This window comes from Streptomyces sp. NPDC058008 (genome assembly GCF_042886395.1).
In the GTDB taxonomy this organism is placed as follows: domain Bacteria; phylum Actinomycetota; class Actinomycetes; order Streptomycetales; family Streptomycetaceae; genus Streptomyces.
The window spans coordinates 1-172,714 of record NZ_JBHVQX010000004.1; the positions used below are offsets into that span (position 1 = coordinate 1).

Annotated in this window: 128 protein-coding genes, 1 tRNA gene, 2 rRNA genes, 4 pseudogenes and 1 riboswitch; of the genes and pseudogenes, 90 read left to right on the plus strand and 45 right to left on the minus strand. The window is 71.0% G+C overall.

What is annotated here, in order from left to right:
• The 3 genes from ACFVS9_RS05010 to ACFVS9_RS05020 all read left to right on the plus strand — a co-directional run.
• Positions 1–73 (plus strand): 23S ribosomal RNA (locus tag ACFVS9_RS05010); the annotation flags it as partial.
• A gap of 79 nt (positions 74–152) precedes the next feature.
• Positions 153–269: ribosomal RNA gene (rrf, locus tag ACFVS9_RS05015) — 5S ribosomal RNA — on the plus strand.
• A gap of 269 nt (positions 270–538) precedes the next feature.
• Positions 539–611: transfer RNA gene (locus ACFVS9_RS05020), tRNA-Thr, on the plus strand.
• Between the two features lie 117 nt (positions 612–728).
• Here ACFVS9_RS05020 and ACFVS9_RS05025 read toward each other — a convergent pair.
• Positions 729–3,344 carry a SpoIIE family protein phosphatase gene (locus tag ACFVS9_RS05025; protein WP_383117233.1) on the minus strand — a complete coding sequence of 872 codons (2,616 nt, stop codon included), beginning with the start codon at positions 3,342–3,344 and terminating at the stop codon, positions 729–731.
• Positions 3,345–3,757: 413 nt separating this feature from the next.
• Here ACFVS9_RS05025 and ACFVS9_RS05030 point away from each other — a divergent pair, with 413 nt between their 5' ends.
• From ACFVS9_RS05030 to ACFVS9_RS05090, 13 genes are all read left to right on the plus strand, one after another.
• On the plus strand, positions 3,758–9,190 hold the full coding sequence (locus tag ACFVS9_RS05030) for a HAMP domain-containing protein (RefSeq protein ID WP_383117232.1): 5,433 nt from the start codon (positions 3,758–3,760) through the stop codon (positions 9,188–9,190).
• Between the two features lie 244 nt (positions 9,191–9,434).
• Positions 9,435–10,115 (plus strand): two-component system response regulator, encoded by a 681-nt coding sequence (locus ACFVS9_RS05035; protein ID WP_383117231.1) that lies wholly within the window; start codon positions 9,435–9,437, stop codon positions 10,113–10,115.
• A gap of 109 nt (positions 10,116–10,224) precedes the next feature.
• Positions 10,225–12,972 carry a DNA translocase FtsK gene (locus tag ACFVS9_RS05040; protein ID WP_389930102.1) on the plus strand — a complete coding sequence of 916 codons (2,748 nt, stop codon included), beginning with the start codon at positions 10,225–10,227 and terminating at the stop codon, positions 12,970–12,972.
• A 213-nt stretch (positions 12,973–13,185) separates the two neighbouring features.
• On the plus strand, positions 13,186–13,986 hold the full coding sequence (locus tag ACFVS9_RS05045; RefSeq protein ID WP_383117229.1) for a helix-turn-helix domain-containing protein: 801 nt from the start codon (positions 13,186–13,188) through the stop codon (positions 13,984–13,986).
• Between the two features lie 168 nt (positions 13,987–14,154).
• On the plus strand, positions 14,155–15,633 hold the full coding sequence (rimO, locus tag ACFVS9_RS05050; RefSeq protein WP_389930105.1) for a 30S ribosomal protein S12 methylthiotransferase RimO: 1,479 nt from the start codon (positions 14,155–14,157) through the stop codon (positions 15,631–15,633).
• Entirely contained in the window at positions 15,630–16,454 is an 825-nt protein-coding gene (gene pgsA / locus ACFVS9_RS05055; protein ID WP_383117227.1) for a CDP-diacylglycerol--glycerol-3-phosphate 3-phosphatidyltransferase, read from the plus strand. The genes rimO and pgsA overlap by 4 nt, the downstream gene beginning before the upstream one ends.
• Positions 16,451–16,963 (plus strand): CinA family protein, encoded by a 513-nt coding sequence (locus tag ACFVS9_RS05060; protein ID WP_383117226.1) that lies wholly within the window; start codon positions 16,451–16,453, stop codon positions 16,961–16,963. Before pgsA ends, ACFVS9_RS05060 begins: the two co-directional genes overlap by 4 nt.
• A 109-nt stretch (positions 16,964–17,072) precedes the next feature.
• The gene (locus ACFVS9_RS05065) at positions 17,073–17,456 is read left to right on the plus strand and encodes a helix-turn-helix domain-containing protein (RefSeq protein ID WP_014153702.1); all 384 of its coding nucleotides are present in this window, start codon (positions 17,073–17,075) and stop codon (positions 17,454–17,456) included.
• Between the two features lie 222 nt (positions 17,457–17,678).
• Positions 17,679–18,149 carry a Dps family protein gene (locus tag ACFVS9_RS05070; protein ID WP_383117224.1) on the plus strand — a complete coding sequence of 157 codons (471 nt, stop codon included), beginning with the start codon at positions 17,679–17,681 and terminating at the stop codon, positions 18,147–18,149.
• Between the two features lie 102 nt (positions 18,150–18,251).
• Positions 18,252–18,422 carry a CsbD family protein gene (locus tag ACFVS9_RS05075; protein ID WP_383117235.1) on the plus strand — a complete coding sequence of 57 codons (171 nt, stop codon included), beginning with the start codon at positions 18,252–18,254 and terminating at the stop codon, positions 18,420–18,422.
• 388 nt (positions 18,423–18,810) lie between these two features.
• Positions 18,811–19,032, plus strand: coding sequence for a hypothetical protein (locus tag ACFVS9_RS05080; protein ID WP_389930110.1), 222 nt, complete (start codon positions 18,811–18,813; stop codon positions 19,030–19,032).
• A 135-nt stretch (positions 19,033–19,167) separates the two neighbouring features.
• A complete protein-coding gene (locus ACFVS9_RS05085; RefSeq protein WP_389930113.1) occupies positions 19,168–19,641 on the plus strand; it encodes a hypothetical protein in 474 nt (157 codons plus the stop codon).
• A 55-nt stretch (positions 19,642–19,696) separates the two neighbouring features.
• A complete protein-coding gene (locus tag ACFVS9_RS05090) occupies positions 19,697–19,891 on the plus strand; it encodes a hypothetical protein (protein WP_389930116.1) in 195 nt (64 codons plus the stop codon).
• Positions 19,892–20,140: 249 nt separating this feature from the next.
• Here ACFVS9_RS05090 and ACFVS9_RS05095 read toward each other — a convergent pair whose 3' ends face one another.
• Both ACFVS9_RS05095 and ACFVS9_RS05100 read right to left on the minus strand, forming a co-directional pair.
• A complete protein-coding gene (locus ACFVS9_RS05095; RefSeq protein ID WP_389930119.1) occupies positions 20,141–20,947 on the minus strand; it encodes an Fpg/Nei family DNA glycosylase in 807 nt (268 codons plus the stop codon).
• A 677-nt stretch (positions 20,948–21,624) separates the two neighbouring features.
• On the minus strand, positions 21,625–26,328 hold the full coding sequence (locus ACFVS9_RS05100; protein WP_389930122.1) for a DEAD/DEAH box helicase: 4,704 nt from the start codon (positions 26,326–26,328) through the stop codon (positions 21,625–21,627).
• 102 nt (positions 26,329–26,430) lie between these two features.
• Between ACFVS9_RS05100 and ACFVS9_RS05105 the strand changes: the two genes are divergently transcribed.
• Genes ACFVS9_RS05105 through ACFVS9_RS05115 form a run of 3 tightly spaced genes read left to right on the plus strand, consistent with a single transcriptional unit; the run spans position 26,431 to position 28,386 of the window.
• Positions 26,431–27,294, plus strand: coding sequence for an AraC family transcriptional regulator (locus tag ACFVS9_RS05105; RefSeq protein WP_389930125.1), 864 nt, complete (start codon positions 26,431–26,433; stop codon positions 27,292–27,294).
• 10 nt (positions 27,295–27,304) lie between these two features.
• Positions 27,305–28,084: an AzlC family ABC transporter permease gene (locus ACFVS9_RS05110; protein ID WP_389930128.1), complete on the plus strand. Its 780-nt coding sequence runs from the start codon at positions 27,305–27,307 to the stop codon at positions 28,082–28,084.
• Positions 28,081–28,386, plus strand: coding sequence for an AzlD domain-containing protein (locus ACFVS9_RS05115; protein ID WP_383117216.1), 306 nt, complete (start codon positions 28,081–28,083; stop codon positions 28,384–28,386). The genes ACFVS9_RS05110 and ACFVS9_RS05115 overlap by 4 nt, the downstream gene beginning before the upstream one ends.
• Positions 28,387–28,396: 10 nt before the next feature.
• Here the strand turns inward: ACFVS9_RS05115 and ACFVS9_RS05120 are convergent, their stop codons facing one another.
• A complete protein-coding gene (locus tag ACFVS9_RS05120; protein ID WP_383117215.1) occupies positions 28,397–29,311 on the minus strand; it encodes a hypothetical protein in 915 nt (304 codons plus the stop codon).
• A gap of 79 nt (positions 29,312–29,390) precedes the next feature.
• Between ACFVS9_RS05120 and ACFVS9_RS05125 the strand changes: the two genes are divergently transcribed.
• The 4 genes from ACFVS9_RS05125 (at position 29,391) to recX (ending at position 33,418) form a co-directional block, all read left to right on the plus strand.
• Positions 29,391–29,585 (plus strand): DUF3046 domain-containing protein, encoded by a 195-nt coding sequence (locus ACFVS9_RS05125; protein WP_383117214.1) that lies wholly within the window; start codon positions 29,391–29,393, stop codon positions 29,583–29,585.
• A gap of 459 nt (positions 29,586–30,044) precedes the next feature.
• Complete coding sequence (locus ACFVS9_RS05130; RefSeq protein ID WP_383117234.1) at positions 30,045–31,178, plus strand: AI-2E family transporter; 1,134 nt, start codon at positions 30,045–30,047, stop codon at positions 31,176–31,178.
• A 416-nt stretch (positions 31,179–31,594) separates the two neighbouring features.
• The gene (recA, locus tag ACFVS9_RS05135; protein WP_383117213.1) at positions 31,595–32,722 is read left to right on the plus strand and encodes a recombinase RecA; all 1,128 of its coding nucleotides are present in this window, start codon (positions 31,595–31,597) and stop codon (positions 32,720–32,722) included.
• A gap of 3 nt (positions 32,723–32,725) precedes the next feature.
• Positions 32,726–33,418, plus strand: coding sequence for a recombination regulator RecX (gene recX, locus ACFVS9_RS05140; RefSeq protein WP_389930133.1), 693 nt, complete (start codon positions 32,726–32,728; stop codon positions 33,416–33,418).
• 678 nt (positions 33,419–34,096) lie between these two features.
• On the opposite strand, the gene ACFVS9_RS05145 is transcribed toward recX, so the two are convergent.
• The 9 genes from ACFVS9_RS05145 to ACFVS9_RS05185 all read right to left on the minus strand — a co-directional run bounded on the left by ACFVS9_RS05145 (position 34,097) and on the right by ACFVS9_RS05185 (position 42,249).
• Positions 34,097–34,732: a hypothetical protein gene (locus tag ACFVS9_RS05145; RefSeq protein WP_389930136.1), complete on the minus strand. Its 636-nt coding sequence runs from the start codon at positions 34,730–34,732 to the stop codon at positions 34,097–34,099.
• A 751-nt stretch (positions 34,733–35,483) separates the two neighbouring features.
• Positions 35,484–35,918, minus strand: coding sequence for a rhodanese-like domain-containing protein (locus tag ACFVS9_RS05150; RefSeq protein ID WP_389930444.1), 435 nt, complete (start codon positions 35,916–35,918; stop codon positions 35,484–35,486).
• On the minus strand, positions 35,909–36,595 hold the full coding sequence (locus ACFVS9_RS05155) for a cysteine dioxygenase (RefSeq protein ID WP_389930139.1): 687 nt from the start codon (positions 36,593–36,595) through the stop codon (positions 35,909–35,911). The genes ACFVS9_RS05150 and ACFVS9_RS05155 overlap by 10 nt, the downstream gene beginning before the upstream one ends.
• 74 nt (positions 36,596–36,669) lie before the next feature.
• Complete coding sequence (locus ACFVS9_RS05160) at positions 36,670–36,756, minus strand: putative leader peptide (protein WP_311605579.1); 87 nt, start codon at positions 36,754–36,756, stop codon at positions 36,670–36,672.
• 32 nt (positions 36,757–36,788) lie between these two features.
• Positions 36,789–38,423: an FAD-dependent monooxygenase gene (locus ACFVS9_RS05165; protein ID WP_383117179.1), complete on the minus strand. Its 1,635-nt coding sequence runs from the start codon at positions 38,421–38,423 to the stop codon at positions 36,789–36,791.
• Positions 38,424–38,783: 360 nt separating this feature from the next.
• Positions 38,784–39,722, minus strand: coding sequence for an amino acid ABC transporter permease (locus tag ACFVS9_RS05170; protein ID WP_383117178.1), 939 nt, complete (start codon positions 39,720–39,722; stop codon positions 38,784–38,786).
• Positions 39,719–40,366: an amino acid ABC transporter permease gene (locus ACFVS9_RS05175; RefSeq protein ID WP_383117177.1), complete on the minus strand. Its 648-nt coding sequence runs from the start codon at positions 40,364–40,366 to the stop codon at positions 39,719–39,721. The genes ACFVS9_RS05170 and ACFVS9_RS05175 overlap by 4 nt, the downstream gene beginning before the upstream one ends.
• A gap of 141 nt (positions 40,367–40,507) precedes the next feature.
• Positions 40,508–41,431, minus strand: coding sequence for a glutamate ABC transporter substrate-binding protein (locus tag ACFVS9_RS05180; RefSeq protein ID WP_383117176.1), 924 nt, complete (start codon positions 41,429–41,431; stop codon positions 40,508–40,510).
• 32 nt (positions 41,432–41,463) lie between these two features.
• Positions 41,464–42,249 carry an amino acid ABC transporter ATP-binding protein gene (locus ACFVS9_RS05185; RefSeq protein WP_383117175.1) on the minus strand — a complete coding sequence of 262 codons (786 nt, stop codon included), beginning with the start codon at positions 42,247–42,249 and terminating at the stop codon, positions 41,464–41,466.
• A 359-nt stretch (positions 42,250–42,608) separates the two neighbouring features.
• Between ACFVS9_RS05185 and ACFVS9_RS05190 the strand changes: the two genes are divergently transcribed.
• Positions 42,609–43,301, plus strand: a complete 693-nt coding sequence (locus ACFVS9_RS05190; protein ID WP_383117174.1) for a response regulator transcription factor — start codon at positions 42,609–42,611, stop codon at positions 43,299–43,301.
• Between the two features lie 14 nt (positions 43,302–43,315).
• Complete coding sequence (locus ACFVS9_RS05195; protein ID WP_389930145.1) at positions 43,316–44,710, plus strand: ATP-binding protein; 1,395 nt, start codon at positions 43,316–43,318, stop codon at positions 44,708–44,710.
• 16 nt (positions 44,711–44,726) lie between these two features.
• On the opposite strand, the gene ACFVS9_RS05200 is transcribed toward ACFVS9_RS05195, so the two are convergent.
• A complete protein-coding gene (locus ACFVS9_RS05200) occupies positions 44,727–45,725 on the minus strand; it encodes a TAXI family TRAP transporter solute-binding subunit (RefSeq protein ID WP_383117172.1) in 999 nt (332 codons plus the stop codon).
• Between the two features lie 99 nt (positions 45,726–45,824).
• On the opposite strand from ACFVS9_RS05200, the gene miaB reads away from it, so the two are divergent.
• Positions 45,825–47,345, plus strand: coding sequence for a tRNA (N6-isopentenyl adenosine(37)-C2)-methylthiotransferase MiaB (gene miaB, locus ACFVS9_RS05205; RefSeq protein ID WP_383117171.1), 1,521 nt, complete (start codon positions 45,825–45,827; stop codon positions 47,343–47,345).
• Positions 47,346–47,359: 14 nt separating this feature from the next.
• Entirely contained in the window at positions 47,360–48,079 is a 720-nt protein-coding gene (locus ACFVS9_RS05210) for a class III extradiol dioxygenase subunit B-like domain-containing protein (RefSeq protein WP_383117170.1), read from the plus strand.
• Between the two features lie 83 nt (positions 48,080–48,162).
• Here ACFVS9_RS05210 and ACFVS9_RS05215 read toward each other — a convergent pair whose 3' ends face one another.
• A complete protein-coding gene (locus ACFVS9_RS05215; protein WP_383117169.1) occupies positions 48,163–48,405 on the minus strand; it encodes an antitoxin in 243 nt (80 codons plus the stop codon).
• A 199-nt stretch (positions 48,406–48,604) separates the two neighbouring features.
• Between ACFVS9_RS05215 and miaA the strand changes: the two genes are divergently transcribed.
• From miaA to hflX, 6 genes are all read left to right on the plus strand, one after another.
• Positions 48,605–49,543, plus strand: coding sequence for a tRNA (adenosine(37)-N6)-dimethylallyltransferase MiaA (gene miaA / locus ACFVS9_RS05220; protein ID WP_389930150.1), 939 nt, complete (start codon positions 48,605–48,607; stop codon positions 49,541–49,543).
• Between the two features lie 107 nt (positions 49,544–49,650).
• Positions 49,651–50,088: a hypothetical protein gene (locus ACFVS9_RS05225; protein ID WP_383117167.1), complete on the plus strand. Its 438-nt coding sequence runs from the start codon at positions 49,651–49,653 to the stop codon at positions 50,086–50,088.
• 69 nt (positions 50,089–50,157) lie between these two features.
• Positions 50,158–51,030: a diaminopimelate epimerase gene (gene dapF, locus ACFVS9_RS05230; RefSeq protein ID WP_383117166.1), complete on the plus strand. Its 873-nt coding sequence runs from the start codon at positions 50,158–50,160 to the stop codon at positions 51,028–51,030.
• A 141-nt stretch (positions 51,031–51,171) separates the two neighbouring features.
• Positions 51,172–53,316 carry a RelA/SpoT family protein gene (locus tag ACFVS9_RS05235; RefSeq protein WP_389930154.1) on the plus strand — a complete coding sequence of 715 codons (2,145 nt, stop codon included), beginning with the start codon at positions 51,172–51,174 and terminating at the stop codon, positions 53,314–53,316.
• A 108-nt stretch (positions 53,317–53,424) separates the two neighbouring features.
• Positions 53,425–54,915, plus strand: a complete 1,491-nt coding sequence (locus tag ACFVS9_RS05240; protein WP_389930157.1) for a M1 family metallopeptidase — start codon at positions 53,425–53,427, stop codon at positions 54,913–54,915.
• Positions 54,916–55,047: 132 nt separating this feature from the next.
• Complete coding sequence (gene hflX, locus ACFVS9_RS05245; RefSeq protein WP_389930160.1) at positions 55,048–56,568, plus strand: GTPase HflX; 1,521 nt, start codon at positions 55,048–55,050, stop codon at positions 56,566–56,568.
• A gap of 349 nt (positions 56,569–56,917) precedes the next feature.
• Here hflX and ACFVS9_RS05250 read toward each other — a convergent pair whose 3' ends face one another.
• On the minus strand, positions 56,918–58,129 hold the full coding sequence (locus tag ACFVS9_RS05250; protein WP_389930163.1) for a trypsin-like serine peptidase: 1,212 nt from the start codon (positions 58,127–58,129) through the stop codon (positions 56,918–56,920).
• A 325-nt stretch (positions 58,130–58,454) separates the two neighbouring features.
• Here ACFVS9_RS05250 and ACFVS9_RS05255 point away from each other — a divergent pair, with 325 nt between their 5' ends.
• The 5 genes from ACFVS9_RS05255 to ACFVS9_RS05275 are packed head-to-tail and all read left to right on the plus strand — an operon-like array spanning position 58,455 to position 66,518.
• Positions 58,455–59,837 carry a diaminobutyrate--2-oxoglutarate transaminase family protein gene (locus ACFVS9_RS05255; RefSeq protein ID WP_389930166.1) on the plus strand — a complete coding sequence of 461 codons (1,383 nt, stop codon included), beginning with the start codon at positions 58,455–58,457 and terminating at the stop codon, positions 59,835–59,837.
• Positions 59,838–59,864: 27 nt separating this feature from the next.
• On the plus strand, positions 59,865–61,787 hold the full coding sequence (locus tag ACFVS9_RS05260) for an IucA/IucC family protein (RefSeq protein ID WP_389930168.1): 1,923 nt from the start codon (positions 59,865–59,867) through the stop codon (positions 61,785–61,787).
• A 31-nt stretch (positions 61,788–61,818) separates the two neighbouring features.
• Positions 61,819–62,538 carry a GNAT family N-acetyltransferase gene (locus tag ACFVS9_RS05265; RefSeq protein ID WP_383117159.1) on the plus strand — a complete coding sequence of 240 codons (720 nt, stop codon included), beginning with the start codon at positions 61,819–61,821 and terminating at the stop codon, positions 62,536–62,538.
• 60 nt (positions 62,539–62,598) lie between these two features.
• Complete coding sequence (locus ACFVS9_RS05270) at positions 62,599–64,500, plus strand: IucA/IucC family protein (RefSeq protein WP_389930172.1); 1,902 nt, start codon at positions 62,599–62,601, stop codon at positions 64,498–64,500.
• 50 nt (positions 64,501–64,550) lie between these two features.
• Positions 64,551–66,518 carry an ATP-dependent DNA helicase gene (locus ACFVS9_RS05275; RefSeq protein ID WP_389930175.1) on the plus strand — a complete coding sequence of 656 codons (1,968 nt, stop codon included), beginning with the start codon at positions 64,551–64,553 and terminating at the stop codon, positions 66,516–66,518.
• A gap of 158 nt (positions 66,519–66,676) precedes the next feature.
• Here ACFVS9_RS05275 and lexA read toward each other — a convergent pair whose 3' ends face one another.
• Positions 66,677–67,474 (minus strand): transcriptional repressor LexA, encoded by a 798-nt coding sequence (gene lexA, locus ACFVS9_RS05280; RefSeq protein WP_073748110.1) that lies wholly within the window; start codon positions 67,472–67,474, stop codon positions 66,677–66,679.
• Between the two features lie 536 nt (positions 67,475–68,010).
• On the opposite strand from lexA, the gene nrdR reads away from it, so the two are divergent.
• Positions 68,011–68,526 carry a transcriptional regulator NrdR gene (gene nrdR, locus ACFVS9_RS05285; protein WP_389930178.1) on the plus strand — a complete coding sequence of 172 codons (516 nt, stop codon included), beginning with the start codon at positions 68,011–68,013 and terminating at the stop codon, positions 68,524–68,526.
• A gap of 157 nt (positions 68,527–68,683) precedes the next feature.
• Positions 68,684–71,593, plus strand: a complete 2,910-nt coding sequence (locus ACFVS9_RS05290) for a vitamin B12-dependent ribonucleotide reductase (RefSeq protein WP_383117155.1) — start codon at positions 68,684–68,686, stop codon at positions 71,591–71,593.
• Positions 71,594–71,805: 212 nt separating this feature from the next.
• Here ACFVS9_RS05290 and ACFVS9_RS05295 read toward each other — a convergent pair whose 3' ends face one another.
• Positions 71,806–72,336: a TerD family protein gene (locus ACFVS9_RS05295; protein WP_389930181.1), complete on the minus strand. Its 531-nt coding sequence runs from the start codon at positions 72,334–72,336 to the stop codon at positions 71,806–71,808.
• 204 nt (positions 72,337–72,540) lie between these two features.
• Between ACFVS9_RS05295 and ACFVS9_RS05300 the strand changes: the two genes are divergently transcribed.
• From ACFVS9_RS05300 to ACFVS9_RS05325, 6 genes are all read left to right on the plus strand, one after another.
• Positions 72,541–73,146, plus strand: coding sequence for a YdbC family protein (locus ACFVS9_RS05300; RefSeq protein WP_383118396.1), 606 nt, complete (start codon positions 72,541–72,543; stop codon positions 73,144–73,146).
• Positions 73,147–73,239: 93 nt separating this feature from the next.
• On the plus strand, positions 73,240–73,899 hold the full coding sequence (locus ACFVS9_RS05305) for a histidine phosphatase family protein (protein WP_383118397.1): 660 nt from the start codon (positions 73,240–73,242) through the stop codon (positions 73,897–73,899).
• A 12-nt stretch (positions 73,900–73,911) separates the two neighbouring features.
• Positions 73,912–74,823: an ADP-ribosylglycohydrolase family protein gene (locus ACFVS9_RS05310; protein ID WP_383118398.1), complete on the plus strand. Its 912-nt coding sequence runs from the start codon at positions 73,912–73,914 to the stop codon at positions 74,821–74,823.
• 727 nt (positions 74,824–75,550) lie between these two features.
• Positions 75,551–77,419, plus strand: coding sequence for a DUF4153 domain-containing protein (locus tag ACFVS9_RS05315; protein WP_389930185.1), 1,869 nt, complete (start codon positions 75,551–75,553; stop codon positions 77,417–77,419).
• Positions 77,420–78,294: 875 nt separating this feature from the next.
• Positions 78,295–79,005, plus strand: a complete 711-nt coding sequence (locus tag ACFVS9_RS05320; RefSeq protein ID WP_383118401.1) for a ribonuclease HII — start codon at positions 78,295–78,297, stop codon at positions 79,003–79,005.
• 58 nt (positions 79,006–79,063) lie between these two features.
• Entirely contained in the window at positions 79,064–79,693 is a 630-nt protein-coding gene (locus tag ACFVS9_RS05325; RefSeq protein ID WP_389930188.1) for a hypothetical protein, read from the plus strand.
• A gap of 55 nt (positions 79,694–79,748) precedes the next feature.
• On the opposite strand, the gene ACFVS9_RS05330 is transcribed toward ACFVS9_RS05325, so the two are convergent.
• Positions 79,749–80,381, minus strand: a complete 633-nt coding sequence (locus ACFVS9_RS05330) for a hypothetical protein (RefSeq protein ID WP_389930191.1) — start codon at positions 80,379–80,381, stop codon at positions 79,749–79,751.
• A gap of 216 nt (positions 80,382–80,597) precedes the next feature.
• Positions 80,598–82,382, minus strand: a pseudogene (locus ACFVS9_RS05335) (helicase-related protein); the annotation flags it as partial.
• Positions 82,383–82,894: 512 nt separating this feature from the next.
• On the opposite strand from ACFVS9_RS05335, the gene ACFVS9_RS05340 reads away from it, so the two are divergent.
• Complete coding sequence (locus ACFVS9_RS05340; protein ID WP_382983573.1) at positions 82,895–83,539, plus strand: hypothetical protein; 645 nt, start codon at positions 82,895–82,897, stop codon at positions 83,537–83,539.
• Between the two features lie 446 nt (positions 83,540–83,985).
• On the opposite strand, the gene ACFVS9_RS05345 is transcribed toward ACFVS9_RS05340, so the two are convergent.
• The gene (locus tag ACFVS9_RS05345; protein WP_382983575.1) at positions 83,986–84,468 is read right to left on the minus strand and encodes an SMI1/KNR4 family protein; all 483 of its coding nucleotides are present in this window, start codon (positions 84,466–84,468) and stop codon (positions 83,986–83,988) included.
• Positions 84,469–84,484: 16 nt separating this feature from the next.
• A complete protein-coding gene (locus ACFVS9_RS05350; RefSeq protein WP_382983577.1) occupies positions 84,485–90,928 on the minus strand; it encodes an RHS repeat-associated core domain-containing protein in 6,444 nt (2,147 codons plus the stop codon).
• Between the two features lie 806 nt (positions 90,929–91,734).
• On the opposite strand from ACFVS9_RS05350, the gene ACFVS9_RS05355 reads away from it, so the two are divergent.
• The 3 genes from ACFVS9_RS05355 to ACFVS9_RS05365 all read left to right on the plus strand — a co-directional run bounded on the left by ACFVS9_RS05355 (position 91,735) and on the right by ACFVS9_RS05365 (position 98,340).
• A complete protein-coding gene (locus ACFVS9_RS05355; protein WP_389930195.1) occupies positions 91,735–94,638 on the plus strand; it encodes an FG-GAP repeat domain-containing protein in 2,904 nt (967 codons plus the stop codon).
• A gap of 298 nt (positions 94,639–94,936) precedes the next feature.
• Complete coding sequence (locus tag ACFVS9_RS05360) at positions 94,937–97,096, plus strand: RecQ family ATP-dependent DNA helicase (RefSeq protein ID WP_382983581.1); 2,160 nt, start codon at positions 94,937–94,939, stop codon at positions 97,094–97,096.
• Between the two features lie 626 nt (positions 97,097–97,722).
• Positions 97,723–98,340: a hypothetical protein gene (locus ACFVS9_RS05365; RefSeq protein WP_382983583.1), complete on the plus strand. Its 618-nt coding sequence runs from the start codon at positions 97,723–97,725 to the stop codon at positions 98,338–98,340.
• Positions 98,341–98,359: 19 nt separating this feature from the next.
• On the opposite strand, the gene ACFVS9_RS05370 is transcribed toward ACFVS9_RS05365, so the two are convergent.
• A complete protein-coding gene (locus tag ACFVS9_RS05370) occupies positions 98,360–99,523 on the minus strand; it encodes a hypothetical protein (protein WP_382983585.1) in 1,164 nt (387 codons plus the stop codon).
• A gap of 3 nt (positions 99,524–99,526) precedes the next feature.
• Positions 99,527–100,639: a helix-turn-helix domain-containing protein gene (locus tag ACFVS9_RS05375; RefSeq protein WP_382983587.1), complete on the minus strand. Its 1,113-nt coding sequence runs from the start codon at positions 100,637–100,639 to the stop codon at positions 99,527–99,529.
• Between the two features lie 364 nt (positions 100,640–101,003).
• Here ACFVS9_RS05375 and ACFVS9_RS05380 point away from each other — a divergent pair, with 364 nt between their 5' ends.
• The 4 genes from ACFVS9_RS05380 (at position 101,004) to ACFVS9_RS05395 (ending at position 107,220) form a co-directional block, all read left to right on the plus strand.
• Positions 101,004–103,025, plus strand: a complete 2,022-nt coding sequence (locus ACFVS9_RS05380; protein ID WP_382983588.1) for a recombinase family protein — start codon at positions 101,004–101,006, stop codon at positions 103,023–103,025.
• 416 nt (positions 103,026–103,441) lie between these two features.
• Positions 103,442–104,239: a hypothetical protein gene (locus tag ACFVS9_RS05385; protein WP_382983590.1), complete on the plus strand. Its 798-nt coding sequence runs from the start codon at positions 103,442–103,444 to the stop codon at positions 104,237–104,239.
• A 72-nt stretch (positions 104,240–104,311) separates the two neighbouring features.
• Positions 104,312–104,728, plus strand: coding sequence for a hypothetical protein (locus ACFVS9_RS05390; RefSeq protein WP_382983593.1), 417 nt, complete (start codon positions 104,312–104,314; stop codon positions 104,726–104,728).
• The gene (locus ACFVS9_RS05395; RefSeq protein WP_382983595.1) at positions 104,725–107,220 is read left to right on the plus strand and encodes a hypothetical protein; all 2,496 of its coding nucleotides are present in this window, start codon (positions 104,725–104,727) and stop codon (positions 107,218–107,220) included. Before ACFVS9_RS05390 ends, ACFVS9_RS05395 begins: the two co-directional genes overlap by 4 nt.
• 334 nt (positions 107,221–107,554) lie before the next feature.
• Here ACFVS9_RS05395 and ACFVS9_RS05400 read toward each other — a convergent pair.
• Positions 107,555–107,998, minus strand: a pseudogene (locus tag ACFVS9_RS05400) (DEAD/DEAH box helicase); the annotation flags it as partial.
• A gap of 110 nt (positions 107,999–108,108) precedes the next feature.
• On the opposite strand from ACFVS9_RS05400, the gene ACFVS9_RS05405 reads away from it, so the two are divergent.
• The 6 genes from ACFVS9_RS05405 (at position 108,109) to ACFVS9_RS05430 (ending at position 116,256) form a co-directional block, all read left to right on the plus strand.
• Positions 108,109–109,458 (plus strand): DUF4192 domain-containing protein, encoded by a 1,350-nt coding sequence (locus ACFVS9_RS05405; protein ID WP_389930202.1) that lies wholly within the window; start codon positions 108,109–108,111, stop codon positions 109,456–109,458.
• Positions 109,459–109,704: 246 nt separating this feature from the next.
• A complete protein-coding gene (locus tag ACFVS9_RS05410) occupies positions 109,705–110,469 on the plus strand; it encodes an NUDIX domain-containing protein (RefSeq protein ID WP_383118406.1) in 765 nt (254 codons plus the stop codon).
• Between the two features lie 145 nt (positions 110,470–110,614).
• Positions 110,615–112,375 carry an ATP-binding cassette domain-containing protein gene (locus tag ACFVS9_RS05415; protein ID WP_389930206.1) on the plus strand — a complete coding sequence of 587 codons (1,761 nt, stop codon included), beginning with the start codon at positions 110,615–110,617 and terminating at the stop codon, positions 112,373–112,375.
• A 181-nt stretch (positions 112,376–112,556) separates the two neighbouring features.
• Positions 112,557–113,423, plus strand: a complete 867-nt coding sequence (locus tag ACFVS9_RS05420) for a FadR/GntR family transcriptional regulator (protein ID WP_383118409.1) — start codon at positions 112,557–112,559, stop codon at positions 113,421–113,423.
• A 324-nt stretch (positions 113,424–113,747) separates the two neighbouring features.
• Positions 113,748–115,295 (plus strand): RNA polymerase sigma factor, encoded by a 1,548-nt coding sequence (locus ACFVS9_RS05425; RefSeq protein WP_383118408.1) that lies wholly within the window; start codon positions 113,748–113,750, stop codon positions 115,293–115,295.
• A gap of 130 nt (positions 115,296–115,425) precedes the next feature.
• On the plus strand, positions 115,426–116,256 hold the full coding sequence (locus ACFVS9_RS05430; RefSeq protein WP_389930209.1) for a S1 family peptidase: 831 nt from the start codon (positions 115,426–115,428) through the stop codon (positions 116,254–116,256).
• 116 nt (positions 116,257–116,372) lie between these two features.
• Here the strand turns inward: ACFVS9_RS05430 and ACFVS9_RS05435 are convergent, their stop codons facing one another.
• The gene (locus tag ACFVS9_RS05435; RefSeq protein ID WP_383115281.1) at positions 116,373–116,606 is read right to left on the minus strand and encodes a hypothetical protein; all 234 of its coding nucleotides are present in this window, start codon (positions 116,604–116,606) and stop codon (positions 116,373–116,375) included.
• A gap of 434 nt (positions 116,607–117,040) precedes the next feature.
• Between ACFVS9_RS05435 and ACFVS9_RS05440 the strand changes: the two genes are divergently transcribed.
• The 6 genes from ACFVS9_RS05440 to ACFVS9_RS05465 all read left to right on the plus strand — a co-directional run bounded on the left by ACFVS9_RS05440 (position 117,041) and on the right by ACFVS9_RS05465 (position 123,821).
• Positions 117,041–119,167 carry a type IIA DNA topoisomerase subunit B gene (locus ACFVS9_RS05440; protein WP_383115282.1) on the plus strand — a complete coding sequence of 709 codons (2,127 nt, stop codon included), beginning with the start codon at positions 117,041–117,043 and terminating at the stop codon, positions 119,165–119,167.
• Positions 119,168–119,291: 124 nt separating this feature from the next.
• Positions 119,292–119,828, plus strand: coding sequence for a DUF1453 domain-containing protein (locus ACFVS9_RS05445; protein WP_389930212.1), 537 nt, complete (start codon positions 119,292–119,294; stop codon positions 119,826–119,828).
• On the plus strand, positions 119,825–120,988 hold the full coding sequence (locus tag ACFVS9_RS05450; RefSeq protein WP_383115284.1) for a sensor histidine kinase: 1,164 nt from the start codon (positions 119,825–119,827) through the stop codon (positions 120,986–120,988). The genes ACFVS9_RS05445 and ACFVS9_RS05450 overlap by 4 nt, the downstream gene beginning before the upstream one ends.
• Complete coding sequence (locus tag ACFVS9_RS05455; RefSeq protein ID WP_383115285.1) at positions 120,985–121,662, plus strand: response regulator; 678 nt, start codon at positions 120,985–120,987, stop codon at positions 121,660–121,662. Before ACFVS9_RS05450 ends, ACFVS9_RS05455 begins: the two co-directional genes overlap by 4 nt.
• 129 nt (positions 121,663–121,791) lie before the next feature.
• Positions 121,792–122,232, plus strand: a complete 441-nt coding sequence (locus ACFVS9_RS05460) for a DUF485 domain-containing protein (RefSeq protein ID WP_389930447.1) — start codon at positions 121,792–121,794, stop codon at positions 122,230–122,232.
• On the plus strand, positions 122,229–123,821 hold the full coding sequence (locus ACFVS9_RS05465; protein ID WP_389930217.1) for a cation acetate symporter: 1,593 nt from the start codon (positions 122,229–122,231) through the stop codon (positions 123,819–123,821). The genes ACFVS9_RS05460 and ACFVS9_RS05465 overlap by 4 nt, the downstream gene beginning before the upstream one ends.
• Before the next feature lie 66 nt (positions 123,822–123,887).
• Here the strand turns inward: ACFVS9_RS05465 and ACFVS9_RS05470 are convergent, their stop codons facing one another.
• The 3 genes from ACFVS9_RS05470 to ACFVS9_RS05480 form a co-directional block, all read right to left on the minus strand.
• Entirely contained in the window at positions 123,888–124,565 is a 678-nt protein-coding gene (locus tag ACFVS9_RS05470) for a response regulator (RefSeq protein ID WP_389930220.1), read from the minus strand.
• On the minus strand, positions 124,562–126,304 hold the full coding sequence (locus ACFVS9_RS05475) for an ATP-binding protein (protein ID WP_383115288.1): 1,743 nt from the start codon (positions 126,302–126,304) through the stop codon (positions 124,562–124,564). Before ACFVS9_RS05475 ends, ACFVS9_RS05470 begins: the two co-directional genes overlap by 4 nt.
• 300 nt (positions 126,305–126,604) lie before the next feature.
• Positions 126,605–127,000: a hypothetical protein gene (locus ACFVS9_RS05480; RefSeq protein ID WP_389930223.1), complete on the minus strand. Its 396-nt coding sequence runs from the start codon at positions 126,998–127,000 to the stop codon at positions 126,605–126,607.
• A 270-nt stretch (positions 127,001–127,270) separates the two neighbouring features.
• On the opposite strand from ACFVS9_RS05480, the gene ACFVS9_RS05485 reads away from it, so the two are divergent.
• Positions 127,271–128,278: a LacI family DNA-binding transcriptional regulator gene (locus tag ACFVS9_RS05485; RefSeq protein ID WP_383115290.1), complete on the plus strand. Its 1,008-nt coding sequence runs from the start codon at positions 127,271–127,273 to the stop codon at positions 128,276–128,278.
• Between the two features lie 39 nt (positions 128,279–128,317).
• On the opposite strand, the pseudogene ACFVS9_RS05490 reads toward ACFVS9_RS05485, so the two are convergent.
• A pseudogene (locus ACFVS9_RS05490) lies at positions 128,318–129,344 on the minus strand (citrate/2-methylcitrate synthase); the annotation flags it as partial.
• Between ACFVS9_RS05490 and ACFVS9_RS05495 the strand changes: the two are divergent.
• Both ACFVS9_RS05495 and ACFVS9_RS05500 read left to right on the plus strand, forming a co-directional pair.
• Positions 129,332–129,799 (plus strand): annotated as a pseudogene (locus tag ACFVS9_RS05495) (citrate/2-methylcitrate synthase); the annotation flags it as partial. The pseudogenes ACFVS9_RS05490 and ACFVS9_RS05495 sit on opposite strands and share 13 nt — an antisense overlap.
• 12 nt (positions 129,800–129,811) lie before the next feature.
• Complete coding sequence (locus tag ACFVS9_RS05500; RefSeq protein WP_383115291.1) at positions 129,812–130,876, plus strand: CobW family GTP-binding protein; 1,065 nt, start codon at positions 129,812–129,814, stop codon at positions 130,874–130,876.
• An 84-nt stretch (positions 130,877–130,960) separates the two neighbouring features.
• On the opposite strand, the gene ACFVS9_RS05505 is transcribed toward ACFVS9_RS05500, so the two are convergent.
• The gene (locus tag ACFVS9_RS05505) at positions 130,961–133,411 is read right to left on the minus strand and encodes a DNA topoisomerase (ATP-hydrolyzing) subunit A (RefSeq protein WP_383115292.1); all 2,451 of its coding nucleotides are present in this window, start codon (positions 133,409–133,411) and stop codon (positions 130,961–130,963) included.
• A 246-nt stretch (positions 133,412–133,657) separates the two neighbouring features.
• Here ACFVS9_RS05505 and ACFVS9_RS05510 point away from each other — a divergent pair, with 246 nt between their 5' ends.
• From ACFVS9_RS05510 to ACFVS9_RS05525, 4 genes are all read left to right on the plus strand, one after another.
• Positions 133,658–135,010, plus strand: coding sequence for a M16 family metallopeptidase (locus ACFVS9_RS05510; RefSeq protein WP_389930227.1), 1,353 nt, complete (start codon positions 133,658–133,660; stop codon positions 135,008–135,010).
• 26 nt (positions 135,011–135,036) lie between these two features.
• On the plus strand, positions 135,037–136,419 hold the full coding sequence (locus tag ACFVS9_RS05515; RefSeq protein WP_383115329.1) for a M16 family metallopeptidase: 1,383 nt from the start codon (positions 135,037–135,039) through the stop codon (positions 136,417–136,419).
• A 191-nt stretch (positions 136,420–136,610) separates the two neighbouring features.
• Positions 136,611–136,778: riboswitch (cyclic di-AMP (ydaO/yuaA leader) on the plus strand.
• Positions 136,779–136,790: 12 nt separating this feature from the next.
• The gene (locus ACFVS9_RS05520; protein WP_383115294.1) at positions 136,791–137,579 is read left to right on the plus strand and encodes a M23 family metallopeptidase; all 789 of its coding nucleotides are present in this window, start codon (positions 136,791–136,793) and stop codon (positions 137,577–137,579) included.
• Positions 137,580–137,802: 223 nt separating this feature from the next.
• The gene (locus ACFVS9_RS05525) at positions 137,803–138,498 is read left to right on the plus strand and encodes a GntR family transcriptional regulator (protein WP_389930229.1); all 696 of its coding nucleotides are present in this window, start codon (positions 137,803–137,805) and stop codon (positions 138,496–138,498) included.
• Positions 138,499–138,669: 171 nt separating this feature from the next.
• Here the strand turns inward: ACFVS9_RS05525 and ACFVS9_RS05530 are convergent, their stop codons facing one another.
• Entirely contained in the window at positions 138,670–138,951 is a 282-nt protein-coding gene (locus ACFVS9_RS05530) for an HPr family phosphocarrier protein (RefSeq protein WP_383115296.1), read from the minus strand.
• A gap of 146 nt (positions 138,952–139,097) precedes the next feature.
• Here ACFVS9_RS05530 and ACFVS9_RS05535 point away from each other — a divergent pair, with 146 nt between their 5' ends.
• The 4 genes from ACFVS9_RS05535 to ACFVS9_RS05550 all read left to right on the plus strand — a co-directional run bounded on the left by ACFVS9_RS05535 (position 139,098) and on the right by ACFVS9_RS05550 (position 144,590).
• Positions 139,098–142,043, plus strand: coding sequence for a GNAT family N-acetyltransferase (locus tag ACFVS9_RS05535; RefSeq protein ID WP_389930231.1), 2,946 nt, complete (start codon positions 139,098–139,100; stop codon positions 142,041–142,043).
• A 61-nt stretch (positions 142,044–142,104) separates the two neighbouring features.
• A complete protein-coding gene (locus ACFVS9_RS05540) occupies positions 142,105–142,701 on the plus strand; it encodes a DUF5998 family protein (RefSeq protein ID WP_383115298.1) in 597 nt (198 codons plus the stop codon).
• Positions 142,701–143,888 carry an alkaline phosphatase family protein gene (locus tag ACFVS9_RS05545; protein ID WP_389930234.1) on the plus strand — a complete coding sequence of 396 codons (1,188 nt, stop codon included), beginning with the start codon at positions 142,701–142,703 and terminating at the stop codon, positions 143,886–143,888. The genes ACFVS9_RS05540 and ACFVS9_RS05545 overlap by 1 nt, the downstream gene beginning before the upstream one ends.
• A 51-nt stretch (positions 143,889–143,939) precedes the next feature.
• Entirely contained in the window at positions 143,940–144,590 is a 651-nt protein-coding gene (locus tag ACFVS9_RS05550; RefSeq protein WP_383115300.1) for a thymidine kinase, read from the plus strand.
• 317 nt (positions 144,591–144,907) lie between these two features.
• Here the strand turns inward: ACFVS9_RS05550 and ACFVS9_RS05555 are convergent, their stop codons facing one another.
• From ACFVS9_RS05555 to ACFVS9_RS05565, 3 genes are all read right to left on the minus strand, one after another.
• Positions 144,908–145,393, minus strand: a complete 486-nt coding sequence (locus ACFVS9_RS05555; protein WP_389930237.1) for a hypothetical protein — start codon at positions 145,391–145,393, stop codon at positions 144,908–144,910.
• Positions 145,394–145,668: 275 nt separating this feature from the next.
• Positions 145,669–146,172 (minus strand): NUDIX hydrolase, encoded by a 504-nt coding sequence (locus ACFVS9_RS05560; protein ID WP_389930240.1) that lies wholly within the window; start codon positions 146,170–146,172, stop codon positions 145,669–145,671.
• A gap of 608 nt (positions 146,173–146,780) precedes the next feature.
• Positions 146,781–147,437, minus strand: coding sequence for a TetR/AcrR family transcriptional regulator (locus tag ACFVS9_RS05565; protein WP_389930243.1), 657 nt, complete (start codon positions 147,435–147,437; stop codon positions 146,781–146,783).
• A 116-nt stretch (positions 147,438–147,553) separates the two neighbouring features.
• On the opposite strand from ACFVS9_RS05565, the gene ACFVS9_RS05570 reads away from it, so the two are divergent.
• Entirely contained in the window at positions 147,554–148,564 is a 1,011-nt protein-coding gene (locus ACFVS9_RS05570; RefSeq protein WP_383115330.1) for a hypothetical protein, read from the plus strand.
• A 169-nt stretch (positions 148,565–148,733) separates the two neighbouring features.
• Here ACFVS9_RS05570 and ACFVS9_RS05575 read toward each other — a convergent pair whose 3' ends face one another.
• Positions 148,734–149,555 carry a hypothetical protein gene (locus tag ACFVS9_RS05575; protein ID WP_389930246.1) on the minus strand — a complete coding sequence of 274 codons (822 nt, stop codon included), beginning with the start codon at positions 149,553–149,555 and terminating at the stop codon, positions 148,734–148,736.
• A 441-nt stretch (positions 149,556–149,996) separates the two neighbouring features.
• Here ACFVS9_RS05575 and ACFVS9_RS05580 point away from each other — a divergent pair, with 441 nt between their 5' ends.
• Positions 149,997–151,841 carry a caspase domain-containing protein gene (locus ACFVS9_RS05580; protein ID WP_389930249.1) on the plus strand — a complete coding sequence of 615 codons (1,845 nt, stop codon included), beginning with the start codon at positions 149,997–149,999 and terminating at the stop codon, positions 151,839–151,841.
• Positions 151,842–151,853: 12 nt separating this feature from the next.
• Here ACFVS9_RS05580 and ACFVS9_RS05585 read toward each other — a convergent pair whose 3' ends face one another.
• The 4 genes from ACFVS9_RS05585 to ACFVS9_RS05600 form a co-directional block, all read right to left on the minus strand.
• On the minus strand, positions 151,854–154,730 hold the full coding sequence (locus tag ACFVS9_RS05585; protein WP_389930252.1) for a CHAT domain-containing protein: 2,877 nt from the start codon (positions 154,728–154,730) through the stop codon (positions 151,854–151,856).
• On the minus strand, positions 154,731–155,405 hold the full coding sequence (locus tag ACFVS9_RS05590) for an RES family NAD+ phosphorylase (RefSeq protein WP_383115307.1): 675 nt from the start codon (positions 155,403–155,405) through the stop codon (positions 154,731–154,733).
• Positions 155,406–155,408: 3 nt separating this feature from the next.
• On the minus strand, positions 155,409–156,083 hold the full coding sequence (locus ACFVS9_RS05595; protein ID WP_389930255.1) for a hypothetical protein: 675 nt from the start codon (positions 156,081–156,083) through the stop codon (positions 155,409–155,411).
• 397 nt (positions 156,084–156,480) lie between these two features.
• Positions 156,481–157,257, minus strand: a complete 777-nt coding sequence (locus tag ACFVS9_RS05600) for a VOC family protein (protein WP_383115309.1) — start codon at positions 157,255–157,257, stop codon at positions 156,481–156,483.
• Positions 157,258–157,492: 235 nt separating this feature from the next.
• Between ACFVS9_RS05600 and ACFVS9_RS05605 the strand changes: the two genes are divergently transcribed.
• Positions 157,493–158,320, plus strand: a complete 828-nt coding sequence (locus tag ACFVS9_RS05605; protein WP_389930258.1) for a sulfurtransferase — start codon at positions 157,493–157,495, stop codon at positions 158,318–158,320.
• Between the two features lie 241 nt (positions 158,321–158,561).
• Here the strand turns inward: ACFVS9_RS05605 and sepH are convergent, their stop codons facing one another.
• The gene (gene sepH, locus ACFVS9_RS05610; protein WP_383115311.1) at positions 158,562–159,620 is read right to left on the minus strand and encodes a septation protein SepH; all 1,059 of its coding nucleotides are present in this window, start codon (positions 159,618–159,620) and stop codon (positions 158,562–158,564) included.
• 496 nt (positions 159,621–160,116) lie between these two features.
• Here sepH and ACFVS9_RS05615 point away from each other — a divergent pair, with 496 nt between their 5' ends.
• Positions 160,117–161,166, plus strand: coding sequence for a hypothetical protein (locus ACFVS9_RS05615; protein WP_389930262.1), 1,050 nt, complete (start codon positions 160,117–160,119; stop codon positions 161,164–161,166).
• Between the two features lie 25 nt (positions 161,167–161,191).
• On the opposite strand, the gene ACFVS9_RS05620 is transcribed toward ACFVS9_RS05615, so the two are convergent.
• A complete protein-coding gene (locus tag ACFVS9_RS05620) occupies positions 161,192–162,511 on the minus strand; it encodes a D-arabinono-1,4-lactone oxidase (protein WP_389930265.1) in 1,320 nt (439 codons plus the stop codon).
• Positions 162,471–163,715 (minus strand): MFS transporter, encoded by a 1,245-nt coding sequence (locus ACFVS9_RS05625; RefSeq protein ID WP_389930268.1) that lies wholly within the window; start codon positions 163,713–163,715, stop codon positions 162,471–162,473. Before ACFVS9_RS05625 ends, ACFVS9_RS05620 begins: the two co-directional genes overlap by 41 nt.
• Before the next feature lie 125 nt (positions 163,716–163,840).
• On the opposite strand from ACFVS9_RS05625, the gene ACFVS9_RS05630 reads away from it, so the two are divergent.
• Positions 163,841–164,971: a ferrochelatase gene (locus ACFVS9_RS05630; RefSeq protein WP_383115315.1), complete on the plus strand. Its 1,131-nt coding sequence runs from the start codon at positions 163,841–163,843 to the stop codon at positions 164,969–164,971.
• Positions 164,972–165,146: 175 nt separating this feature from the next.
• Positions 165,147–165,947: an inositol monophosphatase family protein gene (locus ACFVS9_RS05635; protein ID WP_389930271.1), complete on the plus strand. Its 801-nt coding sequence runs from the start codon at positions 165,147–165,149 to the stop codon at positions 165,945–165,947.
• 101 nt (positions 165,948–166,048) lie between these two features.
• Here the strand turns inward: ACFVS9_RS05635 and ACFVS9_RS05640 are convergent, their stop codons facing one another.
• Positions 166,049–166,222, minus strand: a complete 174-nt coding sequence (locus tag ACFVS9_RS05640) for a hypothetical protein (protein WP_164992724.1) — start codon at positions 166,220–166,222, stop codon at positions 166,049–166,051.
• A gap of 363 nt (positions 166,223–166,585) precedes the next feature.
• Here ACFVS9_RS05640 and ACFVS9_RS05645 point away from each other — a divergent pair, with 363 nt between their 5' ends.
• The 4 genes from ACFVS9_RS05645 (at position 166,586) to ACFVS9_RS05660 (ending at position 170,161) form a co-directional block, all read left to right on the plus strand.
• Positions 166,586–167,239, plus strand: a complete 654-nt coding sequence (locus ACFVS9_RS05645) for a response regulator transcription factor (RefSeq protein ID WP_073721987.1) — start codon at positions 166,586–166,588, stop codon at positions 167,237–167,239.
• 7 nt (positions 167,240–167,246) lie between these two features.
• Complete coding sequence (locus ACFVS9_RS05650; protein WP_383115317.1) at positions 167,247–168,488, plus strand: sensor histidine kinase; 1,242 nt, start codon at positions 167,247–167,249, stop codon at positions 168,486–168,488.
• Positions 168,489–168,892: 404 nt separating this feature from the next.
• Positions 168,893–169,189, plus strand: coding sequence for a DUF4193 domain-containing protein (locus tag ACFVS9_RS05655; protein ID WP_003965732.1), 297 nt, complete (start codon positions 168,893–168,895; stop codon positions 169,187–169,189).
• Between the two features lie 12 nt (positions 169,190–169,201).
• A complete protein-coding gene (locus ACFVS9_RS05660; protein ID WP_383115318.1) occupies positions 169,202–170,161 on the plus strand; it encodes a hypothetical protein in 960 nt (319 codons plus the stop codon).
• A 6-nt stretch (positions 170,162–170,167) separates the two neighbouring features.
• Here the strand turns inward: ACFVS9_RS05660 and ACFVS9_RS05665 are convergent, their stop codons facing one another.
• Positions 170,168–170,629 carry a DUF3093 domain-containing protein gene (locus ACFVS9_RS05665; RefSeq protein ID WP_383115319.1) on the minus strand — a complete coding sequence of 154 codons (462 nt, stop codon included), beginning with the start codon at positions 170,627–170,629 and terminating at the stop codon, positions 170,168–170,170.
• Between the two features lie 58 nt (positions 170,630–170,687).
• Here ACFVS9_RS05665 and ACFVS9_RS05670 point away from each other — a divergent pair, with 58 nt between their 5' ends.
• The 3 genes from ACFVS9_RS05670 to ACFVS9_RS05680 are packed head-to-tail and all read left to right on the plus strand — an operon-like array spanning position 170,688 to position 172,571.
• Positions 170,688–171,272 (plus strand): PaaI family thioesterase, encoded by a 585-nt coding sequence (locus tag ACFVS9_RS05670; protein ID WP_383115320.1) that lies wholly within the window; start codon positions 170,688–170,690, stop codon positions 171,270–171,272.
• Entirely contained in the window at positions 171,272–171,799 is a 528-nt protein-coding gene (gene dut, locus ACFVS9_RS05675; RefSeq protein ID WP_383115321.1) for a dUTP diphosphatase, read from the plus strand. Before ACFVS9_RS05670 ends, dut begins: the two co-directional genes overlap by 1 nt.
• A 1-nt stretch (position 171,800) precedes the next feature.
• Positions 171,801–172,571, plus strand: coding sequence for a DUF3710 domain-containing protein (locus ACFVS9_RS05680; protein ID WP_383115322.1), 771 nt, complete (start codon positions 171,801–171,803; stop codon positions 172,569–172,571).
• The last annotated feature ends 143 nt before the right edge of the window (positions 172,572–172,714 follow it).

A 172,714-nucleotide genomic window follows, 5' to 3' on the forward strand; every position in this document is an offset into this window, starting at 1 on the left:
GTTGATAGGCCAGATGTGGAAGCCCGGTAACGGGTGGAGCTGACTGGTACTAATAGGCCGAGGGCTTGTCCTCAGTTGCTCGCGTCCACTGTGTTAGTTCTGAAATAACGAACGGCCGTGTTGTGTTCCGGTGTTGGTTAATTTCATAGTGTTTCGGTGGTCATTGCGTTAGGGAAACGCCCGGTTACATTCCGAACCCGGAAGCTAAGCCTTTCAGCGCCGATGGTACTGCAGGGGGGACCCTGTGGGAGAGTAGGACGCCGCCGAACAATTATTCCGGGAAAGCCCCGTGCCCTTGTGGCACGGGGCTTTTCTGCGTTCACGGTGTCATGGTTCCCGGACGCCCGGGTTCCCGGAGGAGCTGTGAGGGGCCGGCGGGTGCCGTGCACCGGGCCTCGGGTGCGCGTGTGGCCTGCCACGATCCGCCGTCGGTACGGGCAGCAGGCCGCGACGGACCGGCGCCGAGGAAGTTCGTCGCAGTGGTTCTGAGCACCCCTCCGTTCGGGGTATGCTTTATCTCGTTGCCGAAGGGCAACAGGCCCCAATAGCTCAGTCGGTAGAGCGTCTCCATGGTAAGGAGAAGGTCTGCGGTTCGATTCCGCATTGGGGCTCAGACAAGCGAAAGGCCCCCGCCACTGGCGGGGGCCTTTCCGGTTTCTGATCCGTGACTGGCGCGCGTGCGGCGGAAACCCGTGGAGAGTCGCCGCCGCACAGGGACACACGGCCGGTCAGAAGTTCTGCGGCTCCGGAACGCGCATGGCCAGGATCGCCATGTCGTCGGACGCGGGCTCCGCGGCGAACCGCTCGACGGCCCGCAGGATGCGGCCCGCCACCGCGCCGGCCGTCAGGCCCGTACACATGGAGAGGACGTCGGCGAGGCCGTCGTCGCCCAGCATGCGCGTGCCCTCGCGGCGTTCGGTGACCCCGTCCGTCACGCACAGGAGCACATCGCCCGGATGCAGGGTGACCTCCTGCTCGTACAGCTCCAGGTCCTCGATCACGCCCAGCAGCGGCTGGGGTTCCGCCGCCGGCTCCACGGACCCGTCCTGGCGCAGGCGCAGCGGAAGCGGATGGCCGGCACAGACCACCTTGAGCAGGGCGCTGCCGTCCTCCTGCGGCCACAGCTCCCCGTAGAGGAGGGTGAGGAAGCGGCTGCGCGCGCCCTCGTCCAGGATGGCGGCGTTGAGGCGTTCCAGTACCGCGGGGCCGCCGAAGCCCTCACGGGCCAGCAGACGCAGGGCGTGCCGGGCGAGGCCCGTGACGGCCGCAGCCTCCGGGCCCGTACCGCACACGTCGCCGATGGCGAAGCCGTACGCACCGTCGCGGATGGGGAAGACGTCGTAGAAGTCGCCACCGACCTCGTTGCCCTCACCCGCCGCACGGTAGATGACCTCGATCTCGACGTTGGGCACGTCGGGGAGGCCGGGCGGCAGCAGGCTGCGCTGGAGCGACTGGCTGATGGCCATGCGCTCCGAGTACAGGCGGGCGTTGTCCAGGGCCAGGGCGGCCCGTCGGGACAGGTCCTCGGCCAGCTCCAGGATCTCCTGGCGGAAGTGTTCGTCGGACGGCTTGCCGAGCGTCAGCATGCCGATCACACGGTTCCTCGCCACCAGCGGCAGGACGACGGTCTCACCGCCCACGGCCGCCGCCGTGGCCAGGGTGGTGCGGGCGGCCGTGCCCATGCTCAGCGGCGCGTCCCTGCCCAGGGTGCGCTTGGACGTCCGCAGGGCGGCCTCGTGACCGGCCTCGGTCGGAGCCGGCCAGAGGCGGGCGCCCGGAGCCGGGACCGGGTCCGGCGGGTCGATGGAGGAGAGCAGGGCCTTCAGACCGTCGATGCGCTCCTCGTCCTCGTGCAGGACGTAGGAGAGATACGGCTCCGAGGACTGGTCCGCGATGGTGTAGACGGCGCACCAGGTGGCCAGGGTGGGCACGGTCATCTGTGCCATCAACGCCAGGGTCTGGTCCCGGTCCAGGGTTCCGGCCAGCAGGTCGGACGCCTCGACGAGGAAGGACAGCGAGCCGCGGCGCAGACGTTCCAGCTCGCCGAGCCTGGCGGACTCGACGGCCAGCGCGATGCGGTCCGCGGCGAACTGCAGGCGCAGCGCCTCCTCGTTGGAGTACCGCCCGGCCGACTCGGCCGCGACCCCCAGCGAACCGGTGAGACGGCCCTCGACCTTCAGCGGGACCGTGACGACCGAGCGCATCCCCGTGTCGCCGAGCAGCGGTACGGCGCCCGGCACGACGGTGAGGTCCTCGTGGACGGCGGGCATGCGCGCGGAGCCGTAGCGGCCCGTGCCGGCCTCGACGGGGACCCGGGCGAACCGTTGGCGGGCCGAGGGAAGGCCGGTGGTCGCGCGGACCTCCAGCTCGGTCTCGTCGTCGGTGGCCAGCAGCAGGAAGGCCGCGTCGGCGTCCAGCATGTCGCGTGCCCGTTCGACGGTGCGCTGGAGCAGTCCGTCGAGGTCGTCGGGGGCGGGGGAGCCGATGAAGATCTCGAACGGGTCCGTACTGCGGTTTTCGGCCGAACTGTCGGAGACGGGGGCGCGCACCGGGGTCTGGAGCACGGCGCGCTCCTCGTCACGGACGAGCAGGCAGACGGTGGAGGGCTCGCCGTCGGCGTCACGGACCCTGAGGTGCGAGGCGTACACCGGGATGACGCGGCCGTCGGCGCCCCGGATGCCGTAGCTCCCCTCCCAGCGGGAGAGCCGCAGGGCGTCGGCGATGCCGGTGGAGGTCCCCGGGGTGTGCGGCCACGCGACGAAGTCGGTGAGCTGCTTGCCCTCGACCTTCTCGGCGGCGTAGCCGAAGAGGAACGAGGCGTCGTCGTTCCACGCGGCGATGGAGCCGGAACCGTCGATCTGGACGACAGCCACCCGCACGCGCTGTTCCGCGACCGGCAGGAGTGCGGTGGGCAGGACCGGGCTCGCCGAGCGGATGCCCACGGGGCGCTCGGGAAGGTCCAGCTGGAACCAGACGTGTTTGTGCGTCGGCGTGTACTCGACGCCCCAGCGGGAAGCGAGAGCGGCGCACAGGAGCAGCCCTCTGCCGCCCTCACGGTCCGGGCTGCCGAAATCCAGACCGGAGCTCTGGAGCGGGACCTCCCGCTCCGGGTAGTGGTCGGAGACCTCGACGCGTACGCCGTCCTCGGAGCGCAGACAGAGCACGTCGGCGGCCGTGCCCGCGTGCACGACCGCGTTGGTCACGAGTTCACTGGTAAGAACCACGGCGTCGTCGACGACATCCGTGTAACCCCACCCCTGAAGGGTGTCCCGGACGAACGCGCGGGCGGTCGCGACCGAGCGTCCGACCGGATCGAAGGTGGCAGCCGCGCGCGCGGTGATCACAGCACTCCCCATATGGTGTCTCGTCGCTTCCCCGAGTCCTGTGCCCGTATATCGCCGCTTCGATTCGCCTGCCAGGCTAGACGCTCGCCCGGTGTCCCGGGTACACGAGGGCGGACTTGGTGTGCGGGGCACCCGCTGGTTGTGCGCCCGGCGCACACCTTCGGGGCCCCCGGTGAGGGAAATGGGACGACCGGGAGACCATCCCCGCCCTCCCGTTCCGGCCTGGTACGTTTCAACGATTTGACGACCGCATAGTCACCCGTCGACGGTGTGCTGTGGCGGTGAGCCAAAGTGGAAGTGGGCAAGTTTCCGAAAACGGCCCGAGCGATACGGTCAACCCCTGCGGGAGGGACACGGTGGAGTCTGGCGTGGCGGCGCGGGGTTCAGGAACGCGCACAAAAGGCGGGCAGTCCGTGAAAAAGCAGCGCAATGGCACCGTCGACGTGGACGCGGCAGCTCTGAACAGACTGCTCGCGGCCCTCGTGGCGATGAGGGACGGCAACTTCCGCAGGCGGCTCACCGTCTCCGGTGACGGCGTCCTCACGGAGATCGCCGCGGTCTTCAACGAGGTGGCCGACCGCAATCTGCATCTGACGGGCGAGCTCGCCCGTGTGCGGCGCGTGGTCGGGCGTGAGGGAAAACTCACCGAGCGCCTGGAGACCGGAGCCTGTGAGGGCTCCTGGGCGGCCGCGATCGACGCCTCCAACGAACTCGTCGACGACCTCGCGCGCCCCGTGTCCGAGGTCGGCCGGGTGCTCTCAGCGGTCGCCGACGGTGACCTCGAGCAGCGGATGGAGCTGCGTACCCACGCGGCCGACGAGACCGTACGTCCGCTGCGCGGGGAGTTCCTGAAGGTCGCCCGCACGGTCAACAACCTGGTCGACCAGCTGTCCGCGTTCACCGAGCAGGTGACGCGCGTAGCGGTCGAGGTGGGCACCGAGGGCAAGCTGGGCGGCCAGGCCCAGGTACGCGGCATGTCCGGGTCGTGGAAGGACCTCACGGACTCCGTGAACACCATGGCCTACCGGCTCACCGCCCAGGTGCGTGACATCGCCCTGGTGACGACGGCCGTGGCCAAGGGGGACCTGTCGCGCAAGGTCACCGTCCACGTGGCCGGAGAGATGCTCCAGCTGAAGAACACCGTCAACACGATGGTGGACCAGCTGTCGTCGTTCTCCTCCGAGGTGACCCGCGTCGCCCGTGAGGTGGGCACCGAGGGCGAACTGGGCGGGCAGGCGACCGTTCCCGGGGTGGCCGGGGTCTGGAAGGACCTGACCGACTCCGTCAACACGATGGCCGGGAACCTCACGTCCCAGGTACGCGGCATCGCCGAGGTGACGACCGCCGTCGCCAACGGCGACCTCACCCAGAAGGTCACGGTGAGCGCCCGCGGCGAGGTCGCCCAGCTCGCCGAGACGATCAACCAGATGACCGAGACACTGCGCACCTTCGCCGACGAGGTGACGCGCGTCGCCAGCGAGGTCGGCGGTGAGGGGCTCCTCGGCGGCCAGGCCCAGGTGCCCGGCGCGGCTGGAACCTGGAAGGACCTCACCGACTCGGTGAACACGGTCTTCCGGAACCTGACCACGCAGGTACGGGACATCGCGCAGGTGACCACCGCCGTGGCCAGCGGTGACATGACGCAGAAGGTCACCGTCGACGTGGCCGGCGAGATGCTGGAGCTCAAGAACACCGTCAACACGATGGTGGACCAGCTCCAGGCCTTCGGTTCGGAGGTCACCCGCGTCGCCCGTGAGGTCGGCGTCGAGGGACGTCTCGGAGGCCAGGCCGAGGTGCCCGGCGCCGCGGGAACCTGGAAGGACCTCACCGACTCGGTGAACACCGCCTTCCGCAACCTCACCGGCCAGGTGCGGGACATCGCGCAGGTGACCACGGCCGTCGCCAATGGTGACCTGTCGCAGAAGGTCACGGTCGACGTGGCCGGCGAGATGCTGGAACTGAAGAACACCGTCAACACGATGGTGGCGCAGCTGTCCAACTTCGCCGACCAGGTGACGCGGATGGCCCGGGACGTGGGCACCGAGGGCCGCCTGGGAGGTCAGGCGCGCGTGGACGGTGTCTCCGGGACGTGGAAGGAGCTCACCGACTCCGTCAACTTCATGGCCGGCAACCTCACCTCCCAGGTGCGTCAGATCGCCCAGGTGACGACGGCGGTGGCGCGGGGTGACCTGTCGCAGAAGATCGACGTCGATGCCCGGGGCGAGATCCTGGAGCTGAAGAACACGATCAACACGATGGTCGACCAGCTCTCCGCCTTCGCCGACCAGGTGACCCGGGTGGCCCGCGAGGTGGGCACGGACGGGCGTCTGGGCGGCCAGGCGCAGGTGCCCGGCGTGGCGGGCGTGTGGCGTGACCTGACCGACTCGGTGAACGGCATGGCGGGGAACCTCACCGCACAGGTCCGCAACATCGCGCAGGTCGCGACGGCGGTGGCGCGGGGTGACCTGTCGCAGAAGATCGACGTGGACGCCCGGGGCGAGATCCTGGAGCTGAAGAACACCCTCAACACCATGGTCGACCAGCTCTCGAACTTCGCGGAGCAGGTGACCCGGGTGGCCCGCGAGGTGGGCACGGAGGGCATCCTCGGCGGGCAGGCGGAGGTGCAGGGCGTCTCCGGCACCTGGAAGGACCTCACCCAGTCCGTCAACGGCATGGCGAACAACCTGACCCTCCAGGTGCGCAACATCGCCGAGGTGACCACGGCGGTCGCCAAGGGCGATCTCTCGAAGAAGATCACCGTCGACGCCAAGGGCGAGATCCTCGAACTGGTGACGACGGTCAACACGATGGTCGACCAGCTGCTCAACTTCGCCGACGAGGTGACGAGGGTCGCCCGTGAGGTGGGTACCGAGGGCATCCTGGGCGGCCAGGCCCGGGTACGGGGTGCGACGGGCATCTGGAAGGACCTCAGTGACAACGTCAACCTGATGGCCAACAACCTGACCAGTCAGGTGCGCAACATCTCCAGGGTCTCGTCCGCGGTCGCCAACGGGGACCTGACGAAGAAGGTGACGGTCGAGGCGCGCGGCGAGGTCGCCGAACTCGCCGACACCGTCAACACGATGGTGACGACCCTGTCCTCGTTCGCCGACGAGGTGACCCGGGTGGCGCGTGAGGTGGGCACCGAGGGCGAGCTCGGCGGCCAGGCGCGCGTGCCGGGTGTCTCGGGTACCTGGAAGGACCTCACCGAGTCGGTGAACTCGATGGCGTCCAACCTGACCGGGCAGGTGCGTCAGATCGCCACGGTCACGACGGCGATCGCCAAGGGTGATCTCACCAAGAAGATCGACATCGACGCCCGGGGTGAGATCCAGGAGCTGAAGAACACCATCAACACGATGGTGGACCAGCTCTCCTCCTTCGCGGAGCAGGTGACGCGGGTCGCCCGTGAGGTGGGCACCGAGGGGCAGCTGGGCGGGCAGGCCCGGGTCCGGGACGTCGACGGCACGTGGCGCGACCTCACCGAGTCGGTGAACGAGATGGCCGGGAACCTGACCCGCCAGGTGCGGGCCATCGCGGCCGTCGCCACCGCGGTGACCCGCGGCGATCTGAACCTCAAGATCGACGTCGACGCGGCCGGTGAGATCCAGGAGCTGCAGGACAACATCAACACGATGATCGCCAACCTGCGCGACACCACACTGGCCAACAAGGAGCAGGACTGGCTGAAGGGCAACCTCGCCCGGATCTCCGGCCTGATGCAGGGCCGCCGCGACCTGGACGACGTCGCCTCGCTCATCATGAGCGAGCTGACGCCCGTGGTGTCCGCCCAGCACGGCGCGTTCTTCCTCGCCATGACCACCGGCGAGGGCGACGAGGTCGGATCCGACGGCGGCCGGGAGAACTCGTACGAGCTCCGCATGCGCGGCAGTTACGGCTACTCGGCGGGCTCCATGCCGACCTCGTTCCGGCCCGGTGAGACGCTCATCGGGACGGCGGCCGAGGAGAAGCGGACGATCCAGGTGGACAACGTGCCGCCCGGGTACCTGAAGATCTCCTCCGGACTCGGCGAGGCACCGCCCGCGCACGTGATCGTGCTCCCGGTGCTCTTCGAGGGCCAGGTGCTCGGCGTCATCGAGCTCGCGTCGTTCCAGCCGTTCACGCACATCCAGCGGGACTTCCTCAACCAGCTCGCCGAGATGATCGCGACGAGCGTCAACACCATCAGCGTCAACACGAAGACCGAGAAGCTCCTCGAACAGTCCCAGGAGCTCACCGAACAGCTCCGCGACCGTTCGCAGGAGCTCGAGAACCGGCAGAAGGCGCTCCAGGCCTCCAATGCCGAACTGGAGGAGAAGGCCGAGCTGCTGGCTCAGCAGAACCGCGACATCGAGGTGAAGAACACCGAGATCGAGGAGGCGCGGCAGGTGCTGGAGGAGCGGGCCGAGCAGCTCGCCGTCTCGATGCGCTACAAGTCCGAGTTCCTGGCGAACATGTCGCACGAGCTGCGTACCCCGCTCAACTCGCTGCTCATCCTCGCCAAGCTCCTCGCCGACAACGCCGAGGGCAACCTCTCGCCCAAGCAGGTGGAGTTCGCCGAGACGATCCACGGGGCGGGTTCCGACCTGCTCCAGCTGATCAACGACATCCTCGACCTGTCGAAGGTCGAGGCGGGCAAGATGGACGTCAGCCCGACCCGGATCGCGCTGGTCCAGCTGGTCGACTACGTGGAGGCGACGTTCCGGCCGCTCACCGCGGAGAAGGGGCTCGACTTCTCCGTACGGGTCTCCCCGGAGCTTCCCGCCACGCTGCACACGGACGAGCAGCGACTGCTCCAGGTCCTGCGCAACCTCCTGTCCAACGCGGTCAAGTTCACCGACAGCGGGGCCGTGGAGCTGGTCATCCGGCCGGCCGGCGCCGATGTGCCGAACGCCATCAGGGAGCACCTGCTGGAGGCCGGCTCACTGCGGGACGCCGACGGGGACCTGATCGCGTTCTCCGTCACCGACACCGGGATCGGCATCGCGTCGAGCAAGATGCTGGTGATCTTCGAGGCGTTCAAGCAGGCGGACGGCACGACGAGCCGCAAGTACGGGGGAACGGGGCTGGGGCTCTCCATCAGCCGGGAGATCGCCCGGCTGCTGGGCGGTGAGATCCACGCGGCGAGCGAGCCGGGACGCGGCTCGACGTTCACGCTGTACCTGCCCCTGCACCCGAGCGAGCTGCCGCCGCAGGGCTATCCGCAGACGGGGCCCGGCCCCATCGAGATCCACGCGGGTTCCGCCGAGGGCGCCCCGCGCCTGGAGGCGTCGCCGGGCTCCGGGGGCGAACAGCCCCTCGGGGACCCCGCCAACTCCGCCGGGGTCTTCCGGCGCCGCCGCAAGGCCCTGGGCGGAGGGGCGCAGCGCCCCGCCCTGGCGAACGGCGGTTCCGGGGAGCAGGGCGCGACGCCCGAGGAGTGGGTGCAGAGCGCCCAGGAACAGCCTGAGCCGCGCCGGACGTTCCGCTTCCACGGCGAGAAGGTGCTGATCGTCGACGACGACATCCGCAACGTCTTCGCCCTCACCAGCGTGCTGGAGCAGCACGGACTGTCGGTGCTGTACGCGGAGAACGGGCGGGAGGGCATCGAAGTCCTGGAGCAGCACGATGATGTGACGATCGTTCTGATGGACATCATGATGCCCGAGATGGACGGCTACGCGACGACGACGGCGATCCGCCGGATGCCTCAGTTCGCGGGGCTGCCGATCGTGGCGCTGACCGCGAAGGCCATGAAGGGCGACCGCGAGAAGGCGATCGACTGCGGGGCCTCCGACTACGTGACGAAGCCGGTGGACTCCGACCACCTGCTGTCGGTGATGGAGAAGTGGATGCGCGGGGAGTGACCCGGGAGGGCGCGGTTCACCGGAATCCGCCGGCCGGCTCCGCCCGGACGGGTGTGAGTGGGCGGATTCCGGGGAACCTTCTGGTCTTCGACCGCGTTTTCGTTACGTGCACAGTGACATCGCGGTGACAGGGTGTGGTGACGGGCGGGGTGCAGCTACCATGACCGGCACAAGGACGGACGGCGTAAGGGAGTCGTCCCCTGGGGCGGCACCCGGTGCGATTCCGGGGCGAGGAGGACGGGCCATGGTGCAGAAGGCCAAGATCCTCCTGGTCGATGACCGGCCGGAGAATCTGCTGGCGCTGGAGGCCATCCTCTCTGCGCTCGATCAGACGCTGGTACGGGCATCGTCAGGGGAGGAAGCGCTCAAGGCGCTGCTCACGGACGATTTCGCGGTCATTCTGCTGGATGTACAGATGCCCGGCATGGACGGGTTCGAGACGGCCGCGCACATCAAGCGGCGGGAGCGGACCCGGGACATCCCGATCATCTTCCTGACCGCGATCAACCACGGCCCGCATCACACCTTCCGGGGTTATGCGGCGGGCGCGGTGGACTACATCTCGAAGCCGTTCGACCCCTGGGTGCTGCGCGCCAAGGTCTCGGTCTTCGTCGAGCTGTACATGAAGAACTGCCAGTTGCGCGAACAGGCGGCGCTGCTGAGGCTCCAGCTGGAGGGCGGTGCCCCGCAGGGCCCGGACGAGAGGGAGCCGGCGGGTCTGCTGGCCGAGCTCTCGGCCCGGCTGGCCGCAGTGGAGGAGCAGGCCGAGGCGCTCTCCAAGCAGTTGGACGACGAGTCGGCCGACGCGGCTGCCGTGGCCACCGCGGCCCATCTCGAGCGCAAGCTCACCGGGCTGCGCCGTGCGCTCGACGCACTGGAGCCGGGCACGGGCGGTTCCGCGGCCACGCTGCCCTCGCAGAGCTGACCCCGGCAGCTGAGGGTGCGTCAGTTCGGCGCCCGCGCAGGGGCGACACGGAAGGGTGAAGCCGTGGGCACACGTGTCCACCGGCGTCGACACCGGTAACCTCAGTCACATGGCCTCACGTACGTCCGGCAAGGGTTCCCTGGGCACGGCGGGCACCGCGAAGGGTGCCGGCCGTACGCAGGGACCGGCGAAGAAAGCGGCGCCCGCCAAGAAGGCGGCGGCCAGGAAGCCGCCCGCGAAGAAGGCCGCGGCGAAGAAACCCGCGCCGTCGCCCACGGGCGGCGTGTACCGGCTCGTCCGCGCCCTGTGGCTGGGCACGGCACACGGCGTCGGGGCGGTGTTCCGCTCCATAGGGCGCGGTGCGAAGGGACTTGACCCGGCACACCGCAAGGACGGGCTCGCCCTCCTGCTCCTCGGCCTCGCGCTGGTCGTGGCGGCCGGTACCTGGTCCCATCTGAAGGGCCCCGTCGGCGATCTCGTCGAGATGCTCGTGACCGGGGCGTTCGGCCGGCTCGATCTGCTCGTGCCGATACTGCTGGGCGCCGTCGCCGTGCGGCTGATCCTCTATCCGGAGAAGCCCGAAGCCAACGGCCGCATCGTCATCGGACTCTCCGCCCTCGTCATCGGCGTGCTCGGCCAGGTCCACATCGCCTGCGGAGCGCCGGGCCGCGAGGACGGCGCAGCAGCCATGCACGACGCGGGAGGGCTGATCGGCTGGGCCGCGTCCCAGCCCCTGATCTTCATGATGGGCGAGGTCCTCGCCGTCCCGCTGCTCCTGCTGCTGACGGTGTTCGGACTCCTGGTCGTCACGGCGACCCCGGTCAACGCCATCCCCCGCAGACTGCGGCAGCTCGGTGTCAGGCTCGGCATCGTCGACCCGGTGTACGTACCGGGTGACCAGGACGGGAGCGACGACGAGCGGTACGAGGAGCAGTGGCGCGAAGCGCTGCCCGAGCGCTCGCGGCGGTCCCCGGCGCGCCGCTCGGAGACGGGCGGCACCTTCGGCCCCGAGCAGGCCGAGGGCGAGGCGCCGGCCAAGCGCCGCAGGCCCCGCAGGCCCTCCGCGCAGCCGGCGATGAACCGTTCCATGGACGCCGTGGACGTCGCGGCCGCCGCCGCTGCCGCACTCGACGGCGCGGTGCTCAACGGGATGCCCCCCTCGCCGGTGGTCGCCGATCTGACCCAGGGCGTCTCCGCGGACCGCGAGCGCACCGGGACCCCGGTACCGGGCGCGCGGTCGGCGGGGAAGGCGGCGGCCGGCCGAGGGGGAGCGGAGAAGGGCACCACCTCACCCTCCGGCGGCGTCCCCGACCTGACGAAGCCCGCGCCCGAGCGGTCCGAGCAGCTGCCCGCCCGTGCCGAGCAGCTCCAGCTCTCCGGCGACATCACCTACTCGCTCCCCTCCCTGGACCTGCTGGAGCGCGGCGGCCCAGGCAAGACGCGCAGCGCCGCCAACGACGCCGTCGTCGCCTCGCTCACCAACGTTTTCACGGAGTTCAAGGTCGACGCGGCCGTCACCGGCTTCACCCGGGGCCCGACGGTCACCCGGTACGAGGTGGAACTCGGCCCGGCCGTCAAGGTCGAGCGGATCACCGCCCTCACCAAGAACATCGCCTACGCGGTCGCCAGCCCCGACGTCCGGATCATCTCCCCGATCCCCGGCAAGTCCGCGGTCGGCATCGAGATCCCCAACTCCGACCGGGAGATGGTCAATCTCGGCGACGTCCTGCGCCTGGCGGACGCGGCGGAGGACGACCACCCCATGCTGGTCGCGCTCGGCAAGAACGTCGAGGGCGGCTACGAGATGGCCAACCTGGCGAACATGCCGCACGTCCTGGTCGCCGGCGCGACCGGGTCCGGCAAGTCCTCCTGCATCAACTGCCTGATCACCTCGGTCATGGTGCGGGCGACGCCGGAGGACGTACGGATGGTGCTCGTCGACCCGAAGAGGGTCGAGCTCACCGCCTACGAGGGCATCCCGCACCTCATCACGCCCATCATCACCAACCCGAAGAAGGCCGCCGAGGCGCTCCAGTGGGTCGTGCGGGAGATGGACCTGCGCTACGACGACCTCGCGGCCTTCGGCTTCCGGCACATCGACGACTTCAACCACGCCGTGCGCACGGGCAAGGCCAAAGCCCCGGAGGGGAGCGAGAGGGAGCTCTCGCCCTACCCGTACCTGCTGGTCATCGTGGACGAGCTGGCCGACCTCATGATGGTGGCACCGCGCGACGTCGAGGACTCCATCGTCCGCATCACCCAGCTGGCGCGCGCCGCCGGCATCCACCTGGTGCTCGCCACCCAGCGCCCCTCGGTCGACGTCGTCACCGGTCTGATCAAGGCCAACGTGCCGTCGCGGCTCGCCTTCGCCACCTCGTCGCTCGCGGACAGCCGGGTCATCCTCGACCAGCCCGGCGCCGAAAAGCTCATCGGAAAGGGTGACGGTCTGTTCCTGCCGATGGGGGCCAACAAGCCGACCCGTATGCAGGGGGCCTTCGTCACCGAGAGCGAGGTCGCGGCCGTCGTCCAGCACTGCAAGGATCAGATGGCGCCGGTCTTCCGCGACGACGTGACGACAGGCACCAAGCAGAAGAAGGAGATCGACGAGGACATCGGCGACGACCTCGACCTGCTCTGCCAGGCGGCCGAACTGGTCGTGTCGACCCAGTTCGGCTCGACGTCGATGCTCCAGCGCAAGCTGCGGGTCGGCTTCGCGAAGGCCGGTCGGCTGATGGACCTGATGGAGTCGCGCAACATCGTGGGTCCCAGCGAGGGTTCCAAGGCGCGTGATGTCATGGTGAAGCCGGACGAACTCGACGACGTGTTGGCGGTCATCCGTGGGGAAACCGCATCGTAGGAGTTTTGCGGGCAACCGTTTCGCCCGGCCGTACGTCAAGTTGAAAGGAGGAGCAGTGTGATGAACCGTCCTGCGCTCCGTCCTGTGTCCTGCCCGAGGGGCTGTCCGGCGAACCCGATGGCGTACAAAGTCGTCGTTCCCGGTTGCCCCACCCTTTCGTACCACCCCTAGACTGAACATCCAGCAGGTGGCTCACGCTCGAAAGGCGCCCCCGTGTCCATCGGCAACTCCCCCGAAGACGACCGGCCTTCGATCGGTCGCGCGCTTCAGCAGGCCCGCATCGCCGCGGGTCTGACGGTCGAGGAAGTCAGCAGCTCCACCCGGGTGCGCATCCCCATCGTGCACGCGATCGAGGAGGACGACTTCTCCCGCTGCGGCGGTGACGTGTACGCCCGCGGCCATATCCGCATGCTCGCCCGCGCCGTCCGGCTCGACCCCGATCCGCTGATCGCGGAGTTCGACGCCGAGCACGGCGGCCGCCCCGCCCCCACCCCCGCGGCACCGCTGTTCGAGGCGGAGCGCATCCGCTCCGAACCCCGTCGGCCCAACTGGACCGCCGCCATGGTCGCCGCGATCGTCGCGGTGGTCGGATTCGTCGGCTTCACGCTCTTCAGCGGCGAGGACGACGGATCGGGATCGGCGCAGGTCGCCGAGGGCTCGACACCCGACAGGACCACGTCCGAGCCGGCCACGACCAAGCCCGCCGATCCCAAGCCCGCCCCCTCCGAAAGCGTCATTGCCGCGGCTCCGCGGGACAAGGTGACCGTCCGGCTCAGTGCCACGGAGGGCAAGAGCTGGATCTCCGCCAAGGACCACAACGGCCGGCTGCTCTTCGACGGCCTGCTGGCGCAGGGCGACTCCAAGACCTTCCAGGACAAGGAGCGGGTCGACCTCGTCCTCGGCGACGCCGGGGCGATCGACCTCTTCGTGAACGGCAAGAAGGTCGACGACCAGTTCGAAGCCGGCCAGGTCGAGCGGCTCTCGTACACCAAGGGTGACCCCGAGGTCGGCTGACCCCTTCCGCTCCACCCGCTCTCCTGACGGTGAGTGCCCGCCGGACCGGCGGGCACTCACCGTCCTCGCCGTTTCCGGACCCCTCCGTTCACCGGCTTTTCCGTCACTCCGCGTAGCGGTGAACCCTGCACGGCAGGGCCAGCGCCGGGACAAAGTAGTCTTGAGCCCATGCCCGAACGCCGTACCGTCGCCCTTGTCACTCTTGGCTGCGCCCGTAACGAGGTGGACTCGGAGGAGCTCGCAGGCCGCTTGGCAGCGGACGGCTGGGACCTCGTCGAGAACGCCACGGACGCGGATGTCGCCGTCGTCAACACCTGCGGGTTCGTCGAGGCCGCCAAGAAGGACTCCGTCGACGCCCTCCTCGAAGCCAACGATCTGAAGGATCACGGCAGAACCCAGGCCGTCGTGGCCGTCGGCTGCATGGCCGAGCGCTACGGCAAGGACCTCGCCGAGGCGCTGCCCGAAGCCGACGGAGTCCTCGGCTTCGACGACTACGCCGACATCTCCGACCGCCTCCAGACCATCCTCAACGGAGGCATCCACGCCTCCCACACCCCTCGGGACCGGCGCAAGCTGCTGCCGATCAGCCCGGCCGAGCGGCAGGACGCGACCGTCGCGCTGCCGGGGCACGCCCAGGAGATCGCGCCGGCCCCCGCGGACCTGCCGGAAGGGATCGCCCCGGTCTCCGGACCCCGGGCACCGCTGCGCCGCAGGCTGGGGACCAGCCCCGTCGCCTCGGTGAAGCTGGCCTCCGGCTGCGACCGCCGCTGCACCTTCTGCGCCATCCCCTCCTTCCGCGGCTCCTTCGTCTCCCGGCGCCCCTCGGACGTCTTGGGCGAGACGCGCTGGCTCGCCGAGCAGGGCGTCAAGGAGGTCATGCTGGTCTCCGAGAACAACACCTCGTACGGCAAGGACCTCGGCGACATCAGGCTCCTGGAGACCCTGCTGCCCGAGCTCGCCGACGTCGACGGGATCGAGCGGATCCGTGTCAGCTACCTCCAGCCGGCCGAGATGCGGCCGGGACTGATCGACGTACTCACCTCGACGCCCAAGGTCGCCCCGTACTTCGACCTCTCCTTCCAGCACTCCGCCCCGGGTGTGCTCCGGGCGATGCGCCGGTTCGGCGACACCGACCGGTTCCTGGAACTCCTGGACACCATCCGGAGCAAGGCGCCGCAGGCGGGTGCCCGGTCGAACTTCATCGTGGGCTTCCCCGGTGAGACCGAGGCCGACCTGGCGGAGCTGGAACGCTTCCTCACCGGCGCGCGCCTGGACGCCATCGGGGTCTTCGGCTACTCCGACGAGGAGGGCACCGAGGCGGTCGGCTACGGGAACAAGCTGGACGCCGACGTCATCGCGGAGCGCCTCGCGCACATCTCGCAGCTTGCCGAGGAACTGACCTCCCAGCGCGCCGAGGAGCGGGTCGGCGAGACCCTCCAGGTCCTCGTCGAGTCCGTCGAATCCGAGGAGGACGGGCCCGTGGCGGTGGGCCGGGCGGCCCACCAGGCGCCGGAAACGGACGGCCAGGTCGTGTTCACCGCACGCGAGGGACTCGTGCCGGGCCGTATGGTCGAAGCGAAGGCAGTGGGCACCGAGGGAGTGGACCTCGTGGCCGAACACCACGAGCTTGCGGAGGCAGCCAGATGACGGGAGCCCCGGCATCCGCGGCAGGCGGCTCCGGCGCGACGCCGGTGCACCGCGGCGGCAAGCTGGGCGCGGCGGCCGTCAACCAGGCCGGTCTGTGGAACATCGCGAACATCCTCACGATGGTGCGGCTGCTGCTCGTCCCGGGCTTCGTCATGCTGCTGCTGCACGACGGGGGCTACGACCCGGTCTGGCGCTCCTTCGCCTGGGCGGCCTTCGCCGTCGCGATGATCACCGACGTGTTCGACGGCCACCTGGCACGCACCTACAACCTGGTCACGGACTTCGGGAAGATCGCCGACCCGATAGCGGACAAGGCGATCATGGGCGCGGCCCTGATCTGTCTGTCCGCGCTCGGGGACCTGCCCTGGTGGATCACCGGTGTGATCCTCTTCCGCGAGCTCGGCATCACCCTCATGCGCTTCTGGGTGATCCGGCACTCGGTGATCCCGGCCAGCCGCGGCGGGAAGGTGAAGACCCTCGCCCAGGGGATCGCGGTGGGCATGTACGTGCTGGCGCTGACGGGCCCCCTGGCCACGCTGCGCTTCTGGGTCATGATGGTCGCCGTCGTGCTGACGGTGGTCACCGGTCTGGACTACGTACGCCAGGCGGTCGTGCTGCGGCGCCGGGGGCTCGCGGCCGAGCGGGCGGCGGCGCTGGAGGCGGTCGCGCTCGCTGCGGACACGGGAGAGGTCGCCGGGGGACGCCCGGCCGCCGACGTGGTGAGCGGTGCCGCCGGGGACGAGCCGGAGCCCGTGACCGAGGCCGAGCCGGTCGGGGAGCGCGTGGCGGGCGGCCGTGGCGCCGCGGAGGCGGAGCGGTGACGTCCGCGGCGGCCCAGGTGCTCCGGCGGCTCCAGGAGCGCGGTGAGACGCTCGGGGTCGCCGAGTCCCTCACCGGTGGTCTGGTGGCCGCCGAGCTCACCTCGGTACCCGGAGCCTCGCGGTCCTTCCGCGGGTCCGTCACGGCGTACGCGACGCCCCTGAAGCGCGATGTGCTGGGCGTCGACGGTGCACTGCTGGCCGAGCGCGGAGCGGTGGACCCCGCGGTCGCCCAGGCCATGGCCGTCGGCGCGCGCCGGGTCCTCGACACGGACTGGGGTGTGTCGACCACCGGGGTCGCGGGGCCCGAACCGCAGGACGGCAAGGCCGTCGGCACCGTTTTCATAGCCGTTTCCGGGCCGCACGGCATACAGAAAGTCGCCGGGCTGAGGTTGAACGGCGGGCGGGCGGACATCCGTAAGGAGAGTGTGCGGAGCCTGCTCGAGCTGCTCTCCGGCGAACTCGGCGAAAATGCGAGGGCACAGGATACGGAACAGATCGGGGGGAATTGATGTTTGCAGCCCTGAGTGAACACGACATCGCTCCCCGCACGGCCGCAGCGCGAGGCGGTACGGTGGGGCGTGAAGGATGCGGCTACGCGGTCCGAGGAGGGAGCCACCGATGATTCTGCTCCGTCGCCTGCTTGGTGACGTGCTGCGTCGGCAGCGCCAGCGCCAAGGCCGTACTCTGCGCGAAGTCTCCTCGTCCGCCCGAGTCTCGCTCGGCTATCTCTCCGAGGTGGAGCGGGGGCAGAAGGAGGCATCCTCCGAACTGCTCTCCGCCATTTGCGACGCGCTGGACGTACGGATGTCCGAGCTCATGCGTGAGGTGAGCGACGAACTGTCGCTGGCTGAGCTGGCCGAGTCGGCAGCAGCCAGTGATGCGGTGCCTGTACCAGTACGCCCGATGCTCAATTCCGTCTCCGTCGCGTCGGTCGCCGGCGTGCCGACGGGACGGGTGACCATCAAGGCGCCCGCGGAAGCGGTGGATGTCGTCGCCGCCTGACCGCACGGTTCGTGGTGAACGAAAGCCCCGGCCCGCCCCTCACGGGGAGGGCCGGGGCTTTCGCGTACCCGGTGTGTGCGAAGCGGGTTGCAGGGCAGGCGCGGAGTGAGGCCGGGTGGAAGCCCCGTGGGGAGCACACCCGAATGACTGTTTTGCATCATTTGTGCCATCGTGGACGGGTGGTAGGCCGAACAGCTAGCAGCTATCCGATCGGAGAATTGCATGTCTGTCGTGAAGAGCGTGTTGAGCGAGGGCGACCGCAAGGTCGTGGGAGACGCGCTGCAGGGCGCCCTGGTGGACCTGGTCGACCTCTCCCTGGTGGCCAAGCAGGTCCACTGGAACGTCGTGGGGCCCCGGTTCCGCTCCATCCATCTGCAGCTCGACGAGGTCGTCGACACGGCGCGGCAGCACTCGGACACGGTCGCGGAAAGGGCCTCCGCGGTGGGAGTCAACCCGGACGGGCGGTCCCGGACCCTTGCGAAGACCACGGCCATCGATTCCGTGCCTGACGGCTGGATCAAGGACGTGGACGCGGTGCGGGTGCTGGTGGATGCCCTCCGTGTGGTCATCGGCCGGATGCGGGAGCGCATCGACGCGACCGCCGATCCGGACCCCGTCAGCCAGGACATCCTGATCACGCTGACGGCCGACCTTGAGAAGCACGCGTGGATGTTCCAGGCCGAAAGCGCCTGACCTGCGGAGACGACCCCGTCCCTGATGCCCGGCGGCGGTGCCGCGACGGCGCCCCGCCCAGTGAGTGAGGAGTTCGAAGTGAGTGACGACAAGGCCAAGGCGATGGACAAGATCAAGGGCAAGGCCAAGGAAGCGGCCGGCAAGCTCAGCGGTGACCGCCGCAAGGAGGCCGAGGGCAAGACCGACCAGGCGAAGGCCAAGGCCGAGGGTGCCCTGGGCGGGGCCGGTGAGCGTGCCAAGGGCGTCAAGGACTCCCTCAAGGACGACGACTGACGCGAGGGACCTGGCCGGGCGTTCCGCCGTGTGCCCCCTGTCCCCCCTGTGCCCCCGCCGACGCGTACGGCGGGGGCGCAGGCGTGTTGTGGTCCGGCCGCTCCCCGCTGCGGGCGCGAGCGCGGGCGTGTGGTCCGTTCGCACGGGGGTGCGGGCCCCCGCCGCGTACGGCGGAGGGCCGGCCCTGGCGGGTGGCCCCAGCAGGTGTGGGATGCACTCGGCGCCCGCCCGGGGGAAACTGCGGGGGAGGGCGGGAGTCCAACCTTCCCGCAGCGGCCCAGGAGGGCGCGCACAGTCGTTCCGCTCACGCCGCGCACGCCGGTAGTGCACCGGTGCGCCCTCCCCTCAGGAGAACGTGCCGTACTAGCGTCGGCCGGAGGAGGCAGCCATGGTGCGGCGATGGGCGCCGGCGCTCGTCCTCGGCGGCGTGTGGTGGTGGGCGGTGCTGCGGCTGCTTCTGGAGCCGCAGCACGCCGGACTGGTCGAGGGTGCGGTGGCGGCCGGAGGGTGGGGGCTGAGCCTGCTGCCGGTCCATGTGGCGGCGACGGTGCGGCCGGAGCGGGTCGCCGAGGAGCCCGATGAGTCCGGGGCGACGGACATATCCCCCTAGAGATTCCTGTTCGGATCATCTCGGGCTCGTCGCCGCCGAGCTACGGCCCTCGCGGCGGACCGTGGTGTTTCGGCATGCTCGCGACACTCTCCCCGACGCAACGTCCGGCGGCCGGTGAGCGTCTCATCGGATGTGATGGATCTTTCTCAGACCACGAACTCCGTCGACACCCAGGAGGAGCACGAGGACGAGCGATTGCGGACCGGCCCGCTGTGGCGCCATGCGCTGTGGGCGGCGCTGATCACTGCCGCCGGAGTGACGCTCGGGTGGCTGGGCGCCCTGTTCCGCATCGGCCCGGAGGAGTACGGTCTGCCGCCCGCAGCACCGGGAGCGCTCTGGCCCTATCTGCTCGCCTGGGCCGTGATCGGCCTGGGGCTGGGCGCCGTCCTGCGGTTCGTGGCGGCCAGGGTGCCCGTCTACTCCCCGTCGGAGGTCCTCCTCGGCAGCGTCATGATCGGCACCCGGCTGTCCCTGGGCTGGCGGCCGGAGCCCCTCGAAGTCGCGGGCCTCGCCGCGGCCGCACTGCTCCTGGTGACCGTCTGGTGCGCCGTCGCACTGCGCGGGGCAGCTGTCGTACGACGGTCCCAGGACGCTTCCGGGGCCGCCTGAGGCCGGTTCGCTCAGGTCCCTTCTGTCGGCCGGGGGTGTCGGCGACGCTGTCCCTGTGACTCACCGCATCAGTGTTCTGATCTCGGCCTTCGGCGTCCTTGCTGGCGCGATGCTGCTCGTTCTCTCCGTTCGTGAGTACCGCTCAGGGGCCTCGTTCCTCTGGCCCGTGGCCGGATCCGTGATCCTTCTCAGTGCTACGTACACGCTCGTACGGGACACGCGGCGGCTCCGCACCGGGCCCGCCGGCTGACCGCGGTGCCGTCCCCGGCCGGCATCGCTGGTCGTCGATCGAGTGCGCCGATGACCGACGCGCCGTGGGCGCGCATCGAGTCGTCCCTCCCGGGTGGGACGCCGGGGCCGGGTCGTCGGCAGGTCCGGTGCGCGGTGGGGTGGATCTTCGCGCAGGCGTGCGCCACCCGGCAGGTGGTGGTTCCCTGGTGCGCCGCCCCTCTCGGCGGGGCGCTCTCCGGGCCTGCGCGAGAGCGTGAGCAGGGGGTCGTCAGCCGGTGGGCCCGGACTGGCAGTGCGGACACCAGTAGGTCGGGCGGTCGTCGCGGTCAGCGACCCGGACGGGCGTGCGGCAGCGCAGACAGGGACGGCCGGCCCGCCCGTAGACGAAGAGCCGCTCCCGTGTGTGCCTGCGGGACATCGCCTCCGTCGCCCGGGTCGTGGTGCGGACGGGGCGGTCGCGGTTGGCCTCCAGCAGTTGCTTGGCCGTACTGACCAGGCGGGTGGTGACCGGCAGGGGCAATTCACCCACCGGGAGCCATGGGGTCGCGCGGGCCATGAAGCAGAGCTCGCACATGTAGACATTGCCGATACCGGCCAGATTGCGCTGGTCCAGCAGCGCGTCGCCGATACGGCGGCCCGGGTCGGCGAGCAGGTTGCGCAGAGTGGTGTCCGGGTCCCAGTCCGGTCCCAGCAGATCGGGGCCCAGATGGCCGACGACCTGTTCCTCGTCCTCGGTGCGGAGCAGTTCGAGGACGGGCAGCCGGTAGCCGACAGCGGTGTGCTCGGCTGTCGCGAGCACGGCGCGGATCTGGTGGGCGGGGCCGCCTTTCCACCGCTCGCCGTGGCCGTAGACGCGCCATGCGCCCTCCATGCGCAGGTGGCTGTGCAGGGTGAGACCTTCTTCGAAGCGGGTGAGCAGGTGCTTCCCCCGCGCCGTCACGTCGAGAACCGTCCGGCCGGTCAGGTCGGCCGTGGCGAACCGGGGGACCCGCAGGTCGGAGACGGTCAGCACCTGGCCGCCCAAGGCGGCGTCGAGACGCCGGGCGGTCTGCAGGACGGTGTCACCTTCGGGCATGCGTCCATGATGCGCGGCTCCGGCTGCGCGGGGACCCGTCCGCGCCCAAAGCTGTCGTGCGGCAGGCAGGCGCCGCCCCGGCTGAGGTCACCAGGAGCAGTGCGGCCGCGGCGAGGCCCGCGACGTCGAGGGGCTGCGGGTGTGGCATGGGCGCGGCGGCCGGGTGTGGTGCGGCATGAGGCGTGCGGGCGCTGATCCAGGGCGCGGACTCCGGTGAACAGTCGCGTGGTTCGCCTTGAGGGTGGGAGCGCTGAGGACCGGTGGGTGATTCCTGGGTCTGTCGCCCGGCTTGGAGGACGAAGGCGGAAGCGGGGGCCGGGCCCGGGCGGGTGGTTTTGGCCGTGGGGGTGTTCCGCCCTGCGGCTCCAGGGTTCGAGGCCGGTGCGGAGTCCGGCGCTGGGGTCGGGTGTGTGATTCCGGGGTTCGGAGACGGTGCTCGGCGAAACAGGGGTCTGGGGCGGAGACGCAGGGCCGAGGGCGGACTCAGGCCCTGGGCCGTGGAGCCCGAGCCGGGCCTCCGGCCCGTGGCTGGGAGGTTCGGTGCTGGGCTCAGGGGCGCGGGGACCGGAGCATGGGCCCTGCTTCGGGGGCGGGGGAGCGGCGGCAGGCTGGGGCGTCGGCGCACCGCTGAGGAGTCCGGGTCGGGCTCGCGTAGGGATGCGGAGCGGGGGCTCGCCTCAGGCGCGCAGCCGCAGCCCCCGGGGCGTCGCCAGGAAGCCCGCGGCCTCCAGCGTCCGGCCCAGCGGGGAGGTGAGGGAGGAGGCGCCGTTGGTGCGCTCCACCGTCACCGTGCCGAGGGTCCCGGCGCGGGCGGCCGCCGCGAGCGCCTCGGCCGCGGCTCGGAGCGCCGGGTCGCCGGGGTCGGTGGGCCAGGCGAGAAGCGACTTGCCGCCGCGCTCCATGTAGAGCGTCAGCTCGCCGTCCACCAGGACGACCAGAGCGCCCGCCTTACGCCCCGGCTTGTGCCCCGCGCCGTCCGGCGACTCCGGCCAGGACAGGGCGGCGCCGTACGCGTTGGCGGGATCGGCCGCCGCCAGGACCAGGGCGCGGGGAGCCGCGCCGGGATCCGCGCGGTCCCGTGCGGTGGAAGCCGCCCTGAGCCGGTCCACGGCACCGTCCATGGCGAACTGAGCCGCCCCCAGTCCCTCGACGACATAGCCACGGCGGGCCTGCCCGCTGTCCTCGAACGCGGCCAGGATGCGGTAGACCGCTGAGAACCCGCCTTCGACGCCCTCGGCCTGCACCGCGCCACGGGTCACCACACCGTGCCGGTCCAGGAGCGTCCGGGCCAGCGCGTGTGCGCGGTGGGTGGGTTCGGGTTCCACCGCCGGCAGCATCGACCAGCGCCCCGACACGGTCGGCGGTCCGGTGCGGGACGCGGGGCGGGCGGCAGCCGTCAGCGACCCGTAGCGCCCACGCGGCACGTTGCGCCTCGCGCGATGTGCGGTCGAGCCGGCCGTGCGCCCCGAGCCCAGGAGCGAACGCAGAGGAGCGAGCGTGTCGTTGGTGAGACGGCCGGACCACACCAGGTCCCAGAGGGCGTCGGCCAGCTGGGGATCGGTGCAGTCCGGGTGGGTGGTGGCCCTGACCTGGTCGGCGATCTGGCGGAAGAAGAGCCCGTACCCGCCGGACAGTGTGGTGAGCACGGACTCGTGCAACGCGGTCTCCTCCAACGGGTGAGGCGGGGGAAGGAGCAGCGGTGCGCTGTCGGCGAGGTACAGGGAGAGCCAGCCGTCCTTGCCGGGGAGGGCGCCCGCGCCCGCCCAGACGACTTCCCCCGTGGTGGTGAGCTCGTCGAGCATGGCCGGGGTGTAGCCCATGACGCGGCTCGGCAGAACGAGCTTCTCCAGGGCGGACGCCGGAACCGGTGCGCCCTGCAACTGCTCGATGGCGCGGGCCAGTCCGTCGATCCCGCGCAGGCTGTTGTCCCCGAGGTGCTGCCACTGGGGGAGGAAGCCCGCCAGCGCGGCCGGCGGGACCGGCTCCAGCTCCTGGCGGAGCGCGGCGAGCGACCGTCGGCGCAACCGCCGCAGGACGGTGGCGTCGCACCACTCCTGCCCGATGCCCGCCGGATGGAACTCGCCCTGCACGACCCGGCCCGACGCCCCCAGCCGCTGGAGGGCGCCGTCCGTGACCGCGGTGCCGAGGCCGAAACGGCTCGCCGCCTGCGTGCTGGTGAACGGGCCGTGCGTACGGGCGTACCGGGCGAGGAGGTCACCCAGCGGGTCCTTGACCGGTTCGGTGAACGCCTCGGGTACCCCTACGGGAAGCGCCGTGCCCAACGCGTCGCGCAGCCGGCCCGCGTCCTCGACCGCCGCCCAGTGAGCGGCACCGCCGACACGGACCCGGATGGCGCGCCGGGACTCCTCCAGCTCCCGTGCCCAGGGCCTCTCCGCTCCGCGCTCGGCCAGTTCGGCGTCGGTGAGGGGGCCGAGGACGCGCAGCAGGTCGGCGACGCCCTCGACGTCCTTGATCTTCCTGTCGTCGGTCAGCCACTGGAGCTCGCGCTCCAGTTCGCCCAGGACGTCGGCGTCCAGCAGCTCGCGCAGCTCCGCCTGGCCGAGCAGCTCGGCCAGGAGATGGGAGTCGAGCGAGAGGGCTGCCGCCCGCCGCTCGGCGAGGGGTGAGTCGCCCTCGTACAGGAACTGCGCGACGTAGCCGAAGAGGAGCGAGCGGGCGAACGGTGACGGCTCGGGCGTGGTCACCTCGACGAGACGGATCCGGCGCGCTTCCAGGTCGCCCATCAGCTCGGTCAGGCCGGGGACGTCGAAGACGTCCTGAAGGCATTCGCGCACGGCTTCGAGGACGATCGGGAACGACCCGAACTCGGAGGCCACCTGGAGCAGCTGGGAGGCGCGCTGACGCTGCTGCCAGAGAGGGGTGCGCTTGCCCGGGCTCCGCCGGGGCAGCAGCAGGGCGCGCGCCGCGCACTCACGGAACCTCGAGGCGAACAGAGCCGATCCGCCCACCTGTTCCGTGACGAGCTGACCGATCTCCCCCTTGTCGAACACCACGTCCGTGGCCGCGACAGGAGGCTGATCGCTGTCGAATGCCGCCGCGGGGAACCCCGGGGCGGGATCGCGGCTCCCGGGATCACCGCCCCCGGCCGCCTGGGCCGGGTCGAAGTCGAGGAGATCGAGCCCCATCAGGTCGGCGTCCGGAAGGCGGAGCACGATGCCGTCGTCCGCGTGCATGACCTGGGCGTCCATGCCGTACCGCTCGCCGAGCCGGGCGGACAGGGCGAGTGCCCACGGGGCGTGCACCTGCGCGCCGAACGGCGAATGGACCACGATCCGCCAGTCGCCCAGCTCGTCCCGGAACCGCTCGACGAGGACCGTCCGGTCGTCGGGGACGTGGCCGCAGGCCCGGCGCTGCTCGTCGAGGTAGGCCAGGATGTTCTCCGCGGCCCAGGCGTCGAGCCCGGCGGCGAGCAGCCGGAGCCTGGCGTCCTCGGGGGACAGCCCTCCGAGCTCGCGGAGGAACGCTCCCAGCGCACGGCCCAGCTCCAGCGGTCGGCCCAGCTGGTCGCCCTTCCAGAACGGCAGCCGTCCGGGCACCCCGGGAGCGGGCGAGACCAGGACCCGGTCCCGGGTGATGTCCTCGATCCGCCAGGACGTGGTGCCCAGGGTGAAGACGTCGCCGACCCGGGACTCGTAGACCATCTCCTCGTCCAGCTCACCGACCCGTCCGCCGCCCTTCTTGGGATCCGCGCCCGCCAGGAAGACGCCGAAGAGCCCACGGTCGGGAATGGTCCCGCCGGAGGTGACGGCGAGCCGCTGGGCGCCGGGACGGCCCGTGACCGTACCGGTGACGCGGTCCCACACCACGCGGGGCCGCAACTCCGCGAACGCGTCGGAGGGATAGCGTCCGGCGAGCATGTCGAGCACGCCGGTGAACGCGGACTCCGGGAGCGAGGCGAAGGGAGCCGCCCGGCGTGCCAGGGCCAGCAGGTCGTCGGCCTGCCAGCTGTCCAGCGCGACCGTCGCCACGATCTGCTGGGCGAGCACGTCCAACGGGTTGGACGGGATCCGCAGCGCCTCGATGGCGCCCTCACGCATCCGCTCGGTGACCACGGCCGCCTGCACCAGATCGCCCCGGTACTTGGGGAAGACGACACCCGTGGACACCGCGCCGACCTGGTGCCCGGCGCGCCCCACGCGTTGCAGCCCCGACGCCACCGACGGCGGCGACTCGACCTGGACCACCAGGTCGACCGCGCCCATGTCGATGCCCAGCTCCAGACTGGAGGTGGCGACCACGGCGGGCAGCCGGCCGGCCTTGAGGTCCTCCTCCACCTGGGAGCGCTGTTCCTTGGACACCGAGCCGTGGTGGGCGCGGGCGAGCACGGGCGGTGCCCCCCTCGCGGCCCCGGACTGGGCCATGATCTCGGCGGGGGAGTGCGCCTCGGGCAGTGACCCGCCGGACCCCGGCTCCCCCTCGGCCGTGACGCCGGCCGCCCGCTCGTGGGCGATCTCGTTCAGCCGGTTGCACAGGCGCTCCGCCAGCCGCCGGGAGTTGGCGAAGACGATGGTGGAACGGTGCGACTGGACGAGGTCGGCGATCCGCTCCTCCACATGGGGCCAGATCGACGGCTTCTCCGCCTGTCCGCCCTCGTCGCCCGTCGCGGGCGAGCCGCCCAGCTCACCGAGATCCTCCACCGGGACCACGACCGAGAGGTCGAACTCCTTGGCCGACGGCGGCTGGACGATCTCCACCTTCCGCTGCGGCGAGAGGAAGCGCGCCACCTCGTCGACCGGGCGGACCGTCGCCGACAGCCCGATCCGCCGGGCGGGGCGCGGCAGCAGCTCGTCCAGACGCTCCAGGGACACGGCGAGATGGGCACCGCGCTTGGTGCCCGCGACGGCGTGCACCTCGTCCACGATCACCGTCTCGACCCCGGCCAGCGCGTCCCGTGCCGACGAGGTCAGCATCAGGAAGAGGGACTCCGGGGTGGTGATCAGGATGTCCGGGGGCTTCGTCGCCATCGAACGCCGCTCGGCCGGCGGGGTGTCGCCGGAACGGATCCCCACCCGCACCTCGGGCTCCGGCAGACCCAGGCGCACCGACTCCTGGCGGATCCCGGTCAGCGGGGAGCGCAGATTCCGCTCCACGTCGACGGCGAGCGCCTTCATCGGTGACACGTACAGCACGCGGCAGCGCTTCTTCGCCTCGGCGGGGGGCGGGACAGCGGCCAGCTGGTCCAGGGAGGCGAGGAAGGCGGCGAGCGTCTTGCCCGATCCGGTCGGTGCGACGACCAGCACGTCCGAACCCTCGCCGATGGCACGCCAGGCACCCTCCTGTGCCGCGGTGGGCGCGGCGAAGGCGCCCGCGAACCAGCCGCGGGTCGCGGGCGAGAACGAATCGAGTGCGGAACCGGCCATGCCACCCATCGTGCACCCCGCCACCGACAACGGCCGGTGGACGGGCCCGCCGCGCACGTCTCCGGCGTACGTCCACCTGCCCGGACCTGCGAGAATGCCGGTATGGCGGAGGCGGACCCGACACGGGAATGGGCGAGGCACTGGCAGTACGCGGAGCTGCCCCACCTCGATCTGCTGCGCGCCAGGTACGTCCGCCACACCTTTCCGCGCCACAGCCACGAGGGCTACGTCTTCGGCACGATCACCAGCGGTGTCGAGGACGTCGGCCTGCCCGGCGGCACCGTGCACGCCGGCCCCGGCACCGTGGTCATGATCAACCCGGAGGTGCCGCACACCGCCCGCGCCGGAGTGCCCGAGGGATGGGTGTACGCCACGCTCTACCCGTCCGCCCAGGTGGTCAACGACATCGCGGCGGACCTGACGAGCCTCCGCGGCACGGTCGGCTTCACCGAGACGGCGGTGCGGGACCCGTTCGCCGCCGGACTGATCTCCCAGGTCCACCGCGCCGCCGAGGAGGGCAACGCCCTGGCCGCCGACAGCCTCCTGCGCGTCCTGGTCGCACGGCTGCTCGACCACCACGGCAGCGTGCCGCCGGCCAACGCGCCGCACTTCGCCGGCGCCCGGGACGCCGCCCGCGCGCGGGCGGCGCTGGAGGAGCGGATGGAGCGGCCGCCCACCCTGGAGGTGCTCGCCGCCGAGCTGGGCACCAGCCCGTTCGCCCTGCTGCGCGCCTTCAAGAAGCGGTACGGGATGCCCCCGCACACCTGGCTCACCGACGCCAGGGTGCGCCGGGCCCGGCGCATGCTCGACGCGGGGACCCCGCCCGCCGCCGCCGCGGTCGCCGTCGGCTTCACCGATCAGCCCCATCTCAACCGTCACTTCACCCGGATCGTGGGCGTGCCCCCGGGCGCCTACCAGCGCGAGCGCGCAAGAACGTACAAGACCGGCGGGGCTCTCCGTCCGTAGCGTTCCGGACGTGGCAGAACAGACAGCACCCCCTCACGGCGGCGGAGCCCCCGACGCGCCGGGCACGGGTACGGAGAAGCGGGACGCCGCCGTCGTCCGGGACGCCCTGGGCGTGGGCGTGGCCGTGGGTCTCTCCGGATTCGCCTTCGGTGTGACCTCGGCGGGCTCCGGACTCACCCTCCTCCAGACCTGCGCGCTGAGCCTCCTCGTCTTCACCGGCGCCTCCCAGTTCGCCCTCGTGGGCGCCCTCGCGGCCGGCGGGAACCCCTACACCGCGGCGGCGGGAGCGTTCTTCCTGGGCATCCGCAACGCCTTCTACGGACTGCGGCTCTCGCAGCTCCTCGCCCTGCCGCGCGCACTGCGCCCCCTCGCCGCCCAATGGGTCATCGACGAGACGACCGCCGTCACCCTGCCCCAGCCCACCAGGCGCGCGGCCCGCATCGGGTTCACCGTCACCGGGCTCACGCTCTACACCCTGTGGAACCTGACCACCCTGGTCGGAGCCCTCGGGGCCGAGGCACTCGGCGACACCGATGCCTGGGGACTGGACGCCGCCGGCCCCGCCGTGTTCCTCGCCCTCCTCGCACCGATGCTGAGGAGCACCACCGAGCGTGTCACTGCGGGGCTCGCCGTCCTGCTGGTGCTGGGCCTCTTCGAGGTCCTTCCGGCAGGCGCACCCGTGCTCGTGTCCGCCCTGGCGGCTCCCGCCGTGCTCGCCCTGAAGGGCCGCCGGAGCGGCGGCACCGACCGGACCGGTACCGGAGGAACGACGCCCGGGGAGGGCCGGTGAACATCTGGATCGCCATCGGGCTCACCGCGGCCGGGTGCTACCTCGCGAAGCTCCTGGGGCTCCTGGTCCCTGCCGGGGCCCTGGAACGTCCCCTCGTGCGGAAGCTCGCGGCGCTCCTGCCCGTGGCGCTGCTCGCGGCTCTCACGGCCCAGCAGACCTTCGGCGACGGCGGGCAGCTGGTGCTGGACGCCAGAGCGGCGGGGCTGGCGGCGGCAGCGCTCGCCCTCGTCCTCCGCGCTCCTTTCCTGGTGGTAGTCGGCGCCGCGGTCGTGGTCACCGCCGCCGGGCGCGCCCTGTTCTGAAGCGGACGGATCAGCGGAGGGCGCGGCCGTACTCGCGAAGGGTCCGCAGCGCCCTGAGCGTCACGATCGGGCGGCCCTCCAGGGCCGTCCCGGGGGCCCACTGGCGCCAGTTGACCGGCCAGCCGCCGTCCTCCCGCTGCTCCGAGGCCAGATGGTCCAGAGAGGTCTCCAGCTCGCCGTCGCTGAACCAGCGGCGGGCGAGCGACCCGGGTGAGCGGGCGTAGTCGTAAGGGAAGTGCTGTTCCCCCGGTGCGTAACCGGGGGGCACCGGGTATTCCGAGCGGCGCCGCGGATCCAGCACCACCAGCCGCTGCTCACGCACCAGCCGGCCCAGCCGGTCGGCGGCCGTCTCGGCGCGGGCACGGTCGGGGACGCCGTCGAGGAAGGCGACGGCAGCCTCGACCTCGTACGGATGGGTCTGTTCGAGGGAGTCGACGGCGGCCCAGCAGAAGTCGGTGGCCCGGAACAGCCAGGCGTGCCACACCTGGTTGCGGTGCAGCAGCCCGACCACCGGTCCGGTCGCCAGCAGTTCGGCGGGAGGGTCGTCGACGACGGGGATGAAGGGGGCGGCCGGGTAGCCGCGCTGGGAGGGAAGGAGTGCGGGCAGCGCCCCCTCCTTGGTCGACACGTCCGTCAGGTAGCGGCAGATCCGCTCCACGCGCAGGCCGCCGCAGCGGCCGATCGAGTCGAGGACACTCAGCGCGTGGGCGGTGTGCAGCGGCTGACTCACAGGACCGCGAAGATCGGGTTCGAGGGCGTGGCCGTAGCCGCCGTCCTCGTTCAGATACGCGGTGAGCGCTGTTTCGACGATGTCCGTGCCTCCGCCCAGGAAGAGATGGGCGAACCGCCGCTGTTCGAGAACGCGTGCGGTGAGCCAGACGAACCGCTCGGCGCGGGCGAGGGGATTTGCTCCGGTTCCAGCCATGGACCGACCGTAGGGGGGAAAATGCCGCAGGCAGAGTCTCCCGGCCCGACTGCACTCTCAGGAGCGGGATACTGAGGGCATGCGGTTGACGATTTTCTGGGAACGGATGGCGGATCACTTCGGCGAGGCGTACGCCGACTCCTTCGCGCGCGATCACGTGATGGCCGAGCTCGGCGGACGTACGGTGCACGAGGCCCTCGCGGCGGGGTGGGAGGCCAAGGACGTCTGGCGCGGGGTCTGCTCGGCGATCGGTGTACCCCTCGACAAGCGCTGAGCGCCGCCGTCCCGCGAGGAGCGGCACGACCGCGTCCCGGACCACCCGCACAGGGAACGGCCGCGTCCACGACCGTCCCCGCACGGCAGGGCTTCGGCCTCCCGCCCCCGAACCTGCGCGTCCGCGGTGCCGGGCCGTTCGCGGTGCGAGGCCGGCGCCATCGGGACGGGACCGGGCGCGACCTCTCTTTCCGGCCATGCGTACACGGGACCGGCCGCCTTCCCCGGCCACCCGCACAGGGCGTGACCGAGTTCCGGGACCATCTGCCTACCGGCGCGACCACGCTTTCCGGCCACCCGCGCCGGGCGCTCCCGGTCCGGGCGGCCGGCTCCCACGGCGGTGAGCGAGACTTGTCCCGTGGCACCGACAGACGAGACCGCCCAGACCCAGCCGCCAGCCTCTCCGCCCGTCCCGCCGGCCGCACCACCGGGCCCGCCGCCCGGCACCGGTGCTGTGCGCATGCCCGGCTGGCTGCCGCGCGCGATGGTCATGGCGCTGACGCTCTACGGGTGCTTCCAGCTGGGCAGCTGGGCGTTCCACCAGCTCATCGGGCTGCTGATCAACATCCTCATCGCCTTCTTCCTCGCGCTGGCCATCGAGCCGGCCGTCAGCCGCATGGCCGGAAGCGGGATACGCCGGGGGCTCGCCACCTTCCTGGTCTTCCTCGCCGTGCTGATCGCCGGGGTCGGATTCGTCTTCCTGCTCAGTTCGATGCTCGCGGGACAGATCGTCGACATGGTCGACGAGTTCCCCAAGTACCTCGACTCGGTGATCAACTGGGTCAACCAGTCCTTCCACACGGAGCTCTCCCGGGTCGAGGTGCAGGACAGCCTGCTGCACTCCGACTGGCTCCAGAGGTACGTGCAGAACAGCGCGACCGGAGTGCTCGATGTCTCCACCACCGTGCTGGGCGGACTGTTCCGGCTGCTGATGATCTTCCTGTTCTCGTTCTACTTCGCCGCCGACGGCCCCCGGCTGCGGCGGGCCCTCTGCTCCGTACTGCCGCCCTCCCGGCAGACCGAGGTCCTGCGCGCGTGGGAGATCGCGGTCGACAAGACCGGCGGCTACATCTACTCCCGCGGGCTGATGGCGCTGGTCTCCGGCGTGGTGCACTACATCCTGCTGGTCTTCCTCGGCGTTCCCTACGCGCCCGCGCTCGCGATCTGGGTCGGCCTCGTCTCGCAGTTCATCCCCACGATCGGTACGTATCTGGCGGGCGCGCTGCCCATGCTGATCGCCTTCACCGTCAACCCCTGGTACGCGGTGTGGGTGCTCGGGTTCGTCGTGGTCTACCAGCAGTTCGAGAACTACGCGCTGCAGCCCAAGCTCACGTCCAAGACCGTGGACATCCACCCCGCCGTCGCCTTCGGTTCGGTGGTCGCGGGCACCGCTCTGCTGGGAGCGGTGGGGGCGCTGATCGCCATTCCTGCCGTCGCGACACTCCAGGCCTTCCTGGGCGCGTACGTGAAGCGTTACGACGTGATGGACGACCCGAGGGTCCAGGGCGGCCGCCGCGGGCGCCGCGGTGAGCCCGTGCTGACGAGGATCGGCCGTGCGGTCCGGGGCGCCGGGCCCGGGGGCGGCGGACGGTGACCGGTGGCCGTGGAGGCCCCTGCTCCCTCCCCGGATGCGGACGGGTGCTCCCTCCGCGTGCGGGACGGACGATCAGGGGCGCCGACCTGCGGCGGCGAGAGACCGTCCATCGGTACGGGCGCGCTGCGGCCAGGGACTTCCCGGCGGGCACGGCCTGTACCTGCAAGACGCCCGCCACCGATCATTGACTTGATCGCTCTTCGTTGTTACCTGCGACTACCCTCGGCGGTGTCGCCTCGGCGCGGTTCGCTTGACACTAAAATCGAACATCCATTCTCATGGGATTCCGGCCGGGTTTTGCCGGGGCCGGCCGTGGAGTTGTCCACAGGCCGGGAGGACGTCGAGGCCCATTGTCAGTGGCAGGGGTTAGCGTCTGTGACGTGAAGCGATCGACTCAAGCAAATCGGGTGGAACCCATGGCAGGAACCGACCGCGAGAAGGCGCTGGACGCCGCACTCGCTCAGATTGAACGGCAATTCGGCAAGGGCGCGGTGATGCGCCTCGGTGAGCGGCCGAACGAGCCGATCGAAGTGATCCCCACCGGCTCCACGGCCCTCGACGTCGCGCTCGGCGTCGGCGGTCTCCCGCGCGGCCGTGTGGTGGAGGTGTACGGACCGGAGTCCTCCGGTAAGACGACGCTGACGCTGCACGCCGTGGCGAACGCGCAGCGGCTCGGCGGCTCGGTGGCGTTCATCGACGCGGAGCACGCGCTGGACCCGGAGTACGCGAAGAAGCTCGGCGTCGACATCGACAGCCTCATCCTCTCGCAGCCTGACAACGGCGAGCAGGCGCTGGAGATCGTGGACATGCTGGTCCGCTCCGGCGCGCTCGACCTGATCGTCATCGACTCCGTCGCGGCCCTCGTGCCCCGCGCGGAGATCGAGGGTGAGATGGGTGACTCGCACGTGGGTCTGCAGGCCCGTCTGATGAGCCAGGCGCTCCGTAAGATCACCAGCGCGCTCAACCAGTCCAAGACCACCGCGATCTTCATCAACCAGCTGCGCGAGAAGATCGGAGTGATGTTCGGCTCGCCGGAGACCACGACCGGTGGCCGGGCGCTGAAGTTCTACGCCTCGGTGCGTCTGGACATCCGCCGTATCGAGACGCTGAAGGACGGCACCGACGCCGTGGGTAACCGCACCCGCGTCAAGGTCGTCAAGAACAAGGTGGCGCCTCCGTTCAAGCAGGCCGAGTTCGACATCCTCTACGGGCAGGGCATCAGCCGTGAGGGCGGTCTGATCGACATGGGCGTGGAGCACGGCTTCGTCCGCAAGGCCGGCGCCTGGTACACGTACGAGGGCGACCAGCTGGGCCAGGGCAAGGAGAACTCCCGCAACTTCCTCAAGGACAACCCCGACCTCGCCAACGAGATCGAGAAGAAGATCCTCGACAAGCTCGGCGTCGGTGTCCGTCCGGAGGATGCCGCCGCGGAGCCCGCCGCCGATGCCACGGGCACTCCGGCCGAGGGCGGGGCGGCGGCCAAGTCGGTGCCGGCTCCCGCGACGAAGTCCAAGCCCGCCAAGACGGCGGCGGCCAAGAGCTGATCCATGACGCGTCGCACGGAGTGGCCGGGCACCGAGGCCGGTGCGGGTCCCGGCCCCGAGTACGCCGCAGAGCCTTCCGGGGGAACCCCGGAGCCCGGCCGGGGGGCCGGGTTCGGCGAGGGGGCGGGCCGTCGTTCCCGCTCCCGCTCCAGAACCAGCGGTTCCCCTTCCTCGTCGAGGGCCGAGAAGGGGGAACCGCGAGACCCGGTCGAGCAGGCGCGCAACATCTGTCTCAGGCTGCTGACCGGGACTCCGCGGACACGTCAGCAGCTGGCTGACGCGCTGCGTAAACGGGAGATCCCCGACGAGGCCGCCGAGGAAGTGCTCTCGCGGTTCGAGGACGTGGGGCTGATCGACGACGCGGCGTTCGCGGACGCCTGGGTCGAGTCCCGGCACCACGGCCGGGGGCTGGCCCGTCGTGCCCTCGTGCGGGAGCTGCGCACCAAGGGGGTGGACCCGGCGGTGATCGACGAGGCGGTCGGGCAGCTCGACCCCGAACAGGAGGAGGAGACCGCCAGAGAGCTCGTCGCGCGAAAGCTCCGCGCCACCCGGGGTCTGGACCGTGACAAACGCCTGCGGCGGCTCGCGGGCATGCTCGCCCGCAAGGGGTACGGGGAGGGGATGGCCCTGCGGGTGGTGCGCCAGGCGATCGAGGCGGAGGGGGAGGACATGGACGGGCTGGACGAGCCCTTCTGACGGCCGGACGGGGGCCGGATCGAGCCGGACGGGGGCGGACCGACCCGGACGGGGCTGGGTTCGGGGTGTGCCGGAGATCGTGTCGGCCGGTAGGAGCGGAACCTGGGGGACGGGCATATGCGAAGGCCCCAGGGCCTGGGGTTTCTGGCGTGTGACGTGCCTCCGACTGGATGGGGGAGAGTCCGGACGACCGGGGGAGACGGGGGCGTAGAGACCTGCGCGACCTGGGTGTGCGGCGGTGGCGGAGGGGGCCACCGCCGCAGACAGGGGTCGTGACGGACAGGAGAGCCGACCTGCCCCGTGGACCTGTCCCGCGGACAGTCGAGGAACGCTTGCTGGTGGGGACGGCATGCGTGCCGCTCGGGTTCCCGGTCCAGCCGGGAACCCGCGCCGAGCGGGTGCGGTGCGCCTGCTGTGAGAAGAGGCGCGTATCTCCTGAGTTGTGTGCCCTCCCGGGGTGTGCGGGTCAGGTCCGGTGTCCCGTCCGCTGCCGGGGTGTGCGGGTCAGGCTTGGTGTTCGTCCGCTGCTGCGCGCCGTGCTCGCGTCGGCCGGCACCGGGCTCGTTCACCTCTGCTGGGGGAGGGGCGGGTGTCCGCCGGGCCCTTCGCGGTCGTCGGTCCGGTCTGGTGTCGCCGTGAGGGATTCCGTGACCGCCGGTTCACTGCCCTGCCGCCGGTTCACTGCCCTGCCAGGGAGGCACGGCGGATCGTGGCGTCGATCAGGGCCAGTGCGTCGTCGGCGGTGCGGCCGGGATGACGGTTCCAGGGGCCGATGAGACCGGTCCAGCCCTGTGCGCGCAGTTCGGTGATGAGCCAGGCGCCGGCGCGGTCCACGGTGTGGAGCGACCCGTAGCCGAGGCGGTGAGCGGTCAGCATCGCTCCGCAGACGCAGCGTGCACCACGGACGTTGCGCAGGCGGTAGGGGGTGTTCTGCCAGCCCCACTCGGTCAGGATCCGCCGCGCGTGGCCCAGGTGCGTGGACGGGCGTACGTCGGGCTGACCGATGCGGCGCCAGGCGTGAAGGCGCTCGGGCAGCACGGCGCCGAGCCGGCCTGGCAGGGGTCGTTCGTGGGGCGGGCGCGGGGGGAGGGCCCGCAGGGAGTCCTCGACGAGCTGGTCCACGGGCACGGACAACAGGCCGCGCCAACCGGCGGGGTGAACGGCCCGTGCCCCACCGTCCGGAACGGCCGCCGGTGCGGGGGGCTCCTGCGCCGTTCGTTCCCAGCCGGTGACGATGCGTTGCCACGCATCCGTGTCATGGAGCCGGGAGGCCTGTGCGTCGAGCTGGTCCGGGGTGAGCTGAGCGGTTTCCATCGACGCGACATCTCCGTACATTCCGGTCCTCAGTGATGAGGTGAATGTCGGTCGCGTGCGGTGATTGCTCCACTGGAGAGGAGCGTTCGGGTGGGGTGGAGGGGCATCTGGCCCTACCCGCAGCCCGGGGCTGGTGCCGGTTCACCGTTTTGCCGCCCAACGGGCGGGCGGCCACCGGGCGGGCGGGAAACGGGTGGCAATCGGTGCGGGAGGCCGGGTGGGAGGCCTGCCCGGGGCTGGAGCATCGGCCGTCGGGCGGAAGTCTGCCCGTGACCAGGAGCGCCGCCCTGGGAGAGCCTGGCCGGCGGTAGGAATCCGGCCCCCGGCAGAAGCGCCGGTCCTCGGGTGGGAAGCCTGCCCGGGCCAGGACGTGGGGCCGGGCAGGAATTCGGCCCCGAAAGGCAACCCGGCCCCCAGACAGAAATCCGGCCTGCCGGGAATCCGGCCCCGCCGGGAATTCCGCCGGGAATCCGGCCCCTGACGGGAGCCTTGGCTCCCGCCAGGACCCCGGCCCTCGGGCAGCAGAACCGGCCCGCCGGGCGGTGCGTGGGCTGGTCACCGGTAGAAGGAGTGGGCTCCCGGGCGGGCGTGGCCCGCCCGGGAGCCGTTGGCTGCGCGAGGGGCAGACGGGCACGGCGCCGTGCAGACTGGCACGGCGCCGTGCGGGGCGGCCGGCGGTGTCGTTCGGCGTGGCCGGGCCGTGGCGTGCGGGGTAGCCGGGCGGTGTCGTGCGGCGTGGCCCTGCCGTCCGTCAGAGGGTGACCGGGAGTCCGGCCGCGCGCCAGGCCTGGAAGCCACCGGTCAGATCCGTGGCCCGGTGCAGCCCGAGCAGGCGCAGGGAGGCAACGGCCAGACTGGAGGCGTAACCCTCGTTGCAGATCACCACGACCCTAAGACTGTGGCTCACCGCCTCCGGGGCGCGGTGGCTGCCCTGCGGATCGAGCCGCCATTCCAGTTCGTTGCGCTCGACGACCAGAGCCCCGGGTATCAGGCCGTCCCTCTCGCGCAGCGCCGCGTAGCGGATGTCGACCAGCAGCGCACCGTCGGCGGCCTCGGCTGCGGCCTCCGCCGGGCCGACCCGCTCGTAACCGGCGCGGACCTGTTCGAGCAGTTCGTCGATGCCCACCGGGTTCCGGCCGTCCTGGTCGCCGCCCCCGCCCGCCGGGGGTCCGCCGCTCACTGCCAGTCCTCCGGACGCTCGGTCTGCTCCAGGCGCAGCACCGCGCCGGTGCGGCTGTAGCGGCGGATCTGCGGCAGCGGCGGGTAGTACGCGTGCACCGACACGGCGTGCTCGTCGCCGGACTCGTTGAGCACTTCGTGGACGTGGTGGCGGCCGAAAGCCCTGCCCTGGCCGGTGGCCAGCGCGCGGGTCCGGTCGAAGCCCTCGCTCAGTTCGAGGGTCTTCCAGCCGTCGGTGGGCAGCCGGGTGGCCAGCGAGTGCTCCCTGAGGGCACCCGCGGCGACGGTGAACGCCCCGGTCGACTCGGCGTGGTCGTGCCAGCCGGTACCGCTGCCGGGCGGCCAGCCGATCAGCCACGCCTCGCTGCCACCGGGCCCTTCGAGACGGAGCCAGGTCCGGCCTTCGGGATCGAGCGGGAGAGAGGCGACGAGTGCGGTATCCCGCGCGGTCCGGCGGACGAAATCGAGCAGTTCAGCGGCGGTCGGCTCTGCGGCGGTCGGCTCCGCGGCGGTCCGGGCCGCACCGGCCGCGGCGGGCCCGGTGCCCCGGGGTGCGGCGCTGTCGGCGGGCGGCACTTCGACGCCGACGCCGTCCGGGGCATCCGTGGAGATGGCTGCCGGGGCCGACGCGTCCGGGACGAGGGTGGAAGCGGGCGTGGGAAAGGAAGGGGTGTTTGCAGACACGAGGACCGTCCTGAGAAGTTCGCGTGGAGGCACCGCCGCGCGCGGAACAGCACAGCGTGCCCGGGAGAGGCGATTCAGCAGGACGGGCGACACACGCAGCCCGCATAGCGGACGAGGTCCATATGGACCCTCCGCCACAGGCGCACATCGGTGTCGGTCATGATCTGGAGTACACCATGTGCGCCTGCGACGGTCAATTGACGTCCGCAGTCCGGTCGGAGCCCGCGGTGGTACGGGCCTCGTCACCGTGCGCCGTGTCCGCGCCGCCTCCACGAGCGGCGTCCGCCGCCGCGAGCAGCTCGGCGGGCCGCACCCCGCCGAAGGCGGCGACGAGATGTCCGTCCGGCCTGACCAGCAGCACCGTGTGGGCCGTCGCCCCCGGGTACTCCTCGGTCACCAGGAGTTCGGCCTTTACGGGGAGTGCGTCGATCGCGTCGACGAGGCGGGGCATGACCCCCGCCGTCAGCCAGTGCCGCCTGTCCCACACCCCGGTGCCCGGTGCGACCAGGATCACCAGGAAACGCCCCAGGCCCAGCCGGTCGCGCAACCGTACGGCCGTTCCGTCGGGCGCGGTGACCCGCACGTCGGTCACCGGCGCACCCGGCGCGGTCCCCACCGGAGTGTGACCGGCGGTGTGTTGGGGAGAAAGAGGGGAGAGCGTGTACGAAGGGGGCGCTCCCAGCGGTCCGCAGCCGAGGTGGCCGTCGGCCAGCAGCGTGTCGTGTCCGCGCGTGGAACCGGGTACGAGCGTGCGGAGACCCGCACCGCCCCGCAGTATCGGCAGGGACTGGTCAGCGGCGCGCAGCCGGGAGGCGACGGCGGCCCGGCGCTCGGCCTGGTAGCTGTCCAGCAGGAGCTCGGAGGCGCTCTGGTGCCAGGCCAGCGCCAGCTTCCAGGCCAGGTTCTCGGCGTCCCGCAGCCCCTCGTCCAGGCCCTGGGTGCCCAGTGCGCCCAGCAGGTGGGCGGCGTCCCCGGCGAGGAAGGCGCGCTTGGACCTCCATCGCCTCGCCAGCCGGTGGTGCAGCGTGTACACACCCGTGTCGAGGAGTTCGTAGGGCGGCGTCTCGCCGCACCAGCCCTCCAGGGTGTCGCGGATCCGGGTGATCAGCGCGTCGGGGGTGACGAGTTCGCCGCGTGGCGGCAGGAGCCAGTCCAGCCGCCACACCCCGTCGGGCAGCGGTCGCGCGGTGACCTCGGCGCCCCCGGTGCGCCAGGGCGGAGCCCGGTGCAGCACGGCCTCGCCCGGCCAGGGAAGTTGGGCGCGCAGTGCCGCGACGGCGTGCCGCTCCACCGCCGTACGGCCCGGGAACCTGATGTCCAGGAGCTTGCGCACGGTGGACCGCGCGCCGTCGCAGCCCACCAGGTAACTCCCGCGCCACCACGTCGATCCGGGCTCCCTGGTGTGCACGGTGATCCCGTGATCGTCCTGCTCCAGGGTGTCGATCCTGCTGAACGGCACCATGGTGACCAGGTCCTGGGCGGCGACCGCGGCCCGCAGCCCGCCGGCGAGGGCGTGCTGGGGCAGATGGACCGGCGAGGGCAGCGGAACGGTGCCCTCCTCCTCGCCCAGCGGTACGGCCCGCACCAGTTGTCTGCGCCGCACCGACCGCCAGCCCGACCACCGCAGTCCCTCCTCGCCGAGTGCCGGGCAGCCCAGCCGTTCCACCAGGTCCGCGGTGTCCTCGCGCAGCACCACGGTGCGTGCGGGACGCGGCTCGTCCTTGCCGGAGCCCTCGTCGAGCAGCACGGAGGGAACACCCTGGGACGCCAGGGCGAGCGACAGCGTCAGCCCGACCGGCCCCGCTCCGACGACGATCACCGGGTCCACGGTGTGAACCCTCCGGCGCTGATCGAGGAGGTCACGGGGGAGGCGGAGGAGGGTGGGGGTGCGGCGGCGGTGGTTCGGGACACGATCACAGAACGAATGCAACCCACTGCCGGTGCCCGCGTCAAGCGACAGTGATACGGGGCTCCCGCGTCGCCGTCCCACGCAACCCATGCAGCTCCCGAGCCTCCGTCCGTCGCAGGACACGGGGGCACCTCCCCCGTGCCGGACCGGAGGGTGCCCTCCGGGAACGCGGACAGCCCGCCGGCGTACCGGCGGGCTGTCCGAGGAGGGTGAAGGACGGAGGAGACGGGGAGGAAGGCCGACGGGCAGCCGTTGCCGGAGGAACGGACGCCCGACGCGTCAGTCCTTCCTGCCGCCCTCCTCGTTCGCGGCGGTGCCCGCACCGGCCGCGGGCTCCTCCTCGGCCGGGGGCCCCGCGAGGCCACCGCCCGGCAGGACGCCCGGCGTCTCGGCGGCGGGGGCGACCGCGATACCGGTCTTGGCCCGCCGGCCGCGCTTCTCGATCCAGGTGGCGAGCGCCGACAGGATCAGACACATCGTCACGTAGATCGTGCCGATGACCGCGATGGTCGAGACGTACGGGTACTGGGCGTTGACCTGCGTGTTGGAGGCGATCAGACGCGCCGTCTGGAGCAGCTCCGGGTACAGGATGATGAAGCCGAGCGAGGTGTCCTTGAGGGTGACCACCAGCTGGCTGATGATCGTCGGCAGCATCGCGCGGACCGCCTGCGGCATCAGCACGCTGAGCATGACCTGGGTCTTGCTCATCCCGAGGGCGTACGCCGCCTCGCTCTGGCCCTTGGGCACGGAGTTGATGCCCGCGCGCAGCACCTCGGCCTGGACACAGCCGTTGTAGACGGACAGTCCGAGCGCCAGGGCCCACATCGAGTAGTCGGTGAGGAAGCCGACCCAGATGGCGTAGATCGTGATCAGCAGCGGGATCGAGCGGAAGAGCTCGATGAAGGTGATCGCGAACCAGCGGATCGGCTTGTGGTCGGAGAGCCGGCCGACGGCGAGCAGGACCCCGAGGATCAGCGAGCCGATCGCCGCCAGACCGAAGGCCTTGAGGGTGGCGAGCACGGCGTCGGCGATGTTCTGCCGGATGCCCGCGTAGTTGAAGATGTCCCACATCTCGGGGGCGAGGTGCCCCTTGTCGGACAGCCGCACCACGCTGACGGCGATCAGGGCCAGGATGGCGAGGCTGCCGACCACGGCGTAGACGCGGTTGCGGACAGCGGCCTTGGGGCCCGGTGCGTCGTAGAGAACGCTGGCACTCATCGGGCGACCTCCATACGGCGCTCGAGCAGCCGGAAGAGACCGCTGATGGCGAACGTGACGACCAGGTAGCCCAGGGCCACCCAGATGAAGATGGGGGTGATCTCGTAACCCCGGTCGCTCATCAGCTTCTGCCAGCCGAAGAGTTCGGCGACGCTGAAGGCGCCGGCGATCGCCGAGTTCTTCGTGAGCGCGATGAAGATGCTGCTCAGCGGCGGGATGACGGACCTGGTGGCCTGCGGCAGGACGACGATGCGCAGGGTCTGGGCGAACGTCATCCCGATGGAGCGCGCGGCCTCGGCCTGCCCCAGGGGAACGGTGTTGATGCCCGAGCGGACCGCCTCGCACACGAAGGAGGAGGTGTAGAAACCGAGGGCCAGCGAGCCGAGCAGGAAGGGGCTCATGCCCGGGAAGAGGATCTCCGGCACCACGAAGAAGAAGATCAGGAACAGGAGGGTGAGCGGCGTGTTGCGCAGCAGGGTCACCCAAGCGGTGCCGAAGTAGCGCAGCGGCGGCACGGGCGAGACCCGGCAGCCGGCTATGGCGACGCCCAGGACCAGAGCGATGACCGAGCTGATCACGGTGATCGACACGGTGCCTATGAAGCCGTCGCGGTATTCCGGGAAGTTGTCGAGCAATACGTTCATGGGGTCTCCGCGTCGGCGGTCAGCGGCATCAGGGCAGGGGAAGGGGCGCCCCGCAGGCCGTCGTGCTCAGGACGGCGGCCTGCGGGACGTCTCACTCACGCGGGGAGGCGTCAGTGTCGGGACGTCAGCGACGCGGCTGCGTCAGTAGCGCTCGATGGCCGGCGGCTCGGTGTACTCCGAACCCGACAGGCCCAGGGTGGCCTCGTAGATCTGCTTGTACGTGCCGTCCTTGACGTGGTCCTCCAGCGACTTGTCGATCGCCTCGCGGAGCACCTTGTCGTCCTTGTTCAGACCGACGCCGTAGGGCTCCTCGGTGAACGGCTTGCCGACGACCTTGAGCTTGCCGGAGTTGGCGGCGGCGTAGCCCTTGAGGATCGAGTCGTCGGTGGTGACGGCGTCGACCTGCTTGGTCAGGAGCTGCTGCACGCAGTCCGAGTACTTGGCGAGCTCGACGACCTGCGCGCCGTACTCGGGCTTCTTGATCTCCTGGAGCGGGGTGGAACCCACGATCGAGCAGACCTTCTTGCCCTTCACCGACTCCTTGCCGGTGATGGAGGAATCGTCCTTGCGCACCAGCAGGTCCGCGCCGGCCTTGTAGTACGGGCCCGCGAAGCCGACCTGCTTCTTGCGCTCGTCGTTGATCGTGTAGGTACCGACGAAGTAGTCGACCTGGCCCTTGGAGATGGCCGTCTCGCGGATGCCCGAGTCGACGGTCTTCCACTCGATCTGCTTGTCCGAGAAGCCGAGGTCGGCCGCGATCATCTTGGCGATCTCGATGTCGAAGCCGGAGCGCTCCTTGGTCGACTGGTCCTCGAAGCCGAGGTACGGCTGGTCGGCCTTGGCGCCGATGACCAGCTTCCCGCGCTTCTTCGCCTCCTTGAAGGTGGGCGAGTCCAGGTCGACACCGGTGGCGACGGTGTACGTCGGCAGCTTGGGGGCCTCCGACGAACCGGGCTTGACGCCCGACGGCTTGTCTCCGGCGGAGCCCTCCTTGCCGCCACAGGCGGTCGCGGTCAGGGCGATCACGGCGATGGCCGCGACAGCGGCCGACTTGCGGAGCTTCATGTGAACAATCCTTGTGTCGTAGGTCGTCGGTGTCAGTGGTGAAGGATCTTCGACAGGAAGTCCTTGGCCCGGTCGCTGCGCGGATTACTGAAGAACTGGTCGGGAGTCGCCTCTTCGACGATCTTCCCGTCCGCCATGAAGACCACACGGTTGGCGGCCGAACGGGCAAAGCCCATCTCGTGGGTGACGACGACCATGGTCATCCCCTCCCGGGCCAGCTGCTGCATGACCTCGAGCACCTCGTTGATCATCTCCGGGTCGAGCGCCGACGTGGGCTCGTCGAAGAGCATGACCTTGGGATCCATGGCCAGCGCACGGGCGATGGCGACGCGCTGCTGCTGGCCGCCGGAGAGCTGCGCCGGATACTTGTCCGCCTGCACGCCGACCCCTACCCGGTCGAGCAGGTTCCGGGCCTTCTCCTCGGCAGCCTTCTTGTCCGTCCCGCGAACCTTGACCTGGCCCAGCATCACGTTCTCGAGCACCGTCTTGTGTGCGAAGAGATTGAACGACTGGAAGACCATGCCGACATCGGCACGCAGCCTGGCGAGCTCCTTGCCCTCCTGCGGCAGCGGCTTGCCGTCGATCGAGATCGCACCCGAGTCGATCGTCTCCAAGCGGTTGATCGTGCGGCACAGCGTGGACTTCCCGGACCCGGAGGGTCCGATGACTACGACGACCTCGCCACGGGCGATGGTCAGATCGATGTCCTGGAGCACATGCAGCGCGCCGAAGTGCTTGTTGACGTTGCTCAGTACGACAAGGTCGTCGCCCGCGGGCGCGGCATCCTCGGCGGCCTTGGTCACTGAAACTCCGCTCATCGGCTTCTTGCTCCGTCCTCCTCGGTTAGGGAAGGACCCTAGTGACGCAGTGCTACCAGCGTCATTACATCTGAGCGGAAATTGAGCATAACGATCCGGCCGCAACCGGACACACCGCGTGAACAGGGCGAGGCGGAGCCCTCGTCGGCGTACCGGGTGGGTAACGGAAACCTGGTGGTAACGGGCAGGGGCTTGACTGGGCCGCCTGTCATCGGCGTGGATGCCTGGGTACGGGGATGACGTGAATCGCGCCTGTACGGGAAGGTGCACCCGACCGAACAGCGGTGGACCGTCACGTACGGTTCCGGGCCGTCACGGAAGACCACGGGAAAAGAAGAGAAGAGGCGGAGAGGGGGGTCATGAGACTGCTGCTCGTCGAGGACGACAACCACGTCGCCGCCGCCCTGTCCGCCGTACTCGCGCGGCACGGTTTCCAGGTCGTGCACGCCCGGAGCGGCGAGGAGGCCCTCCGGGCGCTGCTGCCGGCCGACAAGGAGCCCTTCGGGGTCGTTCTCCTGGATCTCGGGCTGCCCGACCAGGACGGCTACGAGGTGTGCGGGAAGATCCGCAAGCGCTCGGCGATCCCCGTGATCATGGTGACCGCGAGGTCCGACGTCCGCTCCAGGATCCACGGCCTCAACCTCGGCGCCGACGACTACGTGGTGAAGCCGTACGACACCGGTGAACTGCTGGCCCGGATCCACGCCGTCGCCCGGCGCAGGACGGCCGGGGAGGACACCGGCCCGACACCGCTCGCCGCCCTGCGGATCGGTTCGGTCCACATCGAGCTGCCCACCCGCAGGGTCAGCGTCGCCGGCCAGGAGGTCCAGCTCACCCGCAAGGAGTTCGACCTGCTCGCGCTGCTGGCCCAGCGTCCCGGTGTGGTCTTCCGCCGGGAGCAGATCATCAGCGAGGTGTGGCGGACGAGCTGGGAGGGAACGGGCCGCACCCTGGAGGTGCACGTCGCGTCCCTGCGCTCCAAGCTGCGGCTGCCCGCACTGGTCGAGACCGTACGGGGCGTCGGCTACCGGCTCGTCCCGCCGCCTGCCTGAGGACCTGACGCTCCGTGCGCACCCGCCTGCTCCCCCTGCTCATCGTCCTGATGGCCGCCGTGCTGCTCGCCCTGGGCTTCCCGCTCGCCGTGCGCGTGGCCGCCGCCGAACAGCAGCGGGTGGTCATCGACCGGATCGACGACACGGCCCGGTTCGGCGCGCTCGCCCAGTTCGTCGACGAACCCCTCCGGGGCACCGAGGAGCGGCAGCGGATCCTGCAGACCGAACTCGAGGCCTACAACTCGGTGTACGGGATCAGGGCAGGAGTCTTCTACCGCGACGACAGAGCCCTCGCGAAGGCCCCCGACTCCTGGGCCCTGCCCGCGGAGGGGGAGGGCCGGGAGGCCTTCAGGGAAGCCCTCCTCGGCCGCCGCTCCCACGACCCGTCCCAGGTGTGGCCCTGGCAGGACGGCCGGATCGTCGTCGCCTCCCCGGTGGTGCGCGACGGCGACGTGATCGCCGTCGTGGTGACGGAGTCGCCCACCGGGGACATGCGGTCCCGGACCCTGCGCGGCTGGCTGCTCATCGCGCTCGGCGAGGGCGCGGCCATGCTGGTGGCGGTCGGCGCCGCGTTCCGCCTCACCGGCTGGGTGCTCCTGCCCGTACGCGTCCTGGACGCCGCCACGCACGACATAGCGAGCGGACGGATGAGGTCGCGGGTCGCCGCGTCCGGAGGCCCCCCGGAACTCCGGCGGCTGGCCCGCTCGTTCAACGAGATGGCCGACAACGTCGAGGACGTGCTGGAGCAGCAGCGCGCCTTCGTCGCCGACGCCTCGCACCAGTTGCGCAACCCGCTGGCCGCCCTGCTGCTGCGCATCGAGCTCCTCGCCCTCGAACTCCCCGAGGGCAACGAGGAGATCGCCTCGGTCCGCACCGAGGGCAAGCGCCTCGCCCAGGTCCTCGACGACCTGCTGGACCTGGCGCTGGCCGAGCACACGGCGGCCGACCTCCAGCTCACCGACATCGCCGCGCTCACCGGCGAACGGGTCGCCTCATGGCGTCCGCTGGCCGAGGAGAAGGGCGTACGGCTGACCCTGGACGGGGCGCCCGCGGTGACCGGCTGGGCGGATCCGATCGCCCTCTCCAGCGCCCTGGACGCCGTCATCGACAACGCGCTGAAGTTCACCCCCCGGGGCGAGGAGGTCCTGGTCACGGCGGGATCCGACGGCGCGGGGGCCACGGTCGTCGTCGCCGACCGCGGGCCTGGTCTGACCGAGCAGGAACTGGAGCGCGTCGGAGACCGCTTCTGGCGCAGCGGCCGGCACCAGAACATCAAGGGATCCGGCCTCGGGCTCTCCATCTCGCGGGCCCTGCTCGCGGCGGGCGGCGGCTCGATCCGCTACGACCCGCACGAGCCCCACGGCCTGCGGGTGACGGTCACCGTGCCGCGCAACCCCCCGCAGCCGTGAGCCCCGCACCGGTCCCTCAGGGCTTGGCCGAGCGGTAGTAGCGCCTGGCGCCCTCGTGCAGCGGCAGCGGATCGGTGTAGATCGCCGTCCGCAGGTCGACCAGCTGCGCCGAGTGCACCTCGCGGCCGATGCGGTCCCGGCTGTCGATCACGGTCCTGGTGAACGCCTCGGTCATCAGCGGATCCGTGCGGTCCGTCGTGATCAGCAGGTTGGAGACGGCCACCGTCGGCACCGTCTGGCCCTGCTGGGCGTGCTGGTAGGCGTCGGCGGGCATCACGGCGGAGCGGTAGTAGCGCGTGGACCCGCCGACCGCCTGGAGCTCGTCTATCAGCGGCTCCTCCAGCGGTACCAGCCGGATCGAGAACTTCTCCGAGAGGTCCTCCACCGCTCCGGTCGGCAGTCCGCCCGACCAGAAGAACGCGTCCAGCCGGCCGTCCGCCAGCCTCGCCGGCATGGTGTCGATCCCCGCCTGCACGGGAGTGACGTCCGTGGCCGGATCGATGCCGGCGGCCTTCATCAGCCGGTCGGCCACCAGGAGGACGCCGGACCCCTTCTGCCCCACCCCGACCCGCTTGCCCCGCAGGTCGGCGACCTTACGGATCCCGGAGTCGCGGGGCACGATCAGCTGGATGTAGTCGTCGTACAGCCGGACGCAGCCCCGCAGCCGTTCGGCGCCCGGCTTCCCGCTCTGCAGGTACGTCGCGACGGCGTCCGCCGTGGCGATGGTGAAGTCGGCCTTCCCGGTCGCGACCCGTTCGATGTTCTGCTGGGAGCCCTCGCTGGTCCGCAGGCGTATCGAGACCTCGGGCATGTCCTTGGCCAGCGCGCCCTCCAGCCGCTGCCCGTAGCGCTCGTAGACCCCGCTCCGCACACCGGTGGAGAACGTGAGCGATCCGCTGGGCCGGCCGCTCCCGAGCGGGAGCACCCACCACAGCAGCAGCCCGAGCACGACCGCGGCGGAGGCACCCCCCAGGAGGATGCGGCGCCGGCCGAACCGGGACAGTGCGTGCAGCATGGCGCGATCCTGCCAGGCCGTGCCCCGTCCTGGCCAGGCCGGGCGGGGGCCGCGGGCTCCGGCGGCGGGAGGGGTGCCGCCACCGCCTACCCTTGTCCCATGACCAGCGGCAACCGGAGCGAAGCAGTGGACGTCCAGAAGAGCTACGAGGTACGCACCTACGGGTGCCAGATGAACGTCCACGACTCCGAGCGCTTGTCGGGGCTGCTGGAGGGCGCCGGATACGTGCGCGCCCCCGAGGGGTCCGACGGCGACGCCGATGTCGTCGTCTTCAACACCTGCGCGGTGCGTGAGAACGCCGACAACAAGCTCTACGGCAACCTCGGCCGCCTCGCCCCCATGAAGACGAAGCGCCCCGGGATGCAGATCGCCGTCGGCGGCTGTCTGGCCCAGAAGGACCGCGACACCATCGTGCGGCGCGCCCCGTGGGTGGACGTCGTCTTCGGGACGCACAACATCGGCAAGCTGCCGGTGCTCCTGGAGCGCGCCCGCGTCCAGGAGGAGGCGCAGGTCGAGATCGCCGAGTCCCTGGAGGCGTTCCCCTCCACACTGCCCACCCGCCGCGAGTCGGCGTACGCCGCGTGGGTGTCGATCTCCGTGGGCTGCAACAACACCTGCACGTTCTGCATCGTCCCGGCCCTGCGCGGCAAGGAGAAGGACCGCCGCACCGGCGACATCCTGGCCGAGATCGAGGCGCTCGTCGCCGAGGGCGTCAGCGAGATCACGCTGCTCGGCCAGAACGTGAACGCCTACGGATCCGACATCGGGGACCGCGAGGCGTTCTCCAAGCTGCTGAGGGCCTGCGGCACGATCGAGGGGCTGGAGCGCGTCCGGTTCACCTCGCCCCACCCGCGTGACTTCACCGACGACGTGATCGCCGCCATGGCCGAGACGCCGAACGTGATGCCCCAGCTGCACATGCCGATGCAGTCGGGCTCGGACACGGTCCTCAAGGCCATGCGCCGCTCCTACCGCCAGGAGCGCTTCCTCGGGATCATCGAGAAGGTGCGGGCCGCCATGCCGGACGCCGCCATCTCCACCGACATCATCGTCGGCTTCCCCGGGGAGACCGAGGAGGACTTCGAGCAGACCATGCACGCCGTGCGCCGGGCCCGCTTCGCCAACGCCTTCACCTTCCAGTACTCCAAGCGCCCCGGGACGCCCGCCGCCGACATGGAGGGGCAGGTACCCAAGGAGGTCGTCCAGGAGCGCTACATGCGTCTGTCCGTCCTCCAGGAGGAGATCTCCTGGGACGAGAACAAGAAGCAGGTCGGCCGCACCCTTGAGGTCATGGTCGCGGAGGGCGAGGGCCGCAAGGACGGCGCCACGCACCGGCTCTCCGGCCGCGCCCCCGACAACCGGCTGGTCCACTTCACCAAGCCGTCCCAGGACGTGCGCCCCGGGGACGTGGTCACGGTCGAGATCACCTACGCCGCCCCGCACCACCTGCTCGCCGAGGGCGCGCCCCTGGGCGTCCGGCGCACCCGGTCGGGAGACGCCTGGGAGAAGCGCACCGCCACCCCGCCCGCCCGCCCGGCCGGCGTCATGCTGGGGCTGCCCGGCATCGGCGCGCCCGCCCCGCTTCCGGCGGCCGCCACCCCGGGATGCGGCTGCGACTGAGTACGCTGACCGGCATGCTTGCCGCCGCCGCCGTCTGCCCCTGCCCGCCCCTCCTGGTCCCCGAGGTGGCCGCGGGGGCGGGACCCGAGCTCGACGCCGCGAGGAACGCGTGCCTCGACGCCCTGGGCGTGCTGGCCGCCGCGCGGCCGGACCTGCTGATCGTGGCCGGGCCCGACGGGCGGGAGGGGCTGAGGGCGTTCCCACCCGGTTCGGCGGGTTCCTTCGACGGATTCGGCGTCGGCCTGACCGTGCGGCTGGGTGAGGCCCCCGCCGGGACCCCCGCACCGGGCAGCCCGCTCCCGGCCTCCCTCGCCGTGGGTGCCTGGCTGCTGGGCCGGGCCCGGTGGGACGCCGCCCCGGCCGAAGGGCTCGGCGTGGGGGAGGAGCTCGCCGCCGACCGCTGCCTGCGGGCCGGGGCCGGTCTGGCGGCCAGGGCGGACCGCGTCGCACTGCTGGTCATGGGCGACGGCAGCGCCTGCCGCACGGTCAAGGCGCCCGGCTACCTGGACGAGCGGGCGGCCGCCTTCGACGCCGGGGCCACCCGGGCGCTGGGCCGCGCGGACCTCGCCGCGCTGAGCGCCCTGGACGCCTCCCTCGCGCACGAACTGAAGGCTGCGGGCCGGGCTCCCTGGCAGGTGCTCGCCGGCGCGGCCCGGGGCGCCGGCCTCGGCGGTCAGCTGCTGTACGAGGACGCCCCGTACGGCGTGGGGTACACCGTCGCCGCCTGGTCGTGAACCGCTCCGGGCCCTCCACCCGGCACGGCTGAGGGCCGCGGAGCGACTGCGCTCCACGGCCCTCGGCCCCACCGGGACCCGCGTCAGGACGCGGGCGGGGGAGGGGTACCGCCCTCGTTCTTGTTGCCGAGGCGGTCGACCGCGTCCTTGGCCTTCTGCGTGCCGGACACGATCTTGTCGCTGTACTTGCCCTTGGTCTTCTCGTCGACCGTGCGGGCGGCCTTGTCGAGGCCCTGGTCGATCTTGTCCCCGTGCTGCTGCGCGAGGTCGCCGACCTTTTCCTTGGCCGGGGCCAGCTTGGCCTTCAGGTTGTCCAGGAAACCCATGGGGTCACCTTCCGTGCTGGGGGACTGTAGTCACATTTTAGCCGTCCGTGAGCGCGCACGCGCAGCTCGACGTGCCCGCGCGCACCGGGCGGGGAAGGCGTCACCCGGGGGCGGAGCGGCGGGCCGGACGGCGGAAGGACCGGAAGATCACCCCTCGTCCCGGGTCGGGACGTGTCCCGAAGTTTGGGAGACTGTCCGGGTGAGAACACCAGCTCCCACCCCCCGCGTCATCACGGTCGTCGGTCCCACCGCGGCCGGCAAGTCCGATCTGGGTGTCTTCCTCGCCCAGCGGCTCGGTGGCGAGGTGGTCAACGCCGACTCGATGCAGCTCTACCGGGGCATGGACATCGGCACCGCGAAGCTGACCCTCCCCGAGCGTGACGGTGTTCCCCATCACCTGCTGGACATCTGGGACGTCACCGAGGCCGCGAGCGTCGCCGAGTACCAGCGGCTCGCCCGTGCCGAGATCGACCGGCTGCTGTCCAAGGGGCGTACCCCGGTCCTGGTGGGCGGTTCCGGTCTGTACGTGAAGGGCGCGATCGACGCCCTCGAATTCCCCGGAACGGACCCCGGCGTGCGCGCCCGGCTCGAACAGGAGCTGACGGAGCACGGTTCCGGCGTCCTGCACGCCCGGCTCGCGGCGGCGGACCCCGAGGCCGCCCGCGCCATCCTGGCCAGCAACGGGCGCCGCATCGTCCGTGCCCTGGAGGTCATCGAGATCACGGGCAAGCCCTTCACCGCCAATCTCCCGGGTGACGAGGCGGTCTACGACGCCCTCCAGATCGGTGTGGACGTGGAACGCCCCGAACTCGACGAGCGCATCCGCACGCGCGTGGACCGGATGTGGGAGGCCGGCCTCGTGGAGGAGGTGCGCGAGCTGGGGACCAGGGGACTGCGGGAGGGGCGCACCGCCTCGCGCGCCCTCGGCTACCAGCAGGTGCTGGCGGCGCTCGCGGGGGAGTGCAGCGAGGAGGAGGCGCGCGCGGAGACCGTGCGCGCCACCAAACGCTTCGCGCGCCGTCAGGACTCCTGGTTCCGGCGCGACCCGCGCGTCCGGTGGCTGAGCGGTGCCGAGGAACAGCGCGGGGAACTCCCTGACCGGGCGCTGGCGTTGGTCGAACGAGCGGTCACAGCCTGATCACGTGATGGCATCGGGACGCTCTGCCCGTCATTCCGGCGGCCGGGGCCGTGCCATCATCGAGCATCGATCGACCAGTGGAGTCCGAGTTGGGAGGGCGCGTGGCGATGGAGGCCGGCCCTCGCGACACAGACCGAGACGCACCGGATGCGCAGCACGTGGCGGGACGTCTGAGCCCTGACGGGCCCGACGACCTCGATGTCGTCCCCGAGGTCGAGGTCGAGCTCCGCCCGGCCCGGCGGATGCGTGTCTGGCAGCTCGCGCCGATCGTGGTGCTGGCGGCGGTCGGTTCCCTGATGTTCGCCTTCCCGCTCGCCTTCGAGTTCGGCGGCGGCGGTGCCGTGGTGGCGATGCTGGGACTGCTGATCAGCTGCTGTGCGGCGGGCTGGGGCATGATGGCCGCCCGCCGGGTGGGCCACACCTGGCCCGGCCTGCCGGCCAGGGGATCCGACGAGCGCCCCGACTGGCGGGTGATCACGCTGTACGTCGCCGTCTCCGTGGCGCTCGTCGCCCTCGCCGTCTGGCGCGTCGCCCGCCTCCGCTGAGAAGCCCCGCCGCGCACCGTACGGCCCCGGCTCCGCGAGCTTCCGGTGGCGCCTCGTACAGTGGATCGCGTGAGCACTCCGCAGATCGCCTTCCTCAAGGGCCACGGCACCGAGAACGACTTCGTGATCGTTCCCGACCCGGACAACGCCCTCGGCCTGCCGGCTTCCGCCGTCGCCCGGCTCTGCGACCGGCGGGCGGGCATCGGCGGTGACGGCCTGCTGCACGTCGTACGGTCCGCGGCGCACCCCGACGCCGAAGGGATGGCGGACCAGGCCGAGTGGTTCATGGACTACCGCAACGCCGACGGGTCGGTCGCGGAGATGTGCGGCAACGGGGTGCGTGTCTTCGCGCGCTACCTGCTGCGCGCCGGGTTCGCAGCCGTGGGCGACCTGGCCGTCGCGACCCGCGGCGGGGTCAAGCGGGTGCACATCGCCAAGGACGGCGACATCACGGTCTCCATGGGGCGGGCGGCGCTGCCCGACGCCGGTGTCACGGTCACGGTGGACGGGCGCAGCTGGGACGCCCGGAACGTGAACATGGGCAATCCGCACGCCGTCGCGTTCGTCGAGGACCTGGACCACGCCGGGGACCTGCTCTCCGTACCGCCGTTCGGCCCGCGGTCCGTCTACCCCGACGGGGTCAACATCGAGTTCGTCGCGGACCGCGGCCCGCGCCACGTCGCCATGCGCGTCCACGAGCGCGGCTCCGGTGAGACCCGCTCCTGCGGCACGGGTGCCTGCGCCGTGGCCGTCGCCGCCGCACGCCGGGACGGCGTGGACCCGGCACGGACCGGAGTCCCCGTCACGTACACCGTGGACCTCCCCGGAGGCACCCTCGTCATCACCGAACACCCCGACGGCGGGATCGACATGACGGGTCCCGCGGTGATCGTCGCCGAGGGCGTCATCGATCCCTCCTGGGTCGAAACGATGATCGGGTAGAGCTTCGCTCGAATGGGTGATCCGTTTCACGCTGGGCGAGAGCTGTACTGCGCCACGTGGTGGGGTCGATAGCATCAAGCACCGGCCCTGGGGTGCATCCGCACTCCTCCACCGCCGGTCGACGTCGCCGGAGGTGCCCCCATGAGCGCAGAGGCCGCCAACCCAGGTGCTCCCCTTCGCAAGCGCGGTCGCGCACGGATCGATCTGCGCAGGCTGGGCAGGGTCGCCCTGCTCGGGCCGGTCTCCCGTGACCGGCTCCCCGACGCCATCGGGCACGTGGCGGACGCACACCGCGCGCACCATCCGGACGCCGATCTGGCCATCCTGAGCAAGGCCTACGTCCTGGCCGAGTCCTCCCACCGCGGACAGATGCGCAAGAGCGGCGAGCCCTACATCACCCATCCGCTCGCGGTCACCCTGATCCTCGCCGAACTCGGCGCCGAGACCACGACCCTGACGGCCTCCCTGCTCCACGACACGGTCGAGGACACCGAGGTGACGCTCGACCAGGTGCGGCAGGAGTTCGGCGACGAGGTCTGCTACCTGGTCGACGGGGTCACCAAGCTGGAGAAGGTCGACTACGGAGCGGCCGCCGAGCCCGAGACCTTCCGCAAGATGCTCGTCGCCACCGGCAACGACGTCCGCGTCATGTCGATCAAACTCGCCGACCGGCTGCACAACATGCGCACGCTCGGCGTCATGCGGCCCGAGAAGCAGGCCAGGATCGCCAAGGTCACCAGGGACGTGCTCATCCCGCTCGCCGAACGCCTCGGTGTACAGGCCCTCAAGACCGAGCTGGAGGACCTCGTCTTCGCGATCCTGCACCCGCAGGAGTACGCGCGGACCCAGGCCCTGATCTCCGCCCGGGACGGTGCGCAGGACCCGCTCACCGAGATCGCCGACGCCGTCAGGGCGACACTGCGGGAAGCCGGCATCAACGGCGAAGTGCTCATCAGACCACGCCACTTCGTCTCCGTGCACCGGGTGAGGATCAAACGCGGCGAGATGCGGGGCACCGACTTCGGACGGCTGCTGGTGCTGGTCGGGGAGGACGCCGACTGTTACGCCGTCCTGGGTGAACTGCACACCTGTTTCACGCCGGTGATCTCCGAGTTCAAGGACTTCATCGCGGCCCCCAAGTTCAACCTCTACCAGTCACTGCACACGGCGGTCGTCGGTCCCGAGGGCGCGGTCGCCGAAGTGCTCATCCGTACGCACCGGATGCACAAGGTCGCCGAGGCGGGCGTCGTCGCGCTCGGCAACCCGTACACCCAGGACGGCACCACCGCCGCGCACCTGGCGGAACCCGCGGACGGCGAGCGCGCCGACCCGACCAGGCCCGGCTGGCTCTCCCGACTCCTGGACTGGCAGGAGTCGGCGACGGACTCGGACACGTTCTGGGCCACACTCCGCGCCGATCTCGCACAGGACCGGGAGATCACCGTCTTCCGCACCGACGGCGGGACGCTCGGACTGCCCGCCGGAGCCAGCTGCGTGGACGCCGCCTACGCGCAGTACGGCGACGAGGCGCACGGCTGCATCGGAGCCCGCGTCAACGGCCGGCTGGCCACGCTCAGCACCGCGCTGAACGACGGCGACACCGTGCAGCTGCTGCTCGCCCAGGACGCCTCCTCCGGCCCCTCCCCGGAGTGGCTCGACCACGCGCGCACCCCCGCAGCCCGGATCGCGATCACCGCCTGGCTCGACGCCCATCCCGCCGGCCCGGCGGGACCCCACCGGAGCGGGCCCGACGCGCCCAGGCCGCAGGCCCAGCCCGAGGAGGCCCCCGGCAGCCGCGCCAGGACGGCGGGCGGCGACCCTTCCGTGGCCGTGGACACGCCGGGTGCCCAGGTCCGGCTCGCCGGCTGCTGCACCCCCGTCCCGCCCGACGCCATCGCCGGATTCACGGTGCGCGGAGGGGCGGTCACCGTGCACCGCGAGGAGTGCCCGGCGGTGGCCCGTATGCGGGCGATCGGACGGGCGGCCGTCGGGGCACGCTGGAACGCCCCGGACGACCGGCGCGGGACCGCCGACTACCGGGTCACCCTCGTCGCCGAGTCCTTCGGGCGCCCCCGGCTCCTGGCCGACCTCACCGAGGCCATCGCGACCGCGGACGCCGCCATCGTGTCGGCGACCGTCGAGCCGCCCAGCGAACAGCGCGTCCGCCACACCTACACGCTCCAGTTGCCGGACGCGGCGGGGCTGCCCGGCCTCATGCGGGCGATGCGCGACGTCCCCGGCGTGTACGACGTGAGCCGCGCCCAGCAGCCCGCCGCCACGGGCTGACCGCCCCGGATCCCGCCGCTCGCCGCTTGCCGCTGCCCGGCGACCCCGTTCGGGTGGTGCGGCGCGCGCCACCCCCGCGCGGACGGCGCGCGCTGGTAGCCGTAGTCCATGCCGCTCACCTCCCGCCGACTGCGCGCCGCCCTGCTCGCCACCGCGTCGGTCACCCTCGTCGCCGCCACCCTGCCCGCACCCGAACCGCTCGGCATCGGCGACCGCCTCTTCCCCCACCTGGGCAACCCGGGCTACGACGTCCTCTCGTACGACATCTCGCTCACCTACCGGGGCAGCAACACCGAGCCCCTCGACGCCGTCACCACCATCGACGCGCGGACCACCGGGCCCCTGGAACGGATCAACCTCGACTTCGCCCGGGGCACCGTCCGGTCCGTCGAGGTCGACGGAGTGAACTCGGAGTTCGCCTCCGCGGGTGAGGACCTCGTCGTCGAGCCGCCCTCGGGGCTCCCGGCGGGAGCGCCCGTGCGGATCACCGTCCGGCACACCAGCGACCCCATGGGCGACAAGGCCAACGGGGGCTGGGTCCGGACCGCCGACGGTCTCGCGATGGCGAACCAGGCCGATGCGGCCCACCGTGTCTTCCCCGGCAACGACCACCCCGCGGACAAGGCCTACTTCACCTTCCGGGTGACCGCGCCGAAGGAGTACACCGTCGTGGCCGGCGGCCTTCCCGCCGGGAAGCGGGACCACGGCGGCTCGACCACCTGGACCTACCGCACCGCGCACCCGATGGCGACGGAACTGGCCCAGGTGTCCATCGGCCGCTCCGCCGTCCTGCACCGCACCGGCCCGGACGGACTGCCGGTGCGTGACGTGGTGCCCGCGGCCGACCGTGCCGCGCTGGAGCCCTGGCTGAAGAAGACCCCGGCCCAGCTGGCCTGGATGGAGGAACAGGTCGGCCCGTACCCGTTCGAGACGTACGGACTCCTGGTCGCGGACACCGAGACGGGCTTCGAGCTGGAGACCCAGACCCTGTCCCTCTTCGAACGCTCGCTGTTCACCGGCAGCGGGTACCCCGAGTGGTACGTCGACTCGATCATGGTGCACGAGCTCGCCCACCAGTGGTTCGGCAACAGCGTCTCCCCCCGCGAGTGGTCCGATCTGTGGCTCAACGAGGGGCACGCCACCTGGTACGAGGCCCGCTACGCCGAGGAACACGCCCGGAAGCCGATGGAGCGGCGGATGCGCGAGGCCTACGCCCGGTCCGACGCCTGGCGCGCCGCCGGCGGCCCGCCCGCCCACCCCGACGCCCCCACCCGCGACCACAAGATCAGCCTGTTCAGGCCGGTCGTCTACGACGGGAGCGCGCTCGTCCTGTACGCGCTGCGCGCGGAGATCGGCGAGGCCGCGTTCGACCGCCTGGAGCGGATCTGGGTACGGGCCCACCGGAACGGCTCGGCCACCACCCGGCAGTTCACGGACCTGGCGTCGAGGGTCGCCGGACGGGACCTGACGGCGTTCTTCGACGGCTGGCTGTACGGGGAGAAGACCCCGCCGATGCCGGGACACCCGGACTGGCGCAGCGGGACGCCGGGGAACGCCGCAGGCGGACGGAGTCCCGCGCGCACGGCGAAACCGGAGTGACGGGCCGGGCGGGGACATGCCACTATCGACGCGTCGGCACGGCGGCCGGCCCGTGGATCGCCCCGTGGGAATCTTCCGGCGGGATCACACGTTGTGACTGACGTATCGGACTTCTATCGACGTAAGGATCCAATGACCTCCTCTTCCTCCCTTCCCCAGGACGCGCAGGACGCGCAGAGCGCCACGGAAACCGACTCCGAGAGCCTCACCGAGAGCCTTCGGGCCGACGCCCTGATGGAAGAGGACGTCGCCTGGAGCCACGAGATCGACGGAGAGCGGGACGGTGACCAGTTCGACCGTTCCGAGCGTGCGGCGCTGCGGCGCGTAGCGGGCCTCTCCACCGAGCTCGAGGACGTCACCGAGGTCGAGTACCGGCAGCTGCGCCTGGAGCGCGTGGTGCTCGTCGGTGTCTGGACGTCGGGGACCGTCCACGACGCGGAGATCTCCCTCGCGGAGCTCGCCGCTCTCGCCGAGACGGCGGGCGCACAGGTGCTCGACGCCGTGTTCCAGCGGCGGGACAAGCCCGACCCGGCCACCTACATCGGCTCCGGCAAGGCGCTGGAGCTCCGCGACATCGTGCTCGAATCCGGGGCCGACACCGTCGTCTGCGACGGTGAGCTCAGCCCCGGCCAGCTGATCCACCTGGAAGACGTCGTCAAGGTCAAGGTGGTCGACAGGACCGCCCTGATCCTCGACATCTTCGCCCAGCACGCCAAGTCCCGTGAGGGCAAGGCCCAGGTGTCGCTGGCCCAGATGCAGTACATGCTTCCGCGCCTGCGCGGCTGGGGCCAGTCCCTGTCGCGACAGATGGGCGGCGGCGGTTCCAGCGGCGGCGGCGGCATGGCCACCCGTGGTCCCGGTGAGACCAAGATCGAGACGGACCGGCGCCGGATCCGCGAGAAGATGGCGAAGATGCGCCGGGAGATCGCGGAGATGAAGACCGGCCGCGAGATCAAGCGCCAGGAACGCAAGCGCAACAAGGTGCCCTCGGTCGCGATCGCCGGTTACACCAACGCGGGCAAGTCCTCGCTGCTCAACCGGCTCACGGGCGCGGGCGTCCTCGTCGAGAACGCCCTGTTCGCGACCCTCGACCCGACCGTGCGCCGGGCGGAGACGCCGAGCGGCCGGATCTACACCCTGGCCGACACCGTCGGCTTCGTGCGGCACCTTCCCCACCACCTGGTCGAGGCCTTCCGCTCCACCATGGAGGAGGTCGGTGAATCCGACCTCATCCTGCACGTGGTGGACGGCTCCCACCCGGTGCCGGAGGAGCAGCTGGCCGCCGTACGGCAGGTGATCCGGGAGGTCGGCGCCGTCGACGTGCCCGAGGTCGTCGTGATCAACAAGGCGGACGCGGCTGACCCGCTCGTGCTGCAGCGCCTGCTGCGCACCGAGAAGCACGCCATCGCGGTGTCGGCGAGGACCGGCGCCGGTATCGACGAGCTGCTCGCGCTCATCGACGCGGAGCTGCCCCGGCCGTCCGTGGAGATCGAGGCGCTCGTGCCCTACACCCAGGGCGGACTCGTCTCCCGGGTGCACGCCGAGGGCGAGGTGCTCTCCGAGGAGCACACCGCGGAGGGCACGCTGCTCAAGGCGCGGGTCCACGAGGAACTCGGCGCGGACCTCGCCGTCTTCGTGCCGGCGACCCACTGACGCGGTAGACGCACAGGAGGCCGGGCCCCCCTCCGGGGAGGCCCGGCCTTTCGCGTGCGGCCGGCGCACGGGACCGAGCCCACGTCACGGGGGGACGGCTCCTTCCACGAGGAGCCGTGAAGGGTCCGCGCCTGCGCGGCGCCGCGGCCTGGGTGTCCGGTGCCTCCCGCCCCGCGCGTCTAGCGCCTCCCGGGGCGTGGATCGCGCGTCCCCGGTCCCCCGCCCCGCGCGTCCTGTGCCTCCACCGGTCCTCCGGTCCGGCCCGCGTGTCCCAGGAACGCGGCCCGTACGCCCCGGGAACGCCGTGGGCCCCGGTACGGAACGCCGTACCGGGGCCCACGCGCGTGGCCTACTGCCCCGCGTACTTCTTGCTGACGGCCTCGTACACGCTCCTGGCCTCCTCGCCCAGGCGCGGGCCGGCCAGCCAGCCCGCCGTCACCGGGCCGATGGAGGTGTTGGAGACCAGGGCGGGCTTGCCGTCCTGGCCCTTCGCGACCCAGCCGCCGCCGGACGAACCACCGGTCATCGTGCACCCGACGCGGTACATCGTCGGCTGCTGCTCGAAGACGGTCAGCCGGCCCGGCTTGTCGGTGCACCGCAGCGCCTTCTGGCCGTCGTAAGGCGGGGCCGCCGGATAGCCGGTCGCCGTCATGCTCTCGATCTGCGGGACGGCCGGGGCGTCGAAGTCGACCGGCAGGGCCGAACCGACGGTCTCCTCCAGGGACTTGCCCGACGAACCCTTCTCGGGAGCGACCTGCAGCACCGCGAAGTCGTACGGAGCGCCCTGGCCGCCGGTCGCGGCCCCCTGGCTGATCCACTCGTCCGAGGTCTGCGCCCACTGGCCCCACCACACGCCGTACGGAGCGATCTCCTCCTTGGACGCGCTCTCCAGCCGGGCTGCCGACATGCCGCTGTCGTTGTACGACGGGACGAAGGCGATGTTGCGGTACCAGCCGCCCTTCTTGCCCGCGTGCACACAGTGCCCGGCCGTCCAGACCATGTTGGACCTGCCCGGGCGGGCCGGGTCCTGCACCACGGTCGCCGAGCAGACCATCGACCCCTCGGGACCGTCGAACAGGAGCTTGCCCGAGGCCGGCGCGCTGTCGTGGTACGGAGTCCCGAGAGCCGCCGCCTCGACCGGGACCGGGGTCGGGTCCGTCACGCCCTCGTCGCCCGATATGTCGTTGTCGACGGGGTTCTCCGGGGGCTTGTCGGCCTCCCGCATCCGGTCCGGGTCCCAGAGGTCCTCGATGATGGGGTTGACGTAGTCCTTGGCCTCACGCAGCCAGGTGTCCTTGTCCCAGTTCTTCCACTCGCCGCCCCTCCACTTGTCGAGGTCGATCCCGTGCTCCTTGAGCCGGTCCTTGAGATCGTCCGGGATGGTGACCTTCCCGTCGGAGGTCTGGCCGGTGGAAGCGCCCGGCTCGCCCATCGCGTCGTCATCCTCCGGCCCGCAGGCGGTCGCGGTGAGCGTCAGGACAGCCGCGAGGGCGGCTGCGGCGAACACCCGGGGGGCGCGACGCGCGCTCCTCCCGAGGTGTGCGGTGTCGGTCGGGCGCATGGGTCGCATCTGGAGATCCCCCTGGGACTTCGTCACTGACTTCGTTGCCGCACAACGGACTTGGGGTGTCCGGTACGGAACCGGGGGCCGTCCACCGATCGGAGCGGCGGCCCGCCCCGTCCCGCGTGCGGCCCCTACTATGCCGGTGCCCAGGGGGACGGTGCGCGGCAGGGCCACGGTTCCGCCCGCGCAAGGATCTTCCGATTTACCCGTGATCTTCCGCGCCCCCCGTCGTTGGTACGTACGGGGGACCTCCGGACGGCGTTCACCGGTGTGGTCCGCCCCTACGCGCGGGGCAGCTCTACAGCGGGAGGACCGAACAGCCGTGGCCGTGACCGAACCAGCTCCGGTGGAACTCCCCCCTGCGCACGAGGGGATCCTGAGGCGCCAGGCGCTCCGTGAGTCCGCGGCCCGCACCTACGCGCGGTCCCTGCCGATCGTGCCGGTGCGCGCACGGGGCATGACCATCGAGGGCGCCGACGGCCGGCGTTACCTCGACTGTCTGTCAGGAGCGGGCACCCTGGCCCTCGGTCACAACCACCCCGTGGTGCTCGAGGCCATCAGAAAGGTCATCGACTCCGGCGCACCGCTGCACGTGCTCGACCTGGCCACCCCCGTCAAGGACGCCTTCACCACCGAGCTGTTCGCCACCCTGCCCCGGGAGCTGGCCGGGAACGCCCGGATCCAGTTCTGCGGCCCGGCGGGCACGGACGCCGTCGAGGCCGCGTTCAAGCTGGTCCGGGCGGCGAGCGGACGCACGGAACTCCTCGCCTTCACCGGCGCGTACCACGGGATGACCGCCGGCGCCCTGGCCGCGTCCGGGGGCGCCCCGGACGTACGGGTGACGCGGCTGCCCTTCCCGCAGGACTACCGCTGCCCCTTCGGGGTCGGCGGCGAGCGGGGCGCCGACATCGCCGCGCGCTGGACGCGGTCCCTCCTGGACGACCCCAAGGGCGGAGTGCCGGCCCCGGCCGCCATGATCGTCGAACCGGTCCAGGGCGAGGGCGGGGTGAATCCCGCTCCGGACGGCTGGATGCGCCGGATGCGCGAGATCACCCAGGAGCGTTCCATCGCCCTGATCGCGGACGAGGTGCAGACCGGAGTCGGCAGGACCGGCACCTTCTGGGCGATCGAGCACAGCGGTATCGTGCCCGACGTGATGGTGCTCTCGAAAGCCATCGGGGGTTCGCTGCCCCTGGCGGTGGTCGTCTACCGCTCCGAGCTCGACCTCTGGCAGCCCGGCGCCCACGCGGGCACCTTCCGGGGCAACCAGCTCGCCATGGCGGCCGGCGCGGCGACGCTCGCGTACGTACGGGAGAACCGCCTCGCCGAACGCGCCGGCACGCTGGGCGCGCGCATGCTCGCCGGCCTCCGGTCGCTGAGCGCGGAGCATCCGAGTGCCGGAGACGTCCGGGGCCGCGGCCTGATGCTCGGCCTCGAGCTCGTCGACCCCGAGGCCGAACCGCGTACAGGTGACGGCTCCGCTCCGCCGCCCGATCCCGCACTCGCCGCCGCGGTGCAGCAGGAATGCCTGCGCCGGGGCCTCATCGTCGAACTCGGCGGTCGCCACGGCGCCGTGGTCCGGCTGCTCCCTCCCCTCACCCTCAGCGACGAACAGGCGACGGCGGTCGTCGACCGCCTCGCCGACGCGCTGGGAGCGGCCGAGCGTTCTCCGTACCGCCGGACCGCTGCCGGGCCGACCCCCTGATCCGGACCCCTCACAAGGAAGACCGCCGTGAATCCCACCCCTGCGCCCGAGGCCGACGGCCCTCCCACCAGCCACCAGCGAGGACATGACCTGCCGGAAGGCCCCCTCGCGGTCGAGTCGACGACCGTCCCGCGCCAGAAGGCCGGACCGCACGGCCCCCCGCGCGCCGCGGCGGGCACCCACCCGGGCGCCGCCCCGGCGGACCGCCCGGTCCGCACGGAGCAGGACCCGCTGGACCATCCGGATCCGCTCCGGGCCGCGGACTCGGCCGGTACGGAGAACCTGCTGCGCTGCTGGACCAGGGAGAACGACCTGCCCCGCCCGCAGGGAAGCACCCTGCGCATCCCCCTCCCCGCGAGCGGCACGGCCCTCACCGTGCCCGTCGCCCACTGGTCCGCCACCGGATGGCACCGCTTCGGGACGCCCGCCCTGGAGAACGCGCCCGCCGGCGCCCCGGGCGTCGACGCCGTCACCGTGGCCGCGCTGCTGAGCCGCGAGAGCGAACGGAACACCGGGGTCGACCTGGTGGCCAGGGTGGCCGACTCCGTGCGGCACACGGCGGCATTCATCGCGGAACGGCGCCGCACCCCCACCGCCCCGTCCGAGGCCGACCTCTTCCTGACCGCCGAGCAGTCCCTCGTCCTTGGCCACCCGCTGCACCCCACGCCCAAGAGCCGCGAAGGCCTTTCCGAGTCGGAGACACTGCTCTACTCGCCCGAGCTGCGCGGATCCTTCCCGCTGCACTGGATGGCCGTCGACCGCTCGGTGCTGGCCACGGAGTCGTCGTGGACCAGGGCGGGCAGGCCGGTCCCGGCGGAGGCGCTCCTGGCACCCCACGCCGAGGGGCTGCGGCTCCCCGACGGGACCGCGGCCCTCCCGCTGCACCCCTGGCAGGCCGCGGAGGTCCTGCGCAGGCCCGAGGTCGTCGCGATGTGCGAGAAGGGACTCCTGCACGACCTCGGCCCGCACGGCGAACCCTGGCACCCCACGTCCTCCGTGCGCACCGTGCACCGTCCCGGTTCCGACCTCATGCTGAAGCTGTCCCTGGGCGTACGGATCACCAACTCCCGCCGGGAGAACCTCCGTAAGGAACTGCACCGCGGGGCGGAGGTCCACCGGCTGCTGCGCACCGGCCTGGCCGACCGGTGGCGGGAGGCCCACCCGGGCTTCGACATCGTGCGGGACCCCGCGTGGCTGGCCGTCGACCACCCGGACGGCGGGCCGGTCACCGGCCTCGACGTGGTGCTGCGGCACAACCCGTTCGGCCCGGCCGACGACGCGGTGTGCATCGCGGGACTCACCGCCCCCCGCCCGTGGCCCGGCCGTCCGGGCACCCACTCGCGGCTCGCCGACACCGTCTCCTCGCTGGCCGCCCGCACGGGCAGGACGACCGGGGCGGTGTGCGCCGAGTGGTTCCTGCGCTACCTCGACCGGGTCGTCCTCCCCGTCCTCTGGCTCGACGGCCACGCGGGCGTCGCCCTGGAGGCCCACCAGCAGAACACGCTCGTCCTCCTCGACGCGGACGGCTGGCCCGTCGGCGGCAGGTACCGCGACAACCAGGGCTACTACTTCCGGGAGTCCCGCCGGTCCGCGCTCGAAAGCCGGCTGCCGGGCATCGGCACCCTCAGCGACACCTTCGTCCCGGACGCCGTCACCGACGAGCGGCTCGCCTACTACCTCGGCATCAACAACGTGTTCGGGCTGATCGGCGCCTTCGGCGCGCAGCGGCTCGCCGACGAACAGCTGCTGCTCGCCGCGTTCCGCCGCTTCCTCGAAGGCGCCGTCCCGCTGGGCTCCTCCCTGCCCGCCTACCTGCTGGAAACCGAGCACCTGCGCTGCAAGGCCAACCTGCTGACGCGGATGCACGGACTGGACGAACTCGTCGGGCCGGTCGACACCCAGTCCGTGTACGTCTCCATCGCCAACCCGCTCCGCAGCGACACGGCATGACCGTCTGACCCCACGAGAGGAGAGCGTCACGGTGCATCAAGCCGATGCCCGCACCGGGTCCGGTGCCGCCCCGCCCGCCGCCACCGGCACCGAGGACACCCTGGAGCTGCGGCTCACCGAGGAACTCCTCGCCCTGCTCGGTGACGTTCCCGCGGTGGCGGCCCCGGAGACCGACGCCTCCGCTCCGGTCGGCGACCCCGGCGGATGGAGCCCGGTCACCACCCCCGCCGGGGTGTTCCAACTCGTCACGGTGAAGCCCGAACGCGATCTGGCGGTGATCAGCCGCTGGATGAACGACCCCGCGGTCGCCGCCTTCTGGGAGCTCGCCGGACCGGAGGCGGTCACCGCGGACCACCTCGGCCGGCAGCTCACCGGGGACGGCCGCAGCGTCCCCTGCCTGGGCGTCCTCGACGGCACTCCCATGAGCTACTGGGAGATCTACCGCGCCGATCTGGACCCGCTGGCCCGTCACTACCCCTCCCGGCCGCACGACATGGGGGTCCACCTCCTCATCGGGGGCGTGGGCAACCGCGGCCGGGGCATCGGCACCGTCCTGCTCAGGGCGGTCGCCGATCTCGTCCTCGGCAACCGCCCGCTGTGCGGGCGGGTCGTCGCGGAGCCGGACCTGCGCAACACCCCTTCCGTGTCCGCCTTCCTGAGCGCGGGCTTCCGTTTCTGCGCCGAAGTCGACCTTCCCGACAAGCGGGCCGCCCTGATGGTCCGCGACCGAGCCCACCGCGAACACCTGTGAACGACGTGCCGCACCGTACAGCCCGCTCGAACCCCATCGGTCCCACCCGGAGGAGTCCCCGTGCCGACATATCCCGTGACCCATCAGCCGACGGAGTCCCATACGCCGTTCGACACACCGGAACTCGACCGGACCGCCTGGAACAGGGTGTCGGCGAGGCTGCTCGCCAAGATGCTCGGTGAGTTCGCCTACGAGGAAGTCATCGAGCCCGTCCCCCGGAGCGACGCCGGGGCGGGGCGGTCCGGTGAGTACACCGTCCCGCTCGACGACGGGGCCGCGCTGAGCTTCCGCGCCGGCCGGGGCGTCTACGGCAGCTGGCGCGTCGACCCCGCGACGATCCGGGAGATCCCCCGCGACGATGACGGGGACGGGGGCGGTGACGCGGGGGACGGGAGCGACGGCGCCGGTCATGGGAGAGCCCAGGGCACCCCCTTCCACGACCCGCTGGGATTCCTCGCCCGGGGCCGCCACCTCCTCGGACTCGACGGCCCCACGCTCGGCCACCTCATCCGTGAGCTCACCGCCACCCTCACCGCCGACGCCCGACTCGACCGCACCGCACTCCGCGCGGCCCAGCTCGCCGAACTCCCCTACGCCGAGCTCGAAGGCCATCAGACCGGACATCCCTGGCTCGTGGCGAACAAGGGCCGCATCGGGTTCTCCGCCGCCGACGCCGCCCGCTTCACCCCGGAAGCCCGCTCGGCCACCACACTGCCCTGGATCGCCGTCAGCACACGCATAGCCCACTTCCGGGGAGTGGGCCGGGTCGCCACCCCCGAAGACCTCTACGGCCAGGAACTCGACCCGAGTGTGCGGGAGTCCTTCACCGCCCTCCTGCGTGAGCGCGGGCTCGACCCCGCCGGCTACCTCCTCCTCCCCGTGCACCCGTGGCAGTGGGACGAGTGGATCCTCCCGCTCTTCGCCCCCGCCATCGCGGACGGCGACATCGTGCCCCTGCACGCCGACGGCGACCTGCGGCTGCCGCAGCAGTCCATCCGCACCTTCAGCAATGTGGGGCGGCCCGACCGGCACTCGGTCAAGCTGCCCCTGTCGATCCTCAACACCCTCGTCTGGCGGGGCCTGCCGACCGAGCGCACGCTCGCCGCCCCGGCCGTCACCGCCTGGGTCCAGTCCCTCTGCGAGGGCGATCCGTTCCTCAGCGACACCTGCGGCGTCATCCTCCTCGGGGAGGTCGCCTCGGTGGCCGTCGAGCACCCGCTCTACGACCACCTCCCGGAATCTCCGTACCAGTTCAAGGAGATCCTCGGCGCCATCTGGCGCGAGCCCCTCCAGCCACGGCTCGCCCCGGGCGAACGCGCCCGTACGCTGGCCTCGCTGCTGCACACCGACCCGGACGGCCGCTCCTTCACCGCCGAACTCGTCGCCCGCTCGGGGCTGACCCCGGCCGCCTGGCTGACCAGGCTCTTCGCGGCGCTGCTCCCGCCGCTGCTGCACTTCCTGTACCGCTACGGCACGGTCTTCTCCCCGCACGGCGAGAACGCCATCGTCGTCTTCGACGAGCACGACGTACCCGCACGCCTCGCGATCAAGGACTTCGTCGACGACGTGAACGTCAGCGCCCTGCCGCTGCCCGAGCACGACTCGATGACCCCGGAGGTCCGCGGCATCCTGCTCACCGAGAACCCCGCCTTCCTGACCCAGTTCATCCACTCGGGTCTCTTCGTGGGCGTGTTCCGCTATCTGTCGCCGCTCTGCGAGGAGCAACTGGGCGTGCCGGAGGGTGAATTCTGGTCACTCGTCCGTGCCGAGATCCTGCGGCACCACATGCGCTTCCCGGACCTCAAGGAGCGGTTCGAGATCTTCGACATGCTGACGCCGACGATCGAGCGCCTGTGCCTCAACCGGAACCGTCTGCATCTGGACGGCTACCGCGACCGGCCGGAGCGCCCGCACGCCGCCGTCCACGGCGCCGTACCCAACCCGCTCCACGCCTCCACGTGAGTCCGGGAGCGATCGATGTTGTCAGTGGGGCGCCGTAGGCTGGGCGCGCTATGACGAAGCCATCTCTCCCCGAGCTCCTCCACGCCGCCGTGTCCGCTGTCGGCGGTACGGAACGGCCCGGCCAGGTCTCCATGGCCGAGGCCGTTGCCGAGGCCGTCGACGACAACGCCCACCTGCTCGTCCAGGCCGGCACCGGCACGGGCAAGTCCCTCGGCTACCTGGTGCCCGCGCTGGCCCACGGCGAGCGGGTCGTGGTGGCCACGGCGACGCTGGCCCTCCAGCGCCAGCTGGTGGAGCGTGACCTTCCGCGCACGGTGGACGCACTGCATCCGCTGCTGCGCCGCCGGCCCCAGTTCGCGATGCTCAAGGGCCGGTCGAACTACCTCTGTCTGCACCGGCTCCACGAGGGGGCGCCGCAGGACGAGGAGGAGGGGCTCTTCGACCAGTTCGAGGCCGCGGCCCCGTCGAGCAAGCTGGGCCAGGACCTGCTGCGCCTGCGCGACTGGTCGGACGAGACGGAGACCGGGGACCGGGACGACCTGACGCCGGGCGTCTCGGACCGCGCGTGGTCCCAGATCTCCGTCTCCTCGCGCGAGTGCATCGGCGCCACGAAGTGCGCGTACGGTGCGGAGTGCTTCGCGGAGGCGGCCCGTGAGCGGGCCAAGCTCGCCGATGTCGTCGTCACCAACCACGCCCTGCTCGCGATCGACGCGATCGAGGGCGCCCCCGTGCTGCCCCAGCACGAGGTGCTCATCGTCGACGAGGCCCATGAGCTGGTCTCCCGGGTCACCGGCGTGGCCACCGGCGAGCTCACCCCCGGCCAGGTGAACCGGGCCGTGCGCCGTGCGGCGAAGCTCGTCAACGAGAAGGCGGCCGACGCGCTGCTCACCGCCTCGGAGGGCTTCGAGCGCGTCCTGGAGCTGGCGCTCCCCGGGCGCCTCGAGGAGGTCCCGGAGGACCTCGGCTACGCGCTCATGGCCCTGCGCGACGCCGCCCGTACGGTGATCTCCGCCCTCGGCGGCACCCGGGACAAGTCCGTCCAGGACGAGGACGCGGTGCGCAAGCAGGCCATGGCGTCGGTCGAGTCCATCCACAGCGTCGCGGAACGCATCACGCAGGGCTCCGAGTACGACGTCGTCTGGTACGAGCGCCACGACCGCTTCGGGGCATCCGTCCGGGTCGCGCCGCTGTCCGTGTCCGGACTGCTGCGCGAGAAGCTGTTCGCCGACCGCTCGGTGGTGCTGACCTCGGCCACCCTCAAGCTCGGCGGTGATTTCAACGGGGTGGGGGCGTCGCTCGGACTCGCTCCCGAGGGCACGGCGGGCGATGACATCCCGCAGTGGAAGGGCCTCGACGTGGGCTCGCCCTTCGACTACCCGAGGCAGGGCATCCTGTACGTCGCCCGGCACCTGGCCACACCGGGCCGGGAGGGTTCCCGCACCGACATGCTCGACGAACTGGCCGAGCTGGTCGAGGCGGCGGGCGGCCGCACCCTGGGGCTGTTCTCCTCCATGAGGGCGGCCCAGGCCGCGGCCGAGGAGCTTCGCGGGCGCCAGGACAAGCCCATCCTGCTGCAGGGCGAGGAGACGCTCGGGGAGCTGATCAAGAATTTCGCCGCCGACCCGGAGACGTGCCTGTTCGGGACGCTCTCCCTCTGGCAGGGCGTCGATGTCCCCGGACCGAGCTGCCAGCTCGTGATCATGGACCGGATTCCGTTCCCCCGGCCCGACGACCCGCTGATGAGCGCCCGGCAGAAGGCGGTCGAGGAAGCGGGCGGCAACGGCTTCATGGCGGTGGCGGCGACGCACGCGGCGCTGCTGATGGCACAGGGCGCCGGCCGGCTGGTCCGGGCCATGGGCGACAAGGGAGTGGTCGCCGTGCTCGACCCCCGGCTGGCCAATGCCCGCTACGGGAGCTACCTCCGGGCCTCGCTGCCCGACTTCTGGTACACCACGGACCGCAACCAGGCACGGCGCTCGCTCGCCGCCATCGACGCGGCGGCCAAGACAGCTAAGTGAGCAGGGGCGGGCCCGCGCGGCACCCCGGGCGGGGGGCCGCCGCGAGGCGCCCGCCCGATCCCGTGTGCGTCCGCCCGACCCCCGTCAGGGGTGCGGACGCGTCAGGGCCCCGGGACCGGCGCAGGGGTCCCGGGGCCCAGTCCGGACCGGCGAGGAGCTCACACCCGCCGCAGCACTGCCACGACCTTGCCCAGGATCGTCGCCTCGTCACCGGGAATCGGCTGGTAGGCGGAGTTGTGCGGGAGCAGCCACACATGCCCGTCCTCCCGCTTGAAGCGCTTGACCGTCGCCTCGCCGTCCAGCATGGCCGCCACGATGTCGCCGTTCTCCGCGACGGGCTGACGGCGGACCGTGACCCAGTCCCCGTCCATGATCGCGGCCTCGATCATCGAGTCGCCGACGACCTTCAGCACGAAGAGCTCACCGTCGCCCACGAGCTGGCGGGGGAGCGGGAAGACGTCCTCGACGGACTCCTCCGCGAGGATCGGCCCACCGGCGGCGATGCGGCCGACCAGGGGCACGTACGAGGCCGCGGGCTTCCCGGTGGTGTCCGTCGGCTGCGTGCTGGGCTGGTCCGAGCCCCGAACCTCGTAGGCGCGCGGCCGGTGGGGATCGCGCCGCAGGAAGCCCTTGCGCTCCAGGGCCATCAGCTGGTGGGCCACGGACGAGGTGCTGGAGAGTCCCACCGCCTGACCGATCTCACGCATCGACGGGGGATAGCCCCGCCTCTGCACGGAGTCCCGGATCACCTCGATCACGCGCCGCTGCCGGTCCGTGAGCCCCGAGCTGTCCGCCCGGATCCCAGGAGGGCGGCCGGGCAAGGATCGCGCGGGTCGCGCGGGCTCTGGCCCCTCCGCGTTCATGACTGAGTCATTCATGGCATGCACCGGCTCAAGTCGGCTCTGGGAGCGGTGGTCCTGGGCAGTGATGGTGGCACTGTCTGCGGTGGTGGTCACGTCGGCCCCTCTCGAATGGTCTCCCTAGTTAGGCAACGGTAGTAGCTTTCGAAAGGTTGCGCCAAACACACGTTCGAGTGAAAAACAAATAAAGGGCTGTTGCGTGCTTGCCGAGAGGTGTATGAGCTGATGCCGTGGACCGGAATCGCGCCCCGGTCGCCCGGATCACGCTAGCGCTCCGCCGGCCCGTCCCGGTGTGCGGGGGTGTGTGCCCGCGCGCCGCCGCCGTGTGTCCGTGCGAACCCTGTCCAGGAGGGCCGCGGCGCGCCCCCGGATCCGGGTGCCCCCTCGCTTCCCGTACGCTCGTGCCGGGCCGTAGGCTGCCTCCCGGTCCCCCGGGGAAGCGCGACACGCGCGGGGGGCGGAGGTGACGCAAAACCCTAGATGTAGTGGTTGCATTGCTCTCGCCACCCACAAGTAGTGGTCCCCCGTCCGTCGGGGTGGAGTTCATCGCCTATGCTGGTGACTGTCCTCAGGGGCCCCGAACGGGGCACGGAGGGCTATTCGGTCGTGCTGTGTGAGGAGGGTTCGGAGATATGCACTGCCCCTTCTGCAGGCACCCCGACAGCCGGGTCGTGGACAGCCGCACGACGGACGACGGGACGTCGATCCGGCGGCGCCGTCAGTGCCCCGACTGCTCCCGTCGCTTCACGACGGTGGAGACCTGCTCGCTGATGGTGGTCAAGCGCAGTGGCGTGACCGAGCCCTTCAGTCGCACCAAGGTCATCTCGGGGGTCCGCAAGGCGTGCCAGGGGCGACCGGTCACCGAGGACGCCCTGGCGAAGCTCGGCCAGCGGGTCGAGGAGGCCGTGCGGGCCACGGGGAGTGCCGAGCTGACCACCCACGACGTGGGTCTGGCCATACTCGGCCCCTTGCAGGAGCTCGACCTCGTCGCGTATCTGCGGTTCGCTTCGGTGTACCGGGCCTTCGACTCCCTCGAGGATTTCGAGACCGCCATCACGGAGCTCCGTGAGCAGCGGCCCCCCGCGGACCGGTGCGGGAGCGGCGAGGCCCTCGAGGTCCCCGCCCCCGCCGCAGTCGCCGCTGATTGATCACCTGGCCGGCCCGCAGGGGCGGCGGAGCCCGCCGGCGGGCGGCACCAGACCTGCTCCAGGACGCCGTGCGTGGCGTCCGGAGCATCAGACACACACTGTGCCCTGGGAAGAACTGGGCACTTCAGGGCGTTTTTGCCCACATATGGGAGGCGGCATGACAGAGACGGCGAGCGGCCCGGCACGAGGTTCCCGCACCAAGGGAGCCAAGTCGACTGCGACCAAGCAGGGCCTGCGCATCGAGCGCATCCACACGACTCCCGGCGTGCATCCGTACGACGAGGTCGCGTGGGAGCGCCGTGACGTCGTCATGACCAACTGGCGCGACGGCTCGATCAACTTCGAGCAGCGTGGCGTCGAGTTCCCCGACTTCTGGTCGGTGAACGCGGTCAACATCGTCACCAGCAAGTACTTCCGGGGGGCTGTCGGCACGCCCCAGCGGGAGACCGGTCTGCGGCAGCTGATCGACCGGATCGTGAAGACGTACCGGAAGGCCGGCGAGGACCACGGCTACTTCTCTTCCCCCGCCGACGCCGAGATCTTCGAGCACGAGCTGGCCTACGCCCTCCTGCACCAGATCTTCAGCTTCAACTCGCCGGTCTGGTTCAACGTCGGTACGCCCCAGCCGCAGCAGGTCTCGGCCTGCTTCATCCTGGCCGTCGACGACTCCATGGAGTCGATCCTCGACTGGTACAAGGAAGAGGGCATGATCTTCAAGGGCGGCTCCGGCGCCGGCCTGAACCTCTCCCGCATCCGCTCCTCCAAGGAGCTGCTCTCCTCCGGCGGCAACGCCTCCGGCCCGGTCTCCTTCATGCGCGGCGCCGACGCGTCCGCAGGAACGATCAAGTCGGGTGGCGCCACCCGCCGCGCGGCCAAGATGGTCATCCTCGACGTCGACCACCCCGACATCGAGAACTTCATCGAGACCAAGGTGAAGGAGGAGGAGAAGATCCGCGCCCTGCGCGACGCGGGCTTCGACATGGACCTGGGCGGGGACGACATCACGTCCGTCCAGTACCAGAACGCCAACAACTCGGTCCGTGTGAACGACGAGTTCATGAAGGCCGTCGAGGCCGGCGGCAAGTTCGGCCTGCGCGCCCGGATGACCGGTGACGTCATCGAAGAGGTCGAGGCCAAGTCCCTCTTCCGCAAGATGGCGGAGGCCGCCTGGGCCTGTGCCGACCCCGGCATCCAGTACGACGACACCATCAACCAGTGGCACACCTGCCCGGAGTCCGGCCGCATCAACGGCTCGAACCCCTGCAGCGAGTACATGCACCTGGACAACACGTCGTGCAACCTGGCCTCGCTGAACCTGATGAAGTTCCTCAAGGACGACGGCGAGGGGCACCAGTCCTTCCAGGTCGAGCGCTTCGCCAAGGTCGTCGAGCTGGTCATCACCGCGATGGACATCTCGATCTGCTTCGCGGACTTCCCGACCCAGAAGATCGGTGAGAACACCCGCGCCTACCGCCAGCTGGGCATCGGCTACGCCAACCTGGGCGCCCTGCTGATGGCCACCGGGCACGCGTACGACAGCGACGGCGGCCGCGCGCTCGCCGGCGCCATCACCTCGCTGATGACCGGTACCTCCTACAAGCGCTCCGCCGAACTGGCCGCGGTCGTCGGTGCGTACGACGGCTACGCCCGGAACGCCGAGCCGCACCAGCGCGTCATGAAGCAGCACGCCGACGCCAACGCCGTCGCCGTCCACGTGGACGACCTGGACTCGCCGGTCTGGGCCGCCGCCACGGAGGCCTGGCAGGACGTGATCCGCCTCGGCGCGAAGAACGGCTTCCGCAACGCCCAGGCCTCGGTCATCGCCCCGACCGGCACGATCGGTCTCGCGATGTCCTGCGACACCACCGGTCTGGAGCCCGACCTCGCCCTGGTCAAGTTCAAGAAGCTCGTCGGCGGCGGCTCGATGCAGATCGTCAACGGCACCGTGCCGCAGGCCCTGCGCCGTCTCGGCTACCAGCCGGAGCAGATCGAGGCGATCGTCGCCCACATCGCCGACAACGGCAACGTGATCGACGCCCCCGGTCTCAAGACCGAGCACTACGAGGTCTTCGACTGCGCGATGGGCGAGCGTTCCATCTCGGCGATGGGCCACGTCCGCATGATGGCGGCCATCCAGCCGTGGATCTCGGGCGCTCTCTCCAAGACGGTCAACCTGCCGGAGACGGCGACCGTCGAGGACGTCGAGGAGGTCTACTTCGAGGCCTGGAAGATGGGCGTCAAGGCGCTCGCGATCTACCGCGACAACTGCAAGGTCGGCCAGCCCCTCTCCGCCAAGACCAAGGAGAAGGAGAAGGAGGCGGTCACCGCCAAGGCCGAGGACACCATCCGTACGGCCGTCGAGAAGGTCGTCGAGTACCGTCCGGTCCGCAAGCGTCTGCCCAAGGGCCGCCCGGGGATCACCACCTCGTTCACGGTGGGCGGTGCGGAGGGCTACATGACCGCCAACTCCTACCCGGACGACGGTCTCGGCGAGGTCTTCCTGAAGATGTCCAAGCAGGGCTCCACCCTCGCGGGCATGATGGACGCCTTCTCGATCGCGGTCTCGGTCGGTCTGCAGTACGGCGTGCCGCTGGAGACCTACGTCTCCAAGTTCACGAACATGCGCTTCGAGCCGGCCGGTATGACGGACGACCCGGACGTGCGGATGGCGCAGTCGATCGTCGACTACATCTTCCGCCGCCTGGCGCTCGACTTCCTTCCGTTCGAGACGCGCTCCGCGCTCGGTATCCACTCGGCCGAGGAGCGTCAGCGCCACCTCGACACCGGTTCGTACGAGCCGGCGTTCGGGGACGACGACCTCGACGTGGAGAGCCTGGCCCAGTCCGCCCCCGTGCGGGTGGAGCCGCTGAAGGCCGTCGCGGCGCCCGAGGAGACCGTGGCGGAGAAGCCGGCCCCCAGGGCCGCGCACACCTCGGCCGAACTGGTCGAGATGCAGCTCGGCATCAGCGCGGACGCGCCGCTGTGCTTCTCGTGCGGGACGAAGATGCAGCGCGCCGGGTCCTGCTACATCTGCGAGGGCTGCGGCTCGACCAGCGGCTGCAGCTGACGCCGCGGGAGGACCGCACCGGACAGGACGTCCGGTGCGGTCCTCCCCGCTGGTCAGCGGCTGATGAAGGGGACCGGCCGTCGGCCGGTCCCCTTCGGCATGCCTCACGCCGGTCCGGAGCGCTCTCCCTCCTGGTCCTTGGGGGAGGGGCGGGGCGGCCCCACCTGCCGGGCGTCAGTCCGAGCGGGCGGGGCGGCCCCAGCTGCCGGGCGTCAGTCCGAGCGGCTCCCCATCTCGGCCGCGAACGAGTCGGGATCACCGTCGAATCCGCGTACTCCCGCGTGGAAGCCCCAGGATCCCGAGCCGTCCCGGACGAACTCCGCGACGACCGCCGCAGTGGCGCCCGCCACGGACGAGAAGTCGTCCTCCGCCAGATTCGTGTAGCCCTCGCGGACCTGCACGGCCGTGCTCTCTATCTGCCCGAACGTCTTGCGGCCGTCCCGCTGCTGGATCGCCACGCCGACGACGACCCTGGCGTACGCGTCCGAGAGCCGGTCCAGTTCGAGTGTCATGACCTCGTCGAAGCCGAAGCCCTGTCCCGTCCGGCTGTCCCGGTTCAGCGTGATCGTCCCGTCCGGGGACCTGCTGTCGAAGTGCACGAGATAGGCGGGGCTTCCCTGGGGCGCGTCGGCCTCGTACGTGGCCGCGATGATATCGAGGTCGTTGGCGGGCTCACCGACGGCGCTGGGGTCCCATTTGACCCTCACCTCGACCTTCTCGATGTCCTTTTTGGGAGTGCTCATCGAACGTGCCTCCTCGCTGCTGGACCGGCGAACCTCTTCCATCCTCAGATCATGTCCGTAACTGTCCGTGGATCCAACCTCGTTGGAAATGGACGGCGTATTCGGGCCATGGTGTGGCCGGTGAGTGTGTGCTGCCGGTGGAGGCCGGCAGCTCCGGGCACCGGGCGGGATCCGCGCCACGCCCGGCGCCGTACGATGGCGCGTGTGCTGGTCAAGTGGATTCGCTGCACCGTGGTGGACAACCACGGTTTCGAGCGGGAGCAGCGGAAGTGGGCGGGGCTGTCGGGTGAGCCGGGGTTCCTGGCGCAGGGCGGCGGATGGAGCCGGCTCCAGCCCAAGGTCGCCCATGTGTTCGCGTTCTGGGAGAACCGTGTCTTCTACGACTCGTTCATGGCCCGGGGCCACGACCGGCTGGCCGCCGCACAGTCCGGAATGTACACGGACATGAGGGTCAACCTCTTCGAGTACCGCTTCGACGTGAAGACCGGTTTCGTCCCGGACTTCACCGACGCGGACGTGGTCAGGGTCGCTCACAGCCGCGTGCGCGAGGACCGCGTGGACAACTACGCACTCATGCAGCAACGGGTGTGGAATCCGGCCATGGCCGGGTCCCCCGGGATGCTGCGTGGCCTCTTCGGGGAAGCGCCGGGCAGTGAGTTCCTGGTGCTGTCGATGTGGCAGTCGAGCGCCGAACGCGGCAAGTACCGCCCCGAGGGCGTCGCCCGGCTCTCGGCACGGGCGGAGACCGAGCGGGACGTCGAGTGGTTCAGCGGGGACGTGGTGCGGCTCGAACCGTCGTGGACGGTCTGACCGGCGTCCGTACGGCCGTTTCCTTGGTCACACAGGGCCGATGGAGCCCGCACAGGCGCTCGATCGCGCCGGACGGCATCTAGGGTTCGGTACATGGCACGACCGCAACGCATCGTTCTCGTCCGGCACGGTGAGTCCGAGGGCAACGCAGACGACACGGTCTACGAACGCGAGCCCGACCACGCGCTCAGGCTGACCGCGAAGGGCCTGGCCCAGGCGCGGGCGACGGGCTCGCGGCTGCGGGAGACGTTCGGTGACGAGCACGTGAGCGTCTACGTCTCCCCCTACCGCCGCACGCACGAGACGTTCAGGGCGTTCGCCCTCGAACCGGAACACGTGAGGGTCAGGGAGGAGCCCCGGCTGCGCGAGCAGGACTGGGGCAACTGGCAGGACCGTGAGGACGTCAGGCTGCAGAAGGTGTACCGGGACGCCTACGGGCACTTCTTCTACCGCTTCGCGCAGGGCGAGTCCGGGGCCGACGTGTACGACCGGGTCGACGCCTTCCTGGAGAGCCTGCACCGCAGCTTCGAGGAGCCGGACCATCCGCCGAACGTCCTGCTGGTCACCCATGGGCTGACCATGCGGCTCTTCTGCATGCGCTGGTTCCACTGGTCGGTGGCGGAGTTCGAGTCGCTGTCCAACCCCGGGAACGGCGAGTCCAGGACCCTGCTGCTCGGCGAGGACGGCCGGTACACGCTCGACCGGCCCTTCGAGCAGTGGCGCACCCCTGAGCCGTACGGCCGCACCGGATAGAGTGGAGGGGCGATGACCGCTGACTCCGCTTCCGACCGCTTCGAACGCGCTCTGGCCAGCCTGCGTGGACTGTCCGTGGGAGATGCCCTCGGCTCCCAGTTCTTCGTACCGGCCCACTACCCCCTGCTCAAGAACCGGGAACTGCCGCCCGACGGCTGGCAGTGGACCGACGACACCGAGATGGCCTGCTCCGTACTCGCCGTACTGGCCGAGCACGACCGCATCGACCAGGACGTGCTCGCCGATTCCTTCGCCCGGCACCACGACTTCGACCGGGGCTACGGGCCCGCGGTGAACCGGCTGCTCAGGCTGGTCAGGGAGGGTGGCGACTGGCGGGAGCTGGCGTCGGCCCTCTTCCAGGGCCAGGGCTCCTGGGGGAACGGCTCGGCGATGCGCATCGCGCCGCTGGGCGCCTGGTACGCGCACGACCCGGAGCAGGCCACCCACCAGGCCGAGATCTCCTCGTACACCACCCATCAGCACCGGGAAGCCGTGGTCGGGGCCATGGCCGTCGCGGCGGCCGCAGCCCTCGTCGCCGCCCCGGGAGGGCCCCCGACACCGGAGGGCCTGATCGACGGTGTCGTCGCCCTCGTGCCGCGCAGCGCGGTCGGCGCCGGGCTGCGCAGGGCGCGGGACATGCTCGACTACCGTGACGCCGGGACGGTCGCGGCGGTCCTGGGCAACGGTCGCCGTACGAGTGCGCACGACACGGTGCCGTTCGCCCTCTGGTCGGCGGCACGGAGCCTCGGTGACTTCGCACAGGCCTTCTGGGTGACGGCACAGGCCGGCGGTGACATCGACACCACGTGCGCGATCGTCGGCGGAATCGTCGCCGCCGAGCCGGCCGGGGCTCCTCCGGCCGACTGGCTGGCCCGGACCGAGCAACTGCCCGACTGGGTCCCGTCGGCTCCCGCACGCAGCTGACCGTCGGGGCTGACCGGGCGGGGCTGTTTGCCGGGGGCTGACCGGGGCGGGCGTGCTCGATGGGGACTGACCGGGGCGGGTGGGATCGATGGGGACTGACCGGGCCCGACGTGTTTCTTGGTGGCTGACCGGGTGGGGCCTGTTCGCTGGTGGCTGACCGGGTGGGGCGGGCTCATCGGTGGCTGACCGGGCCGGGCCTGAGTTCCGGCGGCGACCGACCGGGCTGGACAGGACCGTCGGTGAAGGCCCGGGCTGGACAGGACCGTCGGTGAAGGCCCGGGCCCGTCGGTGCTGGACAGGACCGACGGTGAGGCCCCGGTCCGGGTCTGGCAGGCGATTCGGCGCCGCCTCCTGTGTGGGTGTTCAGCGGTCAGGGGTTCTGGGTTGTTGCTCGTGGGCGACGGTCGGTGGTCAGCCTTCGGCTTCGAGTAGGCGAGATCCAGAGGACCCACGGCCGGCGTCCCTCCACCTGTGTCGGCGTTTCCCGCGCCCCGGCAATTCCTGCCGCACCCGGCGTTTCCACCCGGCCTTGCCTCTCCCTTCCCCGCACTTCCACTGTCACGGTCCTGCCACAGCGCTGGACCCGATCGGTCGAGCGGCTCTCGCCGGACTTACTCTTTCGGCCACGCCGCCCTCATCGATCTTGGTGGGCGTGCGCCTAGAGACGCCGGGGCTGCCGCGCCGCGATGTGGCCGTGCGAGCGGACCTCGGTGGGGGGAGGGGTCCCATGTCCGATCAGCCGTCCGATGAGTCCAGCCGGCCCGGTGTGCCGCCGGAGCCCGGCGCTACCGCGGAATCCGGGTCCGCCGCCGTCGGCGATGCGGGGGGATCCGCGTCCGGCCCTGTGCGCGGGCCGGAGGGCGAGACGGGGGTCCCGTCGCCCGGTGCGTCGTCCGAGGGCGGGACGGGTTCCCCTCCCGGTGCGTCGTCCGAGCGGGCCGACCGGGCCGAGGCGGGGCTGCCGGCGCGGGCAGCCACCTCACCGGTACCCCCACAGAACGCGGGCCCGGACGTGCCGAAGGTGCCCGCCTACCTCCGGACGCCACAGCGGGCCGACGCCCGGCAGCGACGGGGGCACCAGCCGCAGACCGACGCGCTCGCCCGTCTGCGGGCCGCGTCCGTACCCGTGATCGGCCTGGGCACCCTCTGGTCGGTTCTCGCCACGGCCCTGTTCAGCGCCCTGCTCCTCGGCGAGGGGCTGGGACCCAACCTGCTGATCGTGGCCGCGCCCGCCGCCCTGGGCGCCTTCTTCGCCGCCCGCTCCGCCGGCCGCAGGCTACGGCCGTGGACCGCCGTCTGGGCGCTGGGCGGCCTGGCGCTCCTGGCGGTCCCCGCCCTGCGTGAAGCGGGGTGGCCCGTCTTCCTCGCGATGGTGTCGGCCCTCGCGCTGGGCTCGCTCGCCCTGCACGGAAGCCGCAGCTGGCCGGGAGTGCTGCTCGGATCCCTGGGCCTCTTCTCCTCGCTCGGAACGGGCGTGCTCTGGGGATGGCGCGGGGTACGCGCCCGCGCGGACGACTCCCGGGGCCGGGTACGCACCGTGGTGCGCACCACGGTGGTGGCCGTCGTGCTGCTCATCGTGTTCGGTGCGCTCTTCGCCTCCGCGGACGCGGCCTTCGCCGACCTGCTGGGGAGTCTCACCCCCGACGTATCGGTCGGGGGCAGTCCCTGGCGCCTCTTCCTCTTCGCGCTCGGACTTGCCGGAGCCCTCGCCGCCGCTCACAGCGCCGCGGCGCCCGTGCGCTGGGACGGCATCACGGTCCGGCCCGGCACAGCCAGGAGCAGGGTGGAGTGGGCGCTTCCGCTGATCGTGCTCAACCTGCTCTTCGCCGCGTTCGTCACCCTCCAGCTCGTCGTCCTCCTCGGCGGCTACGACAAGGTGATGGAGGAGACGGGCCTCAAGCCGGCGGAGTACGCCCGCCAGGGCTTCTGGCAGCTCCTGTGGGCCACGATGCTCACTCTGGTCGTCATCGCGCTCGCCCTGCGCCGGGCCCCGCGGGGAGGACCGGGGGACCGGACCCTCGTCCGCAGCGTCCTCGGTGCTCTGTGTGTGCTGACGCTCGTCGTCGTGGCGTCCGCGCTGCGCCGCATGGACCTCTACGTGGACGCCTTTGGGCTGACCCGGCTGAGGATCTCCGTGGCCGCTGTGGAGCTCTGGCTCGGTGTGGTGCTGGTCCTCATCCTGGCGGCCGGCGTCTTCGGAGCCAGGCTTCTGCCGCGTGCCGTCGCCGTGAGCGTGGCCGCAGGCGTGCTCGCCTTCGGGCTGGCCTCGCCCGACGGGCTGATCGCCGAACAGAACGTCACGATGTACCGCAGCGACAGGACGATCGACATCGACTACCTCAAGCGGCTCTCCGCGGACGCCGTCCCGGCCCTGAACACGCTGCCGGAACCGCTGAGGTCCTGTGCGCTGGAGAACCTCCAGCGCGATCTGGCGCGCCCTGCGGCTCCCTGGTACGCCACCAGCTGGGGCGAGGCCAGGGCGCGGGACATCCTCGAGAAGCAGCCGGTACTCAACCACGGGACCAGGTGCTACGAACTCGGCCGGGTCGCCGACGAGCGGCACGGTTACGAGGAGGACTCCTACGATCCGCACTGACCGGTGCCGTCCCGTTAACCGGACCGCGCGGCCCCAGGGTCCTGACCTCCAGACTCCCCGAAATCCGGACTCTCCGGCCCTCGGCTCTCTCCGGCCTTCGGATCTCTCCGGCCTTCGGATCTCTTCGGCCTTCGGATCTCTTCGGCCCTCAGATACCTCGGGTGTCCGGCGCCTCCGGCCCCAGATCCTCCGGCCCCAAGATCCGCGAGCCCCAGATCCTCGGGCGTCCGGATCGGTCCTTTTGCTCACAGGCCCCGCGTCCCCGCTCCCGGTCTGCTGTCTCGCCCCGGCCCGCCCTGACCACTGCCCGGCCGGATCGGCGAGCGATTCGGCCTCGCACCGGCAGGTCCCGCCACGGGCGCCTGGAAACCCTCCGGGCGCCCAGAGGGTTTCCAGTGCTTCGAAGTTCCCCTCGCGTAAGGGACGTTCACGCATCCGGCTGTGCGGTCCGGGGCGTTAGCGCCTGCGATGTGGTGGTCGAGGAGCTATTCCCTGGGCTGGTTCCGAACGGGGCGTGCGGACCGGTCCGGACCCTCTCCGCAAGGTGCTCCGTCGCTGTTCACGCGCTGTTCAGGTGCATCCCGACGCCTTGTGCGCCGTGGTTCGGAAGGCCGTCCTGGCTGGCCTGGAGGGTCACGCGCCGGGATGTGCGTACGCGAACCAGGGGACGAAGGCACCGGAGAGCCGGCCCGACACGATCTCGGCCCCCCGCTTCCGCCCCCCGCTTCCGCCCCCCGCTTCCGCCCCTCGCTCCGTCGGTGCCCGCGCTTCACCCCGTCGCGCGGAGTTCCGGCCACAGCCCGGCAGGTGCCGAAGGGCCGGACGGTGCCCCGGGGTGTTCTTGCCGTGCCCATCGGCGTAACCTGGCAGGCGCCATGCCGTACGAACCACCCACGCACACCGTCGAGCGCTCACTGCGCGCTACCTCCGGTGCCAGGACCGTCGCCGGTGTCGATGAGGTCGGACGCGGAGCGTGGGCCGGCCCCGTCACCGTGTGTGCGGCCGTCACCGGTCTCCGAAGACCCCCCGAGGGCCTCACCGACTCCAAGCTGATCACCCCCAAGCGCCGGGCGGAACTCGCCCCGATGCTGGAGAAGTGGGTCACGGCTTACGGTCTGGGGCATGCCTCACCCCTGGAGATCGACGACCTCGGCATGACGGCGGCACTCCGTCTCGCGGCCGTCAGGGCTCTCGAGTCCCTGCCCGTCCGGCCGGACGCCGTGATTCTCGACGGCAAGCACGACTACCTCGGACCACCCTGGAACGTCCGTACCGTGATCAAGGGTGACCAGTCCTGTATCGCCGTCGCGGCGGCCTCGGTGATCGCCAAGGTCCGCCGGGACACGATGATGGCCGAACTCGGTGCGGACACAGGGCAGTACGCAGACTTCGCCTTCGGTGCGAACGCCGGTTATCCGTCCCCGGTACACCGGGCCGCACTGGAGGAACGGGGGCCTACGCCTCACCACCGCCTCAGCTGGGCCTACCTCGACGCGCTGCCCAGGTGGCAGCACCTGAAGAAGGTCCGATTCTCCGCCGAGGCGGCGGCACTGGAAAGCGGGGGCCAGCTCGGCTTCGACTTCTGATCGCGCAGGCGCACCCACCCGCCGACGCCCCCGCGTCGGCTGTGACAGACAACCATTCATGCCTCTCATCCCCGAGGAGCCTCAGATTCCCGAGAGCGCCCAGGGTCCCCGCGTTACTCCGGCCGCCGGCCGCACCGCGCCGACCCCCCGTCCCGTACCCGGCCCGCGTTCCGCGGCCACACCGCGTCCCGGAAACCCCGGCCGCGGTCCCGCGAGGCCCGCGCCCCCGGCGCCGCGCCCGCACCCCGCCCCCGCTGCTCCCGCCCCTGCCGGGCGGAAGTCGTCGCAGGCGGACTCCACCACGCAGTTCCAGCTGATTCCGGCTTCTGCGGGCGGCGCGATCGACGCCGCCGACGAAGCCGTCGACCTGCTGCTCGACTCCGGTCGGGCACCGGGCGACATCCTGGTGCTCACCACCGGTGAGCACCACCCCTGGGCCGCCCACGAGCTCTCCTTCGGGGAGGCCCCGTACTGGGCCCAGCTCGACGCGGGGGACGACGTCTTCTTCGCCCAGGCGAAGAACGCCGACCGCTGCGCCTCCCGTTCCGTCGTCGTTGTCGCCGTCAACGGCGACCTCGACGACACGGCTGCCCGCACGCTGTCCGGCGTGCGGGAGCGTGCCGGTGCGCTGCTGATCGTGTGCGGAGACCCGCAGAAGATCAACTCCGCACTCGGCGCGGGAGTCTGAGCCGTACCTCGGTGGGTCCCGGCCGCCCGTGAGGGCGTTCGGGACCCGTCCCGTTTCAGCGGGCGGCACTCCGCCGCAGTGCCTCGGCGGCTCCGCCACCGGTGCGCAGCGGTACGGGATCATGGTCGATGGGCGTGTCCGCCAAGGCCGACGGCGTGGACGTCAGCGTGGGCCTGCGGCCGCCCCGGCCCTCCCCGAGGACCTGCCACCCTCCCCGCGTCAGGGTGATGTAGGCGCCGCAGCGCAGCCCGTGCAGCGTGCAGGCGTCCCTCAGCCCCCACATCCACGCACCGTCCTCCTCCGTCCAACGCTCGTCGCCTTCACGGCAGTAGAGGAGGACCGCTGTACGCACCGGGGTGCGGCGGCGCAGATCGTGCGGTATCACCCGGCGCAGGTGCGCCAGCAGGGCGTTGCGGAACTCCCAGCCGTCCGCGGCCACGTTGGGCCGCCGGGCGAAGGAAGCGCTGGCCGTGAGCCGTTCCTCGTGGTCGAGCACGGCTACCACCGCGGTGGCCGGGGCCGGCCGGTGCCGTGCGTGGAGGCCGCTGACGACCTCGCGTGGGCTGCGCAGGAGAGGTATGCCCGCCGCGGCCCACTCGGCCGGTTCGAGCATCCTGGCGACGTGGTTGACGGAGCCGGCGGACGCCGACAGTGAAGTGGCTGCGGACGGAGCGAATCCGAAGGTCACGGTCCTCCCTTCGCTACGCGCCCACGATGCGGGCAGGGTCGAGTGAGGGCGCGCCGCGGCACAGCCCTTCCGGGCCCGCGAAAAGACCGTGCGGGGAGCGACTCCAATTCTTCCTGTCGTATCGGCAGGCGGCAACGAGCAATTGGCGTGGGTGACGGGTATCTGACGGAATGACACGGATATCCCTGCCCGCTCGGCGGCGAACGAAGCCCTGCGTCAGGCCTGGACTGCGAGGACCAGCGGAAACACCCCCTCGGCACCCGCGCGCCGCAGCAGCCGCGCCGCGACGGCCAGGGTCCAGCCGGTGTCGGAGAGATCGTCCACGAGCAGGACGGGACCTCCCGCGGCCGTGATCGCCTCCGCGAGATCCGGCTCCACGACCAGGGTTTCGTGCAGTGTCTTCACCCGCTGTGCGCTGTTGGTCTGGGAGATCCGCAGGTCCTCGCTGCCCGGGGCGTAGGTGACCGTACCGAGCAGGGGCATCCGCCCGACCTCGGCGATACGGCTGCCGAGCGAGTGGACCAGCTGAGGCCTCCTGCGTGAGGCGACCGTGACGACACCGACTGGGCGTGGGGCCGCGTCCGGGGCCCCCGACGCCCAGCCTCCGGGGCCCTTCGCCCAGTCGCTGATGACCGTGACGACCGCGCTCGACACATCGTCGGGGACCTGGGTGTCCTGGGCCTGCGGCGCCAGCAGCGGACGGAGCCTGTTGCCCCAGCCGATGTCCGAGAGCCTGCCGAGGGCCCTGCCGGGACGGGCCACCTCGCCCGCCGGGATCCGGCCCTTCAGGTCGACCCCCACCGCCGAGAGTCCTGTGGGCCACATCTTGCGGGGCTCCACGTCCACACCCGGCCTGCCGAGCTCACCGCGTGCCCCGTCGAGGGCGGCCGTGGACACCTTGTCGTCGAAGCGCGGACCCGCGCAGTTGTCACAGCGCCCGCACGCGGTGGCCTCCTCGTCGTCCAACTGCCGCCGGAGGAACTCCATACGGCATCCGGTTCCGGACGCGTAGTCGCGCATGGACTGCTGCTCGGCAGCCCGCTGGCGTGCGACCCAGGCATAGCGCTCCGAGTCGTAGACCCACGGCTCGCCCGTGGAGATCCAGCCGCCCTTGACCCGCTTCACCGCGCCGTCGACGTCCAGCACCTTGAGCATCGTCTCGAGACGGGTACGCCGCAGATCCACCAGAGGCTCCATGGCGGGCAGCGACAGCGGCCGGCCGGCCTGGGCGAGGACATCGAGGGTCCGGCGGACCTGCTCCTCCGGAGGGAAGGCGACCGAGGCGAAGTACTGCCAGATGGCTTCGTCCTCCTTGCCCGGGAGCAGCAGGACCTCGGCGTGCTCGACCCCGCGCCCCGCTCGCCCGACCTGCTGGTAGTAGGCGATGGGTGAGGACGGTGATCCCACGTGTACGACGAAGCCGAGGTCGGGCTTGTCGAATCCCATGCCGAGCGCGGAGGTGGCGACCAGGGCCTTGACCCGGTTGGCCAGGAGATCGTCCTCGGCCTGCTGCCGGTCGGCGTTCTCCGTCCGTCCCGTGTACGAGGTGACCGGGTGCCCGCACTGGCGGAGGTAGGCGGTGATCTCCTCGGCGGCCGCGACCGTCAGTGTGTAGATGATTCCCGAGCCCGGAAGCTCCCCGAGATGGTCGCCCAGCCAGGCCAGCCGGTGAGCGGCGTTGGGGAGTTGCAGCACGCCGAGACTGAGACTCTCCCTGTCCAGCGGACCTCGCAGCACCAGCGCGTCCGTGCCGGCCCCCGTGCCGAGCTGCTCCGCGACGTCCGCGGTCACCCGCGCGTTGGCGGTGGCCGTGGTGGCGAGCACGGGCACACCCGCGGGAAGGTCGGCGAGCATGGTCCGCAGCCTCCGGTAATCAGGCCGGAAGTCGTGCCCCCAGTCGGAGATGCAGTGTGCCTCGTCGACCACCAGCAGGCCCGTCGCGGCGGCGAGGCGGGGCAGCACCTGGTCCCGGAAATCGGGGTTGTTGAGCCGCTCGGGGCTGCAGAACGAAGAGGGCTTTCAAATTCCAGGCGGATGTAGGTCCCTGACCTGTGGAAATGTGTGTTCGGGTGGGGGTTGGGGGCGAGCGGTCGTCCCAGAGGTCTCGCTCGGGTGGCGTGGGCTGGAGCCCCCTGTGTGGATTGTTGGGGGCCTGGGGTGGCGAGCCGCATCCCGCCGTTGGGTATGGCCGCGCCGGGCAGCCTTCCTGTACGCACGTTCGGCATTGCTTTTATGCTGGCGTCTCGGTAGCTTGTTGCCGTTATGCAGGACCGGGATCAAGTGCCGGGCCTGACGGCAACTGCCTCGACGGCCATGCGAGCGAATGTGTAGTTCGGTCGATACGTCGTTTTGTGGGCGGGCTTCCATCTACTTGCGGCGGCACTGACGCGTAGCGCGTTCTGTTGCCGCCTCTGAGGCATACGGTGAGGCAGGCAGTGGTCCATTCGTTTATCGCACACACGAGCCCTGGGCGTAGCAGGGTGTTTGCTCTGTGTAAGGATGGTGGTGATCGTTTGGAGGCGGTCACCACGCTGGGAGCGGGTGATCTTCACCTGACCGAGGAATTCGTCGCGAGTCTCAACGTCTTCCTGGCTGACCGGGATGACGCAGCTCTGCAAGCAGTGCTGGACCGCGTCCCGGGCCCGGTTGCCATGGCGGCGCGGCAGTACCTGAAGGAAAATTGTTCGGCGCCGGAGCTCGGGGCGTTCAACGGATACGGTCCGGTCGACGTGGTCCGCGGGGCGGTCTACTTCGGCGGCATCGACGACGAGCTTGAGGATTACCTCGATGGCGCCTACATGATCGGGCTCGGCATCCGTATGTCGAACGAGCGTGGTAATGACGGCGACATTGGGTGGGTGCTCCAGCTGCTCAGCGACGAGGTTACTGTGCCCGCCAGTGCTGAGCCGCGCACGTGGGCCCTTCCCGCGGAAGCGCAGCTTTTGCGGACTTGGACAAGCGAGCAGCCGCTTGCCGGCCTCGGTCCGGTCCGTGGTGCGCTGGAGGTAGCAGAGGCGGCGAGTGCAGAGGGTCGCTGGGTCAGGATTCACACATTGCTTCACAGCGATCTGGATGTCGAGTTCGAAGGAAGCGGGAGCTCGGAGTTCATCGTGGATGTCTTCGGCGCGCCGATCCCTCCATCGGAATTCGGAGAGTAGGCCGGCGCCCTTGCCGTGTCGTTCGTGGCGGAGTGAGGTCACCGCCACCCTGCTCTGGAGCAAGGCGCCGAACTCATCGTGGTCGGGGAACTCCTCGGTCACGACCACAGAGGCGTCACCGCCACCTTGTATACTCACGTCCTACGCAGCCTCCAGCGCCAGGCCATCGACACCAGCAGTGCGGCGCTCGGCCACCGGAAGACCACCGAGACGACCGGCTCCGACGGTGGCGAACCGCCACCCTGCGCCGCCCCCCGTCCGCTGACGATGCCGTCAACCCACGCCGAAGCCCCGCCAGAATACATCCGGCGGGGCTTCATATTCGCATTTGCGACCGCTATGTCTCACTGTGAACGAGCGCTGAAGGCTGTCGCCATAGCAAGACGCTTCGCCGAGGGCCGCGGTGGCCGATCCGGTCGCCACCGTAATGGTTCACCGAATTCGAATTAGTCTGCGTCATCGCCGTATCCCCGGCACGAAACGAGCCCGTGCAGAAATTCTGAAAACGAATTCGCGATTCGTCTCGGCACCCTGTCTTCGTCGACGTAAGAAATGGAAGGCTCACCGTTCGAACCGCACGAGGTGTAGTCGAACATCACGGTGTCATGCCCTCCGGAGGGGGTCAATCCGAATACTACACCAATCTCCGGATACCCCCATTCTGTGATCATTCCGGGTGACGTGACATCCACTCCGTACACGCCCCCCACCCCCCAGATCGCATCGATGCATACATGATCCGATGCCCACGACGTGGGAAATCTTGTGGGGAAACAGCGGTTGCTCAAAATGCCGCCGTTCTGGACAAACAGCAGGTCGACATAGGTCTTCGGTAGGCGGACCTGGAGCACGTCTTCGGCGCGTCGAATCATCTCGATATCTACCGGCGGGCCAACCCAGTCGGATTCTTCCGACATGTCGAAGGTCATGATTTGAAACTCCGCTCTAGCATATCGAGAAACCACCGGTGTGGCCGGTTTTTGCGTGAACAGACATGCTGACTAGCTGCATGACTCCACAATTCTGATGATGATTCCACGTCCACTTTCCCCTCCGGTAGGCCGCCGTGATGCCAGCCGCCTTGTCTGCTGCAGTAAAATCTCTGCTTCTGCTGCCGGTCAGGGTGATGACGACGTCTGGCGTATTCGGGTCCCTATGAGCACTGAAGTCCGGGAACCCCTGAGCATCGAACGGTACCCCGGTGACTGGATGGGTCTTCCCGGCGAGATGAGCGTTGATCGGTCCAACGGGAGTTCCACCTGTGGAACACGAGCATGCCGCAGTATGGCCGCGTACCGAGCCCCCGCAGTTGTGAACGAGGACCGGCGTCTGGCCAGCCAGCACATAGTACGTGTGTGTGTCGGTGATGGTCAGGTTGTGGACCGTCGCCACTGCACTGCGCCGGCGGACATTCGTGACCTCCACCGCAGTACCTTCCGCGGACTGGAGGTGCAGACCCGGGAACAGGTCCGTCGCACTGATCCAGATGCCGAGGGAGGGGACCCAGAATGGGTGACCATCAGTGGCGGTCACCGATACCTTTTTGGGGTGTCCGCCCTGCCGCTGTGTGAGTGTGATCTCGGCGAGTTTCTTCGTGCCTTTACCGATGATGGTGGCGGAGGCGGTCTGGACGGACTTCTTCCCCGTTTTGGGGTCGGTGGCGATTATCTTGTCGCCGACCTTGACCTTACTGATGGGCTTTTTGGTGCCATTGCTCATCAGGACCGGGGTCGATGGGACGAAGCTGTTGCCGGGGGTACAGGCTCCGGCATCGGGTCTACTGCGCTGTGCCGGCTTGGTGACCTGTGACGGTCTCGGCTTGGGGCGGGTCGCTGCGCTGGGCTTGGCGGAGGGCCGGGTGCGGGCCGCTGCCTTTCGGGCCGCGGCTCGTCGTGCCTGCTGGCGTCGGGCCTCTGCGCGCTGTGCTTCGGCGCGCTTGCGTGCGGCGGCCTGCCTGAGCGCCGCGCGCTTGTTTGCCGCAGCCTGTGCGGCGGCTCGCTTGGCCGCTCGAGCCTGGCGCGCTGCCATCTCCCGGGCCATCTTGCGTGCCGCTGCGGCCTCTGCCGCTGCACGACGAAGTGCCGCGAGGCGCCGAGCCCTTTCCTCAGCCTTCCGCTTTGCTTCGGCGGCCCTCCTGCGTGCTTCGGCGATGCGCCGCTGACGTTCCCGTTCCTGTCGTTCGCGCCACTGCTGCATCAGCCACTGCTGGAGCCAGGTGCCCAGCGCGTTGGCGCCTTCGCCTCTGTCGTGGCCGCGAGGCCCGTAGCCACCGCCGCCCTTGCCCTTGTTGTAGGAGAGGCCGTCGGGGTCGGAGAAGGTGGCGGGTGCGTTGTTGCTGTAGGCGTACGGGTTCATCGTGCTGGTGCGGCTGTAGTCGACCAGGGGGTCGACGGAGATGAAGCGGCCGGTGATGGGGTCGTAGTCGCGGGCGCCGAGCCGGGTGAGACCGGTATCGGGGTCGACGGTGCCGCCGACGAATCCGCGCATTCCTGGCCAAGTGGAGGGCTGGGCGCCTCGGTCCTCGCCGAATGGCATGGACTTGCGGCGGGTGACTCGCATGTCCGTGCTCGCCATGTCGACACTGGTAGTGGAGGTGCCGTGGTGGTCGGAGAGGAGTAGTTGGCGTCCGCCTCCGGTGGAGCGCACGGTGGTGGCTCCGTCGGGGTGTGGGTAGAAGCGTTCAGCGGACTTGGTCAGCCCGTCGGTCTTCAGGGTGACCTCTACCTCGCCGAGGTAGAGGGTTTTGGAACCGTCGGAGTCCGTGCGGACCAGCCGCTCACCGGAGGCGTCGTAGAGGAATCCGGTGGTCTTGGTGCCGCCGCCTTCGATCGGTTCGGTGACCTTGCGAAGTTGTCCTTCGACGTCCCATTCCAGGGTCTGGGTGGTCCCGTTGACCTGGCGGGTGGTGGTGTTGCCGGACTTGTCGTAGCCGAAGGTGCTGAGGTTGGTTCCCTGAGGGCCGGTGGACTTGGCCTGGGCGAGTGCGTTGGGGCCGCCGATGCCTGTTTTGCCGTAGGTGTAGGTGCGGGTGACGTTCTTGCTGGTGTCGCCGGTGGTGTCGTGTTCGGTGAGCTGGGTGCGGTTTCCGGCGTCGTCGAATGCGTAGGACTGCCAGTAGGGGTCGGGTCCGCCGACTGTGTCCTTCGAGGGGCCGGTGGAGCAGTCGTCGGTCTTGGCGGTCCAGGCCGAGCTCATCTGGCGGAGTTGGTCGTAGACGAAGCACTGGGTATCCGTCTTGCCCGCGTCCGCCGCTGCGCCGCCGGGGGTGTCGCTGACCTTGGTGACGTTGCCGGCTGCATCGTAGGAATACCGGGTATCCGTGATGCGTCCCGGTGTCACCGAGCGATCGAAGATCGACTGGGTCATCCGTCGAGTGAACTCGTCGTAGAAGTAGGTGCCGTACACCTTCTTCGTGGCGACACCGCTGTCGGTGCGCAGGATCTCACCGAACGCGGAGTACTGGACGTCGTTCAGGTAGGAGGCGGCGCCGCGGATGGAGATCGGCAGTCCATCGGAGTTGTACCAGAACGTGATGTGTTCGGCGGCAAGACCGCCTACGGCCGGGACGTCGGACCATTCCAGCTTGCCGGTGGCGGTGTACTTGTTCTTGTACGTGTAAGTGCCGCCGAAGCCGGTCTCCTCGGCCGGGATCGTGGTCGTCATGGCTGTTGGCCGGTAGGCGCTGTCGTAGGCCGTGACCTCGTCACGGTAGGCGTGGCCGTTGTCGTAGCGGATCGCCGCTGTGGGGAGTCCCTTGTAAATGCTGTCGTAGGTCCATTCCAGGCGCTTGGGGCCGTTGGCGCTCCCCTCGCGCAGCGAGGTCTGGCGACCGCCGTCGTCATAGGTGGGGACCAGGACGTTGCCGCGCGCGTCCTTCACCGAGATGACGTTGTCGGTGTTGTCGTACTTGGTCTCAGTGCGTCCGGAGTCCGGGTCGGTCGACGCGGTCTGGCGTCCACGGCTGTCGTACTCGAAGGTCGTGGAACCGGTGGGACCGGTGATCTTGGTGATCTGGTCGAGGGCGTCGTATTCGTAGGAGACGTCGCGCCACGCGCTGCGGTCCTGCTTGCTGTACTCACGGGTCCGGGCGAGGCGGCCCTCGGCGTCCATGAACTCGGTGGTGACGGTGCCGCCCTTCGGCGGCACGGTGGTGGTGGCGTCACCGTCGTGTTCGGTGGTGGTCCGGGTCTGCTCGACGCCGCGGGCGTAGGTGACGGTGTGCGTGGGCTGGCCCAGGCCGTTGTAGAACGTGCGGGTCTGGGAGGGGACCTCTTGGTCGCCTACGGTGAGAAGTGCGGAGGCGGGTTCCTGGTCGTTGAAGTAGCCGTCGTTCTCCTTCCACGGGCGCCCGGCGGAGTCGTAGAACGTGTCGTTGACGATGCGTCCCGCTCCTGCGAGGGCTTCGTCCTGCGTCTGCCGCTCGCGCAGCAGACCGTCCATGATCTCGTAGGAGACGGCGTATTCGCCGTTGTCCTTGAGCGCGCGGTTGGTGATGACGGTGGGGCCGTCGCGACGGACGGTGTAGTCGAAGCTGGCGTTGGGGGTCTGAGTGGCGGGGTCGCGGCCGATGTTCCAGACCTTCAGCAGACGGCCGAGCGGGTCGTACTGCATCGTGGAGGACTTGTCGTTGGCATCGGTCGTCTTGACCGGCAGTCCGCGTACGTTGTCGTACTCGGTCGTCTCGGTGTGGAGGAGTGGATCGGTGGTGACGGACTTGCTTGCCGGTACACGGGTGGCCGGGGTGATTGTGACGCTCGTCTTGCGGTTCTCCGCGTCCCAGGATGCGGTTTCGCGGCCGTGGATGTCGTATTCGGTCTTGTCGATGGTCAGATAGCCGGTGCCGTCGGAGTCCAGCTCCTGGACCTCGGTGGCGAGCCCCTTGGTGGGCGCGGCTCCGAATGCCTTGCCGTCGTACAGGGTGCGGGTGTCCTCGACGACTTCCCCGCTCGGGGAGTCACAGGAGCCCAGTTTCGTGAGGTCCCTGGACACCGACTCCAGCATGTGTGCCGTGGTGTTGCGGGCGTAGCTGATCTTGCTGCAGTAGCGCTTCCCACCCCGGGTGGTCTCGTCGACCTGCGTCGGCAGACCGTAGGTGTCGTAGGAGGTGACCTCCTTGGACGTCCGCCAGGTGTCGCCCTTGACCCGCTCGTGGGTCGTGACCGTCTCGGGGTTGCCCATCCACGCCTGCAGCGGGGTGGTCCCGGCTCGCTTGCGCTCGGCGGTCTTGACCGCCCAGGCGGTGGTGAGCGTGGCCGTGTCTATGGGGCCGCCGTCGGATTCATAGGTGATCTGCTCGCGCAGTTGTCCCCGGTGCTGGGGGAGGTCCAGGGCAGTTCCGCCGGAGCTGTCTTCCACCGACGCGGTGCGGGTGCCGGTGGGGAGTTTGTCTCCGTGCATGCCGCGGAAGTAGCGTTTCTCCGTCAGCTCCCCGACGTCGGTGCCGGTCCCGGTGCGGGTGCGTACCCGTTCGTAGCCGCGGTACTGCGACCAGGTGCGCTGCTTGCTCTCGGTGAACTCACGGTCGTCGTAGGCCCATGCCGGTGAGCCGATGAACTCGTAGGACGTGACCATGTCTGGGCTGTCGGTGACCAGGTCGTCTTCACGCACCTGGGTGGCCGTGTAGAGGTGGAACCAGTCCTGGATGGGTTTGGTGGCTCCCTTGGGCATCCAGTACTGCGGGTAGCAGCGCAGGGTGTTGGTCTCGGGGGAGGCGGGCATTTTGCGCGGGGCGAGCGCCGAGCATTCCCGCGGTGAGTAGGTGACGCCGATGCGTCCGCCCGTCTCGGTGTCGATGGCGTGGATGCGCATCCGGGAGAAGGGCGGCAGGCCCTCGACGCCGTCGACGCGGTTGTCCATCTGGGTGCCCGCGAAGCTCACCTTCGGCATGGACGCGGTGCCGCCGGCGCCGTACCCGGTGCGGGTGATGGACTCCAGCCACAGGGCGGGGGAGCTGCCGTCGCCGGTGGCCGGGTAGGACTGTTCCAGGGTCCAGGAGTCGGCGTCAGTCAGGGCGCTGCCGTCCAGCACCTGGGTGCTGATCTTCGTCAGGCGCTTCGTGGACCAGAACGTCGGGGAGTACTTGTCAGTGCACTTCGCACCGGACACGCACTCCTGGTCCAGGGGCGTGTCGGGCCAGTACTTGGCATTCGCGGTGGTCCGCTTGGACTCGGCACAGTCGAACGTGGATGTCGCTATGCAGCGCTCGGCGGTGGTGAAGGTGGTGCGTCCGGCAGGCAGAACACCGAAGAGGGCATCGCTGCGCAGTCCGTAGTCGATCCGCGCCAGGTCGGCGGAGCGCACGTAGGAGATCTGCTGGTCGGCCTTCATGTGCTGGCCGTAGAAATTGGTGCGCTTGTTCCACCACAGAGTCATGGCGTCGCCGAGCGGGTCGACGACGTAGTCCAGGTTCCAGCGGTACGCCTGCGCGCAGTCGGAGTCGGCGAACGCCGTTGCGTGGCAGGGTTCACCGGGGTGGTTACCGAAGACCGGGACCGTGAGTGCCGAGTTGGTGCGCTGGGTGGTGGCTCCGGGGAGCTTGTTCAGGCCGAAGCTGTACTGGACACCGTCGGTGCTGGTGATCAGCCAGTACTCGCCGTCCTTGGCGTCGTTGTCAGCGCCGGTGCGCCGCTCGACCCTGGTGCCGTCGTCGTCGGCGAGGCGCCATTCCTCCTTCGGGTTCTCCGTACTCGGTTCGTTCTTGACCAGTTCGGTGGTCTTGCCGTCCAGCGACATGACGACGTGGTCGGAGCCCCAGCACAGATCCGCGGTCTCACCCGAGTTGTTGGGTGCCTTGCCGTCGATTGCGGACTTGTCGTCAGAGCAGGGCTGGTACCGGCGTTCGACGAAGCCTGGTTCGTAGTCCCAGCCTTCCGCGATCCATGACGATTGCCCGTTGGTGGAGGCAGTACGCCCGTCGACCGACTGCGAGGAGTAGGACAGTTCCACCTCGGGCTCGGGGCCACCGGGTACTTCCGGTGATTCGATTCCGTAGGACCACGAGAATCCGCCTGCGGAGCTACCTCCTGACCAGTCGCCGGTCGGAGACAGCGAGGTCGCCTCGTGGCTACCGCCCGGGCCCGATGCGGCCGCCACCGCGGCCAGGACCATGGGGCCGCTGCCGGCGCTGCGGGCGTCTGTGGCCGTCAGCTCGACGGTGGCGCTCACGGTGTCAGTGGCCGGGTCGTTGTCCCCGCCCAGTTCGGTGCGCGTACGACATTGCGCCTTGTCAGGTGTGGTCAGCGCGCAGGCGGGAAGCTGGACAAGGCGGAGCCTGGAGCCGAAGTCGGCACCGTAAGTGTCCTTCACCGCGGTGTAGTCGACCTCGAGTTCGACCGCGCCGGTCAGAGCCTTCGCCTCGCTCGTGGCGGCCGGTGCTGCGGTGAGCAGCAAGCCTGTGACGCCCGCCTTACGGGCCGTCTTCTGATCCTGGATCTCGACCCGGGCCGCGCCTCCGACCGGGGCGGGTCGCGTGGTTCTCGCAGTCCGGGCGGCCTTTGCTGCCTTGACCGTCGGCTGGATCAGCCGCACAGGGCTGTGGTCGAGGGCCTCGACCGAACTTCCCAGTGAGTGGCTGCTGCCTGAACTCAGCTTAGGTGAAGGCGCCTTGCCGTCCTTCGATACATGGACGGAATAGGTGCCGGCCAGGTCGCGGTCCCTTGGGGGCGCCCACTTCGTAGTGGCGTCATTCCGCACAGATTTGCGTTCGGGATGAAGGGAACGGCCTGGGATGGATGGGTCGCGCTTCAAGTCCTCGAGTCGCAGCTTGCCGGTGCCCGCCGCGGCGGGATCGTCCGGTATGAAGCCGATGAACATGACGAGCAGCACTGCGATGGGTATGGATCTGCGCCAATGGCCAATGTGGCGCATGTAGTTGAGCACGTGTTGCATTATTTGAACCTACTTGCGAAGCGATGGGAACGCGTTAACGAGGGAGAGTAAACACGGGTTAAAGTTCACAGCCAACCCAAGGGATCTTCACAGGGAGTCCCAAACACACGCAGGAACGGGCGAACGTGCCGAAGATATGTACGCGAAGATGGGCTCCCGCGAGCCGAGTGGGCCGCGGCGCCCTTGCGATCGTGATCGCCGGGGGTTCGCTTGGACTCCTGCCGTTGGGCCTCCACTCGGCTGACGCTGCCACCAGCCCCACCAACTCAGCACCTACGTCCGAGCGCGGCGCGCTCGAAGCCGCACGCTTGTCCGGAGAGCCGGTCGAGATCGTGTCCGAGCGCTCGGAGACGAGCGAGACCCATGCCCTGCCGAACGGAAACCTGCGCCGCACGCAGCACACCATGCCGGTCCGGGTAAAGCGCGAAGGCACGTGGGAGACCGTCGATACCACCCTCGCCAGGGTCAGCGGCCGCGTCAGCCCCAAGGCCGCAGCCGGACACGTGACCTTCTCCGCGGGGGGAGACGGCCCCCTGGTGGCACTCACCGACCAGGGGCGGTCGGTCTCGTTGAGCTGGCCTGATCCGCTGCCCGTCCCGCTGCTCGAAGGATCGACCGCGACGTACCGCGAGGTCCTGCCGGGCGTGGACCTGGCCGTTGCCGCGAGCGTCGACGGGTTCAGTCAGGCCCTGATCGTCAAGAGTGCGGAGGCGGCCGCGAACCCTGAACTCGACACCATCGATTTCGGCCTCAAGACCGAGGGCCTCTCCCTCAAGCAAGACCCCGACGCGGGCAACCTCACGGCGGTGAACCCCGCCGGTCAAACGGTATTCGCCACATCGACGGCCCGCATGTGGGACTCCTCCGGAACAGAACCGGCCCCTCCCTCCGCGAGGTCCCAGGCTGCCTCCACGGCGACAGCCGAAGCGCCGACGGACCTGACGCCAGGCACCAACAGCAGCAGCGTGGGCGTCGACTTCACCCACGACCAGTTGACGCTCACACCTGACCAGGACCTGCTGACCTCGCCCGATACGACGTACCCGGTCTATATCGACCCCCGCATGACCGGAACCCGGCTCGCGTGGACCATCGCCTACAAACCCCACCCCAACGACAGCTACTGGAACGGCACCGGCTGGAGCGGCGGGACCACCACCGAGGCACGCGTCGGCTACGAGTCCTCCACAGGAGGCACCGCACGGTCGTTCTTCCGCGTCGAGTCCAAGTTCCTGGCCGGCGTCAAAGTCATCGACGCGCAGTTCCAGATCACCGAAACACACTCCTGGTCCTGCACCGCCAAACCGGTCGAGCTCTACGTGACCGGCCCCATCAGCTCAGCCACCACCTGGACGAAGCAGCCCACCTGGTCCACCCGCCAGGACAGCCGCAACTACGCCCACGGCAACGAGACGCACGGATGCCCCGACAAGGCCGTCGACTTCACCGCCAAGGACGCCGCGGTCAAGGCAGCGGCAGCAAAGTCACCTAACATCACCTTCGGTCTCCGCGCGCCCAAGAGCGCCGAAGACGCAAAGGACGAGTACAGCTGGAAGAAGTTCAAGCCCGACGCAAAGCTCATCGTCGAGTTCAACCGCCGGCCGGAAGCACCCTGGGCTCTGGACACCATCCCCAGCACCAAGGTCAGCAGCACCGAGTGCGGCAACGGATCGTCCTACATCACCCTGGGCAACACCGATGTGACTCTGAACGCGCAGGTATGGGACCGTGACGGCGGCGACGTCAACGTCCAGTTCCACCTCTGGCCAACGGGCAAGCACGACGTCAGCCCAGGCATCATCTTCAACCAAACGGTACGCAAGACCGTCCTCGCCAGCGACTCCAAAGGCGTGCGGGCCAGCATCGCTGTGCCCAAAAAACTCCTCACAGACAACATCGGAGCAAGCGCAGGACAATTCTCATGGAAGGCGCAGGCCGAGGACGTCGGAGACTCCGCCTTCGCCTCCGACTGGACACCCACGACAGGGGCCAACGGCTGCCGCTTCGGCTTCGACCCGACAGCTCCGTCCAAGATGCCGACCGTGAAGTCGGTCAACGACCTCTACCCCGAGGACACCGAGGGCGCCCTGGCCCGCACAGAAGGCGAATTCACCTTCGGCGCAGCAGGCGAGAAGGACATCGCCGAATACCGCTGGAGCCTGGACCGCACCCCGCCCAGCACCGTCGCCAAACCGGCAACCATCGGCGGTGATGCATCGGCCAAGCTGACCCCACTCACCCCGGGCCCCCACACCCTGTACGTTCAGGCCGTCGACGTAGGCAAGAACTTCGGTCCCGTCTACCCCTACAAGTTCTACGCAAAGAGCCCAGGCGTCGTCGACAAACCGGGTGACGTCAACGGCGACGGCATGCCCGACCTCTTCGCAGTCAACGCAAGCAGCGATCTCCACCTGTATGGCGGCACCGGGAACGGCGCCCTGTCAGTCACGACACCTGTCGTCGCGAACGGCAGTTGGGCGGGCTCCTTGCTCACCCACCGAGGTGACTGGACCGAGGACCTCTATGAGGATCTCGTCGCACGCAAGTCGGACGGCAGCCTTTGGCTCTACCCGAACGACGGACAGGGCGCGTTCACCGAGGACACCAAACGACAGGTCTACTTCTTCGAGGACTCCGAGACCGGCCTCACCCTCGATCCCGCCACGATCAAGCAAATAGTGTCAGTAGGGGACATCACCCCGAGTGAAGAGAGCAACAACCCCGACTTCGTGGCCGTGATCGGCGACCAGCTCTGGTTCCTGCCCGGCTACTCCAGCGGCAGCATCCAGGCCGGCTACCCCATCGGTTCCTCGGGCTGGGGCGCAATGCAACTCGCCACCGCAGGCGATGTTGACGGCGACGGATTCACTGATCTGATCGCCCGACACACCATCACCGGCGAGCTCTGGCTCTACCACGGCAAGAGCAACGGCGACGCGGACGGCGACGGAATACCCGACGGGGGCACTGATCCGTCCTCTCTGGGAGCAGGACCCAGCCGGACTGCTTACGCCACCGGGTGGACAACATCCGCTCGCCCTTTGATTGCTGGCTCCGGTGATTCCAATGGCGATGGCATCGGCGACCTCTGGACCACCACCGCCAACACCAGCGCGGGCCTTGAGTTCTTCCCGGGCCGCAAGACGGGCCTCCTCCAACCACCGACAGTAGTCGGTACCGGCGGCTGGCAGGCCATCAAGATCATCTCTTAGCCGAAAACTACTCGCCGCCGGCTCGCTGTAACGACACCACCATCACAGCGAGCCGGCCTCTTCACGCACCGGAGATAGCAGTTAGACACCGAGCTCCGGGCTACACCCCTGGGAGGGCATTCAAATTCCAGGCGGATGTGGAGCCCTGACCTGCGTAAACGTGATGTTCGGGGGTGGGTGTGGCGGGAGGGTCGGTCTCGTCCGTCCTCGATCGGCGTGTGCCGGTGGACTGTTTGTGAGCGGGTGGTGACACGGGGTGGAGTCGTCGATTGTCGGTGGTATCGGGTTGCATGGGGGTATGGACACCCTGGAACTGCGCACTGAAGCCGACACCGTCCTCGCTGAGCTGGTCGGTGCCCCTGCGGGGTCTGCGCGGCTGCGGGAGGATCAGTGGCAGGCGGTGGCGGCCCTGGTGGAGGAGCGTCGTCGGGCGTTGGTGGTGCAGCGCACCGGGTGGGGGAAGTCGGCAGTGTATTTCGTGGCCACTGCTCTGCTGCGGCGGCGTGGTGCCGGCCCGACGGTGATTATTTCGCCGTTGTTGGCGTTGATGCGTAACCAGGTCGAGGCGGCGGCGCGGGCGGGAATTCAGGCGCGCACGATCAACTCGGCTAATCCGGAGGAGTGGGAGACGATCTACGGTGAGGTGGAGCGCGGGGAGACCGACGTTCTCCTCGTGAGCCCGGAGCGTCTCAATTCCGTGGACTTTCGTGATCAGGTGCTGCCGAAGCTCGCGGCGACGACCGGGCTTTTGGTGGTCGATGAGGCGCACTGCATCTCCGACTGGGGGCACGATTTCCGGCCGGACTACCGGCGGCTGCGCACCATGCTGGCGGAACTCCCGGCAGGCGTTCCGGTGCTTGCCACGACGGCCACGGCGAATGCTCGGGTGACTGCGGATGTGGCGGAGCAATTGGGAACCGGCGGCAAGGACGCTCTGGTGTTGCGGGGGCCGCTGGACCGGGAAAGTCTGCGCCTGGGGGTGCTGGAGTTGCCGAATGCGGCGCACCGGCTTGCGTGGCTGGGGGAGCGGCTTGGGGATCTGCAGGGTTCGGGGATCATCTACACGCTGACGGTGGCGGCGGCGGAAGAGGTCGCGGCATTCCTGCGGCAACGCGGATATCCGGTGGCTTCCTACACGGGAAAGACGGAAAACGTCGACCGGTTGCAGGCCGAAGAGGATCTGCTGGCCAACCGGGTCAAGGCCCTGGTCGCCACATCCGCACTCGGCATGGGTTTCGACAAGCCGGACCTCGGCTTCGTGGTCCACCTGGGCTCGCCCTCGTCGCCGATTGCCTATTACCAGCAGGTGGGGCGTGCTGGGCGTGGTGTGGATCATGCGGATGTTTTGCTGCTGCCGGGGCGGGAGGACGAGGCGATCTGGGCGTATTTCGCTTCGGTGGGTTTCCCGCCCGAGGAGCAGGTGCGGCGCACTCTGGATGTCCTTGAGAGTGCGGGGCGTCCGTTGTCGCTGCCGGCCCTGGAGCCTTTGGTGGATCTTCGCCGCTCGCGTCTGGAGACGATGCTGAAGGTCCTGGACGTGGACGGGGCGGTCAAGCGTGTGAAGGGCGGCTGGACTGCCACAGGGCAGCCGTGGGCGTATGACGCGGAGCGGTACGCCTGGGTTGCGAAGCAGCGGGCCGCGGAGCAGCAGGCCATGCGGGACTACGTGGCGACCAGTGGCTGCCGCATGGAGTTCCTGCAGCGGCAGCTCGATGACGAGAAGGCGGTCCCGTGCGGTCGCTGCGACAACTGCGCCGGTCCATGGCTGGATCCCGCAGTCTCGTCCTCGGCGCTCGCGGCGGCGACGGGGGAGCTGGACCGGCCGGGGGTCGAGGTCGAGCCCCGCAAGATGTGGCCGACCGGCCTCGCCGCGGTCGGCATGGACCTCAAGGGACGCATCCCAGCGGGACAGCAGGCCGTCACGGGGCGGGGGCTGGGCAGATTGTCGGACATCGGCTGGGGCAACCGGCTGCGCCCACTCCTGTCCGCTCAGGCAGCAGACGGGCCTGTTCCGGACGACGTGTTGAACGCTGTGGTGACGGTGCTGGCGGACTGGGCCCGTTCACCGGGCGGCTGGGCCAGCGGTACGCCTGACGCGGTGGCCCGACCCGTCGGCGTCGTGGCCATGCCGTCTCGCACCCGCCCGCAGCTGGTCGGCTCCCTGGCCGAGGGAGTGGCCAGGGTCGGCCGGCTCCCCCTCCTGGGCAGCCTCGCCTACACCCCGCGCGCCGACGAACACACCGCACACCGCAGCAACTCCGCCCAACGGCTACGCGCGCTCGCAGACTCGTTCACCGTTCCCGACGAACTCGCCACCGCCTTGGCCGCCACTCCGGGCCCGGTCCTACTCGTCGACGACTACACCGACTCCGGCTGGACCCTCGCGGTGGGCGCACGCTTCCTGCGCCAGAACGGAGCCGACCAAGTACTCCCGCTTGTTCTGGCGCTCGCCGGATAGCCGCTATGTGGACTCTCGGAGATTGCTGCTGCGGAGGGCCGGACTTCGACCTTGGGCTCCACACTCGTAATGAAGCGGACCTGTGAGAGGTTGAGCCCTTCCCAGGGCATTCGGGTGTGACCATCCAGCTCGGTGTGGCTGGCGGAACACCTCCGCGTACGCGGAGCGAACCCGGGCCGGTACGTCGAGGACGACATGCACGGCGGAACATCTCCGCGCATGCGGAGATCGTCAATAGGGCGGGACCTTCCTCCTGCAAATATTCGAACAACTGTAGGCGTCACGTCTTGGGGTGGCTACGATCGCTGTCGATCGGTGGTGTCCGCTGCGGGTGCTTGCTGGGCAGCGCTGGCCAGTTGCTGACCGGTTCGGGATCATTCGGGAGGTGGTCGCCGATCGTGCGAGTGCCCGTACTAGCCTTGGTCGCGCGGAGGAGTTTTCGTGTCTCGGGCTCCGCGAGGCCAGTTAGCCCTGTGGGCCTTGCGCACGCTGCGGCTCAGGAGCGGAAGACGGTTCATGACAGGTGATCTGCACCTGCATCCGGTGGTCCATGGCTTGCGGTGACGAGGAGTGCGTGCAAGCCCCGCTGGGGCGGTTGTCAGTCCGGGACGAGAGCGGGTTGGTTCATGGCGATCACGGCACGGGAGCCTGTGGATGTGGTCGCGGGGGCGCTGGCTCCGGGTGACCTCTTGCCCCGCGAGTCGAAGCTGGCTGTTGCCGAAGTTTTCGGGGCGCAGGTAGTTGTGGCCTACCGGTATGAAGCGCGAGAGCGTGAGCGACGGGCAGCTGTGGGGATGCCGCCGCTGGTGCGGCTGGATGCGCTGAATCTCCTGATGGCTCTTCCTGTTGGGGAGTCGGTTCCTGCTCGATCTTTGAGTGAGAGGGAACGGCGGGCGTTGAAATGCCTACCGGCGGGTGCGGTGGTCCGTCGGGGTGGCCTGATCATCAGGCAGGCGATTCATCCGGTGCATATCGACATGGTCTTTGTGCCGGGGCGTAGCTGGGAGTCGGCTATGGAGCGGGCCGAGCGGTTTACTCCTTTTGCTGCTCGTTCGGTCGTGGTGGATGGTGTGCTGCGGCGTAGGGATGATGCTGTGATGCGCGCGGATTTCTTCGGCATCGGACTGTACGTGGCGCGGGATGATGGGGTGGAGGCCGTGGTTTCCCCCCGTCCGTTCGTGCGTAGACGCCATACCGTCGCCGGATGGAAGTTCCTGGAGGATGTCTACCGGCAGCTTCCCTGAGTGTTCAGCACGCAGCTTGCTACGGAGCGACGGGTAGCGTCGCCCACGCTTTGAGCGGTGGGGGTACTTGGAATCCGGACTTGGGGTGCGCGCCTAGTCCGATGCGCTGGTTTTCCAACGCGTAGCGATCGACTGCTGCGGCGCATTTGCTGCGCCACCACGTTTTGCGCTCGTTGCCGACGCGGTAGCTTGCCATTTCGCTGACCCAGCTGCTCCAGGTGAGGAGGGTGTGGTTATCGGCCTCACGTCGCGTTTCGCCGTCGGGCAGGGCGAAGCGGTCGAGGCCGCGCCCGTCGCACTCGTCGCAGTCGCATGTCGCGGGGTCCACGTTGGCGTAGAGCTTGGACAGGGACTCGGCACCTTTGAAGCACATCAGCTCGGGCATAAGTGCGTGTGGGTAGGTGGGGCCGCCACCTCGCTTGCCGGTCCGGGCCGTCTCGTCGGGCGGGATCGCGTGGCGGAGCGAGCTCTGGACGCCGATGCCGGCACAGAGGGCGCCATGCGCCATGACGTCGAGCGCTGCGAGATCCGTGCGCAGAAGCGACATATGTTCGACCTCGGTAAACAGCCTGCGCAAGTTGGCGGGGACGTCCTTCGTCTGTTCCAGTGGGTCGAACTGGCGGAAGAGGATGACGGCCTTGGGGTGGTGGATCTTCGAGCAGACCGCGATGAGTTGACCGATGTTCTCTTGGTTGAGCCACGTCACGTCGATCGGGAGAGAGACCAGGGTGTCTGCGCGCTCGATTCGGTTTGCTTCCCGCATCACGGCCTTCAGCGCCCTGGAGCTGGCCGGCGGGATGTATCCGGTCGGAGTCAGTGCTGCGCTCGCCCCTCGGGCCTTTTGGAAGGTGAGGGAGTCGTCCACGGACGCGAACAGCTCGTCAGGAGGGGCCATGAACGGTTCTTCTGCCGTGGCCGTGTGGGTGGCGTAAGGGGCGCTGTCGATCAGCAGGGTTCCCTTGTAGCCGGCAGCGGTGCGGAGCTGGAAGGCTCGCGCATCGGCCTTGGGCCCGGTCATGACCACCCCGCTGAGATCGTCGTCGAGTGCGTGGCGGGGACGCGGGATGTTGATGGCGTTCTCGTGGAGCAGGACGCGCCCCTGCAGGAGCGGCACAGCTGCAACGGTGCGGTCGAGAGTCCTGGCGGCAGGCGGTTGCTGCCTCGGGTCTGGGGTGTTGCTCATGAATCACCTCGCTGGAGAGTCCGGCACGTCCTTGTGTCCGGACGGAGAGGAAGCGCACAAGTAGATCTCGTGGAACTCCTCACGACCCAGGCCCGCCAGGTGAGCGGTCTCGATCGCACTGAGGTGGAGCTGCTCCTCAAGTCGGGTGACGACTTGAGTAAAGTGGCGCGGAATTTCGCGCCGGATCGTGGTCGGTTCGTTGGTTCGGTAGCCGAGAGCGGACAGCTCGACCATCAGCGTGCGGTATTGCCATTCGCTGATGACTCCCAGGTCCATGGCTCGTCTGATCAGAGCGGCCATTGACACCCCCCACCGGCCTTTGAGGTCGATGAGTCGGGCAACATCGATGCTGGGCTTCAGTTCAGGCAGGATCACCTCGTGAGGCATCAGGAACTCAGAGGCGAACCGATCGGCCTGGGCCTCTTGCACACGGCTCTCGCCGGGCTCGCGGTGCATCACCAGGTGGCCCAGCTCATGCGCGAGGCTGAAGCGTGAACGATCGGCGGGCCCAGCGGAGTTCAATAGAATCAGCGGTGCCTTGCCCGCCGGCCACTGGCTTACGGCGTCAAGTTCCGTGGTGCCCAGGTCGCGGACCACGACCAGTGCACCGGCATCCTCGAGCAGAGCGACCAGGTCGTCGATGGGCCCAGGGGGAACATTCCACTCGTCGCGTACCGTCTCCGCCGCATCTGCAGGAGTATCGAAATCGTTGACTTCGATGGGCCTGAACAGAGTGTTGCGACGGAGGGCCGCGGCTCGTGTCACCGATTCGACCTGCATACGGGTAAGTGCCAGCGTCGCGTGGATCCGACGTAGTGCGGGGGCGCCCATGGAGGCGCGCTTGCGGTGGTGTACCAGCCCGACGCCTGTCCCGGTCGCTTCGACATCCCGGCACAGCATTTGGGCGGTGAAGCCAAGTGCGGAAGCGAAGAGGTGGAGCCGATCGCCCCGGACCGGGATGCGCCCGGCTTCGGCCCGGCTTACGTACCCCTGCGTGATGCGGTTGCCCTCCACACGCGACATCTCTGCAGCGAGATCGGCCTGGGTCCAACCGCGGGAATCGCGGGCCAGCGCGAGCATGGCTGGTTCTGCGATCAAGTTTGCCTGGTCACTCACGAGCCACCTCCCGTCTTGACCGACTCAACACCACTGAGGATACACGGTTTTATCCCTCAAAATATTCCTGTTGCGATCCGCGGGTTGTCTGGTCCTCAGGGATGCCACGCCGCACTGACATCCCAAGGGCACGCTCTTCGGACGATTTTGATGAATTCGTGTCGTGAGGTCCTCGATGTGAAGTCGTGGCAGTCCGGGCGCCGCCGCCTATGGCGGCACCGACCAGGGCATCAGGGGTGTGAGTGCGAGTCGCGACGACCCGGCTCGCGCCACGCCTTCCCGGGGTCGGCCTCGAGTCGGCGTGGAGTTGAACCGCCATGCGACGGGCGCTTCGTCTCGGGTCCGCAGGGGTAACTCATCCGGCATGCAAGATCCTCATGTGGCGGTGGCGGCTCGGCTGCGTTCGGGCAGGCGAGCCTTGCGGGCTGTGGACTACTTGCGTGTGTCGACGAAGGAGCAGGCCAAGGGCCACGGCATCGCGTACTCGGGCAAGAAGACGGCCCGGCATATCAGCCAGAAGGGTTGGGAGCACGTCGGCACGTTCGTGGACGAGGGAGTGTCCGGGGCTTTGGAATCACGCCAACGCCCTGCTCTCCGACGCCTTATGGAGCAGGCGTGGAAGGTTCCACGGCCGTTCGACATCGTCGTCGTGAACGAGGGCCGTGCCATCGGCCGCACCGGACGTGCCTTTTGGAGGTGGGTCTGGGAACTCCAAGAGATCGGCATCTTCGTTGCCGTGGTCAAGCGGGACTACGACAACAGCACTCCCGAGGGGGAGAGCAAGATGCGGAAGGATGCCGATTACGCCGAGGACGAGCGGGAGATCATTCGCGAGCGGACCCAAGGAGGCATCCAGGAGAAGGCCGAGAGCGGCGGCTACACCGGGGGCAAGGTCCCTTACGGCTACCGCGTCCGGGCGGGCCGCCTCGTCCTGGATGAGTGTCGTGCGGGTAGGGACTGCGCGGCGAAGCACGAGGCGTGCGCGTTGCGGCGGGGGCGGAGGCTGTACGTCGCCTTGCGAGACTGGGGCCAGGCGGCGGTCGTGCTGAACACGGAGGGCCATACGAGGCGGGACGGCGGGCCGTGGGGCGGCCAGAGCCTGCGCCAGCAGGTGCTCAGCCCCATCGTCCTGGAAGCACGGCAGGTGTTCCGTGGCTCCGGGGGAGTGAAGCGAGACCACGACGGGCGGCCGGTGAACGGCGATCCGGTGGTCATCCCCCTGCCCCCGGTCTTCACTCCCGCCGAGGTCGAGGAACTCCGGGCCGCCACCAAGCACCCGGTCCGTACAGTGCAGAAGGACCGTGTCTATACCCTCAGCGGCCGGATCGTCAGCCCCTGCGGCAAGCGCTACATCGGCGGCGGAACGATCCTTCGGACAAAGGCGTACCGGTGCCAAGGCCGGAGCAAGGCATACGTAGGCGCGCCCACCTGCTCCTGCCCCTACCTGGCTGCTGATCTGGTCGAGGAGCAGACCTGGAGAAGAGTCAAGATGCTCCTCGGCGACGCGGACCGACTCAGCACCACGGCTGGCTGTCAGTCCGAGGCAGCAGCCGGCCAGTGTGACGGCTCGGGGGAGCGCAGGGTCGAACTCGACCGGCAGATCAGGATCCACAGGCAGGCCGTCACCATCGCCCTCGGCGTGGCCGCGAAGGAGGTCGCCGCGCGCGATCTGTGCCTGAAGGAGTCGGAGAAGGCGGTGGAGCGGCAGATCGCGCCACTGCAGGCGGAACTCGACGTGCTGCTCGATTCCCGGAGAGAGCTGAAAGCACGGCTGGCGGAATCCGATCTGGCACGAGAGCGGTCCGCTCAGCTCGTCGAGCTTGCAGCCACGGTCCACCGGATGTGGAACCACCTTCCGCTGGAGCGTCAGAAGGAGCTCATGGCCGAGCTCGAGGTTGAGGTGACCTTCCTTGGGTCACCTCGGCGGGGGCGCAACGGGCAGCCGTGTGCACTGGCGGCGTGGTTCACCGAGAGGCACCTGCTGGTCCCGCTGCTGACCGATGAGGGCTGGACGATCATCGAGCCGATGATCACTCACAGGCCCCGAGGAGTCAGCCCCCGGCTGGTGATGACCGGAATCCTCTACAAGGCCCGCACGGGCACATCCTGGAGCGCTCTCCCTGATCTGTTCGGCTGCCCCTCGACGTTGCGGACCTATGCGGCACGCTGGCGCGAGTCCGGCTTCTGGGAGGACGCCATGCGATCCCTCGCGGCTGCCGAGGGCACACCACTGCCTGCATCAACTGAATCAACTGAGCAGAAGACCCGGATCGGATGTTCCGTAGAGCCGCGGAAGCTGCTGAACAGCGCTCAACGGGGGAGCCTCAATATTTCACTGCCGGACCACGGTAGGGGGAGGGCGTTCAGGTTTCGGATGGAGCTGTAGCCGTGGTCCATGTAGACGGGGCGTAGGAGGATGGTGTCCCGCCGAGTGGTGTAGCCGGTCGAGCGATGGGATCACGCGAGCATACGTTCTGGGCGTGCACCACTACGTCAAGGTGCTCCCTGAACGATCCGGCGTCTGCCTACCTCCGCACTGCGGGCGAGGCCACAGGACGTCCTTGTTGGCCGGACGCCGACGGGCGGCCAACAAGGACGATCGTTTCGGCGAAAGCGGCCTTGATCGCGCGTCGCGCGGCAGGACGCCGGCGTACACATGAACATCAGTACGGGGGGATGGCGCCGTCCGAACAAGGTTGTCTTTACTTCCCCGAGGGCTGGGTGGGCACCGTCCTGCGGTCTGCCAGCAGTCGTATGCTCACTTTCCGCGGCGACGTGCAACTGAATTGAAAGGAGGGCGCGGTGACAAAACCCGGTACCGTGCCGCCGGATGAGCCGGACACGCCAGCGGTTGTGGCTTCCGGCAGTCGCAGCATTGCCGCTGGCGGCGGCATCGGCCTCGCGGTGACGGGCAACCACAACGTTGTCCACCAGTACTTGTTCTTCGGTGACGGGCGTCCGGCGGTCTCGATGGGCGGGGAAGACTGTGATCCACCCCCGGTCGGGGTGAAGGCCGTCGTTCCGGTGCTGATCGGTCTGGTCAATTGGGTTGGACAGGCTGTTTCGACGCATCCCGGTCGCCGCCTGGTGCGGTCCTACGCAGAGCAAGCGCTGCAGCAGATCGGTGCCCCAGACTTGGTGGCCTACGGTGAGGAGCAGAGCAACGGGGAGACGTTGCTTTTGATCACGGGATCTGGGGATCTGCGCGAAGTAGGGGCCCGCCTGCTGCCCGCACTGGACCGCTTGATGGAAGAGGACTGGTCCCATACGATTGCCAGGCCCAGTTATCTCCTTCCGCAGCTGCGGCTTGTCCTTCACATGGGATTTGGTGAATACGACGGCTCGCACATCGCCAGCCCGTCCTTCGTCCAAGCCTTGCAGGCACATGCCCGGACAACGGCGCTCAACGACGCGTACGCAGGCGATGCCGCCGGTGTCGTGGCTCTGGTAACGAACGAGGCATATGACGCCGAGATCTACGGCCAGCGCAGCGGGAGCGTCCAGCGTTGGATTCCCTTCTCCCAGGAAGTAGAGGGCGCGAGTCCGATGCGTTTCTGGTCCCGCGGTGCGCTGGGCACCAGAGTGGCCGATCGGGGCTGAGGAAGTGCGGCCACGTGCCTGGCGTCTCGGTTAGGCTGCCGCCACAGATCATCGGACATGTGAGGTGTTGAGATGACGGGCTGGCATCGGGGCGTGCTGTGGGTGGTGGCGGTCGCAGCCGGTCTGACCTGCGTGGGGCTGGCATTGATGTTGTGGCTTAAAGATCTTGGCGCGGCGGGCACTACGGCGGGCCTTGCTGCCGATACCGCCACCCTTGTCATGACTGTCTTTGCCGTCCGTGGCTTGCTGCTGCAGTCCGCGCAGCAGGCCACACAGGGGGTCACTGCGTCCGGTGCAGGTTCCGTTGCCGCCGGCGGCAGCATCGGCAGAGCCGTCACAGGCAACCGAAACCAACTGCCGGGCGCGCCGCACTCTTCTCTCCCAACGTCAGTGGCCCCGACCGGGGCTGTGGAGGCGTCCGGCCCGAAGTCGGTGTCGGCCGGCGGTTCCATCGGTGAGGCGGTCACAGGAGACGGCAACAGCACGTGAAAGTCTGGTGGAGCCGTTTCGGTTTCCGGCCGCGCAACGATGCCTCGCTCGGCTCGCACCAGACTTCGGCCGTACCAGGCACAGTGTCGGCGGCGGGTGAAGGAGCCATAGCGATCGCCGGGTCTGCCGAGATTGTCGTGTCCGGGCACGGCAACACCGTGGTCAAGGCCCAGCTGTTGCCTGATGAGCGGGTAACGCTGGATGACCTGGCCGCCGCAGGTCGAGCCCGCATGGTGCAGCGCTGGCACGCGGCCGGTGTCCCCATTGCGGTGGCAGCCGAATTCGCTGACAGCCTGCAGCTGGGAGCCCTGTCCACGGCGGTAGCGGCAACCCTGCCTGAGGCCGGTGTTGTAGTTCTGGAGGGCGACTTCGGAGCGGGTAAATCGCTGGCCGCCGAGCGGCAGCACCAGCAGGACATCGCCGCAGCGCGTGCCGACGCGCAGGCCCCCATTCCAGTTCACCTCGTTGCTCAGCACATTTCGGGCAACGTGATTGACGCGGCCAGTCGCATGGCACGCGCGCTCGGAGATCCTGCCGCACGCGGTGTTGCGCTGGTGGTGGACGGGCTGGATGAGCCCGGTCCGATCCGCGGTAAAGAGCTGCTGGACCAAGCCCTCAGCTGGACCGCGTCTGCGACCAATGGGCGTTGGCGCATCATGGGCACTGCCCGTCCCGGCCTGGAGATGGACACTGAGGTGCGCAGGGTCGTGCCAGAGCTGACCGAGGAAGAAGCGGCAGCGCTGATGGACCGGCTCGGCGGAAGCGGCCTCGCGGTACACAGCCAATCGAGAATGGTGCGCAGCGTGCTGCGTCGGCCTCTGTTCGCCATCATCGGGGCGCAGCTCCAGAGCGATCACGAGCGTCTGCCGAACAGTCCGGTGGCCTTCCTGGACGCACTGGTCACCCGGGCGTTGCGCAATGTCGAGAGCGTCCAGGAAGAACGTGCCGAGCGGCTGTTGCAGCGGCTGGCTGCGGCCTGTGCCAACACCGGAGGCGTGGCGGCGACCGCTGACGTAGGCAGCCCTGGCGAGGTGCGGGCGCTGCTGGGCACTCGGCTGGTGGTGCGTCTCGGCGACCGATACCTAACCTTCGCCCTGCCCGTGCTCGAGCAGTACTTCGCAGGCCAAGCCCTGCTGGCCGGCGGGGTACTGGCCGAGGTGGTGCAAAGCGCGGAGCTGCTGGACCGGTGGCGCTACGGGCTGGCCATGGCGATCGCTTCGGGCGGCTGGGACTCGGTCCGCACTGTGCTTGATCCTTTGCTACGTATGAATCCCGGCGTCGCGGCCTGGGCGGTCCACGAGGCGATCCCGCAGGCGCCCCCCGAAGGGAAAGGCCCTTGGCCAGATCTTCCTGCAGACATGGTCAGCCAGCGCCTGCAAGAAACCCTCGATGGCTGGCAGCAAGCGCTCAGCCCGGCAGGAGACCGCGCCTTTTCCTCCCCGGGATGGACCGGGCAGGTTACGGTCTCTGCCGAACTGGACGGCAACAAGCTGGGGCTACACATCCTGCCGCGAGATGGTGACCACACCCCGGGGCTCGCAATCCCGGTTGCCAACCGATGGGTGGAACCGCGTGGGGTTCGCCCACTGACGGCATCGTTCGGGGCCGCCGCCGTGGAGTACGCCGCCTGGCCCTGGCAGAAGACGCTGAACCTGCTCACCTCACACCTGCACACCCTGTGCGCCCACAAGGACTTCGACCTGGCTGACTGTGACGCCTATACCAAGGAGCGTCTCTGGTTGGCGGGCGCGGACCTGATTGGACTTGCCCCCCGTCGTTTCACCCCACTGCGGGCAGGAGAAGTACACGAGGCGCTGCGTCAGCGCCTCTACGGGAGGTCAGGAGGAGTGCCGGTTCGGTCGAGCTTCGGCAAGCGGTTCACCGGGCGGCAGGCGGAACTGCTGCGGCTCGATGAGGAACTCGACAGCGGCCGATGGGCTGACGCTCACGGCTTGCTTCACTCCCCGTATGCCGTTCCCGACCAAGAAGAGAGCCTCCAGAGGTACTGGGTCTGGGACGCCTACAGCCCAGAACAGCTCAGGCTGCGCACCGAGCAAGTCCTCACCGCCGCAGTAGAGATCTACACCGCGCTCGTCAACACCTGGTTCCCTCAGCTCAAGCAGGTACTCGGCCTGTCCTGCGCAGCCCCCGCCGCGCTGATCGGCGACCTGTTCACAGCCGCGCCCCGCGGCCAAGACTCGTACGAGCCGCCCAAGATGCGGCTGACCCTCTGCCCCTCGTCGAGCGGCTCAGTCACCGTTCACCTGATCCCGTCAGAGGACGCTTTCTACGCCCTTGCGCCTCCTCTCACGGGCGGGCCCCACCCGACGAGGACCCCATGGGCGCGCCCGAGTACGCCTGTATTCAGCGAGCCGGAGATCTTCGACGACGCCCCCGCAACCGATTACGCCTATGCCTGGCTCCACGAGGACCTCCACCGTCTCCACCTCACCGACAATGGGCCACGAACTCTGCGCACGGGCCTCCCATAGAGCCTGCCCGCGAGCTGTGCCCGGACGACGGACCAGCTTTCAAACACAGAGAACCAGTGGATACCACGGGCCACACAGGTGTATGCAGGTTGTTCGGCGCTCGATGTCGCGCAGATGCCTGAATGGCAGTTCGGGCGGAACGGAAGTTCCGGGACGCGCTGTTCCCATCCACCGCGACCCCTGGGGCACGAGGTCCGAGCGGTAGAGCAGAAGCACCGTCTCGGTGCCGGCCGCTCGTGCGTGTTCGACCGCCACGCTGAACAACGGCCGGGCGATCCTCCGGCCCCGACAAGCGGCGTGCACCAACACGCTGCCCAGTTCTGCGGCCCGGCAAGGCAATCCTTCGAAGGCCATGTGTCGCAGCATTTGGAGAAGCCAGCGGTTCCGGACTGACCAGCAGGACGTCCACCTCGCCCGCCGCCACCTCGGCCTGGACGGTGTCCCACTCCTCGGTGTTCGAGGAGTTGATCGTGCGCGCGCTGATGCCGGCCCGGGCCGCGGCGGCCACCTGGTTGCGCATCAGGGCGAGGAGGGGGGAGACGATCACCGTCGGCCCGCTGCCCTGGGCCCGCAGCAGCGACGTCGCCACGAAATACACCGCGGACTTGCCCCAGCCCGTCCGCTGGACCACCAGAGCCCTGCGCCTGTCGGCGACAAGGGCCTCGATGGCCCGCCACTGGTCCTCACGCAGCCGGGCGGTGCCGGTGGTGTCGCCGACCAGACGGGCGAGTACGGAATCGGCCGAGGCCCTGAGCTCTGCGCGGTCTGCGTTGGTCATGCCCCCATGCAACCCGATGCCTACGACAAACCGCGAACGGTGGCCGCGGCCTGTGGACAAAGTTATCCACAGGGGTCGCGGAAATCGGCGGCCCGCGGGACGGTCGTGCCATGAACAAGCACGACGAATCCACCGGACCGTCCGACGTACAGCAGATCACCCTGCGCGGCCCCGCCGAGCTCGCCGACGCCCTTCCCTACCTGATGGGCTTCCATCCGAACGACAGCGTGGTCATGGTGGCGCTGCACGGCGGCCGGGGCCGCTTCGGCGGCCGGCTCAGGCTGGGCATCCCCCGTGAGCCGGAGGAGTGGGCGCCGGTCGCCGACCAGCTGGCCCACTGCCTGATCGCGGGAAGTGAGCGGCGCGAATCCCGTCCTGACGCGATCGTCGTCTTCCTCTGCCAGGATCCCGCCGAGGGAGAGAGCGCCACACAGACCATGGAGCGGCTGAGGCCCCTCGCCCAGCGCCTGCGCACGGCCTGCGGGGCGTTCGACGTTCCCGTGCTCGAAGCGCTCTGCATCTCCGACGGCCGCTACTGGTCCTACTGCTGCCCCGACGAGCGCTGCTGTCCGGCCGACGGCAACCCGCTGGCGCTCCCGGGCACCACCGTGATGGCGGCCGCAGCCGCGTACGCGGGGGTCCAGGTGCGCGGTTCGCTGCGGCAGATGGAGGCGCGGCTCATGCCGTGGGAAGGCGCGGTGGCAGAGGAACAGGAGCGGGCGCTGGACTCGGCGGGCGCGGAGCTGGTGTCCCGCATCCTCGACGTCGACGGCCGAGGAGAGGTGGCCGGGCGGACGCTGGCACTCGCCCGTGAGCTCATGCGACGCCTCGGAAGCGCGCCTGCGGCCGGCCCCACCGAGGCGGACGGCGCTGACCACGGCCTGATCACCGTGGAGGAGGCGGCGGCCGTGATCCTCGGCCTCCAGGACCGTGAGACCAGGGACCGGGCCGCCGAGTGGATGGAGGGCCTGGAGGGTGGGACGGCGCTGCGGCTGTGGCGCGTGCTCGCCCGCCGGTGCGTCGGCCCGTACGTGGAACACGCTGCCGCGCCGCTCACCCTGGCCGGCTGGGTCTCGTGGTCCACCGGCGACGAGGCCGGTGCGCGGGTGGCTCTGGGGCTCGCGCTGCGGGCCGACCCCGGTTACACCTTCGCCCAGTTGCTGCATCAGGCGTGCAATCAGGGCCTGGACCCGGAGACGCTGCGGCGCTGCCTCCGGAGCGAGCGCGAGCAGCGCGACGGGGGCGGAGGCGACAGCGCCTCGCGGCAGCGCGGGGGACGGCGCACGGAACGCCGGACCGGCCCACGGCCCGAGCGCGTTCCGCCGGTGAGGCGCAAGGGCGGGGTGGCGAACCGGCAGGCGCCGGGCGCCGCCTCCCGACCCGGTCCGGCCGCTGGCCGGGGTCCCGCCCGTGGCACTCGTCGGCGGGCGGGACACCGAGGTGCCCGGATTCATGACTGACGGCAAGCGTCCTCCCGGAGTGGCCGAGGTCCTCTCCCGGACGGCCCTGTCCCGGCTGCGAGAGCCGGGGCCGGGCACCGGACCCTGCGGGGTGGGGCCGGCCGGGGGTCCGGCAGCCCACGTGGTGGAGGGACAAGGGCAGGGCGGTCACGGGACGGGGGCCGCGGGGCGAGGAAGGCCGGCCGGGAGCCGAGCCGATGTTGCGAAAGGAGTGTTTATCGTCAGGCAGACGACTATGATTTCGGCATGCCGCCCTACGACCCGTCGACCTTCCCGCCCTTCGCTGTCACCGTCGACCTGGTCGTCCTCACGGTGCGACGTCACGCGCTCTGCGCGTTGGTCGTACGCCGTGGTGAATCGCCGTTCCAGGGGCGATGGGCGCTCCCCGGCGGCTTCGTCCGGACCGATGAGGATCTCGGTGCGGCGGCAGCGCGTGAACTCGTGGAGGAGACCGGCCTCTGCGCGCACGATCCGTCCGCGCCCGCCGTCGGGAACGGCGCCCACCTCGAGCAGCTGGCCACCTACGGTGACCCGGACCGTGACCCCCGGATGCGCGTCGTCAGTGTCGCGCACCTCGCGCTGGCTCCGGACCTCCCCGCCCCGCGGGCCGGCGGTGACGCGAACAGCGCCCGTTGGGCTTCGGTCGAGGACCTGCTCGGGCCCGGGGGCGGGTTCGGCCGCGAGGGCGAGCAGTCCGCTCCGCTGGCCTTCGACCACGCGAGGATCCTCGACGACGGGGTGGAGCGCGCCCGCTCGAAGATCGAGTACTCCTCGCTGGCCACCGCGTTCTGTCCGCCGGAATTCACCGTCGGCGAGCTGCGAAGGGTGTACGAGGCGGTGTGGGGGGTGGTCCTGGACCCCCGCAATTTCCATCGCAAGGTCACGGGCACCCCTGGCTTCCTGGTCCCGTCCGGAGGGACCACCACGCGCCAGGGAGGCCGCCCCGCGCAGCTGTTCCGGGCCGGTGCGGCGACGGTGCTCAACCCTCCGATGCTGAGGCCCGAAGTCTGACCGGGGCGGGTCCGCGGGCTCACACCGTGCGAACCTGCGGAACGCCCACAGAACCAACGGTGCGCCAAAAGTCCGAAATGTCGCGTTATCTTGCTGGGGTACTCCACCCTGCCGCCGGGCGGTCTCACCCTCCGCGAGAGAAGCGATGCTCCAGGCCATCGGACTCACCAGCACCCCCAGCCGCGACTGTCCGCCCGTCGTGGACGACCTCACCTTCGAAGCGCGGCCCGGTACTGTCACCGCGCTCCTCGGAGCTCCCGGCTCCGGCAAGACCACGGCCCTGCGCCTGATGCTCGAACTCGAAGCGGGAAGGGGCGTCACCTACTTCAAGGGGCGCCCGCTGCACCGCATCGCTCATCCCGCACGCGAGGTGGGGGTGCTGCTCGGAGACGTACCGGGGCATCCCGCGCGTACGGCTCGGGGCCAGCTCCGCATGCTCTGCGCGGCGGCCGGGGTTCCCGCTTCGCGTGCCGACGAACTGCTCGAGGTCGTCGGCCTCTCGGGGCTGGGAGACCAGCGCATCGGGACCCTCTCGGCGGGTATGGACAGGCGGCTCGGCCTCGCGTCGGCCCTGCTCGGCGACCCCCACACGCTCGTTCTCGACGAGCCCACGGCGGGGCTCTCGCCGCGTGAGAGGAGCTGGCTCCACGGCCTGCTCCGGGCCCACGCCGCCGAGGGCGGTACCGTCCTGCACACGACCGGCGATCCCAAGGAGGCGGCCCGCGCCGCCGACCGTGTGGTCACCATCGACGAAGGGCGCCTCCTCGCGGACCAGGACGTCGCCGACTTCTCCCGGACCCGGCTGCGGCCCAGGGTCGCGGTCCGCACCCCGCACGCCGCCCGGCTGGCCGCGGTGATGAGCCGTGAGGCCCGGGCCGCCCGGCGCCCGGTCGAAGTGGTGGCCGAGGACGGCAGCCGGCTGTCGGTGTACGGCAGCAGCTGCGCCGAGGTCGGGGACACGGCGTACCGGCACGGTCTTCCCGTGCACCAACTGGCCGACGAGACCGGGGACGCGGGCCCGAAGGCCGTGTCCGCCCCAGGCCCCGGCGGTGGTCCGGTGAGGGCCGTCCTGCCGGGGCCCGCCTCGACCGTGGCGATCTCGCAGCTGCCCCCGCCGATCCCCGTACGGCCCGCGCGGGGCCCGCTCCAGCCTCTGCGGTACGAGCTGCGCCGCCTCTTCGGCGTCAGGACGGCCGTCCTGGTCATGACGGCCGCTCTGGCCGCTTCCGCGGTGACCTCCGTGCTGCTGGCCCGCACCGGGGTCACCCCCCTGCCCGACCTGCTCGCCGCCTGGCCGGACCTGCTGCCGCTCCCGCCCGCCGCGTTCGCCGCGGGACTGCTGGGCGCCCTCTCGTTCGGCGACGAGTTCCGCTACCCGGCACTGGCCGCCGGGCGGGGGACGGTGCCCCGCCGTCTCGGCCTCCTGGTGGCCAAGCTGGTGGTCTCGGCAGGTGTCGCGCTGCTGCTGGCGTTCCTGGCGGTGCTGGGTGACGCCGAAGCCCTGCGCCTGGTGTACGGCGGTGACTTGGTGGCCGTACCGGAGAACGCGCCTCAGCTGGCAGTCAGTTGGGCGGGCCTGTCGGTCGGGTGTGCCTGGGCCGGGCTGCTGGGGGCCGGAGTGTTCCGGCTGACCGTCGCCGGTGTGGCTGCCGTACTCGCCGTACCGGTCCTCGTCGTGCCGTTGATGCAGAAGCTCCTCGCGGGGCCGTCCGCCCGTTCGATCGGCGGGCTGCCGGGACGGCTCCGTGAACTCGGCTGGCCGCAGTGGCCCCACGAGACGGACCGGTGGGCCATGGCCGTCGTGCGGGTCGTCGCCCAACCCGTGGGGCTGGCGCTTTCCTTGTCGCTGTCTGCCTTGATCTGCGCGTATGTGTTCACCAGCCTTCGCGGGAGGGCCCGTTGGTGACCGCATCGAGCAGGGCAGGTGCCGCCTTGCCGACAACTCGCGCCAAAAGGTGTGATTTCTACCGATAACGCGTCAATTGAGAGGTGGGTGCCGATCACCCTTTCGTGTGCTTTTCAGCAAAGACCTCAAGGGCTGGGTGAGCCGCGCCGACAAAGGATGCGTGAGTACCCTTGCGCACACCATGATGACCGCCGCCCGCTCCGCCGACTCCGGCCTCGCCGGTCCGGGCGAACTCGACCGCTACCCCTACACGGAGTCGCCGGCCGGCGAGCGCGCCGCTCTCCGTTCGTGGGGAGGCGCCGAATCCGACCTGGGGCGGGCGAGCCGGCGCGGCACGGCCAGCCGCGGCCGTGGACTTCACGGCCAACTCGTCCAGCAGCTGGGCCAGATGATCGTTTCCGGTGACCTCGGTGCCGACCGCCCGCTGGTCCCGGAGGAGATCGGCCAGCGCTTCGAGGTCTCCCGGACCGTCGTGAGGGAGTCCTTGCGGGTGCTGGAGGCCAAGGGCCTGGTCAGTGCCCGGCCCAACGTCGGTACGAGGGTCCGGCCGGTGAGCGACTGGAATCTCCTGGACCCCGACATCATCGAATGGCGCGCCTTCGGCCCGCAGCGGGATGACCAGCGCCGTGAGCTGGAGGACCTCCGGTGGACCATCGAGCCGCTGGCCGCACGGCTGGCCGCCGGTCATGGGCACGAGGACATTCAGCAGCGCCTCGGCGACATGATCGAGATCATGGGGCACGCGATGGGCCAGGGGGACGCCATCACCTTCTCCCGGGCCGACGCGGAGTTCCACGCCCTGCTGATCCAGGCGGCCGGCAACCGCATGCTCGAACACCTCTCCGGGATCGTGTCCGCGGCCCTGCATGTGTCCGGTGGTCCCGTCGCCGGCTGCGACCGGCCCGCGGAGGCGTCCCTCGGCCACCACGCGCGGATCGTGGAGGCTCTCGCGTCGGGTGATTCCGCCGGTGCCGAGGCCGCCATGCGGCAGCTGCTGGTCGGCCACACCGACGGGGACCGGGTGGTTCCCGCACCCCGCGAGCACTGAGCACGGCGAGACCGGGGTATACGGACCGTGTGCCGCCGGGCCCGAGCGGTTCGGCGGCATGATTACGCGGAAATGTGATCCCTGGTTCTGTTTGTCGCGAATGAGGTGTGACTGGGGCCACGCGAATTGGGCGTAACACTCCTCGAAACAGTGCGATGACTTAAGAGGTGACCGCCGCGGAAGGAATACAGCAGCCACGTAGTGCGCTGTGCAGTTCTGAGGCCAAGCCCGCGCCGTCGGCGACATCCCCAGCCGACGGTCGTCGGTTCCAGCCCCCTCCGGGGCCGGGCCGGAAGCCGTTTCCATCGTTCCGAGAGGTTGTTCGTGTCGGCCAGCACATCCCGTACGCTCCCGCCGGAGATCGCCGAGTCCGAGTCTGTGATGGCGCTCATCGAGCGGGGAAAGGCTGATGGGCAGATCGCCGGCGATGACGTGCGTCGGGCCTTCGAGGCTGACCAGATTCCGCCAACCCAGTGGAAGAATGTTCTGCGCAGCCTCAACCAGATCCTCGAGGAAGAGGGTGTGACGCTGATGGTCAGTGCCGCGGAGTCGCCTAAGCGCGCCCGCAAGAGCGTCGCAGCGAAGAGCCCGGTCAAGCGCACCGCCACCAAGACCGTCGCGGCCAAGACGACCGTGACCCGGACCGTCGCGGCGTCTGCCGCCCCAGCTGCCCAGAGCGCTGACGTGGCGGCCGACGACGCCGCCGTCGCTGCTCCCGCGAAGAAGGCGGCGGCCAAGAAGACGGTCGCCAAGAAGACCGCCGCGAAGAAGACCGCGGTCAAGAAGACCGCCGCGAAGAAGTCGGGCAAGCAGGACGACGAGCTGCTCGACGGCGACGAGGCGGTCGAGGAAGTAAAGGCCGGCAAGGGCGAGGAAGAGGAGGGCGAGGGCGAGAACAAGGGCTTCGTCCTCTCCGACGACGACGAGGACGACGCCCCCGCGCAGCAGGTCGCCGTCGCCGGTGCCACGGCCGACCCGGTCAAGGACTACCTGAAGCAGATCGGCAAGGTCCCCCTCCTCAACGCCGAGCAGGAGGTCGAGCTCGCCAAGCGCATTGAGGCAGGCCTCTTCGCCGAGGACAAGCTCGCCAACTCCGACAAGCTCGCGCCGAAGCTCAAGCGCGAGCTGGAGATCATCGCCGAGGACGGCCGCCGCGCCAAGAACCACCTGCTGGAGGCCAACCTCCGTCTCGTGGTCTCGCTGGCCAAGCGCTACACCGGCCGCGGCATGCTCTTCCTGGACCTCATCCAGGAGGGCAACCTCGGTCTGATCCGCGCGGTCGAGAAGTTCGACTACACCAAGGGCTACAAGTTCTCCACGTACGCCACATGGTGGATCCGCCAGGCGATCACGCGCGCCATGGCCGACCAGGCCCGCACCATCCGTATCCCGGTGCACATGGTCGAGGTCATCAACAAGCTCGCGCGCGTGCAGCGCCAGATGCTCCAGGACCTGGGCCGTGAGCCCACCCCGGAGGAGCTGGCCAAGGAGCTCGACATGACCCCGGAGAAGGTCATCGAGGTCCAGAAGTACGGCCGTGAGCCGATCTCTCTCCACACCCCGCTGGGTGAGGACGGCGACAGCGAGTTCGGAGACCTGATCGAGGACTCCGAGGCCGTCGTTCCCGCGGACGCGGTGAGCTTCACGCTGCTCCAGGAGCAGCTGCACTCCGTGCTCGACACCCTCTCCGAGCGTGAGGCCGGCGTGGTGTCGATGCGCTTCGGTCTCACGGACGGCCAGCCGAAGACCCTGGACGAGATCGGCAAGGTCTACGGCGTGACGCGCGAGCGCATCCGTCAGATCGAGTCCAAGACGATGTCGAAGCTGCGCCACCCGTCGCGTTCGCAGGTGCTGCGCGACTACCTCGACTAGACCGTTCGTGTGGACATGGGCCGGGCCCGGAACCTTCTGAGGTTCCGGGCCCGGCCCATGTCCGCATGCGGCGGGCACGGGGGCGGATGACGCTGAGTGGGAACTGTTCATCTCGGCGTAAGGAGCCTCCATGCCCCGCATCCCGGTCCGTGTCCTGCCGCCCGCCTTCGTCCTGGCCGTGGCCGCCGCGGTGATACCGCTCGGTCCGCCGGCCACCGCGGCGGCGGACAGCATCATCGTCGGCGGAAGGCCGGTGTCCGTCGCGGACAGTCCGTGGACGGTGGCGCTGTCGAGCCGTGACCGGTTCGGAGGAACCCGCGCGGGCCAGTTCTGCGGGGGAGTGGTCGTCGCCCCCACCAAGGTGCTGACCGCCGCGCACTGCCTGAGGGAGGACGTCCTGGGGGCGGCCGTCCCCGACGTCCCGGACCTGCGGGTCATCGCCGGGCGGGACGAGCTGAACGGACCCGGCGGCCAGGAGATCCCGGTGCGTTCGACGTGGGTCAATCCTGGTTACGACCCGCACACGAACAAGGGGGACCTCGCGGTCCTCACCCTGGACCAGGCCCTGCCGGAGAGCGGCGTCCTGCCGATGGCACAGGCCGGGAGCACCGCGTACGAGCCCGGTACCGCCGCGACGGTGTACGGCTGGGGGGACACCACCGGCTACGGGGCCTACTCGTCCGCGCTGCGGGCCGCCTCCGTGCGCGTCCTGCCGGACGGCGACTGCGGCCGGGCGTACCCCGGCGGCACACACGGCGCGTACGACGCCTCGTCGATGCTCTGCGCCGGTGACACCGCCGGGGGGCGGGATGCCTGCCAGGGGGACAGCGGAGGCCCGCTGGTGGCCCGTGGGCGCCTCATCGGGCTCGTCTCCTGGGGGAGCGGCTGCGGGAGCCCCGACAGCCCCGGCGTCTACACGCGCGTGTCAGCGGCCATCGGGTGGATGGCCGGCCGGAGCTGATCCGGGACACCTCACCGCCACGCCGGACGGTACGAGAACGGGCGGCTTTCCCCGAGGGGAGGCCGCCCGTCGGCCGGTCCTGGACCGTACCCATGGCTCGTCGTGGATGCGAGGTGTCAGTGTTGTTCCTCGTCGGCGCCACTGGCCTGCACGGCAGTGAGCCGGTCTGTCTCATCCTGTATTTCCGCGGCGATCTTCTTGAGTTCCGGCTCGAACTTGCGCCCGTGGTGGGCGCAGAAGAGCAGTTCACCGCCGCTGATCAGGACGACGCGCAGATATGCCTGGGCGCCGCAACGGTCACAGCGGTCTGCTGCGGTCAGCGGGCTCGCGGGGGTCAGAACAGTAGTCACGTCGCCTCTTCTCTAGCTCGACGAGCTGTCGTACCAGGGTCAACATCCAACCAGGCCGAAAACGTTCCCGCTCGTGGCATTTCTTCGAAACTTCTTCTCAGGATGGCTGTCTGTTGCCGGTTGGCGGCGAATGTGCCGTATTGCGTAGCGCTACGGTTTCGCGTTGCTTGTGTGGGCCGGTCCCGCCGGCTGGGTTGCCGGGTTGTTCATGAGGACGTGCCCGGAGCCTAAATGGTTCATGCCTCGAAGGGAACGTGATGTGCACGTCACTCCAACGAATGATCGAACGTGTATGCGAGGCTGCACTAGCATGAGGATTCCCCCTGGGTGGCGTTACAACCGCTCTACCAGGCCTCGGTAGGCTCTCAGCGGCTACCGAGGCCGAGCCCGTTACCCACTGGGCCCCAAATGAAATTCAGCGAGGAGCGAACCGCGTGACCGCCGATTCCGTGCCGTCCACTGCGCTGCTGACCGGAGCAGGCGGCGCAGACAGGGACAGCTCCAACTACACCGCGCGGCACCTTCTCGTCCTCGAAGGGCTCGAAGCCGTCCGCAAGCGCCCCGGGATGTACATCGGGTCCACGGACAGCCGTGGGCTCATGCACTGCCTCTGGGAGATCATCGACAACTCGGTCGACGAGGCTCTCGGGGGCTACTGCGACTCCATCGAGGTCATCCTCCACGACGACGCCTCCGTCGAGGTCCGCGACAACGGCCGCGGCATTCCCGTGGACGTGGAGCCCAAGACGGGGCTCTCCGGCATCGAGGTCGTCATGACCAAGCTGCACGCCGGCGGAAAGTTCGGCGGCGGCTCCTACGCGGCGTCGGGCGGCCTGCACGGCGTCGGCGCCTCCGTCGTGAACGCCCTCTCCGCCCGGCTGGACGTCGAGGTCGACCGGAACAGCGCGACCCACTCCATCAGCTTCCGGCGCGGCGTCCCGGGGATGTTCACCGAGCAGGGCCCGGACAGCCCGTTCGACCCCGCCAACGGCCTCCGCAAGGGCAAGCGCGTACCGAAGACGCGTACCGGTACCCGGGTGCGGTACTGGGCGGACCGGCAGATCTTCCTCAAGGACGCGAAGCTCAACCTGGAGACGCTGTACCAGCGTGCACGCCAGACCGCGTTCCTCGTGCCGGGCCTCACCATCGTCGTACGCGACGAGCGGGGCATCGACGGCGAGGGCAAGACGGAGGAGACCTTCCGCTTCGACGGGGGGATCAGCGAGTTCTGCGAGTACCTGGCGCAGGACAAGGCCGTCTGCGACGTCCAGCGTCTGAGCGGGACGGGAACGTTCAAGGAGACCGTGCCGGTCCTGGACGACCGCGGGCACATGACGGCCACCGAGGTCACCCGCGAGCTGGGTGTCGACATCGCCCTGCGCTGGGGCACGGGCTACGACACCAACCTGAAGTCCTTCGTCAACATCATCGCCACCCCGAAGGGCGGCACCCACGTCACCGGGTTCGAGCGTTCGCTCACGAAGACGGTGAACGAGGTCCTGCGCTCCGCCAAGATGCTGCGCGTGGCCGAGGACGACATCGTCAAGGACGACGCCCTGGAAGGCCTGACGGCGGTCGTCACCGTACGCCTCGCGGAGCCGCAGTTCGAAGGGCAGACCAAGGAGGTGCTGGGCACCTCGGCGGCCAACCGGATCGTGGCCAACGTGGTCTCCAAGGAACTCAAGGCGTTCCTGACGTCCACGAAGCGTGACGCCAAGGCGCAGGCCAGGGCGGTGCTGGACAAGGCGGTCGCCGCCGCCCGCACGCGTATCGCCGCCCGCCAGCACAAGGACGCCCAGCGTCGCAAGACCGCGCTCGAGTCCTCCTCGCTGCCCGCGAAGCTCGCCGACTGCCGGAGCGACGACGTGGAGCGCAGCGAGCTCTTCATCGTGGAGGGGGACTCGGCCCTCGGAACCGCGAAGCTGGCCCGCAACAGCGAGTTCCAGGCGCTGCTGCCGATCCGGGGCAAGATCCTCAACGTCCAGAAGTCGTCCGTCTCCGACATGCTCAAGAACGCGGAGTGCGGGGCCATCATCCAGGTCATAGGAGCCGGCTCCGGACGCACCTTCGACATCGACGCGGCGCGTTACGGCAAGGTCATCATGATGACGGACGCCGACGTCGACGGTTCGCACATCCGTACCCTGCTGCTGACGCTCTTCCAGCGGTACATGCGGCCGATGGTCGAGGCGGGCCGGGTCTTCGCGGCCGTGCCCCCGCTGCACCGGATCGAGCTCGTCCAGCCCAAGAAGGGCCAGGACAAGTACGTCTACACCTACTCCGACAACGAGCTGCGGCAGACCCTGCTGGAGCTCCAGCGGAAGAACGTCCGGTTCAAGGACTCGATCCAGCGTTACAAGGGTCTCGGCGAGATGGACGCGGACCAGCTGGCGGAGACCACGATGGACCCGCGGCACCGCACACTGCGCCGGATCAACATCGGTGACCTGGAGTCCTCCGAGCAGGTCTTCGACCTGCTGATGGGCAACGAGGTGGCCCCCCGCAAGGAGTTCATCACCAGCTCCGCGGCCACCCTTGACCGCTCGCGCATCGACGTCTGAGGCTCCCCACCCGTGGGTGGAGACACGATCTCCACCCACGGGCCAGCCCCTGAGTTGATCCCGTGACCGCCGTGCCTGCGTAGCGTCGAGGACGTCGGATCCCACGCCACTCGGAGGCTGCCCCATGCCGGAGCTCTTCAACGTCCTGGTGATCGTCGCGGTCGTCGCGCTGATCGTCTCCCGCCAGTTCTCGGCCCGGCGAGTCGGTGACGGGAAGCGGTGGTGGATCCTGCCCCTGGTGCTGTCCGTCGTGGCCCTGCGCGGCGACGGAGCCCTCGACGACCGTCACGTGGCACTGTCGGCGGTCATGCTCTGCGCGGGCCTCGTGGTGGGACTGGTCACCGGCGCGGGCTGGGGCTGGACCGCCCGGTTGTGGCAGGGGCCGGACGCTTCCGTCCTGAGCCGGGGCACCAGGGCCACCGCCCTCGTGTGGGCCGGAGGAATCACCCTGCGCCTCGCGCTGGCCGCGTCCGCCGTTCTGCTCGGTGTGCACCAGGGGACGGCGGCCCTGCTGATACCGCTCGCCGCCCTGCTGTTCGCACGTGGCGGGGTCCTGGCACTGCGGAGCAGGGACCTGCGCGCCCAGTACGGTGTGACCGGGGGTCTCCTGGCCGACGACGCCCCGCCGGCCGCACGACGCGCGTCGAAGGGCTGTGTGTGAACGCCGGTACGTGGACGAGCTGGCCCTCGGGGGAAGCCCTCACCCGCGCCCCCCACACCCGGCCCCGGGCCATGATCGGACGGTTCGTGTGGAGTGCGGTGTTCGTCGGCCTCCTCTGGAACGCGTTCGCGGACGGGCGGTTCGCCCTCTGGCAGGTCGCGGTGGGCCTGCTGGTGACGGCGGGGTGCGCGGCGGCCGGCAGAGCCTTCTTCCGTACCACCAGGGACCACCGCCTGGGGCCGTCCCTCGGGCTGCTGATGGTTCTCACGCTCGTGGCGTTCGGGGCTCTGGAGGCCGGTGCCGGGGCACTCGCGGTCGTGCTCTGGTGCGGATGCGCCGTGGTCGCCCTGGAACGGCTCCCGCTGTTCGCCGCGGTTCCTCTCACCGCGATGAGCCTCCTCGCCTACGCGGTCGTCAAGGGCGACGGATGGCTGACGACCGTGATCACCACGGGCAGCCTGTGCCTGGGCGGGTACGTGCTGCGGCTGGACGCGGAGGCCCGTGGCAGTTCGCAGCGGCTCCTCGCCCAGGAGAGGGCCGCGAGGGAGGCGGAGGCCGGGGCCGCCGCGCTGGCGGAGCGGTCCAGGATCGCCCGTGAGATCCACGATGTGCTCGCCCACAGCCTCTCGGCCCAGCTGGTCCACCTGGAGGCCGCCCGGCTGCTGATCGAACGGGAGCCTTCCGCGGAATTCCGCGACCAGGTGCTGGAGAGGGTCGTGGCAGCGCGCTCCATGGCGCGTGAGGGCCTCGCGGAGACGCGACAGGCGCTGTCCGCGCTGCGGGGGGAGATGACCCCGGTCGAGGACTTCCTGCGGCAGCTGGTGGCCGGTGAGCCGGCCGAGGTGTCCGTGGCGGGGGAGCGCAGGGAGCTGACCGCGGAAGCGTCCCAGACGGTGCGCAGGGTGGCCCAGGAGGCACTGACCAATACCCGGAAGCACGCCCCGGGGGCGGCGGTCTCCGTCAGGCTGGACTACGAGCCGGACGCGGTGGCCCTGGAGGTACGGGACACCGGCGGTCACCGTCCGCCGGGCGAGCTTGCTGTCAGTGGCTCCGGCTACGGTCTGGTGGGGATGAGGGAGCGTGCCGAACTGCTCGGCGGGACGCTGGAGGCAGGGCCGGACGAGGAGGGGTTCGTGGTGAATCTGCGGGTGCCCGCGTGAACGCGCGGGTCGTGGTCGCCGACGACCAGTCGGTGGTCCGTGAGGGCATCGTCATGCTGCTGGGCCTGCTCCCCGGCATCGAGGTGGTCGGAGCGGCACGGGACGGCGACGAAGCGGTGGCTCTCGTCGCCCGGACGGCCCCCGACGTGGTCCTGATGGACCTGAGAATGCCCCGCTGCGACGGCGTCGAAGCCACCCGCCGGATCCGCAAGGAGTACCCCCGCACCCAGGTGGTGGTCCTCACCACCTTCGCCGACGACGATTCGCTGTTCACCGCGCTGCGGGCGGGCGCGCGGGGCTACCTGACCAAGGACGCCCGCGGCGAGGAGATCGCCCAGGCCATCGAGGCCGTGCTCTCCGGCGAGGCGGGCCTCTCGCCCAAGGTGCAGAGCCGGCTGCTGGAGCGGGTCACGGCCCAGGACGTCGAGCGGGCCGCGCCGCCTCCGGCCGAGCTGCCCGACGGGCTCACCCCCCGCGAGGCCGAGGTGCTGGTCCTCATCGCGGACGGGCTGTCCAACACGGAGATCGCCCGCACACTGCACATCTCCCGGGCCACGGTGAAGACCCACATCAACAACCTCTTCGCCAAGTCGGGAGCGCGTGACAGGACAGGGGCCGTGCGCTATGCCTACGGCCGGGGGCTCGCGCACCCACCCGGCACTTCCATCACCTGAAAAGGTGAAGCAGGGCGATTGAAGTGCCGGGGATGATCCCGGTCTGCCCATTCTTGGCTACGCGGCCGAAAAGGCTCGTGGACAAGGGAGTTGTCGGTGGAGAAGGAAGCAGGGCCGGGCACCGCAGCGATGCGGCTCGACGACCCGTGGGACGAGGCCCCGGCCGTCGGAACGGGCGAGCCGGACGGCGCCGGGGCCCTCGGGCCCGACGGACGGTCCGGGCCGTCGGAGCGGCGCGGCCACAGCGCGGCCGAGATCTATCTGGAGGTGCAGAGCAGCCCCGCCTTCCGCGAGGTACGCCGCCGCTACCGGCGGTTCGTGATTCCCGGGGCGGCCGCCTTCCTGCTCTGGTACCTCGCCTACGTGGTCGCCGCCACCACCGCGCACGATCTGATGGCGCACCCCGTCGTCGGAACGGTCAACGTGGCCATGGTGGCCGGGCTGGGGCAGTTCCTCACCACGTTCCTGCTCACCTGGGCCTACACCCGTCACGCGCGGCTGCACCGGGACCGTGTCGCGCTGGAACTGCGCTGGGAGACCCAGGAGATGACGAGAGGCGCCGGCCGGTGAGAGGGGACCACCAGACGCTGGCACTGCTCCTGTTCAGCCTGTTCATCGCCGTGACCCTGGGCATCACCACCTGGGTCGGCCGGAACAGGCAGGGTTCCGCCGAGGAGTTCTACGCGGGCGGAAGGCTCTTCTCCCCCATGGAGAACGGTTTCGCCATCGCCGGTGACTACATGTCCGCCGCGTCCTTCCTGGGCATCTCGGGGCTGATCGCCCTCTTCGGCTACGACGGCATGCTCTACTCCGTCGGATTCCTCGTGGCCTGGCTCGTCGTCCTGCTCCTCGTCGCCGAACTCGTGCGCAACTGCGGGCGGTTCACACTCGCCGACGTCGTTGCGGCCCGCATGGCGGAGCGTCCGGTGCGTACGGCGGTCGGTACCTCGTCGGTCACCGTGTCGGTGCTGTACCTGGTGGCCCAGATGGTGGGGGCCGGCAGCCTCGTCGCACTCCTGCTCGGCGGCACGGGCGACACCGCCCGCTCGTGGACCGTGGTCGGGGTGGGGGCGCTCATGGTGATCTACGTGTCGTTCGGCGGTATGCGCGCCACGACCTGGATCCAGATCGTCAAGGCGGTCCTGCTGATGGGCGGAGCCGTCGCGCTCACCGCCCTCGTCCTCGTCCGCTTCCACGGCGACGTCAACGCCCTGCTCACGTCCGCCGCCGAACGCAGCGGCCACGGCCGGGACTTCCTCTCGCCCGGACTGAAGTACGGCGGGAGCTGGACGGCACGCTTCGACTTCATCAGCCTCGGCCTGGCGCTCGTCCTCGGCACGGCCGGTCTGCCGCACATCCTGTCGCGCTTCTACACGGTGCCCACCGCCCGCGCGGCACGGCGCAGTGTGGTCTGGTCCATCGGACTGATCGGCAGCTTCTACCTGATGACCGTCGTGCTCGGGTTCGGAGCCGCCGCACTCGTCGGTTCCGCGGAGGTCCGGGCTTCCAGCACGTCCGGGAACACGGCCGTCCCGCTGCTGGCACTCGTCCTCGGCGGAGGGGAGGGCTCCACGGGTGGCACGGTCCTCTTCGCGGTCGTGGCCGCCATCGCCTTCGCCACGATCCTCGCCGTCGTCGCCGGGATCACCCTCGCCTCCTCGGCCTCCGTCGCCCACGACCTGTACGCCTCGTTCCGGCGGCCGGGGGCCGTGGCGCGGAGCGAGGTCGGCGTCGCGCGGGTGGCGGCGGGGGGCATCGGGGTGGTGGCCATCGCGCTCGGGCTCCTCGCCCAGGACCTGAACGTCGCGTTCCTGGTGGGGCTGGCCTTCGCGGTGGCGGCCTCCGCCAACCTCCCCGCGCTGCTCTACTCGTTGTTCTGGCGGGACTTCACCACGCGCGGAGCGGTCTGGGCCGTCTACGGCGGGCTGATCCCGGCCGTCCTGCTCGTGCTGCTGTCACCGGTGGTCTCGGGGAGCCCCACCTCGCTCTTCCCCGGGGTGGACCTCGCGCTCTTCCCCCTGGAGAACCCGGGGCTGGTGTCGATCCCGGCGGGCTTCCTGGCCGGCTGGATCGGTACGGTCACCTCACCCGAGCCGCCCGACCCCGCCAAGCACGCGGAGACCGAGGTCCGGTCGCTGACCGGGGCGGGGGCCGCGTAGGAGCCGTGCGGGCGGGGGAGGGCGGAGCAGGGGCGGTGTCCGGACGCCGGCGCGGCCGTGGCGGGGTCAGGAGCCGGCGGTCCAGGTGTACCGGTGCTCCGGACGGCCGGTCTCGCCGTACCTGAGGGACAGCCGTACCCGGCCGGTGCGTTCCAGCAGCTTCAGATAGCGCTGGGCCGTCTGCCGGCTCATTCCGGCGCTCTCCGCGATCTCCTGCGCGGAGAGCGGCCCTTCGGCCGAACGCAGGGCCTGGCGGACCAGTTCCGCGGTCGTCGTCGAATGCCCCTTGGGGAGATCGGACGCGCCCGTGGCCCACAAGGCCCCGAACAGCCGGTCCACCTCGGTCTGCTCGGCCTCGCCGCCGCCCTCGAAGGTGCGGCGCAGCGCCGCGTACGCCTCCAGTTTGGTGCGCAGCCCGGCGTACGCGAACGGTTTCACCAGGTACTGGAGCGCGCCGTGGCGCATCGCCGCCTGGACGGTCGCGACATCGCGTGCGGCCGTCACCATGATCACGTCGGTGTGGTGGCCGAGGCCGCGCAGTTCCCGCACGACGGCCAGACCGTTGCCGTCCGGCAGGTAGTGGTCGAGCAGGATCAGGTCGATGGGCATCGCGCCGATCCTGTCGAGCGCCTCGGCGGCGGAGTGCGCCACGGCGGCCACCCGGAATCCGGGCACCTTGGAGACGTAGGCCGCGTTGATCCGGGCCACCTGCACGTCGTCGTCGACGACCAGTACGTCGATCACGGGGCGTCTCCTGACGTCGCGGGCCGTACGGGAGCCGCCGGGCCCTCCGCGTCGCGGGTGCCCGGCAGTCCGGGGCCACCCTGGCCGGGAGCGGCCCGATCCGGGACGCCGGGCCCGTCCGGCTGCTCCCGCAGGGCCTCCGGAAGGACGACGGTGAACACCGCCCCGCCGTCGGGTGAGCCCGACAGGGACACGGTGCCGCCCTGCCGTTCGGCGAGCCGGCGTACCAGGGGCAGTCCGAGACCGCGCTTGCCGTGGGCCGGGAGTTCCTTGGTGGACCAGCCCTCCATGAAGATGGATTCGTGGTCACCGGCCGGGACCCCGGGACCGCTGTCGCGCACCCGCAGTACCACCGTACGGCCGTCGGCCCGCAGCCCGACCTCGATCGCGGCGTCGGCCGAGCCGGCGGCCGCGTCGAGGGCGTTGTCGACGAGATTGCCCAGGACCGTGACCAGCCCGCGGGGGTCGACGAGCCGGTCCGGCAGCATGGTCTCCCCGGCCATGCGCAGAGCGACCCCGCGTTCCGCGGCGACGGTTGCCTTGCCGACCAGGAGCGAGGCCAGCAGGGGGTCGTGGACCCTTTCGGTGACCTGTTCGGCTGTCGCCCGATGGACGCCGGCGACCTCCGTGACGAACTCCACCGCCTCTTCGTGCATCTCCAGTTCCAGGAGCCCCAGGAGGGTGTGCAGCCGGTTGGCGTGCTCGTGGTCCTGGGCGCGCAGCGCGTCGATGAGTCCGTGGGTGGAGTCGAGTTCGCGGCCGAGGTACTCCAGCTCCGTGCGGTCGCGCAGGGTGACCACGGCCCCGCCGTCATCGGTCGGCATCCGGTTGGCGAGCAGCACACGGCTGCCGCGTACCGTCACCAGGTCGTCGCCGACCACCCGCCCGGCCAGCACGTCCGTGGTCCGCCCCTCGCCCAGTGCCTCGTCGAGCCGCTTGCCGATGACGTCGGTGCCGAGGCCGAGCAGTCGCTGGGCCTCGTCGTTCAGGAGTCTGACGCACCCGGTGCGGTCGAGCGCGACCACGCCCTCACGGATGCTGTGCAGCATGGCCTCGCGCTCGGTCAGCAGCGCCGAGATGTCGGAGAACGCCAGGTCGTGGGTCTGCCGCTGGAGGCGGCGGGAGATCAGATAGGCGGCCAGCGCTCCGACGGCCAGCGCGCCGCCCGCGTACGCGAGCAGTCCGGGAATCGCCGCGAGCAGCCGGGCGCGGACACTGTCGTACGCGATCCCGACGGAGACGGCCCCGACGACCCGGTCCGACGCGTCGAGGAGCGGTACCTTGCCGCGGGCCGAGCGTCCGAGGGTGCCGCTGTCGATCTCCATCACGGACCGGCCGGCGAGCGCCGTGCTGGGATCGGTGGAGACGACGCCGCCGATGCGCTCGGGCTCCGTGTGCGACCAGCGCACACCCTTCCGGTCCATGATCACCACGTACTCGGCGCCGGTCGCCCGCCGGATCCGCTCCGCCGCGGCCTGGACGGCACCGTCCGGGCTCGGCTCCGTGGCCTGCAATGAGGCGGCGATCTGGGGCTGTGCCGCCGTGCTCTGCGCGATCGCCAGGGCGCGCCGCATCGCCTGGTCGTCGAGCTGGTCACTGAGCGGCGCCAGGAAGAGGCCCGTGACGAGGACCGTGACGCCGGTGATGATGGCCAGCTGCATCAGCAGGACCTGGGAGAAGACCCGCTTCGGCCAGCCGAACCGGCGCGGGCCCCGCGGGGTGGTCGGTGGGGCGCTCATCGTACGAACGGTAAGGGGCGAACGGTGCTCACCGAAATCCCCTCCGGGGAATCCCCGCGACGCGATCGTGCTGGTGACCGCGCCGCTCCCCGCCCGGGACCCGTACCCGGCCGTGGCCGACGGCCCGTACCGCATCGTTCCCGCACTGCCGCGGACCGCGCCGCGCCGTACCTGCGCGCACGGTCCGGCGGCGGCGACGGGGGCCGGCGCGCCACCGTCCGGCCGGACCCGGAGTCCGGCCCGCCCGAGTACCTCTCCTCAGCCGCGCGGGGCCGCCCCTTCCCGCCCCCTGCCGGAGACTCAGGCCTGCGGCCGCGCGCCGGGCACGGTGCGGCGTTCCAGGCGGGAGAGGACCTTCGCGTACACCGTGGTCGCCGCCGCCGTGATGGTCACGACGACCGCCAGCGCCATGATGCCCAGCAGGGCGGGCCACTGGCGCAGCTCGTCGCGGCACCGGAGGTCGTCGGACACCGGGCCGACCAGCGGGCCCCGGCACATGGCCCTGTCCCCGTACTCGGGGCCGTAGTCGGCGAGCATCAGGAAGGCGAAGCCTCCCCAGACCAGCAGGGCCAGGAGCATCCAGGCGATCGACCACGCACCGATGCGGTCCGCCTGCCGTAGCTCCCGCGCGGTCGGCGCCGGTGCGGCGTCCGCGGGATCGGGCGGCGTGTGCTGGGACGGTGCGTCGGTGGTCATGGCTCCCCCTCTTGGCCAACGGCGAACGGACGGCAGTCCATCACACCGCGTTTGGCCGGTGCGGTGGCGCCCCGTCCACCACCCTCGGGGCGGCAGCCGCCGGGATCAGCGGCATCCGGCGGCGCCCGCACCATTCGGCCGACCTGTGCAGATTCAGGTGCAAGGTCAGCCGGAACAGGACTCTTGCCTCCGAGCCCTCCATCTGTGAGCGTTCTATGGGGATCCGCAGTAACGCAATCTTCTTGCGTTTCTTGCGCTAATCTTGCGCTTATGACGCGACGACTTGCTCAGGTTGCCCAGAAAGTAGGAGTCAGCGAGGCCACGGTCAGCCGCGTGCTGAACGGCAAGCCAGGCGTCTCCGACGCCACACGGCAAGCCGTTCTCTCCGCCCTGGACGTGCTCGGATACGAGCGTCCGACGCAGCTCCGCGGTGAGCGCGCCCGGCTGGTCGGACTGGTCCTGCCCGAGCTCCAGAACCCGATCTTCCCGGCCTTCGCCGAAGTGGTCGGGGGCGCGCTCGCCCAGCAGGGGCTGACCCCGGTGCTCTGCACGCAGACCAAGGGCGGGGTCTCCGAGGCGGACTACGTCGAACTCCTCCTGCAGCAGCAGGTGTCCGGAGTCGTGTTCGCGGGTGGGCTGTACGCCCAGGCCGACGCCCCCCACGACCACTACAAGGTGCTCGCCGACCGCAAGATCCCGGTCGTCCTGATCAACGCCGCCATCGCCCACCTCGGATTCCCCGCGGTCTCGTGCGACGACTCGGTCGCCGTCGAACAGGCCTGGCGCCACCTCGTCTCGCTCGGCCACGAGCGGATCGGCTTCGTCCTCGGCCCCGCCGACCACATGCCCTCGCAGCGCAAGCTCGCCGCTGCCCGCACGCTGGCCGCCCGGTCGGGCGTGACCGTGCCGGACGAGCGGGTGGCCCGGGCCATGTTCTCGCTCGAGGGCGGTCAGGCGGCGGCCATGCGGCTGCTCGACGAAGGGGTCACCGGCTTCATCTGCGCCAGCGACCCGCTGGCCCTGGGCGCGGTGCGCGCGGCGCGCCGCCGCGGGCTCTCGGTGCCCGGGGACGTCTCCGTCGTCGGCTACGACGACTCCGCGTTCATGAACTGCACCGAGCCGCCGCTGACCACGGTGCGGCAGCCGATCGAGGCCATGGGCAGGGCTGCGGTCGAGCTTCTCTCGGTGCAGATCGGGGGCCGTACGGTGCCCTCGGACGAGCTCCTCTTCGAGCCCGAGCTGGTCGTCCGCGGATCCACGGCCCGCCCGCCCCGGTAGCCGCCGGGGGAGCCCGGTGAGAATTTCCGTCGGATGTAGCTAATTTGCGGGACCGGGCCGCTGGTGCGGTGCCTCCTCCGGTGCGTCTCCGGCCGGAGCGGGCAGCTGCCTCGGGGGGCGCGGGCCGGTGTACTGCCCGCTGGGCCGCATGCGCAACGGCGGTTCCGTGTACTCCTCCATCGCGTGGGCGATGCAGCCCGTCGTGCGGGAGACGGCGAACACCGTCTCGCCCGCCTCGGCGGGCATCCCGCACGCGACCGCGAGGACGGCCAGGGCCTGGTCGACATTGGCGTGCAGGGGCCTGTGGCGGGTGGCGGTCGCGACCACGTCGCGGGCCGCCGCCATGGCCGGGGCCGCGTGCGGCAGTTCGTCCAGCATCGCGAACAGCGCACCTGCCCGCGGGTCCTCGCCCGTGTAGAGGCGGTGGCCGAGCCCGGGCACCCGTCGGCCGGCCCGCAGATGGTCGGCGACGACCGGAGCGGCTCCGCCCCGGTCCACGACCTCGGACAGCATGCGGTGCGCCGGCCCGCTCGCGGCTCCGTGCAGCGGGCCCTCCAGTACGCCCAGCCCCGCCGAGACCACGGCGTACGGATGCGCGTGGGTCGAGGCGGCGACCCGGGCCGCCAGGGTCGAGGCGGCGAGATCGTGGTCGGCCAGCAGGGCGAGCGCCGTGTCGAGCACGGCCAGGGAGGCCGCGTCGGCGGGCGCGGCGGAGAGCTTGGGCCACAGCCGTTCGGCGAGGGAGCCACTGCCGTCCCCGTCCCCGTCGTCGTCGACCACCCGCCCGTCGGCCGGCGGCAACGCGCCCACCAGGGTGGGGATCAGGCCGCGCGCTGGTGAGCACCCCCTCGGGGGAGAGGTCGAAGCGCAGGGGGTCGGAGACCGCGGCCGCGGCGACAGCGGCCCGGAGCCGGTCGGTCGAGCTGCTGTGCCGTGGCAGCGAGGCGGCGGTGCGCCGCGCCGCCGCCAGGGATTCCGCCGGCGCCGTGAGACGGATGCCGGGGCGGAGTTCGCCGGTCCAGATCCACTCGGCCGTCGTCTCGTAGCCGTAGCGGCGCGCCCAGCCGTGCGCTGGACACCCTGGACGCGATCGGCACCCCGGACCGGATCGACGGCTGGATCCGCGAACGGGTCCTCGCGGGGGACCGGATCATGGGATTCGGGCACCCCGTCTACCGCACCGAGGACCCGCGCCCGCGCATGCTCCGCTCGGTCGTGCGGAGCTTCGGCGGCCCTCTCGTCGACCTCGCCGTCGAGGTGGAGAGCCGGGTGGAGGCGATCCTCGCCGAGCTGAAACCGGGACGCGAGCTGCACACGAACGTGGAGTTCTACGCGGGCGTCGTGATGGAGCTCTGCGGCCTGCCGCGCGCGATGTTCACCCCCACCTTCTGTGCCGCGCGCATGGTCGGCTGGAGCGCCAATATCCTGGAGCAGGCGGAGGACCCGAAGATCATCCGCCCGGCGGCCCGCTACGTCGGCACCCCGCCCCCGCACCCCGTACCGGCACCCCGACCCACCTGAGGAAGGCCCCCGTTGACCCCGCCCCGCGCCCCGCAGATCCCGGTCGTCGTCCTGGCGGGGTTCCTCGGATCAGGCAAGACGACCCTGCTCAACCACCTGCTCCGCAACCGGGCCGGCAACCGGATCGGCGTCATCGTCAACGACTTCGGGGCCATCGAGATCGACGCCATGACCGTCGCGGGACAGGTCGGCTCCACGGTCTCCCTGGGCAACGGCTGCCTCTGCTGCGCCGTCGACGCGAGCGAGCTCGACACCTACCTGGAGACCCTGACCGGGCCGGCCGCGCGGCTCGACGTCATCGTCATCGAGGCGAGCGGTCTCGCCGAGCCCCGGGAACTCGTACGGATGCTGCTGGCCAGCGACAATCCGCACATCCGGTACGGGGGGCTGGTCGAGGTCGTCGACGCCGCCGAGTTCCACGCCACCCGGGAGCGGCACCCGGAGATCGACCGCCACCTCGCGGTCGCCGACCTGGTCGTCCTGAACAAGACCGACCGGGTCGCGGACGCGGAGCTGCGGGCCGTGAGGGAGAGGGTCGACGCGGCGGGCGGAAGGGCCGCGGTCGTCCGCTCCGCCTACGGGCGGATCGATCCCGGGCTGCTCTTCGACCCCGTGCTGAGGCCGGACGAGGACGACGGCTTCCGCCAGCTGACGTTCGAGGACCTGCTTCCCGAGGCCGGCCGCACGCACGAGGAGCACCCGCACGCGGCCTACGAGAGCGTCTCCTTCACCGCCGACGCGCCGCTCAGCCCCCGGCGCTTCATGGCGTTCCTCGACTCCCGTCCCATGGGCCTCTACCGGATCAAGGGATTCGCCGACTTCGGTGCGGGCGACCCCGCCAACCGCTACGCCCTGCACACCGTCGGCAGGTTCCTGCGCTTCGTGCCGGAGCGCTGGGCCCGCGGCGCACCGCGGCGGACCCAGCTCGTGCTGATCGGCTCGGGGATCGACGCCCAGGCGCTGCGCAAGGAACTCGAGAACTGCACGGACGCCCGGCAGGACGCCACCGAGGAGCTGGAGCGCAGCATGTGGGGCGTCCTGCGGTACGTGCGGCAGCCGGACGACGACGCGATCTGAGGCCCGGCGCCTGCCGCCGGGACCAGGACGGGCCGTGACCCCGTCCTGGTCCCGACGGTGTGCCCGCCGTCCGGCCGGTGTGTCCTACAGCGGTCCCGCGATCACCGCGACCTGGCTCGTCAGCGGCGTACCCGAGCCGTCGCGGCGCGGGTCGGGGGCCGGCAGTTCGGCCGGTGCGCCGTTCTTCTGCGCCGCCCGTGCCGGGGTCTCGCCGGCCCAGGCGAACACCAGGACGTCCTCACCCTTGAGGAAGCGCTGGCAGCGCACCCCGCCGGTGGCCCTGCCCTTGCGCGGATACTGGTCGAACGGGGTCAGCTTCCAGGTCCGCTCGGAGTCGTCCAGCGTGCCGTGGGACCCGGCGACCGTGAACACCGCGGCGTCCGCCGAGGGGTCCACCGCGTCGAAGGAGAGCACGACCGCGCCCGCTCCGAGCTTCACGCCCGCCATACCGCCGGCCGCGCGGCCCTGCGGACGCACCGACGACGCCGGATAACGCAGCAGCTGCGCGTCGGACGTGATGAAGACCAGGTCCTCCTCGCCCGTACGCAGCTGCTTCGCGCCGACGACGCGGTCACCGTCCTTCAGCGTGATGACCTCCAACTCGTCCTTGTGGGGCGGGTAGTCGGGCACCACACGCTTCACCACCCCCTGGAGCGTGCCGATGGCCAGGCCGGGCGCGTCCTCCTCCAGGGTGGTCAGGCAGACCAGGTCCTCGTCCGCCTCCAGGGTGAGGAACTCCGCGAACTGCGCCCCGCCCGACAGGTTGGGGGCCGCGTGGGTGTCCGGGAGCTGCGGCAGGTCGATCACCGAGAGCCTGAGCAGCCGTCCGGCGGACGTCACCGCGCCCACGTCCCCGCGTGCCGTGGCGGCGACGGCCGACACGATCACGTCGTGCTTGGTCCGCCTCGCGTCCTCGGCCTGCACGATCGGGTCGGCGTTGGCCGTACGGGCGAGCAGGCCGGTCGAGGACAGGAGCACCTGGCACGGGTCGTCGGCGACCTCCAGCGGCACGGAAGCGACCTGCGAACCCGAGGACTCCAGCAGGACCGTGCGCCGGTCGGTGCCGAACTTCTTCGCCACCGCGGCCAGTTCCGAGGAGACCAGCTTGCGCAGTTCGGCGTCCGACTCCAGGATCGCGGTCAGTTCGGCGATCTCCTGGCTGAGCGTGTCACGCTCGGTCTCCAGCTCGATCCGGTCGAAGCGCGTGAGCCTGCGCAGCGGGGTGTCCAGGATGTACTGGGTCTGGATCTCGCTCAGCGAGAAGCGCTCCATCAGGCGCTCCTTCGCCTGCGCGGAGTTGTCGCTGTCCCGGATGAGACGGATGACCTCGTCGATGTCGACCAGCGCCACCAGGAGGCCCTCGACCAGGTGCAGCCGGTTGCGGCGCTTGGTCCTGCGGAACTCACTGCGCCGGCGCACCACGTCGAAGCGGTGGTCGAGGTAGACCTCCAGGAGTTCCTTGAGCCCGAGGGTGAGCGGCTGTCCGTCGACCAGCGCCACGTTGTTGATGCCGAAGGACTCCTCCATCGGCGTCAGCTTGTAGAGCTGCTCCAGCACGGCCTCCGGCACGAAGCCGTTCTTGACCTCGATCACCAGACGCAGGCCGTGCGCCCGGTCCGTGAGGTCCTTGACGTCCGCGATGCCCTGGAGCTTCTTCGCGCCCACCAGGTCCTTGATCTTGGCGATCACCTTCTCCGGGCCGACGCTGAAGGGCAGTTCCGTGACGACGAGACCCTTGCGGCGGGGCGTGACGTTCTCTATGGCGACCGTGGCGCGGATCTTGAACGTGCCGCGCCCGGACGCGTAGGCGTCCTTGATGCCGCCGAGGCCGACGATCCGGCCGCCGGTGGGCAGGTCGGGGCCGGGCACGAAGCGCATCAGCGTCTCGAGGTCGGCGCCCGGGTGCCGGATCAGGTGGCGGGCGGCGGCGATGACCTCGCCGAGGTTGTGCGGCGGCATGTTGGTCGCCATGCCGACGGCGATCCCGGACGCGCCGTTGACCAGGAGGTTCGGGTACGCCGCCGGGAGGACGACCGGCTCCTGCTCCTGGCCGTCGTAGTTCGACTGGTAGTCGACGGTGTCCTCGTCGATCGACTCCGTCATCAGTGATGTGGCGTCGGCCATACGGCACTCGGTGTACCGCATGGCGGCCGGCGGGTCGTCATTGCCCAGCGAGCCGAAGTTGCCGTGCCCGTCGACGAGGGGCAGGCGCATCGAGAACGGCTGTGCCATGCGCACCAGCGCGTCGTAGATCGACGCGTCGCCGTGCGGGTGCAGTTTTCCCATCACCTCGCCGACGACGCGTGCGCACTTCACGTAGCCGCGGTCGGGGCGGAGTCCCATCTCGTGCATCTGGGACACGATGCGGCGGTGTACGGGCTTCATGCCGTCGCGGGCGTCGGGCAGAGCCCTGGAGTAGATCACCGAGTACGCGTACTCGAGGAAGGAGCCCTGCATTTCGTCGACGACGTCGATGTCGAGGATCTTCTCCTCGAAGTCGTCCGGCGGCGGGGTTTTCGTGCTGCGGCGGGCCATCGCGGCTGCGACTCCTTCACGGATTCGGTCGGGCAACCTCAGGTTCTGACGCCGACCATTGTGGACCGCCGTGCCGACAACGCCGACCTCGACCCGTCCGAAGCGGTCCCCGGCACCCCCGCGGAGGCCCTGTTCACCCCGGCGTCCACGACAACATTCACCCGGCGGGAACTTCGCCAGGTGCCCGTGCGCTTGCCTAGAGTGGCAGGTCCGGCAGGAAATCCTGTACCGATCGAAGGGACGTACATGCCCATGGGTCACACGGCCACAGCCCAGGCCGGCTCCGGCGGCTTGACGGCGACCGAGCACCGTCTGGCCAACGGCCTGCGCGTGGTGCTCTCCGAGGACCATCTGACCCCCGTCGCCGCGGTGTGCCTCTGGTACGACGTCGGCTCCCGGCACGAGGTCAAGGGACGCACGGGCCTGGCTCACCTTTTCGAGCACCTGATGTTCCAGGGCTCGGGCCAGGTCAAGGGGAACGGGCACTTCGAGCTGGTGCAGGGGGCCGGCGGCTCCCTGAACGGCACGACCAGCTTCGAGCGCACCAACTACTTCGAGACGATGCCCACGCACCAGCTGGAGCTGGCCCTGTGGCTCGAGGCCGACCGGATGGGCTCGCTGCTCGCCGCGCTCGACGAGGAGTCCATGGAGAACCAGCGGGACGTGGTGAAGAACGAGCGCCGCCAGCGCTACGACAACGTCCCGTACGGCACGGCCTTCGAGAAGCTGACCGCGCTCGCCTATCCGGAGGGCCACCCGTACCACCACACGCCGATCGGCTCCATGGCGGACCTGGACGCGGCGACCCTGGAGGACGCGCGGACGTTCTTCCGCACGTACTACGCGCCGAACAACGCGGTGCTCTCCGTCGTCGGGGACATCGACCCGGAGCAGACCCTCGCCTGGATCGAGAAGTACTTCGGTTCCATCCCCTCCCACGACGGCAAGCAGCCCCCGCGCGACGGCACGCTGCCCGGCACCATCGGGGAGCAGCTGCGTGAGGTCGTCAAGGAGGAGGTCCCCGCGCGTGCGCTGATGGCCGCCTACCGGCTGCCGCACGACGGCTCGCGCGAGTGCGACGCCGCGGACCTGGCGCTGACCGTGCTCGGCGGCGGCGAGTCGTCCCGTCTGCACAACCGCCTCGTGCGCCGCGACCGTACGGCCGTCGCCGCCGGATTCGGGCTGCTCAGGCTCGCCGGAGCGCCCTCGCTCGGCTGGCTGGACGTCAAGACGTCCGGTGGGGTCGAGGTGCCGCAGATCGAGACGGCCGTGGACGAGGAGCTCGCCCGGTTCGCCGAGGAGGGCCCCACCCCGGAGGAAATGGAGCGGGCGCAGGCCCAGTTGGAGCGCGAGTGGCTGGACCGCCTCGGTACGGTCGCCGGCCGCGCCGACGAACTGTGCCGGTACGCCGTCCTGTTCGGTGACCCCCAGCTCGCCCTGACGGCCGTGGGCCGTGTCCTCGACGTGACCGCCGACGAGGTGAAGGCCGCCGCCCGGGCGCACCTGCGCCCCGACAACCGCGCGGTCCTGGTCTACGAGCCGGTCGAACCGGCCGACGAGGCCGACGGCACCGACGCGCACGAGGGGGCCGACAAGTGACCGACGCCGCCGTGACTGGAGTAGCGATGGAGTACCACCCGCAGCCGACCGCCGGCGAGGCCAGGCCCTGGGCCTTCCCCGCCCCGGAGCGCGGCGCCCTGCCCAACGGGCTGACCGTGCTGCGCTGCCACCGCCCCGGCCAGCAGGTCGTGGCCGTGGAGATCTTCCTCGACGCCCCGCTGGACGCGGAGCCCGAGGGCCTGGACGGTGTGGCCACGATCATGGCGCGCGCCCTGTCCGAGGGCACGGACAAGCACTCCGCGGAGGAGTTCGCCGCCGAGCTGGAGCGGTGCGGAGCCACCCTGGACGCGCACGCCGACCACCCGGGTCTCCGGGTCTCCCTGGAGGTCCCGGTCTCGCGGCTGGCCAAGGCACTCGGCCTGGTCGCCGAGTCCCTGCGGGCCCCGGCCTTCGCGGAGAGCGAGGTCGAGCGCCTGGTGGGCAACCGCCTCGACGAGATCCCGCACGAGCAGGCCAACCCGGCCCGGCGGGCCGCCAAGCAGCTCTCCCGTGAGCTCTTCCCCGCGACGGCGCGGATGTCGCGTCCGCGCCAGGGCACCGAGGAGACGGTCCGGCGCATCGACGCCGCCGCCGTGCGCGCCTTCTACGACGCCCACGTCCGCCCCTCCACGGCGACGGCGGTCGTCGTCGGCGACCTCACCGGTCTCGACCTGGACGCGTTGCTCGCGGACACGGTCGGGGACTGGACGGGCAACGCCGGCCAGGCCCGCCCCGTGCCCCCGATCACCGCGGACGACACCGGCCGTGTGGTCATCGTCGACCGTCCCGGCGCCGTGCAGACACAGCTCCTGATCGGGCGGATCGGCGCGGACCGGCACGACAGCGTGTGGCCCGCCCAGGTCCTCGGCACGTACTGCCTGGGCGGCACCCTCACCTCCCGGCTGGACCGCGTGCTGCGCGAGGAGAAGGGCTACACCTACGGTGTCCGGGCCTTCGGGCAGGTGCTGCGCTCGACGGCGCCCGGCTCCTCCTCCGGTGCGACGGGTGCCGCGATGCTCGCCATCAGCGGCTCGGTCGACACCGAGTCCACCGGGCCGGCGCTCGACGACCTCTGGAAGGTCCTGCGCACCCTGGCGGCCGAGGGACTCACCGACGCCGAGCGTGAGACGGCCGTGCAGAACCTCGTGGGCGTGGCCCCGCTGAAGTACGAGACGGCGGCCTCCGTCGCCGGCACGCTCGCCGACCAGGTGGAGCAGCACCTCCCGGACGACTACCAGGCCCAGCTGTACGCGCGCCTGGCTTCGACCGGCACGGTCGAGGCGACCGCCGCCGTGGTCAACGCGTTCCCGGTCGACCGGCTCGTCACCGTCCTGGTCGGGGACGCCGCGCAGATCGCCGAGCCCGTGCGCGCGCTCGGCATCGGTGAGGTGTCGGTCGTCAGCGGCTGACGGATCCGGACATGACGGACCCCGGCGAGCACCTGCGCGCCGGGGTTCTGTCATGTGTCCTTTTCGCGGCAAAAATCACTGTTCGCCCTGTGGGATGTACGACAAAAGGTCATTTCCGTTTGGTGGGGCCGAGGGGCCCGCTCTAGCGTCGCCCGGGCTGTCCGCCGAACCACTGCCGCGCCCGCGGCGCCGGACAGCCATCGCCGAGTCCCCGTCAGGCGCGAGCCTGGGGAGCCGGGGACCCACCATGTCCCTGGGGTGAATCGGTTCCTCGCGCCTCGTACGGGGCTCGGGGGCCGTAGGAGACCTTCCTGCTCCGAACCCGTCAGCTAACCCGGTAGGCGAGAAGGAAGGAAAGGACCAGCCCCTCCATGGCGTTCATCCGTGCCACCGGGAAGCACCGCGCCCCGAGTCGCCTGACGCGCAAGAGCGCCAGGGTCGCCGGCGTCGCCGCCCTGGCCACCACCGGCGTCATCGGCGCCACCGCCTCCCCGGCCCTCGCCGCGGACTCCGAGGTCACCGCGAGCACCGGCCTGACCCAGACCGTCGCCCTCGACGCCACCCTCGCCGCCCAGATCGAGGCCCAGGCGAAGGCCCAGCAGCACCAGGCCGACGTCGCGGCCGAGGCCGCCGCCGAAGCGAAGGCCAGGGCGAAGGCCAAGGCCGAGGCCGAGCGCAAGGCGGCGGCCCGTGCCGAGGAGGCCCGCGAGGAGAAGGCGCGCGCCGCCCGCGCCGCCGAGCGCGCCCGGCTCAACTCCTTCCACCTCCCGGTCGCCGGCTCGCACGTCACCACCGGGTACAAGTCCGGGGGCGCCCTCTGGTCCTCCGGCAGCCACTCCGGTGTGGACTTCCGTGCCGCGTCCGGCACCTCCGTCGTCGCGGTCGGCGCCGGCACGGTCGTCGAGGCCGGCTGGGGCGGCGCCTACGGCAACAACATCGTCCTCAGGATGAAGGACGGCACGTACACGCAGTACGGCCACCTCTCCTCGATCGGCGTGTCCGTCGGCCAGAGCGTCGCCTCGGGCGAGCGGATCGGCCTGTCGGGCTCGACCGGCAACTCCACCGGGCCGCACCTGCACTTCGAGGCCCGGACCACCCCCGAGTACGGCTCGGACATGGACCCCGTCGCCTACCTCCGGGCCCACGGCGTCCAGGTCTGACCGCACGGCGCACGGCACCCGCTCCTTTGAAGGCCCCGGCATCCGCCGGGGCCTTCGGCGTGCCTCCCGGCAACGCCCGCCGAACCCCTCGCGGAAGTGCTCCCTGGCCAAAAGATATCCATGGATTCCACCCCGCCGTCGGAAATTCCGGCCGGTTGCAATAGAGTCACAGAACAGGCGTCGATCGGCCGCGTTTCGCGGGGATTAAGGCGGAGGTTCGGACATGCGCATTCCCGCGCATTCGGTATGCACGGCAATCCGTGACGACATCGTCTCCGGTGTCTTCGAACGGGGCAGCCGCCTCACCGAGGAGGTGCTCGCGCGCCGGTACGGCGTCTCCCGCGTCCCCGTGCGTGAGGCGCTGCGCACCCTGGAGTCCGAGGGCTTCGTCGTCACCCGCCGGCACGCCGGTGCCTGTGTCGCCGAGCCCACGGAGCAGGAGGCCGCCGACCTCCTGGACATCCGCATGCTGCTGGAGCCGCTCGGTGCCGCCCGCGCCGCGCAGCGCCGCACCGAGGCGCACCTCAAGGTGCTCCGCGGCCTGGTCAGACTGGGGCAGGAGCGGGTGCGCCGGGGGGAGGGGGAGGATCTGCGTTCGCTGGGCGGCTGGTTCCACGAGACGCTGGCGCAGGCCTCGGGCAGCCCCGCGCTGATCGCGCTCCTCACCCAGCTCCGTCACAAGATCGCCTGGATGTACGCCGTCGAGCAGCCGGCCCGCCCTGCGGACTCGTGGGCCGAGCACGGCGCCCTCGTCGACGCGGTGGCCCGCCGTGACGCGGAGCGGGCCAGGGCGCTCGCCACCCAGCACGCCGAGCGGGCGACCGCCGCCCACCGGCTGCGGCGGACGGACCGGCCCGGGGACGCGGCCCGGGTGAGGACTTCGCAACACCCCGTAAACATCGCGGGAGCCCGTCATTAACAATTGCGCCGTATACAAAGAGGGTAATTATCGGAGGGCTTTCTTCCTGCTGCCCTGATCCGGTTTTCCGGAGTGTTTCCCGCCGTGGATCGGAAAACGGAAAAGCCGCGGCTCCCGGTCGGGGTGCCGCGGCTTTTCCGCAGAATTGAATCCGGTCCGGATCGGCCGGAATCAGACGGTCTCGGGGAGCTCCTCGAGCCCCTCGGCGACCAGCTTCGCCAGGCGGTCCAGCGCGACCTCGGCGTTGTCCGCCTCGGAGGCCAGCACGATCTCCTCGCCGCCCTGGGCGCCCAGGCCGAGCACCGCGAGCATGGAAGCGGCGTTCACCGGGCTGCCGTCCGCCTTGGCGATGGTCACGGGGACGCCGGAGGCCGTGGCGGCACGGACGAAGATGGAAGCGGGGCGGGCGTGCAGGCCCTCGGCCCAACCGACGTTGACGCGGCGCTCAGCCATGGTTCTGCCCTTCACGTAACGATGAGTTGTCTAGACCAGTCTCTCATGCGTGCGGACTGCCGTGCCCGGCACGGCCGCCGGGCCCCCTCAGCGTGCCCCCGCGGCCATCCCGCCGCGACCGGTGCCCCGAGCCGTAGGCTTTGCCCATGGAGCCCACTCCGGAGCAGAGTCCGCATCACGCGTACCCCGACCACTGGGAAGCGGACGTGGTGCTCCGCGACGGCGGCACCGCGCGCATCAGGCCCATCACCACGGACGATGCCGGACGGCTGGTCAGCTTCTACGAACAGGTGTCCGACGAGTCGAAGTACTACCGGTTCTTCGCCCCGTACCCGCGCCTGTCCGCCCGGGACGTGCACCGCTTCACCCACCACGACTACGTCGACCGGGTGGGCCTCGCCGTCACGATCGGAGGCGAGTTCATCGCCACCGTCCGCTTCGACCGGATCGACGGGCAGGGCAGGCCCGCCTCCGCCCCGGCCGACGAGGCGGAGGTCGCCTTCCTCGTCCAGGACGCCCACCAGGGACGCGGGGTGGCGTCGGCCCTGCTCGAGCACATCGCGGCGGTCGCCAGGGAGCGGGGCATCCGGCGCTTCGCCGCCGAGGTCCTGCCCGCCAACACCAAGATGATCAAGGTCTTCCGGGACGCCGGGTTCACCCAGCAGCGCAGCTTCGAGGACGGTTCCGTCCACCTCACCCTCGACCTGGAGCCCACGGCCGAGTCGCTCGCCGTCCAGCGCGGCCGTGAACAGCGGGCCGAGGCGCGCTCCGTCCAGCGGCTGCTGGCCCCCGGGTCCGTCGCGGTCGTGGGCGTCGGCCGCGTGCCGGGCGGCGTGGGGAGGACGGTGCTGCGCAATCTCCTCGGCTCGGGCTTCACCGGACACACCTACGCGGTGAACACGTCCTTCGCCGCCGGCCAGGGCACGGTCGACGGGGTGCCCGCCCACCGCTCCGTGGGCGAGATCGGCGAGCGGGTCGACCTGGCGGTCGTCGCGGTCCCCGCCGACCGGGTGCCCGAGGCCGTCGCCGACTGCGGGGAGCACGGGGTCCGGGGCCTCGTCGTCCTCTCCGCGGGCTACGCCGAGCGCGGCGCCGAAGGGCGGGAGCGGCAGCGGGAACTGGTCCGCCAGGCACGCTCGTACGGCATGCGGATCATCGGCCCGAACGCCTTCGGCATCATCAACACCTCCGACGCGGTCCGCCTCAACGCCTCCCTGGCCCCGGAGTCGCCCAAGGCCGGCCGCATCGGGCTCTTCACCCAGTCCGGCGCCATCGGTATCGCCGTCCTGTCCGGCCTCCACCGCAGGGGTGCGGGACTGTCCGCCTTCATCTCCGCGGGCAACCGGGCCGACGTCTCCGGCAACGACTTCCTGCAGTACTGGTACGAGGACGAGCGCACCGACGTCGCCCTGCTGTACCTCGAATCGCTCGGCAACCCGCGCAAGTTCACCCGGCTCGCCCGCAGGACCGCCGCCGTGAAACCCGTGGTCGTGGTCAAGGGCGCCCGGCACAGCGGGACCAATCCGCCGGGGCACGCCGTACCCGTCAGCCGCATCCCCGACGCGACCGTGTCCGCGCTGATGCGCCAGGCGGGCGTGATCCGCGTCGACACCGTGACCGAGATGGTCGACGTCGGCCTCCTCCTCGCCGGCCAGCCCCTGCCGGCCGGCCCCCGTGTGGCGATCCTGGGCAACTCGGAGTCCCTCGGCCTCCTCACCTACGACGCCTGCCTGGCGGAGGGGCTGCGCCCGCGCCCGCCCCGCGACCTCACCACGGCGGCGGGTCCGCGGGACTTCCGCGACGCACTCGCCGAAGCGCTCGCCGACCGCACCTGCGACGCCGTGATCGTGACCGCGATCCCCTGGGTGGGGGAGGACGGCGAGGCGGAGACCGGCGACGGCGAGGTCCTGGCGGCCGCACTGCGCGAGGCGGCGGCGACCGGCCCGGCCAAGCCGGTGGCGGTGGTGCACGTGGAGATGGGCGGCCTGGCGCAGGCCCTCGCCGCCGCGACGAGCACGGCGGGCTCCTCCGCACCCCGGCCCGCCGCCCCCGGGGCGGGCGAGGAGACCTCTCCCGCACCCCGGCCCTCCGATACCGCCGCCCGTAAGCGGAGCGCCCCGTCGGCGCCCCCCTCCCCGTCCGGCTCCCCGGCAGCCCCCGCACCGGGTGTCCCGGTCGAGGACACGGCCGCAACCGGCCGCCCCGGGCCCGCCGCCGGACGGATGCCCGCCTACCCCGCCGCCGAGCGGGCCGTCCGCGCGCTCGGCGAGGTGGTGAAGTACGCCCAGTGGCGGCGGCACGCGGCGTCCCCCGGCAAGGTGCCCGAATTCCTGGACGAGACCATCGACGAGCACGGGACCGCCCGGCTGATCGGGACGCTGCTCGGCCCGGACCCCGACCCCCGCGGCCGCCCGCTCACCCACGACGAGGCCCGCGAACTCCTCGCCCGCTACGGCGTCACCGTGCGGCCCGCGCTCCCCGCCCCCGACCCGGAGGCCGCCGTCACCGCCGCGGCGACGATCGGCTACCCGGTGGCCCTCAAGACCACCGCGCCCCATCTCCGGCACCGCGCCGACCTCGGGGGCGTCCGCCTCGACCTGGTCAGCGAGAACGCCCTGCGCCGGGCGTACGACGAGCTGACCGATCTGCTCGGCACCCCCGCCGAACTCCGTCCCGTCGTCCAGGCCATGGCCCCCCGAGGGGTCGACACCGTCGTCAAGGCGTCCATCGACGCGGCTGCCGGAGCCGTCCTCTCCTTCGGCCTGGCCGGTGCTCCCTCCGAACTGCTGGGCGACACGGCCCACCGCCTCGTGCCCGCCACCGACCGCGACGCCGCCGAGCTGATCCGCTCCATCAGGGCGGCGCCGGTGCTGTTCGGCTGGCGCGGAGCCGCGCCGGCGGACACCCCCGCGCTCGAAGAGCTCCTCCTGCGGGTGTCCCGGCTGGTCGACGACCACCCCGAGGTCGTCTCGGTCACCCTCGAACCCGTCGTCGTGGCCACACACGGCCTCACCGTGCTCGGGGCGAGCGTCCGGCTCGCGCCGCCCCCCGCCCGCAACGACCTCGGCCCGCGCAGGCTCCCCAGCTACTGACCGCCCACGGACCCGCGCACGCAGTCCCCGGCAGTCACCGGCCCCCCGTAGGATGGTCCCCATGGCAAAGACCGGTACGACGACCCAGGGGCTGCGCGCGGCGATCGAGCGCAGCGGCTACTACCCGGCCCTCGTGGCCGAGGCGGTGGAGGCCGCCGTCGGCGGGGAGCCGGTCGCCTCGTACCTGGTGCACCAGGAGACCACCTTCGACTCCAACGAGGTCCGCCGCCACGTCACGGTCCTCGTCCTGACGGACACCCGCTTCATCGTCAGCCACACCGACGAGCAGGCCGCCGACACGAGCTCCCCGACGCCGTACGCCACGACGTCCACCGAGTCGGTCAAGCTCGACCGGATCTCGTCCGTCGTGGTCAGCCGCGTGGTCGCCAACCCCGAGAAGTACGTGCCCGGCACGCTGCCCCGCGAGGTCGTCCTGACCATCGGCTGGGGCGCCGTCTCCCGCATCGACCTCGAACCCGCCGCCTGCGGCGACCCGAACTGCGAGGCCGACCACGGCTACACGGGCAGCTCCACCGCCGACGACCTGAGCCTGCGCGTCAGCGAGGCCGGCGACGGTCCGGACGCGGTGCGCCAGACCCTCGTCTTCGCCCAGTCCCTCTCCGAGGCCACGGCCGCGACCTCCGCGGCCACCCGCTGATGGTCCAGCCCGCCTGGCAGGAACCCGTGCTGCTCGCCCCCGGGGCCGCGCCCGTTCCCGAGTACGGCACCGGCTCGCTCGCCGACCTGCTGCCGACACTCGTCGCGGGACAGGGCGTACCCGGCTTCGAGGCGGCGATCCCCGAGCTCACCCCCGCCGACCGGAACTGCGTCTTCCTGATCGACGGGCTCGGCTGGGAGCAGATCAAGGCCCACCCGGACGAGGCGCCCTTCCTGCACTCGCTGCTCCCCACCTCCCGTGGCGGCACCGGCCGCCCGGTGACCTCGGGCTTCCCCTCGACCACGGCCACCTCGCTCGCCTCCGTCGGCACGGGTCTGCCCCCCGGCGAGCACGGCCTCCCCGGCTACACGGTGCGCAACCCGGCCACGGGCGCGCTGATGAACCAGCTCCGCTGGAAGCCGTGGACCGACCTGAAGGCCTGGCAGCCGTACCCGACCGTCTTCCAGCTCGCCGACGCGGCGGGCGTGCGTACGGCTCAGGTCTCCGCCCCCGGATTCGAGCAGACGCCCCTGACCAAGGTCGCGCTCAGCGGCGGGTCCTTCCTCGGCCGGCTCACCGGTGAGGACCGGATGGACCTCGCCGCCGAGCGCCTCGCCGCCGGCGACAGGTCCCTCGTCTACACGTACTACAGCGAGGTGGACGGCCAGGGACACCGCTTCGGTGTCGACTCCGACGCCTGGCGCGGGCAGCTGATGTACGTCGACGGGCTCGCCCGGCGCCTCGCCGAGCAGCTGCCGCCCCGCTCGGCCCTCTACATCACCGCCGACCACGGCATGGTCGACGTCCCGTTCGACGAGCAGTCCCGCATCGACTTCGACGAGGACTGGGAGCTGAGCGCCGGGGTCGCCCTGCTGGGCGGCGAAGGCCGTGCCCGCCACGTGTACGCCGTCCCCGGTGCCCAGGCGGACGTGCTCACCGTCTGGCGTGAGGTGCTGGGGGAGCAGTTCTGGGTGGCGAGCCGCGACGAGGCCGTGGCGGCGGGCTGGTTCGGCCCCCGGGTCGACGAGCGGGTGCGCGGCAGGATCGGCGACGTGGTGGCGGCCGCGCACGACGACGTGGTGATCACCGCCTCGGTCAACGAACCGCACGAGTCCGCGATGGTCGGCATGCACGGTTCGCTGACCCCCGTGGAACAGCTGGTCCCCCTCCTCGAAGTACGCTCGTAGCCGGCGTTTTCCGTTCCCCCCACCGCCCCACAGAAAGGCGCGCACCTTCTCATGCCCGAGCTCGTGTTCTTCTCCGGAACGATGGATTGCGGAAAGAGCACCCTGGCTCTCCAGATCGGTCACAACAGGTCGGCGCGCGGTCTGCAGGGTGTGATCTTCACTCGGGACGACCGGGCGGGGGAGGGGAAGCTGTCGTCGCGGTTGGGGTTGGTGACGGAGGCCGTGGAGGCCGCTCCGGGCATGGATCTCTACGCGTACCTGGTGGGGCGGATGTCCCAGGGGGACAAGGTCGACCATGTGATCGTGGACGAGGCCCAGTTCCTCGCGCCTGAGCAGATCGACCAGTTGGCGCGTGTGGTGGATGACCTCGGGCTCGACGTGTTCGCGTTCGGCATCACCACGGACTTCCGTACGAAGCTGTTCCCGGGCTCGCAGAGGCTGTTCGAGGTGGCGGACCGAGTGGAGACGCTTCAGGTCGAGGCCATGTGCTGGTGCGGGGCGCGTGCGACGCACAACGCCCGGACGGTGGGCGGGGTGATGGTGGTCGAGGGCGAACAGGTCGTCGTGGGCGATGTCGACCGGCCGGCGGGCGAGGTCGGCTACGAGGTGCTGTGCCGCCGTCACCACCGGCGCCGTATGACCAGTGCCGCCGCGCGTGCGGGCTCGCTCTCGCCCGATGTCCTGCCGGTCGCCTCGGCCTGAGCGCCGCGGCGCGTCACACGGTCTCGACGGGGGACCACCGCGGTCGACGGAGGCCCGGGCGGTGTCGCACGGCTCCGTGCGCAGGGCGGTCGGCGCGTCGTCGGTCGGGCGCGCGTCGTCGGTCGGGGCGAGGGAGCGCGGGCCGTCGCGGCGACGCGGGCCGGAGCGGTTCCGCCGGTCGGCCTTCCTTCGTGTTCGTCCGGCGCCGCGCGATGACCCGTTCCGGCGACCCGGGAACCAGCGCGTACCGGATCGTAGAGGGGCATCCGGCTCCGGCAGTGAGAACCGGCCCTTCGGAGGGGCGTCAGGTCTGTGGATCAGCGGGGCGGGAGGGACGCGAGGGAGAGGTCCCACCGGTCAGCCGCGTGGAGCAGCGCCGCGGCGTCCGACCTGACCTCCACGACGTACTGGTGGATGCCGGCCCCGTCCTCACCTTGTTGCCACGGAGGTGCCGCCTCCAGGGACAGGTGAACGCGAATCACCGCGGTCCCGGCCGCGGTTCGGGCGGCGAGGCTGAAGGCCACGACAGGCTCGATGAACCATGTGTCCGGTGACAGCTCACCCTCGGCATCAGGTGCGGTGACGTCCACCGTCCCCGCGGCCACCGCGCGCAGCCAGGCGGACACCTGGCGGGCCTCATCGGTGAGCAGACACGGGTCGGTGAAGGACCAGCTTCCCTCAGGAGTCGTCACCGTGCCGTCGACGACCAGCCAGTTGTCGTCGTACGAGTCGTCCGGGACGGTGGCGAACTGATAGCGCACCGGGTGGAGTTCGACACTGCTGGAGAGATCGTTCAGGAGCACGGGACCAGGATGGCACGCGCCGGCGGCCGGCAGGACGGACCGCGCTTCCCCGCCCGGCAGGGGGAGGTGCGGTGGCGCGGGCGGATCGTCGCCGGCTCTGTCGATGACCGGCGGCACACAGCGGTGACCCCCGGCAGTGCGCGTTCCCCGGCCATGGTGTGAGACCTGGATCCGCAGCACAACAGGCGCGGAACACGGTTGCGGACGAGTGAGCGCGTGCCGGCGGTGACGGGTGCTCCAGCTGTGGACCGTGATCCGCGCGGCGCCGTCGGGCGTCACCAGCGGGCGACGAGTGTCTCCTCCCCGCCCCGGTTGCGGTACAGCCAGGTGGTTCCCGGTGCGATGGCCCCGCTCAGGTAGCCGACGAGGGGATCCCGCTGCGTCGCACTGTCCAGCTCCGCGAGCAGCTTCAGGGCGTCGGGCAGAGGGAAGAAGGCGGCCTGTCGGATCTCGTCGTCCCCGGGTGCGACGTCCCCTGACCACTCGTCGATCTCGAAGGCGACGGCCAGCGCCGAGGGGTGTCGCTCGGAGTCGATGTGCATGAGGAACGCGGTCCGTACAGGGTCGCCCACCAGCAGTCCGGTCTCCTCCCGTATCTCGCGCCGGAGAGCTTCGTTCATGAGCTCGCCGGCCTCGACCCCGCCGCCGGGGAGGGACCAGAGGATCTCGCCTCCGGCGCCCAGGCTCTCCTGCACGAGCAGGATCTCGTCGCCGCGACGGACGACGCCGATGACCAACTGCACCCGGGGCTCCGGGGCGTTCGTGTTCTCTGCTGCCATGCCGCAGACCGTACGCGAGGGCGGGTTCGCCGGCAGCCGGGGCCGCCCAGGAGACGGGTGCGGTATCCGCTGATCGGCTCGCTGTCTTCGGACCTGCGGCGCATGGCACGGCCGGACGCTCGCGGAGCGGGCAGGGGAGACCCCGCACGGCGCGCGGCGTCCGCTGTGCCGTGCGTCCCGGGACGCCGGTGCGCATGAGTACGGTGTCGAGCCCCTCCGCGACGGGGCGGCGGTGGGCGTGGACGAGACGCCGCGCGGCGAAGAAGGGCACCCGCGCCGGAGGGTGGCCGGCCTCAGCACGCCGGAACCGCCGGCCGGATCGAGGACTTCCGGGTCTCCGTACACCTCGTCGTACCCCGTCCCCACCGACGGGCGCGGGCACGCGGCGGCGGACCGGGAGTCGTACGTCCCGCGTGGACCTCGGCCCCCGAGCGTCGCAGGACGGCAGGGCCCGGCGGGGACACCGTCCTCGCGGCCGGGCAGGAACAGGCCCGCACGATCGTCGACCGCTTCCCGGACGCCGGGCATCACATCGGCCGGGTGGCTCGTTCGGTGCGGTGGCGGGATGCGAGGCCGTTCGTCCAGCGAATGCCCCCAGGAGGGCGACTTCACGCCTGGACGGGCCGCTCGGCGGCGTCGAACGCGGGCGCGAGCGGGAGCAGGGCCGCGCGGAGCCGGTCGGGCAGCGGGCCCGAGGGTACGACCAGCCCTCCGGTGCCGGGACTCCCGGTGGCCCCTTCGTACCCGGCGGGCCGGAGCCAGTCGTCCAGCGCGATGCGGACCGCCGCGGCCACGCTCGCCGCGAGAACGCGGGCCGTGTGTTCCCCGGCGTGGCCCAGGCGCTCGGCGATCACCGCGCCGAGCGGGAGCTCGATGCCGGCGGTGGCGGCCAGGAACGCGTCGCGCAGCGCCGTCCGGGTCGTGATCAGCAGCAGCGCCCCGTGTCCGCCCTCACCGGTGTGCGTGTACTGCTCGACGACTGCTTCGGTGACGGCGTCGGCGAGGCGCACTCCTGCGGGCCGCGCCGCGACCGCCGCCGCGATCCGCTCCTCGCGGTCGGCGGTGACAGCGGAGACGATCGCCTGCTCGCGGCTGGCGAAGTAGTTGTTGTAGGTGCGCGGTGAGACCCCGGCCGCCTCGGCGATGTCCTCGACCCGCACCTCGTCCGGCCCGCGCTCCAGTGCCAGGCGCAGGGCCGCCCCGCGCAGCGCCTCACGCGTGGCGCGCTTCTTCCGTTCCCGCAGCCCCGGTGGTGGTGTCGTCACGGTGTGAGCCTTCCACACATGGCTGCGTGTACGCAAACTTGCGTGCACGCAGTTTTACTGTCAGCCTCGCCCTGACCGGAACCGACGGAGAGGACGGCGCCATGCGGGCAAGAGGAATGACCTACGACACGGGGTTCGTCGTGCACGGCCGGACATCGCGCGGGCCTCTCGACCCCGTGGTGGTCCGGCGCGAGCTCGCCATCATCCGGGACGACCTGCACTGCAACGCGGTCCAGATCATCGGCGGCGATCCGGACCGGCTGGAGCTGGCCGCCGCTGCCGCCGCCGAGCTCGGCCTGGAGGTCTGGTTCTCGCCCTACCCGCTGGAGCTGGACCCGGAGCAGATCCTCGCGCTCCTCCGCGACTGCGCCGAGCGCGCGGAACGGCTCCGGCAGCGGGGCGCGGCCGTGGTGTTCGTCGCGGGGGTCGAGCTGAGCGTGATGAACCGCGGGTTCCTGCCAGGGCGGAGCCCCGAGGAGCGGGTCGGGCAGCTGATGGGCCGCCCCGAGCGGCGGGCCGAGGTGATGCGCGAGCTCGGCGTACGCGTCAACGCGTTCCTCCGCGATGCCGCGGCCACGGTCCGCGAGCGCTTCCGGGGCCGACTCACCTACGCCTCCATCCAGTTCGAACAGGTCGACTGGACCCCCTTCGACATCGTGACGTACGAGCTGATCCGCTCCGCCGAGGTCGCCGACCGGTTCGGGGACGCGGTGCGAACCCTGGCCCAGGGCCCGAAGCCGCTGGCCGTCACCGGGTTCGGCACCGCCGCCTACCGGGGCGCGGGAGACCGCGGCGGGCGGGTGCTGGACGTGGTCGAGCACGACCCGGAGACCAGGGCGCCGGTGCGGCTGAACGGCACCTACGAGCGGGACGAGGCCGGTCAGGCCGCCTATCTCGATGAACTGCTGGAGATCTTCGAGACCGAGGGCGTGGACAGCGCGTTCGTGTTCCTCTTCGCCCTGCCCGGGTACCCGCACCGCCCGGACGGCGACCCCAGGGACGACCTGGACCGGGCCGGGCTGGGCATCGTCAAACTCCTCGAAGGGCGCAGGGGCCAGACCTACCCCGACCTGGAATGGGAGCCCAAGGCCGCCTTCGCGGCCGTCGCGGCGCGGTACCGCGGATGACCGGCCGCGCACGGTGACCGCACCCGGGATCCGCACCGCGGCACGGTGCGGATCCCGGGTGGTCGGACGCCGTACGGGCCGGACGGGCGTGCTCAGGGACGCCGGCCGGCCGACGCGCGGAGACCCGCTGGGGCGCCGCGCGCCGGCCGGCCGGTGGTGCCGGTCGCGTTCAGTCGCGCAGGGACACGCCCCGGCGGGTGCGCAGGCGGTGGATCTCCCACCAGGCCAGGGCCGTCACCGACACCGGGCCTCCGAGGAAGACCAGGACCTGGACCGGCGGCGGACCGGGTGGCAGTCCTCCCGTGAACAGACCCACGATCGCGAACTCCCACACCACGGCCCCGGTGAGCAGGGCGGGAAGCGCCGCGTGGATCTCCGTGCTGTTGAAGGCGCTGCGGACGGCGGGTCCGGTGGCGAACAGCATGAAGAACATCACCCAGGCCGTCAGCAGGGCCGACAGGAGACCGATGGGCACGAGCAGCACGGCCCACTCCTCGGGCAGGACCATCACGGTGGGGGTCACCAGCAGCACGACGGTCGGCGAGACGGTGAGCGCGCCGAGGTACCAGAGGGCGGACCGGCGCGCGGTGCGCAGCGGCAGCCGCATGCGGTCCCGTGCCCGGGGCGAAGCCATGCGGTGGAGCACCGCGACCACCAGGGGGCCGGTGACCAGCAGCAGCCACGGGGTGACGGCCCACCTCAGGACGTACTGGTCCTGCACCTGGCCGAAGTCCTCCGGTCCGCCGTACACGGCCAGGATCAGGACCGAGATGGCGGCGGCCGTCCAGGCGCGCCACCGCTGTACGCGGGCCACCTCGGGGTCCTCGTGGCGACGGCGCCCCCGTACGGGGAAGAGCCGCCGGGCCTTGAGCCGGGCGGAGCGGGCCAGCGGGTAGAGGGCCAGCAGGGGCAGGGTCAGACTCCAGGTGCAGGGGAAGGCGATCGCCGCCCACACGCCCCCGTGGATGCTCGACCGTCCGCCCCGCAGCACCTCCGTGAGCGTCGGCCACTCGTCCTCACGCAGCCGCCCCCACAGCGAGCCGGGCGGTCGCGGGGGCAGGTACGGGTTGTACGGCCGGGGCGGCGGCCACTGCGGCGGGACGGGGGGCCGCGGCGCGTGCGGCGGCGGAGGAGGGACCTGGGGGCGGGGCGGGTGAGCGGGCGGCGGCGGTGCGGCGGACGGCCCGGGGGACCGGGACGGCGGAACCGGGCGGCCCGGATCGGGCGGCCGGGTCGGCCGGTACGGGCTGGGTCCCCCGAGACTCATGGTGCGTTCCTCCGGTGCGGTGGCGTGCGGCCGTCCGGAACGGCCGAAGTGATCCGGGCCAGTCAACTGGGCCTGGGGCGCCGGGACATGGGGTTACCCGAAGTTGCCCAGGATGCGCCCGGGAAACGCCCGGCCCGCGGCCCCCGCGACTGGAAGGATCACCGTATGGCAACCCTGTACGCCCTGTTCGTGGGCATCGACGACTATCCGGAGCGTCCCCTGGAGGGCTGCGTCAACGACGTACAGGCTGCCAGGAGTTGGCTGGAGCGCCGCAGCGGCCTCACCAACGCGTTCCGTACCCTGCACAACGCGCAGGCCACGCACGCGGCCGTACGGGCGGGCATCGGGGACCACCTGGGGCGCGGCGGCCCCGGGGACACCGCGCTGCTGTGGTTCAGCGGGCACGGCAGCTCCCAGGAGACGGACGACCCGCGCGAGGCGACCGGCAGGTCCCAGGCCCTGGTGTGCCACGACAGCCTGGACAGGGGCGGGCAGGCACTGCTCCAGGACTCCGAACTGGGCGCACTGCTCGACGCCGTCGCCGCGCGCGGCACCCATGTCGTGGCCGTGCTCGACTGCTGCCACTCCGGCGGCGCGACCCGTGACGGCGCGTCAGGAACGACCGCGCGCGGTGTGCCCTGGCGTCCCTGGTGGCCCACGGACCGGCCCGGTGGCGTCCGGGACGGAGGCGGGGAGGGTCCCGAGCCGCTCCGGCACGTACTCCTCGCCGCCTGCCGCCCCCAGGAGCTCGCCTACGAGCGCGTCATCGACGGGAAGGTCCGGGGCCAGTTCAGCCACGCGATGCTGGACGTGCTCGGCCGGCAGGGCCCCGCGACCACCTACGGGGCCCTCCACGCCCTCGTGGAGGAGCGGGTACACGGCCTGAACGACCGTCAGCACCCCCAGCTGCGCGGCCCGGAAGACGCGCGCTTCCTGTACGGGGACTCCGTGCGGACCTCGCCCCACCTCCTGCGGCACACGGTCTCGGGCTGGGAGGTCGACTGCGGACACGCGCACGGACTGACGTCCCCCGGAACGGAGTTCACCCTCCTGGACGACGGCGAGGTGCCGAGGGTCGTCGTCGTGCGTGACGTGCGGCCGGAGTCGTCCTCGGTGGAACCGGTGGGCTGGCAGCCGGTGCCGGGGGACCGGGACAGGGTCCACGCGGTGACACCGTCCGCGCTGGCCTTCCCCCCACCCGCGATCACGGTCTCCGGCGACCCGGCCACCACGGCCCTGGTGCCGAGGCCGCCGGGCAGCGAACCGGCGTCCCCGTCCGACACCGGCCGGCTGCGCCTGCACGTCACCGCAGCCGACGGCTGGGCGCGGATCTCCGGAGGCGGCGGCCACCCCGTCCCCGACCTCCCGCTGCGCACACCCGCGGACGCGGAGCGGGTCGCCGACTGCCTGGCCCACATCGCGCGCTGGCACCACATCCGCGACCTGGCCAATCCGGACCCCTGGCTGTCCTCGCTGGTCCGCGTGACGGTGGAGGAGACCCCGGTGGGCACCCTGACGCACACGGCGGACGGTGAGGTGGTCTGCACCTACACGCCGGACGGCCGTCAGCCACAGGTGAGGGTCCGCATCCACAACGGGTCGGGCCGCGACCTGTGGTGCGTACTGCTGGATCTGACGGACAGTTACGCGGTGTCGCCCCACCTGTACGAGGGCGAGTTCATCGCGGACGGGCGTGCCGGCGCGGCGCGCCGGGGAGAGCCCGTGTGGCTCTCGCTCCCCGCCGGCCGCGCCGTGACCCGGGGCGCGTACACGCGTGACTGGCTGAAGGTGATCGCGACCGAGAACGAACTGAACCTCGCCCCGTTCCGGCTGGGGGCCTGGTCGCCGGAGACGGTGCCATCGGCACGCGGGGGCGGGGACGCCGATCGGGGCGGCGTGCTGCGGCTGACCGGGGCCGGGGGCGGCAGGGACGCGGGGGGCCCGGCCCAGGGCAGCCGGCCGGGCCGCTGGGGTACGGCCCACGTGGTCGTGCGCACCCAGGTGCCGTGAGCGCGCACCCCGTCACCATCCGAGATGCGTGAACCCGGCCCACGCGGTCGGGTCGTCGCTCCGGATCCGTCCGACGCGCCCCCGGAGGTGCGACGGCATCCCCGGGGGCGCCTCCCTGCGGTCGTCGAGCATCCACGACTGGGCGCTGCGCAGGGCCCGTCCGGCGGGCATCCCGTCGTGGTTCATGAAGTGGTGGACCATGTACATCAGCAGGGAGGTCGCCTCGTCGGGCACCGGCCACAGCGAGCCGATCACCGTGCGCGCGCCGGCGACGAGGAAGGCCGTCGACAGGCTGTACGCCTCGTCGTGACCGCGCCCGGACACATTGGTCCGGCAGGCGGCCAGCACCACCCGGTCCAGGTGCGGATAGCGGATCGAGCCCTCCGTCAGCTCCTCGGCCGTCAGCCGCCCCTCCGAGAGCTGGAGCCAGGCGCTGTGCCGCTCGCTCCGGCGCACCACCCCGTGGCAGGCGAGGTGCAGCACCCCACCCCGCTGCCCGCGCAGCCAGTCCGTGACGGCGGCGGGGGTCGCACGGCCCGGGCCGAGGAGTTCGCCGTCCGGGTAGAAGGCGCGGTGGATGGCCTCGGCCTCCTCGCCCGCGTGGTGCAGGTCGCGCGTCGGGTTGCCGACCACGAGGGACTGCCGGGTCCCGGTGGCGGGCCGTCCGGCGACCTCGCACAGCAGCCGGGCGGACGGCAGATAGGCGATGTCCGCCTCCTCGCACGCGTACCGGTCGCGGTGCCGGCCGGGCACGCGGGCGGCGTGCCAGGGCACGAGCCCGAGCTCGGCCATGGGGACCAGCACCACGGAGGGGGCCCGGCCGTAGCCGCGCGGAAGCCGCTGGAGCAGCGGCCCCATCACCGACGTACCCGCCCAGGCGCACAGGGCGTCCAGCGCCGCGCGGCCGCCGTCCGCCCGGCGCCCCGGCTCCGGTGTGCCGGCGAGGGGCGGACCGCCCGCGTCGCGGCCCGGAGCCCCGGAGGCCCGGTAGGCGGCCAGTTCCGGTGCCTCGGTGGAGAGCAGCGGCAGTTCGAGGACCTCGGTGGTGCCGTCGGCGAGCACCATGACGGCCGCGCCGTGGGAGGGCCGGCGGCCGAAGAACGTACGGTCCTTGAGGTCCGGCTGCTCCGTGTCGGCGGGCACCAGATAGACCAGCGCCGACCTGCCCATGGTGCGCAGCGCCCCGGCGATCTCCTGGAGCGAGGGGGAGTCGAGCAGCCGGCGGCGCAGCGGCGACGCCGCCAGCGCCTGGAGCACCCGGCGCCGCAGCCGGCTGGGCGGCCCCGCGTCCACCACCCCCTCGGCGAACGCCAGGTCACCCCCCGGATCCGCCGCCGGCCCCGTGCTCGCGCTCCGCCATTCCTCCGCGAGGTCGGACCGCCCCAGCCCCGCCAGCATGTCCGGGACGGTGGTCGCCACGGTCGCCGCGTGCAGGGCGAGGCCACGCCCCGCGTCCAGCGCGAGCACCGCGTCGGCGTGCGCCCCGTCGGCCAGGCACCACCGGGCCACCTCCACCGCCTGCCGTCCCGCGCTGCGGGCCGCGTCCGTGGCCCGCGCCGTACCGGACTGGAGCAGCACGGTCCAGGCCGCCGCCCGGAGGGCCCGCAGGCCGACCCGCCGAGCCTCGGCGTGGTTGAGACGCTTGCCCGGCGGGTCCAGGAGGTGGAGCACGTCGCCCCGGAACCGGTACGCGCTCGCGAGGGCCGGCCCGGCCGCGCCCCACACCACGTGCTCCGGGCCGCCGGCCATGCGCAGGGCGTGCCGCAGCCAGGCGATCCCCTGGTCGAGGTGGCCGAGGCGCTGTTCGTGCGGGGCGATGGCCAGAACGGCCACGCTGACGTAACTGGTGCCCAGGGTGTACGCGATGCGGACCCACCGCTCGTCGTCCGGCTCCAGCAGGTCCATCGCCTCCTGGAGCAGGCCCTGCGCCTCGATGACGGCCGGGTGGTCACGGGCCACCAGCGCCCGGCCGCAGCGTCCGACTCCCAGCTCGAACAGCCGGTCGATCCGTGAGGCCCGCGGCAGGGCGGAGATCTGCTGCCGCTGCCGTGCCACCGAGGGCCGGGCGGAGTCGGCGGCCTCCGCGGGCATCCGCCCGGTGCGGCGGGCCTCCAGCGCGGCCAGACGGGTGCGCGCCGAGTCCAGGTGCGCCTCGAACGCCACCCTGTCCATGTGGTCGGGCGCCAGCCGCGGAAGGACCGACTCCATCCGGCGGACCTGTTCCGCCAGCGCCTGCTCGTCCTCGCCGCGAGCGGCCTGGTAGGAGCGGAAGACGGCGAGCTGACCCTCCATGGCGAGGTGCTGGTCCGCCGTGAACGTCGACGATCCGCCGAGCCGTGCCAGGTCGTCCACCGCGGAGTCGAAGTCGTCCTCGCCGCCGCTGAGCTGGGCCAGGTGGATGCGCAGCCCGGCGTGAGCCGCGTCGGCGGCGTCCCGCGCCGGACTCCCGGCCGGCATCATCGCGCGCGCCCGCTCCAGCCGGGCGAGCTCCGCCTCCATGCCGGCCGGGTCGGTGGGTGTCAGCAGCCCCGTCGACGCACTCGTCGTGAGGACGGAGGCCTGCCAGCTCTGCTCGGACGGCCCGTACTCCTGGGCCTCCCTCAGTAGTTCGGCCTCACCGTGGGCGTCCGGGAGCGCCTGGTCGAGCCGGAGCATCGGGAGCAGCGTGACGATCTGGCCCGCCCGCATCCCGGAGAGCAGGGTGCCCCTCGGCAGCGCCCTCCAGTCCGCGTACAGCAGTTCGTACGCCTCCTTCCCCGTGGCGCAGCCGAGCCGGTCCAGGACCAGGGAGCTGAGCCGGGACAGGTCGGCCGCCCGGGACGTGCCCGCCTCCGCTTCCTGCCGCAGTTCGTACAGCAACGCGTGCAGGTCGTACGCCCGAGGTGTCATTCAGCGTTCCCGTCCCGGCAGCCGAGGGGCGGCCTGTGTGCCGTAGGGGGCGAGCACGCCGTTCAGCCAGCGTTCGCCCTCCTCCGTCCCGAAGTCGACGCGCGGGGCGCCCGTGGGTTCGAGCGCGGGGGCCTCGCCCCGGTCGTCGAACAGGATCGCGACCCGGTCGGCGGGCTCGCGCTTGGACGGCCAGACGAAGCCTTCCGCCCAGCCGCCGGTCTGCCGGCGGATCCAGTGGCCCCAGTCGCGGGTCTGCGGATAGTCGGCCCCCTCGGTGTGCACCAGCCAGGAACTCTGTGCCACCGCGGCGAGATCCGCCCCGGACATCAGCGACACGGCCCGCACGTCCCGGGCCAGGCGCAGGAAGGAGAGGCTGCGCCGTTCGAACGCCTCGCGCGGCAGCAGTCTGGGGCCGGCTCCGGACTCGAACGGCAGCGAGCGCAGGAGCACTTCGCAGACGGCGGCCCCGGCGCCGAAACCGACGTACGCGTAGCCGTACGGGTCGTGGGGCGTGCTGTCGAAGCGTCCGCCGAAGTAGAAGGGGTGCGAGAGGCGGGAGTTGTACTCCACCGCGTCCCGGTGCGTGGAGTGCACCCGGTACAGGGGTGTGCCCGCGCGCAGCACGCAGCGGGACGGTTCGCCCGGCAGGGCGTCCGGGGGAGGGAACCTGCCCATCGTCTACTCCTCCCCGCCCGCGGCCGTCAGGGCCCGTGCCGCGCCCAGCAGTTCGCCGTCCCGTCCACGTCCCAGCAGGGACGACGGCGTCCCCCGCCACCATGTGGTCGGCGACAGCCACCAGTCCGCCACGCCCCAGGGATCGGCATCGGCACGCAGAAGGGTGTTGACCTCCAGGACCACCCGCCACGGCATGCCCCCGGCTTCGAACTGGAAGCCCGGAACCCGCCTCCGGCCGTCCTCGCCGGAGAGGGCGATCAGCCGCGGGTCCGTGCCCTCGACCCACGCCGACGCCGGTGCGCCGAGCAGCCGTTCGCGGACGGCGCCGAGGACCGGGCCGACCATCGGGTTGCCGTCGAGGACGAGCATGCACAGGTCCGCCGCCGTGAACCCCGCGTACGGGGTGTCCGGGGGAGCGCCCGTGAACCGTCCGCCGTCACCGTCCCGCCGTAACCGGCCGGCCTCGTGGGCCGGCAGCGCGTCGAGGACGGACCGCGCGGCCCTCCCCGCGGCCGCCGCCCGGTCCGCGTCCGCCTCCCGTGACGCGGCCTCCGGCGAGGCGGTCTCCCGTAAGGCGGCGAGGGAGCGGCCCAGAGCCCGGTGCGCCTCGGCGTCGAGCATGCCCGAAAGCCGGTTCCAGTCAGCTGCGAAGGCGGCGAGTGCGATGAAGGGGTTCATCCGTACGTGTGCCCGTTCTCCTGGTCGGGAATGCCGCCTCGGCGGGGGCGGGCGGAGGGCCCGGTCCGGGCCCCCTCCGCCTCCCGGAGGGCCGGAGCGGGGAGCGCGGGCGGGCAAGCGAGCGACCATGATCGCTCGCGCCCGTCACGGCTGCAAGACGTCGGGCGGGGCACTGTCGACGCTACGCGGCCCGGCGGCTCTCCGGGGGCCGATCGCCGGTCGTCACCCGGTCGTTCCCGGGGCGTCCTCCGGTCGCGGAGCGGAACGGCGGGCCGTCGCACGGTTCGCCCGGGAGCACGTGGCGGCGCACGGCTCCCCGGGCCGGCCACCGTGCGGCCCCGGCGGGACGAGCGGTGGCGCCGGCCGTGCCGTCACCGGATCCGCCGTCCGGCGAGGCTCAACTGCCCGGCGGCCGGACGATCGTGAAGACCGCGCCCTCGGGATCCGCCACCGTCGCCAGCCGGCCGCTGGAGGCATCCTGCGGCGGCTGCAGCACGTGTCCGCCGAGCTCCACCACGCGGGCCGCCGACTCGTCGGTGTCGGCGACCTGGAAGTAGGTCATCCAGTGGGGGCCCCGGTCGCGCGGCAGGGCGTGCCCCACTCCGTGGAGGGCGGCCACCGGGCGGCCCTGGAGGTGCAGCGTCTGGTAGTCGAAGTCGGCCGACACGACCGCCTCGGCCTCGAATCCGAACACGGCCTGGTAGAACTTGGCGACCGACGCGGTCTCCCGGGTCACCAGTTCGTTCCACACGGGGGTGCCCGGTGTGCCCGCGAGGGCGGTGCCCAGGTGATCCGCCGCCTGCCAGACGCCGAAGACCGCGCCGCCCGGGTCGGACGCGATGAGGAGGCGCCCCGCGTCCCCGGCGACGAGGGGCCCGACGGCCACCGTCCCGCCGCACGAGCGGATCGCCTCCGCCGTGGCGTCCGCGTTCTCCGAGGCGAGATACGTCGTCCAGGCGATCGGGAGGTGCCGGCCGGGCGGCAACTGCCCGATGCCCGCCACCTCCTTGCCCCGCAGCAGCGCCCGGACGTACGGCCCCAGCTGGTCGGGCCCTGGCCGGAACTCCCAGCCGAAGAGCCCGCTGTAGAAGTCCTGGGTCGCGGTCAGGCCGTGCACGATCAGACTCACCCAGCACGGTGCGCCGGGTGTGCGCCGGGCGGCAGCCTCGGTCATCTGCTTCTCTCTCCTCGTACCGTCGGGGGCCGTGCGGTCGGCGGGCTCCGAGCGGCGCCCAGCGGTACGGATACGGGGGCGTACGCTCCGTCCAGATGCTCGCACCACTGAGCCCCCGAGGCACCCCGGCCGCGCCGCATTTTCCGCTCCGGGCTCGCACCGGAGACCGATATGGCGGGGTACGTCCTGTTCGGTGCGGCGTCATCGCGGGCGGCCCTGCGCGAGGATGGCCCCCATGAAGCCCATCATCACCGGATCCGAATACCTGAGCGAGTCGACGGGGCCGCGCCCGCCGGTGCTCCTGGACGTCCGCTGGCAGCTCGGCGGGCCGAACGGCCGCGCCGACCACGAGGCCGGACACATCCCGGGTGCGGTCTACATCGATCTCGACTCCGAGCTCGCCGGCCCCGCGGGCAGCGGCGGCCGTCACCCCCTCCCCGACCCGGAGGCCTTCGGAGCCGTCATGCGGCGGGCCGGGGTCGGCCACGACACCCCCGTGGTGGTCTACGACGGCGGCCAGGGCTGGGCGGCGGCCCGCGCCTGGTGGCTGCTGCGCTGGACCGGGCACCCCGATGTCCGCGTGCTGGACGGCGGTCTCGCCGCGTGGACGGGTGAGCTCTCCACCGGCGTCGTGGAGCCCGCCGAGGGGGACTTCCGGCCCCGTCCGGGCGCGGTCGGCCTTCTGGACGCGGACGGAGCCGCGGAGCTCGCCCGCTCCGGGCTGCTGCTGGACGCGCGGGCCGCCGAACGCTACCGGGGGGACGTCGAACCGATCGACCGCGTCGGCGGCCACATCCCGGGTGCGGTGTCGGCGCCCACCTCGGAGAACGTCGGCGAGGACGGACGCTTCCTGCCCGCCGCCTCGCTCGCCTCCCGGTTCTCCGCCCTGGGCGCCGACGGCACGGCCCAGGTCGGTGTCTACTGCGGCTCCGGGGTCTCGGGCGCCCACGAGGTGCTGGCGCTGGAGCTCGCGGGGCACCGGGCCGCGCTCTATGCCGGGTCCTGGTCGGAATGGTCCTCGGACGAGTCGCGTCCGGTGGCCACCGGGCCGGAGCCCCTCTGACACACCGGCACACGGACGAGGTGAGGACCCGTACGCCGTGTACGGGCCCTCACCTCATGCCACGGACCTTCGTGCCACGGACCCTGATGCACGGACCTTCGTGCCACGGACCCTGATGCACGGACCTTCGTGCCACGGACCCTGATGCACGGACCTTCGTGCCACGGACCCTCATGCACGGACCTTCGTGCCACGGACCCTCATGCACGGACCCTCGTGCCACGGACCTCCTGGCGGGGCCTCAGTCCTGTTTCTTGCGGCGGGTCCCGAAGACGATCTCGTCCCAGCTGGGGACCGCCGCGCGGCGGCCCGGCCGCACGCCGTCCGCCTCGGCCTGCCGGTCCGTCGTCCCGGTCAGCCGGTCACGGTGGCCCGCCACCGCGCGGGGCATCAGCACGTCGGCATAGGCGGCGCCCGCACCGGCGGAGGCCGCAGCGGCCGGGGGCTCGTCCGCTTCGGGCTCCTGCTGCGGCGCGGGCTCGAGCGCGGGCGGTTCGGGCTGCGAGGGCCGCTCCGGGACGATCATGTCGCCGCGGAAGCTCGGCACCGCCTCCAGGAGGCTGGTCAGCGAGTCGCGCTCACTCGCGGAGACCCCGCTCACCCGCTCCTCCGGCTCCGGGGGAGCGGGACGCTCGATCTGGCGGTCCAGCGCGCGGTCCAGCGGCCGGTCGCGCGGGAGGCGCGCGATCCGCGGCACGAACGGGAAGCTCGGCTCGGGAGCCGCGACGTCGTCGGACTCACCGATCAGCGAGCGCGCCTCCTCGTCCACGGCCTGGACCAGGCGCCGGGGCGGGTCGTACGTCCAGCTCGCCGAGTGCGGCTCACCCGCGACGCGGTACACCAGGAGGACCTCCCAGGTGCCGTCGTCCCGGCGCCAGGAGTCCCACTGGACGGTTTCCCGGTCGGCGCCGCGCATCAGGAGGCGCTCCTGCACCGCCTCGCCGAGCTGCGGACCGGTGTTCTCGCCGGGGCGGCGCACAGGGGTCTTCCGGGCACGCTCGGCCATGAACGCGCGCTCGGCCAGCACGGGGCCCTCGAAGCGGCGTACCCGGTCCACCGGGATGCCGGCGAACTGGGCGACCTCCTCGGCGGAGGCACCGGCGCGTATGCGCGCCTGGATGTCGCGCGGGCGGAGGTGGCTCTCCACCTCGATCTCGATCTGGCCGAGCCGGGCGCGGTCGTTGCGCACCGCGGCGCGCAGCCGCTCGTCGATCGGAAGCGTGTACTCCGTGCTGTCGGCAGCCTTGAGCACCAGTCGTGTGCCGTCGTTCGAGACGGCCACGACACGCAGTTCGGGCATGGGAACCTCCCGGGTGGTGCCTGCCGACGTCACGTGCGTCGCTGCTTCCGCTAGTCGAGTGTGACCTGCCCGGGTTCAGCCTGCCACAACCTTGCCAAGTTACCCGGCGTGTCGGGCCTTGGCCCTGGACGCCACGATGACACGGCCACCTCTTCGCGACGCGCGGCGACCGGATGGTCACCGCATGTAGCGGGCGCCCGTGCGATGCCGTGGCGCCGCCGGTTCGGGTGCCGCCTTCGGCCCCCTCCCGTAGGTTCCGGATACCCATGCGGGAGTCCGGGCCCAGGGCTCGTCACAGTACTCCATTCGGGCCACCTGGGTGGACCGGCGCGCCGCCGAAATTCTCGCCCGGCACGGGAGTTGGGTTACCCCGTTGTTCGCGGTATGCCCCCGATGCGTGTGCTGCTTCACAAAATCTCCAGAATCGGAACTATCTGATTCGCTCATATGTCCCTTCCTGGTGCAAGGTGGGCTAGTTGTCGAGCAGGGACAGATCATGGTTCAGAAGCCGCAGAACGATGCGGAACGCAAGGAAAGGCGCATAGATCTGAGCCTGCCGCAGGTCGCCGGCAGCGCCGTCGCGGCGGTCGCGGCAGCGGTGATGGCCTCGCAGCTCGGCGTGTACGGAACCATCGCCGGCGCGGGTGTGATGAGCGTGGTCGCCACCTGCGGCGGCTCGGTCTTCCAGCACTTCTTCCGCCGGACCGGCGAGCAGATCCGTGAAGTCACCGTCCAGGTGAAGCATCCGGCGGGCCGTCAGGTGACCGTCCGCACCCGCGAGACGTCCCCCGCGCCCCGGCGTCCGGACGACGGGGCGACCCGCCCGCCGGGCGCCGTGGACGACGACGCGACGCGGGTGCTGGGCGTGGTGGACGACGACGCGACGCGGGTGCTGCGCGCGGCCGGGACGGACCCGGACCGGACGGCGGGGACGGACACCGACCGCACGACGGTGCTGCGGCGGTTCCGGCCCACCGGGGAGCGGCCGGGCGGTGCACCTCCCGGGGACGCGTTCCCCGACGGGTCCTACTCCGAGGCGCGTACGCACGGCACCCGCGTCCGGGGCTGGAAGCGCTCGGCCCTCGCGGCCACCGGGGTCTTCGTCCTGTCGATGGCCGGCATCACCGTGTACGAAATGGTCGCCGGGCACGATCTGGGGGGCAACGGAGGGACGACCATCGGCTCGGTGGTCAGCGGTGAGCGGCACGGCGGGACGACCTCGCCCTCCCCCTCGGACAGCACGGGCCAGGACGACGCGGACCAGGGCGGCCGGAAGGACGGCGGTGTGCCGGACACCGGGAGCACGACGGCGCCCGGCACGGACCGGGGAGAAGGCGGGAGCGCGCGGCCCGACCCCTCCGCCCCGGACGGTTCGGCATCCGACCCCGCCCCCACGCCCTCGGCGTCCGGTTCGAGCACGGCACCCGAGCCGTCCGCCCCGGCCACGCCGGGCGACGGCGGCACCGCACCGGCCTCCCCGGACCCGGCCGGGACCGGCCAGGCCCCGGAGCAGCAGGGCGGGACGGGTACGGGCCCGGGCCGGTGACCGTCCAGGCCCCGCCCTCGCGGGTTCAGTCCCCGAGCACGCGCCGCAGGTAGTCGTTGGCGAACAGCCGGTCCGGGTCCAGCCGGTCGCGCACGGCGGTGAACTCCCCGAACCGGGGGTAGACGCCGGCGAGGTAGCCCGAGTCCCTGGTGTGGATCTTGCCCCAGTGCGGGCGGCCCTCGTAGCCCGTCATGATCCGTTCGACGGCCGTGAAGTACGCCTGGTACGGCGTCCCCCGGTACATGTGCACCGCGATGTACGCGCTCTCCCGGCCCGAGGCCGTGGAGAGCGCCATGTCGTCCGCCGGCGCCGTGCGCACCTCCACGGGGAAGCTGATCCGCAGCGGCGAGCGCTCCACCATGGCCTTGAGCTCACGCAGGGCCGCCACCGCCGCCTCGCGCGGAAGGGCGTACTCCATCTCGACGAAGCGCACCCGCCGGGGGCTGGTGAACACCTTGTAGGGGATGTCGGTGTACGTACGCGCCGACAGGGCGCGGCTGGAGATCCTGGCGAGAGGGGGGACGGCCCGGGGGACGGCGCGGCCCACGGAACAGGCGACCTGGAAGATCCCGTTGGAGAGGAGCTCGTCCTCGATCCAGCCGCTGACCCGTCCCGGGGGAGCCGCGGGACCCGCGCTGCGGTTGTTGCGCTTGGTGTTGCAGTTGCCGGTGTGCGGGAACCAGTAGAACTCGAAGTGCTCGTTCTCGGCGACCAGCTGGTCGAAATCGGCCGTGACCCGGTCGAAGGCCATCGGTTCCTCGCGGGCCGTCAGCAGGAAGACCGGCTCCACGGCGAAGGTGACCGCGCTGATCACGCCGAGCGCCCCGAGCCCGACGCGGGCCGCCGCGAAGACGTCCGGGTGCTCGTCGGCCGAGCAGCGCAGGACCGTGCCGTCGGCGGTGACCAGCTCCAGCGCGCGGATCTGCGCGGAGACCGACGCCGAGTCGCGGCCGGTGCCGTGGGTGCCCGTGGACGTGGCCCCGGCCACCGTCTGCTCCATGATGTCGCCCATGTTGGTGAGGGAGAGCCCCTCACGGGCGAGTGCGGTGTTGAGACGCTTCAGCGGGGTTCCGGCCCCGACCGTCACCGTCATCGCCTCACGGTCGACGCCGCGGATGCCGGTGAGCAGGTCCGGACGTATGAGGACCCCGTCGGTGGCCGCGGTCGCGGTGAACGAGTGGCCGGTTCCGACGGGTTTGACCGTCAGGCCGTCCTCGGACGCCCCGCGGAGCACCCCGGCGAGTTCGTCGACGGAGGCCGGGGACGCCACGCGTGCGGGCCTGGCGGTGACGTTGCCCGCCCAGTTACGCCACGGGTTCGCCGTCCGTACGTAGGTGTCGCTCATCTTCCCCGCGCCCTCCCGTAGGCGCCGGCTCGGCGAGCCGGCGGTACCCCAGGAGCCCCACCGCGGCCGCGAGCGCTCCCGCCACGGCGGGCACCGCGTACCCCGCCTCGGCCCCGGACGCGTCGACCACCCAGCCCGCGGCGGAGGAGCCGAGCGCCACTCCGACGGCGAGTCCGGTACTGGTCCAGGTCATGCCCTCCGTCAGCTGGGTGCGCGGTACGTGCCGTTCGACGAGGGCCATGGTGGTCACCATCGTCGGTGCGATGGCGAGGCCCGCGACAAAGAGCGCCACGGCCAGGAACGGCAGGCTCCCGGCCAGTTGGAGGGGGATCATACTCACGGCCATCGCGCAGACCCCCACCAGCCACCGGGTGGACGGCTTCCCCCGCAGGTGGAGCAGGCCGAACACCGCTCCCGCGAGGCAGGACCCCAGGGCGTAGACCGCCAGCACGAGGCTGGCCGCCGCCTTGTGGCCGCGCTCCTCGGCGAAGGCGACCGTCACCACGTCCACCGCCCCGAAGATCGCCCCGGTGGCGACGAAGGTGACCACCAGCACCTGGAGCCCCGTCGAGCGCAGCGCGGAGCCGCCGGTGTGCTGCTCCTTCGGGTGCGGCACGGGCTCGGTGGCGCGCTGGGAGGTCAGCCAGAAGACGCCCACCACCAGGAAGCCGCCGGCCAGCAGGGGACCCGCCTCCGGGAACCAGGCGGTGGACAGGCCGATGGAGACGATGGGGCCGAAGATGAAGCACACCTCGTCGACGATCGACTCCCAGGAGTACGCGGTGTGCAGCTGCCGCCCGGACCCCCGGTAGATCTCCGCCCAGCGGGCCCGGACCATGGACCCCACGCTGGGCACGCAGCCGGCGCCCACGGCGAAGACGAAGAGCGTCCAGTCGGGCAGCCGCTGCTGGGCGCAGACCAGCAGTCCCGCGACCGACGTGGCGGCGAACAGCGTGACCGGGCGCAGCACGCGGCGCTGCCCGTACCGGTCGACCAGCCGTGAGACCTGCGGACCCATGACGGCCGCCGCCATGGCGAGGGTCGCGGAGAGCGCGCCCGCCAGCCCGTACCGGCCGGTGAGCTGGGACACCATGGTCACCACACCGATCCCCATCATGGACAGCGGCATCCGGCCGAGGAATCCGGCGGCCGAGAATCCACGGCTTCCGGGGGCGGCGAAGATGGCGCGGTAGGGGCTGGGCAAGGGGAAGCTCCGGGGAAGCCTGTCAGGTGTACGGGGGGCCGATACAGCTTACGGCGGCTGTGGGCCGTCCGGACCCGCCGATGGCGGTTGCCGCGCTGTCGGAGGGGGGTGGCAGGATCGGGTGCATGTCCGATCTGCGTGATCCCGCTCCCTACGACGCTCTCCTGCTGCTGTCCTTCGGCGGCCCCGAAGGCCCCGACGACGTGGTGCCGTTCCTCGCGAACGTGACCCGCGGCCGGGGCATCCCCGAAGAACGGCTGAAGGAGGTCGGCAAGCACTACTTCCTCTTCGGCGGCGTGAGCCCGATCAACGCGCAGAACAGGGCGCTGCTGGACGCCCTGCGCGAGGACTTCGCCGGGCACGGCCTCGCACTGCCGGTGTACTGGGGCAACCGCAACTGGGCCCCGTACCTCACCGACACGCTCCGCGAGATGATCACGGACGGGCACCGCCGGATCGCCGTACTGGCCACCAGCGCCTACGCCTCCTACTCCGGCTGCCGCCAGTACCGCGAGAACCTCGCGGAGTCGCTGTCCGCGCTGGAGGCGGAGGGGCTGCCGGTCCCCCGGGTGGACAAGCTGCGGCACTACTTCAACCACCCCGGCTTCGTACGGCCCATGATCGACGGCGTGCTGGCGTCCCTGGCGGACCTCCCCGAGGACGTCAGGGCGGGGGCGCACCTCGCGTTCACCACGCACTCCGTCCCGACGGCCGCGGCGGACACCTCCGGGCCGGTGGAGACCCACGGCGACGGCGGTTCCTACGTGGCCGAGCACCTGGACGTGGCCCGGCTGATCGCCGGGGCCGTGCGGGAGGAGACCGGCGTCGACCACCCGTGGCGGCTCGTCTACCAGTCGCGCAGCGGCGCCCCGCACATCCCGTGGCTGGAGCCCGACATCTGCGACCACCTGGAGACCCTCCACGGCGAGGGCGTGCCGGCGGTCGTCATGGCCCCCATCGGCTTCGTCTCCGACCACATGGAGGTGCTCTACGACCTCGACACGGAGGCCACCGCGAAGGCCGCCGAGCTGGGGCTGCCGGTGCGCCGCTCCGCGACGGTGGGCGCGGACCCGAGGTTCGCGGCAGCCGTGCGCGAGCTCGTGCTGGAGCGTGCGGCCGCCGAGCGGGACCGCCCGGTCGCGCCCTGCGCCCTCGGTTCGCTCGGCCCGTCCCACGACCTCTGCCCGGTCGGCTGCTGCCCGGCCAGGGTCCCCAAGCCGGCCGCCGCCGGCGCCGACAGCCCCTTCCGGTCCTAGGGCCTCGTGTCCGGGCCGGGGCGGGCCCGCGTACGCCGGTGCGGCGCGTCATGGCCGGCGGGCGGCGCCCCACCCCGCTCCTGCCCGGACGGAAGACCCGGCCGCCGTCCCGATTTCCCGCCGTGCGGGCGCAGCCCGGCCCGTACCGGCTCCGCGACACCACCTCTGGAGCGTTGTGACCGACCCCCTCCTGTCCGAACTGCTGGACCTCGCCCTGGAAGCGGCCCGCCGGGCCGGCGCGCTGCTGCGCGACGGCCGTCCCGAGGACCTCGGGGTCGCCGCGACGAAGTCCAGCCCGATCGACGTCGTCACCGAGATGGACATCCGGGCGGAGAAGCTGATCACCGGCTACCTCTCCGAGCACCGCCCCGCCGACGGCTTCCTCGGCGAGGAGGGCGCCAGCTCCGAGGGCACCAGCGGGATCCGCTGGGTCATCGACCCGCTCGACGGCACGGTGAACTACCTCTACGGCCTCCCGACCTGGGCCGTCTCCATCGCCGCCGAGCGCGACGGCGAGCGGGTCGTCGGGGTGGTCGAGGCCCCGATGCGCCGCGAGACGTCCCACGCGGTGCTCGGCCGCGGCGCGTACGGGAACGGGGACCCGCTGCGGTGCCGCCCCACGGCCCCCTTCGAGCAGGCCCTGGTGTCCACCGGCTTCAACTACGTCACCGAGGTCCGCACCCACCAGGCGGCGGTGGCCCAGCAGCTCATCCCGCGGCTGCGTGACATCCGGCGCGGGGGATCGGCGGCCGTGGACCTCTGCGACGTGGCGGCCGGCCGGCTCGACGGCTACTACGAGCGCGGACTGCACCCGTGGGACGTCGCCGCAGGTGACCTCATCGCCCGGGAGGCGGGTGCCCTGACCGGGGGCAGGCCCGGGCGCCCGGCGGACGGCGACCTGACCGTCGCCGCGACCCCGGGGGTCTTCGAGCCGCTGCAGGCGGCCCTGGAGGAACTGGGAGCCTGGCACGACTGACCCGGCCCCCTCCCCGCCCCTCCGGGGCGCCCGGGAGGCCGCCGGCACGAGAAGAGGGCCCCGGAGAGCCATGACAGCTCCCGGGGCCCTCTCGTGGCTGCTCAGACGCTTGTGGCGCCGATTTCCACGCCGTGCTCGGCGGCGAGGCGGTGCAGGTCGTCGAGCTCTCCCTGCTCGACGTCCGCGAGGAAGTCGTCGCCCGTCTCGCGAGCCCTCGTGAGGTCGGACTCGGTGGTCTTGATTCGTTGCAGCAGACCTGCGGTGAAAGCGTCCATGAAGCGCCCCCTCATCGTGGGTCGGTGGCACGGGGGTGTGCCCGGTGGTCCCCCGGCACGCGGGCCGGGGTGCGGGTGATCACGCAGTCCCTCTGGAAGCAGGACGGGCTGTGGTACGCCACATACATGGCGTGATCGCGGGTGTGAGAGCGTCCTCCCCGCGCCCGGTCCCCGAGAAACCTCAACTGGCCCGGAAATCGGATCGATTCCCCGGAGCCACCGTCCGGGCCGCGTCGTCTTACCGCCGGTTTATGCGCGTTGCGGGCAGGATGGAAGCGCACAGTCGGTGCCGCTGACGTGCAGCGAGCGGCCGGAACGGGGGCCGCTCGCCGTTTTTTCGGAGATCTAGGGAAGGACTGCGCCGTGCGCGTACTCGTCGTCGAGGACGAGCAGCTGCTCGCCGATGCGGTGGCCACCGGGCTGCGCCGGGAGGCCATGGCCGTCGACGTCGTCTACGACGGAGCGGCGGCTCTCGAACGGGTCGGGGTCAACGACTACGACGTCGTCGTGCTGGACCGGGACCTCCCGCTGGTGCACGGCGACGACGTCTGCCGCAGGATCGTCGAGCTCGGCATGCCGACCCGGGTGCTCATGCTCACGGCGTCCGGCGACGTGAGCGACCGGGTCGAGGGGCTGGAGCTCGGGGCGGACGACTACCTGCCCAAGCCCTTCGCCTTCAGCGAGCTGACCGCACGTGTGCGCGCCCTGGGGCGGCGTACCACGGTCGCGCTGCCGCCCGTGCTGGAGCGTGCCGGAATCAAGCTGGACCCCAACCGCCGCGAGGTCTTCCGGGACGAGCAGGAGATCCAGCTCGCGCCGAAGGAGTTCGCCGTCCTGGAGGTCCTCATGCGCAGCGAGGGCGCGGTCGTCTCGGCCGAGCAGCTGCTGGAGAAGGCGTGGGACGAGAACACCGACCCGTTCACCAACGTGGTCCGCGTGACCGTCATGACCCTGCGCCGCAAGCTGGGCGAGCCACCCGTCATCGTCACCGTCCCCGGCTCCGGATACCGGATCTGAGGGCGTGATGGCAGCGTCCCCAGGCCCTGTCGCGGCGCCTCCGAAGCCGACCTGGGAGCCGAAACAGCAGGAGGCCCCCTACCCGTGGCTGCGTCCGACCATCCGGATACGGCTCACGCTGCTGTACGGCGGAATGTTCCTGATCGCCGGCATCCTGCTGCTCTCGATCATCTACATGCTGGCCGCGCAGGCCCTGCACGACGCCGGCGGCCTGGAGTTCCAGGTCAAGGGCACGAACGTGCAGATCTCCAGCGACATGTGCCCGCAGCTGGCGTCCGCACTGAACAACACCCAGCTCAACGAGGCCATCAAGGAGTGCACCTCGGCGCAGCGCCAGCACGCCCTCGACAGCCTGCTGAACCGGGCGCTCCTGGCCCTGGTGGGCCTCAGCGTCATCGCCTTCGCGTTCGGTTACGCCATGGCCGGCCGCGTCCTGTCCCCCCTGGGCCGGATCACGCGCACCGCCCGCCGGGTGGCCGGCACGGACCTGACCCGGCGGATCGAGCTGGACGGCCCGGACGACGAGCTCAAGGAGCTCGCGGACACCTTCGACGAGATGCTGGACCGCCTGGAGCGGGCCTTCACCGCCCAGCAGCGGTTCGTCGGGAACGCCTCGCACGAGCTGCGCACCCCGCTGGCCATCAACCGCACACTGCTGGAGGTCCACCTCTCCGACCCGGAGGCCCCCACGGAGCTCCAGCAGCTCGGCAAGACACTCCTGGCCACGAACGAGCGCAGTGAGCAGCTGGTCGAGGGGCTGCTGCTGCTCGCCCGCAGCGACAACCAGATCATCGAGCGCAAGCCCGTGGACCTGGCCGAGGTCGCCGACCGCGCCATCGACCAGACCACGGCGGAGGCCTCGGCGAAGTCGGTCGTGATCCGCGGCGAGCGCGCCCAGGCCGTCGTCCAGGGCAACGGCGTCCTGCTGGAGCGGATCGCGCTCAACCTCGTGCAGAACGCCGTGCGCTACAACGTCGCGGAGGACGGCTGGGTGGAGGTCACCACCGAGCTCCGGCACGGCCAGGCGCTCCTGACCGTCTCGAACACCGGTCCCGTGGTGCCCGCCTACGAGATCGACAACCTCTTCGAGCCGTTCAGACGGCTGCGGACGGAACGCACGGGCAGCGACAAGGGCGTCGGGCTCGGCCTGTCGATCGCGCGATCCGTCGCGCGGGCCCACGGAGGCCGTATCATCGCGGAGCCTCGCGAGGGCGGTGGTCTCGTGATGCGCGTCACCCTGCCGGTCTGAGAGGCTTCGCGGTGTGAGGCCGCATTGGATCGCTCTGTTCGCTTTGGGCGGAATTTTTGAACCCTGTTTCCGTTCTGTCCCTGTGTGATCGATCACAGAAGCGAATTTCGGTCCCTCTACTCTCCGTGACCACATCTCTGCCCGAAAGCCTGCAAACGTGCGGGTTTTCGGGGGGCGGTATCACGGGAAGTACACGGGGTGGCGCCCGTGAACAGCAGCAATCGGACCGTGTACGGTCCCCATCGCCACCCAAGCTGATCGCTCACGAGAGATCCGGTTGGGTGTCGATTGAGTAACAGACCTTGATGTGAGGCAAAATCTCCGCCTCAGGTCGGGCACAAGTCCGGCCTCTCACGCGTTACGTGCGCTGAGACACCGCAGACACCCATGAGGGGGAGAGCGACATGGCAACGGATTACGACACCCCACGGAAGACCGACGACGACGTCGATCAGGACAGCCTCGAAGAGCTCAAGGCTCGTCGGAGCGACAAGACGGCATCTGCCGTCGACGTGGACGAGTTCGACGCGGCGGAAGGACTGGAGCTGCCCGGGGCGGACCTGTCCAACGAAGAGCTCGCCGTGCGGGTCCTGCCCAAGCAGGCCGACGAGTTCACCTGCATGAGCTGCTTCCTCGTGCACCACAGGAGCCAGCTCGCGCGCGAGAAGAACGGCCAGCCCATCTGCCGCGACTGCGACTGAGGGACTCAGGCCGTGGCAGGCGACACACCGTTCCGGAAGCGGCGCTTGCGGCGCACGAAGTCGTCGGAGGCACATCAGGGCGGCGCAGGCCCGGCAGAGGGCGAGAGCCCCACTGCCGAGCACCAGGCCGCCCTGCCTGCCTCTCCCGGCAGTACACCTGACGACGAGCGGGGCCTTCCGGCCTCGCTCGAAGCGGTGGGGGCACAGGACCCGTCGTCCGGTCCCGGGCAGGACGGCCCGGCACCGCCCCCGAAGGGCTCCGGCCGCCTCCACGCACTGGGACGAGGCGTACGCAGGAGCAAGGAGGGCGCCGTCGCCGCGGTCGGCCTGGTGGCCGACCGGATCATCGAAACGGCCCCCCGCGTCCCCGTGCGGGACCTCGCCACCCTGCGCGGACAGTTCCCGGGGCTCGGCCCCGAAGAGCTCGCCGACAAGCTCGTCGCGGGCGCCTGCAACGCCACGGCGACCGTCGGCGCGGGCATCGGGGCGGCGGCGATGATGCCCGTACCCCCCGCCATGATCGCCGAACTGGCGGCCGAGATCACCGGCGTGGCCACCATCGAGATGAAGCTCGTCGCCGAGCTCCACGAGGTCTACGGCCTGCGGCCCCCGGGCAACCTCGGCCAGCGGAGCACCGCGTATCTGACCTCCTGGACGGAGGAACGCGGCATCGACGTCTCACGCCCCACCACGCTCAACGCGGCGCTGGGCGGGCAGATGAAGCGCGAGCTGCGCCAGCAGATCATGAAGCGCACCGTGCGCGACCTGCCGAACCTCATCCCGTTCATGATCGGCGCCGCCGTCGGCGCGCTGATGAACCGCCGGGACACCAGGAAGCTCGCCGACCGGGTCAGGAGCGACCTGCGGCACCGGCAGGTCCCCTGGGACCGGCTCCCGGCGCTCCCTCCGCTGGAACAGCCCGCCGAGCCCGCCCGGGAGCTGCCCGAGGGCCTGGACGACCCCGGCCGCTGACCGCCGTCAGCTCCCGGCGGACACCGGCGCGAGGGCCGCCACCAGAGCCTCCGGCTCCCGGGTCGACAGGTAGACGTACGGCGTCGGGTCGGCCGGATCCGTGACCTTCACCCGCACCGCCGTCGGGATGTAGCTGCGCAGCAGCATGAACGCCCGGGTGTCCGCCTTGTACGTGCGCCAGGCGCGCGCCTCCTCGCCCTCCAGCACCTCGGCGTCACCGAGCGCCTCCAGCGGGATCCGGGCGTCACCCGCGACCAGCGCGCCCGCCACGACGCGGATGCGCGCGGAGCCGTACGAGCTCACGCCCACGCACGCCGCGGCCGTACCGGCGGCCAGGGCGCCGAGCATGGGCAGGAGGCCGAGCGGCAGGAACATCACCGCGCACGCGACGCCGATCCCGAAGGCGATGAGCCACCACGAACGGGGCGCTGTGAGACGTTCGTCGAAGGGAGGTGCGGAAGGCTGCATGAAGGCAAGCTTGGCACGGCGCGACCGCCGGCCGGCCGCGCGGGTAAGGTCTGCGGCTGTGAGTGGAACATCTGCACGCCTGACACCCCCGCCCGACGCGGTGCGGCCCGTCCGCCATCCCGACGCACCCGCGCCCGGGGACGTTCTCGGCTCCCACTACGAACACTGTTTCGGCTGTGGTGACGGTCAGCCGCACGGACTGCACCTGCGGACGACGGCCGGAGAAGGTGTCAGCGTCACCGCCGAGTTCACCGTGAAGCCCGCCCACCAGGGCGCTCCCGGGCTGGCGCACGGCGGTGTCCTGGCCACGGCCATGGACGAGACGCTCGGCGCGCTGAGCTGGCTGCTGCGGGTCATCGCGGTGACCGGACGGCTGGAGACCGACTACGTCCTGCCGGTTCCGGTGGACACCGTGCTCTTCCTGGAGGCCGAGGTCACCGCCGTGCACGGCCGGAAGATCTACTGCCGCGCCACGGGACGGACCGGAGGCCCCGACGGACCCGTCGCGGTCCGCGCGGAAGCCCTCTTCGTCGAGGTCAAGGTGGACCACTTCATCGACAACGGGCGGCCGGAGGAGATCCGGGCCGCGATGTCCGACCCCGACCAGATCAGGCGCGCCCGCGCCTTCGAGGTGAACCCCTGATGCGCCCCCCCGTCGACGTACTCATCCGCCGGGTCGACCCGGACGTGCCGCTCCCCGGTTACGCACACCCGGGCGACGCCGGTGCCGATCTGGTCACCACCGAGGCCGCCGAGCTCGCCCCCGGCGAGCGCGTGACGCTCCCCACCGGGGTGTCGATCGCGCTGCCCGACGGGTACGCCGCCTTCGTCCACCCCCGGTCGGGCCTCGCGGCCCGCTGCGGAGTGGCCCTCGTGAACGCCCCAGGGACGGTCGATGCCGGGTACCGTGGGGAGATCAAGGTCATCGTGGTCAATCTCGATCCACGCGAGACCGTGAGGTTCGAGCGGTTCGACCGGATTGCCCAACTGGTCGTCCAGCAGGTCGAGAAGGTGCGCTTCCACGAGGTGACGGAACTCCCCGGCTCGGCGCGGGCCGGAGGGGGCTTCGGATCCACCGGCGGCCACGCCGCGGTGGACGGCGTCACGGGCGGTAACACCCAGGGTGGGAACAGCTACGCTTCGGTCGTATCCGACCGGGAAGGACATTGACGTGTTCGGACGTCGCAAGAACAGTGGTTCCGCCGAGGACACGGCGGACGAAGCGCGCGAGACCGAGCAGGTCGCCGACGAGCTCGACGACACCGGGGCCGAGTCCGGCTCGCGCCGCACGAACCTTCCTCCGGCCCCCCGCCCCGACGGGCCGTGGGACATCTCCGAGGTCTCCCAGCCCGGCGAGGGCCGGGTGGACCTGGGCGGCGTCTTCGTGCCCGGCGTCGAGGGCATGGAGCTCCGGGTGGAGGTCGCCGGCGACGCGATCGTCGCGGCCACCGTCGTGCTCCGCGACAGCGCGGTCCAGCTCCAGGCCTTCGCCGCCCCCAAGAAGGAGGGCATCTGGGGCGAGGTCCGCGAGGAGATCGCCTCGGGCATCACGCAGCAGGGCGGGATCATCGACGAGGTCGAGGGCCCGCTGGGCTGGGAGCTGCGCGCGCAGGTCCCCGTACAGCTTCCGGACGGGAAGAACGGCGTACAGCTGGTCCGCTTCGTCGGCGTCGACGGGCCGCGCTGGTTCCTGCGCGGAGTGATCTCCGGCCAGGGCGCGGTGCAGCCGGAGACCGCCGGACTGCTGGAGACGATCTTCCGGGACACCGTCGTCGTCCGCGGTGACGGCCCGATGGCCCCCCGTGACCCGATCGTCCTGAAGCTTCCCGACGACGCCCAGATGGTGCCCGAGGGTGTTCAGCAGGAGGACCAGGAGAGCTCGAAGTTCTCCGGTGGCATGGGCCAGCTCCAGCGCGGCCCCGAGATCACCGAGGTGCGCTGAGCGCACCCGGCAGTTCACGGCCGGGGGGGGGGCCCCCCCGGGGGGGGGGGGGGCCCCCCGCCCATTCGGGGGCGCAACCAGGGGCAGAAGAACAAAAAAGGGGCAGCCCCGGGGGGGGGGAGCACCGCCCCCGTACCCACCGG

Excerpts from the sequence above, each read along its gene's own strand:
- ACFVS9_RS05410 (WP_383118406.1), top strand. The coding sequence starts at position 109,705 with ATGCCGCCCTACGACCCGTCGACCTTCCCGCCCTTCGCTGTCACCGTC.
- ACFVS9_RS05570 (WP_383115330.1), top strand. The coding sequence starts at position 147,554 with ATGACCTACGACACGGGGTTCGTCGTGCACGGCCGGACATCGCGCGGG.
- ACFVS9_RS05295 (WP_389930181.1), bottom strand. The coding sequence starts at position 72,336 with ATGAGCACTCCCAAAAAGGACATCGAGAAGGTCGAGGTGAGGGTCAAA.
- ACFVS9_RS05390 (WP_382983593.1), top strand. The coding sequence starts at position 104,312 with ATGACGGGCTGGCATCGGGGCGTGCTGTGGGTGGTGGCGGTCGCAGCC.
- ACFVS9_RS05305 (WP_383118397.1), top strand. The coding sequence starts at position 73,240 with ATGGCACGACCGCAACGCATCGTTCTCGTCCGGCACGGTGAGTCCGAG.
- ACFVS9_RS05075 (WP_383117235.1), top strand. The coding sequence starts at position 18,252 with ATGGACAAGATCAAGGGCAAGGCCAAGGAAGCGGCCGGCAAGCTCAGC.
- ACFVS9_RS05360 (WP_382983581.1), top strand. The coding sequence starts at position 94,937 with ATGGACACCCTGGAACTGCGCACTGAAGCCGACACCGTCCTCGCTGAG.
- ACFVS9_RS05580 (WP_389930249.1), top strand. The coding sequence starts at position 149,997 with ATGGCAACCCTGTACGCCCTGTTCGTGGGCATCGACGACTATCCGGAG.
- ACFVS9_RS05130 (WP_383117234.1), top strand. The coding sequence starts at position 30,045 with ATGCCCGGCTGGCTGCCGCGCGCGATGGTCATGGCGCTGACGCTCTAC.
- ACFVS9_RS05070 (WP_383117224.1), top strand. The coding sequence starts at position 17,679 with ATGTCTGTCGTGAAGAGCGTGTTGAGCGAGGGCGACCGCAAGGTCGTG.
- ACFVS9_RS05545 (WP_389930234.1), top strand. The coding sequence starts at position 142,701 with ATGGTCCAGCCCGCCTGGCAGGAACCCGTGCTGCTCGCCCCCGGGGCC.
- ACFVS9_RS05170 (WP_383117178.1), bottom strand. The coding sequence starts at position 39,722 with ATGAGTGCCAGCGTTCTCTACGACGCACCGGGCCCCAAGGCCGCTGTC.
- ACFVS9_RS05505 (WP_383115292.1), bottom strand. The coding sequence starts at position 133,411 with ATGGCCCGCCGCAGCACGAAAACCCCGCCGCCGGACGACTTCGAGGAG.
- ACFVS9_RS05225 (WP_383117167.1), top strand. The coding sequence starts at position 49,651 with ATGGAGGCCGGCCCTCGCGACACAGACCGAGACGCACCGGATGCGCAG.
- ACFVS9_RS05120 (WP_383117215.1), bottom strand. The coding sequence starts at position 29,311 with ATGGCTGGAACCGGAGCAAATCCCCTCGCCCGCGCCGAGCGGTTCGTC.
- ACFVS9_RS05275 (WP_389930175.1), top strand. The coding sequence starts at position 64,551 with ATGACGAAGCCATCTCTCCCCGAGCTCCTCCACGCCGCCGTGTCCGCT.
- ACFVS9_RS05600 (WP_383115309.1), bottom strand. The coding sequence starts at position 157,257 with ATGACCGAGGCTGCCGCCCGGCGCACACCCGGCGCACCGTGCTGGGTG.
- ACFVS9_RS05240 (WP_389930157.1), top strand. The coding sequence starts at position 53,425 with ATGCCGCTCACCTCCCGCCGACTGCGCGCCGCCCTGCTCGCCACCGCG.
- ACFVS9_RS05445 (WP_389930212.1), top strand. The coding sequence starts at position 119,292 with ATGCCGGAGCTCTTCAACGTCCTGGTGATCGTCGCGGTCGTCGCGCTG.
- ACFVS9_RS05370 (WP_382983585.1), bottom strand. The coding sequence starts at position 99,523 with ATGAGCAACACCCCAGACCCGAGGCAGCAACCGCCTGCCGCCAGGACT.
- ACFVS9_RS05160 (WP_311605579.1), bottom strand. The coding sequence starts at position 36,756 with ATGACCGACACCGATGTGCGCCTGTGGCGGAGGGTCCATATGGACCTC.
- ACFVS9_RS05200 (WP_383117172.1), bottom strand. The coding sequence starts at position 45,725 with ATGCTGCACGCACTGTCCCGGTTCGGCCGGCGCCGCATCCTCCTGGGG.
- ACFVS9_RS05250 (WP_389930163.1), bottom strand. The coding sequence starts at position 58,129 with ATGCGCCCGACCGACACCGCACACCTCGGGAGGAGCGCGCGTCGCGCC.
- pgsA (WP_383117227.1), top strand. The coding sequence starts at position 15,630 with ATGACGGGAGCCCCGGCATCCGCGGCAGGCGGCTCCGGCGCGACGCCG.
- ACFVS9_RS05530 (WP_383115296.1), bottom strand. The coding sequence starts at position 138,951 with ATGGCTGAGCGCCGCGTCAACGTCGGTTGGGCCGAGGGCCTGCACGCC.
- ACFVS9_RS05175 (WP_383117177.1), bottom strand. The coding sequence starts at position 40,366 with ATGAACGTATTGCTCGACAACTTCCCGGAATACCGCGACGGCTTCATA.
- ACFVS9_RS05415 (WP_389930206.1), top strand. The coding sequence starts at position 110,615 with ATGCTCCAGGCCATCGGACTCACCAGCACCCCCAGCCGCGACTGTCCG.
- ACFVS9_RS05035 (WP_383117231.1), top strand. The coding sequence starts at position 9,435 with ATGGTGCAGAAGGCCAAGATCCTCCTGGTCGATGACCGGCCGGAGAAT.
- ACFVS9_RS05590 (WP_383115307.1), bottom strand. The coding sequence starts at position 155,405 with ATGGGCAGGTTCCCTCCCCCGGACGCCCTGCCGGGCGAACCGTCCCGC.
- ACFVS9_RS05460 (WP_389930447.1), top strand. The coding sequence starts at position 121,792 with ATGCGGCTCGACGACCCGTGGGACGAGGCCCCGGCCGTCGGAACGGGC.
- ACFVS9_RS05100 (WP_389930122.1), bottom strand. The coding sequence starts at position 26,328 with ATGGCCGGTTCCGCACTCGATTCGTTCTCGCCCGCGACCCGCGGCTGG.
- ACFVS9_RS05540 (WP_383115298.1), top strand. The coding sequence starts at position 142,105 with ATGGCAAAGACCGGTACGACGACCCAGGGGCTGCGCGCGGCGATCGAG.
- ACFVS9_RS05475 (WP_383115288.1), bottom strand. The coding sequence starts at position 126,304 with ATGAGCGCCCCACCGACCACCCCGCGGGGCCCGCGCCGGTTCGGCTGG.
- ACFVS9_RS05520 (WP_383115294.1), top strand. The coding sequence starts at position 136,791 with ATGGCGTTCATCCGTGCCACCGGGAAGCACCGCGCCCCGAGTCGCCTG.
- ACFVS9_RS05480 (WP_389930223.1), bottom strand. The coding sequence starts at position 127,000 with ATGACCACCGACGCACCGTCCCAGCACACGCCGCCCGATCCCGCGGAC.
- ACFVS9_RS05365 (WP_382983583.1), top strand. The coding sequence starts at position 97,723 with ATGGCGATCACGGCACGGGAGCCTGTGGATGTGGTCGCGGGGGCGCTG.
- ACFVS9_RS05290 (WP_383117155.1), top strand. The coding sequence starts at position 68,684 with ATGACAGAGACGGCGAGCGGCCCGGCACGAGGTTCCCGCACCAAGGGA.
- ACFVS9_RS05085 (WP_389930113.1), top strand. The coding sequence starts at position 19,168 with ATGGATCTTTCTCAGACCACGAACTCCGTCGACACCCAGGAGGAGCAC.
- ACFVS9_RS05405 (WP_389930202.1), top strand. The coding sequence starts at position 108,109 with ATGAACAAGCACGACGAATCCACCGGACCGTCCGACGTACAGCAGATC.
- recA (WP_383117213.1), top strand. The coding sequence starts at position 31,595 with ATGGCAGGAACCGACCGCGAGAAGGCGCTGGACGCCGCACTCGCTCAG.
- ACFVS9_RS05185 (WP_383117175.1), bottom strand. The coding sequence starts at position 42,249 with ATGAGCGGAGTTTCAGTGACCAAGGCCGCCGAGGATGCCGCGCCCGCG.
- ACFVS9_RS05550 (WP_383115300.1), top strand. The coding sequence starts at position 143,940 with ATGCCCGAGCTCGTGTTCTTCTCCGGAACGATGGATTGCGGAAAGAGC.
- ACFVS9_RS05310 (WP_383118398.1), top strand. The coding sequence starts at position 73,912 with ATGACCGCTGACTCCGCTTCCGACCGCTTCGAACGCGCTCTGGCCAGC.
- ACFVS9_RS05605 (WP_389930258.1), top strand. The coding sequence starts at position 157,493 with ATGAAGCCCATCATCACCGGATCCGAATACCTGAGCGAGTCGACGGGG.
- nrdR (WP_389930178.1), top strand. The coding sequence starts at position 68,011 with ATGCACTGCCCCTTCTGCAGGCACCCCGACAGCCGGGTCGTGGACAGC.
- ACFVS9_RS05535 (WP_389930231.1), top strand. The coding sequence starts at position 139,098 with ATGGAGCCCACTCCGGAGCAGAGTCCGCATCACGCGTACCCCGACCAC.
- ACFVS9_RS05065 (WP_014153702.1), top strand. The coding sequence starts at position 17,073 with ATGATTCTGCTCCGTCGCCTGCTTGGTGACGTGCTGCGTCGGCAGCGC.
- ACFVS9_RS05525 (WP_389930229.1), top strand. The coding sequence starts at position 137,803 with ATGCGCATTCCCGCGCATTCGGTATGCACGGCAATCCGTGACGACATC.
- recX (WP_389930133.1), top strand. The coding sequence starts at position 32,726 with ATGACGCGTCGCACGGAGTGGCCGGGCACCGAGGCCGGTGCGGGTCCC.
- ACFVS9_RS05345 (WP_382983575.1), bottom strand. The coding sequence starts at position 84,468 with ATGACCTTCGACATGTCGGAAGAATCCGACTGGGTTGGCCCGCCGGTA.
- ACFVS9_RS05380 (WP_382983588.1), top strand. The coding sequence starts at position 101,004 with ATGCAAGATCCTCATGTGGCGGTGGCGGCTCGGCTGCGTTCGGGCAGG.
- ACFVS9_RS05485 (WP_383115290.1), top strand. The coding sequence starts at position 127,271 with ATGACGCGACGACTTGCTCAGGTTGCCCAGAAAGTAGGAGTCAGCGAG.
- ACFVS9_RS05620 (WP_389930265.1), bottom strand. The coding sequence starts at position 162,511 with ATGAGCGACACCTACGTACGGACGGCGAACCCGTGGCGTAACTGGGCG.
- ACFVS9_RS05510 (WP_389930227.1), top strand. The coding sequence starts at position 133,658 with ATGCCCATGGGTCACACGGCCACAGCCCAGGCCGGCTCCGGCGGCTTG.
- ACFVS9_RS05215 (WP_383117169.1), bottom strand. The coding sequence starts at position 48,405 with ATGGGTTTCCTGGACAACCTGAAGGCCAAGCTGGCCCCGGCCAAGGAA.
- ACFVS9_RS05190 (WP_383117174.1), top strand. The coding sequence starts at position 42,609 with ATGAGACTGCTGCTCGTCGAGGACGACAACCACGTCGCCGCCGCCCTG.
- ACFVS9_RS05630 (WP_383115315.1), top strand. The coding sequence starts at position 163,841 with ATGTCCGATCTGCGTGATCCCGCTCCCTACGACGCTCTCCTGCTGCTG.
- ACFVS9_RS05615 (WP_389930262.1), top strand. The coding sequence starts at position 160,117 with ATGGTTCAGAAGCCGCAGAACGATGCGGAACGCAAGGAAAGGCGCATA.
- dut (WP_383115321.1), top strand. The coding sequence starts at position 171,272 with ATGCGCCCCCCCGTCGACGTACTCATCCGCCGGGTCGACCCGGACGTG.
- sepH (WP_383115311.1), bottom strand. The coding sequence starts at position 159,620 with ATGCCCGAACTGCGTGTCGTGGCCGTCTCGAACGACGGCACACGACTG.
- ACFVS9_RS05430 (WP_389930209.1), top strand. The coding sequence starts at position 115,426 with ATGCCCCGCATCCCGGTCCGTGTCCTGCCGCCCGCCTTCGTCCTGGCC.
- ACFVS9_RS05665 (WP_383115319.1), bottom strand. The coding sequence starts at position 170,629 with ATGCAGCCTTCCGCACCTCCCTTCGACGAACGTCTCACAGCGCCCCGT.
- ACFVS9_RS05040 (WP_389930102.1), top strand. The coding sequence starts at position 10,225 with ATGGCCTCACGTACGTCCGGCAAGGGTTCCCTGGGCACGGCGGGCACC.
- ACFVS9_RS05560 (WP_389930240.1), bottom strand. The coding sequence starts at position 146,172 with ATGGCAGCAGAGAACACGAACGCCCCGGAGCCCCGGGTGCAGTTGGTC.
- ACFVS9_RS05180 (WP_383117176.1), bottom strand. The coding sequence starts at position 41,431 with ATGAAGCTCCGCAAGTCGGCCGCTGTCGCGGCCATCGCCGTGATCGCC.
- hflX (WP_389930160.1), top strand. The coding sequence starts at position 55,048 with ATGACCTCCTCTTCCTCCCTTCCCCAGGACGCGCAGGACGCGCAGAGC.
- miaB (WP_383117171.1), top strand. The coding sequence starts at position 45,825 with ATGACCAGCGGCAACCGGAGCGAAGCAGTGGACGTCCAGAAGAGCTAC.
- ACFVS9_RS05080 (WP_389930110.1), top strand. The coding sequence starts at position 18,811 with ATGGTGCGGCGATGGGCGCCGGCGCTCGTCCTCGGCGGCGTGTGGTGG.
- ACFVS9_RS05515 (WP_383115329.1), top strand. The coding sequence starts at position 135,037 with ATGGAGTACCACCCGCAGCCGACCGCCGGCGAGGCCAGGCCCTGGGCC.
- ACFVS9_RS05420 (WP_383118409.1), top strand. The coding sequence starts at position 112,557 with ATGATGACCGCCGCCCGCTCCGCCGACTCCGGCCTCGCCGGTCCGGGC.
- ACFVS9_RS05325 (WP_389930188.1), top strand. The coding sequence starts at position 79,064 with ATGCCTCTCATCCCCGAGGAGCCTCAGATTCCCGAGAGCGCCCAGGGT.
- ACFVS9_RS05095 (WP_389930119.1), bottom strand. The coding sequence starts at position 20,947 with ATGCCCGAAGGTGACACCGTCCTGCAGACCGCCCGGCGTCTCGACGCC.
- ACFVS9_RS05650 (WP_383115317.1), top strand. The coding sequence starts at position 167,247 with ATGGCAGCGTCCCCAGGCCCTGTCGCGGCGCCTCCGAAGCCGACCTGG.
- ACFVS9_RS05585 (WP_389930252.1), bottom strand. The coding sequence starts at position 154,730 with ATGACACCTCGGGCGTACGACCTGCACGCGTTGCTGTACGAACTGCGG.
- ACFVS9_RS05595 (WP_389930255.1), bottom strand. The coding sequence starts at position 156,083 with ATGAACCCCTTCATCGCACTCGCCGCCTTCGCAGCTGACTGGAACCGG.
- ACFVS9_RS05640 (WP_164992724.1), bottom strand. The coding sequence starts at position 166,222 with ATGGACGCTTTCACCGCAGGTCTGCTGCAACGAATCAAGACCACCGAG.
- ACFVS9_RS05125 (WP_383117214.1), top strand. The coding sequence starts at position 29,391 with ATGCGGTTGACGATTTTCTGGGAACGGATGGCGGATCACTTCGGCGAG.
- ACFVS9_RS05145 (WP_389930136.1), bottom strand. The coding sequence starts at position 34,732 with ATGGAAACCGCTCAGCTCACCCCGGACCAGCTCGACGCACAGGCCTCC.
- ACFVS9_RS05315 (WP_389930185.1), top strand. The coding sequence starts at position 75,551 with ATGTCCGATCAGCCGTCCGATGAGTCCAGCCGGCCCGGTGTGCCGCCG.
- ACFVS9_RS05655 (WP_003965732.1), top strand. The coding sequence starts at position 168,893 with ATGGCAACGGATTACGACACCCCACGGAAGACCGACGACGACGTCGAT.
- ACFVS9_RS05105 (WP_389930125.1), top strand. The coding sequence starts at position 26,431 with ATGGCGGAGGCGGACCCGACACGGGAATGGGCGAGGCACTGGCAGTAC.
- ACFVS9_RS05210 (WP_383117170.1), top strand. The coding sequence starts at position 47,360 with ATGCTTGCCGCCGCCGCCGTCTGCCCCTGCCCGCCCCTCCTGGTCCCC.
- ACFVS9_RS05320 (WP_383118401.1), top strand. The coding sequence starts at position 78,295 with ATGCCGTACGAACCACCCACGCACACCGTCGAGCGCTCACTGCGCGCT.
- rimO (WP_389930105.1), top strand. The coding sequence starts at position 14,155 with ATGCCCGAACGCCGTACCGTCGCCCTTGTCACTCTTGGCTGCGCCCGT.
- ACFVS9_RS05235 (WP_389930154.1), top strand. The coding sequence starts at position 51,172 with ATGAGCGCAGAGGCCGCCAACCCAGGTGCTCCCCTTCGCAAGCGCGGT.